Genomic DNA, 230,686 nt, shown 5'->3' on the forward strand with positions numbered 1-230,686 from the left:
AGTATCAGCAGGAGGGCAAAGAGGTGTTCTGGAAGGAGCCGGGCACCGAATTTACCCTGACCTTCGCCTTCGAGTTTTAAAAGGCAGCCCCGCCGGCCAGGGCCGGCGGGGCCAGTGCAATGGTCAGCGCTTATGCGTGAGCGCTGACCATTGCACTGTCGGAACCCCCCGACAGATTTCAGAGTCCAACACTCTGGGCAACCGTTTACGCTCCCGCAAGGGCTTCAGGCATTCTGTTTTCAGGGTGCAGGCGGTGAGATACGGGCACACTGGCTTTCCTTGTTGGTCTGTGTGTCCCTCACCGTGAAGGGTTCAACCTTGCGGGGGCGAGCCTACACCTCCAGTTCGCCCCACTCCCCTGCGTCAATCCGCGCCAGCAGTGGCGACGGCGCATAGCCGTTGCCAAGGTGACGCTGGCGCACGCTGGCGTGCACCCGGTGCTCCGGTGCCAAGGTGCGCTGATGCTCACCCAACAAACGATAAAACCCGTCGTACTCTTCATGGCGCGGCGCAAGCGGGTCTTCATCCAGTTGGGCAAACAGGTGACTCTCCACCTCCAGTCCGGCCAACTGGGCCTCCCGCGCCATCCAGCCCAGCGGAATGTCTGACAAACGACCACTGCCCGGTTCGCGGTGGTAACCCCCTCCGATGTCGCTGTGCACACCGGCAAACCACACCTGCTTGAGGTCCACGGTCGGACTGGCCTGCCACAGTGCCGGTACAAAATCCTGGCGCCGCTCGTCCAGCGCCAACGCATGACGGGCGATCTCAACATTGGGGCCCAGTTCGGTGTCGTGAAACAGGTGCTTCTCGTTCAGCCAACCCAACATCCGCAGCGGCACACCAAGGGCGCCGACGGTGTCGAAGGCACCAATAAATCGCACCCGAACCTCTTCGTTCACCGCGTAGTGAGCGCGGAACATCATCGATTGCGGGTCTTGAGGATGGATATTGCGGTCTTTATACAGTTCGAACGCGTCAGGGATACGGTTGGCGTGGATCCGCTGCAGCACCCCACAGTTGTAGAGCATTCCTGCCAGGCTGCGGACGGTGTAAGCGCCCCGGCTGAAGCCAAACAGGTAGAGGTGATCGCCGGGCTCGTAGTTCTGTACGATAAAGCGGTAGCAATCCTGCACGTTCTTATCGAGCCCCCGGCCAAATGCACCGCCGGTAATCGGCTGACAGTCTGCCCCGACCCCCCAGTCATAAAACACCACCTGAGCGCGCCCATGATCGTCAAAGGGCGCGATGGCCCGCGCCAGTTTCAATACGTTGGTGGCGGTGTCTTGCTGAGAGTCCGGCTCCGGCCCGTTCCAGGTGCCATCGGCACAGATCACGATGTTCTTCATTGCCCGTCCCTAGTTACTGCTTGCTCGCGGCAGACCCACTATAAAGCACTGGCCTGTCATGAAAAGGCCCACTCCTGCCACTCGCGCATTGTATGAGCGAACCGGTGATAAACAGTGACCGCATCAGTCCCTTTCATGAATTGAAGTTGAAGAATTTTCAATAGCATGACTATAGTGGTGACGAATTAACCGCGAAAGGAGTGAAGCATGGCACGCAAGATGCGTAATAAACGATTTCGTCAGATGATGAAGGATCTGGACAAGCAAACCGGCCAACCGGCGCCGAAGAAGCTGGCAGCCTGAACCCGCCATCATCCGCTAAGGGGCCCTCCGGGGCCCCTTTTGTTTGCCCGCTCACCAGCCCACTACACTTGTCTCATCCCGGACAACCGAGAACAGAACGATGCGTTGGCGTGGTCAGCGGCAAAGCCGCAATGTTGAGGACCGTCGCGGGCAACGGCGCCCCCTGGGGTTGCCCATTCCGCGTGGCAAGGGTGGCCTGATTGGCTTGGCGGTGATACTGGGCGGACTCTATTTTGGCGTCGACCCTGCCCTGCTGCTGATGCTGGTGGGGGGCGGAGGCGGCGGCACCCCAACCACAGCGGTCTCGCCCCAGGATGATGAACTGGCGCAGATGACTTCCGTGGTGCTGGCCGACACCGAAACCTTCTGGCACCAGAAGTTCGCCGAGGCCGGCAAGACCTATCAGGAGCCGACCCTGGTGCTGTACCGTGGCAGTACCTCGACCCACTGCGGCCGGGGTCAGGCTGCCATGGGGCCCTTCTACTGCCCGGCGGACCAGCAGATCTACATCGACCTTAGTTTCTACGACGACATGCGCACCCAACTGGGCGCCCCGGGTGACTTTGCCCAGGCCTATGTGGTGGCCCATGAGGTGGGTCACCACATTCAAACTCTGTTGGGCACCAGTGCCGAGGTCAGACAACGCCAGCAGGCCGTCGGCCAGGCCGAAGCCAATGCCCTGTCCGTGCGGCTGGAGCTTCAGGCCGATTGTTACGCCGGGGCCTGGGGCCACTACCTGATGCAACAGAACCGGCTGGAGCCGGGGGATATTGAAGAGGCGCTGGGTGCGGCCCAGGCCATTGGCGACGACCGCCTGCAGCGGCGCAGCCAGGGCACTGTAGTGCCGGACAGCTTTACCCACGGCACCTCGGCACAGCGGCTGAAGTGGTTCCAGCGCGGCATGGAGAACGGCAACCCCGCCGACTGCGATACCTTCTCTGTGGCCCAGCCCTGAGCCTGAGCCCCGCCGTCGCAACACAAAAAAGCCCGACCGTTTCCGGTCGGGCTTGATCACTGTGTGAGAGTCGACTTAGTTGCGCTCAGGCCACTCTTTGTCAACGCGCTGCTCGAGGAAGGCTTCCTTCTGAGCGTCCAGCTTGGCTTTGTCCCAGCCCACCAGCGCCTGAGCGGCTTCTTTGGTGGAGATGTCCGGGATGGCAACCGGCTGGGCGACGCCGTACTTGGTCAGTACCTTCTTCAGCTCAGCCTGGGCTTGCAGACCGATCTCCTGAGCAGAGGCCAGCAGACGGAGGGCTTCTTGCGGGTTGTGAGCGTGAACGCCGTGGGAAGCGATGGCGAAGTCCCAGCGCCACTGAGCGTGACGGATGTGGGTCAGGGCCTGCTTCATCTCAGCTTCGGTCGCACCGGCTTCCCAGGCGGCGCCCGCTTCGAAGTGGGCACGAACGATGATGGCTTCGGCTTTCAGCTTCTCAGCATTGATCGCTTCTTTGTTCGCTTTCAGGGTGGCTTTCAGGTCCGCCTGGCTGTCGTGGCAGGAGGAACAGGCAACATCGAAGTTATCCAGCGCATTACCAACGTTGTGCTTGGAGAACTTGCGGCCCTGATCGTTAGTGACTTTCGGCATGTGACAGGTGATACAGGTCACATCCATCTCAGCGTGAACGCTGGTGGCCCAGGTCTCAAACTCCGGGTGCTGAGCTTTCAGCATCGGGGCTTTGGAGATCTTGTGGGTCCAGTCGGCAAAGCCGATGCTGTCAAAGTACTTCTCAGCACCTTCAGCAGTGAAACCGTTCTCCCACGGGAAGCGCACGTTGTTGTGGTCGTTCTTGTCGAAGTAGTACTCAACGTGACACTGGCCACAGGTTTGCGCCGCTTTCATGTCGCGGGACTGCTCGGAGAAGGTCAGGTCCACTTTCTCCATGGCGCGCTCAGCGTACGGGCGGGACAGGGTCAGCTTCGGAGTGCCGCTTTCGTGACAGTCAGCACAACCGATGGCGTTGCCCATTTCGTGGCCCCACTTACCGAATTTGTGGTCGTTGAAGTTGCCTTCACCCACTTCCTGGTACATACGGGCAACGTCAGGAGACTTACAGGACCAGCACGCCGCCGGCATCGGGCCGTCGGTGTCGTTCATCGGGGCACCGGTACGCAGAGTCTGAATCACGTCGGTCACGGCGTAGTAGTGGCCGCGAGCCTTGTTGTAATCTTTGGAGAAACCGTAACCGGCCCACAGCACCACGAGGTTCGGATCGTCGGCCAGCAGGTCAACAATCTGATCGGTTTCTGCGGAACTTGCCCAGGAGTCGTATTGGTTGGGGAATTTCGCCTTCCAGGCTTCGTTATCGGATTCGACCGGTTTGGCCATGGCACCGCCACAGAGGCCGGCAATGGCAACGGACAGCAGCAGTTTATTAATCTTTTTCATCATCATCCCTCATCATCGCTTTAAGTTTGCGACTGCAGGCTCAGATTAGGGAGATTGACTCAAGGTGGGCATACCCCGATGGGGGTAGTTGAAAGGTTATCGGGATGTGATCACACCTCTCGACGAAAAAAATGAAAAGTTCTTTCATTTTCTGCGCTTTGAGATGGGATCCTGCACTGGTAGACTGGCCGGCGAGAAAAAGGTTCCCCATGTCTGACTGGTTTTTGTATCTGGTTCGCACCCGCAGCGGCCACCTCTATACCGGCATCACCACCGATGTCGAACGCCGCTTTGCCGAACACCAGGCCGGTGCCCCCAAGGGTGCCCGCGCGCTGCGCGGCAAAGGCCCACTGACCCTGGTCTACCAAAGCCCTGCGGGCAGTCGCAGCGACGCGTTGAAGGCGGAATACCGCATCAAGCAGCTAAGCAAATCCGCCAAGGAGGCGCTGGTCAACAGTCAGGTGCCGCTTAATCCCGATCCCGAAGGTACACCACGCCATCCCTGAAGGATGTGCCCCAGGGCACAGACTCAGGCAGGCGATAGCCTTCGTGAAACCCCCGCCCACGCAATACCCGGATGCTGCGCTGGTTATCCGGCAGGCAGAGCGCCACCAGTCGCTCCAGCTTCCACTCAGTAAACGCCCGCTGGCATAGCCAGTCCAGGCCTTGACTCGCCAGCCCCTGCCCCTCCCCCTGTTTCAGCAACATAAACCCCACTTCTGCGGTGGCCTGCTCCATCGGCAAACGGCGGGCACCCACAATGCCCAGCGCCTGTTGTTCGGTGTGCAACACCCAACATCCCCAATGGTCAGCCTGCGGGTGCCAGGGTTTGAGCCGCTCCTGCATCAGGCGCTCAATCTGTGGATGAGTCATGGCGGGGCCAATCGAAGCCATGCGTTCAGGGTCGCCGTAGAGGCGGCGCACCAGACTGTGGTCCTGGCTGGAGATGGGTCGGGGCGTCATCATGGCTCGAGAAACGGGAGTTTGCCGGTCAAGGGCGACCGGGCGGTCGCCGCGATTGAATGGGGGTCAGGAGGTGCGCTTCATCAACAGCAGGATCTTGGTGGCGGCGCTCAACACAAAGCCGATGCCGATCAAGCTGGCGATCAGCACCATGCCGCTGACCTGCTGCGCCACTTCGGTGAACATCAGCAAGCCGCCTGCGGTCGCCATCATCAGGATGCCAAGCCAAAACAACGCCGTAACCATAAGGCCTCCTAGTAGAGTCTGGCCTCGCCCGGTGGCCGGGTTTTCAGCACCTTGAGAAACCACATGTACTGGCCACGATGGCGGTCGATCAACCGCTCCATCTGTTCATTAAGGATGCGCGCTTCTGTGGGTTTGTCGACCCGCTCCAGCTCAAGCGGCGCATCGATGGTGACCTGGACGTGCATATTTTCCAGCCCCACCGTCAGCGGTAACACCACCGCGTCAGCGCAGTGGGCGATCCGGCTGATCACCGGCAGGGTCGCTTTTTCGGTCGAAAAGAAGGGGGCGAACTCGCTCTTGTCGAGGCCGTGGTCCTGGTCCGGCAGGTAGAAAAAGCTGTAGCCCTGCTTCAACTCACGGATCACGGAGGGCAAACCGGCATTGCGGTGAAACAGTTTGCCACCGAAACGGGCGCGCTGACGGCAGGAGAGCCAGTTGAACACCGGGTTGCGGTGGTGCTTCACCATGCCCAGCATCGGCAATCCGGCCATGGAGAGCCCAACGCCGGCGTATTCAATACCGAACATGTGCGGCACCAGAAACACAATGGGGCGACCCTGTGCCTGGGCGGCGCGGACATGCTCCATGCCGGTGAAGTGGATCTTGTCTTCAAGGAACGCCTTATCCCGTACCGCCAGAGTGCCCATGCCCATGCCCACCATCAGGAAGGTGTAACACAGCTCATTGATCAGGGCATCGCGCTCGGCCCTGTCCATATTCGGATAACAGGCATTGATGTTGGCGGTAGCGATGCGAACGGGTTTGCGTAATACCGGGCGGAAGATGGGCACCAGGCAGACGGCAACCCAATGGCGGACCCGAAGGGGGATGTAGGCCAGCACACTGAGTGCGGCGATCACCAGCCAGGCCCCCCAAAAGCGGGGGTGGAGCATGGAGAGAGAAAAGTCTACGTGGTAGCAGCGACGAGCATCCGTGGTCATAGGTAGCGCTGTCCTTAGGGTATTGTCGTTATGGTTGTACCTAAAGCTTGCGACTCACCTTAACCCAAACTGAACCGTCTGGGTAGACGCAAACCGCCCGCCAAATTGGCGGGCGGTGAAGGAATGCACGATGTTCAGCGGGTTTCAGCGCTGCTGCAGCTCGTAAGCCCGGTAGGGATCGGGCTCACCTTCCGGCCGACTTTTGAGCAGTTTGAGGTTCCACATGTACTGTTCCGGGCGGGAGGTCAGCAACACCTCAATCTCTTCATTCATCCGGCGGGCATCGTACTCCCGGTCACCGGAGGGCAGATCCCACAACGGTGGACGGATATGGCCTTCGTAGTAGCCGGTGGCCGGGTCATACGTCGCCAGCATCGGCACCACCACGGCGCCAGTGGATTCGGTCATCCGCCCCAGTCCCGGCAGCGTGGCTTTATGGGTGGCGAAAAACGGCACGTACTCGCTTTTGGCCATACCGTGGTCCTGGTCCGGCAGGTAATAGGCACTGTGACCGTCGCGGATGGCGTTCAGGAACTGCTTGATGCCGTCTTTGCGGGCAAACAGTTTGCCACCGTAACGCGCCCGCAGACGGCACATCAGCCAGTCCACCAGCGGGTTCTTATCGGGGTTCATCATGGTGGTCATCGGGTAGCCGCGTTTGGCCAGCAGCAACCCGGGAAACTCGATGGCCCAGGTGTGCGGCACCATCAGGATCACCGGCTTGCCGGCTTCCAGCAGCGGCAACAGGTGTTCTTCACCCACCAGCCGTACCCGGCGCTCCAGAAATTCGGGGCTGCGCAGCAGCAAACAGGAGTACGACAACAGCACCTGGGCGGCCCGCTGATACATCTCCACAATCACCCGGTGGCGCTGGTCATTGTCCCAGTCCGGGAAGCAGAGCTGCAGGTTCACCTGAGCATTGCGGTAACCGCGTTTGGTCAACCGCGGGCCCAGCTTGCCGATGCTGGCCGCAATCCGGTCACGCAGACGATAGGGCACAAAGGCAAAGACGCCAGCCACCAATACGGCCAGCCAGACGCCCCAATAACGAGGGGCCAGGAAACGCCACTGGAATTGGGGTCGGTGCTGAGTCTCAGAATTACTGCCTTGAGTCACAATAGTTTCAACTCCCGATAACGATGGCGCCAAAATTCGCGACTAAATATCACTAAAATCAAAGCAAAACGGCGCCGAAGAGGCGCCGTAGTCTAGCGGGTCGAACACGAAGTTCAAGCGCTGTGGGTCACCACCGTGGGGCGCAACAAATTATCGTGGATGGGGCAACGATGGCACACCCGACCAAAAAATGCCGCCTTCTCCTCGTCAGACAGGTCAGCGTCGATGCGCGCGGTGGCGTCGATGCTCTTAAAGCCAACCGGATCTTCGCTGGGTTTCCCCGCCAGACCGGCCGGGTTGAGCACGCCGGTCACGTCGATTTCGATACCGCGCAGGGTAATGCCTTCATCGCGGGCCGCCATCTTGGCAATGGCAGACAAACAGCCGGCCAGTGAGAACAAGAAGGTTTCCAGCGGGTTCGCGCCCTCATCGGTGGCGCTGGGTTGATCAATCACCATTTTGTGGCCACGCACGTCGGCGGTCACTTTCCAGCCATGGGTCATGGAACTGGTGATGCGGTACTGCTTGTCTGCCATGATGAACTCCTTACATTAGGGATGCCTTATATTCTTCCCCTGTCGACGGGTAAAGGCAATAGGGCTGGCCGTCATTTTGACATCTTTGTGGCCCTGCGCCATGCTGCATCGCCGCCATTTTGACGAGAATCTACTATGAATCAGCCTCGTGTCGGGATTGGCATTATCGTCCGCCGTGCCGACGGTAAGATCCTGATAGGTAAACGTACTGGCGCTCACGCGCCCTACTGGTCCATTCCCGGTGGCCACCTTGAGCTGGGGGAATCCTTTGAAGCCGCTGCCATCCGGGAGATTGAGGAGGAGACCGGACTGCGCATCGCTGACCCGCAAGTGATCGCCGTCACCAATAACCTGCGTACCTTCCGTGAAGAGGGCAAACACTACGTGTCCGTTTGCCTGTTGGCGCACCATCAAGGTGAAGAACCGGTCAATCGTGAGCCAGACAAGTGCGAAGGCTGGGTTTGGGTGGACCCAAATGACCTGCCCCACCCGCACTTTGATGCCAGCGAACAATCGGTCGCCTGCTATCTGGCCAACCAGATCTACCTCGGCGCAAGCTGAACAGAAAATAACGGAACGAGAAAAGGAATTATCCCAGGCGCTCGCGGCGTGCTAACCTGCCCGCGATTTGACCACCATCGCCACGGAGGAAAGCCCATTGAGCCAGGCTCTGCTGCATCACAAAATCTACCGCCACCCGGAGCCTCGTGACTGGGTGGTGCTGGTGCATGGTGCCGGTGGCAGTTCCAACATCTGGTTCCGCCAGCTCAAGGCCTATCGGGCGCAATTCAATGTGCTGTTGCTGGACCTGCGTGGCCACGGCGCCAGTAAGGAGATCGTCAAACACCTGATCGAGGGCAAGTACTGCTTCCGTTCAGTCACCCGGGACGTGCTGCAGCTGCTGGATCACTTACGCATCCGCCACGCCCATTTCGTCGGGATCTCTCTGGGCACCATCGTGATCCGCACTCTGGCGGAGCTGGAACCGCATCGGGTTAAAACCATGGTGCTGGGCGGGGCCGTGACCCGCCTGAACCGGTTCTCCCAGGTGCTGGTGAAAGTGGGTAACGCGCTGAAAAACGTGGTGCCCTATATGTGGCTGTACCGCCTGTTTGCCTGGATCATCATGCCCAAGAAGGCCCAGGCGCCCTCCCGCCACCTGTTTATCCGCGAGGCGCATCGCCTGTGCCAGAAGGAGTTTAAGCGTTGGTTCCGGCTCGCCGCCGAGGTCAACCCGCTGATGCGCTACTTCAAGGAGAAAGAGCTGAGCATCCCTACCCTCTACATCATGGGGGACAATGACCACATGTTCCTCAAGCCGGTTAAGGAGATGGCCCACGCCCACCGCCATTCCAACCTGGCAGTCATTGAGGATTGCGGCCATGTCTGCAATGTGGAGAAGGCGGAAGACTTTAACTCTCTCTCTCTGGCGTTCCTCACCGAGCACAGCGAGTTCAGTGCATTGGCAACGCGACGGAGCGCTTAATCCTCTGAGTCCTTGGTGACGGTGGTCACCTCCGGCATTGCCATCAGTCGCGCCAGTGGAATCGGCTGGCCACTGCGTTCACACACCCCATACTCACCCCGCGTCATCCGGGCCCGTGCTCGTGCGATCTGTCCCAGACGCGTCTGCAACTGCTGTATCTGACGCTCCGCCAACCCCTGACGTCGGCGATAGTCCGCACGCTCCGCGGCGTCGGCAAAACAGGGGGGACGGCTCTTGAGGCTGGCTACCAACTCATCCATCTGCCGTTGACTGTCCGCTTCGCGCTGTAGCAGACGCGCTTTCAATTCGGCTAACTGCGCCTCAGTCAGCACTGCCACTGGGCGCGTGCCTTCACCGCCCTTCAATAGCTTGCTCCATCGATATGCCGTACCGGCACTGTGGCCAACCACTCTGGTTCCGCCAATCGCATATTGATGGCCGTTACCGCCCTGTCGCAGCGTTCGTTGGTGCGATAGTGCGTGACACAACCGCACTCCGGACAGCGGTGAAACTCGACCATATGGTCTCCCCACTGATAAAACGCTGTGGCCCTTCGCTCAACGCGGATCTGTACGGTTTCCGGATCGTAGTAGGCCCAGCAGGCCGCATAGCGCCGACAGATGGAGCAGTTGCAGATCGCCACCTGCTCCGGTTCCGGTGCCTGCAGGCTGACATTGCCGCAATGGCAGCTCAGCTTCATGGCACCTCCAGGCTGACCGGACCGGACAGGGGCAGGTCAAAATAGCGATCCGGATAGGGCTCATCATCGAGGGTAAAGTGCCACCACTCTTTGTCGTAGTTGCTGAACCCTTCACTCTCCATCAACAACAGCAGCAATAACCGGTTGTGCCGGGCGGCCTCGTCCAGATGCGGGTGACGGGTGTGGGACACCGCGTCGAAACAGTCATAACCGCTGCCCATCGGCAGCGAGGGATAGCGGCCCCCCTCTTGCGGTGCCCGCCGGCAATCCCCGCCGGTGGTCGACATGGGCTGCTGGCGCGCTGTGGCCGACACCAGAGTAAGGTCGACAGTGCTGCCACGGCTGTGGCCGGAACGGGCAGCAATATAGCCCTGCGCAAACAGTTCGGACTTGGGCACCTGCGGATAGTACTGATCCTTCATCCGGGTGTCGGCCAGATCACCGGCCCAATCAACAAAGTCGTCCACCGACCGTTGCGGCCGGTAACAGTCATACACTTTCAGCCCCAGGCCAAACGCCTCCGCACGCTGCTGAACCCGCGCCAGTGCCTGCGCTGCCGGGGGCGTGAGCAGGCATTGTCCCTGTTCATACCCGACTACGGTGCGGCCCAGGAAGTTGTCGCTGCCCCGGTAACGCATCTCCTGCACCACCTTGGGCGCCACGTCCGCCAGCGGCACCAGAGTGGGCTCGGCGTGGGCCGACGTGGCAAGCCACACTATCCCCAGCGAGCCCCATCTCCTCATCGTGCCAGCTCCAGCCGCCGGGCGTACCAGCGGTCACAGGCGTTATGTCCGCTCTCGCCCCAGGGGGCGCTCAGCGGTTCGAACCCCCGGCTCAGGTAGAGCCCTTGCGCCTGACTCATCGGGCCAAAGGTTTCCAGGTAGCAGTGGCGATAGCCTGCGGCTGACGCAGAGCTGATCAGCGCATCCAACAGAGCCCGACCTATCCCTTTGCCGCGGGCCTCGGGCAGCAGGTACATCTTTTGCAGTTCGCACACCCGGTCATGTTCACAAGGAAATGGGGCAAAGCCGGCTCCACCCACCAGCTCACCCTGCCAAAGGGCAACCAGATAGTGGTGGTTAGGATGGGAATAGACCTGGCTCAGCCGGTCCAGTTCGGGGTCGGCCCAGGCAAAACCGGGCCGGTTGGCACCGTATTCGGTCAGCACCTGGCGGATAATGGCGGCCAGCCCGGCGTCATCAGACGGGGTTAAAGAGCGCAGTTGCAGGGACACAGCAGACTCGTTGTCAGGTCAATGGTTTGGCTAACCTAACACGGGTCTGCTGCCCCTGTCAGTGGAGGGTACCGTGCTCCGATCAGCGGCGCAGTCGCAACGCCAGTGACAGGCCCAGCAAGCCCAGACCCAGGGTGGCCAGCAGGTACCAGGGCGACGCCGTATCCGGCAGCATCACCACTTCGGCCACGACGACCTCTTCGACGATCTCCACCGGCTCCTCACTGACGGCCTGCACGATCTCGAAGCGGTCATGGGGGATATAGAGCGTCAACTCATAACCTCGGGGCAGACGGTCGAGATCGATCTGGTCATTCAGCTTCACGTCACGGCCAAAGCGGATGTCCATACGCTCTTTGGTGCCATCATTTTCATGCACATCCAACGTCACTTCGCCATTGGCATGGGCAGCCACAAAGTCGGCCTTCACCTCAACACGCTCCTCCCCATCACGCATCACCACCGCCTGGCAGGCTTTGGCTGCCCCCGGGTAGGCCGCCAACACATCGGCATGCCACTGTACCTCACTGCAATCGGTGGCCTGGGCCAGGGCGCTGAACATCGCCAGCACCACGGCGGGCACACTCAATAGCCAGTTTCGCTTGCTCATCATCACTACTCCTATCAAGGCTGCGGTGCCGCAGAGCGGACCGCTTTAACGATGTAGCGCTGTGGTGCGCTACCAAGAAAATAGAAGGGATAACAGGTGATCAGGGTCAGCTCTGACGGGGCAGAAGGCGCCAGTACCCAAACCTCATTGGGTTCGACGATCACGCTGTGGTTAACCAGAAATTGCCGCCGCTCACCCTGCGCATCGGTGACCCACAAGGCGTCCCCGGGGGCCAACTCCCCCAACCGGCGGAAAAAGCCATCACGATGGCCAGCCAGCGCCAGGTTGCCTGCGCCATCCAAGCCGGCACCGTTGTTAACCCGGCCAACCCCCTTATTGAGCTGCCACTCTTCGGTGCCGTTAAACACCGGCACCGTCAGCGCGATGGCCGGGATCTCCAGCAGCGCGACGGGCGCACCGGTATGGTCAGAGGCCGCCTGATAACTGGCCCGGCGACTGTCCGACCAAAGGCTGGCTTCCGGGCGCACTGGGGCGGCTTCTTGATCCAGCGACGCCAGGGGCTGAGGCAGATAGAGGGGCTCGGGTTCAGGCGGCAGTGGTAACGCGGGTTGCGCCGCCGGGACATCGCTGGACAGCGGCAACGGCGAAACAGAGGCGGGTTCCCGCGGGGAAGTGGAGGGCAACACGGGCTCAGGAGCGGACTGCGGGGCGGATTGCAGCGGCAAACTGGCGGCATTCAGGCGGACCGGTTCAAACTGCGCCATCGCCTGCTGATAGCCCCAATGGGCATGCCAGCGGCTTAACGCAAAGGCCGTCAGCAATAACAGCCCCAGCCATAAGCTGAATTTCTCAAGCCAGTAACACATCTGAACTCCGATCCTGATTACCGCGGGGAAGACCACCGAAGTGAGACAAATTTCAGTAGTTCAAGGTGTAGTACAGGTTCGGGCGTTGCACCAAAGTGCGACGGCCAACACATTCCCTGCTGCTGCGTCGAAGTTCATCGCCACCAAAGCGCACTTTCTCGCGATTTATCGCTGTAACCCACGAATTTATCAACGTAAAATCTGGCCAACTTAGTCTGATTCGCGAGCCCTTGGTGCGCCCTATTTTCGTGCTACTCCTGCTGGTTTTGTCCGGTTGTGCCCAGTCGCCTGCTCCGGTAACGGGTTCGGTCAGCCACACTCAGAACAACAGTCCGGTACAACAGTTACTCAAGCAGCAATACTCGGTCTGGGCCGGTACCCCTTATCGGTTGGGTGGTGCCAGCAAGCGCGGGGTGGATTGCTCAGCGCTGGTGCAGCTGACCTATCGCGAACACTTTGATGTCGCCCTGCCCCGCACCACCGAAGCCCTGGCCGAAGTGGGCCGCTCCATCAAGCGCAGCGCCATCGGCCCGGGCGACCTGGTGTTCTTCAAAACCGGCTTCTCCACCCGTCACGTCGGGATGATGCTGGATGACGTTCGCTTCCTCCATGCCTCCACCAGCCGGGGCGTGATCGTCTCGCGCCTGGATAACCCCTACTGGGCCAAGCACTACTGGCACGCCCGGCGGGTGATGTCAGCGCATCCCTAACTTCAGGTTTTCGCGCGCTCGGATAAACAGAGTCAGGTCAATCCCAAACCACCACAAAAAAGCCGGCCCTGAGGCCGGCTTGGTGATGACAAAGTGTGCTTACAAACTAGAGCGCCACTTCTGGTTATCGCCGTCATGACGGCCATACAGGATAACCGCGGCACCCGCGCCCTCTCCGGAGGCATCCAGCACCTGACCCGAGGCCAGACGAGCACTGAAGATCTTACCCTCCTTGTCGAACGCCTGTTCCGGCGCATTGGCGTCACAGGCGGCCAGTGCCAGCTGTTGGCCCTCGACGGCATTACCGTTGGGGATGCTCAGGCACAGGTTGCCGGCCAAATCACTGCGCAGCGTGCCTGCGATGGGGTCGAAGTACCACTTCTGACCCGGACGGTTCTGGCACGCCTGCACCGTAATGGGCGAGCCCGCCGCACCGGACTCGGGTGCGGAGATGCACAGGCCGGCGCGCTTGTCCCGCAGGCTGACCCAGCGATGGATGGTCATCTCCGGACGCAACAGCCACTGCTGATTGGCTTTGCCGTGCAGACTCCATTGTCCGATCTCGGAATCGTTGCCGGTGCCATAGGCGTCAGCAACGATATTCGGGTTGTGAGCACTGCGGATAAACCGACCATCGTAGTCCCAGCGCAGATTGTCGCTGTCGACACACTCCCATACCACCACTTCGCCGCCGTCATAGGCTTGGCCACGATTGTCGAGGCAGAGCGCACGATTGGCCTTGTTCTGGAACTGACGGGCGGTTTCATCGTAGAACCAGCGTTGATCCCAGGCGTTCTTCTCACAGTCATAGAGGATGACATCGGTGCCATTGACCATCTCAGAGCCGTTGCCGGGGATGTCCATGCAGCGGCCGGACTCACGATTCACGATGCGCACAAAGGTGGGCAGCGGATTCACGTACTGCGGGTCATCATGGGCTTCAGCCCGCTCCCACATCTGCAGGTAGGCTTCGGCGGAGTTCATCACCGCTTCGTACACCGCCCCACCCTGTTGCTGGCGCACATCTTCGATGTGGTCCGCCAGCATGCCGTAGTGGGCCATGCCGTCCTGGTTGAAATCGAAGGTGCGGTTGCCGGACTGCTGACGGTCAAAGGTAATGCCGAATTCACTGGTAAAGGGATAGAGCAGCGGGTCGACATCCGAATCGCTCCGTGGGCCTGCCTGGCCGCCCAGCCCGCTCATGTCGGTGCCCAGCCCCACGCCCGCCAGATAGGGGGTGTTGGTGATGACATCAAGGTAGCGCTGGATGGCGCCTCCCACTGAGTTGGCGTTGCTGTTATACGGTGCAGCAAAGCCACCGGCTTCCAGCAAACGTACGGTGTTGGGGTGCAGGCCGTTGGTGCCACCGTTCATCCAGCTGTGGGAGGTGATCACCCCGCTGTAGCCCCGCGCCTCAACAATGTCCATCACCTCGGTAGCGGTATGGGCAGACATGTGGTCAAGCTCGATCAGCATGCCCATGTCGATCATGCGGTTAACCAGATACACCCCTTTTTCGCTCAGGCCATGCTTGTTGCAGTGCTGAATCGACTCGTCGTACTGGGGGTTCAGCCCCACGCCGTCGAGAATGTCTTTCAGCACCGGCACTTCGCCGATCAGCGGGAAGCCCGAGGTAAAGCTGTTGCCACGAGTCTCCGCATCACACTCTTCGGTTTCAAAGAAATGGCCGGTACTCAGCACCTGGCCGAGATTGATAAAGCCATCTTCAACCCGTGAGCCCGCCAGCTGGTTGTCGAACTTGTGGGTTGGGTACAGCACCCGCACGCCCGCGTCATAGACCGCCTGCAGCTGGGCCTCAATCTGGCGGCGGTTACAGTCGTCCTTCTCGCCGCAGTTGAACACCTCTGAAGCCTCGATGCCCATCAGCACCGCCAGTTTGCCATCGGCGATCACCGCACGCGCTTCCTCGGGCGAATGCACAATACGGAAGAACCCCTGGCCGGGCCCGCCGGACTGCACGTCGATGTACTCCTCAATCTCGTGCATCCGCTGGATCTGCAACTGGATGCTCTCCATGGTGTTGCAGCTATTCGGGTTAACCCAACTGGCCGGATTGATGGTGGCTTGTGCCGTACACAGCACCTCGTTTTCCACCAGGTGGGTCACCATCAGGCGCAGACCGCCAGCCCAGGCGCGCTCCATCCACTTGTAGTAGTAGCCGCTGTGGGTCAGCTGCACATGGTTGGGCCAGAACGGGAAATCCGGCCAACCCCGCGTGTCGTAGCGGAAGTTGGCATCGCCGTAGGCGTAGAGGTTGCCCACAAGGTCCAGCGAGCCATCAGGACCGTGGATCGGCTCACTGTCCGGCAGCGCATGACTGACACCCCAGCGGTGGAACGGCTTGCCGTGCATCAGCTTGCCGCCCATAAACTCGTACGACGTGATGTGGGTGTGGGGGTCCGCCAGCCCGCGAACCGGCGCCGACACATCGCCCTTCAGGGCATCCAGGTCGCCCTCGGCATTGACCATGATCTCGGGGAAAGGCTCACAGTCGTCCTGCGCCACCAGTGTAAAGCTGGCTTCGGAATTGTTGTCATTGGGGTTCAGCAGGTCAAAGAAGTAGAGGCCACCGCCGCTGTAGTTATGGCGCAACTGACGGTCGAGGCCGATGCCGTGGAATCGGTACTGCACCCCTTCCCCAACTTCAGCACTGATGCGCCATTCCGCATACTCACCCGGGTAGCGACCGGCGCTCACTTCGGCGGGCAGATGGCTGGCGAGAAAGCGGCCGCCCCGGTCGGTGAGCATAAAGTGCTGGGCCCGACTGGGCTTGAAATAGAAGTGGCTGGCGTCGGCCAGGTCGACCGCGTCGAAGCGATAGCTCAGGCCATCATCCACCGTCCCTCCCTGATGAAACTGGCGCATATAGTGGCCATTGGTGGGTGACTGGATGGCGTAACAGCCCTGAGCCAACTGATTTACTGCGGATTCAGCAGAATCCGCTAACGCGGCCGAAGGAGAGAGCAAAGGGAAAGCGACGAGTGCGACAACGCCGAGATGGCGACGATGTCCGGCAGCAAAACTGCCTATGGCGGAAAGGTCCATGTTGAGGGGTCCGTGAAGTGGGTTGACGTATAGGTGTACGCAACTGCTGACTTCTGCGACGTTCAGATATAGGCCAGCCAAACGCTTAATTCAAGCAAGCGTTTAGATACAGGTTCGTCATCAAAATATGGAGTAAACACTTAAAACAGCGGGTTTTAACAGGAGGGCCGGGGGATCCTCTCAATTGCCACAAAGTGAATCGGCCAGGTTTCCCGCATTGCTGGCTGAGTGAGCCGGGGCAAACAGCAAAACCGCCCTGGCTTACACCTGTCCGCCCAAAATCTTATTTGGACACCCACTTTTACAGGAGCCGCTTCGACACTCCTATTTTTCAAAAAATCCCTAGCTGGGTACGGTTTTTTAACCACAAGCTCAGCCAAAACGCCGTCCTCCGAAGCCGATCTGTCCCCTGATGCACCTAACGTCTCATATCTCCCGCTCAACGGACACGGCTCCACCTACACCAGGGTGCATTGCGATAAAGGCTGGAGTGAAACGATATCTCTATGCGGCAAACAAACGCCTGGCGTTACCTGAGCCACGTATTCGAGCCGCCTCATGATGACTTTGGCAACGGCGCAAACTGGTTAAGGTGCCAACACGACAGCCGAACTGGTACTCAAAGCCCTGAGTCAGGGTGAGCCAGTTGGTAATAGAAATGCCCAGGCGGGTGGTTAAATCAGGTGTGATATCGGTGATGTGCCCAGGTTTGTCCAGTCGTTGAGCGCGTCCGGTAAACTCCACCACCTCCAGATAGTCATTCAGATGACAGGGCAGCGTTTCTTCGTCGGCATCGTCTTCGCCTGTACGAAACCGCTTTAGTGGTTGCGGCTGCAGGCCGTTAAGCGCCGCTTTGATGCGCAGTTGAATACTGGTGTGGTCTGAGGTTTCTGGTGTGCGGGCGATATTGGCTCGAATGGGGTTGAGGTCGACATACGCCATACAGGACAACAGCGCTTGTTCATCCAATAGGGCTTGATATTTAAATCGACCCTCCCAGAAACGGCCTGTGCAACCATCTTCTCGATTCGCCATCCGGGCGATGGGTTCGTTCAGTGCCCGCATAAACCAACTGATGTCCATCAGGCGTTGCCGATAGGTCTCTGCCAACAACTCAACCCTAAGACGCTCTGCCTTTGGCATAAGGTCGTACTCTTCAGGCTGACAATATCGTTGAGTGAGAAGCGTACCGTTATAGAGCGTGTGCCAGCGTTCTAATACGGTGTGAGTATCCCAATCATCCGCTTGCTGACTCTCCACGCATAACACCACGTGGGTGTGGTTGCTCATCACCGCAAAGGCGCACACGCTGATGGCAAAGATATCCGTCAGCCTGAGCAGTCGCTTCTCTACCCATCCCCGGCGGTGTTCATAGCTTTTCCCGGTGTAAGGGTCCTGGCCACACAAAAAGCTTCGGCGCACACAGCGACTGACACAGTGGTAATAGCATGTGTCCTGCAAACTGACTTGGTTTCGACGGGGTTGGGGCATGGGACACTCCAGGGTCAGCGGTGGTCACTAACCAACAACCTACCCGCCTCCTAACCTGAAATGGCGTAACTTCGAGTTAAATCAGATTAAAAGTGGGTGTCTCATTAGTTCTCTGCCAACCTTACAGCACCGAGGGTCTGCGGTTTTCAACGATTGCCGGGAAGGTTGATGGGGCGATATGTGTGGGGGATGTGTGGATGGCTGTGTCTGCTGCTGGCGACCCTCGGCGCCCAGGCAGCTGCCGGACAAGCTGAAGACAACGAGGCCATCTATCGTCCCGCCATCACCAACAGCAGCTGGGAGCAAAAAACCGTCTCTCCGGTGGTGTATCGCGCCCCCTACTCCGTCGCCCTGTTTAACGCCCCCCATGGTGAAGACCGCGAACGGCTCAACTCTCAATCCAAACTGGTAGGGGCATTTATTGTCACCACCGCAGGCGTTCTGGCGCTGCTGCCCAGCGACTTTACCCAGTGGGAGGATTCCGATGAGCCGCTGCATAAACGGTGGTGGGATAACGTCCGGGCCGGGCCAACCTGGGACCGGGACGAGTGGTATCTCAACTGGCTTGGTCACCCCTATCTCGGCGGCATGTTCTATCAGGTGGCCCGCAAGTCGGGATATCGACAATGGGACGCCTTTATCTACTCCGCGCTGATGTCGACCTTTGGTTGGGAATACGGGGTGGAAGCCTTTGCCGAGGTGCCCTCCATTCAGGACTTGGTGATGACACCCCTGCTGGGCTGGGTCTATGGTGAATGGGCCTTTCAGAAAGAGCGGGAGATCATCCAGCGCGGCAGTACTGTGTGGGGTTCACGCTTTCTGGGCAATACCGCCCTGCTGTTTCTGGACCCCATTGATGCACTCGGTGCGTCGGTGAACAACCTGTTCGGGCGGGAGGTGTTTATTGCCGGAACCGGTTATTGGGGTTATCAGGAAGCGCCCCGGGCAACCGGCGAAAGCGACAAGCAGGTCTACCTGCAACTGAACTACCGGTTGGGGTCAGGAAAACCGGTCACCGGCGGGCGGTACGTCCCCTCAAGCGCCTACACCACCCACAGTAAAGACCCGGTGGACTCCAGCATCATCAGTGTCTCCCTGGGCACCACTTACCTGAATCTGGACAGCCGCTGGCAGGTGGCCAACGGTTGGGCCCCCACCTACACCTTCGGCATCCATTTCTACCCCTCTCTCTCCGCCCGTTTAAGCTATTCCCGCGCCAAATTGAACTCGACCCGTGGCGGCAGCCAGGTCATCTATGAAAACTACAGTGCCGACATGCAGTACTACTTCCGTGCTCAGCAGCAACTCCGGCCCTTTGTCACCCTGGGGTTCGGTGAAACTCTGCTGGAGGAGGAGCAGGATACCAGTGCATTCCAGTGGAATGGCGGGTTGGGCCTGCACCTCAAGCTCAACCGCCATTGGGCCTTTCAGATGGACTGGCGCCACTTCTACGGCACCCGAAACCATCATCAGGATGACCTCATTACCGGCCAAGTCATCTACCGTTTCGGGCGAGGCGAAAACGGGCAACTTTAAGCCATCCAATCGGTTCAACTCAGCTCACTGTGGGGAAGTTCTGGCCACAAACCCGACATCAGATTGGTCGTTTTTCTCGCCGAATCTCAGTCATGGCTCACATTTATCGTGATCAAATGCACGTTCCCCTCAAAGTTTCTTGAACTTCCTGTTCGCGACCCTAAACTCCCGCGCAATTTGTCTGGAGCTTAACGACGGGAGAAAACATGTCGGCAGATACTGAGTACGGATTGGAACCGGTACCACAACACGCACGTAAGGGATTTGTGCCATTAACCCTGGTGATGCTGGGACTGACCTTCTTTTCCGCCAGTATGTGGACAGGCGGCACACTCGGCACCGGACTCAGCTTTAACGATTTCTTCCTCGCCGTTCTTATCGGCAATCTGCTCCTTGGTTTCTACACCGCCTTCCTCGGTTACGTCGGTGCCTCCACCGGCCTCTCTACTCACCTTCTCGCGCGTTACTCCTTTGGCACCAAAGGCTCATGGCTGCCCTCCGCTCTGCTTGGCGGCACTCAGGTTGGCTGGTTTGGTGTCGGTGTGGCGATGTTTGCCCTGCCGGTGGAGAAGTTTACCGGCATCGATGCCCAGATCCTGATTCTGGTGGCCGGGGTGGCGATGACCGTCACCGTGTTCTTCGGCATCTCCGCCCTGATGGCGCTGTCGGCCATCGCCGTACCCGCTATTGCCCTGCTGGGCGGTTACTCGGTCTACCTGGCCACCGAATCCGCTGGCGGCGTCAGCGCTCTGGCCCAACTGACCCCGGAGCAACCCATCTCCTTTAACCTGGCTCTGGCCATGGTGGTGGGTTCCTTTATCAGCGCCGGCACCCTGACCGCCGACTTTGTCCGTTTCGGCAAAAGCCCGCGCGCTGCGGTGGCCATCACCCTGATCGCCTTCTTTATCGGTAACTCGCTGATGTTCATCTTCGGCGCTGCCGGCGCCGCGGTGACCGGCCAGTCCGACATCTCCGAAGTGATGGTGCTGCAGGGCCTGCTGATCCCGGCCATCATCGTGCTGGGTCTGAACATCTGGACCACCAACGACAACGCGCTATACGCCTCCGGGCTGGGCTTTGCCAACATCACTGGCGGCAATGCCAAGATCCTCTCCATTATTAATGGCCTTATCGGTACCCTTTTCGCGATGTGGTTGTACAATAACTTCGTCGGTTGGCTGACGTTCCTGTCCGCCGCCATTCCGCCCATCGGCGGCATCCTGATCGCCGATTATCTGCTTAACCGCGCACGCTACCATGACTTTGCCAACGCCCAGTTCCAGACCGTACGCTGGAGCGCACTGGTGGCGGTGGCCATTGGCGTGGCTGCCGGCCATTTCCTGCCCGGCATCGTTCCGGTTAACGCCGTATTGGGCGCCGCCCTCTCTTACCTGGTGCTGAGCCGTCTGGAACCCAAAGCGGTTGCCCCGCTCAGCCAAACCGAAGGAGCCTGAGCCGATGCTCATCAATAATGTTCAGCTCGAAGGCCGCAATGGCCTGTGGCAGATCCAATCCGAAAATGGCGTCATCAAGGCGCTGGTGCCTATGGCCGACGCCCAGTCCGGCGACGCCATTGATGGCGAAGGTGGCCTGGCCGTGGCGCCGTTTATCGAGCCCCATATCCACCTCGATACCACCCAAACCGCAGGGCAACCCAACTGGAACCGTTCCGGCACCCTGTTCGAAGGGATTGAGCGCTGGGCTGAGCGCAAAGCGATGCTTACCCCGGAAGACGTGAAAGCCCGCGCACGCCAGACCCTCAAGTGGCAGATCGCCAACGGTGTACAGTTTGTCCGCACCCACGTTGACGTCTCTGACCCGGAGTTGGTTGCCCTCAAGGCGATGGTGGAACTGCGCGAAGAGATGAAGCCCTGGGTGACACTGCAGATCGTGGCGTTTCCGCAGGAGGGGATCCTCTCCTACCCCAACGGCAAGGCGCTGATGCGTCAGGCCATGGAGTTGGGTGCCGACGTAATTGGCGCCATCCCCCACTTCGAATTCACCCGTGAATATGGGGTGGAATCACTGCACTACATGTTTGATCTGGCCGACGAGTTTGACTGCCTGGTGGACGTGCACTGCGATGAGATTGACGATGAGCAGTCCCGCTTTGTCGAAACCCTCGCCACCCTCGCGCTGGAACGGGGCGTAGGCCATCGCGTGACCGCCAGCCACACCACCGCCATGCACAGCTACAACGGCGCCTACACCTCGCGACTGTTCCGTCTGCTGAAGATGTCCGGCATCAACTTTGTTGCCAACCCGCTGGTCAACATCCACCTGCAGGGCCGTTTCGACACCTATCCGAAGCGCCGCGGCATCACCCGGGTGAAGGAGATGCTGGAAAGCGAGATCAACGTCTGCTTTGGCCACGACGACGTGTTCGACCCCTGGTACCCGCTGGGCACCGCCAACATGCTGCAGGTGCTGCACATGGGCATGCACGTATGCCAACTGATGGGTTACGACCAGCTGGACGACAGCCTCAAGCTGATTGGCCGACACAGCGCCCGCACCCTTCAGGTGGAAGACCAGTACGGCATCGAGGTGGGCAAACCCACCAGCCTGCTGATCCTGCCCGCTGAGAGCCAGTTCGATGCCCTGCGCCGACAGGTGCCGGTGCGCTACTCCATCCGTCACGGTCGGGTACTGGCCGAGACCCAACCGGCCCGGACTCAGCTCCATCTGGAGCAGGTGGAAGCTGTCGATTTCCGACGCTGATACGCCTTTCTACAGAAAAAAAGCGAGCCACCCGGCTCGCTTTTTTTGTCCCCCGCCCCTCAGCGCGCCAGCGCTGAACGCCGCAGTGGCGTGACCAACGCCTGTTCAATCATCGGTTGCAGCAATGCCGCGCCGTCGGTAGAGAGGTGGTCGTCATCAAAGTAGTAGGAGCGCTCGGTACTGCCCACCAGGCACTTACCCTGCTGGCATAAACGTTGGCTGGGGTCGATGATCACCACATCGGTGTGGCCCTCGCTGGCGTTGCGGATGATCTCATTGGTAAATGCCTGCAGCTGCTCACTCTTGCTGTGATCCACTGACGCCTGCGCCAGCTTGTCCGCGTCCACGTCCTCCCCCTCCAACGCCTGATAATAGAGCCGGGGCGGGATGTCATTCTGCAGCGGCGCCTGCAGCATCAACACCACCCGGATCCCCGCCTCGCGAAATGCGGACAGGGTTTTATCAATGCCGTAGCGGAACACCTCGATGGAGCGCTGCTGTGAGCCGGTTTCCTGGGCACTCATCTTCAGGAACTGCACATCCTTGCCCAGGTAGTCACCGTCGGTGTAGAGCGTCCAGCGGGCGGCAAGGAACACCGTATCCACCTTCTGCTCAATGGCGTAAGCCAGGGTTCGATCATTCAGCGCCTTGCAGTTTTTCTTGTGCTGATCCGAGCGCTCGGTGTGCACCGTGAGAATGGGGGGACAACCGCTGTAACCGGCGTATTCCAGCACCACGTTATGGCGTCGTGCCATGCTCTCCAGCGCCGGAAGAATTGAGAACATATGTGAATCACCCAGCGCCAGCACCCGCTCTCCCCGGCCTGAGCCCAGCGAGCACACCGCCTGCTCCTCGTCTGACTTCACCGCCCGGTCAAAGCAATCGTAAGGTTTTACCTGCATCGAACTGGCCACCGACTCCGGCAGGTAGGCGCCTGCGTCTTTGGGCATATTCACCATCCAGACCAACGCCACAATCAGCACAGCGCCGTAGGTGGTGGCCCACACCCGTCCCATGCGGGAACACTCGATATAGCGGTAGGACAACCAGCCCAGCAGCACACTGGCAAGATAAAACAGCGGCAGCGCCTGGTAGACCCCGGGCTCCAGCTTGGCCATCTGGTACAGCATCACCACCACCACCCAATGCCACAGGTAGATCGAGTAAGACCAGGTGCCAATCCACTGGAACAGGCGGTTATTGGTGGCGATGCTGTCCTGACGGTTCGCCACCAGAATCAGCGCGGTGCCCAGCACCGGCCCCAGCGCCAGGGCACCGGGCCACGGCGTACTGGCTGACACCCAGAAGCAGGTCAGGATGATCAGGGTCAGCCCCATCCACTCCAGCGTTTTCTGCCAGCGGGGTGAGATGGTCAGTGGATAGAGGTAAACCACCCCGCCGGCCAGCATCTCCCAGGCTCGGGTCGGCAACAGGAAGTAGGTCGGGTCAGGCCAGCGTTTGGCGGCATAGACGTTGAACAGAAAGCCCGCCACGGTCGCCAGCAACACCAGGCACTTCAGGCTCAGCAGCCCCATCAGTCTGGCCAGCCCCAGTAACACCAGCGGGTAGATCAGGTAAAACTGCCACTCCACAGAGAGCGACCAGGTGTGCAACAGCCACTTATCGTGGGCACCCAGATCGAAGTAGCCGGACTCTCGCCAGTACACGATGTTGGAGACAAACAGCAGACTGGCCGCGATGTGGTCCAGCAGAGTCCGGTAGTCAAAGGGAGGCAGGTAGAGGTAGCCGAACAGGGCAAGAAAGGCGCACACCAACACCAACGCGGGGACAATGCGACGGGCGCGAGCCCGATAGAATGCCCACAGGGAGAAGTTACCCTGCTCGAGTCCGCGAAAGATGATCCCGGTCATCAAGAAGCCGGAGATCACAAAAAAGACATCGACCCCGGCAAAGCCGCCGGGCATCCAGGCTGGGTCAAAATGGAAGATCACCACCACTAGCACGGCGACGGCTCTCAACCCATTGATGTCAGCCCGGATCGGATGTGTGTGACGCATCTACCCTCCATACACGGCAACAAGCCATGACAACTGAGCGGCGACCACAAGTTCCGGTGGTTATGGGTGTGTTCGGCATGGGTAGGACGAGCCAAAGCGGGCGACATTTTCGCGTCGATTCACTTTGTTACCCTGCCTTTATGGAATAGCTGAGGCTGGCCCTTACCGCCAGCCCAATTCGCACAGGACCGACAAGAAAATGGGGCCAAAAGCGGCCGGAAACGGCCACGGAAAGGGGGTGGTGACGGGGTAGACGGCCCGTCGGCGAAAAACCGATGGACCGGGGAGAAATTCAGACCACGTGATCCGGCTCGCAGGTGCCGCACACCATCAGCTCACGCAAATTCGCGGGCTCAGGGATGGCCGATTTGTCGATGCCCAGCATCGGCGCAAGCAACCGGGCAAACAGGCGCCAGTGCTCCAGCAGCGCCTTGTCCTGCTCCGGGCCATAGGTCTGGCTCAGCAAGGGGCGCAGGGTCGCGGGGGCGTCCGAGAACAGGCAGCAGAACCACTTCAGCTCCTCCATGCTGGAGTCGGTCAGGTAACCGGCCGCCTGAGCGCGTTCCAGCTCCATGGCAAAGGCTTTTTCGGTTTTGCCGGTCAGGTCATAGAGGTAGTCAAACAGCTCCTCTTTTGACCCCATGGCACTGGCCGCCAGCCGGGAGGGGCGAGGGTCCACCAGCAGACTGGCCATCAGCCGGATCATCATCTCAAACAGCCGCTCATTGGGCGGCAGATTGGGGTCCGCCTCCTCCACCAGGGTTTCCATCAGGCCCTGGATGTAGAGATGAATCTCATCGCAGATGCGATGCCAAATCTGCTCCTTGCTGCCGAAATGGTGACGGATCAGGCCGTGGGACACCCCAGCCACTTCGCTGATTTCACGCACCGACACCTTATCGAATCCCTTCTGGCTAAACAGATCGGCAGCCGCGCACAGAATCGACTTTTTGGTCTGCTCCGCCGCTTCGGCGCTTTGGCGGCCGCTTCGTTTATCTACCATATCGGGTCTCTTTCTTCGTTGTATCAATGAACTGCATTATGCCTGCCGCACCCTGAACTTGGCCAGTGACGGCGTTCTCAGCCTTTATTATCCACATGTAAAGTAAATTTGCTATCCACAGGGAGAGTAAATATACTTTCCGACCGTATAGTAAAGTACAGTTCGTTAACTCGTCGTTTTCAATGCAGGAACGCTCTCCATGATGGACCGACCCACGCCCCACCCGACCGTGATGCTGGCCACGCTGCTGGCCGGGGCTCTCACCCTCTCAGGCTGCACCGAAGTGCAGTCATTTCCCGCCGAAGAGAGTGAAAAACCGGTGAAGATCCTCGAAGTGCCGCAAGCGCAAGGCACCCTATCCCATCGTTTCTCCGCCCAGATTGAAGCCAGCAACCGGGCACAGTTGGCGTTTCGGGTGGGCGGCCAGATTGACCAGATCGACGTGCGCATGGGCGAGACCGTTAAACAGGGACAGGTACTGGCCACGCTCGACCCCACCGACTACCTGATCGCGGTAGAAGCGCGTCAGGCCGAATTTGAATTGGCCAATGTGCGCCTGCAACGGACCGAGCGACTGTTTGCCGAGCAACTCACCAGTGAAGACCAGCGCGACCGCGCCCAAACCGAACTGACCGTGGCCCAGGCGCGGCTGGAACAAGCCAAAACCGACCTGGCCTACACCCACCTTGTCGCGCCGTTTGATGGTGCCGTCTCCCTGACCCACAAGCGCGCCTTCGAGGTTGTCGGTGCCAATGAGCCGGTGATCAACCTGCAGGGTGACCGGGTGCTCGATATCGCTTTCAACCTGCCCAGCCAGTACGCCCGTTTACTCAGTCAGGCCGATCAGGCGCAGTTCAGCGCCCGCTTTGCCGACCGTCCGGGCCTGCAACTGAGCGCGCGATTCAAAGAGAGCGACGCCCAGCCGGATCGCGACACCAACAGCTTCCGCGTCATCCTCTCGGTGGACCGCCCCGAAGCGGAAAACCTGCTCCCGGGCATGGCCGCAGAGGTGACCATCAGCCTGCCTCAGGACGGCGACAACGCCTGGTTCCTGCCTGCCGAAGCCATTGTGGCCCGGGACGGTCAACGGGTGACGGTATGGCAGGTCGATGAGGGTGATCGCCTGATCCCGCTGGACCTGATCCTCGACAACCGCGGTGCGGTGTTGTCCGGTGTCGAACCGGGCACACGACTGGTGGCCGCCGGCGCCGATGAACTGGAGGCGGGCCAGCGGGTTCGTCACTGGGTTCGGGAGGGAGGGCTGTGATGATGTTTGAACGTCACCTGATTCGACTCTGGCCCGTACTGTTCCTGTTGACCCTGTGGCTGATGGTTGGTTGCACCCCGCAGCAACCCCGTCAGGACGCCCCCGCGTTGGCGGTTGCCACCCTGACCGTCAGCACCCCGGAGCAGGCACCGCAACGCAGCTTTAATGGCCGGGTGGTCGCCGCCGACCTCACCCGACTGGCATTCCGCATCGATGGCAAGCTGGCGCAACTGACCATTCGGCCCGGCCAGTCGGTTCAGCAGGGCCAGGTGCTGGCCACGCTGGTGGATCGCACTCAACAGCAGGCACTGACCGACGCCCGCGCCCAGTTCAACCTGATTGAGCGGCAGCTCCGCCGAGCGGAGAAGTTGCTGATTCAGGGCTCCGTCTCCGACGCTGAGATGGACGAACTGCGTGCCAACTGGCGCCTGGCCCGAGCCAACCTCAAGGCGGCGCAAGCCCAACTGCGTTACACCACCCTGACCTCGCCCTTTGATGGCGTGATCGCCGAGCTTTACAAAGAACGGTTTGAAACCCTCAGCCCCGGCGAGCCGATCGCCACCCTGTATCGCGCCGACCGCATGGACGTGCAGATCCCGGTGCCGGACAGCCTGCTGACCCAGATCGACCCGGAAGCCCCCAGCATCGGTTACGCCCCCGAAGCGCGCATCGACGGTTTCGCAGAACCGGTGGCGATGCGCTACCTCGAACACACTCTGGAGCTGGACCCGCAAAGCCGTGCCTTCCAGCTGTGGTTGAGCATGCCCGCCCCCAGCCAGAAATGGCGTCCGGGCCTGCCCGCCACCATCACCGTGGACATGGCCAGGGCGGGGCTCAGCCTGCCCCAGGGCTACCGCGTGCCGCTGAGTGCCCTGCAGGCGGCAGAGCAGCCCGGTACGTTCCGGGTTTGGAAAGTGGTGGACAACCGTGCCCAACCCCATGCCGTGAGTGTCAGCGCCGTCACCCAATCCGGCGCACTGGTGGACAGCGGCCTGAATCAGGGCGACGTGCTGATCCTGTCGGGCTTGTCCCGCCTGATGGCCGATATGGCCGTTAACCCCAAGCCCATGACTGAGTGAGAGCCAGAGCGATGAACATTGCGCAATACGCGATTAAACACCGGGTGATCAGCTGGATGTTCCTGATCATTCTCGCCATCGGCGGCGTGCTGGCGTTCCAGGATCTCGGTCGTCTTGAAGACCCCGCCTTTACCATCAAGGATGCCATGGTGATCACCCAATACCCGGGTGCCACCGCCATGGAGGTGGAGGAGGAGCTGACCTACCCGCTGGAAAAGGCGATCCGCCAACTGCCCTACGTCGACAAGATCAACTCCACCTCAACGCCGGGCATGTCACAGATCATGGTCAGCATGAAGATGGACTACGGCGCCGATGAGCTGCCGCAGATCTGGGACGAGCTGCGCCGCAAAGTCGCCGACGAGCAACCCATGCTGCCGCCGGGCGCCTATCCCCCCAAGGTGATGGACGACTTTGGCGACGTGTTTGGCATCCTGCTGATGGTGACCGGCGACAACTACAGCTACAGCGAACTCAAAGAGTACGTGGACTACATGCGCCGCGAGCTGGAGCTGGTGGACGGCGTCGGCAAAGTGGCGCTGGCGGGCGACCAGCAGGAACAGATCCACATCGAGATCTCGCTGAAGAAACTGGCCGCGCTGAACCTGGACGTCAACACTGTAGTGGGCCTGCTGAACCAACAGAACGCGGTACTGGACGCCGGTAAGATCACCATCGACGGTGAGTCCCTCTACCTGCGCCCCGGCGGCTTTGACTCCAGCGTTGACCCCATCATTCACGGCCGCGATACCGGCCAGTTGGTGCGCCTGACCGACGTGGCCACCATCCACCGCGGCTTTCAGGAGATCCCCACCAACCTGGTGCAGTACAACGGCGACAGCGCCATCAGCCTCGGCATCAGCTTTGCCACCGGAGTGAACGTGGTGGAAGTGGGCCAGCGCATCGACGCAGTACTGGCAGAACTGGAATCCGCCAAACCCGCGGGGATCCACCTGCACACCCTCTACGACCAGCCCAAAGAGGTCGACCAATCGGTCAACGGCTTTATCATCAGCCTGGCTGAAGCGGTGGGCATCGTCATCGTGGTGCTGCTGTTTGCCATGGGGCTGCGCAGCGGCCTGATCATCGGCCTGGTGCTGCTGCTGACCGTGCTCGGCACCTTTATGATGATGCAGTGGACCAACGTGGAGCTGCACCGCATCTCCCTCGGGGCACTGATCATCGCGCTGGGGATGCTGGTGGACAACGCCATCGTGGTGGTGGAAGGCATTCTGGTGGGCCGCCAGCGCGGCCTGTCCAAGCTGGAATCGGCCACCGCCATCGTCAGGCAGACCGCCTGGCCACTGCTCGGTGCCACGGTGATCGCCATCACCGCCTTTGCCCCCATTGGCCTCTCTCCGGATGCCACCGGGGAGTTTATGGGCTCACTGTTCTGGGTGCTGTGTTACTCGCTGTTCCTGAGCTGGATCACCGCCCTGACCCTCACCCCCTTCCTGGCCGATCTGCTGATGCCGGCAACGGACAGCAAGAGCGATAACACCGATGCGGCGGATCCCTATCAGGGCTTTATCTTTACGCTGTTCCGGGGTTCCCTGCGCTTCGCGCTGCGCTACAAAGCCCTGACTCTGGGCGCCATGCTGCTGTTGCTGGTGGGCGCCGGGGCGGGCTTCGGCTTGGTGAAAAACGCCTTCTTCCCGCCCTCCAATACGCCGATTTTCTACCTCGACCTGTGGATGCCGGAGGGCACCGACATCCGCACCACCCATCAAACCGTGCAGGCGGTGGAAGCCACCATCCTTGATAAACCCGGAGTGGACTTCGTCACCTCCACCACCGGCCAGGGGATGCAACGCTTTACCCTCACCTACCAGCCGGAGAAACAGTACGCCGCTTTCGCCCAGTTGCAGGTGCGCACCGACACTCGTGAACGGATGCAGGGGCTGATGCGGGAACTGGATACCGAGTTGTCGCAACGGTTCCCGCAGGCGCAGTTCCAGCAGCGCCTGATGGAGATCGGCCCGTCACCGGCCTCGAAGATTGAAGCCCGCCTGAGCGGCCCGGATCCGGATACCCTGCGCACCCTGGCCAGCCAGGTGGAGACGGTGTTCCGGGCCGATGCTGGCGCCCGCAATGTGCGCCACAACTGGCGCGAACGTACCAAGGTGCTGGTGCCGGTGATCAACGAGTCCCAGGCCCGACGACTCGGCATCAGCAACGAAGAGCTGGCCGGTACCCTGCAGATGGCCTTTGGCGGCACCCAGGTGGGGCTGTACCGCGACGGCACCCGGATGCTGCCCATCGTGGTGCGCCTGCCGGAAGCGGAGCGGGTCGATTTCGGCAGCTTCGACAACATCACCATCTGGAGCCCGACCCTGCAGACCTACGTACCGGTCCAGCAGGTGGTCAGCCGGGTTGATCTGGTGTGGCAGGATTCGGTGATTCAGCGTAAGGATCGCAAACGCACCCTGACGGTAATGGCGGACCACGACATTCTCGGCGACGAAACCGCCGCCAGCCTGTTCAACCGATTGCGCCCGCAGGTAGAGGCGATCAGCCTGCCGCCGGGTTACAGCCTTGAGTGGGGCGGCGAGTTTGAAGCCCAGAACGACGCCCAGAGCATGCTGTTCAGCTCACTGCCGATGGGCTACCTGTTTATGTTCATCATCACGGTGTTCCTGTTCGATTCCCTGCGCAAGCCGGTGGTGATCTGGCTGACGGTGCCGCTGTCGGTCATTGGCGTGACCGTGGGGCTACTGGTGACCAACCAGCCCTTCACCTTTACCGCCTTGCTGGGCTTGCTGTCGCTGAGCGGGATGGTACTGAAGAACGGCATTGTGTTGCTGGACCAGCTCAATCTGGAGCTGGCTTCAGGCAAGCGCCCCTATGACGCGGTAATGGACGCCGCCATCAGCCGGGTCCGGCCGGTGAGCATGGCCGCGCTGACCACCATCCTGGGGATGATCCCACTGGTGTTCGACGCCTTCTTTGCCTCCATGGCGGTGACCATCATGTTTGGCCTTGGCTTTGCAACGGTTCTGACCCTGGTGGTGGTGCCGGTGTTGTACGCCACCTTCTACCGCATCGCCCCACCCGCAAAGGAAGCGCAGCCAGAACCGACCCCGCTTCAGCCGGTGGCCGCCTAAACCGAAAAAAGCCCCCACATTGGGGGCTTTTTTATGGCGCACATTACGGCGTTACTGGCCCAGAGTGTTTTTGTAGATCACCCCATCTTTCATGATCAATCGGATGGTTTCCGGGCTGTCCGGCCGGGGCTCCGCCCCAAACCACTGGTCGCCGGTGCCCACCACGGAAAAATCTTCCAGCGGATTGCCATCCAGAATCAGAATGTCCGCGTAAGCGCCCTCCTCAATCACTCCCAGCTTGCCTTCGGTGTAGGGGTTCATAAAGTCGCCGGACAGCGCGGCGATCTCACCGCCCACCGAGGTCATGGCCACCAGTGACGCATGGGGCCCGAAGAAGTGGTTATTCAGGTGTTTCTCGTACGCGATCTGGATATTGCAGGCGGCCACCGTGCCAACGCAGTCGGTATGAAAACCGCGCTTGGCGGGACAGCGCTTCATGTTGTCGATGTAGTCCGCAAACGCGGCACTGGCGGATTTGGCCTTGGCCAGGCTGGCTGGCACATCGCGTACCGCCGGAATGTCCAGCAGGCCCGGATCAAAGGCGGTCAGGTTGGTGGTGATGTAGGCCCCCTTCTCCTCCATCAGCTCGGAGATTTCGCAGTCGAACATAAAGCCATGCTCAATGCTTTTTACCCCCGCTTCCAGCGCACTCATGATCGCCTCCTTACGATAGGAGTGCGCCATCACGTAGCTGCCGTACTCGTTGGCCACCTGCACCGCGGCTTTGATCTCCTCTGGCGAACCGGCCAGCAGTTGCCAGGGGTCAAACGCGGAGACCACACCACCGGACTGCATGTACTTCAGTTGGGTGGCCCCCATCCGGAAGTTGTTGCGGGCAAACTTGTGCATCGCCGCCACACTGTCCACTTCCTGGGCCATATTGAGGCGACTGAAGTTGGAATCTTCACCGGGGGGCGAGGTGTAATTGGCGAAATCCGCGTGGCCGCCCCGGGTGGAGAGAAACGCGGCCGAGGGATAGAAACGGGGGCCGTTGATCTGGCCCGAATCGATGGCGCGGCGCAACCCGGCGTTGGCCCCACCGGCGTCACGCACCGTGGTAAAGCCCTGCATCAGGTACATTTGGGCCATCTGGGTACCGTGAATGGCGAGGTCTTCCCAGGTACTGTTCGCCTCCATCGACGGCAGCGTCGGGCCCGGCAACATCAGGTGGGCATGATTTTCGATAAAGCCGGGCAGCAGAGTGCCGCCACCGCCATCAATGACGGTGGCACCGGCCGCGGACAGCGAACCGGTGGAAACGGTTTTGATCAGGTTGCCTTCAACCAGAACCTGGGCGTTGCGCACCAGCTTGTCATTGACGCCGTCAAACACGTTGACGTTGGTAAACAGCACCTGTTGAGGTGCAGTGGTTTCCGCCTGCGCTGCGCCGTCTGATGCCAACCCGATGGCCAGCCCGACGGCCAGCGCCATTGACCCAATTGGTTTCATCCCGTCCTCCCATCCCATTGCTATTTCGGTATTAATGCAACGGAGTATAGGCAAAGAGGGAATTGGTGGCGGTTTGGCCGTCAGCCCAGTACCAGTTCGGCTATGGCGCGCTGAATGCCCACCACATCGGTGCCCTTTTTCAGTTCCCGGGTCAGCGGTTCGGACTGGCCGGAGATCCACACTTTGAGCTCGGCATCCAGGTCAAAGCGGCCGCTGGTTTCCACCAGAAAGTGGGTGATCGACTTAAACGGGATGGAGTGGTACTCCACCTTTTTGCCCGTCACCCCCTGCTTGTCGATCAGCAGCAGCCGTTTATTGGTAAACACGAACATGTCCCGCACCACACGATAAGCCAGCTGCACCTGCTCCTGGCTCGCCAGAATGGGCGCCAGCTCATCCTGCAACTCTGCGGCGTTCACTTCGGTGGCGTTTCCCATCAATCCATCGAGCAATCCCATCGTCTCTCCTTAATACAAAAAAGCCCGGAGCAAGGCTCCGGGCTGGGGGTATCAGGCTCGTTTGGCCTGACGCAGTTCATCCCGCTCGCGCTCCGACAGGAACGCGGCCTTAAGGCCATTCTCCTGCAGGGTTCGGCAGTCCTGTGCGGACAAACCGGCGGCCGGCGCGGCCACCTCATACTCATGGCCCAGATCGACCCCTTCGACACCCGGGTCGTCGGTGTTCAGCGTGACGGTGATGCCATGCTTCAGGAAGGTGGTGATCGGATGATCCGCCAGGTTTGCCACCGTGGTGGTCTGCACATTGGAGGTCAGGCAGGATTCCAGTGCAATGCCGTGTTCCACCAGGTAATCCATCAGAGCCGGGTCCTGAACCGCTTTCACACCATGGCCAATCCGCTCAGCGCCCAACTCACGCACCGCATGCCAGATGCTCTCCGGGCCCGCCGCTTCACCGGCGTGGATGGTCAGTCGGAAACCGGCATCACGGGCGATGCGGAAGTGGTCTTCAAACTGCGGCCCAGGTTGGCCCAGTTCATCACCGGCCAGGTCCATGGCGGTGAGCTTATCCCGAAATGCCAGGCAGGCCTGCAGCTCGGCATGGCAGGCGTCGGCGCCGAAGGTCCGGCTCAGGATACCAATCAGCTTGGCTTTCACCCCAAAGTCCCGGCAACCCGCCTGAACGCCATCCACCACCGCTTCCACGACACCCTCGGGTTCGAGACCGTGGGTCATGGCCATGTAGGCGGGGGAGAAACGCAGTTCGGCATAATCGATGCCATTGAGTTTCAGGTCTTCGGCGTTTTCATAGGCCACGCGGCGCACCGCGTCGTAATCCTTAAGAACGGCGACACCCCAGTCGAGCTTGGCCAGAAAGGTGACCAGGTCCGGGGCGTTATCGGTGATCTGCACATGGGGGATCAATGCCTCAAAACGGTCGGCTGGCAGCACCAGGTTGTGCTGCTGTCCCAGTTCCCAGATCGTTCTGGGTCGGATATTGCCGTCGAGGTGGCGATGCAGATCCACCAAAGGCAACGAAGTATCAATCATCTGGAGTTTCCTGTTGGTTTTTATGTTGCTCTACGGTGCGGGTGATCTGTCGTCGCCCTGATGTGTCACTATAGAGTGCGCTCAGGATAACCGAAAGGTGATCAAATTGGCAGAATTGCCCCGCCATTCGTGCTGGCTAAGCCCTTGCTGTGACTGCGTTATTGGCCCGATATCGTCGTCCTGACATCAGAGTTTCACTCAATCAGAGCCCCGCCTCGCCTGCCGTTATTCATCCCCTTGACTATATTCATTGACGGTCCTCCCGTTCATCGGACTGTTTTTGTTGAACTTCAGTCGATTCAATTAAACGTTTATCCGGGGCATCCAGGTTTGGCATCAAAAATTCACTCTCTGGCACCACAGCACCCTCCTGGCCGCATCAGTCAGGCTGGTGTGCCGTTGTGCGTTGATCTGGATGGCACCCTGTTGAAGACCGACCTGCTGCTGGAGCAGCTGGTGGTCCTGCTGCGAACCCGGCCCATGGCGCTGTTCGGCCTGTTCTGGCTGGCGTTCACCCAGGGTTTGGCCGCGTTTAAGCGGTCGCTGGCCGATCAGGTCAATCTCAATGTCACCACCCTGCCCTACCACAAGCCTCTGCTGCATTATCTGGAGCAGCAGGCCCGCAAAAGGCCACTGTGGCTCTGTACCGGTACCGACCAGCATCTGGCGGAGGCGGTGGCCCGGCACCTGCGGCTGTTTGATGGGGTGATCGGCTCCGACGGCACCACCAATATGACCGGTCACAACAAAGCAAAACACCTGCTGGAACGGTTTGGCTCTGCGGGCTTTGATTACATCGGCAACGAGAAGAAAGACCTGGCGATCTGGCAACACAGTCGCCGCGCCCTGGTGGTGACCCGCTCCCGCCAGTTTGCCCGGTGGGTGCGAAACCACGCCAACCTGCGGGGGGTCTTCTGGACCAAGCCTCTGGCCGCCAAGCACTACATCAAGGCGGTGCGGGCCCACCAGTGGAGCAAAAATGTCCTGATCCTGGTGCCGCTGCTGCTGGGCCACGGCAGTTTGCAGCCGCAAACCATTGGCCTGGCACTGGCCACGCTGGTGGCGTTCTGCGCCCTGGCCTCCGCCACCTATATCTTTAATGACCTGATGGATCTGGAATCCGACCGTCAGCACCATGAAAAGCGCAATCGACCCTACGCCTCCGGACAGATCTCGCTGGCAACGGCGCTGGCGCTGATCCCGGCGCTGCTGATGGGCTGCCTGCTCATCGCCAGCCAACTGCCCACTGCCGTGGGCCTGACCATGCTGCTCTACGGTGTCGTCACCCTCTCCTACACCCTCTGGTTGAAACACCAGATGTTGATCGACGTGTTTGTGCTGGCCGGGCTGTATACCCTCAGGATCGTTATCGGCATGATGATTGTGGGCGGCCCACCGTCGTTCTGGCTGATGGCCTTTTCGCTGTTCTTCTTCCTCAGTCTGGCGATGGCCAAGCGGGTCACCGAAATCACCAATAAGTTGCGCCTGCAACCGAAGGTGGTGCGGGTGCGGGGCTATCAGCCTCAGGACAACCCCCTGCTCACCATGTACGGCAGCGGCTGCGGCATCGTCTCCACCCTGATCATCACCCTCTACATCAACAGCGAAAAGGTGCGCACCCTTTACGCCCTGCCGGAGCTGCTGTGGCTGCTCTGCCCGGTGCTGCTGTTCTGGCTGGCCCGGATCTGGATGCTGACCTACCGGGGCGAACTGCATGAAGACCCGGTGTTGTTTGCCATCCGGGACCGCACCAGCCAGGTGCTGATCGGGCTCAGTGCCCTGATTGTTCTGCTGGCCGCCAATGGGGAGGTGTGGTTTGGCTGAAACCTGTGATTACTTGCCTTGGGGCCATCTGCCTACGCCACCCCAGCGGGTTCACCGCCTTGATAGCCCGGAACAACTGAACACCCTCAGCGGCAGCCTGCTGCCGTTTGGGCTGGGACGCAGCTATGGCGACAGTTGCGTCAACAGCGAAGGGCTGCTGGTGGACACCCGCAGCTGGGACCACTATCTCAGTTTCCAGGACGGGCGATTGCGCTGTGAAGCGGGGGTCACCCTGGCGCAGGTGGTACAGACCTTTGTGCCCAAAGGCTGGTTTCTGCCGGTCACTCCGGGCACCCAGTCGGTCACCATTGGCGGCGCCATCGCCAACGATGTCCACGGCAAAAATCATCACAGCGCCGGCACCTTTGGCTGCCATGTCCGGGAGATCGGTCTTTGGCGCAGTGACCGGGGCGAAGTGGTGTGCTCCGCCGAACAGGAGCCAGAGCTGTTTGCTGCCACTATTGGCGGACTGGGGCTGACAGGACTGATTCTGTGGGCCGAGATCCAGCTTAAGCCCATCCCGGGCAATCAGGTGACGGTACAGACCCAGCCCTTCCAGGATCTGGATGAATTTATCGCCTTGTCCGCCCGGCACCAGAACACCGAATACACCGTCGCCTGGCTCGATTGCTTCTCCGCCAAGGCCGGTCGATGTCGCGGGCTGTTTTACGCTGGCGAGCACAGCGCAGCCAGCAAGCCACTGCGCCAGGGGTGGCGGCCCAGAATGCCCTTTAATCTGCCCGGCGGGGTGATGAACCGCGCCACCATCTCGGCCTTTAACGAGCTCTACTACCGGCAAGGCTTGCGCCAACCCAACAAGCAGCAATCGCTGATCCCCTTCTTCTACCCGCTCGACGGTATCGACCAGTGGCACCGGCTTTATGGCCGTAAGGGATTCTTCCAGTACCAGTGTGTCATGCCACTGGAAGCCAAGGCGGGCATGCAATCGATTCTGGAGCGGATCCAATCCGCGGGCACAGGCTCCTTCCTCGGCGTGCTGAAGGTGTTTGCCGACAAGCCCTCTCCGGGCCTGCTGTCGTTCCCCCAGCCCGGCATCTGTCTGGCACTGGACCTGCCCAACCGGGGCGAGAGCACACTGAGCCTGATGCGGGAGCTGGACGCCATCCTGCGGGACCACAGTGGTCGACTCTACCCCGCCAAGGATGCCCGAATGGACCCCAACGACTTCCAGCGCACCTACCCGGCGCTGGAGCCCTTCCGTCACCAATGCGATCCCCGTTTCAGCTCCGATTTCTGGCGCCGGGTCGATAATGGAGCCCGCTCATGATCGTGTTGTTACTCGCCGCCACCTCCGCCATCGCCAAACCTCTTGCCCGGCACCACGCCGAACAGGGTGATGAGCTGATTCTGGTGGGGCGTAATCAAGCGAAACTGGAACGCCTTGCGGCCGATCTGACCGTCCGCGGCGCGGCACAGGTGCAAACCGAAGTGGCTGATCTGGCGGATCCGGAAGCGATCGCCATGCTGATGGCCCGCTGTTGCCCGGAAAACCGCGTACCGGACCTGACCTACTGCTTTCAGGGGGTATTGCCGGATCAGGCCCAATGCCAGAGCAGTCCAGAGGCCGCTCTGGACAGCATCCGCGTTAACGCGCTGGGTTTGATTGCACTGCTGACGCCGCTGGCCAACCGGCTGGAACAGGCCGGGCGCGGCACCCTGGTGGTGATCAGCTCCGTCGCAGGGGATCGCGGCCGCCAGAGCAACTACGTCTACGGCAGCGCCAAGGCCCTGCTCAACACCTTTCTTGAGGGGCTGCGCCATCGCCTCGCCCCAAAAGGCGTCACGGTGATCACCGTGAAACCCGGCTTTGTCGATACGCCGATGACCGCCGAATTCAATAAGGGCCCGTTGTGGGCGCAACCGGACACCGTCGCCCAGGGCATTCTCAGTGCGGTGCGCCGCCGCCGAAGCGAGGTTTACGTGCCGGGATACTGGTGGGCCATCATGGCGCTGATCAAAGCCATTCCCCAACCCCTGTTTAACCGGCTGAAACTGTGAGGCGACCATGGCGCACTACATCCCTGCCATACTGTTTACGGTATTCACCAATTTTCTCTCTCAGATCATGCTGAAAAAGGGCATGACGGTGATCGGTCCGGTGGAGCTCAATCCCACCGGGCTAAAACAGATGGGCGCATCCGTTCTGCTCAACGGCTATGTCATGGGTGGTTTGCTGGTAATGGTGATCAGCATGGCCTCCCACCTCTACGTGCTGTCGAAAGTGGAAATCAGCTACGCCTATCCCTTCCTTGGCCTGTCCTTTGTGCTGACAACGGCCTACGGCTATTGGGTGCTGTCTGAGGGGGTCAACGCCTGGCGGGTGCTGGGTGTGCTGTTTATCTGTACCGGCGTAGCCATCGTGGCAAAAAACTGACAGGAGACTGGCATGAGACACATCATTCTTGGCGGCGATGGTTTTCTCGGCACCGAGTTGTGCAAAAAACTGATCGCCCGGCAGGAAACCGTGGTAATCGCCGACATTAAACGCAGCGAAGACTCGCCCATCTACCAGAGCCCGCTGGTCAGCTATGTTCCGGTGGATGTGTGCCAGGCGGACAGCCTGAAGGCGCTTGAGGTCACCCCAGAGGACCATGTTTACCACTTTGCCGCGCGCCTGCTGGTGCCCATTCTGCCCCGGGCTCAGCGCCAATCCTATTTCTGGACGGTGCTCTACCAGGGCACCGAAAACGTGCTGAACTACCTGAAGCAGCGCGGCGCGAAACGGTTGATCTACTTCACCACCGATATGGTGTACGGCCATACCCGTGAGCACCCCCGCACCGAGTCCCATCCCCGGGTCCCGCTGGGACCCTACGGCGAGGCCAAATACCAGAGTGAACTGCTGTGCGAACGCTACCGCCAGGAGGGCTTTGATATCACCATATTCCGGCCGCGACTGATCATCGGCCCGGGCCGGCTGGGGATTCTGGAAAAGCTGTTTAAGCTGATCGACATGAACCTGCCGGTGCCCACCATCGGCAGTGGCAATAACCACTACCAGTTCATCTCGGTATCCGATTGTGCCGAAGCCTGCCTTGCCGCCATCGATGCGGGCTATCCCAACCGGGCCTTTAACCTCGGTTCCGCCAATCCGCCCCCCGTCAACGTTCTGCTCAGGCAACTGATTGTGCACGCTCAAAGCCGTTCGATTCTGATGCCGACCCCGGCCTTCTTGGTCAAAGCGGTACTGGCCGGGCTGGACCGCATCAACTCACCGTTGATGGACCCGGAGCAGTACCTGATTGCCGACGAAACCTGCGTACTGGATATCCAGGCCGGTAAAAAGGAGCTGGGGTGGGAACCTCAGGACAATGACCAGACCATGCTGATTGCCGCGTACGACAGTTACCGTAGCCAACAGCAGGATGACCCTGACCTGGAGCGCGCCTGATCGATGCTGATTCAGAACCCACCACAACGAATCGATTGGCTGCATGTTGCCAGCGTACCCGCTCTGTTGATGCTGTTTTCGCTGGTGGGGTTGGTGATGCTGATGAACACCCAGCCCTTTTCGTTTGGCGATGCCGAGCGCTACCTGGCCATGGCGCAATCCCCCTGGGTGTTTACCGACGCGCCCTGGGGCTACCGCATCGGGGTGCCCTACCTGGCGGCGTGGTTAAGCCCGCTATTTAACGACATTCACAGTGCGTTTTTTGCGCTTCAACTGCTGTTCTATGCGACGTTCCTGACCACCCTGTATCTGTGGCTGCGTTGGGGACTGAAGCTCAATATCCTGGCCTGCGCCTGCGCCTGCCTGCTGTTTATCTTCTCCTATCCCGGCGTCTACAACCTGCATAACAGTGTCCACGTCGGACTGGCTGAGCACCTGGGCATTCTGCTGGGGTGCATCGCCATCTACCACCGCTCGTTCCGAAGCCTGCTGCTGTTGCTGGTGGTCACCGCGTTTGTGAAAGAGAACATCGGCTTGTTGCTGATCCCCACCTGGGCCTGGGTGACCTACCGCAGCGAAGGTTGGCGGCCGGCGCTGTTAACCACCCTGCCCCTGCTGGCCGTCTTTTTCTCGCTCTACCTGCTGCTGCGTTCCGGCGTGCTGTTCCAGGGCGGCATCGATCTTTCCACCTACACCGGTTTCTACAATGCGGCCTGGCTGGCCTACGTCTACCAGTATTGGGGCGGGGCATTGGGCGCCATCAAGCTGGTGGTGGCCACCTTCGGTCCGCTCTGGCTGACCTACGCATTGGCGATGTGGCAGAACCCGGGCCAGCAACGGCTGCGTTGGATGGGCATATTGCCTTTGCTGGCCTGTGGCCAGATCCTATTGGCCACCGACGTTTGGCGGATGGTGGGGCTGGGCGCCCCGATGGTGATTGCGCTGTCGGCCGTGGTGATGGACCGGTTGCCGCGCCACAGTTGCGTGGTGCTGGTGTGCCTGAACACCCTCTATTTCCTGGCCTTCAACAATACCCTGAAAACCCTGATGGCCGCCCTGTTTGCGCTGGCGTTTGTGGCGCTGTGGTTCTACCGCCAGCGCCTGAACTTCTCCCTTGACCAGCCGCAGCTGGACCCTCAGCTCGATAAGTTCTCCTGAGGGTCGGCCATCAGTTGCAGCTCCGCGAGTTGACGGTACAGCGGACTGCTCTGCAACAGGCTGCGGTGGTCTCCGATTGCCCGTATCTCGCCCTGTTCCAGCACCACCAATCGGTCGGCGTTCACCACCGTGGCCAAACGGTGGGCAATCACCAGCGTTGTGCGACCCGCCATCAGCTGCTCCAGTCCCGCCTGCACCGCCGCTTCGTTCGCCGCATCCAGCGCGGAAGTGGCCTCATCCAGCAGCAGGATGGGACGGTCCGCCAGCAGCGCCCGGGCAATGGCAATGCGCTGTTTCTGGCCACCGGACAATCGCACTCCCCGCTCACCCAGGTGGGTGTGATACCCCTGTGGCAGCGTCGCCACAAACTCGTGGGCACGGGCGGCGCGACAGGCCTGCTCCACCTCCGCCTCACTGGCGTCAGGGCGGCCGTAACGCACGTTCTCCAACACCGAATCGGCAAAGATCACCGGCTCCTGAGAGACCATCGCAAACTGGCGCCGCCACTGTACCGGGTCGCACTCGTGGCTGCTGACACCATCGAGCAACACCTGCCCCTGGTCAGGCCGGTAAAACAGTTTCAGCAACTGGAACAGCGTGGTTTTGCCGGCGCCACTGGGGCCCACCAGCGCCACCCGTTCACCAGGCTTGATGGAGAGGGATAGCGCCTTCAGCACCGGCTGGTCCGGCGCCATCGGGTAGGCGAACGACACGTCGTCAAACTGCAGAGCGCCCCGCAGAGGCATGGGGAGTGGCTTCGGAGCCTGGGGCGCGACAATGGCTGGTGTAACGGTCATCAGTTCCCGCAGCCGCTCTGTCGCTCCGGCGGCCCGCATGATTTCACCTATCACTTCACTTAACGTCGCGACGGCGCCCGCCACCAGCACCGCGTAGAACATAAAGGCGGTCAGTTGGCCGGCACTGAGTCCGCCCGCCATCACCTCCAACGCCCCCATCCAGCTGACCAGGGTAATGGCGGTCACAGACAGCAGCATCACCGCGGCGATCAGCCCAGAACGATAGCGGATACGGCGCACCGCGGTCGCCATCACCGACTCCACATCGGCCCGGAACGCCCGATTATCCAGCGGTTCATGGCCATAGGCCTGCACCGTCTGGATCTCATGCAGGGTTTCATCCACCCGGGCACCCAGGTCCGCCACCCGGTCCTGACTGTCCTTGCTCAATCGCCGCACCCGCCTTCCGAAAAACAGGATGGGGCCCAGCACCACCGGGACAGCCACGGCCACCGCTAGAGTGAGTTGCCAGCTGGTGATTGCCATCATGACTCCACCGCCGACCAACGTCAGCGCAGAACGCAGTGCCATCGACAGACTCATCCCCACCACGGTTTGCAACACGGTGGTGTCGGCGGTAAAGCGGGAGATCACCTCACCGGTGCGCTGCTCAGCAAAGAACGAGGGGGGCAGTTGCAGCAGATGGTCGAACACCGCTTTACGCAGATCAGCGCTGACCCGCTCGCCCAGCCAGGTCATCAGGTAAAAGCGCACAAACACCGCGACCGCCCCCACCAGGTTGATCAACAGCACCAGTAACATCAGCCGGTTCAGTGCTGCCGGATCACCGGACAGGAACCCCTCATCCACCAGCAGGCGAACCCCCTGCCCCAGCACCAGCCAGGAGGCGGAACCCACCGCCAGCGCCAGCAACGCCAACAGCACCCGGGGACGGTGCGGACGGAGGTATTCCCATAACCAGGGCAGAATGGCGGTGCGGGTTTGCATAGGAAGCCTTACAGCGTTGGATTCAAATCAATAACATACTAACGCAACGCCGACGGCGGCGATCAAAAAAGGGCGCCATTGGCGCCCTTTTTCTGGTGGGGGAGATCAACTCAGAAAGGTCAGGTAACCCTGCAGGATGATCAGGTTAACGATGTCGATAAAGAACGCCCCCACAATCGGCACCACCATAAAGGCCTGTGGTGACGGGCCATAGCGGTTGACCACCGACCCCATGTTCATCACCGCCGTAGGGGTTGCCCCCAGGCCAAAACCGCAGTGACCACTGGCGATAGTCGCGGCGTCGTAGTTGCCCCCCATCGCCCGGAAAGTGACAAGATAGGTAAACACTCCGATGGCAATGGACTGTATGGTCAGAATAATCAGGAACGGGATAGCCAGGTCGAAAATATTCCACAACTTCAGGCTCATCAGCGCCATCGCCAGGAACAAAGAGAGCGACACCGTTCCCAGAATATCCAGGGTTTCCGTTTCAATCTTTCTGACTTTGGTGACTTCCAGAATATTGGTGATAACCACACCAATAAACAACGCGTAGACGAAGTCCGGAATCATCAGCCAGCTAATACCGAAGCCTTTTACCCAACCTTCAAGGTACTTAGCGCCGTTAACGCAAATCAGCAGAATAAACAGAACCTCAATCACCTTTTTAGCCGTGACCTTGTCCTCTTCATACTCGTTATAGGTCACCACTTCCGGATGCTGGCGACGATGGAGGTTCACATTGCCGTACTCCGACTTGAGTTGGTGCTTCTCAATCAGGCGCTGTGCCACCGGCGTGCCGATGATGCCACCGGCAATCAGGCCAAAGGTGGCCGATGCCATGGCGATCTCCAGCGTATTGCTGAGGCCAAACATCTGCTCCAACGTCTGGGACCAGGCCGCACCAGTACCGTGACCACCAGACAGGGTAATGGAGCCGGCAATCAGCCCCATCAGAGGATCAAGCCCCATCAGGCTGGCCAGGGATACGCCGATGGCATTCTGCATCACAATGCACAGTGACGCGATGCCCAGAAAGATAAACACCTTGGCACCGCCTTTAACCAACTGGGTGTAGTTGGCAGCCAGGCCCACCGTGGCGAAGAACATCAACATAAAGGTGTTCTGCAGCGGCAGATCAAACACCAGGTCCACGTCCTGAAAGTGCAATATCGTGATACCACACGCGACAACCAGTCCCCCAACAATGGGCTCCGGAATATTAAAACGTTTCAGAATGGGAAGTCGGGCATTAATAATATGTCCGAGAAACAGGACGCTGATGGCGATCATAAATGATTCCAGCGCACCGATAGAGATGACCGTTTCCATAATACCTCAAACCACTTTATTTATTATTGTCCACCGTCCTTAGTGATTTTTAGATAGGGCTTCCCTTCGGGTCGACATCCGCCGTCCGCTCGATTAAGTCAGAAAGGCGCTTGTTATCGACGCTATATAATCAACGCCGGAACCGGATTTTGCGCAAGAAAAATCTGATGTCAAAAGGGCTCACTCAAAGCAAAATTTAGAGCCAGTTCAAAAAACGGATAAAAATCCCATCATCCTTCGTACATTAACCGTCCAATCATGAAAACTCTGTTCGTATCAAAGTCGCCTTTGGTGGCCGGATTAAGCGCCTTGTTGAGCCCCCATCCGTTATCTTAATGGTGGAAAATATCCCCGTTGGTAACGCTCGATGTACCTCAGTAAGCAAGCTGACTTTGACGGCCCTCTAAAGGTTCAAACCCACAGGCGTGACACGCAGTTTTGAGCGAGTTAAGCGGAATCGCGCGTTTTACATAACCGAACCGAATGAGCTCAGAACAATTGGTTGCTTTTTGTTCTGGTCAATTTGTGACAGGCAATAATGGATAAACTTTGTCTCTTATAAGCCTGTTTCCTTGCCTCTGCTCACCCTTTTTTACACGCCGCCTCGGCCTACCCCAGTTAACTCAATACCTCAAGTTTACTTTTTGTTCACATTATTTGCTTTGCGTGATCACTGTCACGTCAAATTCGGAAGCAGCTGCTAATTTTCAATTACCTAATTTAGCCAAGGGAACTTTAGAAGGAACTACACAAACCGCTCAAAAAGAAGCAACACAGAGCCCACTGAGAATGCAGGGGCCAGAATCTCAAAACACCAATAACGGCCGGTTACAGGCAGGTTTTGGGCGGGGGTCTACTCCCTGCCTCGGACCCGCTCATGCTCAAAATCGCCTTTAACCGTCCGGGCACAACCCTGCATCCAAATTCAGCGGTCTCAACCTGAATCAACGGAGAATGATGATGACTGCACGACGATTGACCGGATGCCTGGGGTTATTCCTCATCGCATTCGCTTCCCAAGCTGCCAAACCCATCGATAACGACGGCGATGGCTACCGGGCCGAACAAGACTGCGATGACAATAATGCAGCGGTCTGGCAACTGAACAGCTGCGGAGAATGTGCCGTAGAACCGATTGCCGGATGCGGCGTCGATAACCCCCACGCCAGCCTCGGCTGGACCGACTACCCCAGCGCATGCCAAAACTGCCATGACGGCGGTGAAGGGGGATTCCAGTATCAGCAGATGTTTGGCTCCACCCACTATCAGTGGACCGGCGAAACCCCCGATATGGTGAATCAGGGTGGCACCCTTCAGGGCAAACTGACCAATGCGGTGAACAGCTACTGCATCAACATCGAAGGCGACTGGCCGGTGTGTGGCTCCTGTCATGCCGGGCGCGGCATCAAACCCGGTGAAGGCGACACCGTGGCCAATGTCGATTGCCTTGTCTGCCACAACGCCGATTACGCGCTGAACCGGACCCGCTTGCCGGACGGCAGCATGGGCCCCACAGCGGGCACCGATGCCGCCACACTGGACAGCTACGTTCAGAACATCGCGCCCCCCACCCGCACCAACTGTCTGAAGTGCCACGCCTTTGCCGGCGGGGGTGATGGTGTGAAGCGTGGTGACCTCTCCTCGGCGCTGATGGCCAATGGCGACCCCCACTTTGATGTCCACATGAACGTCAGCGGCGCCAACCTGCAGTGTCAGGATTGCCACCAGTTCATTGACCATCGGGTGATCGGCAAAGGCTCTGACCTGCGGCCGACGGACGACATCGTCCGTGGTGCGGAGATCACCTGCGCCAGCGCCACTTGCCACCAGGGCATGGATTCCGGTACCGGCCACGCCTCTTCCGGACGCCGTGGAGAGCCGGACCGCCACGTCGGACGGGTGGCCTGTCAGTCCTGCCACATCCCAACCTACGCCAAGGATCTGGGTGACCCGGCCCACGTGCCCACCGAAATCCACCGTGATTGGCAGCATCACCACGACGGCACACCCGCCGACGGCGTGTCCGGCCCAGGCCACCCGCACACCGACAAAGCGGCGAACCTGACCCCCTGGCTGCGCTTCTGGAACCGTAAGAGCGACAACTATCTGCTGGGCGATCAGGCGGTGCTGGACCCGGAAACCGGGCGCTACCCCACGTCTCGGCCGATGGGCGGCATCAACGACGGCATGTTGATTCCCTTTAAGTACAAGACCGCACTGCAACCCATGACCGTGGCGGACCAGAGGATGATCGCACTGAACACCTTTGAGTACCTCAAAGGGTCTGGGGACGCCGTAGCATCCACTGAGTCCGGTCTGGTGAATATGGGCTATCCGGCCAACGAGCCTTATGAATGGATCGAGACCGACACCTTCCAGATGATCAACCACGGGGTGAACCCTGCCACCGATGCGGCGGACTGCAGCCAGTGCCACGAAAGCAATCTGGACCTGGCCAATGACTCGATGCTGGACAGCATGGGCTACCGCCTCAAGGGGCCCAAGCTGGAGGTCTGCGCTCAATGCCATGATGGCGGTAAAAACATCCCGCGCACCTGGGACAAGATGCATAACCATGTCAGCAAAGGCACCACCGGCATCGGTTGCGCATTCTGCCATGATGTCGCGCGCCCCGAGCGTGGATTGTGCAGCCCCTGTGACAGCAGCTGCTCCGCCGAGTACGTGGACAACGTGCCCTACCCGCACCAGTGCGATTAACGCGTTAACTCCCAACTGCGGGCCTCCCCACGGTCCGCCCATCCTAAGGGCGCCACTGGCGCCCTTATAATTTCGGCCTTTGCGGCCACCTGACCCCTAATGAACTCAATTCAATTGAAGTCAACTAATCAACGGATTAAATATTACATTCCGGTTCCAAATCAGATAGTTATGAGCAAATGACGTCAAGTTAAAACCTGCATCTGAATTACATGGTGCCCATGGGTTGTTCCTTTATATCAAGCCGATAGAATGCCCCACTTCGCTATATCCCCATCATCTTCATTCCCAACTGGAGAGGGATTTCTGCACCCCAAATTTGGAGGCATCCATGCGCACAAATCGGCGTTTCCTGCTGGCAGCCTGGCTGGTGTTACTGATCACCGGCTGCGGTGGCGGTAGCGGTGACGAGGGCAGCTCAACCGCTGAACCCCCTATCACCACCCCGCCGGAGGAAACGGTCCTCCTCCCTCATCCCGGACTGACGGCGCCCAGCGTAACGGCTCAATACCAACCGGAACGAACCGTACGCGCGGATATCGAGGGGCAAAAAGGCACCCTGAGCTTTGAATTGGCCCCCGGCAGCGCCGACGACGTGGTCGAGGTTGACCCCCACAGTGGCCAACTTCGCGTGCTGAATCAGGGAGACGCCACCATCCTCGTCCGTGATAGCGGTTCGCCATACTACAAAGCGGCTGAAGCCGAATGGCAGGTCACCATCACACCGGGAGCCAGGGGGCAACTGCTCACCAACGATCTGACCCTCTCCTTTGGTGACAACCCAGCATCCCTTCGGGTATCTGGCGCCATAGGTCAACTCCACTATCAACCGATGGAACCGCAACCCGTCATCGCCATCGACGAGTCCGGGCGAGTTACGGCTCTGGCGGTTGGCACCAGCCTGGTCCATATCGAAGATGATGGTGGTCGCAATTATCAAAGCTCCGGCGCTGCGGCGTTTGTGCGAGTGGTTCCGGCCCAGGGAGAGGCCGCACAGTTTCAGGATCTCGACGATAAGCCCTATGTGCCCGGAGGCACGCTGCTCCCTTCGCACACTGGCGCTTTGGCGAAGCAGGTGCACTATGTGCTGGATGACACCGACTCCGAGGCCGTGATCCGCCTCGATCAGGAAAGCGGTGAAATGAGCATTCTGGGCGCGGGAGACGCCTGTGTTCGTGTTGAACAGAATAACGGGCCGGGATACGAAACGCTGGCTGACCAACGCTTCTGCGTGACCATCCTTCCGGCGGAAAACACCGGGCTAGTGATCTCTGAAGCGCCGCTGGCATTTGAGTTTGACGGCATCGTCGACCTGCCGGTAAGCGGCGTACAAGGTACGTTGACCCTCACCCTGGCCGACGATGCGCCTCAGGATGTGCTCGCTGTTACCAATGACCAGCGTCTGGCCCTGCTGGCGCCGGGCGAGGTTCGCCTTAACGTGAAGGATGACGGTGGACGCAACTACCTGCCAAACCAGCGCACGGTAACCGTCACAGTGCTGCCACTGCCCCACCCCGGCCTGTCTGCCATCAATATCTCCCGTCCCTTTGACGCGGACGCTCGCTGGATACCTGCCATTCAGGGTGCCCAGGGTGAACTGAGCTACCGATTGGTGAAGGAACAGGACGCGACACGAGTTCGACTGGACCCCGTTTCAGGCACCCTGACACCGCTGATGCCCGGTCAGTCCACGATTCAGGTCTGTGACGATGGTGGACGCTACTACGCCCCGACCAACACCCAGTTCACGCTCACCGTCGAAAAGCTGGATAACGCGGCCCTGGCAGCAAAGCCACTGGTGACCCAGTATCAGCCGAATCAGCAACTGATACCCGAGTTTGAGGGTGTCGAGGGCAGCCTGACTCTTTCCCTGCTGGATGGGCAGGACGTGGTGGCCATTAATTCGGACAACAGTCTGACGACCCTCAAATCGGGCTATGCCGTTCTCCGTGTGCTGGACAGCGGTAACGACTGGTATCAGCCTGCAGAAACCCAGTTGACCGTCACCGTTTACCCGGCCGACAGCCCCATGGAAGCCCATGGCCTCACACTGAGCTATGCCCCGGACGCCCAGGGCACCCTGTCGGTCATCGGCGCGGTCGGCACACCGAGCTTCGCCATCAGCCACGGCTCCGATCAGGATGTGGTCGCCGTTGACCCCCACACCGGCATCGTCACCGTACTGAACGCCGGTACCACCAATGTCACGGTCACCGATCCGGGTGATGCCAAAACCGGGTCCTACCGCCAGATGGTGACTGTGACCGTCAACAAAGGCGCTACCAACCCTAACCTCAAACTCGCCAGCGAGCGGATCCAGGGGGTTTATGGGCAATTGCCCCTCGAAGCGCCGCGACTCTCGGGCGTGGAACCGGACGCCTGGGTCAGCTACTGGATTGAGGACGCCGCACAGCGCCAAATCGCCCAGATCGATTCACGCACCGGCGTTGTAACCCCCCAGCAGGCCGGCATTGTCGAGGTCACGGTCACCGAGCACAGTCGAAACTACGAAGACAGTCAGGTGCAGTACCAAGCGGTGATCGAACTGGGGCAGCATGACGGGTTGAGAATCGATGACACCACGCCAACGCATCTCGCCTTCTATCCGGATATGCGAATAGCGGCCCCGGTTACCGACAATCAGTACGGTAAGTTGCACTTCTCCGCTACGCCATCGGAAGATTATGAGCTGGCCGACGATGGCAGCCTGGTGGTCCACCGCCAGCCACTGTTGAGAGCCATCAGCGTCATTGTTGAAGACGATGGGGGCAACAAGGTGGAGCCGAGCCGGGCTCAACACACCTTCTACCTCAACCACATCGACCGAGACACCGGGGAGCCGGACACCGTCACCTTTGAGGGCAGCCCCCTGCTGTTTAGTGCAGAGATCGAGATCATGAAGGACGACCACAGCCGCCTTTCACTGGCAAGTGGTAATGACTTCGGCACAGAGGTGCTGTTACCGGATGGCAGTGGTTACACCCGTATTCGAGCCTCAACGACCTTAGAGTCCAGCGGGCAACGTGTCCCGGTCACGCTGCGTTTGAGCACCCGCGGGGATTGTCAGTCACCGGGGCAGTGGTTGCCACTGTCGACGCCCATGTCCGCCGGATGCAGCGGGAGCCAGCAGGTACGAATCATTATGGTGCCTGGAGATGACTACAATGCTGCGCTGCCCTCAGGGCATTATCTTTCCGATGAGCCGCTGATGCTGACTCAACGGGCCAAGCCCTGGGCCAGCGGAGGGGTTACCGAGATGGGTGAGGAAATTGCCCGCCAGTGGTGGCTGATTGATATCGACATGTATCGGCAATAACCCACGAAAAGCCCGGCCTGCGCCGGGCTTTTTTGTGAACGGAGTGCAGACGATAAGTCCACCGAGTTCATTGCTGACGCAGTCATTGAGCCAGGGAAAACTCCCCCTCAATCAGCGTCTGGTCGAGCGAGACAAACGCCAGCAACAGTTCCGCCAGGGCGGCATAGAATCCCGGTTGGCGCTGGCATTGCGTCACCCAGCGTCTCATCGGCGGCAGCATCTCGGCCAGCAACGCAGATTGCGCGCTTTGCGCCTCTGGACTGTCGACGCCCTTAAGCACCAGGTTGCCCATTAAATCGAGCATAATTGCAAAGTGGTCCGCCGGTTCATTGCCGTCAAAGCTGACGGCCAGTTGCCACTGTTGCAACCACTGCACCATCTGCTGGTGCGGGTGCTGGAACATCATGCCACCAGGCTCAACATAAACCGAGGCATAGGGTGGTGCCGAGCCCAGATGGTCCCCCAGAAATGCCGTGGCGTAATCGGCAGCGAGTTCCAGCTGCGGAGTTGCCAGCACCTGCACCCCAGCCAATGCCCTGCGGAGTTTTTGGCACCCGGGAGCCAGTGAGGGCTCCTCGGCCAGGGCATCCAGCAACACTCTTCCCGATTCGGAGCAGAGGGTATTGAGCTGGTCTGAGTCCAGTTCCCGACAGAGCATCGACGCAAACCACCAATACAGCGTGGCCCGTCGCTCTGCCAGCGCCACCTCTTCCCTGATCTCCTGTTCATCCATCCCACGCTCTCCTTAACTGGGCATCACTTCATCCGGCCCGCCAAAGGCGGTCACTTCCGGTGGTTTGCCGGTGAATTTCTCGATACTCACCAGGCACGTATTGGCCGACGTGGCCTGAGCCAGCTTGGAGGTGCCAATGTCCATCGACAGGGTATTGGGGTCGCCGTAGGTGTCCAGCGAACCAACCTCCGCCCCTTCGGGCCCATACCATGCCCCCTCCTGGATCCGAACCACTCCGGGGGGAAAGTTATCGCTGATCACCGCACCCGCCAGCAGTTGCCCGCGGTCGTTGAAGACCCGCACCAGGTCCCCATCCTTAATGCCAAATCGCCTGGCGTCCTCTGCACTCAGGTAAACCGGCTCTCGCCCTTGTACCGCGTACTTGTCCCGCATCGGTGCAGACTCACACATCTGCGAATGCAGGCGCATATCCGGGTGGCAAGATTGCAGCCACAGGGGGTATTTTTCACTGCCCGGGCCGCCGTGAGAGCGCTCGGCTTTCTCCATCCATATCGGGTGCCCTTTGCAGTTATCGTACTGGTAGCTGGCGATCTTACGGCTGAAGATCTCGATAAACCCTGAGGGCGTGCCCAGTGGGTTGATCTCCGGGTCTTCCCGGAAATCAGCATGGCGGACAAAGGGGTTGGCTCCTTCAAACGCGACGTAACCCTCCTCCCAGAACTGGGCAAACGGCGGCATGGGGAATTTCTCCCCGTTCGCTTTCCGGCACTCCTCATAGAGGCTTTCCACCCACGCCATCTCCCCCATGCCCCGGGTGTACTGCTTGTGACGACCGAAGCGGCGGCACAAATCCGCCATGATGTGGAAATCGCTGCGGCTCTGAAACAGGGGGTCCACCAGCTTCTTCATCGCCAGCACCCCACGGACGCTGTAGGAGCCGTAAACGTCGATGTCGTTCCGCTCAAACTGGGTACAGGCAGGCAGAACGATGTCGGAAAACCGACAGGTGGCACTCCAGGTGTAATCAATAGACACCACGGTTTCCAACGTGTGGAATGCCCGTTTCATCCGGTTTCTATCTTGCTGGTGATGCCAGGGGTTACACCCGGAGAACACCATCATCTTGATGTCGGGGAGCGTCACCGTTGAACCGTTGAAAGGCACCTTTTTCCCAGGCTCAAGCAACGCATCCACCCAGCGAGCCACCGGAATGGTTGAGCTGTAGCCCTTAAAATCCTTGTTCTTATGGATGCGCTCATCGTCGCTGTCCGGGTTCAGGGGGAAGGCCCCCGGAGCGGAGGCTCCCGAACCAGGCGCGCCGATGGAACTGTAATGGTGGCCGTAGCTGATGCCTCCGCCCGGCAGGCCAATCTGCCCCAACATCGCGGCCAGTACCGCCCCCATCCAGTAGGGCTGCTCACCATGTTGCTGACGCTGTACCCCCCAACCAAACATAAACTGGGTTCGCCCCTCAGCCATCCTGCGCGCCAGCCCCTTTATCTGCTCTGCATCAATGCCGCAAATTGGCGCCGCCCACTCGGGACTCTTCTCCGTCTTATCTTCTCCCTCCCCCATCAGGTAGGGCAGGAACTCATTGAACCCCAGCGTGTAGGTTTCAATAAAGGTGGGGTCGTAGCGCTGCTCACGATAGAGGGTATGGGCAATGGCCAGCATCAGGGCCACGTCGGTCTGTGGGTTGACGTACTGATGCTCGCAGTTCAGCAGGTTCTGAGTCTTGGTTTTAACCGGATCGATGGAGATGACCTTAATGCTGCCATCAGCCACCTTGTCACGAAGCTGGAGCAGGTAACCCTGCCCTTCGTGGGTTTCGCAGTTCCAGCCCACTTGCAGGTTCTTGGCGGGGTCATTGGCCCAAAGCACAATCAAGTCGCTGTTTTCGAAGATCAACGGCCAGGAGGTGCCCTGCGCGTACACTTCGGTGGAGCCCAGGACGTAGGGTAAGATCACCTGCCCGGCACCGGTCGAGTAATCCCCGACCTTGCGCACATAGTAGCCGTGAAGGCCTACCGCCCGCTGCATGTGGTTGTTGCAACTGTGCATCTGGCCCGTCTGCCGCCAGCCGTTCTGTCCGGCATGCAGTGCCCAGGGACCGTACTGAGTCTGGATCCGCTCAAGTTCCTGGTAAAACAGATCGAGGGCCCGGTCCCAGGTCACACGGATAAAACGATTGTCACCGCGGGTTGCGGGGTTCGCTTTATCCCGGTTCTTTAACCACTCGTAGCGAACCATCGGGTAGCGGATGCGAGAAGAGCTGTAGATCAGCCCCTTAATCCCCTCCAGCATTTGAGTCGGGTTCTGGTCGAGGTCATAGGGCTTAACCTCCATCACCATGCCACCAGCTATCCTGGCCCTGAAGGCGCCCCAGTGAGAACCGGAAACTTTCCAGATCTCATCGGCAGCGTCCGCACTGGCAGGCACCAACAGAGAGGGGCCAATCATCGCGACTGCGCCACCGCAAAGCACCCCTTTCAGAAAACCGCGTCGTGAAATCGCCATCGCTGTCCCCTAATGATGAGGGTCTGAGTAGTTGGACGAGTGCATTTGCAGGTATTTGAGTACCAACTCCTGAGTATCGCCATCCAGGTTCACGAAATTCAGCATGCCCGCAAACATGCCGGGCCAGGTATTGGCATCAAAGTGATTCTCGGCAGGTTGGGCATGGCAGGTGCTGCAGTTTTTCACGTAGATCTGCTGCGCCTCTTGCCAAAGCACCTGGGGGTTGTCGACCAGGTCGTCGCTCTTCATCCAAAGCTTAAAGCTGACCTGTTGCCAGGGCAGTCCAGTGAGCGGATCCTCTTTCGTCTCGCTCTGCTGGATAAGCGCCTTATCGGTCGCGGCCTCTTTACTCAGAGTGGCTTCCCGGATGTTCTGACCAAAGGCTTCAGTGATCACCCGCCCAAACCCTTTGGCTTTGCGCCATCCGGCAATCTCCACCTCGAGCACATCGCCCTTCTTCGCCACCACGGTGACCGGACTGGCGGCGTTAAGCACCCCGGCTTTTTGGGTCAACCCCTCATCCTGGAACAGGGGAAGTTGCCGGATGCTGTAATAACTCTGCCCCTCCTTGAAGTGGCTAACCGCCTGCTGCTGCAGGGCCGCTAACGCACCGGATGCCGCGGCCATATCCTTTGGAAGATGATGGGCAATGCCTTTGTGACAATCGATGCAGCTCTGATCTCGTTCAGCGGCGCGCTGCATCTGAGTGCGGGCGGCTTCTGACATCTCATCCCACTTCATGCTGTCGTAGTTGTGGCAGTTTTTGCACTCCAGTGACCCGTTTGCCGACAGGCGATTCCACTCGTGCGTCGCCAACTCCAGACGCTTGGCTTCGAACTTTTCAGGGGTATTGATGGTGCCAAACAGATGACCCCAAACCTCTTTGCTGGCCTGCATCTTGCGAGCAATTTTGTCGGTCCAGTTGTGGGGAACATGGCAATCGGAGCAAGTGGCGCGGACGCCCGATGAGTTGGACCAGTGCACCGTCTGCTGCAACTCAACATAAACGGTGTCTTCCATTTCGTGACAACTGATGCAAAAAGCTTCGGTATTAGCCACTTCGAGCGCGGTATTAAATCCGCCCCAGAACACCACGCCAGCAATAAACCCACCCAGGGTTAACGTACCGAGGCTGATGTGTTTGGCGGGGCGACTCATGGTCGCCCACAATGCTTTTATCCGGCCTAGCATAGGCTCGCCCTCCTATCTGAGCGCCCCTAAATCCCGTGCCCCGGAGGGCCAAAAATCATCTGCAAAATCCAGATGATAAAACCGTAGGCCCCGACAAACGTGGCGGCCAGAACTGGGAAAAGGAACACCGCAATGATCAGGAAGGCCCGCCATTCCGAACCTTTATCGCCAGCGTTGGTCGTTTCGCGGCTCATACGCGTCCTCCCCCTTTGGCTGCCTGCTTAGCAAGCGTAGCAACGATTTAATGGCATGCGATGTCCTGTTGAAGTGGCTGCCACAGTCAAAACCTGGGGTAATCAGGGGGGAGAAACGCAAAAAGCCCGGCCTAAGCCGGGCTTTCTATTCAGGACTGTCGGTTCAGGCGCTTTGGATGCGCGCTTCCACCAGCGGCTTGCCAGCGCTGCTGGCCAGGCGCAGGGCCTCGCCATCGCGTTCTACCGTGCCATTACCGGGCATCAGCACCGGGCGCTTGAAGTCAAAGCTGGCACTGCGCAGGGGCTCAGAAACCGCAGACAGCATCTTGGCCACCATGTACATGCCGTGGGCAATGGGGGCATCAAAGCCAAAGGGTTTGGCGGTAATGCGGTGCAGGTGGATGGGGTTGTAGTCCCCGGAGATGCGGGCGTAGCCGCGGGCCACCTGTGGCGCCAGGGCCAGGTTTTCAATCACTTGCCATTCGTGCTCAACCCGCGGGGCACGCCCCCCAGCGCGGCGGCGACGGCGGCCACCTTCAGCGGGTACCCGCAGCAGGCAGCGGCTGATGTAGCTGGCGCAGCACTGGCCATCACGCCAGAACTCACCCACCAGCTCGAACTCGAGTCCCTTCTCGGTGCGCTCCTGCTCACCCACTTTGACCACCACGTCATAGGCACCATCGGCTTCAACATGGGTGTGAAGCTCAAAGCTGACACCGAGGTGGATCATGCCCAGGGGCTGAACCGGTACCGCTTTGTCGGTCAGCAGCATCAGTTGGATCGGCTGGGTGGCGACAAACAGATAGGAGAGCGGCAGCGCGTCCGCGGCGAAGCCACAGAAGGCGTTGTATGCCGCCAGTTTGTCGGCATCAAACCGGAACCCGTCGACCTTCAACTCCATGGCGGGCAGTTCGCCCTGCTCGCAGCGCTTGATGAAACCTTTCCACACCAGGCTCAGATTGGAGGGGATATCGTTTTGGTTCAGGGTTTGATTCATGGGTTAGCCGTTCCTTTCGGTACAATAAAGCCCGCAAAGGATACCCGCAGGGCCCCGTAAACGAGGCCCGACCAGCTTCCTTATGCCGGCTCGAACGCCAGGGCTTCCCGCTCCTGGGCCAGTTTCTCTAAGTGATGTTGCGCCATTTCATCCAACCATTCCAGTACCGCTTTAATGGCCGGCACCTCCTGACGGTCAGGATGGCACACCGCCAGGTAGCTCTGCTCCGCTTCGACGAAAGCATCAATCGGCACCACCAGCGCCCCGGAGCGCACCGACGGCGCCACCATGCGCCAACGGCCGAGGGCAACGCCCTGACCGGACATGGCGGCCCGGTAAGCGAGGTCAGCCCGGTTAAAGACAAAGCCCCGGGTCACGGCCAGGGGGTCAATACCGGCACGCTCGGCCCAGTACTGCCATTCAGTGTAGAATCCGGTGCCCTGCCAGGCGGTCTCATCGTGCAACAACAGACACTCGGCCAGACCATCCGGGTTCTGCCAAAGGTTATGCTCGTCGGCGTAATCCTTGCTGCACACCGGCACCAGCATTTCACCAAACAGCACGTGCTGGTGCAGACCAGAGCGGTCCGGACGGTCGTAGTACACCGCCACATCCACCGGCTCATGCTGGAAATCGGTGGAGCGGGACTGGGCGCGAACCTGTAGCGTCATCTTGGGATAACGGCGGTGCAGATCACCCAACCGCTCAGACAACCAGCAACGGGCAAAACTGTGCGGCACCGCCATGCTCAGGGTGGAGGTAAACTCCTGTTGGCGAATGTCACGGATGGCGGATTCCAGTCCACCCAGGGACTGGTCCAGCACCGCCATCAATCCCTGGCCCTGCTCGGTCAGTTGCAGGCGGCGGTTAAAGCGCAAAAACAGCTTAAAACCGAGCTGTTCCTCAAGCTTTTTAATGCGATGGCTCACCGCGCTTTGGGTCAGGTGCAGTTCTTCCGCCGCCTTGGTAAAGCTCATATGGCGGGCGGCACTGGCGAAACAGTGCATGGAAGAGAGGATGGCGCTGCTCAGCATAGGGGCCTCGGATTAACGACGTTCATATGAAGGTCATTTTATTTCGCTGTTGACCCGGTGCAAGGAAACCTATACTGCGAAGCATCAGAACGGGACGGGACTCACATTTGCCTGGTGAGTCGAGTTAGCACCTTTTCCCCAACCGTTCCAGCGCATTCACATGTCTCCGAATAGTCGCTGTTCAAACGAAAAAAATTGGAAAGCCCGGCACGCTGTGTCGGGCTTTCATTCTTTTTCCCCCAGCACACACCACTGCGACCCCAGCCACACTCCGTACTCCTGCTGATTCTGCACCACCTGTTCTGCCAGGCGGTAATACAATGGCCGCGCCAGCTTTCCCCAGGTACCGTGCCAGAGCGACACATAAGGCACGCCATCGCGAAGTTGCCACGGGTGTTCAGCCGTCACCGGACAGCGCAGTCCGGCACTGCCCACTAGCCACCACTGTTCCCCTTCCTGCACCAGATCGGTCAGCACAAAGGCGACGTCCTCCACCTGTATCCGCCACTTCTCAACCGGCGTCACCAGATAGTGGTGGCCATCCGCTTCCGCCCGCAGCACAGACGCAAACAGTTGCACCAGCGCGGGCCGGGGAAACGGGGTGCCCTGGCAGTGCCACACCCCGTCGCCATCGATGCGGATGTCGATATCACCACACAGCGGCGGATCCCACTGGTCCAGCTGCGGGTTCTCCCCCACCTGGCGCACCAGTCGCTCAAGCATCCAGCAGCTCCAGCAATACCTGCAGCGGGTGGCGCAGCGTTTTCAGGCCAAACCGCTTCACCTGACTGCGGCAGGAGTAGCCACTGGAGAGCGGTTCACCGCCCTCGCGGGCCAGTTCCGGTGCCCAGCTGGCGTCAAACAGCTCCCGACTGCGGGACAGGTTGGCCACTTCATGGCCATAGGTGCCAGCCATGCCACAGCAGCCAAGGCTGACGGTTTTCAGCTCACCACCGAAGTGGCCTATCACCTGTTGCCACTCGGTGGCCCCGGTCGGACGCACACTGTTCTCGGTACAGTGTCCCATCAGACGGTAGGCGCGGCCGGTGGTTTGGCGCGCCGGCCAGCGGGCTATATGACGGGCCAGGAAAGATTGCAGTACCTCCACCTCGAACGCCCCCCGCTCCTCTTTGAGTACCGTGACGTACTCATCGGAATAGGTGAGCACCAGGGCCGGGTCAAGCCCCACCATTGGCACCTCAAACCGGGCCAGCCGGTTCAGTGCCGTCGCGGTTTTGTGGGCGGTACGGCGGAATCGGTCCAGGAACCCCTTAATGTGTTGGGGCTTACCATTGGGCAGATAGGGCACCAACAGCGGGGTAAAACCCAGCTTGCTGAGCAGTGTCAGCCCCGCTTCCACCAGCGCCGCATCGTAATGGCTGGTGAAGGGGTCCTGCACCAACAGCACCATCTGCTGGCGCTGCTCGGTGCTGGCCCGGGCCAGTCGTCGCTCCAGCTCTGCCAGGGTGGTCGGCTGGCTGTCAGCCACCCGCTCAGTCAGGGTCGGCACCGACAAGGCCGGCGGATCCACATACCCCACCACGGACTTCAGAGCCCACTGGCTGAAACGGTTCTGGCTGAGGGCGTTGACCAGTTTGGGGAAACGCGCCTGCAGCGGCAGGGTATCTTCAAGATTGGCCACAAAATGGTCTTTGAGCGGGCGCAGATAGCGACCGTAGTAGTGGTGCAGAAACTCCGCCCGCAGGGTGGGAATGTCCACCTTCACCGGGCAGGCACCGCTGCACGCTTTGCAGGCCAGACAGCTGAGCATCCCGGCGTGCACCTCGTGGGAGAAGTCGACCTCATTGGAAAACTGGTTGCGGACGCGCTGCCACAACGGCGCCGGCCGTGGCGGGTACTGGGCCAGGTCGACCCCTTCCCGGGCCAGCAGCCGCAGCCAGGCGCGGTACAGTTCTGCCCTGCCCTTAGGACTTTCGACCCGGTCACCGCTGGCCTTGTAGGAGGGGCACATCGGTGAATCCACCTGATAGTTAAAGCAGAGGCCGTTGCCATTACAGCGGATGGCGCGCTCGTACTCCTCCCGGCTTTGCGGACTGATGCGGCGGTTAAAGGCGCCGCGACTGGGTGACTCTACTGGGTAGAGCTGGTCGTCGCTGTGCAGCGGGGTGCAGATCTTGCCCGGGTTGAGGCGGTTGTCCGGATCGAACCACCCCTTGATGCGGCGCAGGTCGTCAAACAGTTCGCCAAACACCGCGGGGCCATACTCGGAGCGTACCCCCCGGCCATGTTCGCCCCACATCAGGCCGCCATACTGACGGGTCAGTTCCGCCACCTGATCGGACAGCTTTTTGAGCTGGCGCTCGTCCGCCGGGTCGCAGAGGTCCAGTGCCGGACGCACATGCAGTACCCCCGCATCCACATGGCCAAACATGCCGTATTGCAGCCCTTCCCCATCCAACAGGGCACGGAACTCGGCGATAAAGTCCGCCAGCTTCTCCGGCGGCACGGCGGTGTCTTCCACAAAGGCCAGGGGTTTGCGGGCGCCTTTGGCGTTGGCCAACAGACCCACCGCTTTTTTGCGCATGGCGTAGACCCGACCCAAACTGGCCGCATCCCGGCACACTTTGTAGCCCAGCACAGCACCATTGTCGCCGCTGTCCAGATGGGCCAGCAGCGCGATCAACTTGCCCTCGACCTCGTCAGCGTCGCCGGCAAACTCCACCATATTGATGCCATCAAAACGCTCAGCCTGAGCCGGGTCCTGCGGGGCCACCAGATCCGACACCGTGTGCCAGCTGACGTCTTCCCGGGCCAGATTCAGTACGGTGGCATCGATGGTCTCCACCACGGTGGCTTCGGCAGCCACCAACTGCGGGGCATGACGCAGGGCAGAGTCAAAGCTGTCGTACTGAATATTGACCAGCACCCGGGTGTCCGGGATGGGGGTCAGGTCAAGAGTGGCTTCGACAATAAAGGCCAGCGTGCCCTCGCTGCCGCACAGCAGTCGGGTCAAATCGAGGATGTCGGTATCGGGGTCGTAGGCGTGCTTGAGGTCGTAGCCGGTCAGGAAGCGGTTGAGCTTGGGGAAGCGCGCTTCAATCAGCCCCTGCTTCTCTTGGCACAATGCCAACACCGACTCCGCCAGCTCACGGGCACGGCCGGTCAACGCCGCACGGGCTTTGGCGTCCCAGGGGGCGGTCACCAGCTCGCTGCCGTCATCCAGAATGGCGCGCACTGACAGGACATGATCCGAGGTTTTGCCGTACACCAGCGAACCGGCGCCGGAGGCGTCGGTGTTGATCATTCCGCCCAGGGTGGCACGGTTTGAGGTGGAGAGATCCGGCGAGAAGAACAGGCCGTGGGCGCGCAGTTCGTCGTTCAGCGCGTCCTTAATCACGCCGCACTGCACCACCGCCTGGCGGGCTTCCGCATCCACCGCACAGACCCGTCGCATATGGCGACTGGTGTCGACAATGATGCCGCGGTTCAGGCTTTGGCCGTTGGTGCCGGTGCCGCCACCCCGGGCGGAGAAGGTGAGGTCCCGGAACTCGGGGTTCTGAGCCAGGCGCAGAGCCAGCTGGATGTCGTCGGCATCGCGGGGAAACAACAGCCCCTGCGGCAGCATCTGATAGACGCTGTTGTCGGTGGCCAGACTCAGCCGGTGGCCATAGCGGGTTTCCACTTCACCTTGAAAACCGGCGCCTTTCAGGGCGCCGAGATAGTCCCGGTACTGCGGGTCCAGTACCGCCTGGGGATCCAGAGCAGGGATCATGCATTCTTCCTTGCGCGTGAGCGTATCGGGCCATTGTGCCTGATGCCCCCGCCAAAGAAAAAAGCGCCGCTCAATGAGCGGCGCTTTTGTCGTCAAGGTTTTATGACGTTATCGAGCGGCCTTATTTGGCCAGCTTTTTACCCAGGAACAACCAGGTGTCTACCACGGTATCCGGGTTGAGGGATACGGAGTCGATGCCCTCTTCCGCCAGCCACTGAGCGAAGTCCTCGTGGTCGGACGGGCCCTGGCCACAGATGCCCACGTACTTGCCACGAGCCTTACAGGCTTTAATGGCCATGGACAGCAGAGCTTTCACCGCAGCGTCACGCTCGTCGAACAGGTGGCTGATGATGCCGGAGTCACGGTCCAGACCCAGGGTCAGCTGAGTCATGTCGTTGGAACCGATGGAGAAGCCATCGAAGTGATCCAGAAACTGGTCGGCCAGCAGGGCGTTGGACGGTAGTTCGCACATCATCTGCACCTGCAGACCGTCAACACCACGCTGCAGGCCGTTTTTGCCCAGCTCGGCAATCACGGCTTCCGCTTCGCCCACGGTGCGAACGAACGGGATCATGATCTCCACGTTGGTCAGACCCATCTCGCCACGAACGCGCTTGATCGCTTCACACTCCAGCGCGAAGCAGTCACGGAAGCTGTCGTCGATGTAACGGGACGCGCCGCGGAAGCCCAGCATCGGGTTTTCCTCTTCCGGCTCGTAACGATCACCGCCGACCAGGTTGGCGTATTCGTTGGACTTAAAGTCGGACATACGCACGATGATGCGCTTCGGATACACGGATGCGGCGATGGTGGCCACACCTTCCGCCAGGCGGGAGATGTAGAACTCACGCGGGTCATCGTAACCGGCCATCATCTCAGCGATCTCAGCCTTGGTGCCGGCATCCTGGTCTTCCAGGTTCAGCAGCGCCTTCGGGTGTACGCCGATCATGCGGTTGATGATGAACTCCAGACGGGCCAGGCCGATGCCTTCGTTCGGCAGACGACCGAAATCGAAAGCGCGGTCCGGGTTACCGACGTTCATCATGATCTTCATCGGCAGTTCCGGCAGCGAATCAACGCGGGACTCGCTGACGGAGAACTCCAGCTCACCGTCGTAGATGAAGCCGGTGTCGCCTTCGGAGCAGGACACGGTCACTTTGGCGCCGTTGGTGATGGAGGAGGTGGCGTTGCCACAGCCTACAACGGCCGGAATGCCCAGTTCACGGGCGATGATCGCCGCGTGACAGGTACGGCCACCACGGTTGGTCACAATCGCGGAAGCGCGCTTCATGATCGGTTCCCAATCCGGGTCGGTCATGTCGGTCACCAGTACGTCACCCGGCTGGATCTTGTCCATCTCTTCGATGGAATCCAGCACCTTGGCGGTACCTGCACCAATCTTGTGGCCAATGGCGCGACCTTCGCACAGCACGCTGGAACGGCTGGCCAGGTTGAAGCGCTCAATCACTTGGGCGTCTTCGTTGGAGCGTACGGTTTCCGGACGGGCCTGTACGATATACAGCTTGCCATCCAGACCATCTTTGGCCCACTCGATGTCCATCGGACGACCGTAGTGTTTCTCGATGATCACCGCTTGTTTGGCCAGCTCCTGCACCTCGGCGTCGGTGATGGAGAACTGGTTACGCAGTTCAGCCGGCACGTCACCAATCTGCACCTGCTTACCGTGGCTCTGATCGGCAGAGTAGGTCATCTGCACCAGCTTGGAGCCCAGGTTACGGCGCACGATGGAGTTGCAACCCTTCGCCAGAGTCGGCTTGTGCACGTAGAACTCATCCGGGTTGACGGCGCCCTGCACCACCATTTCGCCCAGACCGTAGGCGGAGGTGATGAAGACCACGTCTTCGAAACCGGACTCGGTGTCGATGGAGAACATCACACCGGAGGAAGACTTATCGGAACGCACCATACGCTGGACACCGGCGGACAGCGCAACGCCACGGTGGTCGTAGCCCTGGTGTACGCGGTAGGAGATGGCGCGGTCATTGAAGAGGGAGGCGAATACGTGGTGGACAGCCAGTTTAACGGCATCGATGCCACGTACGTTGAGGAAGGTTTCTTGCTGCCCGGCAAAAGAGGCGTCGGGCATATCTTCGGCCGTCGCAGAAGAGCGGACCGCGAAGGAGACTTCGTCGCCACCGTCCTTGGACAGTTCGGCGTAGGCTTCTTCAATGGCGGTGTTCAGTTCCGCCTGGAACGGGGTGTCGATAATCCATTGACGGATGTTCTTGCCGGCCTGAGCCAGCGCGTTAACATCGTCAACATCCAGGGTGTCCAACAGAGCGTAGATCTTTTCGTTCAGTCCACTTTGCTCGAGGAACTCGTTGAATGCCTCAGCGGTGGTGGCGAAACCACCGGGTACCTGTACACCAGCGTTGGCCAGGTTACTGATCATTTCACCCAGGGAAGCGTTCTTGCCGCCAACCCGGTTGACATCGTGCATGCCAAGTTCCTGGTACCAGAGTACGTATTGGGTCACAGTTCTATCCTCACAACCTCGGTTTAAGTAGGGCCCCTTCCTGTCGGGGCGCCGGCATTTTACACTGTCGACGCTCGGAGCGTAAATCGCTAATTTTATTTGTAATTTTATTACGACATGAGGTCAGAATGGGACGTAAGGTGTTCTATATCTCTGATGGCACGGCCATCACAGCAGAAGTGTTTGGTCACGCAGTGCTCTCACAATTCCCCATTGAATTTGAACAAACTACCATCCCCTTTGTTGAAACTTTGACCAAAGCGGAAGAGGTTAAGCAAAAACTGAATGACTGTTTTATTACTACAGGTGAGCGGCCGTTGGTGTTCCACTCCATCGTCAATCCGGAGATCCGCGCCATCATCTACAGCTCCGAAGCCCTCGATTACGACTTTCTGAACACCTTTGTTGCCCCCCTCGAGCAACAGCTTGGCGTGAAGGCGGAACCGCGCATCCACCGTACCCACTCCATCGACAATGCCGCCTATAACGATCGTATCGACGCCATCCACTATGCGATGGACAACGACGACGGCATCAGCCTGAAGAACCTCGACCGGGCCGACGTGATCCTGGTGGGCGTAAGCCGTTGCGGCAAAACCCCTTCCAGCCTCTACCTGTCGATGCAGTTCGGCATCAAAGCCGCGAACTACCCCTTTATTGCGGAAGATATGGATAACCTGAAGCTGCCGAGCGAGCTGAAAGCCCATAAGAAGAAGATCTTTGGCCTCACCATCGACCCCATGCGTCTGCATGAGATCCGCAATCAGCGTCTGGAAGGCAGCACCTACGCGTCACTGCGCCAGTGCCGTATGGAAGTTAAAGAGGTGGAGATGATGTTCAAGAAGGAGCGCATCCCCTTCCTCAACACCACCTATCACTCGGTGGAAGAGATCGCCACCAAGATCCTGTCGGAAACCGGACTCGAACGGAAAATGTTCTGAACCACCACAGGTGGTGGCCTCAACAGCCACCACCATCGGTTCAACCGCAAAAAAGTGGCTTAACTGCACAAAGTTAAAGCGATTTACTGCCCTGATCCCACTCTTGTCACACTCACCGACAGGGGAAATTCGGTATACTCAACCAAATTTGCCGCACGATGTGCCGCGCAAGCGCGGCGTGAATGCCCCACCGGCTGACTGTTTTCATGACCATTAAGACTGACGAATTACGCACTACCCTGCTCTCCCGGGTGATCTCCCCCGCCGAACTGGCGGCCGAGTTCCCGCTGAGCGACGACGCTGCCGCGGCCCTGGTGCAGGCCCGCCGAGAGGTGGAAGCGGTATTGAGTGGCGAAGATCCCCGCCTGCTCGTGATCATCGGCCCCTGTTCCATCCATGACACCAAAGCCGCCGTGGACTACGCCGAGCATCTGGCCAAACTGCACCAGGAGCTGAAAGAGGACCTGCTGATCGTGATGCGGGTGTACTTTGAGAAGCCGCGCACCACCGTAGGCTGGAAAGGCCTGATCTCCGACCCGGATCTGGATGGCAGCTTCAGCGCCAATAAAGGCCTGCGCCTGGCCCGCCAGTTGCTGGTGAACATCACCGAACTGAAACTGCCCATCGCCACCGAGTTCCTCGATATGGTGAATGGCCAGTACATCGCTGATCTGATCACCTGGGGCGCCATTGGGGCCCGCACCACCGAATCGCAGATCCACCGCGAGATGGCGTCCGCGCTCTCCTGCCCGGTGGGTTTTAAAAACGGCACCGACGGTAACATCAAGATCGCCGTGGATGCGGTGCGCGCCGCTCGCGAGCCCCACATCTTCTATTCGCCGGACAAAGATGGCCAGATGAGCGTTTACCGGACGCACGGTAACCCGTTCGGTCACATCATCCTGCGCGGTGGTAAAGCCCCCAATTATGAGGCTGAGCACATCATCGCAGCCCACGATGAACTGAAAGCCGTTGGCGTGATCCCGAACCTGGTGGTGGATTTTTCTCACGGCAACAGCCAGAAGCAGCACCGTCGCCAACTCGACGTGGCCCGCGACATCATGGCGCAAATGGTGCAGCCCCATGGCCGTGCCATCGCTGGCATCATGGCCGAGAGTTTCCTGGTGGAAGGCAGCCAGAAAGTGGAGCAAGGTAAACCACTTACCTACGGCCAGAGCATCACCGACGCCTGCCTGGACTGGTCGGAATCCGAGACCCTGCTGCGTGAACTGGCGGCCGCCAGCCGCGCCCGCCGCCAGCTGTCCGGCGAATAATTCACCCCCGCGTGATCCGACTCTCACCCCGGCATTTTGCCGGGGTGACTTTTATCACATCGTTATTTTTCATAGAGTAACCTTCTATAACAATGACAATGCGATAACCAAGACGAGCTCACGCCATGGACCAAGACGAGTTGCACATTCTGATCGCCGACGATCATCCGCTGTTCCGCAGTGCCCTGAAACAGGCGCTTGCCGGCCGACTGGAAGCGGTATGGGAGGAAGCGGACAGTGCCGACAGCCTGGAAGCCAAGCTAAAGTTGCGCCAGCCGGATTTGGTGTTGCTGGATCTGGAGATGCCGGGCAGCCACGGATACTCCACCCTGATTCATCTGCGCAGTCACTTCCCTGCCGTGCCCGTGGTGGTGATCTCAGCCCATGAAGACCCAACCACGGTCGCCAAAGCCCTCTCCTATGATTGCCAGGGTTTTATTCCCAAATCCTCCGATCCGGACCAACTGGCCGAAGCGCTGCAGATTGTGCTGGATGGCGATACCTATCTGCCCAGTAATATGGCCGAACTGGCGGAGCCCAGCTTTGAAGCGAATGACATCGGCGCCAAGCTGGCCGAGCTGACCCCGCAGCAGTACCGGGTATTGCAGATGTTTGCCGAAGGGATGCTCAACAAGCAGATCGCCTATGATCTCGGCGTTTCTGAAGCCACCATCAAGGCCCACGCCACCGCCATCTTCCGCAAGCTGGGCGTGCGCAATCGCACCCAGGCGGTGATTGCACTGCAGGGGCTGGAGATGGAAAAGAAAGTGCTTTAACGCGCCGACATCACCAACAGATGCCACAGCCACTTCAGTAACTGAGGTGGCGTCTCACCCCAGTGTCGCCAGGCGCTGGGGTTTTTATTGGCGTGCCGCAACGCCAGGCCAATGTGGGCGGCATCCACCCAGGCGCCCTGCCCCTCACGTTGGCCAAGGTCACTGACCCACTCCGCCAGCTCCGGCATCAGTGGACCGCGGCGGTTGTCCGGTACCTTGTCAGCCTTAAGCCGATAGCCGCCATGCCAGCACAGATTAATGCGATAACGTCGAGCCAGCGCCTCCAACGTATTGCCCACGTCGGTACCGATAAAGCTGGGATCGGCGACCAAATCCGTGACATCCCGCTCCAGGCTCACACCACCGTGAACCTGGGCTTCGATGTAGTGGTCAAGGCAACCCTGTGGCGGGGCATCCAGCCAGCGTCTGTCCCGTGGCTGAGCCAACGCCTGAACCAGTTGCGGCACCGTACGGTTCTGCCCCAATACGCGGTCCCGCTCAAAGCACTCCGTCAGCAGCGCGGCCAAAACGGCGTCGGGCTCGGCGGTTGTCCCACGATGGTCGGTCAGCCGATGGGAGTCGCCGAAGCAGAAGCTGGCACGACTGCTGACCGCGGGGGCCAACAGGAAATAGCAGGAACCAAACCGGGGGCTGGGGCCATCGCTGTGGGGCAGCAGATGCCACGCGCCATACACCGGTCGCTGCACGGCTTCCTCCTGGTAGGCGCCGGCAAACAGTCGGTTCTCCCACTGGGCGCGAGCGCCGTCGAGCGTAGGCGCCAATAAGCCATTGGAACAGCCGCTGACAAACTGACTGTGGTATTGGCCCTGTTCAAACAACCCCTGAGCCACCGTGGCAAACCCATTGGCCGCCCGGTCGGGATGGAAATGGAGCGCAATGGGGGCATGGCGCAACAGCTGCTGGCGTGCTTCGGCCCACTGCCCGGCACTGACGTTGCTCATGGCGATGACCTGCGCCACCGACTCCAACGCCCCCGCCTTGTGTTGACGGGCCAGTTGGTTCACGTGGGCTAACGCGTTCTTGGCAGGGCGTTTGAGGGTCACCGGTGGCATAAAAACTCTTTGGCAGAGGTCGGGCTCTTCGTTCTAACACTGTTGTTCAAAAAGCGAAAGCGACAGCTTACCCGCACAAGGTTAACGAGATTTTGATTCATTGCTGCTTTGCTGTAGCCTGATGCCGCCCGATAACAATAACGACGCACCCACAATGAACAGCAACAACACAGAAGCAACCAACGATTTACGGGAAGTGAAGCAGTTTGGCCTATGGGCCTCCATCGCCAGTTTGAGCTACGTGTTCTGGCTGGTTGGTGGCATGGAACTGATTGAGCGCCTGGCCTACTACGGCGTAAAAAGCTCCGCCGCCCTCTACGCTAAGGCCCCCGCCTCCGCCGGCGGCCTCGGCATCAGCATGGGCGACTTCGGTATCATCCTGATGATCTGGGCCATCCTGCAGACCTTTGTTCCGGTTTTTACCGGCGGCATCTCGGACCGGGTCGGCTACAAAGAAACCATTTTCGCCTCCACCGTGCTGAAGATCGCCGGCTATCTGGTGATGGCACTCTACCCCACCTTCAGTGGCTTCCTGCTTGGGGCGGTCCTGTTGGCGACCGGTACCGGCATCTTTAAACCGGGGATTCAGGGCACACTGGTGCTGGCCACCCGGCGCGAGAACAGCTCCATGGCCTGGGGCATCTTCTATCAGACCGTCAACATTGGCGGCTTCCTTGGCCCGCTGATGGCGGTGCACCTGCGCCAGCTCTCCTGGGACAACGTGTTTTACGCCTGTGCCGCCATCATCTCCCTGAACTTTCTGCTGCTGCTGGCCTACAAAGAGCCGGGCAAAGCCGAGCGACTGGAACGTCAGGCCAAGATCAAACGCGGTGAAGTCAAGCAGGACGCCCTGTGGAAAGACGCCTGGCACGAGCTGAAAAAGCCCATCGTGCTCGGCTATATGCTGGTGTTTGCGGGTTTCTGGTTCCTGTTTAATGCGCTGTTTGACGTTCTTCCGGTGCACATCGCCGAATGGGTCGACACCCGGGTGATTGTGCAGGACCTGTTTGGCCCCAATGGCACCCAAAACGGCTTCGCGCAGTTCTGGCTGGGCCTCGACAACAGCGGCACCAAAGTGATGCCGGAGGGGATGCTGAACCTCAATGCCGGCATGATCATGACCAGCTGCTTCCTGATCGCCGCCCTGACCGCCAAGTTCCGCATCATGACCGCCATGCTGGCTGGCGCCATTGCCAGCATCGTGGCCTTCCTGATCATCGGCAGCTCCAACTTTGCCTGGGCCATGGTGTTCGCCATCGCCCTGTTCAGCCTGGGTGAGATGATGATCAGCCCGAAGAAAAACGAGTTTATGGGCAACATCGCCCCGGCGGGCAAGAAAGCGATGTACCTGGGCTTCGTCATGCTGCCCCAGGGCATTGGCTGGGGCCTGGAGGGCTATTGGGGGCCGAAGCTGTACGAACTGTACGCCTCCAAAGAGACCTTCTCTCGCCTGATGCTGGAGCGTGAAGGGATGAGCGCCGCCGAAGTGGCCAACATTCCGCAGGGGGAGGCCTTTACCAGCCTCGTTGCCTTCACTGGCCAGGACCCCTATGTGCTCACCGAGTACCTCTACCAAACCCACAATATCGGCTTTGCCTGGTACCTGATCGCCGCCATCGGCTCGTTGTCCGCGCTGGGCATCCTGCTGTATGGCCGCTGGTACCAGCGCCTGCAACAGCAACAAGCCTGACCCCATCCGGCCCCGCCCTGACGCGGGGCCTTATTTAATCTCCCCTCTTTAGCGTCACTTAATCTGACGCTCAGTAGCATGCCCTTTGTGTGGCGGCTCCCTACACTGCCCTGGACATCGCGGCCAGCCGCGCCACCAACGGAGCCATCATGAAGACCAAATGGGTATGCTGGGGTTTCCTGACTTTGGCAATCGTTACCGAAGTCGCTGGTACCAGCATGATGAGCGTGTTCAGCGAGGACAACTGGCTGAAGTACCTCATGTTGTACGCCTTTATCGGCACCTCTTATTACTTTCTGGCCAAAGCGGCCAAGCGCATCCCCATCGGCATCGCCTATGCCCTTTGGGAAGGATTGGGCATCAGCCTGATCGCCCTGGTGGGCATCTTCTGGCTCGGCCAGATCCCCTCCCTGCTCACCGCCATCGGCCTGATGCTGGCGATTGTGGGCATCGTGATGGTCACCCTGGGTGAAGAGCAAAGCGAGGCGTCTGCATCATGCTAAATGCCTATCTGGGCTACGTCGTCATGGCTGCCGCACTGGATATCGGCGCCAACCTCTGTGCCGCCAAGTCCAAAGGCTTTGCTCATCGCGGCTGGGCCGTTGCCACCATCGTATTGATTCTGAGCGCGTTTACCGCCCTGGCCCAAGCCGTTAAAGGGATGGACCTGGCTGTCGCCTACGCCACCTGGGGGGCCCTGGGTATCATCGGCACCGCCCTGCTGGGGCAAGCCCTGCTGGGCCATCGCCTTAAGCCGATTGGCTGGGCCGGCATCGCGGTGATGATCGTCGCCGTGGTTTTGATCAAACTGGGCTAACCCCGTCGTGACACCAAAATCAGGTTCAATTACTCTTACGCTGAGTGCGCCCGCACTCGGCGTATTCGGCCCGGAGCAACCATGAACACCAAACAGCTGCGTCATATGGTACTGGCCATCCGGCTTGGCTCACTGGCACGCGTGGCGGCCCAGCAAGGGCAAAGCCGCAGTGCCATAAGCCAATCCATCTCGGCGCTGGAGGACCAGTTCGGCGTCACTCTGTTTGAGCGCTCCGGCAACGCCATTGTCCCCACTGAGGTGGCACTCGCCCTGCTGGATGACTGCGAGCGCCTGCTGGCGACCGAGCAACGCATCGAAGCACGTTGTCAGCAATATCTCGCCACCGACGAAAGCCAGATCCGCATCGCCCGGGATGATGCCCTGCCGGAACAGTGGTGGCGGGACGCCGTGGTGGCGCTAAAGCAGGAGTTTCCATTGATCAGCTTCGTGCTGGTGCTGGCCACCCCGCAGGAGTTGCCGCAACAGGTCGCCTCCGGCGCGGTTGATCTGGGCTTTGGGCTGGGCCTGCCCGCCCACGCCGAACTGTTGCAGCGAAATATGGGCCGGATGCGGGTACAGCGGGTTGCCAGTGGCCAGCACCCCCTCAGTCAGCAAATTCGGCTGGATGAGGATGACCTGCAAAACAGCACCCAGATCACCCTGGCCACCGCCCTGCAGCACGAGGTCCACACCGCTCACCGGCTCAGCAACGACTACATCGGCCTCTCCAGCTTTGAGCAGATCCGCGATATGGTGGAGCAACAGGTGGGCTGGGCCTGGCTGCCTGCGCCACTGCTGACCCAGCGCCTGCGCAGCGGCGCGTTCAGAGTGCTGCCGGTGGCGCCCAACGCCCTGTGGCAGGAGTATCAGGTGTGTTACCGCCAATCCTTTACGCTGGGGCTGGTCAGTGAACGGTTATGCCAGCGGCTTTCCGACTGGCTGCTCAGTTTCGACTGAGCAACTACCCTTGGCCAGAGCCCATTAAACGGACTGCGCCATGCCCTCACCCCTTGAGTCCCTCCGGCAAACCCTGCCACAGATCGGCCGATTGGTCTGGATCGGCCTGCGCCCGGCGCGAGGTGCGCCGATGCGGGCGGTCACCGACGCCTTTGTCACCCTCGAAGGCGGGTTAGAAGGAGACCGCTTTGCCGGTCGGCCCGGCTCCCGTCGCCAGATCACCCTGATCCAGGCCGAACACCTGGGCGTGGTTTCAGCGCTGTTGGGGAAACCCATCGAACCAGAGCTGCTGCGCCGCAATCTGGTGGTTGAGGGGATCAACCTGCTTGCGCTGAAAGATCAGTGTTTCCGCATCGGCGATGTGGTGTTGGAAGGCACCGGTCCCTGCGCGCCCTGCAGCAAGATGGAGGTTGCGTTGGGGCCGGGCGGCTTCAACGCCCTGCGGGGCCATGGCGGTCTTTGCGCCCGGGTGCGAAGCGCTGGGGCCATCCATCTTGGCGATGCCGTATCCCTGCAAACAAACACCCGGTAACACTCTGTTCTTTATTTACCCAATTCAACACGTTAGTTTATCCGCTCAGTCTTTATTGACAGGGAATGAGTCATGTTCAAAACGGCCGCAAAATGGATTGCACTGGCACTGCTGACGGTGCTGGTAATAGGAGGTGGGCTGGCCGCCCACGAGTGGTACGCCAAAAAGCCACTGTTCTTCCGCGTCTTTGTTGACCGCGAAATGGTTAAGATGGCATTCGACAGCCCGGAGACCTTGACCTCCCTGGGCTTCCTCGAATCACTCGGCGTCAAAGGGCACAACGCCCGGCTGGATGATGACAGCCCGGCCAAGGCCGATGAGATGCTGGAGCGGGTCAGCGACATACGGGCCACCATCATGGAGTACGACGACGCCAGCCTGAACGAGTCAGACCGGCTGTCCAAAGAGATCGCGCTGTATCTGCTCGATTTCGCCGAAGAGTCCAAGCCCTACCGCTACCATAACTACCCGGTAAACCAGCTGTTTGGTATCCAGAACGGCTACCCCAGCTTTATGGAAGCCCAGCATCAGGTGCAGAGTGTTGAGGATGCCGAAAACTACCTCGCCCGTCTGAATGCCGTCGCGCTGAAGTTTGAGCAGAACCTGGAAGGCATCAAGCTGCGTACCGACCGGGGCATCATACCGCCCCGTTTCGTCATTGAGCGGGTACTGACAGAGATGAACGACTTTGTCGCCACGCCAGCTCAGGACAACATCCTCTACACCTCCCTGCAAACCAAGCTGGATGAAACCGCCGAGGTGACAGCGCAACAACGTACCGAGTTGCTGGCCGAAGCCGAGCGTCGCATCCGTGACAGTGTTTATCCCGCCTATCAGATGCTGATCGACTATTTCGCCGGATTGCGTGACGTGGCTGGCGACGATGACGGCTTCTGGCACCTGCCGCAGGGCGAGGAAGCCTATGCACTGGCGCTGAAACTGTTCACCACCACCGACTACAGTGCTGACCAGATCCACCAGTTGGGGTTGCAGGAAGTTGCCCGCATTCAGGCGGAGATCCTTGAGATTCTGACCACCCAGGGTTACCAAACCGACGCCGGCTTCACCCCGGCCATCGAAGCCCTGGCGGCGGACCCGCGTTTCTACTACGAAGACAACGACGCAGGCCGCGCCGAGATCCTGAAGGACTATCAGGCCATCCTCGATGAGATCGCCGCGGGTCTCGACGACGCCTTCAATATCCGCCCGCAAGCCGGTATGGAAGTGGTGCGTATTCCGGAATTTAAAGAGAAAACCGCCCCCGGAGCCTACTACCAGCAGCCGGCCATTGATGGCAGTCGCCCCGGCCGCTTCTTTGCCAACCTGTACGACATTAAGGCCACGCCCAGCTACAGCATGCGCACCCTGGCCTACCATGAGGGGATCCCCGGTCACCACTTCCAGATCGCCCTGGGGATGGAACAGGAGGGCCTGCCCTTCTTCCGCCGCATGTCGCCCTTCACCGCCTACGTCGAAGGCTGGGCCCTGTACAGTGAACAGTTGGCCTGGGAACTGGGCTTTCAGGACAACCCCTTCGATAACGTTGGCCGCCTCCAGGCCGAACTGTTCCGCGCGGTGCGGCTGGTGGTGGACACCGGCATCCACCACCAGCGCTGGACCCGCCAGGAGGCCATCGACTATATGCGCGCCAATACCGGCATGGCACTGTCTGACGTCACCGCCGAGATTGAGCGCTACATCGTGATGCCGGGCCAGGCCACCGCCTACAAGGTGGGTATGATGAAGATCCTCGAACTGCGCAGCAAAGCACAGCAACAACTGGGCGAGCAGTTCGACCTGCGCGACTTCCATGATGTGGTGCTGCAGAACGGGGCGGTGCCCCTGAGCATTCTCGAGCGTCTGGTGGACGATTACATCGAGCAAAAGCAGGCAAGCTGAACCAGAACGGGGCCGATTGGCCCCGTTTTTTTATTACCCTGAAGGGATGGGCAACCCCTTGCCAGCGCAACGGATTGCCGTATCTTTGAGGTAACTCCCCAAGGTGAACGCCACATGACCCGACCCCGTAGCCAAACCCTGCAACAGCTTGAGTTGATCACCACCCTGGTGCAAACCGGCAGCCTGACCCACACCGCACAGGCGCTTGGGGTTTCCGTCCCCGCAGTCAGTCAGGCGCTGGATAAGCTGCGGGAGCAATTGGGCGACCCGCTGATGATCCGCGATGGCCGCAGCATGACCCCCACCGCCACCGCGGCCCGCATTGCCGATGACGCGGCCCCCCATCTTGAGGCTCTGGCCGACCTGCATCGCACCCTTATGGCCAGATCCCAGTCCGACACTCTCGATATCGCCGTCTCCCCCGCCTATGAAGCGTTGGTGCTGGAAGCGCTGATCGAGTGCAACCGACGCCCGGAAAACCTGACCCTGCACTGCGCCGAACTGGGCACCAACGATTTCGTCCGCGACACCGGTCGCGTCACTGACCTTATCGCCAAGCGCCAGCTCGATATGGCACTGGTGTTCTACCCGGTAGAAGACCCACGCTTTCACTGCATCAAAGTGCTGGAGGACCACATCCAGGTGATCCATCGCACTGGCCATCCGCGCATCGACACCATGACGGAGGCGGATTACTACGCCGAAGAGCACGTGGTATGGAAACTCGCGGTGTTCCGCCAGGCCTGGCAGGAGCTGGTTGGCGTTGAAGTGGATGACCGCCGCATCGCTGCCGTTATCCGTGACAGCCTCGCCATGGGCGCCATCGTCTCCAAAAGCGACCTTATCGCCTCGGCCCCAGACAGCCTGTGCCGGCGCATGGCCCGCAGCCTCCCCGTGGACATGAAGCCCTTCCCGTTTCCCCACAAGCCGATCTGCACCTACCTGCTCTACCACAAAGCCTACTCCCGCCCCGAACTGGCCGAATGGGTAAAGGATGGCGTGATGGGATTGGGGCGAAGTGATCAGGAATAGAGACAGCAGAGCGCAACAAGCCGACCGCACCGCGGTGGCTTTTTTGTTTAGAGATAAACAACAAAAAAGCCCAATCCGTTGGGATTGAGCTTTGATGTTGTCCGCATCGCGACTGTGGAAATGGTACCCGAGGCCGGACTTGAACCGGCAAGGCCATGCGGCCGACGGATTTTAAATCCGTTGTGTCTACCAATTCCACCACTCGGGCGGAGTATTGAAAAGTGGAGGCGCGTCCCGGAGTCGAACCGAGGTCCACGGATTTGCAATCCGCTGCATAGCCACTCTGCCAACGCGCCATAACTTGTGTCAAACCGGCCTGAGCCAATTTGTAAAACTTGGAGCGGCACACGAGGTTCGAACTCGTGACCTCAACCTTGGCAAGGTTGCGCTCTACCAGCTGAGCTAGTGCCGCTTAATCAAGGTGCTTCGTTTGCGTTGCTTCCGAAGCCTGGGGGTTAACCCCTTGTCCGTAAAGCCGTTTGCCCCCGAACACGCTGCGCATTTTACGGGATGGCTGAACTAAGTCAACCGCCAAATCGCCTCCCACTGCGCGTTTGCCGCCTTTTCGAGCACCTTGCTCGGGGAGACGGCAAACCCCGTATGATTCCCGCTCAACCGCAGAAAATTAACCGTGTCGGGTCAGGTCTCCCCACGCGGCACGGATGTAGGACAACATAGACCAGATGGTCAAAAAGGTCGCTACCCCCAACAGCCCGAAGGAGATGTTGGTCAGAATCGGGTTGGTGAAGTGGATGATCAAGCCGGTGATGGCGATCATCTGCGCCGCGGTTTTGAACTTGCCCAGCCAGGAAACGGCGACAATGCCCCGCTTGCCCATCTCAGCCATCCATTCACGCAGTGCGGAGATCACGATTTCACGGCCAATCATCACGATGGCAGCCATGGTGATCAGCATGTTGTCGTAGTCCGCCACCAATACCACCAGCGCTGTGGCCACCATCAGCTTGTCGACCACCGGGTCGAGGAAGGCGCCAAAGGGGGTGGATTGATTCAGACGACGGGCCAGATAGCCATCCAGGGCATCGGTCAGCGAGGCCAGCACGAACAATCCGGCCGCCACCATGTATGACCACTTCCAGGGAACGTAGTACAGAGTAATGAAGACGGGGATCATCACCAGTCGGATCAGGGTGAGGATGTTTGGGATATTAAGCTTCATGTCGTTCCCAGCAGGTGTGCAGGGGGGCAATCATGCCGTATTTGGGCTTACGTTCGCAATGCGTCATAGATCTTTTGTGCCAGCTGCGGGCTGATACCAGGCACTTTTGCTAGTTCCGCCACACTGGCCCGCTTAAGCTCTTGCATTCCACCAAGAAATTTCAGCAATTGCTGACGTCGCTTGGCACCAATTCCGGGGATCGATTCCAGCACCGATTGGCCCCTGGCCTTGCCCCGCGCCGCCCGGTGGCCGCTAATGGCAAACCGGTGGGCTTCGTCGCGGATATGCTGGATAAGGTGGAGCGCCGGGGCGTCCGCCGGCAGGTGAATCACCTCCCGGGTAAAACCGAGGATCAGGGTTTCCAGGCCCGGCTTGCGGCTCTCCCCCTTGGCCACCCCCACCATCAATGGCTGCGGCAGTCCGGATTCCGCCAACGCGGCTTCCATCACGGCCTCTGCCATGCTCAGTTGCCCCTTACCGCCATCGATAAACAGAATATCGGGCAGGTTATCGGCCTCCGCCACTTTCTCGTAGCGACGCTTCAGGGCCTGCCCCATGGCCGCATAATCATCGCCGGGGGTGATGCCGCTGATGTTGTAGCGCCGGTACTCCGGTTTGGCCGGGCCTTCGGCATTAAACACCACGCAGGAAGCCACGGTTTTCTCACCCATGGTGTGGCTGATGTCGAAGCACTCCATGCGTCGGATAGGCTGCTCCAGCTCCAGCGCTTCCGCCAGTTGCCGGAACCGCTCCGCCACCGTGCTTTTATGGGCCAGGCGAGAGCTGAGCGCACTGCGGGCGTTGGTTTCCGCCAGTCGCTGAAACTGGGCCCGTTCGCCGCGTACCCGGGTCTTGATGCTGACTTTGCCCTGCCCTCTTTCGCTGAGCATCGCTTCCAGCGCCGGCAGTTCATCGCAGGCCACATTGAGGACGATCTCTTTGGGGATATGACGCTCTTCACCACCGCCAAGGTAGAACTGCAGCAGGAAGCTGCTGATCAGCTCATCCATGTCGGTGTCGCGGGGCACCTTGGGGAAGTAACTGCGACTGCCCAGGATCTTGCCCTGGCGCACAAACAGCAGATGACAGCAGGCCATGCCGCCTTCCAGATGGATGCCGATGATGTCCAGCTCCGCCTGGTGCCCCTGTACGCCCTGTTGCTCCTGCACGGTACGCAGAGCCTGGATCTGGTCCCGGTACTGAGCGGCCTTCTCGAACGCCAGGGCCATGCTGGCCTGCTCCATCTGCTCCGCCAGCTGGCCAATCACAGTTTGGCTCTGCCCCTGCAAGAACAGCCGGGCCAGTTTGACCTGCTGGGCGTAATCCTCATCGCTGATCATCCCGGTACAGGGGCCACTGCAGCGTTTAAGCTGGTACTGCAGGCAGGGGCGGCTTCGGTTCTTGTAGAAGCCGTCCTCACACTGACGAATGGGGAACAGCTTCTGCATCAGATGCAGGCTTTCCCGTACCGCCCCGCCATTGGGGTAAGGCCCAAAGTAGTGCCCTTTGGCCCGCTTGGCGCCACGATGGAACGCCAACCGTGGATGTTGGTGATCGGACAGGAAAATGTAGGGATAGGATTTGTCGTCCCGCAGCAGCACGTTGTACCGGGGCATGTACTGCTTGATGTAGTCATGTTCCAGGATCAGCGCTTCGGTTTCGGTGTGGGTCACCGTCACTTCAATGTGGCCAATCTGGGCGACCAGGGCGCGGGTTTTGGTGCTGGGCAGGTTGCTGCGGAAGTAGGAGCTCAGACGTTTTTTCAGGTCTTTGGCTTTGCCTACGTAGAGCACGGTGCCGCCCGGTGTGTCGTACATACGGTACACACCGGGCTCACTGGTGACCGAGCGCAGAAACGCCCGGGCGTCAAAGGAGTCAGTGGGCATGGTATTGGGGTTCAGATCTTCTCTGAGTCCACCATACCATAACGGATCGCCAGTCGGGTCAGTTCCACATCGCCACTGATTTTCAGCTTTTCAAACAGTCGGTAGCGGTAGCTGTTGACGGTTTTCGGGCTCAGGTTCAGCTGCTCGGAGATCTCCGACACCTTCTGACCGGAGGTGACCATCATGGTGATCTGAAGCTCACGCTCGGACAGATCATCAAACGGATTCTTCTCCGGGTTAAAGGGTTTGAGCGCCATCTGCTGGGCAATCTCCGGCGCGATATAGCGCTGACCTGAGGCCACCACACGAATCGCCTGCACCATATCGGCGGGCGGTGCGTTTTTGGTCAGGAACCCGGCTGCACCGGCGGCCATCACCTTGGAGGGGATGGGTTCTTCGGTGTAGACGGTCAAAATGATGATGCGGGCGTCCGGGTTGTAACGCAGGATTTTGCGGGTGGCTTCGAGACCACCAATACCCGGCATACTCATGTCCATGAGGATCACATCGCAATCGTGCTTCCGGCACCAGGCGACGGCTTGCTCGCCGTCTTCAACCTCGCCGACCACCTTGATCCCGCGCTCGTCCTCCAGGATCCGGCTGATCCCGGTTCGCACCAGGGCATGGTCGTCGACCAATAACACGTTGATCACAGTGAAGCCTCTCTATCACTTGCGGTTGGCTGTGTCGGATGGAGCTTCGATGATACTCGCAATTGGTAATGGGTCAATAGCGTCTTCAGTATCAGCGAATACTTATTTGTCATGCACTTAGCATCAGCTTAGCAGCAAAGGTGTCAGTTTTGTTACAGCCACTCAGGTGCCGCGTATCCCTGCCGTTGTGAGCAACAACGACTCACTCAATCCACTGTGATGGGTCTGCGGATTCCAGGCATTGGAGACCGCGCCACACCCAGCCAATATTAACCGAATTGGGGCGCTAGTGCCCTACTCCCCATTGCGGTGTTTTGTCCTGTTTGTGAGCGACTCCCCTACTGACTCCAACCTCAACGATAAAAAACACCGCCACTGGGGCGGTGTTTTAGTGAGGTGTCCGGCTCAGAGCGATTCAAACTCGTCCACATCGATGGCCTTTCGGCACAAGGTGTGTGCGGTCAGCACTTGTTCGGCCTGCTCCTCAGTCAGCACCTTGGCTTCGACAGCGGCCGCCAACATTGCCTCACTGACCGGGCCGCGGCTCAGCAAACCAGAACGCTGGGCCTTCTTCAGGGCTTTGTGCAGCGGGGCCACCTGACGCTGGGCCAGGAACGCCTGCTCCAGCTCAGTGATGCCATCACTCAGTTGCTCGTCCACCGGGCACAGGTGAGTCAGGCGGTTACGCAGGCAACCCGGCTCCATGATGGCCTGGGCCACTTCGCGCTTGCGCTGGTCATCCGGGCCATTGAAATGGTTACCCAGCGGGAACAGCAGCGCGCGGCACAACCAGCCCACTGCACGGTTGGGGAAGTTACGGATCACCCCATCCAGTGCCTTGGCCGCTTCCTGAGTGGCCTGCTCCAGAGCGTAATGGACAAACGGCAGGTCAGCCTGCTGACGGCCATCCATCTCGTAGTTGCGCAGTACCGCAGAAGCCAGATACAGCTGACTCAGCACATCACCCAGGCGGGCGGAGATCATCTCACGGCGCTTCAGGCTGCCACCCAGTACCATCATGCTGATGTCGGTCATGATGGCCAGGTTGGCGCTCAGACGGTTCAGATGCTGGTAGTGGCGGCCGGTGGGGCCCGCAACCGGTTTGGCGGCAAAGCGTGAGCCGGTAATGGCGTGGCCAAAGGAGACCACGGCATTACGGACGGCATAAACGATGTGGGAGATAAGCAGGCTGTCAAAGCGCTTCAGGCCCGCATCGGTATCCGGGTTGGCCACCGCTTCCATCTCGGCCAGCACATAAGGATGGCACCGGGTCGCACCCTGACCGAAGATCATCAGGTTACGGGTCAGGATGTTGGCGCCCTCAACGGTGATGGATACCGGCGAGGCAATGTAGTTGTTGCCCAGGTAGTTGTTCGGACCCAACTGGATGCCTTTACCGGCATGCACATCCATCGCGTCGTTGATGACGCTGCGGCCCAGTTCGGTCATGTGGTATTTGGCAATCGCGGTAATTACCGACGGTTTCTGGTTGGTGTCCACCGCGGTGACGGTCAGCTTGCGGGCAGACTCGAGGGTGTAGGTGTTGGCCGCGATGCGGGCCAGCGCCTCCTGGATGCCTTCGAACTCACCAATCTGCACACCAAACTGCTGGCGAACACCACAGTAAGCACTGGTGGTTCGGGTTGCCAGGTGCGCGGTGGCAGTTGCCAGCGCCGGCAGGGAGATGCCCCGACCCGCAGACAGACACTCCACCAGCATGCGCCAGCCACGGCCAGCATAGTCCGGGCCACCGATGATCCAGTCAATCGGGATAAACACATCGTTGCCGCGGGTGGTGCCGTTCATAAACGCCATCCCCAGCGGGTTGTGGCGGTTACCCAGTTGAACCCCTTCGTGATCAGCCGGGATCAGGGCACAGGTGATGCCAATGTCCTCTTTGTCCCCCAGCAGGCCATCCGGGTCACGCAGCTTAAAGGCCAGGCCCAGCACGGTGGCCACCGGGGCCAGGGTAATGTAGCGCTTGTCCCAGGTCAGGCGGATGCCCAGTACCTCTTCGCCATTGTGCTCGCCTTTGCAAACGGTGCCGGTGTCCGGAATCGCGCCCGCGTCAGAGCCCGCGGTCGGGGCCGTCAGAGCGAAACACGGCACTTCGGCACCGCTGGCCAGGCCGGGCAGCCACTGCTGCTTCTGTTCATCGGTACCGTAGTGGGCCAGCAGCTCACCCGGCCCCAGGGAGTTGGGCACCATAATGGTCACGGCCGCGCTCATGGAGCGGGACGCCACGCGGGACACAATGGTGGATGCGGCGTGGGCAGAGAACGCCAGACCGCCGTACTCTTTCGGGATAATAAAGGAGAAGAACTTCTCCGTCTTGATGTACTCCCAGACCGCTTCGGGCAGATCCTGGTCACCCTGCACAATCTGGTAGTCATCCAGCATGGTCAGCAGCGTGGCCACCTGGTTATCAAGGAACGCCTGTTCCTCTTCGGTCAGGGTGTTGGCCGGGTAGCTGTGCAGCTGGTTCCAGTCCGGGGCACCGCGAAACAGCTCGCCATCCCACCAGACGTTGCCCGCTTCCATCGCTTCACGCTCGGTTTGGGACAGGGGCGGCAGTACCCGTTTAAAGAAAGCGAAGGCCGGACGGGAGATCAATTGACGTCGGATATCGGTGACGCCAAAGACCACCAAAATGGCAATCAGGATTAAGAACAGCAACGTCATGATACTTCCTCTATCAGACTGTGTTGGAGATTCGGCGCCGGTGCAGCTACACCCGCAGCCATGTAGGGAATGATTCGACGAATCACCGATTCAATGTCGTTTTCTTGTTGGAAATCGGCGCGGGCAATGTCCGACAGCGCATCGAAGGAGCTCATGGTGAACACCACGGTGCCCAGGGTGAAGTGCAGTCGCCAGAACACCTCCACCTGGGGCAGGTGCGGCGCGGCTTTGTGCACCAGTGCCGTCACCCGGTTCAGCACATCGCCATAGTGGGTAGTGACAAACCAACGCAGGTGGCCCTGGCTTTCGATATAGCCCCGGCCCAGCAGCTGCAAAAAGATGGCGGTGCCGTGGCTGCGCAGGTCATCCAGGTCCAGCATCGGCTGAACCATCGCCTCAAACACGTCCTGCAGGGTCAGGTCCGGTTTTTTGTCCAGTTCAATAAAGGCCGCATCCACCGCCGGCATAAACCGGTCAAGGTAACGGGCCAGCACCGCTTGGATCAGCTCCTTCTTGGAGCCGAAGTGGTAGTTGACCGAAGCCAGGTTCACCTCTGCCTTGCCGGTAATCAGGCGCAGCGAAGTTTCCGAAAATCCGCGTTCAGCGAACAGGCGTTCAGCCGCATCGAGAATGCGATGCTTGGTTGTTTGTCGATTCGCCATAGCCCCACCCAAGGTTTCAAACACCCGTTTAAAGTAAACAGGACACAACCGTTTGTCAAAATTCTTATCACATGACGATTAGGCAGTTTTTCAAGGAGATAGACGACACCAAAATGACATTCAGACCAAAGTCGCCCTACCAACCATCCACTTATGAGCTATACCCATAGTGCGGCCAGAAAACGCCGCCCACTTTCACTCCCTGGACCTGGCGAGCCCAATCTGTCACTGCCCGCCGGGTCTTTTTTTGCCTTTTTTTCCTACCCGCACGACAACCATGCGCTGAGTCAGGTGCGCCTCATCGGTCACAACAGCCTGATAACAAACGCAATCTCAGAAGCCGGGCATTGCCATCTTGCCTTACCGTTTATCTGCGGCAAAACAAAGGGGGGCGATACGCCCCCCATAATGACATTCGCGTTACCGATTATTTCGGCAGGCCGGGGATAAATTCACGGCCATGGGGGATCTCAATGCTGGACCCCACAAACGCCTCACCCACCGGTTCTGCCCGGCCACCATGGCACTGTGCAAGAAACGCCTCCGCCACGGCATAGAACGCGATGTTGTTCTCCGGTCGGGCAAAACCGTGGCCCTCATCCGGGAACAGCACGTAGCTGACCGGAATGCCTTTGCGCTTCATCGCCTGCACAATCTGGTCCGATTCCGCCTGCTTTACCCTTGGGTCATTGGCCCCCTGAGCGATCAACAAAGGCCGCTGGATATCATCCACATAGGTCAGCGGCGAGCGCTCCTTGAGCAGGGCCCGTCCCGCCTCGGTATCCGGGTCGCCAATGGCACGGGCAAACACCTGCCGGAAGCTGGCCCAATAAGGCGGAATGGAATCGAGCAGGGTTTGCAGGTTGGAGGGGCCGACAATATCAACACCACAGGTAAAGGCGTCCGGCGTCATGGTCAGGCCCGCCAGCGTGGCGTACCCCCCGTAACTGCCGCCCATAATGGCCACGGTGTCCTCGTTGGTGATGCCCTGTGCCACCGCCCAGGCTTTGGCGTCGAGCAGGTCATCCTGCATCGCCCTGCCCCACTGTTTATTGCCCGCGTTGACAAAGGCTTTGCCAAACCCGGTGGAGGAACGGAAGTTCACCTGCAATACCGAATACCCCCGGTTGGCCAGCCACTGCACCAGCGATGAGTAGCCAAAGCCATCACGCGCCCAGGGGCCACCGTGCACCAGCAGGACCATCGGCGAAGGGCTGTCGGCCACACCGTCACCATTCGGGTCCGCGCTTTGCGGCAGGGTCAGGTAGGACACCAGCTCCAGCCCGTCCCGGCTGGGGATGGTAACGCCGTGCATCTTAACCAGTGGCAGCCCCTCCAGCGCCGGGTTGGTGACAAACAGTTCGGACAGCACTCCGGTGTTGCGGTCATACACCTTATAGATGGGGGAGCGGTCGCTCTGGTCGGTGTACACCGTCCAGTAATTGCCATCCTCAGAGATGGCCAGCACCGACGCGCCTCCGGCCAGTTGCCGGTTCAGTTGGGTAATGTCCTTCTGGTAGTCCGGGTCGATGGCAAACCAGACAGGGTGATGGCGCTCTTCCGCATAGGCAAACGGCTTGTGGGTGCGGGGGTCAAACAGCACACCGGACACATCCACACCGGTGGCGCTGGCCAGTATCTGGGTTCGGCCGCCATCCAGCTGATAGTGCACCAACGCGGCGGTATCACGATTGCGACTGTCCAGCATATAGATGCCGGTGTTGGCCTGGTCGAAGCCCAGTATGGCGGTGGTCAGCATATCCTCTGCGGGGATGGTAAAGCGCGGCTGCCACTGGCCGTTCTGCCACGCAAACACCGTCTGGCCATCGGCCTCTGCCGGCCCCAGTGCTAACCGCACCGCCAGATCATTGTCCACCAGGATGCTGGCCATACCAGGGTTTTGCGCCAGCAGGGTGCGCTCACCGGTTGCCAGGTCCACCCGATAGAGATCGTGCCAGCTGGGGTCGCGGTCGTTCATGCCTACCACCACGACACCGGGCTGGCTTTGACTCTGCGCCACCATCTGGGCCTGAATGCCAGGATAGGGGGTCAGGTTGGTGACATCGCCGGTTGCCAGTTCAACCCCATAGAGGTGCCAGTTTTCATCGCCATCACGATCCTGGATATAGAGGATGTGCTGACTGTCCAACGACCAGAAGTGGGCGGGAATGCCGCGCCCCCGATCATTGGTGATGACATTGGCGCGATTGATGTCCCCTTTCGGGGCCAGCCACAGATTCATCACCCCCTCATCCGGGGCTCGGAAACTCATCCATTGGCCATCCGGGCTGATGCGGCCCTGGAAGCGGTCCGGATTCCCAAACAGCACGGACCGTTCTATCAAAGGCGGTTGCTGCGGGGTGACTTCGGCGGTGGCCTCTGACGGCGAGCTGCCACTGCAGGCGGCCAGCGCAGTGGCCAGCCCAAGAGCAAAAAGGGCGCGTTTCAGCATGTTCAGTTCCATAGTCCGGTGATGGGCATTGCCTGCAGCCCGGGAATCGAACCCCGCCATCGACCACCTGACTGGGGTGCCAACTCAACATAGCAGATGAAAAATCATACAGTTAACAATTTACGGCCGAACTCTGCCTGAGCGTAAGTCCGCAAATTTCCCACAGCTCAGACACCTGGCCCCGGCTGATGGTTTTTTGTCCACCTGACACTGTATCTGGCCACACAGTCGGGTATAATCGCGCCCTATTTTTATCCGCTACCCCTTTTCTTCGGAGATCTTCGGACGCCTATGACCGTCAACACTTTCGATCCCAATGCCCAAAGCCCCGTGGCCGAGCAGCCCAGCACCACTCACGCCACTAAGGTGGCGCCGGAGATGGGCAATGGCGCCAAGGGCAGCGGCACCCGCATCGGTTTCATCAGTCTCGGCTGTCCCAAGAACCTGGTGGATTCTGAGCGCATCCTGACCCAGCTGCGCATCGAAGGTTACGACATCGTCAACACCTACGAGGGGGCTGACCTGGTGATCGTAAACACCTGTGGTTTTATCGATTCCGCTGTGCAGGAATCGCTGGACACCATCGGTGAGGCGCTGAAAGAGAATGGCAAGGTTCTGGTCACCGGCTGCCTGGGTGCCAAAGAGGATGAGATCAAGCAGATCCACCCGAAGGTGCTGGGCATCACCGGTCCGCACGCTTACGAGATGGTGCTGGAACAGGTCCACGCGCACCTGCCCAAGCCGGAGCACGATCCGATGACCAGCCTGATCCCGGACCACGGCGTCAAGCTGACCCCGCGTCACTACGCTTATCTGAAGATCTCCGAAGGCTGTAACCACAAGTGCACCTTCTGCATCATCCCGTCCATGCGCGGAACCCTGGACAGCCGTCCGATGGGCGAGATCCTGGATGAAGCCAAGCGTCTGCAGGCCGCCGGGGTGAAAGAGCTGCTGGTGATCAGTCAGGACACTGGCGCTTACGGCGTGGACGTTAAGCACAAAACCGCGTTCTGGAACGGCATGCCGGTGAAAACCTCCATGCTGGCCCTGTGCGAGAAGCTGGCCGAGTTTGGCATCTGGGTGCGACTGCATTACGTCTATCCCTACCCCAACATTGCCGACGTGCTGCCGCTGATGGCCGAAGGCAAAGTGCTGCCCTACCTGGACATCCCGTTCCAGCACGCCAGCCCGCGCATCCTCAAGCTGATGAAGCGCCCCGGTAATGCTGAGCGCACCCTGGAGCAGATCAAAGCGTGGCGCGAAGTGTGTCCCGACCTGGTGATCCGCTCTACCTTTATTGTCGGTTTCCCCGGTGAAACCGAAGCCGACTTCCAGCTGCTGCTGGACTGGCTGGAAGAGGCCCGTCTGGACCGCGTTGGCTGCTTTAAGTACAGCCCGGTGGAAGGCGCTACCGCCAACGAACTGCCCGATGCGGTAGACGAAGCGGTGAAAGAGGAGCGTTACCAGCGCTTTATGGCCGTACAGGCCCGCATCAGCCGCGAAAAGCTGGCTGACCGGGTGGGTCAGGAGATGCTGGTGATCGTGGACGAGATTGGTGAAGACGGCGCCATTGGCCGCAGCTACGCCGACGCGCCGGAGATCGATGGCCGCGTGATCATCGGCGGTGAATATGACCTCAACCCCGGCGACATGGTTTGGGTCAGCATCGAGTTTGCTGACGACCACGACCTGTTTGGCACTCTGGTTGAGGACGACGACGAATAATTTGTCGTTTTCTGCTGAAAAAAGGACCGTTTTTACGGTCCTTTTTTTTATTCCTGCGCCGAAGAGTGTTCGATGTGATCACACTTTGAGGCTCCAATGTCAGCGAAAAACGCCGCCTTTGTGGCCTTTTTGTTTGCATTTGCGGCATTTGACGGTTACAAACCCCGAATTGGGGTTGTTTCTTATGCAAAGGGTTCTCTATTATCCCAAGCCACAACAACAAGGGCACAGCCCAACAAGACAATTATAAGAACAGGAAGGAAACTATGAGTTCGAACTCGGTTGAGCGCCCAGGCTCAGCACCCAGCGTGGAACAGTCCGGTGCCTTTCGGCGTTTCCTCGACGTCGTAGAGCGTCTGGGTAACCTGCTCCCCCACCCCATCACCCTGTTTGCGCTGTTCTGCGTTGGCATCATCCTCATCAGTGGCATTGCAGGCTACTTTGACCTCTCCGTTGCCGACCCGCGTCCGGAAGGTGCGCCGGGCCGTGCCGCCGATGGCCTGATCACCGTGGTCAGTCTGATGAGTGCCGAGGGGCTGCAGCGCATCGTTTCCAATCTGGTGACCAACTTTACCGGCTTTGCCCCGCTGGGCACCGTACTGGTGGCCTTGCTGGGTGTTGGCATCGCTGAGCGTGCCGGACTGATCTCCGCCGCACTGCGTGGCCTGGTAATGGGCGCCAAGCCCCGCCTGGTGACCTTTATCGTGGTGTTTGCCGGCATCATCTCCAACACCGCTTCCGAGCTGGGTTATGTGGTTCTGATCCCGCTGGCAGCGATGATGTTCCACTCCCTGGGCCGTCATCCGCTGGCCGGTTTGGCCGCAGCCTTTGCCGGTGTGTCCGGTGGCTACAGCGCTAACCTGCTGCTCGGCACCGTTGACCCGCTGCTGTCCGGCATCACCGAAACCGCCGCTCAGATCATCGACCCCAACTACACCGTGGGTCCGGAAGCCAACTGGTTCTTTATGATCCTCTCCACCTTTGTGGTGGCCGGTCTGGCGATGTTTGTGACTGAGAAGATCGTCGAACCCAAGCTGGGCAAATACGACATTCGTGAAGCCGCCGAAGACGTCACTCACGACAAGATGGAAGGGCTGAGCGCCAAGGAGAAGAAGGGCCTGAAAGCGGCCGGTGTGACCCTGCTGGTGCTCTCCGTCCTGCTCTCTTTGACCATCGTTCCGGAATGGGGCGCGCTGCGTCACCCGGAAACCGGCCTGGTAGCGGGCTCACCGTTCCTGAAAGGGATTGTGGCCTTCATCTTTGTGTTCTTCGCCATCCCCGGCATGGTTTATGGTCGCATCGTCGGCACCATTAAGAGCGATCGCGATGCCATCGATGCCATGGCGCACTCCATGAGCACCATGGGCATGTACATCGTGCTGGTGTTCTTCGCTTCCCAGTTTGTGGCGTTCTTCAAGTGGACCAACCTGGGCGCCATCACCGCCGTCGCCGGTGCGGACATGCTCAACAGCATCGGCCTCAGCGGCCCGCTGCTGTTTGTCTGCTTTATCGCAGTGTGCGCCTTTATCAACCTGATGGTGGGCTCTGCCTCGGCCCAGTGGGCGGTCACCGCGCCCATCTTCGTGCCGATGCTGATGCTGGTGGGTTACGCTCCGGAAACCATCCAGGCCGCTTACCGTATCGGTGATTCCGTCACCAACATCATCACTCCGATGATGAGCTACTTCGGCCTGATCCTGGCGGTAGCGTCCCGATACAAGAAGGACCTAGGCATTGGTACCCTGGTGGCCACCATGCTGCCCTACTCCATCGTGCTGTTTATCGGCTGGAGCATCACCTTCGTCGTCTACGTGTTTGTGCTTGGCTTGCCGGTGGGTCCGGGCTCGCCGACCTATTACACGCCGTAACGGCCAGACACAAAAAACGCGCTCAGATGAGCGCGTTTTTTTATGGGGCGAGGTCACCGTTTCTGGTGACGCTCCCGGTTTTCCGCTTTCTCCCGGGGGCTTTTGCGCAACAGCACGTAAACCGCACCGGTGCCGCCATGCTGCTTTAGTGCCGAGTGGTAAGCCAGCACTTCCGGGCAGTTGGGCAGCCAAGCCGCGACGTAGCTTTTCAGCACCCCACGAAAGGGCTTGGAATTGAGCCCCTTACCATGCAGCACCAGCGCACTGCGGATGTCGTTCTCCAGACAGTCTCGGATAAACTGCAGCAGCGCCTGACGCGCCTCGGCAACCGTATGGCCATGCAGATCAAGGCGGGCATCCAGCGAATACTTGCCCAGTCGCAGATTTTTGTAGACGCCATGCTGCATGCCACCGCGGGTCCAGCCGATGATGTCATCGGGGTCCACCGGTTCGACGGCTTCCAGAGTCAGCCCATCTTTCTGATTGACCACTTCGGCTTCAGCAGCCGCACGGCGTGCCAATTGGGCTTCGGTGGGGTTGGCCGGGCCACTGCCCTGGACCCGGGCATCATCACTTTTCAGCGGTACCACGTCGGACATGGCTTGGGCAAAGAGGTCGGTGTCGTCACGTTCCATCGGGCTCTCGCGCATTACAATCACACATGCTCGTCATTATATCGCGGCCCCACGCTAAGCCACCACGTTCCTCACACTTTGTAATCCTTTCACCCTTTACAAATCGGGCTGAGAACGCACAATTGTGTCGTGTTTGTTAAGTACTGAGCGCAAATTGAAGTCACTGATCCCTTTTTTGGCCCTGTTCAGCAGCCTGGTCCTGATGCCGGCTCAAGCCAGCAACGACGCGCTGAACCGGGAGATTAACCAGCTGTACGACACCTTTGTCGAGTCCTACTATGCACTCGACCCAAAGCCGTTGGAGTCGCTCTACACCACCGATGCCTGCCTGATGGGGGTGTCCGCTGAGAGCGAGTTTATCCGCGGCCGGGAAGCGATCACCAAAGCCATCAACAAGTGGTTCGACAAAGTGCGTAAGCGCGATGCCACCATCAAGATCGATTTCCGGGTGATCTCGCGCCAGCAGCAGGGCCCGGTGGTGACCGATGCCGGTTATTACCTGATCCGCTACACCCCGAACCAGGCCAGCGAACAGCCCCGCAGCGAGTTTGCCGGTAAGTTCGTGATGAGCTTCAAGCAGGCAGAAGACGGCAACTGGTACATCTTTATGGATTCCGCCAACCGGTCCAAACCGGAGCTGTTCTACGCCGCCACGGCCGAGCCTGGACTGTACTTTTCCAGTCCCACAGAGATAATGGCAGCCGACGACGTATCCAAAGAGTAACTGTCTGTAATGACCGCCTGCCCCTGTGGCAGCCAGCGCCTCTACGCTGAATGCTGCCAACCCCTGCACCAGGGCGATGCCCTGGCTGCCACCCCGGAACAGTTAATGCGCTCCCGCTACAGTGCCTATGTTCTGGCGGTAACCGATTACCTGATCGCCACCCACCACCCGGATTTTCGGGGCGACCTCAGCGCCGATGACCTGGCGGAATCCTGCCAGCAGACCCAGTGGCAACGGCTGGAGATCGTCAACGCGCCGCCCCATCAGGGCGACAAAGGCGAAGTGGAGTTCAAGGCGTGGTTTCGCGACGGAACGGCGCTGCGGGCACTCCATGAGCGCTCCCGTTTTGTTTGCCAGCAGGGCCATTGGCTTTACTGCGACGGGGACTTTAACCCCGTCCCCAGTGCCGGACGCAATGCCGCCTGCCCCTGTGGCAGCGGTAAGAAGTTTAAGCGCTGCTGCGGCGCTTAAGCGGTTTCGTTGATGCGTAGGTAGCGCTGTTCAAACAGGTGCGGGTCGACCGGACGGCCATACAGGAAGCCCTGCACCATATCGCAACCCCACTGCTTGAGCAGCCGACGCTGAGACTCAGTTTCCACCCCCTCCGCCGTCACCACCAGATCCAGCGCCTGCCCCATGGCAATAATGGCGGGCACGATCTCCCGGTTCTCTCTGGAGGTTTCCAGGTCCATCACAAAGGAGCGGTCGATCTTCAGTTTCTGAACCGGCAACCGCTGCAGATAGCGCATCGAACTGTAACCGGTGCCGAAATCATCGATCGCCAGCACAATGCCCAGTTCACCCAACTGGTTACACAGCCGCGACACCACCTGGATCTCCTCCAGCAGGCTGGTTTCCGTGATCTCCAGTACCAGGGTGCCCGGCGTCAGGCGATAACGATTCAGCTGGTGCCAGCAGATCTCATAGAGGTCACCGCCCAGCAGTTGCTTGGCGGAGACATTGACGTGCATCTCCAGACCGGGCCAGCGGCGCTGCCACAGGTGTAACTGGTACAACGCGGTTTCGAGAACCCAGCGCCCTATCGGCTCAATCGCCCCGGTATCTTCGGCAACCTCAATAAAGCGTGCCGGCCCCAGCCGGCCCCGGCGCGGATGACGCCAACGCAACAGCGCTTCAGCCCCCCGCACCTCCCCCGTTTCCATCGCGACCAAGGGCTGGTAGTGCAGCTCAAACTCTTTGCGGGCCAACGCCTGGCGCAGGTCCTGCTGGATCTGCACCTGCTCACAAAAGCTCTCCTTTAACGCCTGATCAAACAGTTGCAGGCGTCCCAGCTGCTTGGCCCGGGCCATGGTCAGGTCCAGCGCCGCCATCGCATCCACCTGCTCATCCAGCAGATCACGACACACTCCGGCCACACTCAGTTGCACGGAATAGGAGCGGCCTCCCACCGGCACCGGCAGGATCAACCGCTCCCGGAAACTGTGGGCAATGTCGTGCAGGGACTGAGCGGGGACCTGATCAAACCGCACCACAAATTCATCGGCACCGATGCGAGCCACCAGGCTGGCGCCCATGCGCTCACCGCAGTGACGCAGTCGACGCGCCACCTCCTTCAGCAGGCGGTCCCCCACTTCATGGCCATGGAGGTCGTTCAACGCCTTGAAGCCATCGAGATCAAACAGCAGCAGCGCCACCGGGGCGGATTCATTCAGCCGTTGCAGGAAGTAGGCGCGGTTATAGAGCCCGGTCAGGGCACAGTGCCACGCCATCCGTTCCAGTTCCGCCTTATGGGCTTTCTCGGCGGTGGCGTCATTGGAATGCAACACCAGGTAAGCCTGACCATTTTCGGTCACAAAGCGGTTCGCGCGAAAATCGATCCAGCGGACCCGCCCCTGCGGGTCCACCACCTGCCCCTCGCCCCGGCAATAGCCGGTCTCCAGCACCGTCTGCAGGGCCAGTTTGGCGGACTCCGGGTTTTGCTGAAACATCATCAGCTGCTGAATCGGTTTGCCCACATAGTCCTCAGCCACGCCGCCGGCCACGCGCAGGTAAGCCTGATTGACGTAGCAGATCTCCAGGGTATCGGCGTTCATGATCGCCAGCCGCTGGCTGGATTGCTCCATCGCATGGCGAAACAGGTCAAGCTGACCCGCCTGCCGGCTTTGCCGTTGAGTGGCGAGCGCCAGCGCCAACTGGTCTGCCAGCTGGCCAACCCAGTGTGCGTCCTCCTCGCCCCAGTGCCGTGGGCGCAACGACTCAACGCAGATCACCCCCTCGAGGTGGCCATTGATGCGGATACCGGCATCCAGCATGGCGTGAATACCATTAGGCACCAGGTAATCCGGGCCAAAGGCCTTGGTCGCCGGGTGCAGCCGCGCCACATCCGCTTTCAAAAAGCGATGCTGGTAAAGGTGGTCGAAATACTCGGGGAAAGCGCAGGTGGCCAGGGCGGCGTCCACCACAGTGCGGCCGGAGAGCTGGTGCCGGCATATCGGCATCAGGTGGGTTTGCTCTCGGTTAAAGAGCCAGATGGAGGCGGTCTCCACCCCCAGTTGTTGACAGGCGATCCGAGCCGCGACCTGGGCGGTCTGCTCAAAATCCCCCGCCTGCTTTTCGGGCAACTGAATCAGTCGTTCAATTGCGTCCGCGCGTCCCTGCTTCATCGCAATACTGGATGTTGTTGTCTTGTAAGAAATAAGTAAGGGACACAGTATCCTGCGTCCCTTATCAGTTCAACCTAATTCCGCGATGACGCAGATCAGTTCAACTGCATCTCAAAAATCAGGCGTTCAGCGGCGCAGGAGAACACCAGGCGCGCTTGCAGGGTGCCGGTTTCCTGTTGCCATTGAGCATCGGTCTGCACATCGGCGAAGCGGGCTTTGGCGGCCGCTTCCAGTTTCTCAAACTCGGCCCGGGCATCCGCTTCGCTGGCTGCGGTGATCGGCAGGCTCAGTACGGTATCCTCTTCGGAGATCACTGCGCCAACATCCATATAGGCACCACAACATTCGGTGATGAGATCTTGAGTCTTGGACTCCATGGAAACCTCTACATTAATGGGAGAACCGCCCAAGTATAGGCAGTGAGGCGGGTTCAGCCTGTCGAACCGATCACAGTCTCGGGGATTTTATTGAGGCAGGGCGGCGAAAGCGGTGAGAAAAAGATCAGGCCACGGCACGCAGTGCCGCGCTTTGAAGACGCTGTTCAGCGATCAGGTCGGCCAACGCCATCTGCGCCGGGAACACCCGCAGCTTTTGCGCCAGAGAGTCGGGCTGGCGGGAGACGGGTTCAGCATTGGCCAGCGCTTCGCTCATACCGTGGCAGTGTTCACCGCGGATGTCGAGTGGCTCCGGGGTGATGCATTGCTGCAGTCGTGACTGAACCAGGCCGCCCTGGTGGAACGCCTGAGCGCACGCTTCGCTGCGGTGGATGTCGGGAAACCGGCTGATGGTCGGCTGAGGCTCGGGCAGCTCAAAGCGCTGACGCAATGGCAGCGGTTCGCCCTGCTCGGTTTTCTCCAGCTGAAAGCTGCCGTGATAACGGACGTCCTGCACCATCATCGACAGCAACAGGCCGAACTCACCCCGGTGGCCCTGATGGACCGCCTGGTTGAGCGCACTGCCAAGTTGCCACTCGTTGATTAAAATGCCTTCAGGCCGCATACAAAACATCCAAAAATCATCGCTACAGATTGTTTATCGCCCCAACAGTTCAAAACTTTAGGGAAGATTTGCGTTTAGGGCTTTACAGGCAAAATCCTGCTGTTACTATACGCCCCGCACTTGTGGAGGGGTTCCCGAGTGGCCAAAGGGATCAGACTGTAAATCTGACGGCTCCGCCTTCGTAGGTTCGAATCCTACCCCCTCCACCATCTTGCCGCTTGCGGTTTCAGCCCTTGAAAAACGCAAGCAAAACAAAACGTGTTACCCCGTGGAGGGGTTCCCGAGTGGCCAAAGGGATCAGACTGTAAATCTGACGGCTCCGCCTTCGTAGGTTCGAATCCTACCCCCTCCACCATCTATTCCGCTTGTGGCTTCAGCCCTTGAAGCACGCAGGCAAGACAATTTGTGTTACCCCGTGGAGGGGTTCCCGAGTGGCCAAAGGGATCAGACTGTAAATCTGACGGCTCCGCCTTCGTAGGTTCGAATCCTACCCCCTCCACCATATTCAACGCCTGTGGCATCAGCCCTTGATGAACGCAAGCGAGACAAAACGTGTTACCCCGTGGAGGGGTTCCCGAGTGGCCAAAGGGATCAGACTGTAAATCTGACGGCTCCGCCTTCGTAGGTTCGAATCCTACCCCCTCCACCATCTTCTACAATTTGCGTTACCCCCGGAGGGGTTCCCGAGTGGCCAAAGGGATCAGACTGTAAATCTGACGGCTCCGCCTTCGTAGGTTCGAATCCTACCCCCTCCACCAACACCGAAAACGCCGCCCTCTGGGCGGCGTTTTTGTTTTCCTGCGCTGAACAATCGGTTACCGCCATCTCTCAACACGACAGGTAGCGCCGATCCTGCCGAACCGACGCCTCAAACCTGTTACGGCTCCCGACGCAGCGGCTTCAACAGGTAGCTCAAACCGTTGTGCTTGATCTCCAGCGCCAGCGCCAGCTTTGGCCCCAGTGGCGGTGCCGGCCACCCTTTTCCCTGCATCCACACCAGATAGGCGATGGGCAGATCCATCAGGCGGCGCCCGGCATATTTGCCGTAGGGCATTGTGTCATTAGCAAGCTGGCTTAACAGCTGTGGGTCCATTGCGATACCATGCGGCGAACGTAAACGAGCATTATACGGGATTTCTATGCCGCGCAATTGGGTTAACTGGGCCATCGCCCAGATCGAAGCGGATTTTCAGCGCAGCGCTGACACGCACCTGATCAAACTGGACCTGCCGCACCTGGTGGACATCGACATCTATCTGAAAGATGAGAGTACCCACCCCACCGGCAGTCTGAAGCATCGTCTGGCGCGCTCGCTGTTCCTGTATAGCCTGTGTAATGGCTGGATCCGTGAAGGGGCGCCGATCATCGAGTCCTCCTCTGGTTCTACCGCCATCTCCGAGGCCTACTTTGCCCGCCTGTTGGGCCTGCCCTTTATCGCCGTGATCCCCAAGTCCACCGCACAGAAAAAGATCGACCAGATCGAGTTCTATGGCGGTCGCTGTCACCTGGTGGAACCGGCGGACATCTACACCGAATCCGCCCGCCTGGCCGAAGAGCTGAATGGCCACTACATGGACCAGTTCACCTACGCCGAGCGTGCTACCGACTGGCGCGGCAACAACAACATCGCCGATTCCATCTTCCGCCAGATGAAGCATGAACGCTTCCCCGTGCCCAGCCACATCGTAATGAGCCCGGGCACCGGCGGTACCTCCGCCACCATTGGCCGCTACCTGCGCTACCAGAAAGTGGACACCCGCCTGTGTGTGGTAGACCCGGATAACTCGGTGTTCTATGACTACTTCCACAGCCTCGACAAGAGCCTGACCAGCAACGCCTGCTCCCGCATTGAAGGGATTGGCCGTCCGCGGGTCGAGCCCTCCTTTATTCCCGGTGTGGTGGATGAGATGCGCCAGATCCCGGACGCTGCCTCCATTGCCACCGTACTGTGGCTGGAACAGTTGATTGGCCGCAAAACCGGCGCCAGCACCGGCACCAACCTTTATGGCGTGCTGCAACTGGCCGACGAGATGCGCCGCAAGGGCGAGCGCGGTTCCATCGTGACCCTACTGTGCGACTCCGGTGAACGCTACCTCGACAGCTACTACAACCCACAATGGGTGGCCGAAAAGATTGGCGACGTGGCCCCCTACCTGGCCCAACTGGAACGCTTCTCCGCCACTGGCGAATTGGAGGCTTTATGAGCGACAAACGCATTGCCGTCGTGGTATTCAGCGGCGGCCAGGACTCCACCACCTGCCTGGTGCAGGCCCTGACCCACTACGACGAAGTGCACGCCATCACCTTCGATTACGGCCAGCGCCATGCGCAGGAGATCGAAGTAGCCAAAACCCTGGCCACGGAGCTGGGGGTTAAGGCCCACAAAGTGATGGACGTCAGCCTGCTGGGTGAACTGGCCATCAGCGCTCTGACCCGCGATAACATCGCCGTGGCCAACGAACTGATGGACAACGGCCTGCCCAACACCTTTGTGCCCGGCCGCAATATCCTGTTCCTGACCCTGGCCGGGATCTACGCCTATCAGGTGGGCGCACAGACCGTGATCACCGGGGTGTGTGAAACCGATTTTTCCGGCTACCCGGATTGCCGCAATGAGTTTGTTCAGGCACTGGAGAAGGCACTGGTACTGGGAATGGACCGCCCGCTGACCCTGGCCACGCCACTGATGTGGCTGGACAAGGCCCAAACCTGGGCCCTGGCGGACCACTACGGTACGTTGGAGCTGGTACGGGACCGCACCCTGACCTGCTATAACGGCGTGCTCGGTGCCGGCTGCGGCACCTGTCCGGCCTGCCAGTTGCGCGCCCGCGGACTGGAACAGTACCTGGCCAACCGTGACACCATTCTGGACGACGTCCGTGGCCAGTGTGGCCTCGACTAAGGCGTTCGGCCTGCCCAAGCCCGGCCAGTTGGCCGGGCCTTTGCTTTTGTCACTCCTGGCACTGTTGTGCTGGGCGCTGCCCAGCCTCTACGACACGCTGGTGTGGTCCCGCAACGGGTTAGAACAGGGTCAGTGGTGGCGCCTGTGGACCGGGCACCTGCTGCACTCCAACACCGCGCACCTCTTAATGAACCTCGGTGGCCTCTGGCTGATCTTCGCCCTGCATCAGCCCCACTACCGCTGGCGCAGCATTGCCAGCGTCAGCCTGTGCATCATGGCGATGGTCAGCCTGGGGATCTGGTGGTGGGTGCCGGAAACCGCCCGCTATGTCGGCCTGAGCGCGCTCCTGCATGGTTTGTTTGCCTGGGGCGCGATGATGGACATCCAGCGCGGCTGGCGCAGCGGTTATCTGCTGTTGATTGGGGTGTTTGCCAAGGTCGGCTGGGAGAACTACTTCGGCGCCAGTGCCGAGGTGGCCGCACTGATCGACGCCCAGGTGGCGGTGGAATCCCACGCCCTGGGCGCCCTCAGCGGGGTGTTGTGCGCGTTGGCCTGCCGGGCTTACCAGCGAGTGCGATAGCTGCCGCTGCCCTCGCCGCTGCGGAAGCTCTCTGCCATCAACTTCATCGCCTGCTCATGGTCGCCATTCAGCGCGGCCTGATACTGTTGGTCCAACAGCACCTGCTGGTGGATCTCACCCGCCGCAGTGGGAAAATCCTGAATCAGAACGTTGATGTCCACTTCAGCAGCCGGCTCGCCGGTCGGCGGTGGGGTATTGGCGCTGCGATAATAGGCCAGACCCGGCCCCAACACTTCGCTGCTGCGGTGCACTTCCGTGCGTAACTCACCCCGGACTCCGGGCTCAAGTTGGGCTACTTGTGGCATCGGCATCTGCTGATATGCCACGACCAGTGCCGCCCCCAGGGCGGCCAGTGCAATCAGATTTCGACCCTTAACCATACTCCCCTCCCCCCCAATTCACTCACGTCGGGGCTTTAGGTAAGTATGGTTCACTCAGGGCATCATGAGACCACGAGTTGCTCGCGCAGGGCGGTAATCTCGTCCCGCAGCGCCGCCGCTTTTTCAAACTCCAGATTGCGGGCGTGCTCGTACATGGTTTTTTCCAGCTCAGCGATGGACTTAGCCAGCTTGGCCGGATCCACCGGCTGGTAGGTCGGTTTGGTTTCCGCCACCTTGCGCTCACCGGGACGGCGCTTCCCACCCACATCCATCACGTCGGTGATCTTCTTCACCAGCCCCTTCGGTACGATGCCATGCTCAGCGTTATACGCCTCCTGCTTGGCACGACGGCGCTGGGTTTCACCGATGGCACGCTCCATCGAGCCGGTGATGCGATCAGCGTAGAGAATCGCTTTACCGTTAACGTTACGGGCGGCACGGCCCATGGTCTGGATCAGGGAGCGGTCGGAGCGCAGGAAGCCCTCTTTGTCGGCATCGAGAATCGCCACCAGAGACACCTCCGGCATATCGAGCCCCTCCCGCAACAGGTTGATCCCCACCAGCACGTCGAACTCGCCCAAGCGCAAATCACGGATGATCTCCATCCGCTCGACGGTGTCGACATCGGAGTGGAGGTAACGCACCCGGACGTCGTGGTCCTCCAGGTACTCGGTCAGGTCTTCCGCCATCCGTTTGGTCAGAGTGGTCACCAGTACCCGCTCATTCTTATCGGCACGAATGCGGATCTCAGACAGCAGGTCATCCACCTGGGTGGCCACCGGGCGCACCTCAATTTCCGGATCGAGCAAACCGGTGGGACGCACCACCTGCTCCACCACATCGCCGGCGGACTTATCCAGCTCATACTTGGCCGGAGTCGCTGAGACAAACACGGTCTGCGGCGCAATCGCCTCAAACTCTTCAAACTTCAGGGGCCGGTTGTCCATGGCCGACGGCAGCCGGAAACCGTACTCCACCAGCGTCTCTTTACGGCTGCGGTCGCCTTTGTACATGGCGCCCAGCTGCGGCACGGTAACGTGGGATTCATCGATGATCAGCAGGCCATCGTCCGGCAGGTAATCCAGCAGGGTCGGCGGCGGCTCGCCCGGTGCGCGGCCGGACAGGTAGCGGGAGTAGTTCTCAATCCCGGAGCAGTAACCCAGCTCCAGCATCATCTCCACATCAAACTGAGTCCGCTCCTTGATGCGCTGCGCCTCAATCAGCTTGTTGTTGTCCAGCAGCTGTTGATGCCGGACTTTCAGCTCCGCCTTGATCTTATCAATGGCGCCGATAATGGTTTCCCGCGGCGTCACGTAGTGGGTTTTGGGGTACACGGTGTAACGCGCCACTTCGCGGCTCTGCGCCCCGGTCAGCGGGTCAAACAGGGTGATGCGTTCGATCTCTTCATCAAACAGTTCAATCCGCACCGCCTCCTTCTCCGAGTCCGCCGGGAAGATGTCGATCACCTCGCCCCGCACCCGGAAGGTGCCGCGCTCAAACGCCATGTCGTTGCGACTGTACTGCAACTCCGCCAGTCGCTTGAGAATATCGCGCTGGTTCATGATGTCGCCCTGGCGCAGATGCAGCAGCATCGCCATATACGCCTTGGGGTCGCCCAGACCATAGATGGCGGACACCGACGCCACCAACACCACATCGCGCCGCTCCATCAGTGCCTTGGTTGCGGACAGACGCATCTGCTCGATATGGGCGTTGATGGACGCGTCCTTCTCGATAAAGGTGTCGGTGGAGGGGACGTAGGCTTCCGGCTGGTAGTAGTCGTAGTAGGAGACGAAGTACTCCACCGAGTTCTCGGGGAAAAACTCCTTCATCTCGCCATAGAGCTGCGCCGCCAGGGTTTTGTTGTGGGCCAGGATGATGGTGGGTCGATTCAGTTCCGCCACCACATTGGCCATGGTGAAGGTTTTACCGGAACCGGTTACCCCCAGCAGGGTCTGGTGGGCCAGACCGGCGTCCAGTCCGTCCAGCAGCTTGGCGATGGCGCCGGGTTGATCGCCGGCAGGTTGAAACTGGGAATGCAGCTTAAAGGGTCGACTCACGGACAGCCTCGGCAGAATTATCGCGGTTACAGCACAGGTGATACCAAACCCAGCGCCACGCGATCAGGCCAGTGATGACATTCGCCACCGCCGCGCCCACGAAAACGCCGGTCAATCCCGCGAGTTTACCACCGATGTACGCCAACGGCAGGTACATCACAAACAACCGCACCACCGACAAGCCGAGCGCCGACATCGGACGATGCAACGCATTAAAGCTGGAGTTGGACAGGATGATCACGCCCTGCGCCCCATAAGAGAGCGGCATAATGCTGACCAGCAGCGCAATGGTGGCGGCCACCTGCGCATCCTGCCCGAACGCCTGGCCGATCCAGTTGGCACTGACCAGCAGCACCAGATAGACCACGCCCTGGAACAGCAGGACAAACTTAATCACCTTGCTGTAGAGCAGTCGCACCCGGTCCATATGACCGGCAGCAGCATTTTGGCTAATCAAAGGCGGCAGGCTCATCGACAGGGTCAGCACCACCAGCGTGGTCAGGGACTCCAGTCGGGTACCCACCCCGAAGGCCGCCACAGCTGCTTCACCGTACCCGGCCATCAGCGCAGTCATCAGCCCCATGGCCAGCGGCGTGAGCATATTGGAACCGGCGGCCGGTAACGCGATGGCCAGAATCTCACGGTAGCCCTGCAGCCGTTCCGGCCACTCCCGGAACCAGCCCACCGCCCGCATCCGAAACACCAGCATGTAGACAATCACCGCGCTGGACACCAGGTTGGCACAGACGGTTGCCAGCGCCGCCCCTTTCAGCCCCAGCGCCGGCACCGGCCCCCAGCCAAAGATAAACAACGGGTCCAGCGCCGCATTCACAAAGGCGCTGCCTGCCATCACCAGGCTGGGCAGGCGGGTATTGCCATTGGCGCGCATCACCGCGTTGCCAATCATCGGGAAGGTGATAAACATCACCCCAAGCAACCAGACGCTCATAAACTCGTTGATCAGCGTCAGCGAGTCGCCCTCTGCCCCAAGCGCCCGAAACAGCCAATCGTGGCCCAGCCATACCGGCAACGCCAGAAACAGCATCAGAGCAGCAGACAGCGCCAACGCCGAGCCGCCCAGCGCCCGCGCCCTCTCCTGCTTGCCCTTTCCCTGCGCCGTGGCCACCGCGGCACTGGTGCCGATACCAAGACCAATCACCACACTGAACAGGGTAAAGGTCACGGGGAAGGTGAAAGAGAAGGCCGCCAACTCCTTGGTGCCCAGCAAGCTGACGAAGTACGCGTCGACAAAGTTGAAAGTCATCAACAGCACCATGGCCATCAGCAAGGGCCAGGTCATACGACGCAGATGGGCAATAACATCGCCCTCAGTCAACTGATGGACTTGGATTCGGGACACGGATTCTCCGGCAGCAGGAATGTAAACGCGGGTGATTGGATAACAACCAAAACTAATACACAACCCTGGCTTCACAAAAAGTCGTAAAATTACAGAGTGGGGAACGGGCTACAGCCCTTGCAAAGAAAATGCGCTAAGTGTCTGTTTATTAAGCAAGGACAGATTATGCACAATCTCTGCTCACATCGCTGAAAACCTTGATTTGACGGGGCCTGACACCTTCATTCACGACTTCATTAACACAGTTATCCACAAAATCAGTGGATAACACCGATAAAGCCAGAGCCGATCTGGCTTGGCAAAAGTCAACCCCTTTTTCTCATCCGACCTGAGACAACAAGAAAACGAACGTCATTCGTAAGCCACTGACTGTCCCGAGTTTATTGCAGCGCGCCAAACCCCGAGCCGGTGACAAAATCGCTGCAAATCGCTGAGGAATTAGGCCCATTGTGCATAGGGTAGCCAAACGCACCTGGCTGGCGGCAATTTTTAGGAACGGCTGTTGACTCCCTATGGTGGGGTCATTAATATGCGCTCCGTCTTCGAGACGATGATGTTCCCCCTTAGTTCAGTCGGTAGAACGGCGGACTGTTAATCCGTATGTCGCTGGTTCAAGTCCAGCAGGGGGAGCCACTTTCCTGAGGCGTCAGACAAAACACGCAGACAATCTGTTCCCCCTTAGTTCAGTCGGTAGAACGGCGGACTGTTAATCCGTATGTCGCTGGTTCAAGTCCAGCAGGGGGAGCCACGTTTCCTGAGGCGTCAGACAAAACACGCAGACAACCTGTTCCCCCTTAGTTCAGTCGGTAGAACGGCGGACTGTTAATCCGTATGTCGCTGGTTCAAGTCCAGCAGGGGGAGCCACCTTCGAAAAGCCTCGCATCAGCGGGGCTTTTTCGTCTCTGTCGGTAGAACGGCGGACTGGCTCTGTCAGAATCAGCGTATGTCGCTGCCGCAACGTAGCGTGGGCCTTGGCCCACGGGTACTCGAAAGTCCATCGACACCAACGACCCCTGCCCTTTGAAACATCCCCGCACGAGAAACTTTCGATGCAACAGTCTCGCTCTGTCAGAATCAGCGTATGTCGCTGCCCCAACGTAGCGTGGGCCTTGGCCCACGGATACTCGACATGCCATCGACGCCATCTCACCGGGGTGGGAAGTGCCACCTGTCCGCTGACCTAAGCCCCCTCCCCTGCGCCACGGCATCGCGCTTTCGCTCCGGCCGTCACCCTCCACGCGCCTTACGGCGGCGCTGCGCCAAATCCACTCCCCGTCGTTTTGTTCACCGCAGAGCCGCTGACATTGACGGAAACCCCGATGCCCACAGCGTTATCGTGTCATTGCAGAAACCGCGGTTATCCCACATCAGGTGCCTCTACTGACTCTACCCCCTTGCGAGTGTAACGGTGACGATCTAGGATCGGCCCTTGGCGCAGGGATCGCAGCGAAACGCTCAGGTGGTATACACTCAAAAGCGCCAGATAATCCGCCGGTTAGCGGATGAACACTTACGCTGTATCTGGGTAGGGCAATAAACGATAAGGAGATCGTTGTCTTATGTTGGGGACTCGCACCACCATCATCAGCCTGGCAAGCTTGTATCTGGCCGCCGCGGCCACATTCGCCCTGCTAAGCAGTCAACAGATCCACTCGGCCATCAGCGCCGACCATGCCACCATGAGCGATACGCTCAACCGGGCGGTCGCCAACGGCGAACCGAGCAACCAACTGTTCGATACGCTGAAACAACAGGTGCCACTGCGGTACGGGTTTGTGCGAAACCGGGCGGACGCCACTCAGGCGGTGTATGGCCAGTATCAGGAGCCCACGCACCCATTGGCCCCGCTGTTGACGCTCTACCCCAATGAACTGGTCGCAGAAACCCGCTATCAGGACTGGGACTACCGGGTACAACTGGATGGCAATCATTACCTGAAAGCCGCCGAGCCCGCCTTGTTCCAACCCCTGATCATTATCAGTGTGGTCTTTGTCATCACCCTGATGCTGGTGATTTGGCGCTCCGTAGCAACCGGCCGCAAATTGCGCACTCTGCGCAGTGCCATCGAACGCTTGCCCACCTTTGAATTTCCCAGCCAACTGGACCGCATTTCCGGCCGCCTTGGCCCTTTAGTCCGGGCCCTGAAAACCAGTGCGACCGAATTGAAGCAGCAGGTGGCCAAAGCCCAGCGCAGCCACGACTTACAGCACCCCGTGCTGGACCCGGTCACCGGGCTGAAAACCCGCGCGCTGTTTAACGAAGAGATGGAACGCCCCAGCGGCGTCGATGCCCTGGCCGGCCATCTGATTCTGCTGCGGGCAGGCGCCCTAGCCGAGCTAAACGAGCGACTGGGCCACAGCGGTGGTGATCGCTACCTGGCCGAGGTCGCGGTACTGCTCAAGCAATCCACCCTTCAATACCACAGCAGCGAGGTCTACCGCTATGGCGCAACCGACTTCCTGATGAAGCTGCCACGGCTCGATTCCGATGGCTGCAAAAACCTGATGAAGACCCTGACGCTGCAACTGGCTGACCTGGCCAAGCACCAGGAGGTGGACAATGCCGGTGCGGTCGGCGCCATCGCCTATCAACAGGGTGACCGTATCAGTCGCCTGCTGACCAACCTCGATACCGCCGTCAGCATGGCGGAATCCCAGGGCGCCCACGAGCACTACCTGATGGAGAGTTCACTGGCGGATCTGGGACTGGACTCCGAGCGCTGGCAGGGGGTGATTGAGGACGTGATTGAGCACGGCCGCCTGCACTTTATCCATCAGAAGATCCGCCCTACCCGGGAAGAGGATCGCCTCTACACCGAGATGCTGGTGCGTTTCCAGAATACCGATGACCACCCGCTTCCCACCGAACCCACCTTCGGCATGGCCGCCCGTTATGGTCTGGCGGTGGAACTGGATAAGTTGGTGATCACCCGCCTGCTGCGCGAGCTGGACTACGAGCAGAACAGCAAAGAAACCTACGGCATCAACCTGGCCAATCACTCTTTCAGTGATCCCAGCTTTATGTCCTGGCTGGAGCATCGCCTGCAGGATCAGCCCCAACTGGCCAACCGTCTGGTGTTTGAGATCAGCGAACGCAGCATTCAACACAACGCCACCCAGGCCACCCACTGCATCGAACGCCTGCACCGACTGGGCGCGCGTATCTGCATCGATCACTTCGGCACCGCCCTGACCTCATTCCGCTTCTTCCAGATGCTGAAGCCGGACTACATCAAGCTGGAACCGGAGTTAACCCGGGACATTGAGAAGAACGCCAACAATCGTTTCTTTATCAAGATGCTGCTGGATATCGCCGTCCGCCTTGAGGTAAAGGTCATTGCCACCCACGTTGAACGGTCCGACGAAAAGGTGGCGCTGGAGGAGTTGCGGGTGCATGGCTTGCAGGGCCACCACATCGCCCTGCCCAAACCGCTGCATCATATCCGCGCGTAAACCGGCCCCCGGCAACACGCCGGGGCGCCCATTCTCTGAGCAATAGCGCAGTAACCCTGCTTGCTGTCAGTTGTTTCGATGGCCGTATTTACCGATAATGTCGGACTACTTTTCAACGCGACCGCATTGTCATGACCGAATACCTGTTGTTGCTGGTTGGCACCGTACTGGTCAACAACTTCGTGCTGGTGAAGTTTCTCGGCCTGTGTCCTTTTATGGGGGTCTCCAGCAAATTGGAGTCCGCCATTGGCATGTCGATGGCTACCGCCTTCGTTCTGACCCTGGCCTCCACCTGCAGCTACCTGGTTCACCAGTACCTGCTGGTACCGCTGGAGTTGACCTATCTCCGAACCCTCAGCTTTATTCTGGTGATCGCTGTAGTGGTGCAGTTCACCGAGATGGTGGTGCGCAAAACCAGCGCCTCACTGCATCGGGTACTGGGCATCTACCTCCCCCTGATCACCACCAACTGTGCGGTACTGGGCGTGGCGCTGCTTAACATCAATGAGCAGCACGACTTTATCAGCTCCGTGCTTTATGGCTTTGGCGCCGCTGCCGGCTTTGCCCTGGTGCTGATTTTGTTCTCCGCCATGCGGGAACGCCTCGCCGCCGCCGATGTGCCCGTGCCATTCAAAGGGGCATCCATCGCCATGATCACCGCAGGTCTGATGTCGCTGGCCTTTATGGGCTTTACCGGACTGGTTAAGTAATCGATGAGCAGTATTGTTTTTGCCATTTTGGCCCTGGCGGGCCTGGCGCTGATATTCGGCGTTTTGCTGGGTTATGCCGCCATCCGCTTCAAGGTCGAAGGCGACCCTATGGTCGAACAGATCGAACAGGCATTGCCGCAAACCCAGTGTGGCCAGTGTGGCTTCCCCGGTTGCCGCCCCTACGCTGAGGCCATCGCCAAAGGCGAAGCCCCCATCAACCGGTGTCCGCCCGGTGGCGAAGCGACGGTACAGAAGCTGGCCGATATGCTCGGCGTAGAGCCTGAGCCGCTGGATGCCGACGCCGACAGCCGCCCCAAGGTGGCCTATATCCGCGAAGCCGAGTGCATCGGCTGTACCAAGTGCATCCAGGCCTGCCCGGTTGATGCCATCATCGGCACCGGCAAACAGATGCATACGGTACTGGCTGACCAGTGCACCGGATGTGACCTGTGTGTGGAACCGTGCCCGGTGGACTGCATCGAGATGCGTCCCATCGCCACCACCACACAGAACTGGAAATGGGATCTCGAAAGCATCCCGGTCCGTATGGTGCAGTAAGGAGCGGTCAGTGCAGACTTTGCTAGAACAGATCGATCAAGGCCAACAATGGACCTTTCCCGGCGGCATCCACCCGCCGGAGCGCAAATCCCTTTCCAATGGCAGCGCCATCGCCGAACTGCCGTTGCCGGAGCGTTTTTGGGTGCCGCTGCGCCAGCACATTGGCCAGCCGGGCAGTCTGCTGGTGGCCACTGGCGACACCGTCCTCAAAGGCCAGGCGTTGACCCGCGCCCAGCTGCCGATGGCGGTGCCGGTTCACGCCCCCACCTCCGGCACCGTCGGCCGCATTGAGCCCCGCGTCATTGCACACCCCTCCGGACTGCCGGAGATGTGCATCGAGATCATCGCCGATGGTGAGGACCACTGGCGTCCGCGGGAAACCCGGGTCAACGTGGAAGGGCTTGAGCGAGACGCCATCCTCGGCCGCATCCGCGATGCCGGCATTGCCGGCCTCGGTGGTGCCACCTTCCCGGCGGCCATCAAACTGAGCACCGATAAGCCGGTGCAATTTCTGATCATCAACGGCGCCGAGTGTGAGCCCTACATCACCTCCGACGACCGCCTGATGCAGGACGAGGCGGAAGCGATCCTCAGCGGCATCGACATTCTCGACCACCTGATCCAGCCGGAACGCATCCTGATCGCCATCGAGGACAACAAACCCGAGGCCATCACTGCCATCCGCAACGCGCTGATGGCCAGCCATCGCGATCCCCAGCGCTATCTGCTGCGGGTGATCCCGACCAAGTACCCCTCCGGCAGCGAAAAACAGCTGGTGCAGATCGTGACCGGCCTGGAGATCCCCAAAGGCCAGCTGCCCGCTGACAAAGGCATCCTGATGCACAACGTCGGCACCTGCTACGCCATTAAGCGTGCCGTGCTGGACGATGAGCCGCTGATCCAGCGGGTCGTCACCGTCACCGGTGAACAAGCGGGCAAACCGGGTAACTACTGGGTTCGCCTCGGTACCGACGTGCAGTGGCTGCTGGAACAAACCCAAAGCAACCCCCTGCCCGGCCAGCCGCTGATTATGGGCGGCCCGATGATGGGCTTTGCCCTGCCCCGCACCGATGTGGCCGTGGTGAAAGCGACCAACTGCCTGCTGCTGCCCAGCCTGCAGGAGCTGCCCCCCTCGCCCCCCGCCCGCAACTGCATCCGCTGTGGTGAGTGTGCCCAGGTGTGCCCACAGAGCCTGCTGCCTCAGCAGCTGTACTGGCACAGCCAGGCAGCGGAGTACGACAAGGCTGCCCAGCTGAACCTGTCTGACTGCATCGAGTGTGGCGCCTGCGCCTTTGTCTGCCCGTCCGACATCCCGCTGGTGCACCACTACCGCATTGCCAAGGCAGAACTGCGCGATGCCGCGCAGAAAGCGACCAAGGCGGAAGAAGCCAAACTGCGCTTCGACGCCCGCCAGGCGCGTCTGGAGAAAGAGAAAGCGGAACGCGAGTCTCGCCATAAGAGCGCGGCCAAAGCCGCTCCGGCCGCCCCGAGTGCCGGTGTAGAAGCCGCCCTCGCCCGCATTAAGGCCAAACAGGCTGGCGCGCAAGAGAGCACCGACATGGCTGAGCTGCGCCGCCAGCGCAAAGAGCAAGCCCGCGCGGCCAAAGCCGCCCGGGAGCAAGCCCCTGCCGCCGGTGATGACCGCCAGGCCGCTGTAGCGGCTGCCGTCGCCCGTGCCAAAGCCAAGCAGGCCGCCGAAGCAACAGGCAGCGAGGCTGCTGAGCCGGCCCCGGCTGCCGCCGACGATAAGCGCAAAGCCGCCGTCGCCGCCGCGATTGCCAGGGCCAAAGCCAAGCAGGCCGGTGAGGCAGGCAGTGATGCCGCAGAATCTGCCCCGGCCGCCGCCGACGATAAGCGTAAAGCCGCCGTCGCCGCCGCCATCGCTAAGGCCAAAGCCAAGCAGGCCGGTGAAGCAGGCAGTGATGCCGCAGAACCTGCCCCGGCCACCGCTGACGATAAGCGCAAAGCCGCCGTGGCCGCCGCCATCGCCAAGGCCAAAGCCAAACAGGCCGCCGAAGCCAAAGGCAGTGATGCCGCAGAACCTGCCCCGGCCACCGCTGACGATAAGCGCAAAGCCGCCGTGGCCGCCGCCATCGCCAAGGCCAAAGCCAAACAGGCCGCCGAAGCCAAAGGCAGCGAAACGTCTGAGCCGGCCCCAGCTGCCGCTGACGATAAGCGCAAAGCCGCCGTAGCGGCCGCCATCGCCAAGGCCAAAGCCAAACAGGCCGCCGAAGCCAAAGGCAGCGAAACGTCTGAGCCGGCCCCAGCTGCCGCTGACGATAAGCGCAAAGCCGCCGTAGCGGCCGCCATCGCCAAGGCCAAAGCCAAACAGGCCGCCGAAGCGAACGGCAGCGAGGCTGCTGAGCCGGCCCCGGCTGCCGCTGACGATAAGCGCAAAGCCGCCGTGGCTGCCGCCATCGCCAAGGCCAAAGCCAAACAAGCCGCCGAAGCCAAAGGCAGCGATACTGCAGAGCCGGCCCCGGCTGCCGCTGACGATAAGCGCAAAGCCGCCGTGGCTGCCGCCATCGCCCAGGCCAAAGCCAAACAGGCCGCCGCAGCGAACGGCAGCGAGGCTGCTGAGCCGGCCCCGGCGCCAAAGTCCGCCGAACAGAACAGCGAAAGCGACCCGCGTAAAGCGGCCATCGCCCGGGCCATTGCCAAGGCAAAGGCCAAGCAACAACAGAATCCGGATCAGTAAGAGAGGACACTGATGGCGTTTAAAATGGCCTCTTCCCCCCATATTCAGGGGCGTATGCCAACCCATCGCGTAATGCAGTGGGTGGCGTTGTGCACCCTGCCGGGCATCGTGGCCCAATGGTGGTTTTTCGGCTGGGGCAACCTGGTCCAGATCGCTCTGGCGGTCACCACCGCTCTGGTCGCGGAGGCAGTATGCGTAAAAGCCCGCGGGCGCAACGTTCGTGTTGCTCTGTCGGACTGTACCGCTCTGGTCACGGGCCTGCTGCTGGGCATCTGCCTGCCGCCGCTGGCCCCCTGGTACGTCAGTGTACTGGGCGCGGTGTTTGCCATCGTGCTGGTCAAACAGCTGTACGGCGGCATCGGCCAAAACCTGTTCAACCCGGCGATGGGCGCTTACGTGGCGCTGCTGATCTCCTTCCCGCTGCAGATGACCCAATGGCTGCCGCCACAATCCCTGGCGGCCACCACCCTCGGCCCCATCGACACCCTGGTGATGGTGCTGAACGGCGAAGTGGCTGGCCATACCGTCGCCAGCCTGCGGCTGGGCATCGACGGCGCCACCATGGCGACCCCACTGGACACCCTGAAAACCGACCTGACCCTCGGCCTGACTGCCGGTGAGAGCCTGACCAAGCCAGTGTTCAGCAGCTTAGCCGGTGTGGGCTGGGAGTGGGTGAACCTGGCGTTCCTGCTGGGCGGTCTGGTGATGCTCAAGCTCAAGGTGATCCGTTGGCATATCCCGGTGGCGATGATTGCCACCCTGGGTCTGTGCGCGCTGATTGGCCAGATCCTGCACCCGGATGGCACCGGCGGCGTCACCCTGCACCTGCTCAGTGGAGCCACCCTGTTTGGCGCGTTCTTTATCGCCACCGACCCGGTTACCGCTGCCACCAGCAACCGTGGCCGTCTGGTGTTCGGCGCGCTGATTGGCCTGCTGGTTTACCTCATTCGCACCTTCGGCGGCTATCCCGATGCCGTCGCCTTCGCCGTCATGCTGGCCAACATGAGCGTGCCTTTGATCGACTACTACACCCGACCGCGCACCTACGGTCACGGAGGCTCACGATGATCCCGTCGATGAAGAAAAACGGCCTGCTGCTGGCCCTGTTCGGGATCGCCTGTGCCGGTGTGGTCGCCCTGACCTACGAAGGCACCAAAGACCAGATTGCCGAGCAGCAGAAGCGGCAGCTGCTCAACACCCTGCATCAGATCATCCCGGCAGACCGTTACGACAACGAGCTGCACAACGAATGCCTGCTGCTGACCAGCCCTCAATATCTGGGCAGCAAGGAGCCGCAACCGGCGTTTCTGGCCACCAAGAACGGTGAGCCAACCGCCATTGCCATCGAGACCACCGCACCGGACGGGTACAGTGGCGACATCGATCTGATTGTCGGCATCGACTGGAGCGGTGAAGTGCTGGGAGTGCGTACCCTCAGCCATCAGGAAACCCCGGGACTGGGAGACCTGATCGAGCTGCGTCGCTCCGACTGGGTGCTCTCCTTTAACGGACGTCGTATGGACGATGAGAAAGACCCCCGCTGGGCAGTAAAACGCGACGGCGGTGACTTCGACCAGTTCACCGGTGCCACCATCACCCCGCGGGCCTACGTGGGCGCGGTGAAGAACGCGCTCAACTACTTCAACCGCAACCGGGAGGCGCTGTTGCAGGCGCCCCGCTGTGGAGGCGACTCATGAGTCAGTTTCGCGAAATCGCCTGGCAAGGGCTGTGGAAAAACAACCCCGGCATCGTACAGCTGCTGGGTCTGTGCCCGCTGTTGGCGGTCACCAACACCCTGACCAACGCCATGGGACTGGGCCTCGCCACTCTGGTGGTGCTGGTCAGCTCCAATGTGTTGGTGTCCCTGTTGCGCAAAGGGATCCCCAACGAGATCCGCATTCCGGTGTACGTGATGATCATCGCGGCCCTGGTGACCTGCGTACAGCTGCTGGTGAACGCCTACGCCTACGGCCTCTACCTGTCATTGGGGATCTTCCTGCCGCTGATCGTCACCAACTGCGTGATCATCGGCCGTGCCGAAGCCTTCGCCTCCAAGAATCCGGTGGGCGCTGCGGCGCTGGATGGCCTGATGATGGGGACCGGCTTTATGCTGGTGCTGATGATTCTGGGCGGCACCCGCGAGCTGATTGGCCAGGGCACGCTGTTTGATGGTGCGGACCAGTTGCTGGGCGACTGGGCCTCGGTACTGCGCATTCAGGTGATGCATCTGGACAGCCCCTTCCTGCTGGCGCTGCTGCCACCGGGCGCCTTCATCGCCATGGGCTTGCTGATCGCCCTGAAAAACGTGCTCAATGAGAAACTGGAAGCGCGGATAAAACCCGCCGATAAGGCCGTAGAAAAAGTAGAACGGGTGCGCGTCACCCAGTAACCGAACACCGTTGAGGGAACATGAATAAGGACAAACGCCGCCTGATCCTGGAGCGACTGCGCGCCAACAACCCCAAGCCGGAAACCGAGCTGGAGTTCAGCAACCCTTACGAGTTGCTGGTGGCGGTAGCGTTGTCCGCCCAGGCCACCGACGTCTCCGTCAATAAGGCGACCCGCAAGCTGTTCCCGGTGGCCAACACCCCGCAAGCGATGCTGGACCTCGGTGCCGAAGGCGTGAAGTCCTACATCAAGACCATCGGCCTGTATAACACCAAAGCGGAGAACGTGATTAAAGCGGCCCGCATTCTGGTGGAACAGCACGGCGGCGAGGTGCCTGAAGACCGCGCCGCGCTGGAGAAGCTGCCCGGTGTGGGCCGCAAAACCGCCAATGTGGTGCTGAACACCGCGTTTGGCTGGCCCACCATTGCGGTGGATACCCACATCTTCCGGGTGTCCAACCGCACCAAGTTTGCCCCGGGCAAAAACGTCGATGAGGTCGAGCAGAAGCTGCTGAAGGTGGTGCCTGCGGAGTTTAAGGTGGACGTGCATCACTGGTTGATCCTGCATGGCCGCTACACCTGCCTGGCCCGCAAACCCCGCTGCGGTTCCTGCCTGATCGAAGACCTGTGCGAATTCAAAGACAAGGTCTATCCCGACGAATAACCATGGTTGCTGGCAAGGAGGCCCACCATGCAACAAACCACCCTCACCCTGACGCTGCTCAGTGAGCGCTATACCCTGCACCAACTGCCGCCGGACACGCCGATTGCGCCACATTGGCTGAGCGGCGGCCAGCTTTTGAGCCTGACCGTCACCGACGACGAACTGTCGCTGCTGCTGCCGGAATCCGTCGTCATCGACAGCCCTCGTCAGGAGGGCCCATGGCGGGCCTTTAAGGTGGTGGGGCCGCTGGACTTCGCTCTGGTCGGCATTATGGCCCGGTTAAGCACCACACTGGCCAACGCCGGCATCTCGCTGTTTGCCCTCTCCACCTTCGACACCGACTACCTGCTGGTCAAAGCCGACCGCTGTGGTGACGCCGCCAGCGCCCTGCGCCAGTCAGGCCATCAGGTCGATCTGGCCTGAACCGACGCCCCTGTCATTTGGCTCCGCTTGATCGGATAAGGGCGGTTTAGGACCTGTCTGCGTCCGGTTTCTCTGTGATGCCGGGTGAAACTCAAGCGGTTTACTCCCGACACGTTAAGCCGAAACCCAAAAAATACCGGGCCCGAAGCCGGTACCCGGCGATTTATTCACCCGATCTGGGCCGATAAGACGGTCAAAAGGGGCACCTCGCCGTGCCCCAGGACACCATCCGCAATGAATCGTTATTCGGTTTTTGTCGCGTTTTCCGCTTCCCCGACCTGCAACAGCAAGCCCCGATAACTGCAGTGTCCATTCGCGCCGCGGCCGAATTGCGTCTCGTCGCCCACCGTCAGCACCGCACCAAAGCGTCGGGACGCCACTGTCGCGTACCCCAATGCCTGCTGCTGACTGCTTCGGCATAGTTCATCAACCAGTTGACGGAAGTCGCCGCTCTCCAGCGCCAACGTCCGCACCAGCGGATCCTGCTGCTCATCGTGGTGTTCACTGATCGGGGTCTTCAGCGCCACCGTCAGTCGGTTGTCCTGCCAGCGGGCCTGATCACCGGGCTGCAGATAGTGGCTGAATCCGCTGCGGTTCTCCCACACCCAGACTCCGGCCGCACCGACCACCTCCCAGTCCGGGCCGGTCACCACCAGTGCGGTGTTTTCATCAACACCGACAGCCAGCGGCGTTTCGGTGTGTCTGGCCAGTTTGGCCAGTCGCAGCTGCCGACCTCGCTCCGAAAAGTGGGTATCGGTTAAGCCAGCGGAGAACAACCCCAACCCGCCCCGAACGTCATAGGTCAGGCTGTCCCCATACAAACCATCACACCGGGCAGAGCCGTCACAATCCCGCTCCGGCGGGGCTTTGGCGAAGGGGCCATCGGTCAATGCCCGCGCATTACTGCCGTTGGAGATCATCACCCCGCTGCCCTGAACGGCGGTGCCCGCGCTGGTGCCGCCCACCACCAACTCCCCCTTGGCAAAACGGCGTTTGATCAGCGCCAGCTCCGCGCTGTCCTGACCATCGGGCAAGCGCAGGGCCTGCCAGCTGAGCCATTGGTCGCCGCCATTGATAAACAGCGCATCGGCCTGCTCCAGCAAGGTAAGGCCACGCTCTGGCTGCAAACACAGCTGCTGCTGTTGCGCCGCCAGACGGGGGTACACCCGAGCCCGATCGGCGTTGCCCTGCACCTCCTGTCGATAGCGTTCCAGTTGCGAACACTGATGGTTGTGGCGGGCCAACTGCACGCTGGCGTCCAGCGGCAGCCAGGTCACCTGAGCGCCGGAACTGGCAAAGAGCTCAAGGTAAAAATCGTGGGCTTCAAATGGGTCCCGTGCGCTGCTGGTCATCACCACAATGGTGGGCGACCCCTCACCGCCCCGGTGAGCGCCGGCACGCGCCGCCAGCTCAGTGAAACGCGCCACCAATTCCGGTGTGTGGGAATCACGGTTGGCCTCCAGCCAGACTCGCTCTTTAAGGCGCTGACCATCCCGCCCCACCTGGGGCGCTTCAAGTCGGTCGATCAACAGAAACCACTGGCGGTCGGACAAGGATTGATACCAATCTTCCCCTTCCGGGCGTTCCCGAAGAGCGTCGGTGAAATCCGCTTTCGATACCGGGTCTGAGCCCAGCGCTTGCGCCAACGCCTTTAACTGCGCCTCAGCCTGCCGCGCCTGCTGCGCACCGGGCCAGACCTCAGGCGCACTGGCGCGGGTGATGGCATCGGCGCTCAACATCACTTTCAGCGTGGTTTTCGCCTGCCTCAGTGCCAGCGGATCCAAGCCGCTGCGCTCGCATGCCCTGACGTTCTGACTGGCACAACTCTGCATGCCGCCCCCCACCAAAAACAGCGTTTCACTGGCCTCAGAAAACGGGGTGTAAGCGAGGGACAATGCCGACGCCAACAGCGCAAGCGGTTTTGCATACCTATTCATTTTTGTTATCCAGCACAATCAGGGATGATGGGTTCTATTACTAGGCGGTAACACGCCCTTGACACTTCGGTCAATATTGCAGTAATTGTTTAAATCATCCGGGTCCTCAGTTGACTCAGGGTACCCATCCCAATGGAAGGAAGACAGGACGTCATGCTCAAAAACGCCGCGTCACTGTCAAACTACTTCTTCGAGAGTTTCTACCTCAGCGAGTGGTTTGACGAATAACACCAGACTGGCACGTCGATAACACCGAATCCGAACGATTCGGTGCGTTGGCTTGTCCGTTTGGGGTGTCAAACGCCACCTCCAAACCAGCCTCATTCTGACCAGACCCGATCCCTGTGAGCGGTGGGTTCTGACGAATTCCGTACACGGAACACCAAGGAAGACATAATGAAAAATCCGTTGCTGATGCTGGCGGCTGCTGGCTTTGTACTCTCGCCTGTGGCCCAGGTTTTTGCTGCCGAAGCATCCCAAGTTGAAGAGGTGGAGCGCATTCAGGTGACCGGTTCCCGCATCAAGGGCATCGACATGGAGGGAGCCCAACCCCTGGTCACCATTGACGCGGACGACATCAAGAGCTCATCGGCCAACTCGGTGTCCGAATTGCTGCGTGAAGTGAGCCAGACCCGTGGCGGCACCGGCACGTTCTCCACCTCCGCCTCCGGTGCCCTGTCCGGCAGCTCACCGGCAGGCCAGGCAGCGGGTTCACTGCGCGGGCTGGGGGCCTCATCCACCCTCACCCTGATCAACGGGCGCCGGGTCTCGGTCAGCTCCTTCGCGTTTGGCTCCGAGAACTTCGTCGACATCAACGCGATTCCGCTGGCGGCCATTGAGCGCATCGAAATCCTGCCAACCGGCGCGTCAGCGCTGTACGGCGCCGACGCCGTTGCCGGGGTGATCAACTACATCCTGAAAACCGACTATCAGGGGTTGGAGCTGAACCTCAGCTACGGGGACTCGGAAGCGAGCTCCGATGACAGTAAGAAGAATTTCAACCTGGTGTGGGGCAAGAGCTTTGAAAACAGCAACCTGACCCTGTTCGCCGACTACTACGACCGCAACGCCACCTACCTGCGTGACCGGGAACAAACCGCCGAGAGCTTCTTCCCCAGCAAACAGCATGCGTGGGCCAGCTACAACACTCTGTTCTTCGATCTGGCCAAGGACAAAGTCGACCCCAACTGCCCCGACGACATCCGCTTCGATGATCGGGATGACGCCCACCCTGCGGAACGTTTCTATGAGTACTGCGCTTACAACAGCAATCAGTACCGCCCCTATGAACCGGCCTTTGAGCAGTGGGGCGCCGGCGCCACGTTCAACATGGATTTCGACAACGGTACCCAGTGGTTTAATGAGTTGATGTTCTCCCAGACCCAGGGACAGGGAGAGTCCACCTCGGCGCCGTTGAACGGCATTGAGGTGCCTTTCTTCGACCCCCGGGACCCGGACAGCCTGCACCCTTCGCTGACCAACCCGGACGGCACACTCAATCCGATTGGGCAAGCCTTTGTGGACTTCTATGAGGCGGAATTCGGAGAGATCATCGACGACAGTTTCCAGATCTATGGCCGCCTGCCGGACACCCGACTGGTGGAGAATGAAACCCGCTCCTGGCGCTTTGTCACCGGCTTGCGTGGCGACTGGGGTGAGTGGGCCTGGGAAACCGCGCTGTCCGCATCACGCAGCGAATCTGAACAGCTGGGCAGCGCAGGCATTGCCAGCCGCAGCAAGCTGGAAGCGGCACTCAATGGCGCCCTTTGCAGCGATGGCAGCATCTGCGAACCGGGGGAAGGCTTCCTGATCAGCCCCTACGACGCCTGGGCCGCCCGTGGCGATGGCGTCAATGACCCTGCCGCCTGGGATTTGATCTACGAACCGGTGCCGCGCAATGGCAAATCCAGCCTCTACAGCGCGGATTTCAGCCTGACCGGTGATCTGTTTGAATGGCGCGGCGGCACCATCTCCGCCGCGTTTGGCGGCGAAGTGCGCCGAGAGGAGCTCGAAGACATCCCGTCAGAGCTCGCCGAGGGCACCTTTGAAAATGGCTTCCAGCCGGAAGTCATTCGCTTTGGTTCGACCCGGGTGGAAGCGGACCGCACCACCTGGGCGCTGTTCGGTGAACTGCAGGTGCCTCTGGCAGAGGGGCTGGATATGCAACTGGCCGGTCGTTACGACCACTACAGTGACTTTGACGGTGTCTTCAACCCTCAGGTGGGCTTGCGCTACCAGCCGTTCGACAGCTTGATCCTGCGGGGATCCTGGGCCTCCTCATTCCGGGCGCCGTCCCTCGCCCAGGTGGGTGCCGATGTGAAGCTTTCGAGCGCCGTGGTTGAGTGCAAGCCGGAGCTGGCCATGGGTTACGCCGACTGCGATGGCGCCAGTGATTTCTCCATCGACACCATCGAGTTTGGCAACGACAGCCTGGAAGCTGAAGAGGCGGATTCGTATAACCTTGGCCTGGCCTACAGCCCCACTGATGACATCACCCTGACCCTGGACTACTGGAACATTGAGCACGAACAGCTGGTCAGCGTGGACCCGGAGTTCACCCTGCTACAGGCGCTCAGCAACCCGGAGTTGCTGCACTGCGACTCGGTACCGGCCAGCAACCCGCAAGGGGTGCCGGTGCGCTGTGATGAAAACGGGGTTCCCCTGTCACCTCTGGTGGTGGATGGCGATGTGCACCTGCAGTTGCAAAATCTGGGGACGCAGAAAACCGACGGCATCGACCTGACCTACCGCCACTACTTCAGCGGGCTCGGCATCGACTGGACCTTGCTGGCCGACGTCACCCACGTGCTCTCCTTTAAACGCCAGAAGAGCGCCAGCGTCGGTGAGGAGGAGCTGGCCGGCACCTACCAGTACCCCGAAACGCTTGCTACCACCACGCTTCGGTTCGATCGGGACCAGTGGTTTGGCTCCGTCACCGCACTCTATACCAGCGGGTACGAGGACAATGATCTGGACGCGCTGAGCGACTTCGATCTGGCGCGCCTTGGCATCACCGCTGACCGCGAAGTGCCCTCCTGGACCAAGGTCAACCTGCAACTGGGCTACGACGTTGGCGACCACCAAACCCTGCGCCTCACCGTCGAAAACCTGTTCGACCGGGAAGCCCCCGTCGTCTACGGCAGCAGCCAGAACATCGACGTCTACAACCACGACATCCTCGGTCGCTACTACCGCGCCAGCTACACCTATCGCTTCTGAGTCCGGTCGGCCCCGCTTTGGCGGGGCCACCTGACTCCGTCATTTTTAGGAAATCATGATGGCCAATAACCCGCGTCCGGTGATGCCGGATGCCACCGTACTGTTGTGCCTGGTGGCTGTACTGGCCTGGGGCCTCACCTTTTGGGTGCCCGCTGGCACCTTTGATGTGGTGGAGGTGGCAGGACAACGCCAACTGATGGCAGACAGTTACCAGGCGGTACCCGCCCAGCCTGCGGCCCTGTTCAACCAGGAGGGTGGCATGGGACTGCTGAACCTGTTGTTTGAAGGCTTGGTGGCGGGCACCAAATGGGGCAGCACCATTGGTATCGCCGCGTTTTTGCTGGTGGTTGGAGGCGCCTTTGGCGTGGTGCTCGGCACCGGCAGCCTGGACCGCGGCATCGCCGCCCTGATGGCCCGCCAATCTGCCCACCAGGACCTGCTGCTGCCACTGCTGTTCTTTCTGTTTTCACTGGGGGGCGCCGTATTCGGCATGGGCGAAGAAGCGATCGCATTTTGCCTGATTCTGGTGCCGGCATTGGTGCGGATGGGCTACGACAGCCTCAGCGCCGTGGCCTGCTGCTACCTCGCCACTCAACTGGGGTTTGCCACCAGTTGGATGAACCCCTTCAGTGTCGCCATCGCGCAGGGGATCGCCGGGCTGCCGCTGCTTAGCGGGGCGTCTTACCGTCTGGCGCTTTGGGCCGGCTTCACTCTGTTGGGCATGGTGTTTGTCTGGCACTACGGCCGGGGGATTCGCCTTCAGCCGGAGCGCTCCCTGAGCTACGCCAGCGACGGTCACTGGCGCCGGCACAGCGACCACACTGACGACTCGGCCCCCCGGCTGGCCGGGCTGGACAAGGCGGTCCTGTTGCTGTTGTGCGCGGGCGTCATTTGGATTGGTTGGGGCGTCATGACCCAGGGCTACTACCTGCCCCAAATCGCGGCGCAGTTCTTTACCCTGGCGCTGGTGATAGGCCTTCTGGGCCGGACGTTCGGCCAGTTTTCAAACCTGAACCAGCTCTCCCAACACTTCAGCGACGGCGCCGCGGCCCTGGTGCCGGCGGTGATCGTCGTCGCGCTGGCCAAAGGCGTGGTGCTGCTGTTAGGCGGCGATGACCCGAGCCAACCCTCGGTGCTCAACACCCTGCTTCACCACTCGGCCCGGACGCTGGATGGCATGGGGCAAACCGCCTCCGCCGCCAGCATGTTCTGGTTTCAGTCGGGACTGAACCTTGTCGTCTCCTCAGGTTCAGGCCAGGCAGCACTGACCATGCCGCTGATGGCGCCCCTGGCCGACCTGTTGGGACTCTCCCGTCAGGTGGCGGTGCTGGCGTTTCAGCTGGGCGACGGCCTGACCAATGTGCTGGTGCCCACCTCCGCCTCGCTGGTGGGCTGTCTGGCGGTGGCCCGCACCAGCTGGGGGAACTGGCTTCGCTTTATCGGGCCTTTTATGGCCGCAGTGATGGCACTGGCCACCCTCGCAGTCATCGTGGCCACCTGGATGGGATATCAATGATGATTACGGTAATCCGACACGCCGATGTCTATAGCCCCGAGCCTCTGGGGCGCCGGGACATCGCCCTGGCCGGGGGGCAGATCCTGGCGATGGCGCCTCGCCTTGAGCTGACCACCTCAATGCCGGTGGTGGAGGTCGATGGCAGCGACGCGATGGCCTGCCCGGGCTTTATCGATCCACTGGTGCACATCACCGGTGGCGGCGGTGAAGGGGGATTCCACACCCGCACCCCCGCGATGTCACTGACCGAAGCCACTCTGGCCGGAGTCAGCACCGTGGTTGGCGCACTGGGCACCGACGCCACCAGCCGCACCCTGCCGGATCTGCTGGCCAAGTGTTACGCCCTGCGCCATCTTGGTCTGGGCTGCTTTATCTACACCGGCGGCTACCAGGTTCCGGTCAAAACCCTGTTAACCGACATCACCGACGACATCCTGTTGCTGGACCCCTGCATCGGTGTGGGTGAGGTGGCGATTGCCGACCACCGCAGCAGCCACCCCTCCCCCCATGAACTGATTCGGCTCGCCAGCCAGGCCCGCAATGGCGGCATGCTGTCCGGAAAGTCCGGCGTGGTCCTGCTCCATCTGGGGGACGATCCCAACGGACTGCGGTGGCTGCACCAGCACGTCAGTGACAGCCAGTTACCCCTGCACCAGTTCTACCCCACTCATGTCAACCGCACGACCGGAGTGTTCGAGGCCGCCCAGTGGTATGCCCGACAAGGGGGCTGGGTCGACATCACCACCAGCACGACGCCGGAGCTGTTGCAACAGGGCGAGGTCGGTGCTGCCGAAGCGTTGGCCCGCCTGCTCCAGGCCGGGGCTGACCCGCAACGCATCACTTTCAGCTCTGACGGCAACGCCAGCCTGCCCAGCTTTGATGAACAAGGCCGGTGTAATGGCCTGCAGGTGGGTAGGGTCAGCAGCCTGCATCACAGCGTGGTCGAGGCGATTCAACAATATGGCTTGCCCACCGAGCGGGTGCTGGCGTGTGTGACCCGCAATCCGGCACAGGTGCTGGGCCTGACCGACAGGGGGCGTCTGGCGCCGGGACAGCGGGCTGACCTGCTGCTGTTGGACCAGACCTCGTTGGCCGTCCGCGACTTGTGGTGTGGCGGACGAGCCATGGTGCGGGACAGCGACGCTCTGGTGCACGAACCGTTCTGAACCGGCGTCGCTGGGCTGGCCTGCCGGTTACCCTCCTCCGGGGTGGGCAGCCGGGTTTTGCGACGTCATTGTGACGCCATACCATTACCAATCATTATCATCAAAATCATGTTTGATAATTTCTAATGATTCATGGTGCTCCCTATACTGCCTCACATCGACAACGGGTCACTGGCCATCCCTCAGACGCTGGTTACCCATTACGAATCCACAACCCAAGTGAAGCGGGAGCAAGATTATGAAGATGAGTCACGTAGGTATCATGGTTGGCGATATGGACCAGGCCATCGAGTTTTACACGCAGGCACTGGGCCTCAAAGTGGTGATGGGCAAGAGTGAAGTGCTGGAAGAGCGCAAAACCGCCATCGGTCGCATGTGCATCGCCGTGTTCGGTGAAGGCTTTGAGGGCTTTAACATCGCCCACCTGCTGACCAGCGATGGCATCGGTGTCGAGCTGTTCGAAATGAAGAACCGCCAGGAGCGTCATGAGGTCGACTTCTCCCGTATCGGCATCTTCCACTTCAGCCTGGAAACCGACGATTTCGAGGGTGTGATCGAAAAGACCCTGCAATACGGCGGCAAACAGCGCATGGACGTGATGCGTTACCACCCGGAAGACGACAGCAAACCGGCCAAGATGGTCTATCTGGAAGACCCCTTTGGCAACCTGTTCGAGCTGTACTCCCACTCGTATGCCGAAACCTACGCGTCCGAATACGAGTAAGCCCCAAAAGAAAAGCCAGCGGTCTGCCGCTGGCTTTTTTGTTCGACGTGTGGACGTTTGGGAGTATGCATGTCAGCTTTGACGCCGCATCAAGCCAGGTCAACCTGCACGACCAACCGCATTCCGTAATACCCTTCTATCGACACCTTTGCCTCAATGGCCTCGCCACTATTGCTCAGGCGCCCTTTCAAATGCGCCGATGTCCGCAATGGCACTTCCATCGCCATCGCCATCTTGTGGCCGCAGCGTCCCTTCAATGTCGTACTCTAGGCCACTTGCCAGAGCTGTATCTATCAGCACAGAATCCGAATTGGGAACGCCGTTTTTCTCAACCAAAGGGTCTGTGCTTTGATTGTTATAAAGCTCTACGTATCCATCCAGGCCAACAAAGTCTTCACGACTGTTCAACCAAACGTTGTTTTCAAGTACAAACCTGGAACCTGACATCGGATACACTTCTTCAGGCTCGTCATTATTGTATACACCATGCCAACCATAAGCCCAAACATTATTTGTTAACGACACATCAAACAGGTTGTCCAAGCTGGGATACAAAGAAAGACTAAGCCATTTATAAAAACCCAGCACGGTATTGTGAGAAGCATTTAAACTTGCCTTTACGCCAATCGAAACCGCACTACAAGGGGTGTACTCCTCTGGCTGATCCATGATAGGACCCTTAAGTAGGTTATTCTGTAGAATCACAGAAGGGCCCTGTTCTTGATCACGCCCATCAATTTCCACAGCTGAACAAACATGATAAACACTGTTCCATCGACTCGTTATATTGTGACTCATAAAACGATTGGCCGTTATTTCCGCATTGGCACTTACGTAAATGTTCCCGCTATACAATAGCAATTCCTTGCCATCAAAGGTGTTGCTGTGTACTTTCCCACCTTCCCCAACAATATCCAGTCGCAGATTGACGATATTGAATCCGCTGATAGAACCGCCCTTACCAAGATAAACCCGCCCATCAGAACGACGCATTCCGACTAAGTCTACACTTTGCTCTGCCTGCAAGTGCACCAGTTTCTGACTTAGGTCCAGTGACCCAATATATACCCCTGGGCTGACTCGAATAACATCGCCAGCACTGGCCGCTTCTACCTGGCTTTGGATATATTCAGAGCTTTTCCCAACCCAAACTGGATACTCGATACTTGCTAGTTCATGGTCTCCCAAACTACGATGTTTCATTATCATCTGAGCCGGGCTTTTGCCTTCATCGATAGCCTTTACCGTCAGACGGTATATTCCAACATGATAGTCATCCTCAACCTGAGTAGTCTCATCGCAATCAACCCAATCGCCTGAAATCGAACACTCAAACTTGAGAAGTTCAAGATTACTCGGAAGCTTAGGCTGCATATATACGCTACCCAGAGATCCACTTTCAAAATCCTGACTGATCGAAACTGAAAATGTGGCCTGATCGCCTTTATATAGAATTAGGGATTCTAAGCTTCCTTCTCTAACACGTGCTGAGAATATCGGGTTGTATGCTAAACGAACCAGTTCAACTGTGTCCGAATTATTATCGAGATTAACGTCGGTTCCATGCCAATCCAAAGTGACGGTTAGCCCACCTTCGAGTTGACCGAGTTCTTGGTCATTGGTAAAAACTCGGACATAAGAATCTATTGAGTCCGAAGTCATATTCATTGTGCAGTCTAATTGCTGTTCGGATACGAGCTGGCAATTTGATGGAAAATATCGTGAATCAAAATAGAATCCCGACGTGACCGCATAAGTGGTATTAATGTCGAGTAATTCACCGTTCGGTTGGTGATTTTCAAATTTAACATCAACATCTATCGATTTGCCATAGTTTACTGGCTGGCTCGACAGCGAAACTGAGATGTCAGATTTTAAAATTTCAATGTTAGGATCAAGAGGATCACCGAGATAAAGAAACTCATCCAGGTTACTGATTCCATCTCCATCAAGATCAGATAACGCGTCACTATCGTCATATGGGTTCAGTCCATAATGCAACTCCCAGCCGTCGGTCAGGCCGTCACCGTCACTATCAACCAGTTTAGTTAACATCGAAGGAGTGCTACCTTCTAACCGAAACTGGTATTGATACTCCCCATTAATATCAATATAGTAGCGGCTATCCGTCGTATAAATGTGTTCAAACTTTACCGGATAAGTATCAACGCCCCAATAGGCAGCTTGGTTATCTGCCCCCTGTATTTTCAATAAACCAACATCGCCAGCATCATATAATGGGACCATTGATTTAAGTGTAAACATTTCCGTAGTGGAAAACTTGAAACGCCCATGTTGACTATCAACAAGGTCGCCATAGACGACAATTCCATTCCCGCTGCCACAAAGTAATCTGCTATCACCAGTTCGTTTAAACACAAAGTTATCGAACCAGACCTGATTCTGACCAGTGAATAACATATTAAAGGTTGTTTGAGTCACTGGACAGCTATCGTCTAATGACATACTCCGCGCTGTACCACGTAAAATATAGCTCTCGCCATTAATGTTGGCTTCCACGTCTTGATAAATGGTCGTCGCATCAGAAGCCCGTCCATACTCATCAAAGCTATGCGCACGGAAAGTTGCGGAACCACTAATCGTAATCGCCCCGTCCTGACACTGTTTAAACAACAAGTTTTTCTCGTTACCATTACTTCCACTGGTGATGGAAACATTACCACCGTCAATACAGAGAGCATCGGTTCCGCTTCCATGTTCGCTGTATCCAGGTCCGAGTTCGGGAGCCACCCAGAACAGCGAATTTAATGCTGTGCCAACGCTTTCCGGGGTGATCGACGCCCGGACGTCTGAGCCACTGAAATCCCCTTCTACCGAGAAATACTGGTTAAGTGGGTCACTATCAGATTCGCCATTGCCTCCACCGCAAGCAGCAAGAAACACTACGAGTGAAACGATCAAATACTTCATTATTTCATCCTTGAAACACACAACTTTTGATTCACCCAGAGAATACATTTTTGCAACGACCAAAATCAAAACATTTGGGGTTAGAGCAATATTGGTATCCATCTCACTCAGTGATATATGCTCAGCTTTCCTGCTCGGAAACATGAGCTGTACTGTGAACCCGTCAAATATTGGTTTTCCATGTCGCCCGGGGCGCACAAAAAACAATCAGCTCAGATCTATCAACCGGTAGCCACCATCCCAAACAACAAAGGGGGCCAATGGCCCCCTGTGACGGTCTTAGTGGTCGCTCAGTAACGCGAGCGACGCGGCGGGCGCGGTTCCCGGGGTTTGGCTTCGTTGACACGAATGTTGCGGCCGCTCAACGGCTGCTCATTCAACGCTTGGATGGCCTTGAGGCCCTCATCTGAATTGGGCATTTCGACAAAGCCGAACCCTTTGGAACGACCGGTCTCCCGGTCCATGATGACGTTGGCGCTCAGCACTTCACCGTGGGCAGCAAAGGCCGCCTGCAGGTCTTCTGAGGTGACGGAATAGGACAAATTACCGATGTAGATGTTCACGATTGCTTCTCTGACACTGAGGACTTGTCGTGCTCTCGCTGCGGTTCGGCCAAGTCCCACCGGCCCGCAACGGCCGGCGACGCGCCGGCGCATACCCCGTCACAGCAATGAGTGATTCGACCGCGCCCAGCGGACCGTCGTCACAGCCACCCAAACACTCTGGCGTTTTAATAGGCAATGTAAAGTTAAGCGCAGCTGCATGACAGGTCAAAGAAATCTCTGCAATCTTTTTGTTTATCAAACGTTTTAACTTGCCCCAAACCGGGGGCTGACCTTGCCTTTTGCCGCGCCATAAGCGATAACTTTCCCCCACCCTCTAACCGCTGGTTGCCACCATGATCTCTGACTCCCTCTCCGGTTTAACCCCCTTTCTGCTCTATTTCGGCACAGGCCTGGCAGCGATGGTGCTGTTTAAGGTGCTGTATGCCCTGTTGACCCCGTTCGACGAGTGGCAGCTGGTGAAGCAGGACTTCAATACCGCCGCCGCCATCAGCATCGGTGGTGCCCTAATGGGTTTCACCCTGGCGCTGGCGTCCGCCGCCAAACACTCCGTCGCCTACAGCGACTTCCTGATCTGGGCGGCCATCGCCATGGCGGCGCAGTTGTTGGCCTTTGTTGTGGTGCGCTTCGTATTGATGCCCAACATCGTCAGTAAAATCGAGAACAACCAGGTGGCCGGTGCCGTCGTGCTGGCCAGTGTGAACATCAGTGTGGGCCTGCTGAATGCGGCCTGCATGAGCTACTAATGAGGCCGTCGATGAAACGCAGTCAGAATGTCCGGCTCACCCGCTTCCGCAAAACCCTGCCCACCGCCACCACGGTCGCGGTTTCCATCTCGCTGGTGCTGTCCGGATGCAGCCCGGCGCCCCGCGAAGAAGCCCAGATCTACCGAAATGCCGACGAGTGCATGCAGGTCTACCCGGATCAGGGCGAACTGTGCCAGCAGGTGTTTGGCTCCGCCCAGATGGACCACCTCGCCAGCGCGCCGCGCTTTACCGACCAGCAGCAATGCGAAATGGAGTTTGGCCCCGGCAACTGCGAAAGCGCACCGGAAGGCAGCCAGGGTAACGCCAGCGGCGGCAGCTGGTTTATGCCGATGATGATGGGCTACATGATGGGTAACCTGATGGGCGGACGCAGCGTGCGCCAGGCTCCGGTGTACAGCTCCAGCTCCCGCACCTCACCGCTGCGCGACAAGCTGGTGACCGCCAACGGCGATGTGGTGGGCAACCGGGGCGACCGCACCGTTCGTCCGGCCCCCAGCGCGTTCCAGAAGCCCAGCACCCCGACCCGGGTGACTCAGGCCGGGGGCTTTGGCCGCATGGCTAAGCAGAAAGCGCAAACCAACCGCGCCACCGGCAGTCGCTCCTCCAGCCGCAGTTTCGGAGGCTAAATGCAGCGTTTAACCGTATCGCCCCGCCCCCATTGGCAGGAGCAGGCCCGTGAGTATGGGTTCCACTTCCATACCATGCACGGCGAGCCCTACTGGGATGAAACCCGCTACTACGCGTTCACGCTGGAGCAGATTGAGCGGGATCTGGAGGCCCCCACCGAGGAGCTGAACCAGATGTGCCTGGAGGTGGTGGATCAGGTGGTCAACAACGAAAACCTGCTGCGCCGCTTTGCCATTCCGGAAGCCCATTGGGATCTGGTGCGCAGCTCCTGGCGCATGCGCGAGCCACACCTCTACGCCCGGATGGACCTGGCCTACGACGGCAACGGCCCGGCCAAGTTGCTGGAAAACAATGCCGACACCCCCACCAGCCTGTACGAGAGCGCCTTCTTCCAATGGCTCTGGCTGGAGGACCGCATTAAGGACGGCACCCTGCAACCGGGCACCGACCAGTTTAACGGGGTGCAGGAAGCGCTGATCGCCCGCTTTGCCGAGCTGAAACAGCAGTGGCCGCCGGTGCCGTTGCACTTCGCCAGTTGTGAAGAGAGCGACGAAGACCGCGGCACCGTGCAGTACCTGGCGGACTGCGCCGAGGAAGCGGGCTTCAGCACCCTCTATACCGCCATCGAGCAGATCGGTCTCTCCAAACATAAGCAGTTTGTCGATGCGGACGGTGAGGTGATCCGGGCCTGCTTTAAGCTCTATCCGTGGGAATTTATGCTGCGCGAAGAGTTTGGCGAGTACCTGCAAAAAGCCAATGTGCGCTGGCTGGAGCCGGCCTGGAAATCGATTCTCTCCAATAAGGCGATTCTGCCGGTGCTGTGGCATAACCATCCGAACCACCCCAACCTGCTGCCGGCCTACTTCCCGGACCACCTGGATAAGTGCAACGAAAGCCAGTTGGTGAAGAAGCCGATCTACTCCCGCGAGGGGGCCAATATCGAGATCCTCGATAACGGCAAGGTGGTGGAGAGCTCCGAAGGCGCCTATGGCGAAGAGGGTGTGATCTATCAGGCCTACCATGCCCTGCCCAAGTTCGGCGAGGACCACGCGCTTATCGGCTCCTGGCTGGTGGGCGACCAGGCCTGCGGCATCTCCGTACGGGAAGACCACAGTCGCATCACTCAGGACCTGTCCCGCTTTATCCCCCACATCATCCTGCCCTGAGCCTCCCAACCCTGCCCCGTTCCGTCCGCCAGAGGGCGTAACGGGGCAGGAGTTTGCTGGCTATGTTGTTTGATCGCTTCTTGTTGTTTGCTTTGGGTCAGAATGACGCCAAACGCCCCACACCAGCCGTTCAGAGGCTTGGCGGTAACGCCAAATTAAGTAGTGAGTAACGCTACCACCCAACTAAACCATTGTGCCGTAAACACTTAAGCCGATTCAAACTAAAAATGCCAAGCGTTACGAATCTGCTTAAATTTATTGTTATGCGATTGTGTTATCAGGATAGTCAGGGGTTAGCCTTTCAATTTCCCATGCTGGATAATCAAAGTCATCAGCGATAGACATAATTAGCCTTATACTTTCAAGTGCTGAGGTAGCTAGTTCGTTTTCAACAACATGCAGCGAAAAAGGAGGCTGAGTATATGAACCCAATATATCTGTGAACATAGTATCTGATACAACACCAGCATGTTCAGGACTTAATACCAACGAACGATAAGCAGATTTTGCTAAATAAAAATTAACCATATGAGCCCACCCCTTAGGCATTTGATAGCCCATTATTGGATTGTTATTATGCTCAAATGGATTCCAACTATCACTCATTGGGGTAGCTACGAAGCATAAATGAGGCGTCAAGGGGTAAATAAGATAGCTACCCGGAAGCTCAATAAAGCCAGTTTGTAAAACGGGATTGTCAGTCCGTACAAGGTAGTCTTCGGCATGAGTTTCCAACAACAGCCAATTTCTATTCGCCACGTAATTTAAATCAAGGCATTCTTGACAGCCGACTCGATCACACATTGGCTGAGACTCAACCCCAGTCAATTCAACCGCTTTCTTTTCATATTCCATGTAACTAGGCGTTCTTACCAACTGAGACAGTATGAATTGCGCCCACAAAAATCTGTCATCTTTACTTAGTTCATTGTAAGTAATGAGCTTTTCATAGAGCGGCGCAACTTTAGTTTCTAGCTCTTTATCCAAGGCATGTTCAACTGCCCAAGTATACAAACCTCGCTTTCGACCCCATTGTTTTTTTCCTTTTGTTCCTTTTTTAACGGACGTAGAGTACTCACACCAAAAGTAAGACATGAAGTTAGAGTCGTCAGCCCAATACTTGTTGCTAAATTTGGGAACATAATGGGATAGAGGTTTTTTCTTTGCCACTAGCTAGTTTCTCCAATAAATCGCATAACGCCACTATAAAAGGCGCGAACGAAGTGAGCGTCCAGCCCGCGTTTTTTGCGGGCGTTTTTTGATGGCCTTGTTATGCATTTACTAACGAAATTAGATCGCCAAAACCCCAGATTAAAGTACCTAGGATTACAGTGATATGTGCAAAATACTGTAGATTTTTCTCTCTGTCTGTAAGGAGTGTGGCCTTGCCAACATCTCCGAGAGAAACTGGACCGCCCGGCTTATATGAGGTTTCTTGCTGACCTTTGGTAGATATTTTGTACTCAAGAACTACACCACAAAGGGTAAGAACTGCTCCAGACCTACCAAAAAGAGATATTTGATCTGTGATGCTTGCCAAGTCGGTGTAGATAGAAGCTAAAGAAACCAGCCATGCTATAACGACGATTGCTGCTGCGGGTATCATTTTTTCTCCTTTATTGCATAACGCCCGCTTAAGGGGCAGACAACGCCACTACCAACTTCCCGCGTAACGCCGTAAACACGATAACCAACGCATAGTAAAAATGCCACGCGTTGGCTGTCCCTCTTAAAGCGATTGTTAGGCTTTTTCAAGCTTGAATGCCTGCTCTATTAGTGGCAAGCACAATGAATGAAACCACTCTTCAGCAATTTTAATTTGCTCGATCTCATTTCCACTTACCATCATTTCACGGCAATCTTTAGGGTGTGTAAGTCGGTTCCGAATGGCAACGCTTTTTCTAAACTCATTAAAACCGTTATGTGAAAATGCTGATGCAACAAACTCTTCCATCCCTACGCACTTACCTAACGTCTCGAAGGTAAACTTAAAACCAGGTAAGAATGACAGAAATTCTTCTTTTTGCTTCAACCTTCCTTTTGAATCTAGCTTATAAGTTGACTCACTTAAAAAGCTTAATGTGGGATAGTCCAGAGTAAACATCTCACCCTCAACACCAGCAATCAGATACTGTCGGATACGGAATGTCACTCCCTCTACCATTGAGAACACCGTTTTAGCATATGTTCGATCCCAAAAACCTGTGTGTGTATCAGAAAGGTTCTTTGCACATTGTTGAGTATCTGATTTTAGACCCAAATAAAGAGCACAAAGCTCTGAACGCTCTACGTTCATTTACTACCTCAAAAGTTTAAAAAAGCCTAACAGTGTGCTTATTGCGCCTACAAGCACCTTGGGAGGCGCAATAACTCCGGCGAAAGTTCGCCAAACTTATCAAGCGATCCTCGTTGAATCAATATCTTAGGTGTCGTTTGAGACTGTCCTATGGGTGAAACAGAGAATCTATCCGGTGAAGGTGCGCCTGTCCTAACGAACGACCGCTACTGGCGCCAAACCAGCCCCACGTCAAGTCCAACAAAGATAAGCCCCGGCCGGATCAGCTTCAGAGAGGTTTGGTTATTTTCCCGCACCTTGAAGGGCAGTTCATCCTACCCACTCGCCCCCACCATCACCAGCCAGCTTCTGCCCACTCTGCCCCTTTCTCCTAATAACAGCCCCGCCCCTCAGTGAACCCCACTCACCAATCGCATCACATTATTGAGCTGTTGTATTGGTGCATCCGTCCGATTTCAATTTGACGGGTTAACCTGACGACCACAGTGAATACCCATCGATGGCTCTCGCGGCACCCACACCATAAGGACAGATGTTGAATACTCACACGCTACGCACACACCGGCTGTTTTACGGTGGCGGCCTTAACCAAGTGCAGGTTCATGACGAGTCCCAAACACCCACTGCATTGTTAAGCCAGTTCGAACTGGCCGGTAGCGAACACGATGTGGTGTTGCTGTCCTGGCTCAGTGACGACCGCATCGTCGCGCTGGATGAGCGAGGCAACCTCTACCTCTGGCCATTCCGGCCCGGCATAAAGGTAGCGATAGAGCCGGTGCTGGCGTTGAATTTGATGCCCTTTAAAGATGCCAGCCTGCAAGGGTCGAACCTGTGGCTGATGGCCCGCGAACAGGGGGAGCGATTAAGCCAACGTCGCCTGTTCCGGATCGATCTGGTTGCTCTTCAGGTCACCCAGTATCCGCCCTGTGAGTTCGATTTTGTTGGTGGCAGCATGGTCGCGCTGGAGAACGGCGACTTTGCCTTCTACCAGCGCAGCGGCAAACCCGGCTATCCGTTCCGCACCCATGGCCTGGTTCGTTACGCCCCCCGGAGTGGTCAGGTCAGCCTGTTGCCGCTGACCGGCAAACCCGCACCGGAGACGATATCGGTGCGCGAGAGGTTCTTTTTTCAGCATCGTCATGGCCTGGCCCTGACCGCTGACACCGAGTCGCTTACCGCCATCCAAGGCACTGATGGCGAGACGGCGTACCAATTCGAGCTGCAGCTGATCGACTTTCACCGCCAGCAGATGCGCTGGTCACGACCGGTACGCGCCCTGTTGCCGAACCAGATCGCGGATGAGTATGACTGCGATGAGCTGGTGGAAGCGCTGGACGCCATCGCCGGGGGCGACCAGCGTGCTTGCCACAACGATGAGCTGCAGCGTTTTGTTGAGTGCCTGACCAGCGCGACACTGAGCGACGATGGCGAACGGATCTGGCTGGGCTGGCAGGACGGCTGCGTACAATGCCTGTCGTTGCAGGGTGAACTCCTGTCACCGCTGTACCAGCTTCAACAGGAAACCGCCAAAGACGAGCGGGCATCGTTGAGCCCTTGGCATGATCAGCTGACCCTCCTTGATGTCAAAACCGATGGGCAAGCGCCCGCCAGCAGCATCCTGACCCTGTCCATGGGTGACCCCGAGTGGGCAACCCTCTGGCAGGTTGCACTTCCCTCTGTTGCGCCTGGCTCCCTGTGTCAGGGGGCAGAGCCCCAACCAGCACTCTGCCAGCGTATCGGCTTCGATCTGCAGCTGCCTGAGCCTCTGTTGGGAACGCCTGTGCCCAGCGGCCAACTGGATATCCCCTGCCGGGACTCAGAGGATCAAGGTGAGCGTCTGGCGTCCCTCACGCAGCTCAATGCCCTGATGCCAGCGTTGGCCACCTATTTTGAGCGCCATACTCAGGCCGGGCACCTCTTCTTCGCCTTTGTCGCCACGCAACCGGGTGGCGATAAAGTGCACAGTGAAAAGCAGTTTTTCCCGGCGGTGGCCGCTGGCAATGATCAGGACCGTGAGCAGCTGGCACAGTTGATTGAGCACTTTAACCATTGGCCCTGCGCGTCCCGGCTGATGGGCCAGGCTGGTGCACCGGTCCTGGCCGACGCGGTGCTGTCGCTGATCGACCGGGCAGACTATCTGCCCCTATTGGCCCGCTATTTCAACGCCATTGGCCAGCAGGAGTCGGTTCAACGTTATCACCTCAACCGGACTCTGCCGGCGCTGCGCGAAATCCACGCAGGCACTTCTGAACTGGCGGCCTTTAACCAGCAGGTGCCACCGCCCTGGAACAACCTCAATCACACTGTCGTCAGCACCTGTGACTATGACGATGACTGACGGGCCTGAGTGCCTTGCCCACACCCGGGCCTCAAGGGGCTGACAAACGATTGTGGGTCACTGTAATTCCGCGCAGTGACCCACAACCGTCTTCACACCTTAGTGGCCGGGATCAGCGCGGATTGCCCGCCGCCTGCAGGCTTTGCAGATAATCCAGCCACTGGGGCCACAGGGTGTCGCGATGACGCTCAGTAAAGCCGCTGAAGTGCCCTACTCCGCCCCACGCCTTGAGGGTGTCCGCCGACACCAGCCGCAGTTCCGATTGGCCTGAACCATAGCGACTGGCCAAATCCTCAACCGCTGCGGGCGGCGCATAGTGGTCATCGGCAAAGCCATAGTGGCGAACCGGCCGGTCAAACTGGCGGTAAGCGTCCAAAGGCAAGCCATGGGAAGCGCAGAACAGGTAGTCGCGCCGACGCCCCCAGCGGGCCCACTGGCGCACAATGCCGCTGGGCAGATCACGACGTCCCAACCCCAGCCGTCGGGCCGGGAAACGCTCCCCCAGACTCAGTGCCGGTGCCAACAGGTGCCAGAACGCCCACATCGGCAGCGCCCGCTTGCCGTAGTGTCGCCAGTAAGGCACTGAGCTGGCCACCGTCAGGGCGCCGTCCACCCGCTCATGGCCCGGTACCAGCGCCAGCGCCTGGCCGCCAAAGCTGTGGCCAATCCAGTACACCGGGGCATCACCGGCGGTCTCGGTCAGCGCCGCCAGCGCTACCGCCAGATCCTGTTCCGCCCAGTGCACCAGACTGACGTCCGCAGGCGACGGAACGGTCAGTTCCGACGCGCCAACGCCACGGTAATCCAGGGTTAAAACCCGATAACCATGCTGGCAGAGGTAGCGCGCCAGAGGATGATAGAAGGTTTGGGTTACCGCCAACGCCGGCGCAATCAGGATGTGGCCGCGTGGCGCGGCTTCGGGAACAAACAGGCTGGCCTGGATCCGCTGTCCATCGGGACAGGCCAATGCGAGAGAGTGAAGTGACACCTTGGGGCTCCTTGCCGTGGTCGACACCCCATCATTGGCGCTGTGGCGCAAGTTGGCAAGGGGCTAGTGGAACGCCTGCCAGATCGGCGCCCATCCCACCAGGCCCAGCAGAATCACCAACAGCGCGGTGAGCTTCATGCGGTAACCCAACGGCAGCATCTCCTGACGCTGCACCACCCCGGCGCTGTAGAGCACCGCGTTGCCCGGTGTGGAGGACGGCAGGATATAAGCGGTAGAGCCGCCCATGGCGAGAATGATGGCCACCTCCGCCATCTCCAGCTCCAGCGGCACCACCAGATACAGCACCATCGGTCCCCAGATCGCCACGGTGCCGGAGTTGGTCACAAACTCGGTAAAGGCCATGATGGTCACCAGCATGCCCAACACCAGCAGCGGCGCCGGGATCACTTCGCTGATCGGCTGCAATCCGGCGCCGAGGCCACAAGCCACGCCCAGATGCTTCAGCACCTCACTCAGCACCAGCGCACTGACGAAGATCCCCACCGCCGGCCATTGCACGCCCCCCAGCAACGCCGTCACCCGCTCGCCGCTGAGCCAGGCCAGCGGCAGGATGGCCAACATCGGGATGGCAATGGCCAGCTGCCGCGCCAACTCACCCTCCTGGCGATAGCACCACAGCCAACCCATCAGCACGCCGGAGAACACCAGCAGTATCCAGCGCTGGGACGGTGCCAGCGACACATCCTCGGGCTGGCGGGTTACCCGTTCGCCAAACTCCGGGGCAAACACCCGACGCGCCACCAGCGCCCCCAGCAGCCACAACGACAGGGTCAGCGGCAGCATCAGCTTAATCCAGTCCACCATATTGATTTCGGTCAGCCCCGCCACAATCAGGCTGGTGGTGCTGCCAATGATGGAGGAGATCCCCCCCATGGTGGCACTCAGCACAATCAGCACACCGATGTACTTCTGCAGTGGCGTGGCTTTTGTACCGTATTGATAGGGGGCCAAAGAGAGCGCCAGAGGGAAGAACAGCGCCACACTGGCCACGTTGGTGACCAGCATTGAGGTAAAGAACGCCAGGGTGGCAAACCCCGCCAGAGCCAGGCGCGGACGCCCACCGCTCCAGCGCAGCACTTTGACCTTCATCCAGTCGCCGAGGCCGCAGCGGTGAAACAGGTACGCAAAGACAAAGCCGAACACAAAGATGCTGATCACCGGGTTGACGGTTTTGGCCACCACCAACGAGGGGGACACCACCCCGAGCAGCAACGCCACTGCGGGGATCATCACCCCGGCATACAGCGGCCCAATCACCCCCGTTGCCCAGCACAGGATCGCCAGCGCCAGCAGCCCAAGACCTTGGGCCATCGGCGGCATCAGGGCCAGCACCAGCGTGGCACCGGCCGCAACAGAAAGACTCAGTAAGTGACGCTGACTCATGAACGCCCAATCCAACAAAACTCAGTCGCCAGCGTAACAAAGCCGCCGTAACCGGAACGGGGTGCGGCTCCCGCCTTGGGATGACGGCCGCCGTTCAGTGAATGAAACGTGATCCAGCGCCAGCAACCGCAGCAGGGATAGGTTGCTGGCACGGGAAAGGGTCAGAACAGATACTTCAGGTGCGCCGTCAGCAGGGTGTCGTCGAACTCAGTGCGACCGGCCGCATCGGTAAACTCGCCATCGTAGTAGGAGGCGATGGCGCCCACCGTCACCTGTTTGGACAGGGCATAGTCGTAACCCAGCGAGTAGGCGTAGGCTTCACTGTCGGTGACGGTGTCCAGATCCGCCCCGGCATTGCTGGTGATCTTGCCCAGACCGGCGTTATCCATGCTCCACTGCGCCTTCACCTTGTGGGCGCCGTGTTTCCAGGCGGCGCTCAGCAACCAGGAATCGCCATCCAGGTTGGTGTACTGCAGTGACTCGGAATCCTGATACAGGGCGCCAAACTGCCAGCTGCCCAACTTGTAACCCGCCGCCACCCGCACCGCTTTGAGGCCATTGAGACCGTCGGCGTAAGCCAGCGCCAGATAGTGCGGGGTCTTTTTCAGTTTGCCGTCACCGTACACCAGGCTGACGGCATAGTTGTTGGCGTCGTCCAGCTCCGCCTTGCCACCGAAATCGTCTTCCGGGGTGTAGGTTGCGCCCAGCTGGAAACCCGCCAGTACCGGGGTGCGATAGGTGACGGTGTCACCCAGTCGATCGTTACCGGCAATCAAGCGGTTCATGTCGGACGAGGTGATATTAAATTGGTCAATCCCGCCTTCGATTTTCTTAAATACGGTGTCATTTCGTCCGAAGGTAATTTCACCGAATGAACCATCAAGCCCAATATAGGTATTACGAGACTTAAAGACATTCGACGCGCTGTTGTCGAAACTCTCAATACCTGCTTCGGCCTTATAGATAAGGTTAAGGGTTGATGAAATTTCGTGCGTTCCTTTCATGCCAATGTAGGAGGCGTAGTTCTCCAGACTGGCACCATCCACCTTTTCATTGCCGGCCAATCCGCTATCGGAGAAGGTGCCCCCAACCCAGAAACGGCCATAGAAATCAGGGCTTTCAGCCAGTGCTGGAGCGGAAACGCTGGCGGTCAACAACACCAGAGCCATCTTTTTCATAGTCACTTCCTCTTATGATTTGGAGGGCAGTCTATGATGCGAAGATGTTTCACTTTTTGAGGAAGCTCACAGGCAATTTCATTCCCCTTCAGAAAAACTTAACGTCACTTAACGTAATTGAAATTAGCCGGAAACTAACTTTGAAGCGGATCAAAATTTTCATTTGCCAGCGATTGTTATCATTTTCCCCGTTAAATAACTCGACCTAAAAAGGGTGTGATGATGAAACTCAAATTAAGTGCACTGTCCGTTGCAGCGGTAATGCTTTCCCTGTCTGGCGCCGCTTATGCGCAAGGCGGTTCTCTGGCGGATTTCCATAAATCCATGGGCGGCTGTGACACCTGCCATACCAAGCCGCTGAAAGTCAGCGACAGCGAAACCCATGAAAACGCCCAGTGCCAAAACTGTCACGGCGGTTACGAAGACCTGGCCAACGACAAGCTGGAGTTTGATCCGCACACCTCCCACCTTGGCGACATCAACTGCACCTCCTGCCACCGCGCTCACGATGCGCCGAAGATGTACTGCAACGAGTGCCACAGCTTCGACAACGTAGAGATGCCCTTCGCCGACACCAAAGCCAAGCCGGCCTGGGACGCCGAGTGGGATCAGGAAGCGATCGCCAAAGCCATTAAGGCGGGCCCGAAAGAGACCACCCAGGTGGTGATCGTCGGTGCCGGCTCTGCCGGTTACAACGCCGCCATCGCCGCCAAGCGCGCTGGTGCCGACGTGATCCTGCTGGAGAAAGCCCCGTTCACCGGCGGCAACTCCATGCTGGCCGCCGGTGGCTTCAACGCCGTGGGTACCCCGCAACAGGCCAAGAAAGGGATCGACGACAGCATTGACTCCTTTGTGGAAGACGCCATGAAGGGCGGCCGCTACCAGAACGACAAAGCGCTGGTGCAGATCATGGCGGAAGAGTCTGCCGACGGCGTTAAGTGGCTGGAGTCCCTGGGCGCCAACATGGATGACCTGAAGCGCTCCGGTGGCGCCAAGGTGGAACGTACCCACCGTCCGACCGGCGGCTACAGCGTGGGTCCGCACATTATCGACACCCTGCGCGCCGCCGCTGAGCGCGAAGGCATCGATGTGCGCCTCAACTCCCGCGTGGAGAAGCTGGTGCTGAATGACGATCAGGCCATCGTGGGTGTGGTGGTACACGGTAAGCACTCCGGCCACAAGATGATCGGCGCTGACGCCGTGGTGCTGGCCACCGGAGGTTACGGCATGAACAAAGAGATGGTGGCTTACTACCGCCCCACCTTTAAGGACATGACCAGCTCCAACAACGTCACTGCCACCGGTGACGGCATCCGCCTGGCCAAAGAGATTGGCGCGTCCATGACCGACATCGACTGGGTTCAGGCCCACCCGACCATCGGCAAAGACAGCCGCATCCTGATCTCCGAAACCGTACGGGGCGTGGGCGCCATCATGGTAAACGTCCACGGTGAACGCTTTATCAACGAGCTGACCACCCGTGACCGTGCCTCCGACGCCATCCTTAAGCAGGACGAGCAGTACGCCTGGCTGGTGTTTGACGAGCAGCTGATCGAGAAGAAGCAGATGGTGCGCGGCTACGAGCACCTGGGCATGCTGAGCAAAGCCAACACCATTGAGGACCTGGCCAAGATCACCGGCATGGAATCCCTGGCCAAAACCGCTGAGGACTACAACCGCTACCAGGCGGCCGGTAAAGATGAGGCCTTTGGCCGCAGCGATATGCCGCTGAACCTGAGCCAGCCTCCCTACTACGCGGTGAAAGTGGCGCCGGGCATCCACCACACCATGGGTGGCGTTGCGGTGGACACCAACTCCAACGTGCTGAACCTGCAAAGCTGGCCGATCCAGGGCCTGTACGCCGCCGGTGAGGTGACTGGCGGGGGGCACGGCTACAACCGTCTGGGCGGTAACGCCATCGCCGACACCGTGGTCTTCGGTCGTCGCGCCGGTGAGCACGCGGCCGAGTACGCCACCAAGAAGTAATCCGGGATCCTCTCCCTCATCACACAACAGCGGGGCCCTCGGGCTCCGCTGTTGTGTTTCTGTGACACGGTGCCGTCCAACGGCCCGAGCTTCCCAGTACACTCGGGTGGCTTAAACAGGAACCGGATATGCGCATTACCCTGAAACAACTGGCGGTGTTCAAAGCGATCTGCGACAACCGCCAACTCTCCAAGGCGGCCCGCCAGCTGCACCTTTCGGTGCCCGCAGTCAGCATGAATCTGAAAGAGCTGGAGAGTTCACTCGAAGCCAAGCTGCTGGAGCGCACACCCCACGGACTGGTGCTGACCGACGCCGGTAACCTGGCGTTGCAACAGGCCAATACCATCCTCAAACAAACCCAGCACCTGGAACAGATGTTCAAAGAGCAGGCCAAGGGGTTGGGCGGCAGCCTGAGCATCGGTGCCAACAAAACCTCCGGCAACTACGTACTGTCCCGCAAATTGCCGCGCTTTAAGGCGCTGTATCCCTCCGTCAGCACCCGCCTCAAGATCGACTCCAGCGCACTGGTGGAGGAGATGGTGCATCGCAATGAGCTGGATATGGCCTTTATTGGCCAGAAACCAAAGGACAAGAACATCCACTATCAGCGCTGGCGTAACGACCGCCTCTGTGTGGTGGCGGCCCCGGGCCATAAACTGGCACACCGGCCCGCGACGCCCGCTGACCTGACCGCCGCCACCTGGATCCTCGATGAGGAGGATTCCGCCACCCGCATCGAATCCCTTAACCTGCTGAAAGAGCTGGGGGTGACGGTGCAGGATGAGATCATCATGAACACCATGGGCGCCATCAAGCGCGCCGTCGGTACCGGACTGGGCCTGTCGATTCTGCCGATGCTGGCGGTCGACGCCGAACTGGAGCGCGGTGATCTGAAAGAGGTGCAGACCGGCGCCACCATCCCCGACCGGGACATCTACGTCATCTACAAAGAGACCCAGCGGACCCCGCTGATGGAACGCTTCCTCGACTGCTGCGGCCTGCCGGTCAGCGAATAGTGCACGCCTACCGCCGGTGAACCGGCAAAAAAGAGGCCGCTCCAGGATGAGCGGCCAAAGCAGGGTTCAACAAGGAATAGAGCGAAGCCAGAGACCGGGCGAGTTGGCTGTACGAGGATAGAGGCTCAGCCCCGGCACCGGCTTCATTGACCGTTACGGCGGTGGACCGCACGGCGATCACTTTTAACGAAAATCCCGTGACCGCACCGACAGGTGGCGGATCCGCTCCGACCAATCTTCCAGTCGTCCGGCAATCACGTGGATCACCTCCCCTTCCCGCTCCAGGATGCCATTCACCTTCAGCAACCGGGCGGTCAGATAGGGCTGGCGCTGAGCCCGGGCGGTGTCGGCCCAGACCACCACATTGGCGTTGCCGGTCTCATCCTCCAGGGTAATAAAGGTGACACCGGAGGCGGTGCCCGGCCGCTGCCGTCCCACCACCAGCCCCGCCAGCTGCACCAGCTGGCCGTGCTGACAGCTCAGCAGCTGTGCCGCGGTCAGGCAGCGCGCCAGCTGGCCCTGTTCACGCAGCAGGCTCAATGGATGACGCCCCAGGCTCAATCCGGTTTGCTGGTAATCCGCCACAATCCCCTCCGCCTCATCCGGTCCGGACAAGGTCACGTCGGTGGTGGGCTCCAACTCGGCAAACAGCGGCAACTGCTGAGCCTCTCCGGCCAACAGCCAGCGCGCCTGATGGCGGTGTCCCGCCAGCTCCGCCAGGGCATCGGCGCTGGCCAGCGCCTCCAGCGCCCCCCGGTCCAGCCGGGCCAGGCTGACCAGCTGGTGCACCGAGCTGAAGCCCCCCTCCGGCCGCACCGCCAGCAGGGTTTCCACCGCCTGTCGGCTTAACCCCTTTACCAGCCTCAGGCCCAGCCGCAGGGCCATCTGACCCTGCACCGCTTCCACCTGATGATCCCACTGACTGTGGTTGACCGACAGGGGCAGCACCTGACCGTTGTGACGCTGCAGGTCCTGAACCAGCTGAGACGGGGTGTAAAACCCCATCGGCTGGCTGTTAAGCAGGGCGCAGGTAAACGCCACCGGGTAGTGGTATTTCAGCCAGGCCGACGCGTAGGCCAGCAGAGCGAAACTGGCGGAGTGGGATTCGGGAAAACCGTACTCACCAAAGCCGCGGATCTGGCGGAAGATCTGATCGGCAAACTCGGCGCTGTAGCCGCGTTCCGCCATCCCCTGCTTCAGCTTGCGCTCAAACTTTTCCAGCTCACCATGGCGCTTCCAGCTGGCCATGGCCCGGCGCAACTTATCCGCTTCGCCGCCGGAGAAGCCCGCCGCCACCATCGCCAGTTTGATCACCTGCTCCTGAAAAATCGGCACCCCCAGGGTCCGCTCCAGCACCTCCCTCACCGCCTCGCTGGGGTAGCTGACCGGTTCCAGCCCATGCCGGCGCTTCAGATAGGGGTGCACCATATCCCCCTGGATCGGCCCCGGCCGGACAATGGCGATCTGCACCACCAGGTCGTAATAGCTGCGTGGCCGCAGCCTCGGCAGCATGTTGCTCTGGGCCCGCGACTCAATCTGGAACACCCCGACGCTGTCGGCCCGGCACAGCATGTCATACACCGCCGGGTCATCCGCCACCACGTCCGCCAGCGCCATCGGCTGGCCTCGCCACTGCCCCACCGACTGCAGGCAACGACGGATGGCGCTGAGCATCCCCAGCGCCAGAATGTCCACCTTCAACAGCCCCAGAGCTTCCAGATCATCCTTGTCCCACTGGATCACGGTGCGCTCGGCCATCGCCGCATTCTCCACCGGCACCAGCTCCGACAGCGGGCCTGCTGAGATCACGAATCCCCCCACGTGCTGGGACAGGTGGCGGGGAAACCCCAGTAACTGCTCCACCAGGCGGATCAGCAGCAAGGCACGCGGACCGGTCAGCCCCAGTGCCGCCAGCTGGGCCTGCCAGGGTTGGCTCGGGTCACGGCGGTCGACGCCGCGCAGGCCACGCTCAATCAGCCCCTCATCAATGCCCAGCACCTTACCCAGATCCCGCATGGCACTTTTAAAGCGGTAACTGATCACCGTGGCGGCCAACGCCGCCCGGCCCCGCCCGTACTTGCGGTAGATGTACTGGATCACCTCCTCCCGACGCTGATGCTCAAAATCCACGTCGATGTCCGGCGGTTCATCCCGCTCCCGCGACAAAAACCGCTCAAACAGCAGGTTGACCTTGGTGGGGTCCACTTCGGTGATCCCCAGGCAGTAACACACCACCGAGTTGGCCGCCGAGCCGCGGCCCTGGTGCAGAATCGCTTCACGCTTGGCGAACTGCACGATGTCGTAGATGGTGAGGAAGAAGTAGTGGTAGCCGAGCTCGTCGATCAGGGCAAACTCCTGCTCCAGCTGTCGGCTGACCGACTCCGGCACGGCCTCGCCATAGCGGCGCCGGGCGCCTTTCAGGGTTTCCTGGCGCAGATGGTCGCTGGCACTCATCCCTTCCGGCACCAGCTCCGCCGGGTACTCATAGCGCAGTTCATCCAGGCTGAACTGGCAACGGCTGGCCAGGCTGACGGTGCTGGCCAGCCACTCGGCGCGGTGCCGCTGCACCAGCCTCGTCCGGGGTTTCAGGTACGCCTCTGCGTTACCGGCCAGACGACCACCGGCCTGCTCCAGCGAGCAGCCCAGGCGGATACAGGTCAGCGCGTCCAGCAACGGCTGCCGGGCTTTTTCATGCATCCGCACCGGGTCTGCCGCCACCATCGGCACCTCCAACTGCCGGGCCAGAGCCTCCTGAGCCGTCAGCCACTCCCCTTCGCCGCCGCGCAGCATCCGCTCCGCCACCAGAAAGATGCGTTCCGCAAAGCGCCGGGCCAGCCAACGTCCCCGCTCCAGCGCCTCAGTCGGCGCTGCCGGTGCCCACAGCAACAGGCAGTTGGGCAGCGTCAGGTCATCCCACTCCAGCCGGTACTGGCCCTTGTCACAGCGGCGTCGGGCCAGGGTGATCAGCGCCGACAACTCGCCGTAGCCCACCCGGTTCATCGCCAGCAGGATCAGGCGGTCCTGATCCAGCACAAATTCGCTGCCGACAATCAGCTTCAGGCCCGCACTCTTGGCGGCCATATGGGCCTTGACCACCCCGGCCAGAGAGCACTCATCGGTCAGCGCCAGCGCGTCATAGCCCAGCTCAGCGGCTTGCTGCACCAGTTCATCCGGGTGGGACGCCCCCTGTAAAAAGCTGTAGTTGCTGGCACTGCGCAGCTGGGCAAAGCCGGTTTCAGAAGCCGCCATGAACAAACCATCCCTGACCATCGCGAAACAGCCACAACCGCCGCCCCGCCGGATCCAGGCCAATAAAGTAGTCCCGCGCCACCGGCTGGGCGTCCCACCAACCGGTTTCAATCCGCTCCGGCCCGGACAGCAGAGTGACCGTGTCACGAGCGATCGGGGCCGGTTCCGGCAACAGCCACAGCGGCCGCTCTGCCACCACGGCCTCGCCAGCGCCCGCGCCCGGGGCACAACGGCGCTGGGCCAGTTCGGGCCGCACCTCCGCCACGCTCTGCAAACTGTAAATCCGCTCCGCCCCCAACCGCGCCTGCAGCCGCGCCAACAGGTCCTGGGCGGCCCGGTCCGGCCCCTGCCCCGGCAGCAGCGCCGCCGACTCCGGCTCCAGCGGCAACAGCACCGGCGCCGCCAGCGTCAGGGCGATCACCGGCTCATACAGCACCAGTCGCTCCAGTTGCAGCTGACACAGGGTCATCCACACTTCGGCCCGGAACTCCGGTCCCGCCGCCCGCAAAGTCAGCTCAGTGGCGGGCCGGTCCCGGTGTTGCAGACCAATCTGCACCTCACTGGCCGCCAACTGGCGTCGGCGCAGCAGCTCGGCCAGCTCCAGAAACAGGCGATTGAGGGGAAAACGCAGCACCGCCAGAGTCTCGATCTCCTCCATCAGCTCAAGTCGACGCTGGTAATGTTCCGGCGGCTGAAAATGGGGACGGGGATCCGGTCGCTGGCCCAGCAGGCGTTCGAGATAAAGCAGCAGTTCCGCGCCGAAACGCTGGCCCAGCTCGGCCCGGGGCAGCGCCAACAGCGCTTTGCCATCATGCACCCCCATACCGGCCAGCCGGACTTCAGCGTCGGCAGGCAGATCCCAGGCGCTCAGTGGCAACGAAGCGAGCGCCTCCATCACCGGTCGGGCTTCGGTTTCCGGCTGTCGGGCCCGGGCCAGCAAAGCCGCGGCCATGGGGGTATGGGACAGCGCCCAGTGAGCCGGTTGCCCCAGTGACGCCAGCCCCTGCTGCAACGCCGACAACCACGAGGCCAGTCCACCAAACAGGCGCAGCATGGAGCTGACCTCCAGCACCAGGGTCTGGGGCGGAAACAGCATCACCTGCCCGCTGAGGCCATACGCCCACTGCGCCATCGCCTCCAGCAGCGGCGCCTCATCCGGCAGCGGGTGGCACAGCAAGCCGTCACACAGCGCCGTCGCGGTGGCCAGCCGCTGGCCGGGCACCACACCGAGCGCCAGTGCGGCATCATTGCACTGCTGAATCGTCAGCGGGTGGCCGCTGATCAGGGCCAGCGGCCGTTCGCTTTGGGGCAGTCCGCGGGCCAGGTGATGCAGGGCCAGATCGGGAAAATGGATCCCCAGCAACATCACCACGGCCCCTGCAGCAATACCGGAGCGTGGCAAGGTTCGGACTCTGGGGTCACGCCCTGCCCGCAGAGCGGCAGGAAAAACGCCGGTTTGGGCCAGCCGCCCCGCTCTTTCAGCAACGACACCGAGAGGCCGCCGGGCTGGCGACTCCAGCTCAGCCGCAGCGGCACCGGGTGGGGTTGCTCGGCCAGCACCAGGGGCAGATGCAGCATCAACAGGCAACGGCCCCGCTCTGCCGCCAGTTGCAGGCGTCGCACCTGGGCCACGCTGAGGTTGTCCAGCCAGGCCAGTACCAGCGCACAGCGGCCGCTGCCCAGGGCCTGTTCCAGCGTCCACAACTGCTCCTGTGAGTCCCGTGCATCCACGCAGACAAGGCGGCTGAGATCGACCCCGATCTGCTGCCAGCCCGGCGCATACAGCGGCACCGGTGGCGCCACACAGAGCAGCCAGCGGTCGGCATCGGAGTCCGCCAGCAGCGGCACCAGCAGCGGTGATAACGCCGGGTCATCCGCCAGCAGTTCCACCACGCCATAACGTGGCCAGCCCCCTAAGGCCAGCTGTTGGTCAAGGGATGAGAATCCGGTTGGCAGGCTTTCGCCCCCAGCTTGCTGCTGGCTCGCCAGCCAGATGTCATTTCGGTTGAGTAGATGGGAAACCGGCGCTTCCATAGGAACACACGAACACTGTACATTTATACAGTTATCTTAGTGTTCCTGCCCACGATCGCAAGCGAAACCCTGTCTCAACCGGGGAACAAACACGCAGAATGTGAACCGACTGCTATGCTGACAACTCGGGATTTCGCGGTCCTGAAGAGGCCAGATACCCCCCAATCGAAGCAATCTCATCGCCAGTCGTCAGGAGCCATGGGAAAATTGGTATGCCAATAAGCAGTTACGCCTCGTTCCGGCAATGTCTGGAGCAGGACAGGCTCCACTCCAAACGCTCCGCAGGTGCGGCGAAGTACTTTTTCGATGCCATTTGGCAATTCACCGTACTGCTGCGCCTGTGCGAATGGATGCACAACCGCAAACACCGCGTGGGCTACCTGCTGTGCTGCCCGTTGTTCCGCTGGCGCTCCCGCACTCTGGGTTTCACCATCCCCATCAATACCTGTGGTCCCGGCTTATACGTGCCCCACTACGGCACCATCGTTATCAATACCCGGGCCCGCATCGGACGTAACTGCACCATCCACACCGATGTGTGCATCGGGCGACACCCGGACAGTAAAGAGCGGGTGCCAACCTTGGGTGACAACATCTACATCGGCCCCGGTGCCAAGATCTACGACGCCATCACCGTGGCCAATGGCGCCACTATTGGGGCCAACGCGGTGGTGAACCGGTCATTCAATGAGGAAAATTGCGTGTTGGCCGGGGTGCCCGCCAAAATGCTGACAAAAAAAGCCGGCGCTTCTCAGCCCCGGCCCCTTCATCTCGCGTCGTTCTCTAAATCACCGGACCCCTAAGCCCCGAGCGCCTGGGCATGGAAGCGCAGGTGGTCATCAATAAAGGTGGCAATAAAGTAGTAGCTGTGGTCATACCCCGGGTGCATACGCAGGGTCAGTGGGTGATCCACCGCGTCACAGGCCGCGCGGAACGCTTCGGGCATCAGTTGCGATTCGAGGAAGGGATCCTTGCTGCCCTGGTCAATCAGGATGGGGAGGCGCTCCTCTGCGCTGGCCACCAGCAGCGTGGCATCGTACTGCTGCCAGTCGGCGGGGTCCGGCCCCAGGTAAGCGCTGAACGCTTTGCGTCCCCAGGGGGCTTCTGTGGGGTGGCAGATCGGCGAAAACGCGGACACTGACGCGTATACTCCAGGGTTACGCAGGGCCGCCACCAACGCACCATGCCCCCCCATCGAGTGACCGCAGATGCTCTTATCCGCCCGCACCGGCAGGTTCATCTCCACCAGCGTTGGCAGCTCATCGGTGACGTATTCGTACATCCGGTAATGATCGGCCCAGGGCGGCTCGGTGGCATCCACATAGAATCCCGCCCCGGAGCCCAAGTCGTCCTCATCATGCTCACCGGGCAACGCCAGTCCCCGGGGGCTGGTGTCGGGACAGACAATGGCCAACCCCAGTTGGGCGGCCAGCCGGAAGGCCCCCGCCTTCTGACAGAAGTTCTCGTCGGTGCAGGTCAGGCCCGACAACCAATACAACACCGGCACCCGGGCCGCCATCACCTGAGGCGGCAGGAATACCGCAAACACCATGTCGGTAGCGGTGGCCTCACTGTGGTGGCGATAACGGCGCAACCAGCCGTCGAACACTTCGGTTTGCGATAACAGTTCCATGGGGGTTCCTCGTGCTGGCGTCCGTCGACGCAGTATAGGCGGGGATGCGGTCAGGCGTCAGGGCGCGAGCCGCCGCCGGGCCTCGCCTTCGACCAGGATGCACTCATCCATATAGCCCAACCGCACATCCAGTCGGGTCTCTACGGTCATATTGACCAGAAACTCGGTGCCAGCCCGTGACACCATGGCCCGCTCCAGCGCCACTTGAGTGGACGGCGGCTCGCCCGCAGGCAACAGATAGATCCAGTATCGCTGGCAACTCGTGCCCGACGCAGCGCCTAAACTTTCACTGTCCACTCGCTGCAGGGGGCCCGAATAACTGTGTGCGGCAAAGCTGGCTGGCCCGCCGCTCTGGCAACCTGCCAACAGCCCTGTGACCAGCAATAGTCCGATTCTCTTTTTCATGGAACTGACCGATAATGAGGAACAATTTCCCCAGATTACCAAGCCTTAACAGCATCGCAAATGATCGGGAGCCGCCATGTCTGCCAATACCAACCTTGAACGGATCTGGAACACCCTGGAGCGGGTGCCGGCGGGCAAGGTGGTGAGCTACGGCCAACTGGCCGATCTGGCGGGCCTGCCCGGTCGGGCGCGACTGGCGGCAAGGGCACTGCGACTGGCGCCGCCACAGCGGCAACTGCCCTGGCACCGGGTGATCGGTGCCAGCGGCAAGATCAGCATCGCCAAAGACAGCCCCGGCTACCGGGAGCAGATGGCGCGGCTGCGCAGTGAAGGGGTGGAAGTGAACAATGGCCGGATTGCGCTGTCACTGTATCAGTGGCAACCGGATCTGGCCGAGTTGCTGTGGCAACTGGACTACTGATAGGAACCGCCATTGATGAAGCCGCTGCTGCTGGCCCTGCTACTGACCCTGCCCATGCTGGGCCAGGCCGATCCCTTTACCCCCTTCCGCGCTGACTATGAGGTGTTTCATGGCAGCAGTTCCCTGGGGGGCGGCTACTACCACCTGGAGCAGCTGAGCGACAACCGCTACCGCATGGGCTACCAGAGTGACGTCTCCTTCCTGCTGCTGTCGGATGTGCGCACCGAAACCTCGGTGTTTGAACGGCAGGATAACGATGTGCTGAAACCCCTCAACTACCGCATGGACCGCAAGGGCAGCGGCCCGGACTTCGGTGCCAGCATCCAGTTTGAGGGCAGTGAGATCGTGGCGAAATACAAAAAGCGCCAGAAAACTTTCCCGATGCGTTCACCGGTGTTCGACAACCTGCTGTACCAGCAGCAGCTGCGCCTCGACGTGGCGGCGGGCAAAACCGATATGCACTACCCGCTGATCCAGAAAACCAGCGAGCGCAACCATTACTATCGGGTGATCGGCGAAGAGGAGGTCACCATCCCCGATGGTACCGCCACCGCCATCCGGGTGGAGCGCATCCGTGAAGCCGGTGATCCCAAGCGCACCGTTATCTGGTTCCTGCCCCAGATGAACTACGTCGTGGCGCGCCTGGCCCACTTTGAAGATGGCGACCTGAAAGCCGACATGCGGCTGCAGAAGGTGGAGTTCTACTGATTCTCCCCGGCCCGGGGCCTCAGCCCTGGGCCACCACTTTCCCCTCCCGGAACAGACACCAGCTTCCCGCTTCCATCTTGTGCCAGGCTTCGTTGCTGGTCAGCGGCCGGGTAGCGATCACCGTCACCACATCCTTCGGCGTGGTCTCCTGCTGAAAATCGATCACCATTTCGGTATCAATCAGCCGCGCTTCGCCAAACGGCGCCTGCCGGGTGATCCAGTGCAGATTGTTGCCGCACAGCGCCAGCAGATAGACCCCGTCTGAGATCAGCATATTGAACACCCCCAGCTGCTGCAGCTTCCGGCCCTCCCGGGCCAGAAAGCGAAACGCCTGCTTACGGTCTTTCGGCGGCTTGGGGTAGCGCGCCGCCAGCTTATCCATCAGGGTGCAGAACGCCAGTTCACTGTCGGTATTGCCCACCGGCAGAAAGCGCTCCGGCTGCAGCACCGTTTTGTAATCGCTGAGTTGGCCATTGTGGGCAAAGCACCAATTACGCCCCCACAGTTCACGGCCAAAGGGGTGGGTGTTCTCCAGGCAGACGCGCCCGCGGTTGGCCTGGCGAATATGGCTGACCACAGTTTTCGATTTGATTGGGTAGGACTTGAGCAGGCTGGCCACCTCGGAGTGACAGCTTGGATCGCTGTCTTTAAAGGTGCGATTGCCGGGGCCATCGTAAAACGTAATGCCCCAGCCATCCCGGTGTGGGCCGGTCTTGCCGCCGCGCTCCACCAGGCCGGTAAAACTGAACACGATATCGGTTGGCACATTGGCGCTCATCGCCAGAAGTTCACACATGAAAGTTCACGTCCTTTAAGTCCCTGTCATGCGGCGCAAAGCCGCCTGTGGCTAGGATAGCTGGAAAGGGTGATCTGTCCCAGTCCCCTTGCGTATCAAGCTCCCTAGCAAAAAATCAAACGATTGTTTACTTTTTCCGTGACACTGGTCGGATCTGTGTCATACACTGTGATCACTCGCACAGTGCCTGGCGCACCGAGACACAAGGAGAATGACTGTGACTACCCTACTTTGGAGCCTCGCTGCCATCGTGATTTTGGGAGCGGCCCTATACCAACGGGCCTCCCTGCTCGTGTTTACCGCCCTCGCTGCCGTCCTGCTCGGGATCGGCCACTTCCTCGGCCTGGTTGGCCCCATCACCTGGACGCTGTTTGCCATCGTCTTTGTGCCGCTCAACCTCGCCCCGGTGCGTCGCGCACTGCTGACTGCTCCGATCCTCAAGGTGTTCAAAGGCATCATGCCGGAGATGTCGCAAACCGAAAAAGACGCTATCGAAGCCGGTACCGTTTGGTGGGATGCGGACCTGTTCTCCGGTAAGCCCAACTGGAACACCCTGCACAACTACCCCACCCCGACCCTGAGCCCTGAGGAGCAAGCCTTCCTCGACGGCCCGGTGGAAGAGGTGATGAAGATGGTCAATGAGTTCGACATCACCCACTACGATGCCGACCTGCCGCAAGAGGTGTGGCAGTACCTGAAGGACAACAAGTTCTTCGCCATGATCATCAAGAAGCAGTACGGCGGTCTGGAGTTTACTCCGTACGCCCAGTCCCGCGTGTTGCAAAAGCTGGCCGGTCACTCCACCGTACTGGCTTCCACCGTCGGTGTGCCCAACTCTCTGGGCCCGGGTGAACTGCTGCAGCACTACGGTACTGAAGCCCAGAAAGACCACTACCTGCCGCGCCTGGCAGTGGGTAAAGAGGTGCCCTGTTTCGCCCTGACCAGCCCGGAAGCCGGTTCTGACGCCGGTGCCATCCCGGACTTCGGTATCGTCTGCAAAGGCGAGTGGGAAGGCAAAGAGGTGCTGGGCATGCGCCTGACCTGGAACAAGCGCTACATCACCCTGGCCCCGGTGGCCACCGTGCTGGGTCTGGCCTTCAAACTGCGTGACCCCGATGGCCTGCTGGGCGATCAGGAAGAGATCGGCATCACCTGTGCCCTGATCCCCACCGACATGGATGGTGTGGAGATCGGTCGCCGCCACTTCCCGCTGAACAACATGTTCCAGAACGGCCCGACCCGCGGTAAAGACGTGTTCGTTCCGCTCGACTTCATCATCGGTGGTCCGAAGATGGCTGGCCAGGGCTGGCGCATGCTGGTGGAGTGTCTCTCCGTTGGCCGTGGCATCACCCTGCCCTCCAACTCCGCCGGTGGCATCAAAACCGTGGCTGCGGCCACCGGTGCCTACGCCCGCGTCCGTCGTCAGTTCAAACTGCCCATCGGTAAGATGGAAGGTATTGAGGAACCGATGGCCCGCATTGGCGGTAACGCCTACCTGATGGACGGCGTCACCGCGCTGACCACCACCGGTCTGAACCTGGGTGAGAAGCCCTCGGTGATCTCCGCCATCGTGAAGATGCACCTGACTGACCGCATGCAGAAGTGCCTGATCGACGCCATGGACATCCACGGTGGTAAAGGGGTGTGCCTGGGTCCGGACAACTACCTGGGCCGTGGCTACCAGGGTGCCCCCATCGCCATCACCGTAGAGGGTGCCAACATCCTGACCCGCACCATGATCATCTACGGCCAGGGTGCCATCCGCTGCCACCCCTTCGTGCTCAAAGAGATGACCGCGGCCTTCGACAAGGATAAGCGCAAAGCCCTGAACGACTTTGACGCTGCGGTATGGGGCCACGTTGGCTTTGTCTTCAGCAACCTGGTGCGCAGCATCTGGTACGGCCTGACCGGTGCCCGTTTCTCCTCCAGCCCGTTCAGCGACCAGACCAAGCGCTACTACCAGCAGATGAACCGCTTCAGTGCCAACCTGGCCCTGCTGTCCGACCTGTCCATGGGCATGCTCGGTGGCAGCCTGAAGCGTAAAGAGCGCATCTCCGCCCGACTGGGTGACCTGCTGAGCCAGCTCTACCTCTCCTCGGCCGCCCTGAAGCGTTACCACGACGAAGGCCGTCAGGTGGACGATCTGCCGCTGCTGCAGTGGGGCGTGGAAGACAGCCTGCATAAGCTGCAAACCAGCCTGGATGAGCTGCTCGATAACTTCCCGGCCTTCGGTGGTCTGCTGAAGTTCCTGCTGTTCCCCTTCGGCAAGCCGATGAAGCGTCCGTCTGACGTGCTGGACCACAAAGTGGCCCGTATCCTTCAGACCCCGTCTGCCACCCGCAGCCGCCTGATTGACGGCCAGTGGCTGGAGCCGCACGACAGCAACGCCGTGGGCAAACTGGAGCAGACTCTGGCACGCATTCTGGCGGTAGAGCCGCTGTACGACAAAGTGTGCAAAGCCGCTGGTAAGAAGCTGCCCTTTATGTTCCTGGACCGCATCGCCGAACAGGGTCTGGAGTTGGGCGTGCTGAGCGAAGAGGAAGCGGAGCAGATGCGCGTGGCCGAACAGGGCCGTCTCAACGCCATCAACGTCAACGACTTCGACCCGGAAGAGCTCAAGGCACAACGTCCCGCCGCCAAGCCGAGCGCGGACCAGGCCGCCTAAGCCTTAACCGCAATCGAAAAGCCGGTCTCCGACCGGCTTTTTTTTGACCTGCCTCACAGTTGCCACGGCTGACGTTCGAGAATGGCGTCACAGCCTCGCCACATTTGGGGAACAGGATCCCGTTCCCGTGCACAGTAAAATACAGGGGCGCGAAATTGTGTCACCTTGTGCCATGCGCCTGGATATTGCCACGGGAGTCTCTACGGATGAACAAGCACGAAACGCTGATGCGACAAGCGTTTGGACCCAAAGCCGCCAACTTCACCCTGGCCGAGCAGATCGTTTCTGTCAGCCAGATTGCCCACAAAGTGGTGCAACTTTCCGACCATCTGGGCCCCTGCGCCCGCCCCGGTGATGAGCCGGAACTGTTACAGCTATGGCAACAAGGTCGTTACCTGATTCGCCTGCTGCGACAAAGCCGTCAGATTCAGATGGCCTGCACCGCGGTACCGGAGTTGCGTATCGCCATTGAACGCTTTGAGCAGGTTGAGCTGACCGTGCCCGCCGAATATCTGGCCCAGTTCCACGCGCCCCCCTACCTGACCGAAGCTCAGGCCAGATTGGCTGCGCTGACCGAATAGACACAAAAAAGCCCCGGCATCTGCCCGGGGCTTTTTCTGTTTGCGACACCGCAGGGGTTAGCGAACCACCTGCTGGTCCGCCTCTTCCAGCGTGACTTCGCCCTTGTTCAGGCGGCGCAGCAGATTGACGTTGGCCGCTACCGCCCGATGACGATTGAGGTAGATCGCATGGAGTATCGCCAAAGTCGGCCCAGAGGCCAGCCGGTCGCCCCGAATCAACTTGCGGATCGCGTCCGGCGTCAGGCCCGTTAGCTCGGCCAGTTGTCGATTGTCATAACCAAAGTGATCTTTGATCACCTGTATGATCAGCGTTGCGTCGTTCTTCATGCCAATCCTAAAATCTCAGCTTCAGTCTCGAATACTATCGAGCACGAAAGGCAAATTAAAGACAGGGTCGCGTTGCAACAGCGCCCCGCTCTCTTACTGAGCCCACCCTACAGGGATTGGACGTAGGACTTGATGGCCCCCAATCGGACCACGGCCGCCCCGACCATATCGAGAAAACCCAGTGCCGGGTGAGGCTTATTGGCGCTGATCCAGGCGGAGCCGGTCGTCCCCAGAGGCATCACAACGCCCTCCGGCACGTCAAACTCCAGAATCACGGTGCGACCCACCGGCGCAGCGCCTCTTTGGATGAATCCCCCGACACTCTGGTCAAAGGGAAACGGACTGCCCTGCGACTCGCCGGTTGCCATCGTGATGCTGTGCACTCTGGCGCGGAAGATCTGGCCAGGATAGGCATCGACGTAAAACTCCGCGAACTGGCCCGGCTCAATGTACTGGTAGGACTGATCAGCAATCCGCATCTCAACGAACTTCCGGCTGGTGTCGTAGACGTGAAGCGCCCCCACCCGGGACCCTTCTCCCACAAGGACATGGGTCACCAGGCCATCGTGCGTTGCGGTAATCACATTGCGGGACAGCGTCGCCGCTTCACGCTCCATCTGGGCAACCCGCTCGGCCAGGTGCAACTCAGCCAACTCCACCGCTTCCTGCGCCGAACGCAGGTCATCCAGTGACGCGAACTTGCCCAGGTCATGCTTATCCTGCAGGCGTCGTTCAGCCTGAGCCAGCTTGACCCGCTCCTGCTCCACCCGCGCTTCCGCCCGGGCCAGACGGGCCACCTGCTCATCATCCCGCAGTCGGTAAAGCTTTTGACCGGCTTTGACGCGCTCGTTGTGGTCCACATAGATCTCAACAATCTCCTGGCCGATGGGCGGAGACATCACCGTATGGGGGGCGCGAACCTGGGTTGAGTGGGTCAGGTCCGCCGGGGAATAGAGCCGGTGGGCGAAGAACAGCGCCGCAAACAGCAACGTGCCGCCCAGGGTCGCAATAAAGTAGTTTCTGGGGCGCTTCGCAACCAGGCCAAAACGGAACAGCAACCAGCAGATCAGCACGTAGGGAATCAATAACTCTTTCATGCTTTTTCTCCCATAAACCAGGCGCGAAGCGCTTCCCAATCCACCACCATCAGCAGCGCTGCCAATACCCAAAGCGGCTTGAACCACAACCCAAAGATACAGAGCCAGAACACAAAGCGACCCTGTGACCGCTCCTTAGCGAGCTTTTTGGGGAGGCTGTGCAGCTTCCAGAACTGGGCCGCAAGGAACACAAACAATGCCAACGTGACCAGCAGCAGCACCCACATAAACCAGGGGCTGTCCAACAACGGCATGATGGCGGGAACCTGATTCCACTCCATCTCTGTCGTATGTATCTTCATAACTCTCCTCTTTGGGTTTGCGCGCCGTCTGGTGCACCGTCTCGGGCGGTTCCCTGCCCCCTCTCAATCGATGTGGTGAATTGTTACCCACGATGATGTATCGAATCAAACGGCAAATGTAACCATCTGCGATACACTGTATCGACTTAGAATATTTATCTGGAAAAAAGCGAGACGGGGTATGGTTGGCTGAAAGCCCGTGTGGGTTGACACCCCTGTCCGGTGCCAACACCAAAGAGAAGCAGGGCGGGCACCGGCCGGCGCCCGCCCTGCAGTACGATGGAGCGCGACGGGTTAAGGCTGTTTCCGCGCCAGCACAAACAGGAAGTTGGGCTCGGTGGTCAGTCGCAGGTAGGTATCAGGGCTGCGCATCCGCAGCCGTTCGGTGGGCGTCCCCTCCTCCAGCGCCAGAATCGCAAACCCGTTGTCGGTGATGGCCGCAATCTGTTCGCTCAGAGAACGTCGATAAAAGGTGACCTCTACCGGCACGCCAACCGTTTCCCACTGCTCCGTGATCGCCTCCCGGACGTAATAGTTGCCCGACGCCGACAGGGCCGCGTCCGCCACCGGACTGTGGGTCGAAACCAGCAAACGTCCACCGGGTTTCAGCACCCGGGCACATTCGGCGAAAAAGGGAGACTGATCCGCCAGGTAGTGGACCATCAGCGAGCTCAGCACCAGATCGTATTGGCCCTCAGACTCACCGGGCAGGCCCTGCGCCAGATCCTGCTGATAGCAGCAAACCCGCGGGTCCCCGGCAAAACGCTGACGCACCAGCTCCACCATCGGCCCGGAGCCATCCACCGCCGTTACCTGAGCACCGCGTGCCCGCAACGCATCAACGTACTCGCCCGAGCCGCACCCCAGGTCCAGCACCCGATGCCCGGCCAGTTCCGGCATCGCTCTGTCCAGCATCGCCAGCGTGGTGGGACGCTCAAACTCGGCGTTGTAATCGTTGTCCTTCACCGCCTCGGCATAGGCCTTGGCGTATCGGGTGTACATCTCGTTCATCATTGCTGCCTGTGCTGTTTCGTTCACGCCCCGGACAACCGGGGAGATTGGGCCAAATCATGGCCGCCCCGGCGCAAAAAGCAAAAGCCCGGCTTTGCGGGCCGGGCTCTCTGTTATGGGGTCTGTGGTGTCGCCATATACGTGGCGGTGCCCTCAATACTCCACCCGCACCACCACCCGACGGTTCAGGTCCCGCCCGCGGGTTGTGCGGTTGTTGGCAATGTGGCGCTGTTCACCGTGCGCGGTGGCGATGATCCGCTCCTCGGAGATGCCGGACTGCACCAAGTAGCTGCGCAAGGTGTTGGCCTGCTGTTCGGTGATGGCCTGGTTGGTGGCCTTGGAGCGGTGATTGTCGGTGTAGGTGTCGGTCAGCACCAGCTCTACCGCCGGGTCGAGCTGAAGGTACTGGATGATCTGGTCCACCCGGCGCTTTGACTCGCGGGTCAGCTCGCCATCCTTCTGCTGGTAGTGCAGCACAGAGAAAGCGATGTCCTCATAGCCAAACGGCAACAGGCTATCCAGGCAGTTGACGAAATCCCGGTAGGTGGGGGCGAAGTTGGCGGAGGAGAGGCCCACGGCCACCTGATCCGGGCTGTACCAGTCCTGATAGAAGAAGGTGGGTTGCATCCCCTGCTCCAGCTCCGTCAGCATCAGCCAGGCTTCCTGCTTGGGCAATTCACCGTTGAAGTGGCGGTAGTAGGTCAGCGCACCGATATCACGGGGGGGCACGCCGGGACGCCAGGCCGGGGCGATGGAGCGCACCCAGGCTTCGGTGGTGACGTCAGGCTTACGGCGCATCTCCAGAGTGAAGTGCAGATTGAGCTGTTTGCTGGCCCGGCTGACAAACACCGCCTTACCATAGCGGGGGATCTCGTGGCTGAGCACGCACTGCAGCGGCGAGGATTGCTCCATCTGCCACAGTGAGCCTTCAATCGGCGCCACGTAGTTGCGGATACCCGCTTGTGCGGCTGTACTCATCAGCAGCACCAGTAAGCCCGTCCAGCGTATCATTGCCAACCCCCAATCTTCGTCATGCTCCCTGTATCGGCGCTCAACGGGCAAGCTTTAGCTCATAGAACAGGCAGTCGCGCTCTCCCTGGCATTTCAATCACCAGATCGGTTTGCGATAATGTGCGGCCCTGCGAACAACCTGACGATGCTATGACCAACCAAAACGACGCCAACCTGCTCAGCAACCGCTTCCGAGGCTACTACCCGGTGGTGATTGACGTTGAAACCGCCGGTTTCAACGCGCAGACCGACGCCCTCCTCGAGATCGCGGCGGTCACGCTGAAGATGGATGAGCAGGGTTGGTTGCAGCCGGACCAGACCATCCACTTCCACGTTGCCCCCTTTGAAGGCGCCAACCTGGAACCGGCAGCGCTGGAGTTTAATGGCATCACCGACCCCTTCAGCGCCCTGCGTGGTGCGGTGTCTGAGCGCGAAGCCTTAAGCGAAATCTTCAAACTGGTTCGCAAGGGCCAGAAAGCCGCGGGCTGTAACCGCTCCATCATCGTGGCCCACAACGCCACCTTCGATCAGAGCTTCGTCAACGCCGCGTCCGAGCGTACCAAGATGAAGCGGGTGCCCTTCCACCCGTTCGGCACCTTTGATACCGCTGCCCTGTCCGGCCTGGCACTGGGCCAGACCGTACTGGCCAAAGCCTGTCGTGCCGCCGGCATTCCGTTCGACAACAAAGAAGCGCACTCCGCCCTGTACGACACCCAGCGTACCGCCGAGCTGTTCTGCTACATCGTCAACCGCTGGAAAGCTCTGGGCGGCTGGCCCATGGTGCCCGGCGAAGAGGCCGGCAAACTGACCAACTCCTGATACGCAGAAAAAGGCGGCCCGATGGCCGCCTTTTTTATGGCTGAATTCCGGGCACAAAAAAGGCGACCTTGCGGTCGCCTTTTTGGCTCACTGTGGCTTACAGGCCTTCAGCGTGCTCGGACAGGAAGCGGGCTACGCCGTCCGGAGAAGCGTCCATACCCTGCTTACCTTTTTCCCACTGAGCCGGGCACACTTCGCCGTGCTCTTCGTGGAACTGCAGAGCGTCAACCATACGCAGCATCTCGTCGATGTTACGGCCCAGCGGCAGGTCGTTCACGATCTGGTGGCGAACCAGGCCTTCCTTGTCAATCAGGAAGGAGGCACGGAAGGCCACACCGGCTTCCGGGTGCTCTACATCGTAGGCCTGGCAGATTTCGTGCTTAACGTCAGCCACCAGCGGGTAGCGAACCTGGCCGATACCGCCGTTCTCTACAGAGGTGTTACGCCATGCGTTGTGGGAGAACTGGGAGTCGATGGATACGCCGATAACTTCAACGCCACGCTTCTGGAACTCTTCGATGCGGTGGTCAAAAGCGATCAGCTCAGACGGGCATACGAAGGTGAAGTCCAGCGGGTAGAAGAAAACCACTGCAGGCTTGCCCTTGATAGCAGAGTGCAGGTTGAAGGAATCAACGATTTCGCCGTTGCCCAGCACAGCTGCAGCAGTAAAATCCGGGGCTTGACGACCTACGAGTACGCTCATTTTCCATCTCCAAAGGTATTGGTTTAGTTTCCGTCGGTTAGCGATGCCGCTCACCGTTGGAATGCATAATACGTTCGGCCCTTCCTCGAAACAACACCTACCCTGTTCTACTTTTTCGATTGGGCTGAGAGAAAAACCGAATGTCGATTTTGTGTTACCCGGCTAACACTTTTGCCTGCCGGAGGAAAAAAACGCAGTCCAATCTGCCATCCATATAGACAGCGCTATGGTGATCCCTTACAAATGGGAGCCTTGCGACGCCCATTCCGATAAGAAAAACGATTGAGACACCCCTTTCTATGAATGCAGTCATTATTGCCGTAGCACTGATGCTGGCCCTGAGCCTTGCCCGCGTTAATGTCGTGATCGCCCTGATCACCAGTGCACTCGTCGCTGGTTTGACCGCCGGCATGGACATCAGCAGCACCATCAAAGCCTTTAATGAAGGGCTTGGCGGTGGTGCCGAAGTGGCCTTGGCTTACGCCCTTCTCGGCGCCTTTGCCGTGGCCCTGGCCCACACCGGCATCACCGATCTCCTGTCCCGCTCCATCATCCGTCGACTCGGCGGTAAGCCGGATCCCAGCACCGTCCGCAAAGTGCGCATCCTGATGCTGATGGCGATCCTGGCGATGGCGGTGATGTCCCAGAACCTGGTGCCGGTGCACATCGCCTTTGTGCCGATTCTGATCCCGCCGCTGCTGCACGTTATGAGCAGCCTGCGCATGGACCGTCGCCTGGTGGCCTGTGTCATCACCTTTGGTCTGGTGACCACCTATATGGCCCTGCCGGTGGGCTTTGGCCTGATCTTCCAGGAAGGGTTGCTGCTGCAGAACCTGCTGAGTAATGGCCTGCAGGCTCAGGTAGACAGCGGCGCCGTCGGCCCGCTGGTGGTGGGCGATGTGGCGTCCGCCATGGTGATCCCGGCCATCGGCATGCTGATCGGTCTGGCCATCGCGGTATTCATTACCTACCGCAAACCGCGGGATTACAGTGAAAGCCAGATCCTGGCCACTGAGCCCGAACACACCGAACTGAACCCCCGCCGCATCCAGGTGGCGTTGCTGGCCATCGTTGCCGCACTGGGCGTTCAGCTGTGGACCGGCTCCATGATCTTCGGTGCCCTGATCGGTTTTGTGATTCTGAGCGTGGCGGGGATCGACAAAGAGGAGATCACCGCTCAGGATGCCTTTACCCGTGGCGTCCACATGATGGCCAACATCGGCTTTATCATGATCGCCGCCAAAGGCTTTGCCGAAGTGGTAAAAGCCACTGGTGAGGTGCCGATGCTGGTGGAGTCGGTACGAGACATCATTGGTGACAACAAAGCGTTGGCCGCCTTTATGATGCTGTTTGTCGGCCTGGTGATCACCATGGGAATCGGTTCCTCCTTCTCCACCATCCCGATCATCGCCACCATCTATGTCCCACTGGGCCTGAGCTTTGGCTTTTCGGTACCGGCGATCATCGCGCTGGTGGGCACCGCTGCCGCGCTGGGGGATGCCGGCTCTCCGGCCTCTGACTCCACGTTGGGCCCGACCTCCGGTCTGAACGCCGACGGTCAGCACGACCACATCCGCGATACGGTGATCCCCACTTTTGTCCACTTCAACCTGCCGCTGCTGGCCGCAGGCTGGCTGGCGGCCATGGTGCTGTAAACCGGCCCTAAGTGAACACAACGCCCCGCAGTGCGGGGCGTTTTTGTTTCCGCCCCTGACATCCGTCAGAGCGCCGGTTACACTAAGCCGCGCCCGCAACGAGAGACCCCATGGCTTACACCCTCCGCCCCTACCAACAAGAAGCCGTTCAGGCCGTCATTCAGCATTTCCGCCAAAAGCGCAGCCCTGCCGTGGTGGTGCTGCCCACCGGGGCCGGCAAGAGCCTGGTGATTGCCGAGTTGGCCCGCATCGCCAAAGGGCGTGTGCTGGTGCTGACCCATGTGCAGGAGCTGGTGGCACAGAACCGGGAGAAGTTTGCTGCCTACGGGCTGGAAAGTTCGGTCTACTCGGCGGGGCTGGGACAAAAGGACATCAGTGCCAAGGTGGTGTTTGCCTCGGTGCAATCCCTGGCCCGGGCCCAGTCAAAGCTGACGGAACCCTACTCCATCGTCATCATTGATGAGTGCCACCGCATCAGCCAGGAGTCGGAGTCCCAGTATCAGAGCCTGCTGAGCACCCTGCGCCAGGCAAACCCGGCCTTGTGCGTGCTGGGCCTGACCGCCACACCCTACCGCCTTGATGGAGGCTGGATCTATCAGCGCCACTACCAGGGCGCCCTGCGCAGCACCGACGCCAAGCCATTTGATGAGTGCATCTACGAGTTGCCCATCAGCCACCTGATTAAGTCAGGCTACCTGACCCCGCCGACCATGATGGACGGCGCGGTGGCCAGCTGGCTACTGTGCGATGAAGGTGACGAGCCTAAACTCAACCCGGAGCTGCGGGGCCGGGCCACGGCACTGATCTGCGAACAGCTGGTTGAGCAGGCGAAGCAGCGCGAGGGGGTGATCATCTTCGCCGCCAGCGTCCGCCATGGTCGTGAGGTGCTGGCCCTGCTGCCGCCGGAGCAATCGGCTCTGCTGACCGCTGACACCCCCAAGGCGGAACGACAACAGCTGATTGACGCGTTCAAGGCGCGGCAGCTGAAGTTTCTGGTGAACGTGGCGGTGTTAACCACCGGCTTCGATGCCCCTCATGTCGACCTGATCGCCCTGTTGCGCCGCACCGATTCCGTGGCGCTGTTCCAGCAGATGGTGGGCCGTGGCCTGCGCCTGTCGCCGGGCAAGACCGACTGTCTGGTGCTGGACTACGCCGGCAACGGCTATTCCCTTTACTCTCCCGAGGTGGGCGAGCCTCGTCCCCACCCGGACACCAGTCCGGTCAGCGTGCCCTGCCCCAAGTGCGGCCACGACAACGCGTTCTGGGGCAAAACCGATGACAACGGGCTGGTGCTGGAGCACTTCGGTCGTCGTTGCCAGGGCTACCAGAATGACGAGCACGGCAAAGCGGTGCAGTGTGACTACCGTTTTCGCTATAAGGAGTGCCCGGACTGCCTGACGGAAAACGACATTGCCGCGCGGGACTGCCATGGCTGTGGCAAAGCCCTCGCCGACCCGGACAAACGCCTTGCCGAAGTGCTGCGGCTGAAAGACTACAAGGTGCTGCGTTGTGCGGGAGTGAGCCTGGCGGCGGTCAGCGGTAAACAGGGCGCACGTCAGATTGAGGTGACCTGGCACGACGAGGACGGCGACACCCTGAGCCGTCGCTTCGGCTATGACAGTCCGGGCCAGCGTGGTCTGTTTTACCACCAGTTTGTCCGCAACCATCTGAAAAGCCCTGGCCAGCCCTTGCGCCTGCCGGACGTCGACGCCGTGGTCAGCCAGGCGGCGCGTTTCCGCCACCCGGATTTCGTGATCGCGCGGTTCGAAAATAAGCGCTACTGGAAGGTGATTGAAACCCTGTTCGATTACCAGGGGCGCTACCGCAAAGCCGACAGCGCCTACGGTTAATCCGGTTTAATCCCGATAGCGTTAATCGATTCTGCCGTTTTGGCTCCAGCAGGTGAAAGCGGCATAGTATCGCCAACACACAATTTCGCGCCCCGGCCTGCCCCGGGCCACGCCCAATTCACTGAACTGTGATATAACGGCTCAGCGATACCAAATGGAGAACATTATGTTTGTGGTTATTTTTGGCCGTCCGGGCTGTCCTTACTGCGTCCGCGCCAAGCAGATCGCCGAGTCCCTGCAAGAAACTCGCGAAGACTTCAAATTCCGCTACGTTGATATGCATGCCGAAGGCGTGAGCAAAGAAGATCTGGAAAAGACCGTGGGTAAGCCGGTCCACACCGTGCCGCAGATCTTCATCGATCAAAACCACATCGGTGGCTGCGACGATTTCGAAGCCTACGCCAAGGAAAATCTGGGTCTGTACGCCTAAGGTTCAGGTTATTCCGGAAAAAGCGGCCAACCGGCCGCTTTTTTTGTTGTAAAATGAGCGCGTTATTAACGCAACAGGAGAGGTGAATGTTGGAATTGTTGTTAACCCAATTCGTATTACTTTGGGCCGTGATTGATCCTGTGGGGTCCATCCCGGTGTTCCTGTCCCAAACCCGGGGCATGACTGCCGCACAACAGCGCCGCATCGCCTTTAAAGCCATATTTATCTCCGCCCTGACCCTGCTGTTCTTCCTGGTAGCCGGTCAGATACTGCTGGAAGCGATGGAAGTGCCCCTGCCCGCCTTCCAGGTAGCCGGTGGCCTGGTGCTGTTGCTGTTTGCCCTGACCATGATCTTCGGCGAGAGTAAGCCCGCCAGTGAGATCGATCTGCACGATGAAAATCTGTGGGACAAAGCGGTGTACCCGCTGGCCATCCCTTCCATCGCCTCCCCCGGCGCGATGCTGGCCATCGTGATGCTGACCGACAACACCCGCTTTGACTTTAGCCAGCAAGCGGTCACCGCTGGCATTATGCTGTCGGTACTGGCCATCACTCTGGTCCTGCTGATGCTGGCCAATCCTATCCAGCGGGTTATCGGCGCTGCAGGTGCCGCCATCGTCAGCCGGGTGATGGGTCTTATCCTCGCCTCAGTGGCGATGAACGAGCTGCTCAGCGGCTTGCACAGCTATTTCACCCAACTGGCCGGGTAAACGGTCAGGCACAGAAAAGGCCGGCATATGCCGGCCTTTTTTTATGGGCTGACGCGATTACAGCGCGTACTTGAAGGAGAGCATAAAGCGGTTCAGCTCACCATCGTCACCGTCGGCCTGTTCGTTCAACGCGTACAGGTACTCCACACCAATGGTGACCGGCTTCACCGGTGAGTACAGCAGGTTGATGTTGCCGCTGTAGGAGGTCTCGTTGGCGTTGCTGTTGGCCAGCACATCCGGATTGTCTGCCTCAAAGGCGGACGCAGTGATGTTGCTGCGCCAGCGATCGCTCCACCAGTGCTGGTACGAGACAAAACCGGATACCGAGGAGATGGTCTCAGTGCCCGCATCGGTCAACGCCGCACCATTGGCATAGTTCAGGGCGAGATAACGACCCGCACCGTCACCGTAGTTCAGCATGAACTTCAGCATGTCCCGGTTGAACACCGGCACCACACCGGCAAAGGAGACGCCATAACCGGTCTCACTTTCGTCAAACCCGTTCTCATCGATCTCGAGCTGACGAACCAGACCCGCGATTGAGAAGCTCGCGTCGCCGCCCTTGAAGTTATAGCGGGCAACAAAGTCCGGAATGTAGCTGGAATCGGACTCGACTCGTCCCCCTTCCGCATTGGTGAAGGTTGCCTTGGGGTTTTCCAGAGCCACCTGGAAGCCACCGGCGGTGTAACGGATCAGACCCTGACGCACGAAGGGGGTGCCTTCGGCTGCGCCCACAAAGTCCAGCGCCTCCGGCAGCGCGCCGGGGTTCTGGAAGGTGGACCAGGTTTGACCCGCCGTCCAGTTGTCGAAGGTCACTGTCGCGTGACGCAGACGCGGCGAGTAACTGTTGGACACACGCTGGTTACCGTCTGAGTGGGTAAAGAAATCCAGTTCCAGAAAGAACTTCAGCGTATGGCCATCCAGATCACTGTTGGAGGTGAAGTTGAAACGGGTCTCACGAGCCTGGAAGTCGGTTACCGTGCTGGCGCGAGAGTCGTCTCCATAGATGGTGCCGGGTACGTAGAACTGACGCGACAGGTTGCTGTCGCTCGGCGCACCGTTGCTGTAGTCGCTGACCATGACATCGGCTTTTACATAACCACCAAATTTGAATTCGGTGTCAGCCTGGGCCAGAGGAGAAGCCGCCAGTAGCGCGATTGCCACCGGGGCCAGTGCAGTTTTGGGCAGTTTAAACGTGTTCACCTAGATCTCTCCCTGTCATCATTATGATCCAAAGGTACTATCTAGCAGCCGCACCCTACCCTGTATTGGCAAAAAGTCGAAAACAGAACAGGAACTTCCGTGCTACCTGTAGACAACATAGTACAGAGATTGAACTTTATTCCATGAATATGAAGGATCTTTTACTGAAATCGCGCGCCAGAGCTAAGTCACTTAAAAAAGACAAAAAGCCTGGAGAAAAATTTTTGCGTTAAAAAAAACGCCAACAGATTGTGCGATTTTCGCAAGATTGGGATGCAGGGGGAGTGAACAAGACGAAAACGGGAAGAAAGAATGGTGGGTCGTGAAGGACTCGAACCTTCGACCAATTGGTTAAAAGCCAACTGCTCTACCAACTGAGCTAACGACCCACTGAGGGGTGCCTTCGCAGGGGGCGAAGAGTGGTGGGTCGTGAAGGACTCGAACCTTCGACCAATTGGTTAAAAGCCAACTGCTCTACCAACTGAGCTAACGACCCACTGAGGGGGTACTTCGCAAGGGGCGAAGAATGGTGGGTCGTGAAGGACTCGAACCTTCGACCAATTGGTTAAAAGCCAACTGCTCTACCAACTGAGCTAACGACCCACTGAGGGGGTACTTCGCAAGGGGCGAAGAAGTGGTGGGTCGTGAAGGACTCGAACCTTCGACCAATTGGTTAAAAGCCAACTGCTCTACCAACTGAGCTAACGACCCACTGGGGTTTCCTCGCAAAGGGCGAAGAAGTGGTGGGTCGTGAAGGATTCGAACCTTCGACCAATTGGTTAAAAGCCAACTGCTCTACCAACTGAGCTAACGACCCACTGAGGTTTCCTCGCAAAGCGCGAAGAGTGGTGGGTCGTGAAGGACTCGAACCTTCGACCAATTGGTTAAAAGCCAACTGCTCTACCAACTGAGCTAACGACCCACTAAAGGTTTTCCCCGCAGAAGCGAAGAAGTGGTGGGTCGTGAAGGACTCGAACCTTCGACCAATTGGTTAAAAGCCAACTGCTCTACCAACTGAGCTAACGACCCACTAAAGGTTTCTTCGCAAGAGGCGAAGAAGTGGTGGGTCGTGAAGGACTCGAACCTTCGACCAATTGGTTAAAAGCCAACTGCTCTACCAACTGAGCTAACGACCCACTTAGGGATTCTTCGCGAAAGGCGAAGAGTGGTGGGTCGTGAAGGACTCGAACCTTCGACCAATTGGTTAAAAGCCAACTGCTCTACCAACTGAGCTAACGACCCACTGGGGTTTGCCTACAGTGTCGGGTTCAGCACCCTCCCCTGTCGACGGGCGGCTATAATACCAAGTTCGTTTGGCCATGCAACCGGATTTTCTGATTTTCGTGCCACTTGCCCACAAAAGCGCCGAAGCGGTTAAAAAATCCAATTTTCCCAGTGCCGACAGGCCCTTGGACCCGCTTAATTGAGGTGTTTTTGCGCCATGTTAGCCGCACTGCTGCCGCTGTATTCGCTGATCACCTGCTTAAAGAAGCGTTGTGCCGTTGCCTTATCCCCCTGACGATCCGCAATCAATCCCTGCTTCAGCAGAGAATCTGAGCGTTTAGAGGATTTCGGATACTTGTCAGCCACCGTGGCGAACATGGTGCCGGCTTCCGCCAGTTGACCCTGATTGTAGAGCAGCTGGCCCAGCCAATAATACGCATTGGGAGTATAGCTGGAGTCGGGGTACTGCTCGATAAAGCGACGAAACGCCGGAATGGCGTCGTCAAAGCGACGTTCCTTGGTGGCCAGGTTCAGGGCCTGGGTGTAGGCGTCGGCTTCAGACAGGGAGGAAACAGCGGGTGTGGAAGAGGGAGCGGTGGCAGCGGGCGCGGCGGCCTGAGGGGCGCTCTGCAGTTTGGCCAGGTCCTGGTACAGCTGACGCTGGCGTTCCAGCATCTGCTGGATCTGGTAGGCCTGGTTTTCACTCTGGCCACGCAGTTCACCGATTTCGCGCTGCATCTGGTCCAGTGTCTGCTGCAGTTGCAGCTGGGACTGGTTACGGGCCTGCATCTGGCGCTCCAGACGGTCCACCCGGCTGTTGATATCGCCCGAACGGGCACTACTTGGGGCAGCCTCTACAACGGGAGCGGGCGCAGCCAATGGCTGCGCCCCCCAGCATAGAAGTGCCGTAACAATGACGACTCGCTTCATAGCTTTCCTACCGGATTAGTACACCAGTACCGCGCGACGGTTCTTGGCGTGGGCCGCGTCAGTGGCGGAGGAGTCCAGCGGCTTCTCTTCACCGTAGGATACGATGGTGATTTGAGAAGACAGTACGCCCAGACCCTGCAGGTAACGCTCTACCGCTTTCGCACGACGCTCGCCCAGGGCGATGTTGTACTCAGGGGTACCGCGCTCATCAGCGTGACCTTCGATCAGTACTTTGGTGCTCGGGTTTTCTACCAGGAAGGCCGCGTGGGCTTCCAGCAGTTCAGCGTACTGGCCGGATACATCGCTACGGTCGAAGTCGAAGTAGATGATGTGTTCCTGACGCAGCTGCTCGTACTTCTGACGCTGGATCTCTTCCGGAGTCTGTACCTGCTCGATAGCACCGGTTTGAACGCCGGATTCTACCTGCTGCTGGTTAGAGCTGGAGGAGGACTGAGCGTCGGTGTCGCTGGTAGAGCTACAGGCAGTCAGAGCCAGGGCGGGAACCGCAATCAGCAAACCCTTAAGAACTTGGTTCAATTTCATCGGACGAATCCTATTTCTTTTACTTAGTGACGATACTTCTTACAGGAACGGTGACCAGGCCGGGGCTTTTACATTGCCCACCTGCACTGGCAGTCGCGCCTTAAAACGGCCATCCATGGAGACCGCAGCCAAAACCTGTCGACCATTATGGGTGGTGCCATAGATGATCATGCTGCCATTGGGGGCTACGCTCGGCGACTCATCGAGGTAGGTCTCGGTGAGCACGTCCATGTAACCGGTGCTCAACTCCATACGCGCGATGTTGAACTTCCCATTGGTGCGATTAACCATCACCAGATAGCGACCATCTGGCGTCATCGAGCCTCCGAGGTTCCATTCACCTTGGAATGTAAGCCTCTGAATTCGACCGGAATCCAAATATACTCGATATATCTGGGGGCGACCACCCCGCTCTGACGTGAATACCAGAGACTTGCCATCGGGGGCCCAGGTCGGCTCGGTGTCGATGGCGTAGTGGTTGGTGATCCGTTTCAGCGCACGGGTGGCCAGGTCCAGAGTGTAGATTTCGGAACTGCCGTCTTTTGACAACGTCATCGCCAGTTGCTTGCCATCCGGGGACCAGGAGGGCGAACCGTTGATGCCGGCAAAGCTGGTCACCCGTTCACGCTGCTGGGTGTAGAGATCCTGAACGTAGATCTCAGAGCGGCGATTCTCAAAGGAGACGTAAGCCAGCTTGCGGCCATCCGGCGACCAGGACGGCGACATCAGCGGCTCACGGGAGCGCAGCAGTACCGTCTCGTTGTAACCGTCATAGTCGGCTACGCGGAGCTGGAACTTAAAGGGAGCAGCAGATTCGTCGACGGTGACGTAGGCGATCTTGGTCAAGAACGCGCCTTTCACGCCGGTCAGGGCTTCATACACCAGATCAGAGATGCGGTGACCGTATTGGCGGAACTGCGCCTTGCTGATCACGGTCTCGCGGCCTTCGATAATGTGGTCATTGGTCTTGACCAGGCCGTTACCGTCAAAGCCCTGGGTATCCCCACCCGTGGCCTGAGCGCGGATCAGATCCACCAACTCAAACACCACCTTAAACTGGTCGGCGCCCTGCTGGCTTACCTTACCCACCACCACCGCTTCGGCACCGGTATTGACCCAGGCTTCCAGGTCCATCTGCGCCTCGTTGCTGATGGCGGTCTGCGGCAACTGGGTCACCGGCAGCGGGTTAAAGCTGCCAGAGCGGGCCAGGTCAGAGGTCACCACATCGCTGATCTGCTCGGGCATCGGGCCCGGGCCTTCCCAGACAAAGGGCACTACGGCCACCGGACGGGCGGCATTGACGCCCTCGGTGATCACAATCTCCAGGGTGGCGCGCGCCGGCATCGACACCAGCAGCACCATGGCCAAGGCGGCCTGAACAAAACGTGGGATCCAGGAGTTCATCATGTCCTTACAGTTCCGGTTCTACGGTTAAGTCAATCTGTTTGAGCTGGTTGTACACATCCGGCTCTTTCGATACGGGCAACTGGCCAGCGGCCTGAATCGCGGCTTGGGTGGCACGGCATACGCCGGGGTCACCGGAGAGCACCCGCGAGTCAAACACAAAGCCGTCCGGGGCCAGGTTGATGCGAACCCGACACTGCTTGCCACGCATACTGGTATCGGTACGCAGGTTGCGTTGAATCACCTGACGAATCAATACCGAGTAGCGTTCCACCTCAGTCAGCACTTGCTGCTGACGGGCCTGGGCCAGTTCCGCCTGCTCCGCCGCCATCTGGGCAGCCAGCTCGGCCTCACGGGCTTTCCGGGCCGCTTCCTCGGCTTCCTTACGCTTGCGCTCTTCCTCTTTGCGCTTGCGCTCGGCTTCCGCTTTGCGGGCCGCTTCCTCTTCCGCCTTGCGCTTGCGCTCGGCTTCCTGACGGGCGGCTTCCTCCTTGGCGCGCTGTTCAGCGGCCTGGCGGGCGCGTTTTTCCTCTTCCTGTTGCTTGATCTTGGCCTGCTTGGCGGCCTCTTCAGCCCGCTTCACTTCAGCCTGGCGCTGCTGACGCTCCTGCTCCAGCTTACGCAGGCGATCCTGCTCAGCCTGGCGTTTGCGTTCCGCTTCCTTGGCCTGGCGCTCCAGATCAGCCTGGCGTTGGCGCTCCGCTTCGCGGGCCGCGGCCTGCTCTGCCTGGATGCGCTTCACGTGTTGCTCGACCTGGGCTTTATCAACGGTCACCGCCTGAACCACCGGCGCACTGGCCTGAGGCTGCGGTTTGGGCTTGCTGGAGAAGTCTACGCTGACTGCCAACAAGCCCAACAGACCGGCGTGCAACAGCACCGACACCGCAAGCGGGATGCCGATGGGCGATTGGCCGGGTTGGGTCTGCTTACTCATTGGATTCTGTCATCAAACCAACGGAGGGTACGCCGGCGCTTTGCAGGCTTACCATCAATTGAACAATCTGGTCATAGGAGACGTTGCGGTCACCATTCACCACCACCGGCCGATCCGGGTTGATCTGCAACTCCGCGGCCACCAGCGCGGCCAGCTCATCGAGCATCAGCGGCTTGCGCTCATCCACGGAGCCATTGTCGAGGAAGTACTCCCCTTCCGAATTGACCGACGCCACCAGCGGCGGCTTGGAATCAGCGGAGAGGGGCTCGGCACTGGCCTGGGGCAGATCCACCTTAACGCCCTGGGTCACCAGCGGCGCGGTTGCCATAAAGATGATCAACAGCACCAGCATCACGTCGATATAGGGAACGACGTTAATCTCCGCCACCTTACGGCGTCGTTTACGCTGGTATCCGGCCATCATGCGCGGGGCTCTCCCTGCTGGCTGTAGGCCTGACGATGCAGGATCGCGGAGAACTCATCCATAAAGTTGGCGTAGCTGTTCTCCAGCTTTTCAACCCGGGTGGAGAATCGGTTGAAGAAGATCACCGCCGGAATCGCGGCAAACAGACCCATCGCGGTCGCGATCAGCGCTTCGGCGATACCGGGTGCCACCATGTTCAGGGTGGCGTGCTGCACACTGCCCAGGGCGATAAAGGAGTTCATGATGCCCCATACGGTGCCAAACAGGCCGATGTAGGGGCTGGTGGAACCGATGGTGGCCAGCATCGGCAGATGCTGTTCCAGCTTGTCCACTTCGCGGGAGAGGGAAACGCGCATGGCGCGGTAGCTGCCGTCCATCACCGCTTCAGCGCTGCGGGAGGACTTGGAGAGACGGGCGTACTCTTTAAAGCCGTTGGTGAACATCAGCTCCAGGCCGCTGTTCTGGTCGCCACGGGCGGAGAGTTCCTGGTACAGGCGGTTAAGGTCGACGCCGGACCAGAAGCGGTCTTCAAAACGCTGGGCGCGACGCTGCGCCTCTTTAAGGGCTTTCTGGCGCTGGAAGATGACGGTCCAGGCGGCGACTGACATCAGCAGCAGGAAAATCATCACCAGCTTGACCAGCAAGCTCGCTTCCAAAAAGAGGCCAATAAACGAGATCTCAGCCGGCACGTGCAAGCTCCTGTTTGATCGATTGAGGAATTTTCTTTGGTGTAAAAGTATCGGCGCTCAAGCTGCCGATCTTGACCTGGGCCTGGCAATACACCTCGCCCACCTCATCCATGAGCTGCTGTTCAAACACCAGGCTGACCGCCCCGAGTTTGACCAGCCGGGTCACGACGTCGAGTTGCTGATTGAACCGGGCCGGGCGGACAAAGTCGATGGTCATCTGACGCACCGCAAACACCAGGTCTTCCGCCATCAGTCGGTCCTGCTCGAAACCGAGGCTGCGTAGCCATTCAGTCCGTGCATGTTCGAAGAAGTTCAAATAATTGGCGTGGTAGACCACGCCGCCGGCGTCGGTGTCCGAATAGTACACCCGCACCGGCCAATGAAAGGCTTCGCTCGCCACTGCTTCCATCGCGTCGTTAAAAAATGGGTTCGGCTACTATACCCGAGCGCTTTCTGTGATGGGAGTGGCGAACCGCCGCTTGCGCAGTAAATAACGGATAAAAAACGGTAACAAACGCCCCATTCTGAAGAAACCATGAAAAACGGCGGCCTTTTGGCCGCCGTTTTGCTGGGGTAAGTGGTTACAGACTGTCGGGAATGGTCAGACCGAAGCTGTGCCACAGGAACGCGTAAATATCGCGCTGTTCCGCGATGCGCATGGCGGTCGGCTTACCCGCACCGTGGCCGGCATTGTGCTCAATACGGGCAAAAATCGGCGCAGCGCCGGTTTGCGCCGCCTGCATCGCTGCAGTGAACTTATAGCTGTGCGCCGGCACCACGCGATCATCGTGGTCTGCGGTCATCACCATGGTGGCCGGGTAGGCACGCTCGGTCACGTTGTGCAGCGGTGAGTAAGCCATCAGGTACTCAAAATCCTCAGCGTTGTCGGCGCTGCCGTACTCCGGGATCCAGGCCCAACCGATGGTGAATTTGTGGTAGCGCAGCATATCCAGCACGCCCACCGCCGGCAGCACCGCGGCAAACAGGTCGGGACGCTGGGTCAGCGCGGCGCCCATCAGCAGGCCACCGTTGGAACGGCCATAGGCCCCTAAGCGCTCACTGCGGGTGTAGCCCTCGTCAATCAGGTACTCGGCCGCCGCGTAGTAGTCATCAAACACGTTCTGCTTGTTGCCACGCATGCCGCCCTGGTGCCAGTGCAGGCCATACTCACCGCCGCCACGCAGGTTAGGCACCGCGTAGACGCCGCCCATGTCCAGCCAGGCGATGGTGGCCGGGGAGAAGCGCGGGGTGACAGAGACATTGAAGCCGCCGTAAGCGTACAGCAGGGTCGGGTTGTCGCCGTCCTTCTCCAGCCCCTTCTTGTAGGTGATCAGCATCGGCACGCGGGTGCCGTCTTTGCTGGTGTAGAACACCTGCTCAGAAACGTACTGCTCCGGATCAAACGCCACCTCGGGCAGACGGTGCGCATGCACCGCATCGCCGTCGAAGTCGTAGCGGTACACCCCGGCCGGGTGGATGGTGGAGTTAAAGGAGAAGTACAGGCTGGTGTCGCTGCGACGGCCGGTCAGGCCCACGACGCGGCCCGCACCGGGCAGGTCGAGGTGGTGCTGAGCTTTACCATCCAGGCCATACACCATCACATCGGCCAGCACGTCTTTGAGGCGTACCACGACGAAGTGGTCATTCACCAGCTTGACGCTGTCGATGGGGGAAGCGGTTTCCGCCACCAGGGTTTGCCAGTTGGCGCTGGCCGGCTTGTTGATGTCCATGGCAACAATGCGGCCATTGGGGGCATCCAGATCGGTTTTGAAGTAGTAGCGGTCACCGTCGTTACCGAGGAAACCCACTTCCGCCACCAGCTCATCCACCAGCGGTTTCACATCACCGGTTTTCAGATCTTTCAGGAACACGCGGTTGCGGCGGTCAGTGCCCTGCCAGACGCTGATCACCAGATGCTGGCCGTCGTCGGTCAGGGTCGGGGAGAAGCCCCACTCGGGCTGGTCCGGACGCTCATACACCAGGGTGTCGGCACTCTGGGCTTCACCCCTCTTGTGGAAGAACAGCTTCTGGGCGCGGTTGACCTCCTCCAGCTTGCCCTCCCCTTCCGGGGCATCGTAACGGGCGTACCAGACGCCGCTGCTGTCTTCGTTCCACTGCGGGGTGGAGAACTTGATCCACTCCAGCGGCTCACCCAGCACCTTGCCATCGGCGATGCGGATAAAGTGCCACTGCTGCCAGTCGGAACCAGACTGGGAAACGCCGTAACCCAGAGTGTTGCCATCGGGGCTGACAGAGATGCCGCTCAGGGCAACGGTGCCATCTTCGGACAGAGTATTGGGGTCAAGTAGCACACGGGCGTCTGCGCCCGGCTTGTCCTTAACGTACATCACGGACTGGCTCTGCAGGCCGTCGTTACGGAAGAAGAACTCCCGCTCCCCTTTAAAGAACGGGGCCCCCACCTTCTCGTAGTTCCACAGTTCACTGATGCGGTTCTCAATCACATCGCGGTTGGGGATCGCCGCCAGAATGCCATCACCGTAGGCGCGCTGGGCTTCAACCCAGGCCTGGGTCTGGGCCTGCTGCGGGTCTTCCAGGTAGCGGTATGGGTCCGCCACCGCCTGGCCGTGCAGTTGCTCCACGACCGGGCCACGAGGGCTGTCCGGCGCCCCGGCAGGCGCATCGGGCTGGGCGCTCTGACACCCCGCCAACAGCGCCGCAACCGCCAGGGTGCTCCACTTAGTCTTACTTAACATGCTGTTACGACTCCCTGTGTTGTTGTTATGTATCGCGTAATGTAAACGGCGTCACTCTAACCATCCCCCATAGGCGGGATCAACTCACCGATGCAAGAGACACAGCGCACAAACTAGATTTTTTTGGCCAACCCGGGCACAGCGCAGCGCCAAAAAAAGCGCCCAACCGACGAAAAAGCCGTCGACACCCACCGTCGATACGGGATTTAAAGCGAGCTACCGGTAGTTTTTCCGAATTGTTCCCATCCCGTTTACATCACCACACTAAATTAGTTTTTCTAATTCGAATTTGGAATTTTTCTAGTTTGATGGCAACGGGGGTGCTCCATAGAATAGGCCCTGTTTTCGGAACATATCGGCATACGCCGCCCAAATCCGACGTTCCCGAAGCCTAAGCACCTTCGAGAATGTTCCCTGGTTCTTTTGCTTAACTTCCTTCTTAGATTGTTGATTGCATTCAATCTTACCCGCTGAATTTCGGCGGGTTTTTTTTTGCCTGTTCACCAGCCCCACCAGAGGCAAAAAAACGCACGGCAAGCCGTGCGTTTCTGTGCGGTAGTCGATGGGTTCGCAGCGCTTAGCGGAAAAAGAACACGTATCCCAGCAAGGCGAATGACACCAGGGCGGCGAACACCACCGGATAGAGCAGATAGCCGTCGCTGGAACGACGCGCCCGGATAAAGCACAACTTCATCAGCAGCACGTTGTACGCCACCACCAGCAGCGCAATCGCGCTGCTGTAGAGAAAGCTGAGCGAATCCACCACCAGCATCACCCCGGCCAACAACAGCCAGTCGCCGACGATCAGGTATAGAAAATATTTCTGCAGTTTATCCGGACCATGCCGCTGAAATTGGCTCATCGTCCATCCCTCTTACTCTTCAGCCGGCTGATGGCGGAATACAGTGCCAACAGCTGGTCTTGCTCCATCGCTTGCCAACGCAACCCATAAAAATGCAACGCCCCCTGCACCGGGCTTTTCCGCACCACCTTGCAGGGCATGGACAGTTCACCCACCTCCAGCTGCAACACGCTGTCCATCGCCAGCGGTGCCGCGCTGATCAGGCCGCATCCACCGACACTGACGTCTTTCAGCGAACCGATGCCCAGCACCTTATCGCGCAGCCAGTGTGGCTTAACCAACCGAGCCGGGATGCCGTCACAGGCCAGCACCAGTGGCTGCTCCGGATCCCGACGCAGGGACAAACGAGCGTGTTCGCGCCGATTGTCCTGTTCTACTTCGATGTCGTGACTCACTGGCTGACCTCGGCGTAGCGCCCCCGTGGCCGATTCGCCTCAGCACCCTGCTGAGCAACCGGTACCGGTTTGCCATCGGGGACCCCAAACAGCCCTCTCAGCTCGTCTTCCGCCTTGTGGGTCAACACCATCAGTTCTATCCGACGGTTGGCGCTGGATCGCGGGTCGCTGGGTTCCACCGGCACCTGATCAGCCATGCCCACCACATTGAAGAACTGGTTACGGCCTACCCCACCAAACTCCAGGGCACGACGCGCTTCCAGTGCTCGCTCACTGGACAGCTCCCAGTTGCTGCTGTCGTTGGAGCGGAAGTGGGTGGAGTCGGTATGGCCGGACACCATCAGGGGGTTTTGCACCTGTTTCAGCAGCGGCGCCAGCGAGAACAGCAGGTCCTCAAAATAGGGCGTCATCCGGCTGCTGCCACGGGCGAACATAAACTGCTGCAGGTTATCCCGAATCAGGATCTTAAGTCCCTGGGGCACCACCTGAATGGCGACGTTATCGGCGATCTCAGACTGGGCGATGATCTTGCCCGCTTCCCGCGCCAGCACCTCCAGTTGAGCCTGGGTTTCCACCGGCCCGGGCAGCAGGCTGGTCAGGGTATCGCCCTGCCCGGCCGAAGCACCGCGCTCCCCTTTAGGGATCTGATTCACCATGGCGGGTCCGGCCCGCTGCACACCGGTGCCGGTGGCGGGCATGACGGCCTCGGTCATCGACAGCGTGCCATCCAGCTCCAGAATGTGCGGACGATTGGAATCCCAGCTGCCACCGCTGCTGGATTCCAGCAGGGTTTCGCCGGTCAGAGCCTGAACAATGGAGGCGCGCTCCTGTTTATCCGCCACCTGGACCAGCCAGAGCACCAGGAACAACGCCATCATCGCCAGGGTAAAGTCGGCAAAGGCCACCTTCCAGGCGCCCCCTGCCTTAGCCCGCTTGCCGCCCAGAGAGCGGCTGCGAACCACCACCACCTCATGGCCTGCCATCAGCGCTGCTCCTCAACCAGGTAGCGTTCCAGCTGCAGGAAGCTGGGGCGGTTCTCCTCCTGAATCAGGCGGCGACCGGCGTCCAGCGCCAGCAGCGGCTGCTTGCCCGCCTGCTGCGCCACCAGAATCGCCTTAACGCAATGCAACTGGGCGATGCGGCGGTCGATAAGGTGCGCCATCGCCGAGGCCGCCGGTTCGAACAGGCAGTAGCAGGCGAACACCCCCATAAAGGTGCCCACCAGTGCCGCCGCGACGTGCACGCCGATCATGGTCAGCGGGCCATCAATGGCGCCCATGGTGATGATGATGCCCATCACCGCCGCCAAAATGCCGAAGCCGGGCAAGGCTTCGCCGGTGCGATGCATGGCGTGGGAGGGACGCATCCGGTCCTCCTGCAGGCGGTGGATCTCCTCCTCCATCAGGTGCTGGAACTCGTGGGCGGTCAGTTTGCCCATCGATTGCAGACGCAGGTTGTCGACCAGAAAACTGAGCAGCATGGGCTGGCGCAGCACCGCCGGGTAGGTCAGGAAGATGGAGCTCTCAAACGGCTTTTCAATGTGCTCGTCCAGCACCTTGAGGCCGTTCATGCGGATCTGGTTCATCAGCGTGTTCATCAGGCCGAACAGCTGGGGGTACAGCTCCGGGTCCTCTTTTTCGCTGGTGACGATGCCGCGCAGTTGGGCCAGGGTGTCACGCAGTACCGGCATCGGGTTGGAGATGATGTAGGAGCCGATCGCCGCCCCCATGACGATCACCACCTCCGCCGGTTGCCACAACGCCGCCAGTTGGCCCTTGGCCAGCAGGAAGCCACCAAATACCGAGGCGATAACGGTCAATAGGCCAAAAAACTTCAACATGGGTATTTCCTTACTGATCCTGTTCCCAATCCTGATAGATCGCTTTGAGCTGTTTCACGGCATGCTTATGCAGCTGGCAGATCCGCGATTCGGTCAAGCCCAGGGTCAGGGCGATCTCTTTGAGGTTCAGTTCGTGTTGGTAGTAGAGCGACAGCACCAGCTGTTCCCGTTGGTTGAGCTTGCCCAGAGCACTGGCGAGGGTGCGATGGCGCTGGAACCGTTCGGTCTCATTGCCCTCCTGCTCCAGGCTGGCGCCGGCACCGAGCAGCTCATCAAGGCTCTGCAGTGACTCGGCCTGAGAGGCGTAGAGCCGCTCCCGGTATTGCTCCAGGCTCAGGGACAGCGCATCGGCCACCTCCTGATCGTGGGGCGGGCGCCCCAACTCCCGGGTTAACCGGCGCACCGTGTCATTAAGCTCATGGGATTGCTGGCGCAATTGGCGCGGTCGCCAATCCTGACGCCGCAGCTCATCGAGAATGGCGCCACGAATGCGCAGACTGGCAAAGGCGATAAAACCATTGTCCGGTTCACCGGGATAACGACGCAGGGCATCCAGCAGGGCCATCAAGCCGATCTGCTCCATGTCCTCCGGCCCCATCATCGGGCCACAGTGGCTGCGCAGCTGGCCCATGGCCCGCTTGACCAGGGGCAGGTACTGGCGCAGGTAGTGGTTTTCGTCGTGTGCCCGACCGGTGGCAGTGGCCACCGGCTCCTGATAGGCGTGTTCGGTCTGCAGCATGGGCCGTCCTTATTGCACCACGAGTCGGGTAAACAGCACTTCGTCGATCTGATTGGGGTAGCCGTTGCGTTGCAGGGTGTCGGCCAGCAACACCTTGACCTCGTTCTGCAGGCCATTGAGGTCCTGCAGCTGGCTCAGCTCTTCGTAGTGTTTCTTGGAAAACAGATGCATCAGCCCGTTGCGCACCAGCGGCTCCGCTTGGGTCAGCACGTCGCTGAACTCTGCGGATTCACTCTTAATGGCCAGCTCAAGCTGGACATAGTGCTGGTACTGCTCACCGGGAATACTGATGACGAAGCGGTCCAGCTTGTGGAAGTGCGCCGCTGGGGTCATGGCGGTGCGCTGATCGTCCTGCTGCCACCATTGGGCGGTTTGAGTGCCAGCCCAGTAGCTGCCGCCCGCAACAGCAGCCAGTATCACCAGGCTGCGGGTCAATTGTTTGCGATTGCTCCCTTGGGAATGCATGTCCTTCTCCTGCCCTAGGCCAGGGCATCAATCTGATGGTGGTTACGGTCGTCCGCCGGGCCAGAAGCCACGCTGGCGGGGTGAATCGAGCTGGCCAGATGCAGGGGGCTGCTGGCGCTGGAATCGCGCTGCTGACGGCCCTCCCCTTCCTGACCCACATCGACGTCCACCTGGCCGCCGTGGCTTTGGCCCAGCTCGTCACGCAACCGCTCGGCGCCGCTTTGCAGCGCTTCACGAACGGTTGGGTTGGCCGCATTGAGTTGCACGATAAGGCGCTCGCCCTCTAGCCGGACATTGAGTTCAATGCGGCCCAGGTCCGGTGGGTCGAGGCGCAGCTCGGCACTCTTGATCTGTTGTTCAAACTGGAACCGCAGCTGGTCACGCAGGGGCGTCAGCATCTCGCGGGCCCAGTGCTGAGGTTCCGCCGGCAGGGTCACCGGCCCCCATTGGGGCAACGCACGGGCGGCGCTGCTGCTTTGTGTCTGCGCACTGGCCTGTGCCACGGCATTCAGCGTTGCCTGGGCTTCGCTGTGTCGACCGTCACTGGCCTGCGCCGCCAGACCGGGCGCTTCGGCGGCCGTCAACTGACGCATCGCTGCCAGCAGCTCGGTGTTGCCCAGTCGCAGTTGGCTTGAGGAGGTCGCCAGGCTGTCAATGGGCAGTGCTGAAGGGCTTTGACCCTTAGCCTGATGGGTCAGGCTGGCCACGGCGTCGGTAACGCTGGCGCCCAACTGAGCGGCCGGGCTGGCCCCACCACTCACCCGGCTGTCAGCCCGGCCCGGTTCCACCGCTAACGGCACCATCGGGGTCACCGTGGCCGGTTGGCCAACGCCGCCCGGCGCCTGACTGAAGCTCGCCGGGGTGCTGAGCAACGAGGGCGACTGTGGGCCGTTCGGGTCGACCGGAGTCCGTGCCGACACGGCCGCAGCGTCTTGGGTCACCCCTTGGGCCAGCTGGGCCGTACCGCGCTGAAGTGGCAGGCCGCTCTGGTGGGCAACCGGGGCCTGAGACGCCGGGCCCGCCAACGGCATCAGCAAGCCGAAGCCATCGGCGCTGGCGTCGCGCTGGCCTTCACCCGGTTGGGCCATCAGGCTGTCGGACGCATTCGCGCTGGGGGTTGAGGGGAAGATCCGCACCTTACTCTCCACTTAACTTGGTCAGTTCGTAGGCACTGAGGCCTTCCTTGTCCTGGCGCAGCTTGTTCATCCGCCCGGCCAGTTCATCCCGGGCTGAAACCACCTTATGCAGGGCCAGACGATGGGCTTCCGCCAGTTGCCGGCGGGCGTGTTGTTCCGCCGGGTCCTGGGCCCTTCCGGCCTGCTCCAGACGCTGCCGCATCGCCATATCGACTTTGCGCAGCTGGTCCCAGTCCTGTTGCTCCGCGGCGCGGGTCAACAAGCTGGCCAACTTCTGCCACTGCTGACAGCGGCCTCTGACATCCAGGTCAGTTGAGGTTTTGCCAGCCGTCACGGACATCGCTGATCACCTTTACTACAGGAACCAGCAGGCTGGCATCGTTCTTCAGGCTGGCCTGAAACAGTTGCTGACTGCAGTAGTCGTAGAGACGGTGCAGGTTCTGCGCAATCTCACCGCCCTGCTCCAGATCCAGCGCGCTGTCGAGGCCGTGGACGATGTCCAGGCACTTGCCAATGCTGGCGCCCTTAGCCGCCACGCGCTTGGCATGAAGATGGCCTTCGGCACGGGCCAACTCTTCCAGCAGGCCCTCCAGCAGCATCCGCACCAACTCATGTTGGTTGGCGGCGGCAGCACGGGCGTTCACGTTGGTGTGCTTATAGGCGTCAAAGGGGCTTTGGTCGCTTAACATGGCGTTCTCAAACGGTTGGTGTGTTAGTAGAAGAGGCTGCTGGACTGCTGCATCTGCAGAGTCAGCTGCTCAACCCGGACGAACTGCGCTAGGTAGCGGTTGTAGACCTGCTCCATGCGCATATCGTGTTGTTCCATGCGGTCATCGACGCGCTGGATATTCTGTTCCATCGAGTCCTGACGGTTTTTCAGGTAACCGTCAGTGGCGGTATGGGTCGCGATGGCAGAATCCAGGCGGTCAAACAGGCCACCCTCGGCGGAGAACAGGTTTTGTACCTTGTCCCCCTGGGTGCTAAGCGCTTCCTCGAATTCGGTGGTGTTCAGCTCAAGCTTGCCGTCGCGGGTCACCTCGATGCCGATGTCGGAGAGGCGCAGGCCATCCGGAGAGGCTTCATACAGCTCACTGCGCAGTCGTTGGCTCAGGCTTCGCAACGCGCTGTCGCCAGCGAGCACACCAACATCCGCGCCGCTGTCATCATCATCCTCACCGCCGACAGACTTGCCGAAGGTGTACTTGCCGATCTCATCAATCAGGGCGTTGTATTCGTCGATGAAGGTCTGCACCGACTCGGTGATCGCTTCGTTATCCTGACCCACGCTGACCCGCAGCGGACCACCGATAAAGTTGCCGCTGGCGTCGGTCTGGTGGACCTGTTTCAGCTCGATGGTGAGGCCGGAAATGGCGTTATCCAGGGTGTTGGAGGCGGAGCGGATCTCGATGGGATTGGTTTCGCCCATCAGCACGATGGCGTCCTGAGCCTTGGCCATCTCATTCAGTGAGGCGGTAATGTCAGCGCCGTTGTGGGCAACGGAGATGGCATTGCCCTCACCGGTTTCGGCCCCGGTCAACACCAGGTGAACTTTATCGCCGCTCTGGACCAGAGAGGCCTGTACGCCGGGGTTCAGGTCGGAGTTATTGATGGCGTCACGCACCTCATTGAGGTCCGCGTAGTCCGCCATGTTGAGGGTCATGGTTTCGCCGCCGACACTCAGGGAGATCTCACCCGCTGGCAGGGGGCCGTCGATGGAATCGAACTCCCAGGACAACTGATGAGCGCTGGCCAGCTGCTTAACGTAGAACGCATAGTCACCGCTGGCGGCATCGCTGCCTGCGGTGATGTTGGCCATCTCCTCGTCAGACACGGTGACGCCCTTTTTGCTGAACGCGTCATCCGTGATGGCGGACATGCTGTCGCTAAAGCTATTGAGCTTGGTCTCAATCGCCTTATACGCCGCCAACTGCGCCTCGTACTGAGCTTTCTGGACGGCAAACAGTTGGTCCTTGGGGGTGCGCTCAGCCAACATCAGCTGGTAAGCCATATCGGCGGGGTTAATCCCGGAACTGATCATACTCTCTCCTTAGTCAGCACCCTTAAGCAATCTTGATGCCAACCAAATTGTTTTTGTTTTTTCAATTACTTAAAAACGTATTTCGGCAATTGACGACAAGGGGACTTCCGGTTGTCCCGAGGGGAAGGAAAACTCGCTTCCGCCCGCCAGAATCGCTTATCCATGGCTGTTTAAGGCGGCGCAAAAGGGGCAGGACTTGAATCCGATGAGATGGTGCACCGGCTGAGTTGACGCGCCTTAGCGAACCGGCGCAGCGAGACCGCCAACAGCTCGGATTCGCCGATACAGGGCATGGGAAAGCGGTCTACGACCAACCGTCAGGTAAGGTGCATTAACGGCGCCATAAGCGCTGCTTTAGCCACAAAAAAGGGGCCCCGATGGGGGCCCCGAATTCTGGCTATGGAGAGGGAGGCTGTCTTACAGCAGACCCATTACCAGGCCGCCCATCTGGTTGGACTGGGCCAGGATGTTGGTACCGGCCTGAACCAGCAGCTGGTTCTTGGTCATGTTGGCGGTTTCTACCGCGAAGTCGGTATCCATGATACGGCCTTTGGCCGCTTCGGTGTTTTCCACAACGCTGGACAGGTTGTTGATGGTGTGTTCAACACGGTTGATGTTGGCACCCAGGGTGGAGCGGTGGGCGTTTACTGCGTCGATGGCAGCAACAACACCGTCAATGGCCGCATCGGTATCGCCACCGTCGCCAATGTCCAGACCAGCCAGAGCAGTGGTGATGTCAGTGGTGTCAGCGGTGACGGTCAGCTTGTCGTTGGCGTTGGTAGAACCGCCAATCTGGAAGGTTACGCCACCGGTGAACGCGGTAAATACGTTGTTACCGTTGAACTCAGTGGTGCCCATGATACGGGTAACTTCAGCGGTCAGCTCCTGGAATTCGGCGTCCAGAGCGTCTTTGTCAGCGGCGCTGTTGGTGCCGTTAGCAGACTGAGTGGCCAGATCTTTCATGCGCAGGGCGATGTTGGTGATTTCGTCCAGACCACCTTCAGCGATCTGCATCATACCGATGGCGTCCTGGCCGTTACGCATTGCAACGGACATACCACGGGAGTTCGCTTCCATGCGGTTCGCAATCTGCAGGCCAGCAGCATCATCCTTAGCGGAGTTGATGCGGAAACCGGTAGACAGACGCTCCATCGCGGTGCCCATTGCAGAGTTGGATTTACCCAGGTTGTTTTGGGCTACCAGAGAGTTGTAGTTAGTTTGAATAGACAGCATGGGGATTCCTCCAGTGAAGTGCTGTTTAACTGTTGCACTTAGTCAAAACGTCCTCCCTTACGATTTCCTTAAACGGCCCCCTTAAAAAATTTTGACCAACAACATTATCTGATTGTTTTTGTTGGTATATTTTTAATTTTCACTCAAGGGGCAGTGCTGAATTTTAAGGTGGATGAAGGCCAGCGTGACAGGGACAGGAGAGAAAAGCGGTGTTCGATGTCGGCAGCGGGCGGTGAGCAACCTGTGGCAATGGAGATTAAATCAGACAATCACAATCGACGCTGTCGGGCCATAACTGGCCGTTTGGGGCGACCACCCACATCGCGTCACTGAACGGTTTGGTCTCGTCGTTGTACCATACGGGCACATCGAGACGACGGGAGAATGCGGCCATCCGCTGCTGCCATTGTGGCCATTCGCACTCATCGGTGCCGTCAATGGCCAGCCTGAACGCCCAGGGTGATGCCGCGGACATCGGCTGCCAGCAGGCCCAGATTGGGCTGCAGATAAGCGTGTCGATATGGTCTTCAATCTGGTGGTCAGCGATCACGGAATCCGGCGCCACGCCAAAGCAGGCGGTCAAGGCGTGAGCCAGCGTGCGCTGGTCGACACCCTGCCCCACCAGACAGTCGATGCCGGTGAGCATGATCGTGGTTTGCTGGCTGCCACCGCTCTCTGTTAATTGGCCCATGCGGTGCTCCAGTAGTCTGTTCGATGATCAAAACTAAAGTGCCCTCCCCATCGGCGGTACGGCGGCCGAGCGAATCGGTCACTGTCTCCGGGCCGCAGCCATAAAAAAACGCAGCCGGAGGCTGCGTTTTTCGTTCTGACCTGCGTTTCAGGCGCGTAACAGGTCGGTCACCTGGGAGCGGGACAGATTGGCCTGGGCAAGCAATGCCCCCACCTGGGAGGAAAACGGCGAGCGGGCAAGCTCGCGGTTCAGTTCCGCCATCACAGAGTCAACATCGCCGGTGCCGGTATGGCGCCGGATCTTATCAAGCCGCGCCGAGACCGCTGCCTGCAGGCTGTCCAGCTCACTAATCTGGCTCTCCACCTTGTTCAGCGTTTTACGGATCTTGGCCTGAGCCTGCTTGAGTTGATCGAGGCTTTCAAAACGCCACTCGCGCGGGTCCGCCCAGGGGTAGACCTCCTGGGTCTTGATATTAACCCCATCGCCAGCTGGCAGGCGCTGTCCCTGGCCGGCCATGCGCAGACCGCCCTCCAGCTGCACCTGTTGCGCTTTATCCAGCACCAACACCGGACGACCGTCACTGCCCCGCTGAACCTGGATACCGAGCTCAGACAGGCCACTTTTCAGTGCGCCCATCACCCGGTCAGACTCCACGCCGCCTGGCAGCATAAACTCGGTGCGCTTATCGCCGAACTGCACACTGACCCGCTCATCCCGGGGCTTGGCGGCGGCCAGATCCGCGCCTTTGATGGCGTACTGACGGGGCGCGGCGCCCTTTTTACCACGGATCAGGTTGAGCTGCTGATCAATCAGCGGCGCTCCCCGGTATTCCGCATTGAGGTTCAACAGGCGGTCACGCTGCTGTGACATCCCCTGGCTGTCGCCACCGCCCTGGCGCAGCGCCTGCTCCACCTGGCGCTCCAGCAGGGTCAGTTGGCTTTTGGCCTGACGCAGCACCTGAGCGCCGGTCTGAGCCGCCGCCACCTGATGCTGGCCCTGGCCCACCGACGCCCAGCGGCGATAGCTCTCCATCCGCCATTGCGGCAAGGCGACACCGGACTTGGTTTTGTCCTTACCCGCCAGGCCCGCGCCAGCCTCACTGATCGGGGCAGACTGAGCCTGACGACGTTGTTGAACCGACAGTGTGTCTGATACGGCGCTGACCATCGTGTGTCTCCTTACAGATGGTTAAACAGGCTGAGTTGGTTGATCTTGACGTAGCTCTGCTGGGTCGCCTGCAGGGCCATCAGGTAGGTGGCCAGCGACAGGCTCGCTTCGCCGTAATCCAGGTTCTCAATCTCACCAATCAGCTCCTGATTGAACATGCCAATGTCCTGGTGAGCGGTTTCCAGCAGGTCCATGCCCTGTTGACGGCCACCCAGCTCAGTCATGGTCTGGCCGATGCTGGCCATGGTGTTGTCGATGGTCCGCATCGCCTTGTCCATGGCGGCATCAAAGGCCGGGTCGCCGGGCACCAGAGTCGGGTCTTCCAGCACGTCGATCCACTCACTCAGACCATTGAAGATGTCCTCTCCGCCGGCAAAGAAGATGGCACCTGCGGTGTCATTACCGGGGATCCAGTTGCCCTCACCCACCGGCACATCACGCTGGGACAGGTCCCCCTGGTAAACCCAGTTACCGCTGGCATCCTGTGCCACCGGCGGGGTGTCCACCTCGTTGCCGGAGTAGATGTACTTGCCCTTCTCATCCTTGGCGTTGACGTGCTCAACCAAAGAGTCCTGCAGCACCCGCAGTTCGGCCGCGATCCCTTTGCGGTCCTCATGGGTCAACGCGCCGTTACCGCCCTGCAGGGACAGGTCCCGCACCCGGTACAGCACATTGTTCATGTTATCCAGGGTCGACTCTGAGCGGCTCAGGCTCATGCGCAGGCTGGAGATGTTGGTCATGTACTGGTTCAGCGAGGCCTGCTCGCGCTGCAGGCTCAATGACTGCACCGCGCCCAGCGGGTCGTCCGACGGCACATTGAGTTTCTTACCGGAACTCATCTGCTGCAGCACCTTGCCGTAGTTGGCCTGGTTCATCTGCATGCTGTTGAGGTTCAGCCGGTGCATCTGTTGCATGGATACGCGCATGGTGCGGGCCCCTTAGAACATGGTCATCATGGTTTGGAACAACTGATCAGCGGTGCTGATCACCTTGGCGTTGGCCTGATAGGCCTGCTGGTACACGATGATGTTGATCCCCTCTTCGTCGAGGTTAACGGCGCTGACACCGTCACGCTCATTGAGGGCGCGCAGCAGCTCGCCATCGGCGGAGTCCGACTCCAGCTGGGCCTGACGGCTCTGGATACCCAGCTCCCCCAGGTACATGGCGTACGCTTCATTGAGGGTGGCGTCGCTGCCCAGCGAGGTGAAGGTCAGCTTGGTGTCGGCAAAGGCCAGCAGATCCTTCAGGTTGCTGTTATCACCGGGGGTGCCGTCCTGACCAAAAGCCAGCATCTCGGCGGTAAAGCCGTCGGTCACCTTCAGGGTGCCCGCCGGGTTATCCGGGTCGTAGGTGAACAGGTCCAGCGCCGGCGGGTTGCCGTTAAGGTCGGTGCCGTTGGCGAGGATGCTGTTAAAGCCGTCCGCCAGTTGCATCGCCAGTTCGTCGATAAAGTCGCGACTTTGCTGCCAGCTGCCATCACGGTAGTCAAACAGCGCGCCCATCTTGCCGCCCACGTTCTCCTGTATCTCGTAGGTGGTGTTGCCGATGGTCAGGCTGAGCGAGGACATCTGCGGATTGGCCGGGTCCGGGAAGGTTTCAAAGCTGGCCGCAGAGGTGCCCAGCACCAGCGGCTGGCCCTTGGGCAGGGTGATGTTGATGGTGCCGTCGGCGTTTTCGGTGGTACGGATGTCCACCATCTCAGACAGCTCCGCCACCGCCTGGTCACGGGCATCCAGCAGCTGAGGCGGCACATCGCCGTTGCTCATGTTGCGCTGGATCTCTTTGTTGATGCGGGCGATGTTCTCCAGCCGGGTGTTCACCTCGGTCACCGAGCCCTTGATCTGCTCCTCCACCTGCTTGAGCTGACTTTCCAGGCTCTGGTTGATGGTGGAGAAACGGCTGGCCAGGGACTTGGCTTCGTTCATCACGCTCTGGCGGGTGGCGATGTCGTTGGGGCTCTCCACCGAGGAGTTCAGCGCCGCAAACAGGCTGTCCAGCCCCATGGAGATGCTGGCGCCCTTGGAGCCAAACACCTCTTCGGTTTTGCCCAGATAGGACGCCTTGGTGGTGGAGAACCCGGCCTGGGTACTGGCGCGCCAGATCTGGGCAGTCAGGTACTCGTCCGCCACCCGGCGAACGCCATCCACCTGAACACCGGAACCGGCGCCCATAAAACCACCGGGACGGGCGCTGACCAGCAACTGCTGACGGCTGTAGCCGGGGGTGGTGGCGTTGGCGATATTGTTGGATGTCGTGGCCAGGTGCATCTGGGCAGCGTGCAGCCCCGACAGGCCATTTCCAAGCATGTTCATTACGACTCCTTATCGGCCCGGGGGATCACCAGGGCCGGTTGCATGGCGCGGATGGGCACCACTTGGGGTGGCATCTCTTGCCCGTTATGGGCGACCGCAGCGGCCTCCGGCTTTAGCCCGCCGTCGTTGTTGGGAGAGAGCTGGCGCACCATCACCTCCGCCAACCCCATTCCCTGGTTGCGGCTCATGTTCTGGGCCAACTCGGCGTCGTAGAAATCGTGGAACACGCCGCGCTTCTCGCTGAGCGGGCCTTCGTCGTCTTTCAGCGCATCGGTGGCAGAACGCATCTGCTTCAGCACGGTTTGCAGAAACTGGGTTTCAAACTGGCGCGCCACTTCGCGCACCGCTCCGGCTTCACCGTGCTGCTGCTTCAGAGTGTTGGCGTTGAGGCCGCCAAGGGCACTGCCATTGGGATCAATTCGGTTCATCAGATCACCACCAGTTCGGCGTCGAGGGCGCCGGCTTCATCCAGTGCCTGCAGAATCGCCATCAGGTCGGTCGGCGCCGCCCCAAGGCTGTTTACCGCCCGCACAATCTCATCCAGGCTGGTGCCTTCCGGCCAGACAAACATGTTGGCGCTGCCCTGGCTGATGTCGATCTGACTGTCCTGAATCACCGTGGTGTCGCCGCCACCAAAGGCGTTGGGCTGGCTGACCTGCTGACGCTCGGTGATGGTCACCGTCAGGTTGCCGTGGCTGACTGCGGCGCGCTGTACCCGCACCTCCTGGCCAATCACCACGGTGCCGGTACGGCTGTTGAACACGACGCGGGGGCGTTGGCGACCCACTTCCACCTCAAGCTCCTCCAGCATCGACATAAAAGTGACACGCTGGCGCGGGTCCATCGGTGCCTGCACCAGCACCTTGGCGTGGTCCTGGGCGCGGGCCACGTCGGGGCCAAACAGGTCATTGACGCTGCGCTCGATGTTGCGGGCGGTCTTAAAGCTGGGCTGGCGCAGGTTCAGGACGATGTCCGGCAGTTCGGTGAAGGTGGAGGGGATGTCCGCCTCCAGAATACCGCCGCTGGGGATCAGCCCCACGGTGGGGGTGTTGATGGTAACGGAGCTGCCATTGCGGCCCTCAGCGGTGATACCACCCACCACCAGGTTGCCCTGGGCCACCGCGTACACCTCGCCATCCACACCGTGCAGCGGCGTCATCAACAGGGTGCCGCCGCGCAGGCTTTTGGCGTCACCGATGGAGGAGACGGTGACGTTGACGGTCTGACCTGGGCTCGCCAGGGGCGGCACGGTGGCGTGCACCGCTACCGCCGCCACGTTTTTCAGCTTCGGGTCGATGCGGTCATCCAGCTGCACGCCGAACTGCTTGAGCATATTGACCACAGACTGGCTGGTGAAGCGCACCTGGGATTTGTCGCCGGTGCCATCGAGGCCCACCACCAGGCCGTAACCGACCAGCTGGTTTTCACGCACACCCTGCACATCAACAATGTCCATCAGCGGGCGCGCCTGAACGGGTGCCAGCAGCAGGACAGTCAGCAGGAGTCCAAATAGAGATCGCATAGCCTCGCCTCAGAATGGGAAGATCGGGTCGTTAAAGAAGCGCATGCCCCAACCCGGCGCATTGACGTCCGCCAGGGTGCCGCGTCCGCCGTAGCTGATGCGGGCATCGGCGATGCGCTGAGAGGAGATGCGGTTGGCCTGGTCGACGTCTTCGGGACGCACCAGGCCCACCAGGCGAATGTACTCATCGCCCTGGTTCAGGCGCAGCCACTTCTCACCGCGGATCACCAGTACGCCGTTGGGCAGTACGCCGGAGACGGTGACGGTGATGGCGCCGGTCAGCTGGTTCTGCTGGGAGGAGGAACCGTTACCGGAAAAATCCCTTCCGCCCCCCAGTTGGGCCTGGCCGGATCCGGTGCTGCTGCCAAAGCCGTAGGAGCCGGAGCCCTGCAGGCTGGAGTCCTTGGAGGTGCTGGTGTCCGCCTTCTTACTGGCCTGGGTTTTCTCCTCCAGGTCCACGGTCAGGATGTCGCCAACCCGGTAGGCACGACGGTCCTGATACAGGGCCAGGTTGTAGCCCTTGCGGTAGAGGCTGCCGTGGGCCGGGGTGGGCAGAGAAAACTCCAGCGCCGGCGGCGCGTATTCCGGCGCGTCCGGCTGTACCGGCTCCGGGATGTAAGTGGTGCTGCATCCGTTCAGCACCATCAGGCTCAGCAGGGCGATGGCCTTGGCCACCCAGCCAGCACGTTGTCGGCTCCAGCCGTTCATGGCGTCCTCCTTACAGCACCTGGTTCAGGTACTTGAGCATGTCGTCGGTGGAGGAAACCACCTTGGCGTTCATCTCGTAGGCGCGCTGGGTCGAGATCATCTCCACCATCTCTTCCACCACGTTAACGTTGGCGCCCTCCAGGGTGCCCTGCTTGAGCTGGCCAATGGCGGCATCACCCGGGATCCCCTCAATCGCCACACCGGAGGCGGCGGTTTCGCGGTAGAGGTTGTTGCCAAAGGCTTCCAGGCCCGCCGGGTTGGTGAAGTTGGCCAGGGTGATCTGACCCAACTCCTGCGGCACCGCGTCACCGGCGATCTGCGCGGTCACAATGCCATCGCTGCCGACGGTCACGGTCAGTGCGTCTTCCGGGATCTCCACCGCCGGAACCAGCGGCATCCCTTCAGAGGTCACCACCAGGCCGTCCGCATTGCGGTAGAACTGGCCGTCACGGGTGTAGGCGAAGTCGCCGTTGGGCTGTTCCACCTGGAAGAAGCCCTGGCCCATGATGGCCAGGTCCAGCGGCTGGTTGGTGGTGATGATGTCGCCGGTGGTAAACACCTTCTGGGTGCCGGTAATGCGCACACCGGTACCCAGCTGCAGGCCGGAGGGCAGCTCGTTCTGCTGGTCGGCCATGGCGCCGGGCTGGCGCTGCGTCTGGTAGAACAGGTCGTTAAAGGAGACCCGGTCGCGCTTAAAGCCGGTGGTGTTCACGTTCGCCAGGTTGTTGGCGATGGTGGTCATTTTGGTGTCTTGGGCGGTCAGGCCGGTTTTGCTGACCCACAGTGCGGATTGCATGGTTAATTCTCTCTGTTATGCGTCACGGAGCAGGCGGTTGCCGGACTGGGCCAGGGTTTCCGCGCTCTTCATCAACTTGACCTGAAGCTCGAACTGGCGGGACAACGACATCGACGCCAGCAGCTCCTCCACGGCGGTGACGTTGCTGCCTTCGAGGAAGCCACTGGCCAGCTGAACCGCTTCATCCTGCGGGGCGATCTCGCCATCGCGCAGGCGCATCAGGCCGTCGGTGCCTTTCTCCAGGGCGTTGCCTTCCGGGTTAACCAGTTTGAGCTGGCCCACCTCTTCAATCAGGCCCCCTTCCGCCGGCAGCAGGCTGATGGTGCCGTCTTCGCCGATGTTGAGCTCACGGTACTCCGGCAGCTGGATCGGCCCATCGAGGCCGAGTACAGCGCGGCCATCGATGGTCACGAAGCCATCGGCGTCCAGCACCATGGCACCGGCGCGGGTGTAGGCCTCACCGTCGGCGGTCTGCACCGTCAGCCAGCCGTCGCCCTGAATGGCGACATCCAGGGTGCGGCCGGTGGCGTTGAGCTCACCGGCACTGAGGTTGGCGCCGGATTGCTGGGTTTGAGCCATCACCCGGGTATTGAGGCCACTGCCGCCCAAGGCGTGGGCCTGCACCCGCTCCAGATCGGCGCGGAAGCCGTTGGTGTTCAGGTTGGCCAGGTTGTTGGCGCGGATCGCTTGCGCCTCCATCACCCGGTTGGCGCCACTGGCGGCGGTGTAAAGTAGCTTATCCATAGCTCAGCCCTTAGATGGCGGAGAACAGCGCCTGGGTCAGCTTGTCCTGGGTGCTGATCACTTTGGCGTTGGACTGGTAGTTGCGCTGGGCGGTCATCAGGTTGACCAGCTCACCGGTCAGGTCGACGTTGGAGCCCTCGATGGCACCGGCGGTCAGGCTGCCCATGGTGCCGGTACCCGCGGCGCCGGTGACCGGCTGGCCAGAGGCAAAGGTGGCGGTCCAGGCGGTATTGCCCACCTGCTGCAGACCGTTGGGGTTGGCGAAGTTCGCGAGAATCACCTGGCCCTGAAGCTGGTCCTGACCGTTGGTGTAAACGCCATACAGCATGCCGTTGTCGTCGATGCGGATGCCGCTCAGTTCACCGGAGGAGTAGCCGTCCTGGCGCATGCTGGCCACCGCGAAGTCGGAGCCAAACTGGGTCGCGCCGTTAAAGGAGAGCGAGATGTCCAGGGCGGAAGAGCCGTCCAGAATCGGGTTGCCGTCGGCGTCCACCAGGTTGTCCGGGATGTTCAGGGTCAGGTCCTGACCGCCAACCAGCGCACCGTTGGAATCAAAGGTGATGGAGGTGTCAGAGGCGTACGCGGTCACATCGGTGCCGTCCAGCTCGTAGCGCACTTCCCACTGGTTCGGACCGGTCTTCATGTAGTACTGGGTCAGGTTGTGCTCATTGCCCAGAGAGTCGTAGATCTTGGTGGAGTTGAGCGCGTGGTAGGTGGAGGCATCGGCCGGGTCGAAGTTGGCCGGGTCCACCGCGTCGTTACGGGAGTCAAGGTTCAGTACCAGGCCCATGCTGGTGGTGGCGTTGGCCGGCAGGGAGCCGGTCTGTACCTGCAGGTCGGTGACCGCACCGGTCAGCAGCTGGCCATTGGGGCCCACCTGGTAGCCCTGCAGTTTGCCGCCGTGGGAGTCCACCACATAACCGTCTTTGTCCTGGGCAAACATGCCGGAGCGGGTGTAGGTGGTGGTGCCCTGGTTGTTGGTCATAAAGAAACCGGAGCCGGAGATGGCCATGTCCAGTTCACGACCGGTGTAGAGCACATCACCGCCGGTGTTGAAGTTCTGGGAAACGTTGGCCACCGCAACACCGCCACCCTGACCGCCAGCGTACACGGAGGCAAACTCAGTGCGGGAGCCGCGGAAGCCCGGGGTGGAGACGTTAGCGATGTTGTTGGAGATGGTGTTCAGGTCCTGGCTGGTGCTGCGCAGGCCGGACAGAGCAATATTGAAAGACATGAGGGATTCCTTTTTGCTGGCCGTCAGGCCATTTCACGAATGTCAAAAATGGATACCGCGCCCAGGCCGTGGCCCAGCTCCAGCATCATGTAGCCAGTGGCGGAGTTGATGTGCACTTTGTTGACGGTGGCGGCAACCATGGTGAGGGCTTCGCCGTTCTCACCACCGGCCACGGTCTTGGCATTGAGGCTGTACTCACCCGGGGGCAGGCCCAGGGCTTCCGGGTCCAGCTCGAACTCCACCTCTCCTTTGGACTGGCTGCCCTTCTCAATGGTGGCGACCACGTCGCCGTTCTCATCGGTCACTTCCAGGGTCAGCGACTCCACGCCGTTCTCCAGGAAGATCTTGCCGTTGACGGTGTCGGTGCCCAGCTCAACGCTGTCTGCGTCCACCAGCACTTCGCGGCCGATCAGGTTGGTGGTGCCCAGCACCTGCAGGTTTTCCATCAGAATCGCCTGGTTCTGCTGACCCAGTCGCAGATGCTCCAGACTCTCCACCTGAGAGAACTGGGCCAGCTGAGTCACGTATTCGGTGCCGTCCAGCGGGTTGAGCGGATCCTGGTTCTGGATCTGCGCCACCATCAGCGTCAGGAACTCGTTTTTCAGCGCGGTGGAGCTGTTGGGGTTGTTGGTGACCTGCGGATCCGCGCTGGTCTGGGTGCCCTGGGCACCGTCAATGGCGTAGCTGTTCACGGGTTACATTCCCCCCAGTTTGAGCAGGCCCTGCTGCATGGAGCGGGCACGGGACATGATGTCGACGCTGGTTTCAAATGCCCGGGTGGCGGCCATCATGTCGGCCATCTCCTGGACGGTGTTGACGTTGGAGTAGGTAACGTAACCCTGCTCATTGGCCATCGGGTGGTCCGGCTCATAGCGGCTTTCCAGCGGCGCATCGGACTGCACCACCCCGGCGATCTGGACGTTGGCGGACACACCGCCCCCATTGCCCTGCTCATACAGGGTCTGAAACACCGGCTTAATGGCGCGGTAAGCGCTGGCTTCGTCCGGTGCCGCCGCCTCAGCGTTAGCCAGGTTACTGGCCACGGTGTTGAGGCGGATGCTCTGGACGTTCATCGCTGAGCCGGCGATCTGGTAGATGTCGACAAAAGACATGATTAACGGCCCTCAATGGCCTTTTGCAGGCCCTGAATTTTCATGTTCAGAAAGGTGAGGCTGGTCTGGAAATCCATGGCGTTCTGGGAAAACCGGGCCTGCTCCTGTCCGAGTTCAACGGTGTTACCGTCTGCCGAGGTCTGGTACGGCACCCGGTAGGCGTGGTCGTAGTTACGATCCGTCGCCTGGCCCCGCTCCAGCTGGGTCATCAGCCTGGAAAAGTCCAGGTCGCGGGCCAGGTATCCGGGGGTTTCGGCGTTGGCCAGGTTGCCTGACAGCACCTTGGCGCGCTCCACCCGGAAATCCAGGGTCTGACCGTGAACCCCAAGGGCGGCATCGAGATTGATTGCCATGATGACTCCTTCTTCACTTGTCTCGGCTAAACGGCAGTGCCACCATAGTGGTTGGCGCCATCCACACAACAAGAACCGTGCCAAGGTTTAAATTCTTTTAGGGTCAATGACTTACAGAAATCCTTCCGCAAAAACAGGAATCCGCCTTTCCGCTTGGTTCCCCCTGTTCTGGCTCCTGTTTCCGCCTTTCCTCCAGGCCGATGACAACGCTTCCGCCAGCGCCGAACGCCAGGTTCGGCTTGCCATGGAAGCCAAGCTCAACCGCGAACTCAGTGACTGGAGCCAGCGCCACGGCCTGGCACTGCATCAACGACAGGTTCGGGTGGATGGCACCGCCGGACTGGCCAGTCAGCCCCCCTGCCCCACTCCACTGCGGGTTGACCCGCCCGCCGATCAGGCGTTGCCGCTGGGGCGCATTCAACGTCAGGTCAGCTGTCCGGCAGAGGGATGGCGCTACTACATTCGTGCCCGGGTCAGTGCCGTGGCGGAACTGCCGGTGGCACGCCATCGCCTTGGCCGGGGCCACACCATCCAGGCCAGTGATCTGACCCTGGCCAAGCGTGAGTTGGGGGTGACCAGTCAGGATTGGGTGTTTGCCCGTGATGCGCTGGTGGGCCAGAGTGTGCGCCGGGCGATCCGGGCGGATAAGCCGATCCGCCACAGCCAGGTCACCGCCCCCAACTGGGTCAGCCTCGGTCAGGAGGTGCTGATCGAAGCGGCCGGCGGTGGCTTCAGTGCGGTGATGAAAGGGGTGGCCCTGGATGCCGGTTCCGAGGGGCAGCCGGTACGGGTGCGCAACCTCAGCTCGGGCCAGGTGATCACCGCCTACCCGGTGGCACCAGGAAAAGTGCAAACCCGGTTTTAAGTTTTGACGCCGAGGGGTCGCTTTTTTGACAGTGACAAGAAATTTTCCCCCTGAGCAGTGAGCCAAGATGATGGAAATCAACAAATTATCTTCGAACTACCCCGCCAGCCTGGCGACGCAGAAAAAGCCGGTTCACACCCCGGATGCTGCCCCGTCCGCCCGTCCTCAGCATAAAGAGGCGATCAGCGACGACTGGCAACTGCTGGAACAAGCGGAACAGGAACTGGCGGGTCTGAATGACGTCGACATGGACAAGGTCAACGCCCTGCGCAACGCGCTGAGCAACGGTCAGTTCGAGCTGAACATGAACGACCTGGCTAAATCCATGCTGGAGCAACACGGCTAAATGACCAGCAAACGGGAACGTCTGCAGCTTCTGGTGCGGGAGATCCGCCTCGATATCGAGGATTACCAGCAGCTGCGGGCTTTGCTGCGTTACCAGCGCAGCCTGCTTGAACGTCGCGACCAACAGGCCCTGAGCCAGCACAATGAGCGGGTGGAAACCCTGTGCGCCAAGCTTCGCCAGCGGGCGGAGCGACGCACCGAGATCCTGACTCAGCTTGGGGTGCGCGCCGATGCCACCGGTATGCAGCGCCTGTTTCATGCGTTGGGTCCGCAGAGCCGTCACACCGTGACCAGCCTGTGGAACCACCTGCAGCAGCTGGTGCGCGACTGCCAGGCAGAGAACGAGGTGAACGGTAAGCTGTTAGCGGGCCAGAAAAGCCTGCTCGACCGGGTGCTGGGGGGCGCCCAGGACCAATCCGAGCCAAAGGATTACAGCACCCTGAACGCCAACGCCTGAGCGCGTCCGCTAGCACTGAAAAGCCCGCCGATTGGCGGGCTTTTTCGTGTCGGTGGCAGGGCCTCAGGGCAGCGGGATCTGCTCCTCTTCATCCCCGGGCACCAGCGGGAAGCGTCCGGCCTGCCAGTCCGCTTTGGCCTGAGCAATGCGGTCCTTACTGCTGGAGACAAAGTTCCACTCCATGTAACGGGGCGGCATCGCTTCCCCGCCAATCAGCGCCACCAGGCTGTCGGTCTCGGCCGTCACCGTGACCCCCGCCTCCGGGGCCAATACCGCCATGGCGTGCTCAGACAGCCTGGTCTCGCCCACTTTGACGCCGCCACTGACCAGATACAACGCCCGCTGCTGAGCCACGGGCAATGTCAGCGACTGGCCAGCGCTCAGACGTGCCTCCAGATAGAGGGTCTCGGCAAAGGTTTTCACCGGTGAGCGCTGCCCATAGGCTTCTCCCATGATCACCCGCACCGGCACCTTGCCGACCTGAGTCTGAGGGATCGATTTTCCGGGGTAATGGTAGAAGGCGGGTTGGGTCTCTTCGTCCGCTTCCGGCAGCGCCAGCCACAACTGAAGGCCATGCAGTCCATGGGGTTGGGCGGTCACCTCCGGACGCTCACGCTCTGAGTGGACGATGCCCCGCCCGGCAACCATCAGGTTCACGTCGCCCGGCTGAATGGGCTGGAGGCTGCCCAGCGAGTCGCGATGCAGGATCTCACCTTCAAACAGGTAGGTCACCGTGGCCAGATTGATGTGGGGGTGAGGACGCACATTGATGCCCGTTCCGGCGGCAAAGCTGGCGGGGCCCATATGGTCGAAGAACACCCAGGGGCCGACGCTTCTCAGTTCGCGGGTGGGCAGGGTACGTCGTACGCTGAATCCCCCCAGATCCTTATCCTTGGGGGTCACCACCCGTTCGATGGCGCCACAGCCCGGCTGGTGTTCACAGGGCAGTTCGGTAGAGGGGGTATTCAGGCTCATAAGCGTTGCAACTCCGGTTGTTGCGGGACGCTGACGCCCCGATTCACGCATTCCTTACCGCTCCAGACTAGCGCAAGCTGAGGGCAACAGGAACCGCCACCACCTCCACAGGCCAGAACGCCATGCCGGGCAACAGACACAAAAAAGCCGGCCCAGCGGCCGGCGACAGAGGGCGGTTGAATCAGCGTTTGCGCACCGCCAACTCGTCCATCTGCTTCTGCTCAAGGCGCATCGCCTGAGTCTGTTTGCGGCGGCGTTTCTCCCCCTCCAGCCACACCAGCCCCTGGCGGCGGCCCAGTTGGCGCCGCCACTGGCCATCCAGGCTGCTCAAATCGGCCCGGGCCACCTCCTGCTGACGCTGGCACTGTTCCACCAACGGCGTCAGCTGCGACACCATCTGATTGCGGTTGGCCATCAGCAGCACGTTGGCTTCGCGGGCACCGTGGTAGTCGCCGATCAGAGCAGAGAGCTGGGCTTCGTGCTGCTCCAGGCGGGTCAGGCGCTGCTGACGCTCGGTACGTTGGGTGCCGAGCGCCACCAGGCGTTTCTCCTGCTGCTCCCGCAGCAGTGTGATGGCATCAGCCATGGTTGAATTGCTCCATCAGTTGGCGCAGCGCTTCGCGACTGGCCTGGTAGTCCTGAGATTCGTTCATGCCCTGGCGCAGAAACTGGGCGATGGCCGGCTGGGCCTGCACCGCCAGATCCAGCTCAGCATCCTGCCCCGGCTGGTAACCGCCCAGCGGCAGCAGTTCACGCACCTCCTGATAGCGGGCATTGAGGTGGCGCAGACGCTGCATGGCAGCCAGGTCCTCGGGTTCCACCAACTGGGCCGCCAATCGGGAGGCCGAAGCGTTGACGTCGATGGCGGGGAAATGCCCCTGCTCCGCCAAGGCGCGGGAGAGCACAATGTGGCCGTCGAGAATGGCCCGGGCTGCATCGGCCACCGGGTCGTTCTGGTCATCCCCCTCCACCAGCACGGTGTAGAGCGCCGTCAGGCTGCCCTGCCCGCCTTCGCCGTTACCGGCCTGCTCCACCAGCGACGGCAGCTGGGTAAACGCCGAGGGCGGATAGCCCCGGGTGGCGGGCGGCTCGCCCAGGCTGAGCGCCACTTCACGCTGGGCCTGGGCGTAACGGGTCAGAGAGTCCACCAGCAGCAGGACATCGTGGCCCTCGTCGCGGAAGCCGGCGGCGATGCGGTGACACAGGCGCATGGCGCGCAGCCGCATCAGCGCCGTGGCGTCGGCAGGTGCCACCACCACCACCGCGCGCTGGCGCCCTTCCGGCCCCAGCGAGTGTTCAATAAATTCGCGCACCTCGCGGCCCCGCTCGCCCACCAGCCCCACCACTACGATGTCGGCCTGGGTAAAGCGGGTCATCATCCCCAGCAGCACCGATTTGCCCACACCGGAACCGGCAAACAGCCCGAGACGCTGGCCCTTGCCCACCGTGAGCAGGCTGTTGATGGCGCGAACGCCCACGTCCAGCGGCGCATCGATGGGACGGCGCAGCAGGGGGTTGGGGGTGTGGATGCGGCCGGAAAGTGAGCGCACCTTGTGCAGCGGCCCCAGACCATCAATGGGCTCTCCGCAGCCATCCAGCACCCGGCCCAGCAGACCGGAGCCGATCACCGCAGGGGCAGTACCGGAGAGGGGCTGTACCCGGGCACCGGGCACCAGGCCGTCGGTGGGCGTCACCGGCATCAGGCAGAGGGTGTCGCGGTGGAACCCCACCACTTCCGCTTCCACCATGGTGCCGTCGCGACGCTCCACCAGACAGCGTTCGCCGGTGCCGAGGTCACAACCGACCGCTTCCAGCAGCAGGCCGGTCACCCGCACCAGCCGCCCGTAGATGCGGGCGACCGGGACATGGGGCCAATCAATGATCGCCGTGTTCTGGCGCACCAGCCGCCTCCGCCTGCTCAGCCAGGTCCATCGCTTCAAGACGGGCCTGCACCTGGTTCATGCAGGTTTCGAGGCGCGCTTCGGCGGACCCGTCCGCATCGAGGTTTTCCGACACCACGCGACAGCCGCCGGGGCTGATGCCCGGGTCCGCCACCAGGGTCCAGTCCTGGATCCGTTCCGGCGCCAGCTCTTTAAGGCGCTCAACCGCAGCGGGTTCGAGGTGGATCTTAACCCCCTCCTGGCCATCCGGCAGCGCCCGCAGGGTTTCCTCCACCAGGCTCAGCACCTGTTGGGGTTGCAGGGTCAGTTCGCAGCGGATCACCTGCTGCGCGACCCGCTGTACCAGCTCCAGAATCAGGTCCCGCTGCTGCCGAACCTGGGTCTGATAGCCCTCTTCCAGTACCCCTTTTAGGGCCTTAACCGGCACCAGTGCCTGCTCCAGCTCGTCACGAGCCTGGGCACTGGCCTGGGTCAGGCCCTCCTGACGGCCACTAGCAAAGCCCTGCTGACGACCGGCTTCGAGGCCCTGCGCCAGCCCTTCGTCGTAGCCTTTCTGCTGGCCCTGTTGCTGGCCTTCGGTAAAGCCCTGGTCAAAGCCCTCCTGATAACCCTGCCAGCTGTCGCCCTGACCGGCGGTGGCTTCACCCTCCACCGGCAGCGGGGTAAAGCGATAGGGACGGGCGCGGGCGCCATCCAGACGGTAACGGTTGTGCACGCTCATCACTCCACCACTTGCTCTTCGTACAGTTGCAGCTCAATTTCGCCTTCGCTCATCATGCGGCGAGCAATCGCCATCACCTCAGCACGGGCTCCATCGGCGCGGGACAGCGGCACCGGGCCGAGGGTATCCACCTGCAGCTCCAGCGCCTGCGACATGCGCTTGGGCAGTGCCGACATCAGGCGGCGTTTGAAGTCGCTGTCGATGCCCTTCAAGGCCAGTGCCAGCACCTCCTGCGGTACCTCCTGAAGCAGGTGTTGCAGGGTTTCGTCGCTCTGGCGGGCGAGGATGATGAAGTCAAACATGTTGGCTTCGACTTCCACCGCGAGGCCCTGGTCGTGCAGCTTGATCATCTCCATCAGCTGGCTGCGGTCACCACTGAAGCGGTTGAGAATGCCGGCCACCTGACGCACCCCGGTGACCCGGGTGTGGCTGCGCTCGTTGGCGACAATCAGGCAGCGGTCCACCAGCTCTTTCAGCTCTTCGATCACCTGACGGTCCAGTTCACCCAGTTGGGCGATGCGCACCAGCAGTTCATCGTGGCTGGCCACCGGCAGGCGTTGCAGTACCTGAGAGGCGGATTCCGGCGGCAGCAGGCCCAGCAGCACCGCTTGCAACTGCGGGTGCTCCGGGGCGATCTGGCGGGCCAGCAGCGCCGGTTCCACCCACTCCAGGCGCTGCACCAGGGTTTTCACCTCGTCACCGTAGATGGAGTCAAGCAGCCCCTTGGCCAGCTTGTCGCCCAGCGCCAGGTCCAGGGTGCGCTGCAGGTAACCGCGGCTGGCACGGGCGATGCCGGCCTGGGCGCGGTAGTCGCTGAAGAAACGTTGCAGCACGCTTTGGGCGTCTTCCTGACGCACGTTGGAGAGACGAGCCATCATCTGGCTGACCTGCTGCACCTGGTGGCTGGAGAGGTTGGCCAGCACCTTGGCGGCCCCCTGCTCGCCCATGCTGACCAGCAGCATGGCGGCTTGTTCAACACCGCCCAATTGGGTGGCCAGTTCGGAATTAGTCGCGCTCATTGTTGCTCATCCATTGCGTGATCACTTCAGCCACCCGGGCCGGTTCTTCATTGGCCAGCAGGCTCAGGTGCTCCAGCTGTACCGACAGGGCGGAGCCCGGCGGCGGCAGTTCCGGCGTAACCGGTTCAACCACCGGCTCATGCTTGGGCAGCAGCGCAGCCTGGGCGGCTTCGGCCTGGGCTTTCTCCTGCTCGACGGTACGGGTCAGGTGTTTCACCAGCGGACGCAGCACGAACAGGATCAGGCCCAAGCCCAGCAGTGCCCCAATCAGGTAGCGCAGGTAGAGCTGGTACTCCTGGGTTTGCCACCACGGCAGCGGCTCCATCTCCGGCACCGGCTGGGCCGCAAACGGGAAGGCGTGCAGGCTGAGGCTGTCGCCCCGGGCCGCTTCAAAGCCGATGGCGTCCTGCACCAGCTGACCGAGTTGGTCGAGTTGCGCCTGGCTCCACTGCCCCGCTTCGCTGTTCAGCAGTACCGACACCGACAGACGCTCAAGCTGGGCCTGCTGGAACTTGGTGTGACGCACGGCACGGCTGGTTTCAAAGTAGCGCTCACTCTCGCTGGAGAGGTTCTGGGCCGGGGCGGCTTCCTCTTCGTCGGCGTTGGTGGCCGGCGGCTGGTTGGAGAGTGCACCGGGGATGCCGATGGCCAGGTTGCCGCCACGGGTGTCGGAACGGCTGGCTTCACGAGTCACCACGGTGTTTTCCGGGTCGACCTGCTCACGGGTCTCTTCGATCTGGTCAAAGTTGACCCGGGCCGCCACCTGAACCCGGTAGTTGCCGTAACCCAGAATCGGCTGCAGCATGTCGCTGGCACGCTGGTTCAGGGCCTGCTCCATCTGCTGGTTGTAGGTCAGCTGGCGCTCACCGGAACGGGCCAGCTCCTGGGCCAGCTCGAGATCAGCACTGAGCAGGCGACCGTTCTGGTCAACCACGGAGACGGCGTCCACCGGCATGGCCGTTACCGCGCCCACCACCAGGTTGACGATCGCCTCAACCTGATCGCGGCTGAGGGTGGCACCGGAGTAAAGCTCCAGCATCACGGCGGCGGAGGGCTTTTCCGGTTGCTGACGGATAAACAGGGTGCGCTTAGGGATGGCCAGGTGGACCCGGGCACTGCGCACCGCTTTCATCGCCATGATGGTGCGGGACAGTTCGCCCTCCAGACCGAGGCGATAACGGGCCTCTTCCAGAAACTGGCTACTGCCGAGGGCGCCGGCTTTGTCCAGCAACTCCATCCCCGCCGGCATCTTGGCACGAATGCCTCGGGCGGCCAGGGTCATGCGGGCGCGGCCAAGCTGATCTTCCAGCACCAGGATCTGGCCGCTGTCGGCCTGCATCCGGTAGGGGATCTTCTCCGCTTCCAGCACCTCGATGATCTCGGCACTGTCGAACCCTTCCTGGCTGCCATACAGCGGCCGGTAGCCACGGCTGGCGGTCCAGAGCACCAGCACAATCACGGTGGCCACGACGGTGGCCATCACGGCAATCACCAGGACCTGACGGTCACTGCGACTGGCCCCCTGCCAGCGCGCCCAAAGGCCGCGCAGCCGGGCCATAAAGCCACCCTCGTTGGGCGGCGTCATCGTATCAGCGGTTGCTGTGGTCATCCTTTGGTTTCCTTACAGCGGCATCTTCATGACGTCATCAAATGCCGTCACCAATTTGTTTCTCACCTGCATCAGCGCACTGAAGGACAGGCTGGCTTTCTGGGAGGCCACCATGGCCCCGACCAGATCGTCACTGCGGCCCAGATCAACCGCGGTGCGCATGGCATCGGCACGGTTCTGGTCGCCGCTGATCTCATTCACCTTGTGGTTCATCAGTTCGGAGAAGGAGGGAACGGCGGTGACCCCCGGCTGGCGATCCATCGGGTTGGGGCCGATGGCGATCTCTCCGGCAGCCCGTTCGCGGTTGATCTGCAGGCTTTCCTGCATGCGGGCCTGGGTCAGGGCGATGGATTGGGGCATGTCAGACTCCAACTGAACGTTCAGGCGGCATCAGAGGGTTGCAGAAGACGGTCGATGTCCATCCCCTGCTCCCGCATCTGAGCCAGTTTGTAGCGCAACGCCCGGGTGGTCATACCCAGAGCCTCGGCACTGCGGCTGCGGTGGCCGTCGAAACGGCGCAGCACATCCACGATGTATTGGAACTCGGCCTGGCGCTTGGACGCCTTAAGGCCGGATTCGGCTTCGACAGGGGCTGGCATCGCCTGCACCGACGCGGGCAGGCCCAGTTCGGCCACCTGCAAGGCGCTGCCTCGGCGCATCACCAGCGCCCGCTGGACGGTGTTTTCCAGCTCACGCACGTTGCCGGGCCAGTCATGGCCCATCAGCACCTGGCGGGCGGCGTCACTGAAATGGCAGCGGCTGCCCTCGCCATACTGGGTCAGGAAGTGCTCCGCCAGCGGCAGAATGTCTTCCCGGCGTTCGCGCAGCGGCACGGTTTTCAGCGGCAGAACGTCGAGGCGATAGAACAGGTCTTCGCGGAAGCGGCCCTCCGCCACGGCCTGGCGCAGGTCCTGGTTGGTGGCGGCAATGATGCGGATATCCAGGGCGATGCCATGGTGGGCCCCCAGGCGCTCCACTTCGCGCTCCTGCAATACCCGCAGCAGCTTGGCCTGCAGCAACAGCGGCAACTCGCCGATCTCATCCAGCAGCAGGGTGCCACCGCTGGCGGCTTCAAACTTGCCGGGCTTATCGGCGTGGGCACCGGTAAAGGCGCCTTTGACGTGGCCAAACAGCAGCGATTCCAGCATCGCTTCCGGAATGGCCGCGCAGTTAACCGCCAGGAAGGGGCCATCGGCGCGGGGCGAGTAACGGTGGATAAAGCGGGCGAGCTGCTCTTTGCCGGTGCCACTTTCGCCTGTCAGCAGGACGCTGGCGTCGGTTTGGGCAGCCCGGTGCGCCAGCATCAGCAGCTGCCGGGAACGGGGGGAACAAGCCACCATATCGGCCTGATCCTGTTCCAGCTGCATCAGTCGCGCCAACTGGCTGACCAGGTGGTCAGCATCCAGCGGCAACAGCAGATAGTCCTGAGCGCCATGACGCATCGCTTCGCTGGCCAGCGCGGTTTGTTCCGGGGCCACCAGCGCGATCTGATATTTGCTGTCACTGGCGGCCAGCGCGTCTGCCACCTGGTCCGGACGGCACTCACTGAGATCCACCAGCCCGACCCAGACCGGGTCGTTGTCCTGAGCGATCTGGTAACCCTGCAGCTCCAGCTGGGCGCGGATGATGCCGGGCACGGACAGCGTTCCTAAGCCCAGGCGGGGGGCCTCAATGCGTGCCACCGGCCACCTCCTGTACTTGGCCATCCCGCACCAGGCGGATGGTAACGCGGCGGTTGTGCTGGCGGCCCTGCGCGTTGTTGTTGCTCAGCAGCGGGTATCGCTCGCCGTGGCCGCGCACCTGGATGCGGTCGCGGCTGATGCCACGCTCGTGCAGCAGCGCCCCAACCTCATCGGCGCGGTCACGGGACAGCGCCAGATTGGCCAGATGGTCGCCGACGTTATCGGTATGGCCATCCACCAGCACTTCGGTGATGCGCGGGTCGGCCGCGACGTAGGCGGCGATGTCGCTCAGTTGGTTAAGCTGGGCGGTATTGGGCAGCAGCTGCCCGCTCCGGTAGCTCAGGGTGACATGACGGACGGCAGAGAACGGCTGAGGCACCAGCGCGGTGCGGCATTGGCGGAACTGATTGAGGGCAGAACGTACGGCGACCGGTTCCGCATTCAGGCGGTAACCGGATTCGTCACTGATCTGCACCTCCAGCTGCCAGCCCAGGCCCTGCTCCAGTGCTTCCAGATAGGGGGTGGCATCCCCTTCCATCGCGGCCTGGCGGCCGGTCCATTGCCACAGGCGCATGGCGGAAGGGGCCGCAGCGCGGTGCTGCCATTGCGGCGCCACCACCTGGCTTTCACTGCGCAGTGGCGTGTTCACCAGCCAATCCGCCTGCAGCGACAGTCCCAGCGGTTGCCCCGGACGGTCGGCCAGCACCAGGGTGCCAAATCCGGCCACCTGCTGGCGCAGCTCGCAGTGGAAACGGTCACCCTCAAAGCGCCACTGGGCACCGTCCATGGGAGTACGAAATTCACTGTATTGCGTTGCGGCCTGGCAGGTAAATCCGCCAAGTAAAATAACCAGGGTCCCTGCTGCTTTTTTAATCATGGCACTCACTGTCCGATTACCGTCATATTTAACAGCGTCAATTAATCAAACGCGTTTAAATTTTCAGGGCACAAACTTAAATTCAAACCGGGGTGAAATGCAATATTGATATTCGGATTTTTTTACTGCTATGGTATCGCCCAAAGCCAGACACATCAGGGCTTTGCGACAAGGCAGACGTCAATTTAATGGCATCACAAACGGATTTTTGACAGCGTCACAAAAATGAGCGAACCAAAGATTAGATTTGCAATTTTATTAAGCGACAGAGAATTGTCAGCGTCAAAATATATGAGCGAGTCGGGTTTTTGTCGCAGCGTCAATTATTCATATATTGCAGAACTAACGTCGACCTTTTCGTTTTTATTTCGAGTTCGTCACAACTTTTAGGGAACCGACTCAATGAAAACTACTGCCAAAGCCACGGTGCTGCGGGCAGCCGATCAACACGCTTATCGCCCGGTTGCCCTGGTTCAGGAACGCCTGGCTCGCAGCCGTCTGCTGTTTGAGCTGGAGAAGCGTCACCGCCAGGTTCTGGATGCCGTAGGCCAGGCCCTGACGCCCGGTACCGGACGGGGTCAAAGCCCGCTGGCCGCCATCAGTGCGGTGCACGATAACGCGCCGCTGGGCCGCGAACTGGCGTGGTTTCAACTTAGCCATGAGCGCCAACCCCTGACCTGGTGGGGCATTGATCGTTGCAGTCTCGACCAACTGGCCAGCAGCTATTACGGCGGCGGCCAACGCCCGCTGAGCTGCCCCCTGACCCCGCCCAGCCAATCCGAACTGCGCCTGGTCAAGCGCCTGATGGTGGCGGCACTGGACGCGCTGGCGCAGGAGCGCTGGGATATCGACGCCCTGGATCTGGAAGTGCTGGAGCCGGGCCAGACCCTGCCTGCGCCCCTGCGCTGGCAGTTTGACTGGGCGCGGGAATCCGCTCTGCCCAAGATGCAGTGGATGCTCAGCGATGCCGCCCTGGCGAGCCTGACCCGCACCCCGATGCAGGCACCGGTCGCTCCGGATCTGGCCCAGCGCCTGAAGCGACGCCTGCACCAGTTGCCCATCCGCCTGTCTTGCCAGCTTGGCGGCCAATCCATGCCGACCGAGGCGCTGGCCGGTTTGCAGCCGGGTGAAATCCTGCCGTTGACGCTGGTCCGTCGCAGCCCCGTGGCCGTTGGTGGCCGCCCGATTTTCCACGCCACTGTCCACGCCCATGAGGGGCAACTGGTGGCCAAACTCACTCACGAACTACATCAACACGAGGATTAATCGATGTCCGAAGATACTTTGCTGCTGGACGACGATCTGCTGCTGGACGACGACCTCTTTGCCGATGAACCGGCCGCCAAACCGGCTGCCGCGCCCCGCCCGGCCCGGGACATGAACTTCTTCAGCCACCTGCCGGTGCAGGTGTCTCTGGAGCTGGCCAGCGCCGAGCTGAGCCTGGGTGAGCTGATGGCCCTGGGTGAAGGTGACATCGTGGCGCTGGACCGCATGGTCGGTGAGCCTCTGGATCTGCGCGTCAACGGCACCCTGCTGGGCCGCGGTGAAGTGGTGGAAGTGAATGGCCGCTACGGCGTGCGCCTGCTGGAAGTGGAAGCGAGCAAGCTTTCCGGTCAGGGCGCCTGACACGATGCGGGTATGGTTAGTCTTTTTGCTGCTGCTCAGTCCCTCGGCGCTGGCCGAGGGCGGGTTAACCCTGTTTACCATGACCGACGGGGCCAGCAGCCAGGAATTCGGCGTCAAGATGGAGATTCTGGCGCTGATGACGGCGCTGAGTTTCCTGCCGGCCATGCTGCTGATGATGACCAGCTTTACCCGCATCATCGTGGTACTGGCGGTACTGCGACAGGCTCTTGGCCTGCAGCAGAGTCCGCCCAACAAGCTGTTGATCGGCATCGCGCTGGTGCTGACGCTGTTTATCATGCGCCCGGTGTGGACCGAGATCCACGAACAGGCGTTTCTGCCCTACGACAACGGTGAGTTGACGCTGAAGCAAGCGGTGGCCGTTGCCGAAGTGCCGCTGCGCACCTTTATGCTGGGCCAGACCCGGGAAACCGATCTGGAGCAGATGCTGAAGATCGCCGGAGAGTCCACTCAGCTGAGCGCTGAGGAGGTGCCCTTCTCGGTGCTGATGCCCGCCTTTGTGCTGAGCGAGCTTAAAACCGCCTTCCAGATTGGCTTCCTGCTGTTTATCCCCTTCTTGGTGATCGACCTGGTGGTGGCCTCGGTGCTGATGTCGATGGGTATGATGATGCTGTCACCACTGATCATCTCGCTGCCCTTCAAACTGATGGTGTTTGTGTTGGTGGATGGCTGGTCGATGACGGTCGGCACCCTCGCCGCCAGCTTTGGATTGGGCTAGGAGCCGCCATGGACGCACAACAACTGACCGCCATCTTTGCCGATGGCATCTATCTGGTGGTCGCCATGGTGGGGGTGTTGATCATGCCTGGCATGGTGGTGGGCCTGGTCATCGCCGTATTGCAGGCCGCCACCCAGGTAAACGAGCAAACCCTGTCGTTCCTGCCCCGTTTGCTGATCACCCTGTTGATGGTGCTGTTTGCCGGTAACTGGCTGCTGCAGCAACTGGCGGACCTGTTTAACCGCCTGTTCCTCGACATTCCGATGTTGATCGGCTGACCATGTTTGCCTTCTCTACCGAAGAGATTCTGCTGATGATTGGCCGCATCTGGTGGCCTTTCTTTCGCATCGCGGGCGCCTTCGCCCTGATGCCCTTCTTCTCCAACGGCCATGTCCCGGTGCGGGTAAAAGTGCTGTTGGCGTTTTTCCTCGCCACCCTGGTGGGGCCGGTGCTGCCGACCCCACCACCGGTGGACCCGCTCTCTGCCCACGCCCTGCTGATCGCCTTCGAACAGTTGGCGGTTGGCGCCATGATGGGACTGATCCTGTCGATGCTGCTGCATATCCTGTCCATGCTCGGACAGATGCTGTCGATGCAGATGGGCCTGGCGATGTCGGTGATGAATGACCCGGCCAACGGCGTCAACCACGCCCTGCTGGGTCAGTGGATGGTGATGTACGGCACCCTGCTGTTTCTGGCGCTGGATGGCCACCTGGTTGCCCTTGGCATTGTGGTGGAGAGCTTTACCCTCTGGCCCATCGGCAGCGGCGTGCAGGAGCTGCCGCTGATGATGCTGATCATGAAGTTTGGCTGGACCTTCGCCATGGCGTTGATGCTGGCCATCCCGGCGGTGATGGCGATGCTGATGGTGAACATCACCTTCGGCGTGCTCAACAAATCCGCCCCCACCCTGAACGTCTACTCCCTCGGTTTCCCATTGGCGATGATGCTGGGCCTGGTGAGCATTCTGATCTCCTTCAGTGGCCTGCCCGGCCGCTATACCGACCTCTGCCTGGACGCCCTCACCGCCATGCACCAGTTTGTGGGGGGGACGCCATGAGCCAGTCTGCCGCCGATAAAACGGAGAAGGCCACACCCCAACAGATTAAAAAGGCCCGGGAGAAGGGGCAGGTTCCCCGCTCCAAGGACCTGGCCACCGCCGCTTTGTTTATCGGCTGTGCGCTGATGCTGCTGGCCAGTGCCGACTGGTTCGCCCGGGGCACTGCCGACCTGTTGCGCTACAACATGTCCCTCACCCGCGAAGACCTGATGGCCCCGGACGTGATGGTGCGCCACGTCGGCGCCTCGCTGGTGGCGATGATCAACCTGCTGAGCCCGTTGTTTCTCCTGATCGCCGTGCTGGCACTGGTCGCGGGCGCCCTGCCCGGTGGCCCTCTGTTGAGCCTGAAAAACGCCGAGTTCAAAGGCAGCCGCATCGACCCCATCGCTGGCATCAAGCGGATGTTCTCGATGAAGTCGCTGGTGGAGCTGATCAAATCGATTCTTAAGGTATCGCTGATCCTCGGCACCCTCTACTTCCTGTTGCGGGGTCGACTGGAGGGCTTGCTGGGGCTCTACCGCATGCCGCTGGATCAGGCGGTCGCCGAAGGCGTCAGCTTTCTGGCCTTCGGCATCCTGACACTGGGTGTGGTGCTGCTGTTTATCGCCCTGATCGACGTGCCCTGGCAGATCTACGACCACCAGAAAGAGCTGAAGATGACCCGTCAGCAGGTTAAGGACGAGCACAAGCAGATGGAGGGTAAGCCGGAGGTGAAGGCGCGCATCCGCCAGATCCAGCAAAAAATGGCCCGCTCCCGCGCGGAAACCGCCATCCCCAAAGCTGACGTGCTGCTGACCAACCCCCAGCACTATGCCATCGCCCTGAAATACGAGCCTGATCGCGCCGACGCACCGTTCGTTCTGGCCAAAGGTACCGATGAACTGGCACTGCACATGCGCCAGCTGGCCCGCCGCCATGGCGTCGAGATTATCGAAGCACCGCCGCTGGCCCGGGCGGTGTACCACTCCACCCAGGTGGACCAGATGGTGCCCCAGGCCTTGTATGTGGCCATCGCCCAAGTGCTGTCCTACGTGCTTCAGCTCAAAGCGTTTCGACGGGGTCAGCAGCAGCGGCCGGAGCCGCTGCCCAGTTTCCACATTCCTAAGCATTTGCGTCATTAAATCGAGGACTCGATGATGAAGTTTGGCCTTCCGGCATCCCTTGGCATTAAACAGAGCTTTATCGGCATTCCGATACTGCTTCTGGCCGTTCTGGCGATGGTGATCCTGCCCCTGCCGCCCTGGCTGCTGGACATGCTGTTCACCTTTAATATCGTGCTGGCGATTCTGGTTCTGCTGGTGGCGGTGGCCGCCACCCGACCGCTGGATTTCTCGGTGTTCCCCACGGTGTTGCTGCTGGCGACCCTGATGCGTCTCACCCTGAACGTCGCCTCAACCCGGGTGGTGCTGATTGAGGGTCACCAGGGCGGCGATTCGGCCGGTAAGGTGATCCAGGCCTTCGGTGAGGTGGTGATCGGCGGGAACTATGTGGTCGGTATGGTGGTGTTCCTGATCCTGATGATCATCAACTTTGTGGTGATCACCAAAGGGGGGGAACGTATCTCGGAGGTGAGTGCCCGCTTTACCCTGGACTCCCTGCCCGGTAAGCAGATGGCCATCGACGCCGACCTCAACGCCGGTGCCCTGTCCCAGGAGCAGGCCAAGGATCGTCGCGCCGAAGTGGCGCGGGAAGCCGACTTCTACGGCAGCATGGACGGTGCGTCCAAGTTTGTCCGTGGTGACGCCATCGCCGGTATCCTGATCCTGTTTATCAACATCATCGGTGGTGTCGCCATCGGTGTGTTCCAGCACGACATGAGTGCCGGTGACGCGTTCCGCACCTTCGCCCTGCTGACCATTGGTGACGGTTTGGTGGCGCAGATCCCTTCGCTGCTGCTCGCCGTGGCCGCGGCCATCATCGTCACCCGGGTGTCCGATGCCGAGGAGATGCCGGAGCAGGTGTCGCGCCAGCTGCTGGCCAATCCCGCCGTACTGGGCACCACCGCCGGGGTGATGGCGATCATCGCTGTGGTACCGGGTATGCCCACCATGGCGTTTGGCGCCTTTGCCCTGGTACTGGCCTTTGTGGCCTGGAAACAGCATCAGTTCACCCCACCGGCCCCACTGGAGCAGGTGGAGGAGAAGATTGAGGCCGCCCGGGCCGAAACCAAATCCCCCACCTGGGAGGCCCTGCCCTACACCGACACCTTTGAGGTGAGCCTGGGCTACCGTCTGGTGCACCTGGTGGACAAGAACAAGGGCGCGGAGCTGCTGACCCGCCTGACCGGCATCCGCCGCACCCTGTCCGAGCAGGCCGGTTTCCTGCTGCCGGAGGTGCGGGTGCGCGACAACCTCTCGCTCGCGCCCACCAGCTACCAAATCGCTTTTATGGGGATCCCGGTGGCCTCCGGTGACCTGGAGCCGGAGCGCCTGCTGGCGATCCAGTCCGGTCAGGTGTACGGCACCATCGACGGCACCCTGACCAAAGACCCGGCCTACCAGATGGATGCCGTGTGGATTGACCCGGACAACAAAGCCAAGGCACTCAACCTGGCCTACTCCGTGGTGGACACCGCCACCATCATCGCCACCCACGTCAGCAAGCTGATGCGGGAACGACTGGCGGATCTGATCCAACACGACGACATCACCGCGCTGACCGACCGGCTGACCGCCCAGGCACCGCGTCTGGCGGAGTCCCTCAACAGCGCGCTGACCCCCATCCAGCAATTGAAGGTGTACCGTGCGCTATTGCGTGAGCAGGTGTCGCTCAAGGACATCCGCACCATCGCCACCACCCTGCTGGAGTGTTCCGAGAACACCAAGGACCCCATCCTGCTGGCCGCCGACGTGCGCTGTGCCCTGAAGGAGACCATCCTGCACCAGATTGCCGGCAGCCGCGGCAAGCTGGAGGTGGCCACTCTGGCGCCGGAGCTGGAACAGACCCTGATGAACGCGCTGGCTCAGGCCCAGAAAGGCGGCCAGGTGCCACTCGACAGCTTCGCCATCGAACCGGCGCTGCTGGCCCAGCTGCAAAGCAAAATGCCCGCCCTGACCGGCATGATGCAGGAGCAGGGTCACCCCGCCATCTTGCTGGTGCCACCGCAACTGCGCCCGGTGCTGGCGCGCTACGCCCGGGCCTTTGCCCGTGGTCTCAATGTGCTCTCTTACAACGAGATGCCCGAAGACCGCGAACTGGCGATTGGCGCCACCCTGGGATAATGCTTTCCTGGCATGTTGGCGGCCTCCGGGCCGCCTTTTTTTTGGTTTATCGCATATTTTCGTGGGAACCTTGGCTCCGAGCCCGTTACGACCTACCCAGCCATTGCCGGGATGCCCCGGCGGGCACCAGAAGGGCGTTGCCCCTCTGGACTCCCCTATGCCTCCGACGCGGCGAAAGCCCCTCGCTCCCACTCCTTCCCATTCAGCACTGGCCAGACTCGCATCCCTGCTCGGCTGGCACTCGGGCCATCCCTGGCCCTCGGCTTCACTCCCAGTCGCTCCCGCTCGGCGCCGCGAGTCGGCCTCTGGTGGACGGCTACGCCGTGATAGTCGGGTGCTTCCTCCGATTCAGAGGAAACACCAGCTCTTCGAGACAAGTAGAGGTCATCGGGATTTTATCGCTTGGTGATATCGCTTTTGTTTTATTTCCCCGCTAATCCGCGACGAACCTTTTCTTTGCCCTCGTGACGCGTGGGCTGTTCACTGGGGGATTTTTGTATACAATCTTCAAAAACCGAACAGCAAGGAACCCCAATGACTCTGCCAATCGGCGTCGGTGGCGCCACCATGGAGGACGAGCTGGCTCGTCTGCGAGCCCTCAGCTTCCCCCACTCCCCCATCAGCAGCGAAGAGTACCAGGCCCGCCGCGAGCGCCTGATCACGCAGATGCAGGCCCATAACGTGGGCGCGGTGTACCTCAATGCCGGCACCAACCTGTACTACTTTACCGGCCTGAAATGGTACGCCAGCGAGCGCCTGGTGGGTGCCCTGCTGACCGTCAGCGGCGAGCTGATCTACCTGGCTCCCCACTTCGAAGCCGGCTCCATCGCTGACTTCTGGCTGGAGCCCGGCCCGCTGGCGCTGTGGCATGAGCATGAGAGCCCCTACGCCCTGGTGGGCGCGGAACTGGCCCGGCTGGGTCTGGCCGAGACCACCCTGGCGGTGGACGGCAGCGCCGCGTTCTTCCTGGCGGATGGCCTGCGTCAGGCCAACCCGAATCTGTCGCTGATCAACGCCGACCCGCTGCTGACCGCCTGCCGCGCCTGCAAATCGCCGGCTGAGATCGCCCTGATGCAGACCGCCAAGGCGAAGACCCTTGAGGTGCACAAATCCGCGGCCCGGATCCTGCGTGAAGGGATCAGCACCAGCGAAGTGACCGCCTTTATCAATGAAGCCCACAAAGCGGTTGGTGCAGCGGGTTCCAGCTTCTGTATCGTTCTGTTTGGTGTGGCCACCAGCTTCCCTCACGGCGTCAAAGAAGCGCAGATCCTGAAACCCAATGACTGGGTGCTGATCGACACCGGCTGTCTGCTGGAGGGCTACAACTCCGACATCACCCGCAGCTACTGCTTCGGTGAAGCCAGTGACGCCCAGCGTCATGCCTGGCAGGCGGAGAAAGCCGCCCAGATCGCCGCCTTTGAGGCCGCGCAGCTGGGACAGCCCTGTGAGGCGCCCGATTACGCCGCCCGCGCGGAGCTGGCGCGTTTTGGCTTTGGTCCCGACTACCAGTTACCGGGCTTACCCCACCGCACCGGCCACGGTTGTGGCCTGGATATCCATGAAGGCCCCTACCTGGTGCGCGGCGACGAAACCCCGCTGGCCACCGGCATGGTGTTCTCCAACGAGCCGATGCTGGTGGTGCCAGACCAGTTTGGTGTGCGCCTCGAAGACCACTTCTATATGGGCGACACCGGCCCGGTCTGGTTTACCCAGCCCAGCCACAGCCTGGATGACCCCTTCGGGCTGCAAGCCTGAGCCATAAAAAAAGCCCACTCCTGTGGGCTTTTTTGTTGGTGCCGGGTTTTCGTCATGTGGGCTTATCACCAACGGCAACACGCTGACTCGGCCAGCCACCCTATTCCGGTTGTGCTCCGTGGGCCACAGGCCCACGCTACGGCTGCCTGCGCTCTAAAACGACAAAACCCGCAACACTGTGCGGGTTTTGCTGAAGATGGCGGTCAGGGAGAGAGGAGCTTCACCCCTTCGGGGCCGCCGCAAGCGGCGTCACTTCGGCGTAAGCGCCCATCTCTTATAAAGAGCGCGAACTCTGCCGAGCCTTCTCATTCTCCCTGACATCGTGCCTACGCTCTAAAACGACAAAACCCGCAACACTGTGCGGGTTTTGTTGAAGATGGCGGTCAGGGAGAGAGGAGTTTCACCCCTTTGGGGCCGCCGCAAGCGGCGTCACTTCGGCGTAAGCGCCCATCTCTTATAAAGAGCGCGAACTCTGCCGAGCCTTCTCATTCTCCCTGACATCGTGCCTGCGTTCTAAAACGACAAAACCCGCAACATTGTGCGGGTTTTGTTGAAGATGGCGGTCAGGGAGAGAGGAGTTTCACCCCTTCGGGGCCGCCGCAAGCGGCGTCACTTCGGCGCTGCGCGCCTACGTTGCGAACTCTGCCGAGCCTTCTCATTCTCCCTGACATCGTGCCTGCGTTCTAAAACGACAAAACCCGCAACATTGTGCGGGTTTTGTTGAAGATGGCGGTCAGGGAGAGATTCGAACTCTCGATACGTTGCCGTATACACACTTTCCAGGCGTGCTCCTTCAGCCACTCGGACACCTGACCTTTAAATTGTTTGCTTTGACGAGTTTTCCTCTCGACCACATTCTCTTACGAGGTGTGGCTGAATCGCACGGCTGAGCGTGGCGATTTTGTCGGCCCTGCCTCCGAGCAGCCACTCGGACACCTGACCTTGTTTTGTTGTCTTGGGGGCTCTCCCCTCTCGACGAGGCGTACTTTACGGATCCCCCCCGCTACCGTCAAGGGTCGTTTTTGGCAAAATGATTCGTTTGCGCAGTTCTGCGCCACAATGAACAGGATTACAACGCTTTGCGGTCACTATTGCCCCGCCCGACGGCCATCGGCCAGACGGGCGCGGTAGTGCGAAAGATCCGACTCGCGAAAGCAGCAGACAGTCAGCTGCATCCGAGCCGTCCACGCCTGCATCACATCCAGTGCTATCCGGGCAGCGCGGTCCGCCGGGTAACCGTAGATGCCCGTGCTGATGCAGGGGAAGGCGATGCTGTTGGCCCCAATCTCCTCGGCCAACACCAGACTGTTTTGGTAGCAGTGGGCCAGCTGGCGGGCCTCATTTTGGTCGCCCCCTGCCAGATGGGCCCCACCGTATGGATCACCCAACGGGCGGGTAAGGCAAATCCCGGGCTGTGTTTGGCCTGACCGGTGGCGCAGCCCCCCAAAGTACGGCAAAACGCTTTCAGCTCCGGTCCGGCGGCGCGATGAATGGCGCCATCCACACCACCACCGCCCAGCAACGTTGGGTTGGCGGCATTGACGATGGCATCGACATTCAGCTCGGTAATATCGCCCAGATGCAGTTGTATGGTCATGATTCGCTCCTTATCAGCAAGGATAGCGTCAGCAGGACTCAGGAGCACAGAGGCCGTTTCCGGGGGGGAATTGAGGGCGATTAGTTCACCCGACGGCGCTGTGGCATTGTCGTCGTGGCGTGGCCATAGTGCCCACGGCATTCGGCAGTGAGGGTCATACCGCTGGACGTTGCCAGGCTTAGGTAATAAAGGCGCCGGATAGTGGCAGGGCGAGACAGGTGCACCGATTTGGCGTCGCTCCGTGGGCCACAGGCCCACGCTACGGCTGCCTGCGTTCTAAAACGACAAAACCCGCAACACTGTGCGGGTTTTGTTGAAGATGGCGGTCAGGGAGAGATTCGAACTCTCGATACGTTGCCGTATACACACTTTCCAGGCGTGCTCCTTCAGCCACTCGGACACCTGACCTTTAAATTGTTGCAGCGGAATCGCTTGACGCTGTGCCCCGCTACGGGTTGCGCATATTAGGGAAGTGGCCCCGATACGTCAACGGCTTTTTTATCGAATCGGCGCGTCTGCGCTATTTTTCATCAAAAGATGTTGTATCCAGTCATCCAGCGCGTTTTTTTGGGTCATTTGAGCCGCTTTTAACTCTGCCCGGTACTGGCGAGCCTGGCGGGCGGCTTTGCCCTTCCCCGCCTGCAAGGGCTTCAGCAGGATTCGCTGACTGCACAGGTCGTTGAAATCCCCCAGCAAAGTCTGCCCCTCTTTTAACAACGCCAGCTGGCTGGGCTCACCGCACAAGGTCTCCAGATAGCGCCAACGCTTAATCAGGATGCGCAGACGATGCCACTGTGGCGTACTGGAGCGATTAAGCAAGCGCTGGCACTGGTGTTCAATTCGGCTCTTGAGGTGTTGGCGCACCCGCTCGGTTTCGGGGGCCAATACCCGGCCATCGCAGGGCCAGCTCAGTTTCAGTAACCACAGGGCGAGCTCTCGGTCCCGCTGCTGTTGCTCAGCCTCCGCGTGAAAAATCCGATAGGTGCGCTGACGCAAACGCCCGACCTCATCCTTGAGCGCCCCCGGATCCAGACTGGGCCAAAAGACATCGAGATCCCGGGCCAGGTTGGCGGCGCGGGCCTGCTCCCCCAGCAGTTGCGCCAACAGTGCCGCCGGTGTGTCTGCCAGCGCGTCCCGGTACAGGGTTAACAGGCTGCGCGCCTTGCGCAGGTGCACCCGGTACTGATGCAGGGCTTCAGGACTGCCATCCACATCCACACCCGTCAGATGCTGCAACGCGGTATCGTATTGAGTTGCTGCCCTTTCCCGTATCCCTGTCGCCACCGTTTCCATTGCCACCTCATACAAAAAAACGCCGAGCAAGTCGGCGTTTTCAGTATAGAGGTCGGGGTTAGGCGTTGCCTTTGACCTTCAGTCGCAGTTCGGCAGCGAAGTCGAGCATCCGGTTCAGCGGAATCATCGCTTTCTCCGCCAGTGCCGGGTCCACAAACACTTCGTGTTCGGTCTTGTCCTCGGCGGTCAGCGCACGCTCAATGGCGTCCAGGCCGTTCATCGCCATCCACGGACAGTGGGCACAGCTGCGGCAGGTGGCGCCGTTGCCGCCGGTGGGCGCTTCAATGAAGGTTTTCTCCGGTGACAGCTGCTGCATCTTGTAAAAGATGCCTTTGTCGGTAGCGACGATAAAGGTGTCGTTGGGCAGCTCCTGGCTCGCCTTAATCAGCTGCGAGGTGGAGCCCACAGCATCGGCGATCTCCACCACCGACTGCGGTGACTCAGGGTGCACCAGTACGGCGGCGTTGGGGTTCTGACGCTTGAGGTCAAACAGGGCGTTGGCCTTAAACTCGTCATGCACCACGCAGGCGCCCTGCCACATCAGCATTTCGGCACCGGTTTGCTTGGCGATATAGCTGCCCAGGTGGCGGTCAGGACCCCACAGGATCTTGTGCCCTTCGCTGTCGAGGTGCTCAACAATCTCCAATGCGATGCTGGAGGTAACCACCCAGTCAGCCCGGGCTTTCACCGCCGCAGAGGTGTTGGCGTACACCACCACGGTGTGGTCCGGGTGGGCATCACAGAAGGCGGTAAATTCGTCGGCCGGGCAGCCGAGGTCGAGGGAGCAGGTGGCCGCCAGCGTCGGCATCAGTACGCGCTTGTTGGGGGTCAGGGTTTTGGCGGTTTCGCCCATAAAGCGCACGCCCGCCACCACCAGGGTAGAGGCCGGGTGCTCCGCCCCGAACCGGGCCATCTCCAGAGAATCCGCCACACAGCCACCGGTCTCCTCGGCCAGGGCCTGGATCTCGGGATCGGTGTAGTAGTGGGCCACCAGGACCGCATCCTTCTCTTTCAACAGGCGCTTGATGCGCTCTCGGTATGCCTGCTTGGCTTCATCGCTCAGCGGGGTCGGCTTGGGCGGGAACGGGTAGTGCAGGTCATCGACAACAGGGGCTTCAATCATTCCGGTTCTTTGGCTTCAACAACGTTGGTCCGGCCATTATACGAAAACGGCCGGCCAAGGTTAACCGCAGAGTGACGGCGCTCAAGGGCGCCGTTCAGAATGGGATCAATGTCCGACCAGCGAATGGGACTGTGAGAAGCCACCGGATTGAAAACGGGCCTTAATCACCGCTTCCCGCACCGCATCACTGTCCGCCACCCGGGTTCGAAGCTGCAGTTGCTGTACCGCACGCAGGTTGTCCTGGGCGGTGGCAAAGTAGATGGGTGACGCATCAATGGCCTTGATAAACAGGCGCTCCGCTTCCTTCAGTTGCCCCTCGAGCATGACGAAATAACCGATGTCGTTGTAGGCATCGGCTTCCGGCATCACCCGGCGGAACGCCTGAAAAGCCCGCTCGCTCTGCCCCTGGCGGACATAGACCAGCCCCAGGTTGGTCCAGGCCCGGAGAAACTCCGGTTGCCGCTGTGTCGCCCGGCGCAGATAGGTTTCCGCCCGAATCAGGTCACCCGCCAGGTAGTAGGAGTAGCCAAGGTTATTCAGGGCTTTGGCGTTGCTGGGCTGCAGCGTCAGCACCAGTCGATAGAGGGCCTGGGCGCCATCGAAGTCGGCATCCAGGTCGCGCAGAATGCCGAGCGCCTGGTAAGCCTTGAGCGGCGAACGCTCATCAAGGGCATGCCAGGGTTGGGTACCGGACTCGCCCAGCTGCACCTGAATGCTGGTGTCTTCGGCATACAAGCGCTTCTGGTCCAGCCGAATCGCTTTGTCGAGGTAGGTACGGGCCTGGCCGTTATCACCACGGGCCATATGCAGAAGCGCCAGAGAGGTCATGGCAGGCAGGTGGTCAGGCTGAACCTTGAGGACATCCTGAAAAGCGGTGATGGCGTGGTCATTTTTCCCCAGTTGCGCCTGAATCTGACCAATCTGATAGAGGTACTCGAGGTTATCGGGCTGCGCGTCCAGCAGCTCCAGATAGGCTTTCAGTGCGGTGTTGTACTGCCCCATCCGTTGGGCGCTGACGGCCTGCTTTTGCAGCTGTTCGACGTTGGGGCCAGTGGCCACCGGAGGGGCCGACTGGCAGCCCGCCAGCGCCAGTACCAACACGGCACCGCTCAGCCAGCGTCCGGTGGTGGCATTTACTAATCGGTTTTTCATAAGCCATCCCTGTTCAGATTTTGTCCCACACTTCCATGACTTTGATGACCGCCGGGCCCACCGCGACGATAAAGAACGAGGGCCAGATGCAGGTCAACATCGGGAAGATGATCTTAACCCCGAGTTTGGCGGCCATCTCTTCCGCCGCCTGCATACGCTTGTCGCGGTACTCATCGGCATAAACCCGCAGAGTTTCGGCGATCCCAGTCCCCAGCCTCAGACTCTGGGTAATGGCACCATTAAGGCCGCGGATGTCGTCCAGACCGGTGCGTTCGGAGAACTCGTGCAGTGCGGTGGAGAGCTCAATCCCCGCCCGGTTCTTCTGGCACACCAGCAGCAGCTCTTCGGCCAGCTCTTTGTGGCTGACGCGCAACTCGACACTGACCCTCTGCAGGGCCGCCAGCAGCCCCTGGCCGGACTCGCAGCACACCACCAGCAGGTCGAGCGCATCCGGAAATCCGTTACGGATTTTGCGCATCCGGCTGGCGGCGAACCGGTCCAGAATAAAACTGGGCGTGAGTATCGCCAGCCCCATCAGCATCACGATGATGTAGATCTGCATAAAGGTGGAAAGGCCCACCATCATGGGGATGGCGATGATGCTGACCATCGCCATCAGCAACAGGAACAGCAGTCTCAACCCGTTGTAGATCGCCAGCGCGCTGTTGGAGTGGAAACCGGCGTGGATCAGGCGCTTGCGGCTGCCGGAGTTGTCCACGCTCAGATGCTTGACCAAGCCTTCCCGCACCCGGTTTTCATGCTCAAGGGCGTCGTCGAAATTGGCTCCGGAGCCGGAGGCCACCGCGCCGGTTTTCAGCTCCTTAAGGCGCATCCGGGTGGGAGAGTACAGGCCGGAAAAAAGGAAACTCAACGCCAGCGCCAGCATCACCCCGGCCGCCGCTGCAATGGCGTAAAACAGGTAGGTGGAGAGTTGGCGGTCGTTCAGAACCTCATTAATGACACCGAGAATATAATCCATGCTTACACCTCGATTCTTATCAGGCGGGAGATCCAGTAGATGCCGATCAGCATGCCGATGCCCGCAATGGTCAGGAGGGTGTTACCAATCTCCGTATCGGTCAGCTCTCTGGCGTAGGTTGGGCTGGAAAGATAGAGGTAGCCAAACAGTGCCAGCGGCACGCAAACCAGTACCCACGCTGACATCCGGCCCTGGGCGGAAAAGGTTTTGACCTGGCGCTGGAAACGGAAACGCTTGCGGATGATGCGGGTCAGGTTTTCCAGATTCTCCGCCAGGTTGCCGCCGGTCTCCTTCTGCACCTGAACCGCGGTGGAAAAGGCCATGGCCGATACCGACGGCACCCGCTCAATAAAGTGCAGCAAGGCGCGCCGGGTGTCTTTGCCGTAGTTGATCTCGGCAAACATCACCTTGAATTCGTAGGCGATCGGCCCATCCATCTCTTCGTAGGTCAGCTTGATCGCATCGGGAAAGGCGTAACCGGCCTGGATACCCCGGCGCAGGATGTCCAGCGCTTCGGGAAACTGCTCCTCAATCTTCTCCATCCGTTTATTGAAGTCCCGGTTGAGCTTGAGGTTAAACAGCGCCAGCACGATGATGGCGGCGGTCAGGGCAAGAAACCACTCACTGCGCCATAACCACACCGCCACGGCGACCACCAGTGCAGAAAACAAGGCGATCAACAGGAACTGGTAACCCAACAGTCGGGAACCAGACTGCTGCAGCTTAAAAGTGAGGTCGCTGACAAACTGGCTCTGCTCCATGGCTTTGCCCAGCGGCGAGGCCTTTTTAAGGCGATTCTCCAGGGCGATCGAGACGGCGGCTTTTTCGTCTCCCCACTCCTGAGCAAGCCGGTTGAGTCGCTCCTTAACCACCTTGGTGTCACCACGCTTAGGGCGGTACACCGGGATAAACAGCGCCTGGGACAACAGAATCACCGCCAGGAAGACGCAGCCAAGGAAAATCAGTTCGATGCTCATGATGGCCCCCTTCAGATGATCTCGAAGCTCTCATTGGAGCCAAACAGCCCGTGGGACAGGTTGATCCCTTTGCTGACCAGTTCATCGTAAAAGCGCGGAATGACACCGGTCGCCTGGAACTCACCGAGAATGTTGCCCTCTTTATCCCGGCCGCGACGCCGGAACACGAACAGGTCGGAGAGGGTAATCACCTCCCCCTCCATGCCGGTGATTTCGGAGATGCTCACCACCCGACGCTTACCATCCTCCTGCCGCTCCAGCTGCACCACAACGTGGATGGCCGAGGCGATCTGGGTGCGGATGTTCTTCACCGGCATATCGAAACCGGCCATGCACACCATATTTTCAAGACGACTCAGGGCATCGCGGCAGGTGTTGGCGTGCAATGTGGTCAGTGACCCCTCATGGCCGGTGTTCATGGCGGTCAGCATATCCAGCGCCTCGGCACCACGAACCTCACCAATCACGATCCGGTCCGGGCGCATCCGCAGGCTGTTTTTAACCAGTTCACGCTGATTCACCTCACCCCGCCCTTCGAGGTTGGCGGGCCGGGATTCCAGCCTCACTACATGGGGCTGCTGCAGCTGCAGTTCCGCTGAGTCTTCGATGGTGATGATGCGCTCATCAGAGGGGATGTAGCCGGACAGCACGTTGAGCATGGTGGTCTTGCCGCTGCCGGTACCGCCGGAGATCAGCACATTCAGCTTGCCCTCAACGATCGCCTTGAGCACCTGATACATCTCACGGGTGATGGCGTTGTAGTCGATCAGCTGCTCGGCGGTGAGCTTGTCCACGGTGAAACGGCGGATGGACATACTGGGACCATCCAGCGCCAACGGCGGAATGATGGCGTTGACCCGTGATCCGTCCTGAAGGCGCGCGTCCACCATCGGGCTGGACTCATCCACCCGTCGCCCCACACTGGAGACGATCTTATCGATGATGTTCATCAGGTGGCGGTCATCGTGGAAGCGCATCGGCACCGGTTCAAGCTTACCGAAACGTTCGACAAAGATGCTGCTGGCGCTGTTGATCAGGATGTCGGAGATGGTGCTGTCCGCCAGCAGAGGCTCCAGGGGCCCCAGCCCCAACACCTCATCGTTGATCTGTTTAATGATCTTATCCCGCGACACCAGGCTCAGCGGCCTTGGGTTGTCGCTGAGGATCTGGTTACACAGCCGGGTGATCTGCTGACGGGCCTCCGGCTCGGGGATCACCTCCAGCTTGGAAACATCCAGCATGCTGAGCAGGCGCTCGTACAGGTCCTGCTTAACCTCCTCTTCCTGAGGCGAAAGCAGCTGTTGGTGCAGCGACATATCCGGATTCGATTCGTGTCCCATAACATTGACCTCGTTCTATTAGCGCCAGAGCTTGGTCCAGAAACCTGACGGCTGGCTTTCTTGTTCCATCGGGATCAGCTGTTGGCAGATCTCCGCCACATCACGGGTAACCTGCTCCTTCGCGGCAAAGCGCGAGAGCCGACGTCCCTCATCCAGGCAGGTATTGACCCGCTGAAAATCGTTTCGCACGGTAAAGACGATGCCGACGCCGGAGGTGCTTTTGGCGTCCGCCAACGACACCATGCGGTTTTTCGGGGAGTAACGGTTGTAGACCAGCTGAATGCGCGAGCGCGCCACACCCAGGTCATTGATGAGGTGATTCACCGTCGCCGTGGCACTGCGCAGTGAGGCCAGGCTGTCCTGCATCACCAGCAGGATGGTGGTGGCTTCCATCAGAATGGGGTTGGCCCAATTCTCCGGCCCCCGCGACAGGTCCACCACCACCGCCTGGTAACAGCTGCGCAATTTGAACATCAACTGGGGCAGTTGCAGGTAGTTCACCGCCGTGCGGTCCTGCTGGCTGAACGGGGCGGCCGAGAGCAGGTGGAGGTTCTCCAACTGACTCATCATCCCGATCAGGGCCGACTCATCCAGCTCCTCGGCCTGGGCCAGAGCGTGGTGGAAAAAGTACTCCGGCTCCTGGTTAAGCAGGTGCGACTGGCCCGCCTGCACATGGTCCCCATCCACCAGCGCCACCTTGAGATCTTCCTGCCGACAGGCGAACTGGTCGGCAATGGCAGCAGCGAGGAAGCTGGCGCCGCAGCCCCCTTTGCTGTTGAGCACCACAAAGGTGGGCGCCAGCGCCGTAGCCTTGGCGACCGCATCCGCCACATCGAACAGCGCCTTAAACAACTCCTCTTTGGCGCCATACAACGGCAGATAGTCCCGGGCTCCGGCTTTCATCGCCTCGCGCATCAACTCCGGCGAGAAGTGCTCGCCCACCACCAGCATGTACTCACACTTGCCGGCGTAGCTCTCCAGCATCTGCAGTGCCAGCTCATGGTCTTTTGGCAGTTGCAGCACCAGCAGCCGATGAGCCTGGAAGTAGCTGGCATCGACCTGACTGGTGCTGACGTGGGTCAGTTTGACGTTGGGGACCGACACCAGCATATCCGCCAGCAGACGCCCCTCCTCCTGCACCGTACTGATCATCAGGGTCGGCAACAGCACGGGCAGGGTCTTCATCCGCGTAAGGCGTTCCAGGTGCTCCACGTTATCCATCTCCTGAAGGTGGTTCGCGCCGGTTTTATAAGAGGTATTCGATGCGTTCATGTTCAGCCTCCAGTGGAACTGCAATAGGTCACACCGTCTATGGTTTCTGCCGTATTGGAATCCGCGTATCGGGTCTGCCCCAGGCTTTCCGAGGGCATCAATGTCCGAAAAGCGGGAGAGTTCAGTTGAATAAACAAACCAGGAATGATCAGCTCATGCTGATAGTTCGCGACGGTGGCGCGTACCTGGGTGGTGTCGGGAATGCTTGCCGCCAGCGCACCGGTATTGGTGAGGTAATCAACAACGAGGTTGTCGGCGCTGAGGTTGGCCACCATCTGCCGCCCGTCAAACAGCGCCAGGGCCTTCATGGCGTCGGTGGGTTCCATGGTGCCCGGTGACGGGGCACACACCGCCGCCAGACGTGCGGCCCGGCGAGAGACCTCGGTCAGCGCGTTGTAGCTGTACATCAGGCGGGCTATCTCAAGGCAGGCAAACAGCATCACGAACACCACCGTCGCGACGATGGCAAACTCAACCACATAAGCGCCTTGTTGATGTCGTTTCATAGCGGCCTCATCGTCACCGTGGCGGTGATGTCCCAACTCAGGTCCACCGCGTCACCAAAGAAACCGGGGATGCTCTCACCAAACATCGGTGTCCAGTCGTAGGTGATGGACAGCGTGGCAACATCCACCAGCGCCGGGTCTGTCGGATCGCCCTCAATCAGGTTGATGGTGACCGCATCGGCGGTTAAGCCCCGCAGCAGCGGGGTGCCGCCACTGAGCTGACCGGTCACCGCCATATTGCGCACCTGGCTCTCGATGGTCTCGGAGATCCCCAGGGCACCCGTAGAGTTGGGCGAGGTGAAGCTGATCATATGGCGCGCCGCGTTACGGGCCAGGCTGTTGAGCTGGTTGTACTGGTAAAGCAGGCGCCCAAACTCACCGACGGCGTAGAACATCAGGAACAAAATCGGCAGGGCGATGGTGGCCTCTATCGCGGCAACCCCCCGCTGGCGAGAGCGCCGGGGCCGTTGTATCAGCGTATGTCTCATCATCACGAATCCTCGCTGGAAGGCGCGTGGTACAACACGATGCGGAAGGGCCCGGCGGTGTTATTCGGGGTTTCCGAAACCCCACCGGCATCATTGGTGCAATCGCCAAGAAACTCGCCGAGAACAAACGCGTCATTGCCCTTCTGCACCACCTCCTGCATCAGGTAGAAGCAGGCAAAACCGACAAAGGGCAGACTGTTCTGGCCGTTGTTGTTGCCAGTGCCGCAGTCGGCCACCACGATGGAGAATTCACGCCGCTTCTCCATCCCCATGGCGCTGCTGTTTGAATTGCGGTCAAAGCTGTCGGAACCATCAGCAGCAGCGGGACAGGAGTGGCCTTCAACGCTGTTGTACCAGCCGTTGTGGTAGTACTGGGGGTAGTTGGTATCCATATAGGCGTGATAGTCGGCGGTGCCATCAGGAATCGTAATCGGGCTGCCATTTTTGTCGGTGATGTTGCCATCACTGTCGACGTCCAGCGGCTCACCCACGCAGGTGTCCCAATCCTGCGGGTGATCGTCGGAGTTCACCGGGCCCTGCCAGCGCCCCATCCGGGTATTGAGCCCCTGGGCCACCGGGCCCACCGTGTTACCCGGCTCGGTTTCCACCTGCTCGGTGGCATTAGGGCCGTCGTAACCAAAACAGAACTGGTCACCGGCGGACTCCCCGGCCATGGCCCGCCGGATGTCCGCCGCCCCGGTGTTGTCACCCAGCCGGATCAGCTGGAAGTTACCGGGACCGATGGGGGTGTTCTGCTGCGACGAGATCTTCATCGCCATCATCTTGTTGAGCGGATAGCCGAAGTTGTCCTCACCCAAATCTTCAGCGCATACCATCATTGGCAGCAGGTCGGTGCTGCACTGGGGTGTTGAGGTACTGGGGCCAGCTACCGCCACCGCACTGACCCGTTTATCCACCCCCATCACCTGGGCAAAGAAGTTGTTCAGCGGCACATCGCTGACGGTCACCCGCACGTATTGCGCCCCCGGCGTTAACACCGGGACAAAGGGATCCGGCCGCTCCGAGAACTCCACGGTGATCTGGGGACTGACCTCATCCGATGCAAAGTTCAGCACCGACAGGCTGACCCGGTCATTCAGCTCCGCAAAATCCTGGGCGCCCAGGGCGCTGGTAAAGGTCACCAGCCCCTCCTGCCGGGCCCGAAGATAGTCGTACTCCTTTTGAATCGCGACGGCGCCGGACAGTGCCGCCGCATCCACCGCATTCTGCAGGCGCGCCTTGTTCAACAGCAGGTGGCCACCATCCAGTGCCAGAGCCCCCATCGCCAGGATGGCAAACATGGCAATGGTGATCATGATGATGACCGCCCCGCGCTGTCGGCGTCGCCCCTTCCCTATGGTTTTGGTGGTTAACATGATGGCTGATCTCCACTCAATTGCTGTCTTGGCTCAGTTATTGCCGCCGCCCCGACCCACGCCAAAGCGGCTCAGGTTGCCGCGAGCGGATTTGGGCTCGTAAGCGGATTTGCGATAGTTGTCCATAACGGTGTCGCCATACTGGCCATCCAGATCATTGATCCGTCCCTCGTCACGACGGGCCGCATCGGGATCCAGAATCTCCATCTGTTTGACGCTGGCGGTGGTGCCGCCCAGCGCAAACTGTTCCATTACGTTGTTGCTTTGGCACCCCGTCAGCAGGATGAGGGCCAGTCCGCCAGCAAGTTGAATTTTCATAACCTCGTCCTCTACAGGGAGTGACCGTACTTGTTCTGTGTGCCACCACCGTCGGTCGGCGGCAGCGCGGTCTGCGTCTCGGCAGACGCACTGTTCGGGTTGGTGTTCGGCTGAACATCCTCGTCACGCTTAGAGAGCCGCCCCATCAGGTAGAAACCCAGATCGGTCGGGTCAACAAAGCCATCGGTGGGCAGCACCAGCTTCTCCCGGTCCACCGGACGAACCAGGCGAGGCGTCACCAGGATCACCAGTTCGGTTTCCCCATTTCTGTATTCCTGGCTGGAGAACAGTTGACCCAATACCGGGATCTCACCCAGTCCGGGCAACTCGTCCATGCTCTCCCGCACGGTGCTGCTGAGCAGCCCGGCGATGGCGATGGTCTGGCCATCCCCCAGCTCAATGGTGGAGTTGGCACTGCGCTTGGTGATGGAGGGGGTGACCAGCGCGGTGGTGGACCCCTCAGGAATCACCCCAACCGCGTTGGCGTTGCTGAGCTCACTCACCAGCACATTGAGGTTGAGATTGATGCGGCCGGAGTCCAGCACGGTGGGCACGAACTTCACGCCGACACCAAACTCCTTGTACTCAATGGTGGTGCCATCCCGGTCTGGTACCGGAATGGGGAACTCCCCGCCGGAGAGGAACTCGGCCATCTGGCCACTCATGGTGGTCAGGTTGGGTTCCGCCAGCACCCGGGCCAGCCCCTGCTGCTTCGCCATGTCGATGGCAAAATCAAACAGCACATCGCCGCTGACGTAGCTGCCGAAGATCCCTTTGTTGCTGATCAGGCCATCGCCGCCCAGCAAACCGCCGATAAAGTCGGAGCCTTCAAACACCAGGGCAAAATCGGAATCGAGTGTCCGGGCCAGCTCGCGCTGCACCTCGGTCACCGTCACCTCCAGCATCACCTGGTGGCCGCCGCCCACACTCATCAGGTTCAGCACCGTGCTGGTGTTGTCGGAGTTGTTGGCGGCAACGGCGTAGCCGTGGGCCAGGTCCAGGGCCATGTTCATGCGGTCCAGGTTGGAGACCTGGCCCCCAATCACCAACTGGCCCTGAGAGCTGTGCACCTCAATCGGCTCATCGGGTAGGAAGCGATGCAGCTTCTCCTTCAGGCCATTGAGGTCATGGGTGATCTCGATATCGACGATGTCCACCAGGCGGTCCTGGTCATCCCACACCATGATGTTGGTGCTGCCCAGTTGCCGGCCGAGGATGTAAAGCTCCTTGGGGTTGATCAGCAGAATGTCGGCAATCGCCGGGTTACCCACCGAGACCCGCTCGGCGGCGTTGGCCAACGACATGGTTTTCGATTTGTGGATCGGCACCGGAAAGCTGTAGGGCACCATGCCGGTTTTGCCCCCCGCCATCAGGCTGGCCGGGAAACTGAACAGGGCGATGAGCAGCAGCCCCAACAGGCCAGAACGCGAACCTGCCGACGCCTTTTCCGTAAGTTGTGATAGCCAGTGTTTCATCGTTATCCATCCTTCTTCGCCATGGTGGTGGGTGCCGGAACGGTGGACAACTCCCGCCCCACGGTAATGGTCTGTTGCTGAGTTCCCTTAATCACTTCGAAACGTCGGCGCTGAGTGACCGGCGCGGGCGCTACCGGCTCGCTGACCGGTGCTGCCACCGGCTCCGGCGCCACCTGTGCGGTTTGCGCCGCCTCATCGCTGGCCACCGCCACCTCAACATCATCGTTTGGGTTACGCAGCGCCAACTGGATGTTGCCGCGGCTGCGGGCGCTCATCAGTTCTTCAGCCTGCTCCAGCGTGACCTCCAGCGTCACCGCACGCACCAGCACCGGCTGATTGCTGTCCTGATTGGCCCGTTGGTCCACCGCCAGCACTTTGAGATTGCTGAGCACCACCTCGGTCTGAGCGGTCTCATCCGCACTGCGCCGCTTGGCCAGGGTCACCAGAACATCGACCCGGTTGCCGGGCAGCAGAAAACCCGCCACCCCAACCACGTCATTCACCCGGATGGTGACGGCGCGCATATTGGGGGCGATCAGGCTCGCCAGCACGCTGCCTTCGCCCTTGGGCACCAGCTTCTGACGACTGAGAAAGTCCCCCTCAACCAGGGGAAACTTGGCCACCATCCCCACCACCTGTTCGGGCTTGGACAGCACCTCGTCCGGCACCAACCCCGGCGGTACTGACTTCAGCACCAGGTGCTTCTCCTGAATGATGGTGCCGGAGGGCACACTGATGGCCATGGTCATCACCGGCTGGCGATTGTCATCGATATCGGACGGTTGCCCCTGCTTAAGCCAGTTCTGAGCCAGCAACACGGCCCCAATACCAAAGCCGATGGAGATAAGGACAAAAAACAATGAGCGCATAACTCAACTCCTCCCATAAAGCCGGTACTGCTGGCGATCTGGTGTAGTAACCGGGTGAAGCATCACCCTTTGACGAAATAGAGATCCCAGGCGTGTTTCAACAGATCACGCGTGATAACCGGCGGCAATCCACCAAACCGCACCTGATCGGAGACAATGGAGAGCAGGTCGCGGGGGTGGCAGGGCAGCAACGGCTTCTGCGCTTCCGGATAGAGCCGATCCAGCGCCCAATCCATCAGCCCCGGCTCCGCCTCAAGGCCGAAGCTGTCGCAGTTTTGCTGCCAAATCTTCAGATAGGTTTGCTTGTCCAGCTGGCCAAAATGCACCTTGTAGCCGAGGCGACGCAGGAAGGCCTCATCCACCAGTTCGGCGGGCGCCAGATTGGTGGAGAACAGCAACAGCTGCTCAAACGGCACTTCAAAGTGCTCACCACTGGGCAGCGAAAGGAAATCCCGGCCCTCTTCCAGCGGCAGAATCCAGCGGTTAAAAATCGCTTTCGGTGAGATGGTCTGACGGCCGAGATCATCAATCAGCAGAATGCCGTTGTTGGCGGTCAGCCCAATCGGGGCACGGAAGGTGCGGCTGTTGCTGTCAAAACTGATGTCCAGCATCGACAGGGTTAACTCGCCCCCAATCATCAACAGGGGCCGTTGGCACCGATGCCAGCGGCCATCGACGCGCTCCGCCACCAGTTCAAGCTCATCACCGTGGTCCTCCTCCATCTTGTGATGGAAGTGCGGGTCGTAAACCTGAACGATGTGGTGCCCCACAGCGATGGCATGGGGGATCAGCACCTCGTCCTGGAACAACCGGTTGAGCTGCCGACAAAGAAAGGATTTCCCGGTCCCCGCCAGGCCGTAGATTAGCAGGGGACGGGTGGAGTTGAGCGCCGGGCCCAGTTGCTCCAGCAAACCGGTGGGCACCACCACCTCTTTCATCGCCTCAACAAAGTCTTCGCGGGTGATCTGGTGGTGGCGGCTGGATTGCTGGCGACACACGTCGCGATACTGGTTTAATGGCACCGGCGCCGGGCCAAGATAGCCGCTGGTGGCAAACAGGTTCTGAGCCTGACGACGCCCCTCGCCACTGAGGGAGAAACGCTGCTGACCGGAGCGGCTGGTCTGGCGGTTCTCCACCAGTCCGGTTTCCTTACCTTCACTCAGTAAGGCTTGCACGATGCTGCCGCGCAGCGCCAACCGTTGGCTCAGTTGCAACAGGGTCAACGCGTCACCGTCGTAGAGGTGCTTCACCATCAGGTTAAGCAACAGCCCCGGCTCCAGCCCGGTGTCCTCCAAGCCGATAGGGTTATTGGCCACCGTGGCCGGTGAGGTATCCACCCGATCAGCCTGGTGCTCCTCTTGCGGCGCCACACTGGGTTGGCTATTCGACGAATTCAGAAACATCCCTCTTCCCCCCTAAAGGCCGGGTAACGACAACCATTGTGTCAGCACCCAACCCATCGCCAGTGCCGGTGCGTAAGGCACCCGAGTAGCCGCCGCCTCACCCTGCTCCGGGGCAAAGTACTGGCGGGTCATGAAACACTGGTAGTAACGCTTGGCGGTGGCGGTCAGCCCGTCCCACCCCACCTGATTGACGGCCAACAGGGGGGCAACCAGGGCACCGCACACGATGCCCAGGGCCAATACCCACAGTGACAATACCGGTCCCATCAGCGCTCCCATCCCCATCATCAGCTTGACGTCACCGGCGCCGATAAAGCCCTTGGCGTAGAGCGGCACCATCAGTAATGCCACGGCCGCACCGGCCAGAGCGATGCCTGCACCGGCCAATCCGGAGTGGTAGAGATGGAAAGACAAACCGGAAAACAAGGCCAGTAAGGCCAGGACATTAGGGATCCGCTGAGTGCGCAGATCACAGACTAAGGCGAGGGCAAAACCGACCACGATCAAGCCGGTCTGCACGCTGTCGTAAGGAGTAATGCTGCTCATAGGTCACCGTGCGTCATGACTGCCTGTCAAACAATTCGGTGTTCACGTAACGCACGGACCGCAAACACAAAAGTGGCTCACTGACTGACTGTCATCAATCAGCCAGCGAGCAGAACCGGTTTAACCGGCGCCACCGTCAGCAGGGGCGTCAGCGCAGTTGGTCCCATTTACCGCATCATCCAGGCATTCGATTTGCGCGGTGGCGCTGTCACCCAAAGCGATGAATGCGCCCACCATGCCACCAACCACCAGACCACCGGCAATGGCGTACTCCACGGCAGTCAGACCAGACTCATCATTCCAAAAATTCAGTAATGCTTGCTTAATCATGCTCAACCTCCAAAGTTGACCAGCTATCGAAAAACTCCCCGGAACATCCGGTTGATACGGGGGCAGACCGCCCAAACACACCCACCTCACTTAAACCGTAGTCCAGAGTGGGAAAAGTTGCCCTGCAGAAAATCGGTTGACTCAGATCTTTGTTGCCGGGCAGGTCGGTAGGTATAGACCCTTTGGATCTAATCTGCGTACTTTCTCGATTTATCGACTTTGCTATCCTGCTGTTCTTGATGGGTTTCATGGCATACGCTCAACACCGTCAAAAATGAATGACGCTCACGCTCGCATTAAATTCGCAAGAAGCAGGACTTTTCGAAAAGTTTTTGCTAGGGCGAAGGGAGACACAGGAAAGGCTGGGCAGATACAAAACCCTGTGGCATCGGGGCCTATCGGCTGATACCAATAAAAACCAAGTATAAGAGTAGGTTTTAAAGATTTCCCAAAGCTCCGGATGACTATTTCGTCGCAAACCGGGCAATAAAGCGGAAAAACGGAATGAGATAACTCCGGTTTTGGAGGCTTTACCAGCATACCGGCAGGCAAACACCGCTTTACTCAATAAAACCGGTCCGGCTTAACCGGCCACCCAGCCATAAACATCGTCAACCAGATGCAGACGGTTATCCGGCCCCACCCAGGCCGGCATATACACCAGGTAAACCGCGACCCGTGACCCGACCCGCGCCGTGACCGAATCATGCTGCTGCAGCGCCTGTGCCACCTGACGCTGACGCCCACTGGATTCATTGGCCAGCAGATAGTCCAGTACCCGCTGGTACTCCGCCACCCTGACGCAACCATGGCTGAGCGCCCGTTGCGATTGACGGAACAGCCTGGGGTTATTGGTGTCATGCAGGTAGATGGCCCGGCTTTGCGCCAGGTTGAAACGCACTTTACCCAGGGGATTGTTGCGTCCGGGCTTCTGCCGCAGCTGATAGCGGCCAAGCACGTTGTTCACGTTCTCCGGCGTAACCTGAGTCCAGGGCAATCGGCTCTGTCCCTTTCCGACCCACTCAAAACCTTGCCTATGGAGTGTGGTGGGGTCCTGCCGATAGCCGGGCAACAGCTCGTTGCGCACAATGCTCATCGGTGGCGTCCAGGAGGGATTGAGGGTGACGCTGCTGAAGTAACTGTTCATCTTTGGGGTGGGATTTGCCGGGCTGCCCACAATCACCGGCACCGCCAGCTCCACCGCCTCATCGTTCAGCACCAGCAATTCATAACGGGGTATGTTGACCAGCATGGCATAGCCCTCTATGCGGTCCGGCAACTGGTACCACTGGCGTAACGAATACTGAATCGCCGCTATACGATCCTGTCCGACCGAGCCCAGATGGCGCCGGGTCGCGCTGTCCAATCGGCCAGTGGCGCTGAGCCCGTTGCTGTCCTGATACTGTTTAAGCAGTGCGGTAAAAGGGGGATCCCACACCGGCCTGTCCTGCAGCGTGGGGGGCAGTGCCTCCCCCAGTCGTATCGCCAGCGCCCGTCGCAGCTGGGCGAGGTCCGGGTGGCTCTGGCCCAGCCCCAGCGATTGCAGGGGGGCAAGGCCGGGGATCGGAACCCGCTCTATCTGGCGCTCCCGCACCAGGGCGCTGCGTAACCGGGCAAAGCCCCTGTACTCGGGGGTCAGGTTGGCGATCAGCCGGTCCAGCTGGCCCTGCTGTTCTGCCGCCATCAACTGCGCCTGGGGGGATGGCTCTCCCCCGCCGCGCAGCTGCTGGCGCAACTCAAGCAGGCGCAGCGTGGCGGTGGTGATCGCCTGATCATGAGCGTCGACCGAGGCATAGGGGCCTGGCTGTAGCAGGCCCAGATCGGAAAGCAGTTGCTGATAATCGGAGAGTTGAAACGCCAGCTCAGGCGTGAACCAGCGCAGGGAGGTTGGGGCTTGTGGGCCGTCAGCAGCCAACAGGGGGCCGCACCACAGCACCACTGCCAGCAACAAAATCCGTGTCATCGCCACTCCTCCCTGTAACGTGACGAAAGTATAGTTAACTCAGCGGACTATCAGCTGACTCGGTTCAATATTTTCAGCCCGGTCAGCTGGCGCAGCCAGGGCATCAGGGTGAGAGTTACCCCTGACAGCAGCACCCACAGGCCATTTCCCGTCGGTTCCGCCAATAGCATCGCCACACCCACCACATTCAACATGGTAGCCAGAATCATCAGTAGCATGGGTTCATCCCCGTTGGCTCAGACACTTCACAACCTAAACGCTGTTCACTAAATGCACAAGTGACGGAAATCGAAACGGCTTTTACCCGCCAGATGGATCAATCGGCCGGATCAAAAAAGGCCGGCAATCTGCCGGCCTTTTTGGGTTTGACTGTCGTTATCAGCGCATCGCCATCAGCATCGCTTCAGGCTGCTCCAGGTACTGCTTCCACAGGTTGCAGAAGCGGGCGATGGTGCCACCGTCGATCACCCGGTGATCACCGGACCAGCTGACCTGCATGATGGTGCGCGCTTCCACCTCACCATTGGCGTTAAACCGTGGCAGGGTTTGCAGCTTACCCAGCGCCACAATGGCCACTTCCGGCTTATTGATGATGGGGGTCGCTACGGTACCGCCCAGCGCACCAATGTTGGAGATGGAGATGCTGCCGCCCTTGATGTCGGCCGGATCCACTCGCCCGTCACGGGCTGACTGGGTCAGTCGGGTCACCTCATTGGCGACATCAACGATGCTCTTATGCTGCACCTGCTTAACGTTGGGCACAATCAGCCCCAGCTTGCCATCCACGGCCATGCCGATGTTGTGGTCGGCAACGTAGGTCAGTTCACTGCAGTCGTCGTTAACCCGGCTGTTCAGCACCGGGAACTCGCTCATCGCCAGCGACAACGCTTTGATAAAGAACGGCATCAGGGTGAGCTTCACGCCGGCATCGGCGTACTGCTGCTTCATCCGGGCACGCAGCGCCACCAGCTCAGTCAGATCCAGCTCTTCACAGTAGGTAAAGTGCGGGATGGTTTGGACCGACGCGGTCATCTGGCGGGCCATGGCGGCCTTAATGCCGCGGATGGGTTCAACCCGATCTTCACCACTGGCCAGCAGCGGCACCGCCTGAGGGGTCGCCTGAGGGGCCGGGGCAGACGTAGGCTCGGCCGCAGGTTGCGCTGCCGGGGTGCCGTTCAGGTAGGCCTGCACGTCCTCTTTAAAGACCCGGCCGTTCTTGCCGGTGCCCGCCACCTGCGCCAGATCGACGTCATGCTCACGGGCCAGTCGGCGCACCGCCGGGCTGGCCAACGCTTTGCCACTGCGCACCGGCGCATCCGGCGTGGCGGGACGGGTGTTGGCCGCAGCGTCAGCCGGCGCACTGGCCGGCGTTGAGGCCACCGCATCCGTACTGGCGGGCACTTCCAGGGCAAACAGGGGTTCATGCACCTTGGCCACCTGCCCCTTGCGGTAATAGAGGGTCTTGATGATGCCCGCTTCCTTGGCCGGGATCTGCACCAGGGCCTTATCGGTCATCACGTCGCAGATCGGTTGGTCTTCCTCGACCGGGTCACCCTCGGCTACCAGCCAATCCACCACTTCGCACTCGACGATGCCTTCCCCGATGTCCGGCAGGATAAAGTCACGCACTTCAGTGGGCGCACTGGCCACCGGCGCAGCGGCCGGTTGGTCAGCCGGGGTGGCCTCGCCTTCCAGTTGCACCTGGAACAGCGGCTCGTGCACCTTGGCAATCTCACCCTTCTGGTAGTACAGCTTGGTCACCACACCATCGTAGGGAGCGGGGATCTGAACCAGCGCCTTGTCGGTCATCACGTCCGCCACCGGCTGATCCTCTTTGATCACCTCCCCCTCGCTGACCAGCCAGTCAACCAGTTCACACTCGACCACGCCTTCGCCGATATCAGGGAGGATAAAGTCCTTGATCATGTCCACTCCTTAGAAATTCACCGAGGCTTTGATCGCCTCGAAGATCTTGTGCTCGTTGGCCATATGTTCCTTCTCCAGCATCAGCGGATAGGGGGTATCCAGGCCACAAACCCGGGCAATCGGCGACTCAAGATAGAGGAAGCAGCGCTCCTGAATGGCGGCCGCAATCTCCCCGGCAAAGCCGCCGGTCAGCGGTGCTTCGTGGGAGATCAGCAGGCGTCCGGTTTTCTCAACCGAGGCCGCTACGGTGTCCACATCCCAGGGCAGCAGAGTGCGCAGATCGATGATTTCGCAGCTGATGCCCATCGCTTCGGCGCGCTTGGCGGCGTTCTCGATCAGCTCCATCTGGGCGCCCCACCCCAACAGGGTGATGTCGGTGCCCGGCTTCACCACTTCCGCTTCGGACAGCGGCAGCTGGTAATCCTCCTCCGGCACTTCACCGACGGACGCACGGTAGAGACGCTTGGGCTCGAAAAACACCACCGGGTTGTCGTCACGGATAGAGGCCAGCAACAGGCCCTTAGCCTGATGGGGGTTACGGGGCACCACCACCTTCAAACCCGGTGTTTGGGTGAAGTAGGCTTCCGGTGACTGGGAGTGATAGTGACCCCCGGCAATGCCACCGCCATAGGGGGTACGGATGGTGAGGCCGCCGACATTGAATTCGTTGCCGCTGCGGTAGCGGAACTTGGCGGACTCATTCACGATCTGGTCGAACGCCGGGAAGATGTAATCGGCGAACTGGATCTCCGCCACCGGACGGTGGCCCTGGGCCGCCAGACCGTTGGCAAAGCCAATAATGCCCTGCTCAGTCAGCGGGGTGTTGAAACACCGTGCCTTGCCGAATTTGTCCTGCAGTTTGGCGGTGGCGCGGAACACGCCACCAAAGTGACCGACATCTTCACCAAAGCAGAGCACCCGCTCATCGGCGGCCATGGCGATATCGAGGGCGTTATTGATCGCCTGCAACAGGTTCATTTGCGCCATTACTTGGCCTCCTTGCCGGCGGTGGCCGGGTACTGCTCGGGGTACAGCTTGATCTGCTCGCGCACACTGTCGAGCTGCTCAGCCAGATGACGGGGGATCTGGTCATACACATCGCTGACCAAAGTGTCGAGTCCCGGTGCCGGGATCTTCTCCGCCACTTTCACCGCCGCCAGTACCTCCTCGCGGTAGGTCTGGTACAGCGCCTCATCTTCCGCTTCGCTCCACCAACCTTTGTTGATCAGCCACAGCTTGTAGCGCAGTACCGGATCGTGCTCACGCCACTTGGCTTCCTCTTCGCGGGAGCGGTAGCCGGTGGGGTCATCGGAGCTGGAGTGCGCGCCGAGACGGTAGGTCATCGCTTCGATCAGTACCGGGCACTGTTCCGACAGGGCGATGGCACGGGCCTGTTGGGTGGCGGCCAGCACCGCCAGCATGTCATTGCCGTCAACGCGAATGGTCTTGATGCCGTAACCCACGCCACGGGGCGCGATGCCGTCACCGGCGAACTGCTCATTGGCGGGGGTGGAGATGGCATAACCGTTATTGCGGCAGAAGAAGATCACCGGGGCCTGATGCACCGCGGCCATATTCAGGCCAGCGTGGAAGTCCCCTTCCGAGGCGGCACCTTCACCGAAGTAGCAGATAGTGACCGCCGGGTCGCCCGCCAGCTTCTGGCCGTAGGCGTAGCCCGCCGCCTGCGGGATTTGGGTACCCAGCGGTGAGGAGATGGTCATGTAGTTGAGTGCCTGGCTGCCATAGTGAATCGGCATCTGGCGGCCTTTGCCCAGGTCCTTCGCGTTGGAGAACATCTGGTTCATAAACTGCTCAGTGGTGAAACCGCGGTAGCGCAGGGCAGCCTGCTCGCGGTACTGAGCCATGATCATGTCCTGCGCTTCCAGTGCGGCGGCGGAGCCAGTTACGGCGGCCTCTTCGCCGGTGCAGGTCATGTAGAAGCTGATTCGGCCCTGACGCTGGGCGGCCAGCATCCGCTCATCAAGAACGCGGATAAAGGCGCAGGTGTCGTAGATCCTGAGCGCCAATGCCTTGTCGATCATCGGCATTACGGCTTGCTCATAGGCGGTGCCGTCAGCCTGCAGGATCTTCAGAGTGGGAATGGCCAATGCCTGGCCCTCGGTAAAGGTGGCCTGGTGGCTCACCGCATCCAAGGTCGAACTGTCCGTCATCGTTACTGTCCCAATGGTTGCTTGTGGTTTCCCGGCGCAATTTGGCCAGGCACTTCTTATCGTTATAGTTTGTCCGGGCTCACGTTACCTTTACGTAAACTGCTTAACAACCTCCCTTGACAGCCCCAACCCGGTACGACAGGCAGCGGGCTGTACAAGGGAATTTACATCGAGCTACTCGAACGGCTGGTCCGACCCGACCGGCACCACCGTCAGCAACGCCCGCTGACCGTTCGCCACCCGGGCATTGGGAAACACGATCGCCTCCTCCTCCGCCACCACGTAGTGCGCCTTTCCGCCATCGGTGGCCAGCAGATGGCCCCGGGGAAACGGAGTGAAATTGGCCTCATCGTCGGCAAAGGTGAAGGCAAAATCGTCGCTGTGCTTGTTGATCACCTGAGCCACATCAAACACGGTGATGCGGCTGCGGTCGACCTGCTCCAGCCCCAGCGGCTGCGCCGCCAGCAAACGGGCCAGCTGCTGCTTCATCGCCGCCAGGCGGGCCGGGTCATTCTCGCCAAAGGGGTGCACCTTACCCAACTCCACGGTAAAGGCATCGGCGCCAAACTCGTTGGAGGAAAAGTAGCTGAAGGTGGTGGTGGCACTGTGGGAAAGCAGGATGGTCTCCACCCCGCCACTGGCCAGAAAGTCGATCTGCTGCCAGCGCCAGGGACGACCATGGCGGAACGGGTAGATGGCAAACTTCTCCCGCCGGGAGTCACGGATGGCGGTATGCAGGTCGTAGTGGTAGCGCGCCCTGCCCTCACCTCCGGCCTCAAAAAAGTCGCGAACATACCGCTCCAACAACGCAGCACGGTGGTGTTCCGCGGTGTCGCCCTGCTGGTGGGCCCCACTGAATAAGCGGTTGAGGTTCACCTCAAGCTCACGCTTACCCGCCACCATGGCGGGTGGGTTACCCAACAGCACCAGCAGGCGACTGCGCAGGGGCAGGCTGCCGTCCAGCAACGCGCCCACCAGCTCATTCAGCATCTCGATGGGGCCGGTTTCGTTACCGTGTACCCCTGCTGACAACACCACATCCTGTTCGGTGGGCCGGGACGGTTCGATGATCATCACGCCGACGTCCGGCAACTGTACTTTGGTGCCGTCAGCCAGGGTGAAGGTTTCGGTTTGGGGAAGGTGGTGGGGGTGGGCCAGGGTGTGGACCAACAGATCCTTATTGTCTTGAAGCACTATCTCTCTCCTTGGAGACTTCCTTTGCGGCCCATTGTAACAGCGTGCTTACGGCAAACCAGCACGACAGCAACCGGGGCTTGGCAAGCGCGTCAACTTGGGTTAGGCTTCTGGATGTTTAGCCATCCAAACGTCCACAGTTAAGAGTCGACAGTCAGGGAGAGAAGCCATGAGTCAGTACCGCATTGCCACCCTCGGGGCAGGTTGTTTTTGGGGCGTCGAGCATTTCCTGCGCCAGATCCCCGGTGTGAAAGCGGTGGTATGTGGCTATATGGGCGGCCATGTGGAGCACCCCACCTACCCGGAAGTAAAAAGCGGGCAAACCGGCCATGCCGAGGTGGTGCAGGTGGAGTTTGATCCCAACGAGGTGGATTTCGAGACCTTGCTGACCTTCTTCTGGCAACACCACAACCCCACCACCCTCAACCAGCAGGGCGAAGACATCGGCAGCCAGTACCGCTCGGTGATCTTCTTTCACGACGAAACGCAGCGCCTGGCCGCTGAAGTGTCCAAAGCCACGCAACAGCGAGATGGTTACTGGAAAGCGAAGCGCATCGTCACCGAGATCTGCCCCGCCAGCACCTTCTGGCGTGCCGAGGAGTATCACCAGAACTACCTGGCCCGTAACGAAC

210 protein-coding genes, 22 tRNA genes and 1 pseudogene (2 of these 233 only partly in view) are annotated in these 230,686 nt (G+C 60.2%); 87 read left to right on the forward strand and 146 right to left on the reverse strand.

Going from position 1 to position 230,686, the window contains the following annotated elements; all coding sequences use genetic code 11:
* Positions 1-80, forward strand: the 3' portion of a protein-coding gene (locus tag FBAL_RS10905; RefSeq protein ID WP_013345658.1) for a TonB-dependent receptor domain-containing protein. It extends 2,572 nt beyond the left edge of the window; 80 of the gene's 2,652 nt are visible here — the last part of the coding sequence; the start codon falls outside the window, past its left edge; its stop codon occupies positions 78-80.
* Between the two features lie 252 nt (positions 81-332).
* On the opposite strand, the gene FBAL_RS10910 is transcribed toward FBAL_RS10905, so the two are convergent.
* Positions 333-1,349: a DUF2235 domain-containing protein gene (locus tag FBAL_RS10910; RefSeq protein ID WP_013345659.1), complete on the reverse strand. Its 1,017-nt coding sequence runs from the start codon at positions 1,347-1,349 to the stop codon at positions 333-335.
* Positions 1,350-1,752: 403 nt separating this feature from the next.
* On the opposite strand from FBAL_RS10910, the gene ypfJ reads away from it, so the two are divergent.
* Positions 1,753-2,607 carry a KPN_02809 family neutral zinc metallopeptidase gene (ypfJ, locus tag FBAL_RS10915; RefSeq protein ID WP_013345661.1) on the forward strand — a complete coding sequence of 285 codons (855 nt, stop codon included), beginning with the start codon at positions 1,753-1,755 and terminating at the stop codon, positions 2,605-2,607.
* A gap of 75 nt (positions 2,608-2,682) precedes the next feature.
* On the opposite strand, the gene nrfA is transcribed toward ypfJ, so the two are convergent.
* Positions 2,683-4,041: an ammonia-forming cytochrome c nitrite reductase gene (nrfA, locus tag FBAL_RS10920; RefSeq protein ID WP_041251271.1), complete on the reverse strand. Its 1,359-nt coding sequence runs from the start codon at positions 4,039-4,041 to the stop codon at positions 2,683-2,685.
* A 206-nt stretch (positions 4,042-4,247) separates the two neighbouring features.
* On the opposite strand from nrfA, the gene FBAL_RS10925 reads away from it, so the two are divergent.
* Complete coding sequence (locus FBAL_RS10925) at positions 4,248-4,544, forward strand: GIY-YIG nuclease family protein (protein ID WP_013345663.1); 297 nt, start codon at positions 4,248-4,250, stop codon at positions 4,542-4,544.
* On the opposite strand, the gene FBAL_RS19610 is transcribed toward FBAL_RS10925, so the two are convergent.
* From FBAL_RS19610 to FBAL_RS10950, 5 genes are all read right to left on the reverse strand, one after another.
* Entirely contained in the window at positions 4,507-5,004 is a 498-nt protein-coding gene (locus tag FBAL_RS19610) for a GNAT family N-acetyltransferase (protein ID WP_083771209.1), read from the reverse strand. The two genes, FBAL_RS10925 and FBAL_RS19610, sit on opposite strands and share 38 nt — an antisense overlap.
* Positions 5,005-5,067: 63 nt before the next feature.
* Positions 5,068-5,247, reverse strand: coding sequence for a hypothetical protein (locus tag FBAL_RS10935; RefSeq protein WP_013345665.1), 180 nt, complete (start codon positions 5,245-5,247; stop codon positions 5,068-5,070).
* Positions 5,248-5,255: 8 nt separating this feature from the next.
* Complete coding sequence (locus FBAL_RS10940) at positions 5,256-6,188, reverse strand: LpxL/LpxP family acyltransferase (RefSeq protein ID WP_013345666.1); 933 nt, start codon at positions 6,186-6,188, stop codon at positions 5,256-5,258.
* A gap of 144 nt (positions 6,189-6,332) precedes the next feature.
* A complete protein-coding gene (gene lpxM / locus FBAL_RS10945) occupies positions 6,333-7,304 on the reverse strand; it encodes a lauroyl-Kdo(2)-lipid IV(A) myristoyltransferase (RefSeq protein WP_013345667.1) in 972 nt (323 codons plus the stop codon).
* Between the two features lie 113 nt (positions 7,305-7,417).
* Positions 7,418-7,840, reverse strand: coding sequence for an OsmC family protein (locus tag FBAL_RS10950; RefSeq protein ID WP_013345668.1), 423 nt, complete (start codon positions 7,838-7,840; stop codon positions 7,418-7,420).
* Positions 7,841-7,975: 135 nt separating this feature from the next.
* Here FBAL_RS10950 and FBAL_RS10955 point away from each other — a divergent pair, with 135 nt between their 5' ends.
* Positions 7,976-8,401, forward strand: coding sequence for a nucleotide triphosphate diphosphatase NUDT15 (locus FBAL_RS10955; protein WP_013345669.1), 426 nt, complete (start codon positions 7,976-7,978; stop codon positions 8,399-8,401).
* A gap of 97 nt (positions 8,402-8,498) precedes the next feature.
* Entirely contained in the window at positions 8,499-9,326 is an 828-nt protein-coding gene (locus FBAL_RS10960; protein ID WP_013345670.1) for an alpha/beta fold hydrolase, read from the forward strand.
* Here FBAL_RS10960 and FBAL_RS10965 read toward each other — a convergent pair.
* The 6 genes from FBAL_RS10965 to FBAL_RS19615 form a co-directional block, all read right to left on the reverse strand.
* Positions 9,323-9,664 carry a TraR/DksA family transcriptional regulator gene (locus FBAL_RS10965; RefSeq protein WP_148226745.1) on the reverse strand — a complete coding sequence of 114 codons (342 nt, stop codon included), beginning with the start codon at positions 9,662-9,664 and terminating at the stop codon, positions 9,323-9,325. The two genes, FBAL_RS10960 and FBAL_RS10965, sit on opposite strands and share 4 nt — an antisense overlap.
* Positions 9,665-9,687: 23 nt before the next feature.
* On the reverse strand, positions 9,688-10,026 hold the full coding sequence (locus tag FBAL_RS10970) for a GFA family protein (protein ID WP_013345672.1): 339 nt from the start codon (positions 10,024-10,026) through the stop codon (positions 9,688-9,690).
* Positions 10,023-10,769 carry a M15 family metallopeptidase gene (locus tag FBAL_RS10975; RefSeq protein ID WP_013345673.1) on the reverse strand — a complete coding sequence of 249 codons (747 nt, stop codon included), beginning with the start codon at positions 10,767-10,769 and terminating at the stop codon, positions 10,023-10,025. Before FBAL_RS10975 ends, FBAL_RS10970 begins: the two co-directional genes overlap by 4 nt.
* On the reverse strand, positions 10,766-11,260 hold the full coding sequence (locus tag FBAL_RS10980) for a GNAT family N-acetyltransferase (protein ID WP_013345674.1): 495 nt from the start codon (positions 11,258-11,260) through the stop codon (positions 10,766-10,768). Before FBAL_RS10980 ends, FBAL_RS10975 begins: the two co-directional genes overlap by 4 nt.
* 82 nt (positions 11,261-11,342) lie before the next feature.
* Positions 11,343-11,873 (reverse strand): hypothetical protein, encoded by a 531-nt coding sequence (locus tag FBAL_RS10985; protein WP_013345675.1) that lies wholly within the window; start codon positions 11,871-11,873, stop codon positions 11,343-11,345.
* Between the two features lie 11 nt (positions 11,874-11,884).
* On the reverse strand, positions 11,885-12,697 hold the full coding sequence (locus FBAL_RS19615) for a class D sortase (protein ID WP_013345676.1): 813 nt from the start codon (positions 12,695-12,697) through the stop codon (positions 11,885-11,887).
* A gap of 233 nt (positions 12,698-12,930) precedes the next feature.
* Between FBAL_RS19615 and FBAL_RS10995 the strand changes: the two genes are divergently transcribed.
* Positions 12,931-13,407 carry an NlpC/P60 family protein gene (locus FBAL_RS10995; protein WP_013345677.1) on the forward strand — a complete coding sequence of 159 codons (477 nt, stop codon included), beginning with the start codon at positions 12,931-12,933 and terminating at the stop codon, positions 13,405-13,407.
* Between the two features lie 99 nt (positions 13,408-13,506).
* Here the strand turns inward: FBAL_RS10995 and FBAL_RS11000 are convergent, their stop codons facing one another.
* Together FBAL_RS11000 and FBAL_RS11005 are read right to left on the reverse strand one after the other, a co-directional pair.
* Entirely contained in the window at positions 13,507-16,473 is a 2,967-nt protein-coding gene (locus FBAL_RS11000; protein ID WP_013345678.1) for a ricin-type beta-trefoil lectin domain protein, read from the reverse strand.
* Positions 16,474-16,977: 504 nt separating this feature from the next.
* The gene (locus FBAL_RS11005; RefSeq protein WP_013345679.1) at positions 16,978-17,964 is read right to left on the reverse strand and encodes a hypothetical protein; all 987 of its coding nucleotides are present in this window, start codon (positions 17,962-17,964) and stop codon (positions 16,978-16,980) included.
* Positions 17,965-18,153: 189 nt separating this feature from the next.
* On the opposite strand from FBAL_RS11005, the gene FBAL_RS11010 reads away from it, so the two are divergent.
* The 3 genes from FBAL_RS11010 to FBAL_RS11020 all read left to right on the forward strand — a co-directional run bounded on the left by FBAL_RS11010 (position 18,154) and on the right by FBAL_RS11020 (position 22,221).
* Positions 18,154-19,500, forward strand: coding sequence for a DUF3943 domain-containing protein (locus FBAL_RS11010; RefSeq protein ID WP_245544349.1), 1,347 nt, complete (start codon positions 18,154-18,156; stop codon positions 19,498-19,500).
* 206 nt (positions 19,501-19,706) lie between these two features.
* The gene (gene codB / locus FBAL_RS11015) at positions 19,707-20,954 is read left to right on the forward strand and encodes a cytosine permease (protein ID WP_013345681.1); all 1,248 of its coding nucleotides are present in this window, start codon (positions 19,707-19,709) and stop codon (positions 20,952-20,954) included.
* Between the two features lie 4 nt (positions 20,955-20,958).
* The gene (locus tag FBAL_RS11020) at positions 20,959-22,221 is read left to right on the forward strand and encodes a cytosine deaminase (protein ID WP_013345682.1); all 1,263 of its coding nucleotides are present in this window, start codon (positions 20,959-20,961) and stop codon (positions 22,219-22,221) included.
* Between the two features lie 59 nt (positions 22,222-22,280).
* On the opposite strand, the gene FBAL_RS11025 is transcribed toward FBAL_RS11020, so the two are convergent.
* Positions 22,281-24,239 (reverse strand): acyltransferase family protein, encoded by a 1,959-nt coding sequence (locus tag FBAL_RS11025; RefSeq protein ID WP_013345683.1) that lies wholly within the window; start codon positions 24,237-24,239, stop codon positions 22,281-22,283.
* A gap of 292 nt (positions 24,240-24,531) precedes the next feature.
* Entirely contained in the window at positions 24,532-25,242 is a 711-nt protein-coding gene (locus FBAL_RS11030) for a TetR/AcrR family transcriptional regulator (RefSeq protein WP_013345684.1), read from the reverse strand.
* Between the two features lie 199 nt (positions 25,243-25,441).
* Here FBAL_RS11030 and FBAL_RS11035 point away from each other — a divergent pair, with 199 nt between their 5' ends.
* Genes FBAL_RS11035 through FBAL_RS11045 form a run of 3 tightly spaced genes read left to right on the forward strand, consistent with a single transcriptional unit; the run spans position 25,442 to position 30,692 of the window.
* Positions 25,442-26,509, forward strand: a complete 1,068-nt coding sequence (locus FBAL_RS11035; protein ID WP_013345685.1) for an efflux RND transporter periplasmic adaptor subunit — start codon at positions 25,442-25,444, stop codon at positions 26,507-26,509.
* A complete protein-coding gene (locus FBAL_RS11040; protein ID WP_013345686.1) occupies positions 26,509-27,588 on the forward strand; it encodes an efflux RND transporter periplasmic adaptor subunit in 1,080 nt (359 codons plus the stop codon). The genes FBAL_RS11035 and FBAL_RS11040 overlap by 1 nt, the downstream gene beginning before the upstream one ends.
* Positions 27,589-27,599: 11 nt before the next feature.
* Positions 27,600-30,692: an efflux RND transporter permease subunit gene (locus FBAL_RS11045; RefSeq protein WP_013345687.1), complete on the forward strand. Its 3,093-nt coding sequence runs from the start codon at positions 27,600-27,602 to the stop codon at positions 30,690-30,692.
* 51 nt (positions 30,693-30,743) lie between these two features.
* On the opposite strand, the gene FBAL_RS11050 is transcribed toward FBAL_RS11045, so the two are convergent.
* From FBAL_RS11050 to add, 3 genes are all read right to left on the reverse strand, one after another.
* Positions 30,744-32,141, reverse strand: coding sequence for a metal-dependent hydrolase family protein (locus tag FBAL_RS11050; protein WP_013345688.1), 1,398 nt, complete (start codon positions 32,139-32,141; stop codon positions 30,744-30,746).
* An 80-nt stretch (positions 32,142-32,221) separates the two neighbouring features.
* Complete coding sequence (locus tag FBAL_RS11055; RefSeq protein ID WP_013345689.1) at positions 32,222-32,599, reverse strand: PH domain-containing protein; 378 nt, start codon at positions 32,597-32,599, stop codon at positions 32,222-32,224.
* A gap of 51 nt (positions 32,600-32,650) precedes the next feature.
* The gene (gene add, locus FBAL_RS11060; protein ID WP_013345690.1) at positions 32,651-33,649 is read right to left on the reverse strand and encodes an adenosine deaminase; all 999 of its coding nucleotides are present in this window, start codon (positions 33,647-33,649) and stop codon (positions 32,651-32,653) included.
* 330 nt (positions 33,650-33,979) lie between these two features.
* On the opposite strand from add, the gene FBAL_RS11065 reads away from it, so the two are divergent.
* Genes FBAL_RS11065 through FBAL_RS11090 form a run of 6 tightly spaced genes read left to right on the forward strand, consistent with a single transcriptional unit; the run spans position 33,980 to position 40,043 of the window.
* Complete coding sequence (locus FBAL_RS11065; protein ID WP_171814264.1) at positions 33,980-35,473, forward strand: UbiA family prenyltransferase; 1,494 nt, start codon at positions 33,980-33,982, stop codon at positions 35,471-35,473.
* Positions 35,466-36,761 carry an FAD-binding oxidoreductase gene (locus FBAL_RS11070; RefSeq protein ID WP_013345693.1) on the forward strand — a complete coding sequence of 432 codons (1,296 nt, stop codon included), beginning with the start codon at positions 35,466-35,468 and terminating at the stop codon, positions 36,759-36,761. The genes FBAL_RS11065 and FBAL_RS11070 overlap by 8 nt, the downstream gene beginning before the upstream one ends.
* Positions 36,758-37,492: an SDR family oxidoreductase gene (locus tag FBAL_RS11075; RefSeq protein WP_013345694.1), complete on the forward strand. Its 735-nt coding sequence runs from the start codon at positions 36,758-36,760 to the stop codon at positions 37,490-37,492. The genes FBAL_RS11070 and FBAL_RS11075 overlap by 4 nt, the downstream gene beginning before the upstream one ends.
* A 7-nt stretch (positions 37,493-37,499) precedes the next feature.
* Positions 37,500-37,868, forward strand: coding sequence for a DMT family transporter (locus FBAL_RS11080; protein ID WP_013345695.1), 369 nt, complete (start codon positions 37,500-37,502; stop codon positions 37,866-37,868).
* A 12-nt stretch (positions 37,869-37,880) separates the two neighbouring features.
* Entirely contained in the window at positions 37,881-38,885 is a 1,005-nt protein-coding gene (locus FBAL_RS11085; protein WP_013345696.1) for an NAD-dependent epimerase/dehydratase family protein, read from the forward strand.
* Positions 38,886-38,888: 3 nt separating this feature from the next.
* A complete protein-coding gene (locus tag FBAL_RS11090; RefSeq protein WP_013345697.1) occupies positions 38,889-40,043 on the forward strand; it encodes a hypothetical protein in 1,155 nt (384 codons plus the stop codon).
* Here the strand turns inward: FBAL_RS11090 and FBAL_RS11095 are convergent.
* Positions 40,022-41,788: an ABC transporter transmembrane domain-containing protein gene (locus tag FBAL_RS11095; protein WP_013345698.1), complete on the reverse strand. Its 1,767-nt coding sequence runs from the start codon at positions 41,786-41,788 to the stop codon at positions 40,022-40,024. The two genes, FBAL_RS11090 and FBAL_RS11095, sit on opposite strands and share 22 nt — an antisense overlap.
* Before the next feature lie 105 nt (positions 41,789-41,893).
* Positions 41,894-43,120, reverse strand: coding sequence for a sodium/glutamate symporter (gene gltS, locus FBAL_RS11100; protein ID WP_013345699.1), 1,227 nt, complete (start codon positions 43,118-43,120; stop codon positions 41,894-41,896).
* A 954-nt stretch (positions 43,121-44,074) separates the two neighbouring features.
* Here gltS and FBAL_RS11105 point away from each other — a divergent pair.
* Together FBAL_RS11105 and FBAL_RS11110 are read left to right on the forward strand one after the other, a co-directional pair.
* Positions 44,075-45,838, forward strand: a complete 1,764-nt coding sequence (locus FBAL_RS11105) for a hypothetical protein (protein ID WP_245544350.1) — start codon at positions 44,075-44,077, stop codon at positions 45,836-45,838.
* Between the two features lie 331 nt (positions 45,839-46,169).
* The gene (locus FBAL_RS11110; protein WP_013345701.1) at positions 46,170-49,154 is read left to right on the forward strand and encodes a cadherin repeat domain-containing protein; all 2,985 of its coding nucleotides are present in this window, start codon (positions 46,170-46,172) and stop codon (positions 49,152-49,154) included.
* An 82-nt stretch (positions 49,155-49,236) separates the two neighbouring features.
* Here FBAL_RS11110 and torD read toward each other — a convergent pair whose 3' ends face one another.
* From torD to ppsA, 9 genes are all read right to left on the reverse strand, one after another.
* Positions 49,237-49,887, reverse strand: coding sequence for a molecular chaperone TorD (gene torD / locus FBAL_RS11115; RefSeq protein WP_013345702.1), 651 nt, complete (start codon positions 49,885-49,887; stop codon positions 49,237-49,239).
* Between the two features lie 12 nt (positions 49,888-49,899).
* Positions 49,900-52,365 (reverse strand): trimethylamine-N-oxide reductase TorA, encoded by a 2,466-nt coding sequence (gene torA, locus FBAL_RS11120; RefSeq protein WP_013345703.1) that lies wholly within the window; start codon positions 52,363-52,365, stop codon positions 49,900-49,902.
* Between the two features lie 9 nt (positions 52,366-52,374).
* On the reverse strand, positions 52,375-53,556 hold the full coding sequence (gene torC / locus FBAL_RS11125; RefSeq protein WP_013345704.1) for a pentaheme c-type cytochrome TorC: 1,182 nt from the start codon (positions 53,554-53,556) through the stop codon (positions 52,375-52,377).
* Positions 53,557-53,582: 26 nt separating this feature from the next.
* Complete coding sequence (locus FBAL_RS11130; RefSeq protein ID WP_013345705.1) at positions 53,583-53,750, reverse strand: periplasmic nitrate reductase, NapE protein; 168 nt, start codon at positions 53,748-53,750, stop codon at positions 53,583-53,585.
* A 163-nt stretch (positions 53,751-53,913) separates the two neighbouring features.
* On the reverse strand, positions 53,914-54,747 hold the full coding sequence (locus FBAL_RS11135; RefSeq protein ID WP_013345706.1) for a MaoC/PaaZ C-terminal domain-containing protein: 834 nt from the start codon (positions 54,745-54,747) through the stop codon (positions 53,914-53,916).
* An 80-nt stretch (positions 54,748-54,827) separates the two neighbouring features.
* Positions 54,828-55,781 (reverse strand): DNA-binding transcriptional regulator DsdC, encoded by a 954-nt coding sequence (gene dsdC / locus FBAL_RS11140; RefSeq protein ID WP_013345707.1) that lies wholly within the window; start codon positions 55,779-55,781, stop codon positions 54,828-54,830.
* Positions 55,782-56,006: 225 nt separating this feature from the next.
* Complete coding sequence (locus tag FBAL_RS11145) at positions 56,007-56,504, reverse strand: DUF1285 domain-containing protein (RefSeq protein WP_013345708.1); 498 nt, start codon at positions 56,502-56,504, stop codon at positions 56,007-56,009.
* Positions 56,497-59,514 carry a D-2-hydroxyglutarate dehydrogenase YdiJ gene (gene ydiJ / locus FBAL_RS11150; RefSeq protein WP_013345709.1) on the reverse strand — a complete coding sequence of 1,006 codons (3,018 nt, stop codon included), beginning with the start codon at positions 59,512-59,514 and terminating at the stop codon, positions 56,497-56,499. The genes FBAL_RS11145 and ydiJ overlap by 8 nt, the downstream gene beginning before the upstream one ends.
* Before the next feature lie 121 nt (positions 59,515-59,635).
* Entirely contained in the window at positions 59,636-62,011 is a 2,376-nt protein-coding gene (gene ppsA / locus FBAL_RS11155; RefSeq protein WP_013345710.1) for a phosphoenolpyruvate synthase, read from the reverse strand.
* A 128-nt stretch (positions 62,012-62,139) separates the two neighbouring features.
* Between ppsA and ppsR the strand changes: the two genes are divergently transcribed.
* The 3 genes from ppsR (at position 62,140) to FBAL_RS11170 (ending at position 65,002) form a co-directional block, all read left to right on the forward strand.
* On the forward strand, positions 62,140-62,952 hold the full coding sequence (ppsR, locus tag FBAL_RS11160) for a posphoenolpyruvate synthetase regulatory kinase/phosphorylase PpsR (RefSeq protein WP_013345711.1): 813 nt from the start codon (positions 62,140-62,142) through the stop codon (positions 62,950-62,952).
* A gap of 206 nt (positions 62,953-63,158) precedes the next feature.
* Positions 63,159-64,226 carry a 3-deoxy-7-phosphoheptulonate synthase gene (locus FBAL_RS11165; protein WP_013345712.1) on the forward strand — a complete coding sequence of 356 codons (1,068 nt, stop codon included), beginning with the start codon at positions 63,159-63,161 and terminating at the stop codon, positions 64,224-64,226.
* 125 nt (positions 64,227-64,351) lie between these two features.
* Positions 64,352-65,002 carry a response regulator gene (locus tag FBAL_RS11170; RefSeq protein WP_013345713.1) on the forward strand — a complete coding sequence of 217 codons (651 nt, stop codon included), beginning with the start codon at positions 64,352-64,354 and terminating at the stop codon, positions 65,000-65,002.
* On the opposite strand, the gene FBAL_RS11175 is transcribed toward FBAL_RS11170, so the two are convergent.
* The gene (locus FBAL_RS11175; protein ID WP_013345714.1) at positions 64,999-66,075 is read right to left on the reverse strand and encodes a DUF3626 domain-containing protein; all 1,077 of its coding nucleotides are present in this window, start codon (positions 66,073-66,075) and stop codon (positions 64,999-65,001) included. The genes FBAL_RS11170 and FBAL_RS11175 overlap by 4 nt on opposite strands.
* Before the next feature lie 154 nt (positions 66,076-66,229).
* Between FBAL_RS11175 and FBAL_RS11180 the strand changes: the two genes are divergently transcribed.
* The 7 genes from FBAL_RS11180 to FBAL_RS11210 all read left to right on the forward strand — a co-directional run bounded on the left by FBAL_RS11180 (position 66,230) and on the right by FBAL_RS11210 (position 73,002).
* Entirely contained in the window at positions 66,230-67,765 is a 1,536-nt protein-coding gene (locus FBAL_RS11180; protein ID WP_041251276.1) for an MFS transporter, read from the forward strand.
* Positions 67,766-67,914: 149 nt separating this feature from the next.
* Entirely contained in the window at positions 67,915-68,268 is a 354-nt protein-coding gene (locus FBAL_RS11185; protein WP_041251696.1) for a DMT family transporter, read from the forward strand.
* Entirely contained in the window at positions 68,262-68,582 is a 321-nt protein-coding gene (locus FBAL_RS11190) for an SMR family transporter (protein ID WP_013345717.1), read from the forward strand. Before FBAL_RS11185 ends, FBAL_RS11190 begins: the two co-directional genes overlap by 7 nt.
* A gap of 81 nt (positions 68,583-68,663) precedes the next feature.
* Entirely contained in the window at positions 68,664-69,539 is an 876-nt protein-coding gene (locus tag FBAL_RS11195) for a LysR family transcriptional regulator (RefSeq protein ID WP_013345718.1), read from the forward strand.
* Between the two features lie 40 nt (positions 69,540-69,579).
* Entirely contained in the window at positions 69,580-70,071 is a 492-nt protein-coding gene (locus FBAL_RS11200; RefSeq protein ID WP_013345719.1) for an MOSC domain-containing protein, read from the forward strand.
* 72 nt (positions 70,072-70,143) lie between these two features.
* Positions 70,144-71,970 (forward strand): DUF885 domain-containing protein, encoded by a 1,827-nt coding sequence (locus FBAL_RS11205; RefSeq protein WP_013345720.1) that lies wholly within the window; start codon positions 70,144-70,146, stop codon positions 71,968-71,970.
* 114 nt (positions 71,971-72,084) lie between these two features.
* Entirely contained in the window at positions 72,085-73,002 is a 918-nt protein-coding gene (locus FBAL_RS11210) for a LysR family transcriptional regulator (RefSeq protein ID WP_013345721.1), read from the forward strand.
* 121 nt (positions 73,003-73,123) lie between these two features.
* Here FBAL_RS11210 and FBAL_RS11215 read toward each other — a convergent pair.
* The 9 genes from FBAL_RS11215 to FBAL_RS11255 form a co-directional block, all read right to left on the reverse strand.
* Positions 73,124-73,210 (reverse strand) — tRNA-Leu (locus tag FBAL_RS11215).
* A gap of 14 nt (positions 73,211-73,224) precedes the next feature.
* Positions 73,225-73,298 (reverse strand) — tRNA-Cys (locus FBAL_RS11220).
* A 40-nt stretch (positions 73,299-73,338) separates the two neighbouring features.
* A tRNA-Gly gene (locus FBAL_RS11225) sits at positions 73,339-73,414 on the reverse strand.
* Between the two features lie 213 nt (positions 73,415-73,627).
* On the reverse strand, positions 73,628-74,182 hold the full coding sequence (gene pgsA, locus FBAL_RS11230; RefSeq protein ID WP_013345722.1) for a CDP-diacylglycerol--glycerol-3-phosphate 3-phosphatidyltransferase: 555 nt from the start codon (positions 74,180-74,182) through the stop codon (positions 73,628-73,630).
* Between the two features lie 47 nt (positions 74,183-74,229).
* The gene (gene uvrC / locus FBAL_RS11235) at positions 74,230-76,068 is read right to left on the reverse strand and encodes an excinuclease ABC subunit UvrC (protein WP_013345723.1); all 1,839 of its coding nucleotides are present in this window, start codon (positions 76,066-76,068) and stop codon (positions 74,230-74,232) included.
* Positions 76,069-76,079: 11 nt separating this feature from the next.
* Complete coding sequence (gene uvrY / locus FBAL_RS11240) at positions 76,080-76,721, reverse strand: UvrY/SirA/GacA family response regulator transcription factor (protein ID WP_013345724.1); 642 nt, start codon at positions 76,719-76,721, stop codon at positions 76,080-76,082.
* Between the two features lie 405 nt (positions 76,722-77,126).
* Positions 77,127-79,403 (reverse strand): acyl-CoA dehydrogenase, encoded by a 2,277-nt coding sequence (locus FBAL_RS11245; RefSeq protein WP_013345725.1) that lies wholly within the window; start codon positions 79,401-79,403, stop codon positions 77,127-77,129.
* Positions 79,400-80,065, reverse strand: a complete 666-nt coding sequence (psrA, locus tag FBAL_RS11250; RefSeq protein ID WP_013345726.1) for a TetR family transcriptional repressor PsrA — start codon at positions 80,063-80,065, stop codon at positions 79,400-79,402. Before psrA ends, FBAL_RS11245 begins: the two co-directional genes overlap by 4 nt.
* 427 nt (positions 80,066-80,492) lie before the next feature.
* The gene (locus FBAL_RS11255; protein ID WP_041251277.1) at positions 80,493-82,517 is read right to left on the reverse strand and encodes a S9 family peptidase; all 2,025 of its coding nucleotides are present in this window, start codon (positions 82,515-82,517) and stop codon (positions 80,493-80,495) included.
* 291 nt (positions 82,518-82,808) lie between these two features.
* Here FBAL_RS11255 and rimO point away from each other — a divergent pair, with 291 nt between their 5' ends.
* Both rimO and FBAL_RS11265 read left to right on the forward strand, forming a co-directional pair.
* Positions 82,809-84,242 carry a 30S ribosomal protein S12 methylthiotransferase RimO gene (gene rimO, locus FBAL_RS11260; RefSeq protein WP_013345728.1) on the forward strand — a complete coding sequence of 478 codons (1,434 nt, stop codon included), beginning with the start codon at positions 82,809-82,811 and terminating at the stop codon, positions 84,240-84,242.
* Positions 84,243-84,508: 266 nt separating this feature from the next.
* Positions 84,509-86,110, forward strand: a complete 1,602-nt coding sequence (locus FBAL_RS11265; protein WP_013345729.1) for an AbgT family transporter — start codon at positions 84,509-84,511, stop codon at positions 86,108-86,110.
* 53 nt (positions 86,111-86,163) lie between these two features.
* On the opposite strand, the gene smrA is transcribed toward FBAL_RS11265, so the two are convergent.
* Positions 86,164-86,745 (reverse strand): DNA endonuclease SmrA, encoded by a 582-nt coding sequence (gene smrA, locus FBAL_RS11270; RefSeq protein WP_013345730.1) that lies wholly within the window; start codon positions 86,743-86,745, stop codon positions 86,164-86,166.
* 154 nt (positions 86,746-86,899) lie between these two features.
* On the opposite strand from smrA, the gene FBAL_RS11275 reads away from it, so the two are divergent.
* Together FBAL_RS11275 and FBAL_RS11280 are read left to right on the forward strand one after the other, a co-directional pair.
* A complete protein-coding gene (locus FBAL_RS11275; RefSeq protein WP_049779455.1) occupies positions 86,900-87,469 on the forward strand; it encodes a YybH family protein in 570 nt (189 codons plus the stop codon).
* 9 nt (positions 87,470-87,478) lie between these two features.
* A complete protein-coding gene (locus tag FBAL_RS11280; protein ID WP_013345732.1) occupies positions 87,479-87,940 on the forward strand; it encodes a YchJ family protein in 462 nt (153 codons plus the stop codon).
* Here the strand turns inward: FBAL_RS11280 and FBAL_RS11285 are convergent.
* The 3 genes from FBAL_RS11285 to FBAL_RS19620 form a co-directional block, all read right to left on the reverse strand.
* Positions 87,937-90,093 carry a putative bifunctional diguanylate cyclase/phosphodiesterase gene (locus tag FBAL_RS11285; RefSeq protein WP_013345733.1) on the reverse strand — a complete coding sequence of 719 codons (2,157 nt, stop codon included), beginning with the start codon at positions 90,091-90,093 and terminating at the stop codon, positions 87,937-87,939. The genes FBAL_RS11280 and FBAL_RS11285 overlap by 4 nt on opposite strands.
* Positions 90,094-90,188: 95 nt before the next feature.
* The gene (locus tag FBAL_RS11290; protein WP_013345734.1) at positions 90,189-90,470 is read right to left on the reverse strand and encodes a YfcZ/YiiS family protein; all 282 of its coding nucleotides are present in this window, start codon (positions 90,468-90,470) and stop codon (positions 90,189-90,191) included.
* A 124-nt stretch (positions 90,471-90,594) separates the two neighbouring features.
* A complete protein-coding gene (locus FBAL_RS19620) occupies positions 90,595-91,092 on the reverse strand; it encodes a VC2046/SO_2500 family protein (RefSeq protein ID WP_013345735.1) in 498 nt (165 codons plus the stop codon).
* Between the two features lie 124 nt (positions 91,093-91,216).
* On the opposite strand from FBAL_RS19620, the gene FBAL_RS11300 reads away from it, so the two are divergent.
* The 5 genes from FBAL_RS11300 to FBAL_RS11320 all read left to right on the forward strand — a co-directional run bounded on the left by FBAL_RS11300 (position 91,217) and on the right by FBAL_RS11320 (position 91,850).
* Positions 91,217-91,301, forward strand: a tRNA-Tyr gene (locus tag FBAL_RS11300).
* A 61-nt stretch (positions 91,302-91,362) separates the two neighbouring features.
* A tRNA-Tyr gene (locus FBAL_RS11305) sits at positions 91,363-91,447 on the forward strand.
* Between the two features lie 62 nt (positions 91,448-91,509).
* Positions 91,510-91,594, forward strand: a tRNA-Tyr gene (locus FBAL_RS11310).
* A 62-nt stretch (positions 91,595-91,656) separates the two neighbouring features.
* Positions 91,657-91,741: transfer RNA gene (locus FBAL_RS11315), tRNA-Tyr, on the forward strand.
* Positions 91,742-91,765: 24 nt separating this feature from the next.
* Positions 91,766-91,850: transfer RNA gene (locus FBAL_RS11320), tRNA-Tyr, on the forward strand.
* A gap of 119 nt (positions 91,851-91,969) precedes the next feature.
* Here FBAL_RS11320 and FBAL_RS11325 read toward each other — a convergent pair.
* A complete protein-coding gene (locus FBAL_RS11325) occupies positions 91,970-92,185 on the reverse strand; it encodes a DUF3820 family protein (protein WP_013345736.1) in 216 nt (71 codons plus the stop codon).
* 46 nt (positions 92,186-92,231) lie between these two features.
* Here FBAL_RS11325 and FBAL_RS11330 point away from each other — a divergent pair, with 46 nt between their 5' ends.
* The 3 genes from FBAL_RS11330 to rrtA are packed head-to-tail and all read left to right on the forward strand — an operon-like array spanning position 92,232 to position 94,574.
* Positions 92,232-93,296: a PLP-dependent cysteine synthase family protein gene (locus FBAL_RS11330; protein WP_013345737.1), complete on the forward strand. Its 1,065-nt coding sequence runs from the start codon at positions 92,232-92,234 to the stop codon at positions 93,294-93,296.
* Positions 93,293-93,994: a 7-cyano-7-deazaguanine synthase QueC gene (gene queC, locus FBAL_RS11335; protein WP_013345738.1), complete on the forward strand. Its 702-nt coding sequence runs from the start codon at positions 93,293-93,295 to the stop codon at positions 93,992-93,994. Before FBAL_RS11330 ends, queC begins: the two co-directional genes overlap by 4 nt.
* The gene (gene rrtA, locus FBAL_RS11340; RefSeq protein ID WP_013345739.1) at positions 93,972-94,574 is read left to right on the forward strand and encodes a rhombosortase; all 603 of its coding nucleotides are present in this window, start codon (positions 93,972-93,974) and stop codon (positions 94,572-94,574) included. The genes queC and rrtA overlap by 23 nt, the downstream gene beginning before the upstream one ends.
* On the opposite strand, the gene FBAL_RS11345 is transcribed toward rrtA, so the two are convergent.
* From FBAL_RS11345 to FBAL_RS11355, 3 genes are all read right to left on the reverse strand, one after another.
* Positions 94,556-94,954, reverse strand: a complete 399-nt coding sequence (locus tag FBAL_RS11345; RefSeq protein ID WP_013345740.1) for a hypothetical protein — start codon at positions 94,952-94,954, stop codon at positions 94,556-94,558. The two genes, rrtA and FBAL_RS11345, sit on opposite strands and share 19 nt — an antisense overlap.
* 62 nt (positions 94,955-95,016) lie before the next feature.
* On the reverse strand, positions 95,017-97,014 hold the full coding sequence (gene uvrB, locus FBAL_RS11350) for an excinuclease ABC subunit UvrB (RefSeq protein ID WP_013345741.1): 1,998 nt from the start codon (positions 97,012-97,014) through the stop codon (positions 95,017-95,019).
* Positions 96,998-98,374 carry an MATE family efflux transporter gene (locus FBAL_RS11355; RefSeq protein ID WP_013345742.1) on the reverse strand — a complete coding sequence of 459 codons (1,377 nt, stop codon included), beginning with the start codon at positions 98,372-98,374 and terminating at the stop codon, positions 96,998-97,000. Before FBAL_RS11355 ends, uvrB begins: the two co-directional genes overlap by 17 nt.
* A 557-nt stretch (positions 98,375-98,931) precedes the next feature.
* Here FBAL_RS11355 and FBAL_RS11360 point away from each other — a divergent pair.
* The 12 genes from FBAL_RS11360 to FBAL_RS11415 all read left to right on the forward strand — a co-directional run bounded on the left by FBAL_RS11360 (position 98,932) and on the right by FBAL_RS11415 (position 109,266).
* Positions 98,932-99,007: transfer RNA gene (locus FBAL_RS11360), tRNA-Asn, on the forward strand.
* A 39-nt stretch (positions 99,008-99,046) separates the two neighbouring features.
* A tRNA-Asn gene (locus tag FBAL_RS11365) sits at positions 99,047-99,122 on the forward strand.
* Positions 99,123-99,162: 40 nt separating this feature from the next.
* Positions 99,163-99,238: transfer RNA gene (locus tag FBAL_RS11370), tRNA-Asn, on the forward strand.
* Positions 99,239-99,933: 695 nt separating this feature from the next.
* Positions 99,934-101,826, forward strand: coding sequence for an EAL domain-containing protein (locus FBAL_RS11375; RefSeq protein WP_013345743.1), 1,893 nt, complete (start codon positions 99,934-99,936; stop codon positions 101,824-101,826).
* A gap of 131 nt (positions 101,827-101,957) precedes the next feature.
* Positions 101,958-102,536 carry an electron transport complex subunit RsxA gene (gene rsxA / locus FBAL_RS11380; RefSeq protein WP_013345744.1) on the forward strand — a complete coding sequence of 193 codons (579 nt, stop codon included), beginning with the start codon at positions 101,958-101,960 and terminating at the stop codon, positions 102,534-102,536.
* A gap of 3 nt (positions 102,537-102,539) precedes the next feature.
* Positions 102,540-103,094 carry an electron transport complex subunit RsxB gene (rsxB, locus tag FBAL_RS11385; protein WP_013345745.1) on the forward strand — a complete coding sequence of 185 codons (555 nt, stop codon included), beginning with the start codon at positions 102,540-102,542 and terminating at the stop codon, positions 103,092-103,094.
* Positions 103,095-103,104: 10 nt separating this feature from the next.
* Positions 103,105-105,792 (forward strand): electron transport complex subunit RsxC, encoded by a 2,688-nt coding sequence (gene rsxC, locus FBAL_RS11390; RefSeq protein ID WP_013345746.1) that lies wholly within the window; start codon positions 103,105-103,107, stop codon positions 105,790-105,792.
* Between the two features lie 12 nt (positions 105,793-105,804).
* Complete coding sequence (gene rsxD, locus FBAL_RS11395; RefSeq protein WP_013345747.1) at positions 105,805-106,860, forward strand: electron transport complex subunit RsxD; 1,056 nt, start codon at positions 105,805-105,807, stop codon at positions 106,858-106,860.
* Positions 106,857-107,489 carry an electron transport complex subunit RsxG gene (rsxG, locus tag FBAL_RS11400; RefSeq protein ID WP_013345748.1) on the forward strand — a complete coding sequence of 211 codons (633 nt, stop codon included), beginning with the start codon at positions 106,857-106,859 and terminating at the stop codon, positions 107,487-107,489. Before rsxD ends, rsxG begins: the two co-directional genes overlap by 4 nt.
* Positions 107,486-108,181 carry an electron transport complex subunit E gene (locus FBAL_RS11405; protein ID WP_013345749.1) on the forward strand — a complete coding sequence of 232 codons (696 nt, stop codon included), beginning with the start codon at positions 107,486-107,488 and terminating at the stop codon, positions 108,179-108,181. The genes rsxG and FBAL_RS11405 overlap by 4 nt, the downstream gene beginning before the upstream one ends.
* A gap of 20 nt (positions 108,182-108,201) precedes the next feature.
* The gene (nth, locus tag FBAL_RS11410; protein ID WP_013345750.1) at positions 108,202-108,843 is read left to right on the forward strand and encodes an endonuclease III; all 642 of its coding nucleotides are present in this window, start codon (positions 108,202-108,204) and stop codon (positions 108,841-108,843) included.
* 27 nt (positions 108,844-108,870) lie between these two features.
* Complete coding sequence (locus FBAL_RS11415) at positions 108,871-109,266, forward strand: ACT domain-containing protein (RefSeq protein WP_013345751.1); 396 nt, start codon at positions 108,871-108,873, stop codon at positions 109,264-109,266.
* Positions 109,267-109,508: 242 nt separating this feature from the next.
* Here FBAL_RS11415 and FBAL_RS19625 read toward each other — a convergent pair whose 3' ends face one another.
* Positions 109,509-111,203 (reverse strand): cyanophycinase, encoded by a 1,695-nt coding sequence (locus tag FBAL_RS19625; RefSeq protein WP_013345752.1) that lies wholly within the window; start codon positions 111,201-111,203, stop codon positions 109,509-109,511.
* 396 nt (positions 111,204-111,599) lie between these two features.
* Between FBAL_RS19625 and FBAL_RS11425 the strand changes: the two genes are divergently transcribed.
* From FBAL_RS11425 to FBAL_RS11440, 4 genes are all read left to right on the forward strand, one after another.
* The gene (locus FBAL_RS11425) at positions 111,600-114,422 is read left to right on the forward strand and encodes a TonB-dependent receptor (protein WP_013345754.1); all 2,823 of its coding nucleotides are present in this window, start codon (positions 111,600-111,602) and stop codon (positions 114,420-114,422) included.
* Positions 114,423-114,477: 55 nt separating this feature from the next.
* Positions 114,478-115,938: a putative basic amino acid antiporter YfcC gene (yfcC, locus tag FBAL_RS11430; protein ID WP_041251278.1), complete on the forward strand. Its 1,461-nt coding sequence runs from the start codon at positions 114,478-114,480 to the stop codon at positions 115,936-115,938.
* A complete protein-coding gene (gene iadA, locus FBAL_RS11435) occupies positions 115,935-117,104 on the forward strand; it encodes a beta-aspartyl-peptidase (RefSeq protein WP_013345756.1) in 1,170 nt (389 codons plus the stop codon). The genes yfcC and iadA overlap by 4 nt, the downstream gene beginning before the upstream one ends.
* 238 nt (positions 117,105-117,342) lie before the next feature.
* Positions 117,343-117,828 carry a VOC family protein gene (locus tag FBAL_RS11440; RefSeq protein ID WP_013345757.1) on the forward strand — a complete coding sequence of 162 codons (486 nt, stop codon included), beginning with the start codon at positions 117,343-117,345 and terminating at the stop codon, positions 117,826-117,828.
* Between the two features lie 168 nt (positions 117,829-117,996).
* Here the strand turns inward: FBAL_RS11440 and FBAL_RS11445 are convergent, their stop codons facing one another.
* Positions 117,997-120,861: a thrombospondin type 3 repeat-containing protein gene (locus FBAL_RS11445; protein ID WP_148226748.1), complete on the reverse strand. Its 2,865-nt coding sequence runs from the start codon at positions 120,859-120,861 to the stop codon at positions 117,997-117,999.
* A 188-nt stretch (positions 120,862-121,049) separates the two neighbouring features.
* Positions 121,050-121,322 carry an RNA recognition motif domain-containing protein gene (locus FBAL_RS11450; RefSeq protein WP_013345759.1) on the reverse strand — a complete coding sequence of 91 codons (273 nt, stop codon included), beginning with the start codon at positions 121,320-121,322 and terminating at the stop codon, positions 121,050-121,052.
* Positions 121,323-121,657: 335 nt separating this feature from the next.
* Here FBAL_RS11450 and FBAL_RS11455 point away from each other — a divergent pair, with 335 nt between their 5' ends.
* The 3 genes from FBAL_RS11455 to FBAL_RS11465 are packed head-to-tail and all read left to right on the forward strand — an operon-like array spanning position 121,658 to position 123,882.
* Positions 121,658-122,068, forward strand: a complete 411-nt coding sequence (locus FBAL_RS11455; RefSeq protein ID WP_013345760.1) for a DUF350 domain-containing protein — start codon at positions 121,658-121,660, stop codon at positions 122,066-122,068.
* Positions 122,069-122,079: 11 nt separating this feature from the next.
* The gene (locus FBAL_RS11460; RefSeq protein WP_013345761.1) at positions 122,080-122,715 is read left to right on the forward strand and encodes a DUF1190 domain-containing protein; all 636 of its coding nucleotides are present in this window, start codon (positions 122,080-122,082) and stop codon (positions 122,713-122,715) included.
* On the forward strand, positions 122,716-123,882 hold the full coding sequence (locus tag FBAL_RS11465) for a glutathionylspermidine synthase family protein (protein WP_013345762.1): 1,167 nt from the start codon (positions 122,716-122,718) through the stop codon (positions 123,880-123,882).
* Positions 123,883-124,143: 261 nt separating this feature from the next.
* Here FBAL_RS11465 and FBAL_RS19960 read toward each other — a convergent pair whose 3' ends face one another.
* The 3 genes from FBAL_RS19960 to FBAL_RS11470 all read right to left on the reverse strand — a co-directional run bounded on the left by FBAL_RS19960 (position 124,144) and on the right by FBAL_RS11470 (position 126,178).
* Complete coding sequence (locus FBAL_RS19960; RefSeq protein WP_013345763.1) at positions 124,144-125,052, reverse strand: DUF4238 domain-containing protein; 909 nt, start codon at positions 125,050-125,052, stop codon at positions 124,144-124,146.
* Positions 125,053-125,152: 100 nt separating this feature from the next.
* On the reverse strand, positions 125,153-125,488 hold the full coding sequence (locus FBAL_RS20275) for a hypothetical protein (RefSeq protein WP_148226749.1): 336 nt from the start codon (positions 125,486-125,488) through the stop codon (positions 125,153-125,155).
* A gap of 135 nt (positions 125,489-125,623) precedes the next feature.
* Positions 125,624-126,178 carry a hypothetical protein gene (locus FBAL_RS11470; protein ID WP_013345764.1) on the reverse strand — a complete coding sequence of 185 codons (555 nt, stop codon included), beginning with the start codon at positions 126,176-126,178 and terminating at the stop codon, positions 125,624-125,626.
* Between the two features lie 532 nt (positions 126,179-126,710).
* On the opposite strand from FBAL_RS11470, the gene FBAL_RS11475 reads away from it, so the two are divergent.
* On the forward strand, positions 126,711-128,516 hold the full coding sequence (locus FBAL_RS11475; protein ID WP_041251281.1) for a hypothetical protein: 1,806 nt from the start codon (positions 126,711-126,713) through the stop codon (positions 128,514-128,516).
* A 112-nt stretch (positions 128,517-128,628) separates the two neighbouring features.
* Here the strand turns inward: FBAL_RS11475 and FBAL_RS19630 are convergent, their stop codons facing one another.
* The 3 genes from FBAL_RS19630 to FBAL_RS11490 all read right to left on the reverse strand — a co-directional run bounded on the left by FBAL_RS19630 (position 128,629) and on the right by FBAL_RS11490 (position 132,086).
* Positions 128,629-129,531: an alpha/beta hydrolase family protein gene (locus FBAL_RS19630; RefSeq protein WP_483459038.1), complete on the reverse strand. Its 903-nt coding sequence runs from the start codon at positions 129,529-129,531 to the stop codon at positions 128,629-128,631.
* 36 nt (positions 129,532-129,567) lie between these two features.
* Entirely contained in the window at positions 129,568-130,908 is a 1,341-nt protein-coding gene (locus FBAL_RS11485; protein WP_013345767.1) for an SLC13 family permease, read from the reverse strand.
* 161 nt (positions 130,909-131,069) lie between these two features.
* Positions 131,070-132,086: a porin gene (locus FBAL_RS11490; protein WP_013345768.1), complete on the reverse strand. Its 1,017-nt coding sequence runs from the start codon at positions 132,084-132,086 to the stop codon at positions 131,070-131,072.
* 219 nt (positions 132,087-132,305) lie between these two features.
* On the opposite strand from FBAL_RS11490, the gene FBAL_RS11495 reads away from it, so the two are divergent.
* Both FBAL_RS11495 and FBAL_RS11500 read left to right on the forward strand, forming a co-directional pair.
* Entirely contained in the window at positions 132,306-134,072 is a 1,767-nt protein-coding gene (locus FBAL_RS11495) for a flavocytochrome c (protein WP_013345769.1), read from the forward strand.
* A 128-nt stretch (positions 134,073-134,200) separates the two neighbouring features.
* On the forward strand, positions 134,201-135,088 hold the full coding sequence (locus tag FBAL_RS11500; protein ID WP_013345770.1) for a LysR family transcriptional regulator: 888 nt from the start codon (positions 134,201-134,203) through the stop codon (positions 135,086-135,088).
* Between the two features lie 183 nt (positions 135,089-135,271).
* Here the strand turns inward: FBAL_RS11500 and FBAL_RS11505 are convergent, their stop codons facing one another.
* From FBAL_RS11505 to imuA, 3 genes are read right to left on the reverse strand one after another with little or no spacing between them, the layout of a single operon-like run.
* Positions 135,272-138,337 (reverse strand): error-prone DNA polymerase, encoded by a 3,066-nt coding sequence (locus FBAL_RS11505; RefSeq protein ID WP_013345771.1) that lies wholly within the window; start codon positions 138,335-138,337, stop codon positions 135,272-135,274.
* Positions 138,324-139,703 carry a Y-family DNA polymerase gene (locus FBAL_RS20280; RefSeq protein ID WP_013345772.1) on the reverse strand — a complete coding sequence of 460 codons (1,380 nt, stop codon included), beginning with the start codon at positions 139,701-139,703 and terminating at the stop codon, positions 138,324-138,326. Before FBAL_RS20280 ends, FBAL_RS11505 begins: the two co-directional genes overlap by 14 nt.
* On the reverse strand, positions 139,703-140,371 hold the full coding sequence (imuA, locus tag FBAL_RS11515; RefSeq protein ID WP_013345773.1) for a translesion DNA synthesis-associated protein ImuA: 669 nt from the start codon (positions 140,369-140,371) through the stop codon (positions 139,703-139,705). Before imuA ends, FBAL_RS20280 begins: the two co-directional genes overlap by 1 nt.
* Positions 140,372-140,583: 212 nt before the next feature.
* On the opposite strand from imuA, the gene FBAL_RS11520 reads away from it, so the two are divergent.
* On the forward strand, positions 140,584-141,174 hold the full coding sequence (locus FBAL_RS11520; RefSeq protein ID WP_013345774.1) for a serine O-acetyltransferase: 591 nt from the start codon (positions 140,584-140,586) through the stop codon (positions 141,172-141,174).
* Here the strand turns inward: FBAL_RS11520 and fghA are convergent.
* Both fghA and FBAL_RS20450 read right to left on the reverse strand, forming a co-directional pair.
* The gene (gene fghA, locus FBAL_RS11525) at positions 141,171-142,004 is read right to left on the reverse strand and encodes an S-formylglutathione hydrolase (RefSeq protein ID WP_013345775.1); all 834 of its coding nucleotides are present in this window, start codon (positions 142,002-142,004) and stop codon (positions 141,171-141,173) included. The genes FBAL_RS11520 and fghA overlap by 4 nt on opposite strands.
* Positions 142,005-142,061: 57 nt before the next feature.
* On the reverse strand, positions 142,062-142,238 hold the full coding sequence (locus tag FBAL_RS20450; protein WP_171814265.1) for a hypothetical protein: 177 nt from the start codon (positions 142,236-142,238) through the stop codon (positions 142,062-142,064).
* A 247-nt stretch (positions 142,239-142,485) separates the two neighbouring features.
* Between FBAL_RS20450 and FBAL_RS11530 the strand changes: the two genes are divergently transcribed.
* Complete coding sequence (locus FBAL_RS11530) at positions 142,486-142,830, forward strand: MGMT family protein (protein WP_013345777.1); 345 nt, start codon at positions 142,486-142,488, stop codon at positions 142,828-142,830.
* Positions 142,831-142,845: 15 nt separating this feature from the next.
* A complete protein-coding gene (locus FBAL_RS11535) occupies positions 142,846-143,538 on the forward strand; it encodes a DUF3108 domain-containing protein (protein ID WP_013345778.1) in 693 nt (230 codons plus the stop codon).
* Positions 143,539-143,557: 19 nt separating this feature from the next.
* Here FBAL_RS11535 and FBAL_RS11540 read toward each other — a convergent pair whose 3' ends face one another.
* The gene (locus FBAL_RS11540) at positions 143,558-144,334 is read right to left on the reverse strand and encodes a class II glutamine amidotransferase (protein ID WP_013345779.1); all 777 of its coding nucleotides are present in this window, start codon (positions 144,332-144,334) and stop codon (positions 143,558-143,560) included.
* Positions 144,335-144,551: 217 nt separating this feature from the next.
* On the opposite strand from FBAL_RS11540, the gene fadE reads away from it, so the two are divergent.
* Entirely contained in the window at positions 144,552-146,999 is a 2,448-nt protein-coding gene (fadE, locus tag FBAL_RS11545) for an acyl-CoA dehydrogenase FadE (protein WP_013345780.1), read from the forward strand.
* A 206-nt stretch (positions 147,000-147,205) separates the two neighbouring features.
* Entirely contained in the window at positions 147,206-147,580 is a 375-nt protein-coding gene (locus FBAL_RS11550; RefSeq protein WP_013345781.1) for a hypothetical protein, read from the forward strand.
* 57 nt (positions 147,581-147,637) lie between these two features.
* On the opposite strand, the gene FBAL_RS11555 is transcribed toward FBAL_RS11550, so the two are convergent.
* The 5 genes from FBAL_RS11555 to FBAL_RS11575 form a co-directional block, all read right to left on the reverse strand.
* A complete protein-coding gene (locus tag FBAL_RS11555; protein ID WP_013345782.1) occupies positions 147,638-147,907 on the reverse strand; it encodes a helix-turn-helix domain-containing protein in 270 nt (89 codons plus the stop codon).
* 107 nt (positions 147,908-148,014) lie between these two features.
* Complete coding sequence (locus FBAL_RS11560; protein WP_013345783.1) at positions 148,015-149,004, reverse strand: efflux RND transporter periplasmic adaptor subunit; 990 nt, start codon at positions 149,002-149,004, stop codon at positions 148,015-148,017.
* A complete protein-coding gene (locus FBAL_RS11565) occupies positions 149,001-149,306 on the reverse strand; it encodes a hypothetical protein (RefSeq protein WP_013345784.1) in 306 nt (101 codons plus the stop codon). Before FBAL_RS11565 ends, FBAL_RS11560 begins: the two co-directional genes overlap by 4 nt.
* A gap of 294 nt (positions 149,307-149,600) precedes the next feature.
* Entirely contained in the window at positions 149,601-150,308 is a 708-nt protein-coding gene (locus FBAL_RS11570; RefSeq protein ID WP_216086787.1) for a class I SAM-dependent methyltransferase, read from the reverse strand.
* A 162-nt stretch (positions 150,309-150,470) separates the two neighbouring features.
* Positions 150,471-151,328 carry a flagellar protein MotY gene (locus FBAL_RS11575; protein WP_013345786.1) on the reverse strand — a complete coding sequence of 286 codons (858 nt, stop codon included), beginning with the start codon at positions 151,326-151,328 and terminating at the stop codon, positions 150,471-150,473.
* A 150-nt stretch (positions 151,329-151,478) separates the two neighbouring features.
* Here FBAL_RS11575 and rnt point away from each other — a divergent pair, with 150 nt between their 5' ends.
* Positions 151,479-152,147 (forward strand): ribonuclease T, encoded by a 669-nt coding sequence (gene rnt / locus FBAL_RS11580; RefSeq protein WP_013345787.1) that lies wholly within the window; start codon positions 151,479-151,481, stop codon positions 152,145-152,147.
* 97 nt (positions 152,148-152,244) lie between these two features.
* Here the strand turns inward: rnt and FBAL_RS11585 are convergent, their stop codons facing one another.
* A complete protein-coding gene (locus FBAL_RS11585; protein ID WP_013345788.1) occupies positions 152,245-152,850 on the reverse strand; it encodes a peroxiredoxin in 606 nt (201 codons plus the stop codon).
* 299 nt (positions 152,851-153,149) lie between these two features.
* On the opposite strand from FBAL_RS11585, the gene FBAL_RS11590 reads away from it, so the two are divergent.
* From FBAL_RS11590 to FBAL_RS11605, 4 genes are all read left to right on the forward strand, one after another.
* Positions 153,150-154,505, forward strand: a complete 1,356-nt coding sequence (locus FBAL_RS11590; protein ID WP_013345789.1) for a Na+/H+ antiporter family protein — start codon at positions 153,150-153,152, stop codon at positions 154,503-154,505.
* Positions 154,506-154,615: 110 nt separating this feature from the next.
* Positions 154,616-156,355: a DNA repair helicase RadD gene (radD, locus tag FBAL_RS11595; protein WP_013345790.1), complete on the forward strand. Its 1,740-nt coding sequence runs from the start codon at positions 154,616-154,618 to the stop codon at positions 156,353-156,355.
* 166 nt (positions 156,356-156,521) lie between these two features.
* Entirely contained in the window at positions 156,522-156,785 is a 264-nt protein-coding gene (locus FBAL_RS11600) for a GrxA family glutaredoxin (RefSeq protein WP_013345791.1), read from the forward strand.
* Between the two features lie 86 nt (positions 156,786-156,871).
* Positions 156,872-157,495, forward strand: a complete 624-nt coding sequence (locus FBAL_RS11605; protein ID WP_013345792.1) for a MarC family protein — start codon at positions 156,872-156,874, stop codon at positions 157,493-157,495.
* 57 nt (positions 157,496-157,552) lie between these two features.
* On the opposite strand, the gene FBAL_RS11610 is transcribed toward FBAL_RS11605, so the two are convergent.
* The 42 genes from FBAL_RS11610 to flgB form a co-directional block, all read right to left on the reverse strand.
* Complete coding sequence (locus FBAL_RS11610) at positions 157,553-158,698, reverse strand: DcaP family trimeric outer membrane transporter (protein ID WP_013345793.1); 1,146 nt, start codon at positions 158,696-158,698, stop codon at positions 157,553-157,555.
* A 313-nt stretch (positions 158,699-159,011) separates the two neighbouring features.
* Positions 159,012-159,087 (reverse strand) — tRNA-Lys (locus FBAL_RS11615).
* 31 nt (positions 159,088-159,118) lie between these two features.
* A tRNA-Lys gene (locus tag FBAL_RS11620) sits at positions 159,119-159,194 on the reverse strand.
* Positions 159,195-159,225: 31 nt separating this feature from the next.
* Positions 159,226-159,301, reverse strand: a tRNA-Lys gene (locus tag FBAL_RS11625).
* 32 nt (positions 159,302-159,333) lie between these two features.
* Positions 159,334-159,409 (reverse strand) — tRNA-Lys (locus FBAL_RS11630).
* A 30-nt stretch (positions 159,410-159,439) separates the two neighbouring features.
* Positions 159,440-159,515, reverse strand: a tRNA-Lys gene (locus tag FBAL_RS11635).
* A gap of 29 nt (positions 159,516-159,544) precedes the next feature.
* Positions 159,545-159,620: transfer RNA gene (locus FBAL_RS11640), tRNA-Lys, on the reverse strand.
* 31 nt (positions 159,621-159,651) lie between these two features.
* A tRNA-Lys gene (locus tag FBAL_RS11645) sits at positions 159,652-159,727 on the reverse strand.
* 31 nt (positions 159,728-159,758) lie between these two features.
* Positions 159,759-159,834: transfer RNA gene (locus FBAL_RS11650), tRNA-Lys, on the reverse strand.
* A gap of 30 nt (positions 159,835-159,864) precedes the next feature.
* A tRNA-Lys gene (locus FBAL_RS11655) sits at positions 159,865-159,940 on the reverse strand.
* A gap of 177 nt (positions 159,941-160,117) precedes the next feature.
* Positions 160,118-160,852: a tol-pal system protein YbgF gene (gene ybgF, locus FBAL_RS11660; protein WP_013345794.1), complete on the reverse strand. Its 735-nt coding sequence runs from the start codon at positions 160,850-160,852 to the stop codon at positions 160,118-160,120.
* 15 nt (positions 160,853-160,867) lie between these two features.
* Entirely contained in the window at positions 160,868-161,395 is a 528-nt protein-coding gene (pal, locus tag FBAL_RS11665; RefSeq protein ID WP_013345795.1) for a peptidoglycan-associated lipoprotein Pal, read from the reverse strand.
* A gap of 39 nt (positions 161,396-161,434) precedes the next feature.
* Positions 161,435-162,799: a Tol-Pal system beta propeller repeat protein TolB gene (gene tolB, locus FBAL_RS11670; protein ID WP_013345796.1), complete on the reverse strand. Its 1,365-nt coding sequence runs from the start codon at positions 162,797-162,799 to the stop codon at positions 161,435-161,437.
* Positions 162,800-162,806: 7 nt separating this feature from the next.
* A complete protein-coding gene (gene tolA, locus FBAL_RS11675) occupies positions 162,807-163,733 on the reverse strand; it encodes a cell envelope integrity protein TolA (protein ID WP_013345797.1) in 927 nt (308 codons plus the stop codon).
* Complete coding sequence (gene tolR / locus FBAL_RS11680; RefSeq protein WP_013345798.1) at positions 163,726-164,157, reverse strand: protein TolR; 432 nt, start codon at positions 164,155-164,157, stop codon at positions 163,726-163,728. Before tolR ends, tolA begins: the two co-directional genes overlap by 8 nt.
* On the reverse strand, positions 164,154-164,846 hold the full coding sequence (gene tolQ, locus FBAL_RS11685; protein ID WP_013345799.1) for a protein TolQ: 693 nt from the start codon (positions 164,844-164,846) through the stop codon (positions 164,154-164,156). Before tolQ ends, tolR begins: the two co-directional genes overlap by 4 nt.
* Positions 164,836-165,255 (reverse strand): tol-pal system-associated acyl-CoA thioesterase, encoded by a 420-nt coding sequence (gene ybgC, locus FBAL_RS11690; protein ID WP_013345800.1) that lies wholly within the window; start codon positions 165,253-165,255, stop codon positions 164,836-164,838. The genes tolQ and ybgC overlap by 11 nt, the downstream gene beginning before the upstream one ends.
* Positions 165,256-165,427: 172 nt before the next feature.
* A complete protein-coding gene (locus FBAL_RS11695; RefSeq protein ID WP_013345801.1) occupies positions 165,428-167,560 on the reverse strand; it encodes a prolyl oligopeptidase family serine peptidase in 2,133 nt (710 codons plus the stop codon).
* Between the two features lie 577 nt (positions 167,561-168,137).
* The gene (locus FBAL_RS11700) at positions 168,138-168,422 is read right to left on the reverse strand and encodes a hypothetical protein (protein ID WP_013345802.1); all 285 of its coding nucleotides are present in this window, start codon (positions 168,420-168,422) and stop codon (positions 168,138-168,140) included.
* Positions 168,419-168,817: a PilZ domain-containing protein gene (locus FBAL_RS11705; RefSeq protein ID WP_013345803.1), complete on the reverse strand. Its 399-nt coding sequence runs from the start codon at positions 168,815-168,817 to the stop codon at positions 168,419-168,421. Before FBAL_RS11705 ends, FBAL_RS11700 begins: the two co-directional genes overlap by 4 nt.
* Entirely contained in the window at positions 168,814-169,800 is a 987-nt protein-coding gene (locus FBAL_RS11710) for a flagellar motor protein MotB (protein WP_013345804.1), read from the reverse strand. Before FBAL_RS11710 ends, FBAL_RS11705 begins: the two co-directional genes overlap by 4 nt.
* Positions 169,800-170,657, reverse strand: coding sequence for a flagellar motor stator protein MotA (gene motA / locus FBAL_RS11715; RefSeq protein ID WP_013345805.1), 858 nt, complete (start codon positions 170,655-170,657; stop codon positions 169,800-169,802). The genes FBAL_RS11710 and motA overlap by 1 nt, the downstream gene beginning before the upstream one ends.
* A gap of 10 nt (positions 170,658-170,667) precedes the next feature.
* Positions 170,668-171,396, reverse strand: coding sequence for an RNA polymerase sigma factor FliA (locus FBAL_RS11720; RefSeq protein ID WP_013345806.1), 729 nt, complete (start codon positions 171,394-171,396; stop codon positions 170,668-170,670).
* 9 nt (positions 171,397-171,405) lie between these two features.
* Complete coding sequence (locus FBAL_RS11725; RefSeq protein WP_013345807.1) at positions 171,406-171,861, reverse strand: flagellar basal body-associated FliL family protein; 456 nt, start codon at positions 171,859-171,861, stop codon at positions 171,406-171,408.
* A gap of 14 nt (positions 171,862-171,875) precedes the next feature.
* On the reverse strand, positions 171,876-172,997 hold the full coding sequence (locus tag FBAL_RS11730; RefSeq protein ID WP_013345808.1) for a flagellar hook-length control protein FliK: 1,122 nt from the start codon (positions 172,995-172,997) through the stop codon (positions 171,876-171,878).
* A gap of 1 nt (position 172,998) precedes the next feature.
* The gene (locus FBAL_RS11735) at positions 172,999-173,337 is read right to left on the reverse strand and encodes a hypothetical protein (protein WP_013345809.1); all 339 of its coding nucleotides are present in this window, start codon (positions 173,335-173,337) and stop codon (positions 172,999-173,001) included.
* The gene (fliS, locus tag FBAL_RS11740; protein WP_013345810.1) at positions 173,306-173,686 is read right to left on the reverse strand and encodes a flagellar export chaperone FliS; all 381 of its coding nucleotides are present in this window, start codon (positions 173,684-173,686) and stop codon (positions 173,306-173,308) included. The genes FBAL_RS11735 and fliS overlap by 32 nt, the downstream gene beginning before the upstream one ends.
* Positions 173,687-173,709: 23 nt before the next feature.
* Complete coding sequence (gene fliD, locus FBAL_RS11745) at positions 173,710-175,035, reverse strand: flagellar filament capping protein FliD (protein ID WP_013345811.1); 1,326 nt, start codon at positions 175,033-175,035, stop codon at positions 173,710-173,712.
* Between the two features lie 417 nt (positions 175,036-175,452).
* Positions 175,453-176,268 carry a flagellin N-terminal helical domain-containing protein gene (locus FBAL_RS11750; RefSeq protein WP_013345812.1) on the reverse strand — a complete coding sequence of 272 codons (816 nt, stop codon included), beginning with the start codon at positions 176,266-176,268 and terminating at the stop codon, positions 175,453-175,455.
* 256 nt (positions 176,269-176,524) lie between these two features.
* Positions 176,525-176,959, reverse strand: coding sequence for a hypothetical protein (locus tag FBAL_RS11755; RefSeq protein WP_013345813.1), 435 nt, complete (start codon positions 176,957-176,959; stop codon positions 176,525-176,527).
* Between the two features lie 147 nt (positions 176,960-177,106).
* Entirely contained in the window at positions 177,107-178,126 is a 1,020-nt protein-coding gene (locus FBAL_RS11760; protein WP_013345814.1) for a hypothetical protein, read from the reverse strand.
* Between the two features lie 11 nt (positions 178,127-178,137).
* Positions 178,138-179,052: a flagellar hook-associated protein FlgL gene (flgL, locus tag FBAL_RS11765; RefSeq protein ID WP_013345815.1), complete on the reverse strand. Its 915-nt coding sequence runs from the start codon at positions 179,050-179,052 to the stop codon at positions 178,138-178,140.
* Positions 179,053-179,064: 12 nt separating this feature from the next.
* The gene (flgK, locus tag FBAL_RS11770) at positions 179,065-180,438 is read right to left on the reverse strand and encodes a flagellar hook-associated protein FlgK (RefSeq protein ID WP_013345816.1); all 1,374 of its coding nucleotides are present in this window, start codon (positions 180,436-180,438) and stop codon (positions 179,065-179,067) included.
* The gene (locus tag FBAL_RS11775; protein WP_013345817.1) at positions 180,438-180,866 is read right to left on the reverse strand and encodes a rod-binding protein; all 429 of its coding nucleotides are present in this window, start codon (positions 180,864-180,866) and stop codon (positions 180,438-180,440) included. The genes flgK and FBAL_RS11775 overlap by 1 nt, the downstream gene beginning before the upstream one ends.
* Positions 180,866-181,960, reverse strand: coding sequence for a flagellar basal body P-ring protein FlgI (locus tag FBAL_RS11780; protein WP_013345818.1), 1,095 nt, complete (start codon positions 181,958-181,960; stop codon positions 180,866-180,868). Before FBAL_RS11780 ends, FBAL_RS11775 begins: the two co-directional genes overlap by 1 nt.
* Positions 181,961-181,969: 9 nt before the next feature.
* The gene (gene flgH / locus FBAL_RS11785; protein ID WP_371877087.1) at positions 181,970-182,635 is read right to left on the reverse strand and encodes a flagellar basal body L-ring protein FlgH; all 666 of its coding nucleotides are present in this window, start codon (positions 182,633-182,635) and stop codon (positions 181,970-181,972) included.
* 43 nt (positions 182,636-182,678) lie between these two features.
* A complete protein-coding gene (flgG, locus tag FBAL_RS11790) occupies positions 182,679-183,464 on the reverse strand; it encodes a flagellar basal-body rod protein FlgG (protein ID WP_013345820.1) in 786 nt (261 codons plus the stop codon).
* Positions 183,465-183,479: 15 nt separating this feature from the next.
* Entirely contained in the window at positions 183,480-184,208 is a 729-nt protein-coding gene (gene flgF, locus FBAL_RS11795) for a flagellar basal-body rod protein FlgF (RefSeq protein WP_013345821.1), read from the reverse strand.
* A 10-nt stretch (positions 184,209-184,218) separates the two neighbouring features.
* Positions 184,219-185,442 carry a flagellar hook protein FlgE gene (flgE, locus tag FBAL_RS11800; RefSeq protein ID WP_013345822.1) on the reverse strand — a complete coding sequence of 408 codons (1,224 nt, stop codon included), beginning with the start codon at positions 185,440-185,442 and terminating at the stop codon, positions 184,219-184,221.
* A 23-nt stretch (positions 185,443-185,465) separates the two neighbouring features.
* Positions 185,466-186,134, reverse strand: coding sequence for a flagellar hook capping FlgD N-terminal domain-containing protein (locus FBAL_RS11805; protein ID WP_013345823.1), 669 nt, complete (start codon positions 186,132-186,134; stop codon positions 185,466-185,468).
* Between the two features lie 3 nt (positions 186,135-186,137).
* The gene (gene flgC, locus FBAL_RS11810; protein WP_013345824.1) at positions 186,138-186,554 is read right to left on the reverse strand and encodes a flagellar basal body rod protein FlgC; all 417 of its coding nucleotides are present in this window, start codon (positions 186,552-186,554) and stop codon (positions 186,138-186,140) included.
* Between the two features lie 2 nt (positions 186,555-186,556).
* Positions 186,557-186,907, reverse strand: coding sequence for a flagellar basal body rod protein FlgB (flgB, locus tag FBAL_RS11815; protein WP_013345825.1), 351 nt, complete (start codon positions 186,905-186,907; stop codon positions 186,557-186,559).
* A gap of 244 nt (positions 186,908-187,151) precedes the next feature.
* Between flgB and flgA the strand changes: the two genes are divergently transcribed.
* The 3 genes from flgA to FBAL_RS11830 all read left to right on the forward strand — a co-directional run bounded on the left by flgA (position 187,152) and on the right by FBAL_RS11830 (position 188,574).
* Positions 187,152-187,772: a flagellar basal body P-ring formation chaperone FlgA gene (gene flgA, locus FBAL_RS11820; RefSeq protein WP_049779465.1), complete on the forward strand. Its 621-nt coding sequence runs from the start codon at positions 187,152-187,154 to the stop codon at positions 187,770-187,772.
* A 67-nt stretch (positions 187,773-187,839) separates the two neighbouring features.
* Positions 187,840-188,118, forward strand: a complete 279-nt coding sequence (flgM, locus tag FBAL_RS11825; protein ID WP_013345827.1) for a flagellar biosynthesis anti-sigma factor FlgM — start codon at positions 187,840-187,842, stop codon at positions 188,116-188,118.
* Entirely contained in the window at positions 188,119-188,574 is a 456-nt protein-coding gene (locus tag FBAL_RS11830; protein ID WP_013345828.1) for a flagellar protein FlgN, read from the forward strand.
* Between the two features lie 63 nt (positions 188,575-188,637).
* Here FBAL_RS11830 and FBAL_RS11835 read toward each other — a convergent pair whose 3' ends face one another.
* The 9 genes from FBAL_RS11835 to FBAL_RS11875 all read right to left on the reverse strand — a co-directional run bounded on the left by FBAL_RS11835 (position 188,638) and on the right by FBAL_RS11875 (position 197,268).
* A complete protein-coding gene (locus FBAL_RS11835; RefSeq protein WP_041251283.1) occupies positions 188,638-189,549 on the reverse strand; it encodes a pirin family protein in 912 nt (303 codons plus the stop codon).
* A gap of 181 nt (positions 189,550-189,730) precedes the next feature.
* Positions 189,731-190,135: a flagellar FliJ family protein gene (locus tag FBAL_RS11840; RefSeq protein ID WP_013345830.1), complete on the reverse strand. Its 405-nt coding sequence runs from the start codon at positions 190,133-190,135 to the stop codon at positions 189,731-189,733.
* Positions 190,128-191,450, reverse strand: a complete 1,323-nt coding sequence (locus FBAL_RS11845) for a FliI/YscN family ATPase (RefSeq protein WP_013345831.1) — start codon at positions 191,448-191,450, stop codon at positions 190,128-190,130. Before FBAL_RS11845 ends, FBAL_RS11840 begins: the two co-directional genes overlap by 8 nt.
* Complete coding sequence (gene fliH / locus FBAL_RS11850; protein WP_013345832.1) at positions 191,425-192,171, reverse strand: flagellar assembly protein FliH; 747 nt, start codon at positions 192,169-192,171, stop codon at positions 191,425-191,427. The genes FBAL_RS11845 and fliH overlap by 26 nt, the downstream gene beginning before the upstream one ends.
* Positions 192,171-193,190 (reverse strand): FliG C-terminal domain-containing protein, encoded by a 1,020-nt coding sequence (locus FBAL_RS11855; protein WP_013345833.1) that lies wholly within the window; start codon positions 193,188-193,190, stop codon positions 192,171-192,173. Before FBAL_RS11855 ends, fliH begins: the two co-directional genes overlap by 1 nt.
* Positions 193,177-194,799: a flagellar basal-body MS-ring/collar protein FliF gene (gene fliF / locus FBAL_RS11860; protein WP_013345834.1), complete on the reverse strand. Its 1,623-nt coding sequence runs from the start codon at positions 194,797-194,799 to the stop codon at positions 193,177-193,179. Before fliF ends, FBAL_RS11855 begins: the two co-directional genes overlap by 14 nt.
* Positions 194,800-194,811: 12 nt before the next feature.
* On the reverse strand, positions 194,812-195,159 hold the full coding sequence (gene fliE / locus FBAL_RS11865; RefSeq protein ID WP_013345835.1) for a flagellar hook-basal body complex protein FliE: 348 nt from the start codon (positions 195,157-195,159) through the stop codon (positions 194,812-194,814).
* Between the two features lie 20 nt (positions 195,160-195,179).
* Positions 195,180-196,427, reverse strand: coding sequence for a sigma-54 dependent transcriptional regulator (locus FBAL_RS11870; protein ID WP_245544402.1), 1,248 nt, complete (start codon positions 196,425-196,427; stop codon positions 195,180-195,182).
* Between the two features lie 40 nt (positions 196,428-196,467).
* The gene (locus FBAL_RS11875) at positions 196,468-197,268 is read right to left on the reverse strand and encodes a MotY family protein (RefSeq protein WP_049779469.1); all 801 of its coding nucleotides are present in this window, start codon (positions 197,266-197,268) and stop codon (positions 196,468-196,470) included.
* A gap of 492 nt (positions 197,269-197,760) precedes the next feature.
* Between FBAL_RS11875 and FBAL_RS11880 the strand changes: the two genes are divergently transcribed.
* From FBAL_RS11880 to FBAL_RS11915, 8 genes are all read left to right on the forward strand, one after another.
* Positions 197,761-198,624, forward strand: a complete 864-nt coding sequence (locus tag FBAL_RS11880; RefSeq protein WP_013345838.1) for a FliM/FliN family flagellar motor switch protein — start codon at positions 197,761-197,763, stop codon at positions 198,622-198,624.
* Positions 198,625-198,627: 3 nt separating this feature from the next.
* Positions 198,628-198,984: a FliM/FliN family flagellar motor switch protein gene (locus FBAL_RS11885; protein WP_013345839.1), complete on the forward strand. Its 357-nt coding sequence runs from the start codon at positions 198,628-198,630 to the stop codon at positions 198,982-198,984.
* A 4-nt stretch (positions 198,985-198,988) separates the two neighbouring features.
* Positions 198,989-199,720: a flagellar type III secretion system pore protein FliP gene (gene fliP / locus FBAL_RS11890; protein ID WP_013345840.1), complete on the forward strand. Its 732-nt coding sequence runs from the start codon at positions 198,989-198,991 to the stop codon at positions 199,718-199,720.
* 8 nt (positions 199,721-199,728) lie between these two features.
* A complete protein-coding gene (locus FBAL_RS11895; RefSeq protein WP_013345841.1) occupies positions 199,729-199,998 on the forward strand; it encodes a flagellar biosynthetic protein FliQ in 270 nt (89 codons plus the stop codon).
* Between the two features lie 2 nt (positions 199,999-200,000).
* On the forward strand, positions 200,001-200,780 hold the full coding sequence (gene fliR, locus FBAL_RS11900; protein ID WP_013345842.1) for a flagellar biosynthetic protein FliR: 780 nt from the start codon (positions 200,001-200,003) through the stop codon (positions 200,778-200,780).
* Positions 200,777-201,901: a flagellar biosynthesis protein FlhB gene (gene flhB / locus FBAL_RS11905; RefSeq protein ID WP_013345843.1), complete on the forward strand. Its 1,125-nt coding sequence runs from the start codon at positions 200,777-200,779 to the stop codon at positions 201,899-201,901. Before fliR ends, flhB begins: the two co-directional genes overlap by 4 nt.
* A 12-nt stretch (positions 201,902-201,913) precedes the next feature.
* A complete protein-coding gene (flhA, locus tag FBAL_RS11910) occupies positions 201,914-204,001 on the forward strand; it encodes a flagellar biosynthesis protein FlhA (protein ID WP_013345844.1) in 2,088 nt (695 codons plus the stop codon).
* Positions 204,002-204,535: 534 nt separating this feature from the next.
* Positions 204,536-205,756: a M24 family metallopeptidase gene (locus FBAL_RS11915; RefSeq protein WP_013345845.1), complete on the forward strand. Its 1,221-nt coding sequence runs from the start codon at positions 204,536-204,538 to the stop codon at positions 205,754-205,756.
* A gap of 727 nt (positions 205,757-206,483) precedes the next feature.
* Here the strand turns inward: FBAL_RS11915 and FBAL_RS11920 are convergent.
* Together FBAL_RS11920 and FBAL_RS20540 are read right to left on the reverse strand one after the other, a co-directional pair.
* Positions 206,484-206,571, reverse strand: a tRNA-Ser gene (locus FBAL_RS11920).
* Positions 206,572-206,844: 273 nt separating this feature from the next.
* Positions 206,845-207,260 (reverse strand): annotated as a pseudogene (locus tag FBAL_RS20540) (macro domain-containing protein).
* On the opposite strand from FBAL_RS20540, the gene FBAL_RS20545 reads away from it, so the two are divergent.
* Entirely contained in the window at positions 207,243-207,437 is a 195-nt protein-coding gene (locus tag FBAL_RS20545; protein ID WP_216086789.1) for a hypothetical protein, read from the forward strand. The pseudogene FBAL_RS20540 and the gene FBAL_RS20545 overlap by 18 nt on opposite strands.
* Before the next feature lie 236 nt (positions 207,438-207,673).
* Here the strand turns inward: FBAL_RS20545 and FBAL_RS11930 are convergent.
* The 23 genes from FBAL_RS11930 to astE all read right to left on the reverse strand — a co-directional run bounded on the left by FBAL_RS11930 (position 207,674) and on the right by astE (position 230,054).
* Positions 207,674-207,761 (reverse strand) — tRNA-Ser (locus tag FBAL_RS11930).
* A 90-nt stretch (positions 207,762-207,851) separates the two neighbouring features.
* Positions 207,852-208,646, reverse strand: coding sequence for a CHAD domain-containing protein (locus FBAL_RS11935; protein WP_013345846.1), 795 nt, complete (start codon positions 208,644-208,646; stop codon positions 207,852-207,854).
* 58 nt (positions 208,647-208,704) lie between these two features.
* Positions 208,705-209,769, reverse strand: a complete 1,065-nt coding sequence (gene nadA / locus FBAL_RS11940; RefSeq protein ID WP_013345847.1) for a quinolinate synthase NadA — start codon at positions 209,767-209,769, stop codon at positions 208,705-208,707.
* 105 nt (positions 209,770-209,874) lie between these two features.
* A complete protein-coding gene (locus tag FBAL_RS11945; RefSeq protein ID WP_013345848.1) occupies positions 209,875-210,921 on the reverse strand; it encodes a tetratricopeptide repeat protein in 1,047 nt (348 codons plus the stop codon).
* A gap of 13 nt (positions 210,922-210,934) precedes the next feature.
* A complete protein-coding gene (locus FBAL_RS11950; RefSeq protein ID WP_013345849.1) occupies positions 210,935-211,900 on the reverse strand; it encodes a type II secretion system F family protein in 966 nt (321 codons plus the stop codon).
* Positions 211,901-211,902: 2 nt separating this feature from the next.
* The gene (locus FBAL_RS11955) at positions 211,903-212,877 is read right to left on the reverse strand and encodes a type II secretion system F family protein (protein WP_013345850.1); all 975 of its coding nucleotides are present in this window, start codon (positions 212,875-212,877) and stop codon (positions 211,903-211,905) included.
* Positions 212,878-212,888: 11 nt separating this feature from the next.
* Entirely contained in the window at positions 212,889-214,217 is a 1,329-nt protein-coding gene (locus tag FBAL_RS11960; protein WP_013345851.1) for a TadA family conjugal transfer-associated ATPase, read from the reverse strand.
* Positions 214,218-214,235: 18 nt separating this feature from the next.
* The gene (locus tag FBAL_RS11965; protein WP_013345852.1) at positions 214,236-215,489 is read right to left on the reverse strand and encodes a CpaE/TadZ family protein; all 1,254 of its coding nucleotides are present in this window, start codon (positions 215,487-215,489) and stop codon (positions 214,236-214,238) included.
* Between the two features lie 2 nt (positions 215,490-215,491).
* The gene (locus FBAL_RS11970; protein ID WP_013345853.1) at positions 215,492-215,995 is read right to left on the reverse strand and encodes a TadE/TadG family type IV pilus assembly protein; all 504 of its coding nucleotides are present in this window, start codon (positions 215,993-215,995) and stop codon (positions 215,492-215,494) included.
* Complete coding sequence (locus tag FBAL_RS11975; protein WP_013345854.1) at positions 215,992-216,486, reverse strand: TadE/TadG family type IV pilus assembly protein; 495 nt, start codon at positions 216,484-216,486, stop codon at positions 215,992-215,994. Before FBAL_RS11975 ends, FBAL_RS11970 begins: the two co-directional genes overlap by 4 nt.
* Positions 216,486-217,859 carry a pilus assembly protein TadG-related protein gene (locus tag FBAL_RS11980; RefSeq protein WP_013345855.1) on the reverse strand — a complete coding sequence of 458 codons (1,374 nt, stop codon included), beginning with the start codon at positions 217,857-217,859 and terminating at the stop codon, positions 216,486-216,488. The genes FBAL_RS11975 and FBAL_RS11980 overlap by 1 nt, the downstream gene beginning before the upstream one ends.
* Positions 217,860-217,892: 33 nt before the next feature.
* Positions 217,893-218,177 carry a hypothetical protein gene (locus FBAL_RS11985; RefSeq protein ID WP_013345856.1) on the reverse strand — a complete coding sequence of 95 codons (285 nt, stop codon included), beginning with the start codon at positions 218,175-218,177 and terminating at the stop codon, positions 217,893-217,895.
* A gap of 11 nt (positions 218,178-218,188) precedes the next feature.
* A complete protein-coding gene (locus tag FBAL_RS11990) occupies positions 218,189-219,652 on the reverse strand; it encodes a type II and III secretion system protein family protein (protein ID WP_013345857.1) in 1,464 nt (487 codons plus the stop codon).
* Between the two features lie 2 nt (positions 219,653-219,654).
* Positions 219,655-220,521: a Flp pilus assembly protein CpaB gene (gene cpaB / locus FBAL_RS11995; RefSeq protein WP_013345858.1), complete on the reverse strand. Its 867-nt coding sequence runs from the start codon at positions 220,519-220,521 to the stop codon at positions 219,655-219,657.
* 62 nt (positions 220,522-220,583) lie between these two features.
* On the reverse strand, positions 220,584-221,924 hold the full coding sequence (locus tag FBAL_RS12000; RefSeq protein WP_013345859.1) for a P-loop NTPase family protein: 1,341 nt from the start codon (positions 221,922-221,924) through the stop codon (positions 220,584-220,586).
* Between the two features lie 12 nt (positions 221,925-221,936).
* Positions 221,937-222,470: an A24 family peptidase gene (locus FBAL_RS19635; RefSeq protein WP_013345860.1), complete on the reverse strand. Its 534-nt coding sequence runs from the start codon at positions 222,468-222,470 to the stop codon at positions 221,937-221,939.
* A gap of 120 nt (positions 222,471-222,590) precedes the next feature.
* Entirely contained in the window at positions 222,591-222,800 is a 210-nt protein-coding gene (locus tag FBAL_RS12010; RefSeq protein ID WP_013345861.1) for a Flp family type IVb pilin, read from the reverse strand.
* 583 nt (positions 222,801-223,383) lie between these two features.
* The gene (locus FBAL_RS12015) at positions 223,384-224,763 is read right to left on the reverse strand and encodes a L,D-transpeptidase family protein (RefSeq protein WP_013345862.1); all 1,380 of its coding nucleotides are present in this window, start codon (positions 224,761-224,763) and stop codon (positions 223,384-223,386) included.
* A gap of 50 nt (positions 224,764-224,813) precedes the next feature.
* Entirely contained in the window at positions 224,814-224,981 is a 168-nt protein-coding gene (locus FBAL_RS20455) for a hypothetical protein (protein WP_013345863.1), read from the reverse strand.
* 160 nt (positions 224,982-225,141) lie between these two features.
* Positions 225,142-226,689: a dihydrolipoyllysine-residue acetyltransferase gene (locus FBAL_RS12020; protein WP_013345864.1), complete on the reverse strand. Its 1,548-nt coding sequence runs from the start codon at positions 226,687-226,689 to the stop codon at positions 225,142-225,144.
* Positions 226,690-226,698: 9 nt separating this feature from the next.
* Positions 226,699-227,676: an alpha-ketoacid dehydrogenase subunit beta gene (locus FBAL_RS12025; protein ID WP_013345865.1), complete on the reverse strand. Its 978-nt coding sequence runs from the start codon at positions 227,674-227,676 to the stop codon at positions 226,699-226,701.
* Positions 227,676-228,860, reverse strand: coding sequence for a thiamine pyrophosphate-dependent dehydrogenase E1 component subunit alpha (locus FBAL_RS12030; protein ID WP_013345866.1), 1,185 nt, complete (start codon positions 228,858-228,860; stop codon positions 227,676-227,678). Before FBAL_RS12030 ends, FBAL_RS12025 begins: the two co-directional genes overlap by 1 nt.
* A 174-nt stretch (positions 228,861-229,034) precedes the next feature.
* Positions 229,035-230,054: a succinylglutamate desuccinylase gene (gene astE, locus FBAL_RS12035; RefSeq protein WP_013345867.1), complete on the reverse strand. Its 1,020-nt coding sequence runs from the start codon at positions 230,052-230,054 to the stop codon at positions 229,035-229,037.
* Between the two features lie 169 nt (positions 230,055-230,223).
* Here astE and msrA point away from each other — a divergent pair, with 169 nt between their 5' ends.
* Positions 230,224-230,686 carry the 5' portion of a peptide-methionine (S)-S-oxide reductase MsrA gene (msrA, locus tag FBAL_RS12040; RefSeq protein WP_013345868.1) on the forward strand. It continues 29 nt past the right edge of the window, so only the first 463 of its 492 coding nucleotides appear in the window; the start codon lies at positions 230,224-230,226; its stop codon lies beyond the right edge, outside the window.

It is taken from the genome of Ferrimonas balearica DSM 9799 (genome assembly GCF_000148645.1).
GTDB lineage: Bacteria > Pseudomonadota > Gammaproteobacteria > Enterobacterales > Shewanellaceae > Ferrimonas > Ferrimonas balearica.

Coding starts and splice junctions, on each gene's coding strand:
- FBAL_RS11835 (WP_041251283.1), bottom strand. CDS start 189,549: ATGAGCCTGAATACCCCCTCTACCGAACTGCCCTGTGAACACCAGCCG.
- FBAL_RS10910 (WP_013345659.1), bottom strand. CDS start 1,349: ATGAAGAACATCGTGATCTGTGCCGATGGCACCTGGAACGGGCCGGAG.
- FBAL_RS11550 (WP_013345781.1), top strand. CDS start 147,206: ATGAACAAGCACGAAACGCTGATGCGACAAGCGTTTGGACCCAAAGCC.
- FBAL_RS11405 (WP_013345749.1), top strand. CDS start 107,486: ATGAGTCAGTTTCGCGAAATCGCCTGGCAAGGGCTGTGGAAAAACAAC.
- FBAL_RS11290 (WP_013345734.1), bottom strand. CDS start 90,470: ATGGAGTCCAAGACTCAAGATCTCATCACCGAATGTTGTGGTGCCTAT.
- FBAL_RS11080 (WP_013345695.1), top strand. CDS start 37,500: ATGGCGCACTACATCCCTGCCATACTGTTTACGGTATTCACCAATTTT.
- rimO (WP_013345728.1), top strand. CDS start 82,809: ATGACCGTCAACACTTTCGATCCCAATGCCCAAAGCCCCGTGGCCGAG.
- radD (WP_013345790.1), top strand. CDS start 154,616: ATGGCTTACACCCTCCGCCCCTACCAACAAGAAGCCGTTCAGGCCGTC.
- FBAL_RS11530 (WP_013345777.1), top strand. CDS start 142,486: ATGTCTGCCAATACCAACCTTGAACGGATCTGGAACACCCTGGAGCGG.
- FBAL_RS11980 (WP_013345855.1), bottom strand. CDS start 217,859: ATGTTAACCACCAAAACCATAGGGAAGGGGCGACGCCGACAGCGCGGG.
- FBAL_RS20455 (WP_013345863.1), bottom strand. CDS start 224,981: ATGCTACTGATGATTCTGGCTACCATGTTGAATGTGGTGGGTGTGGCG.
- FBAL_RS19635 (WP_013345860.1), bottom strand. CDS start 222,470: ATGAGCAGCATTACTCCTTACGACAGCGTGCAGACCGGCTTGATCGTG.
- FBAL_RS11710 (WP_013345804.1), bottom strand. CDS start 169,800: ATGGCAGGCCATGAGGTGGTGGTGGTTCGCAGCCGCTCTCTGGGCGGC.
- FBAL_RS11950 (WP_013345849.1), bottom strand. CDS start 211,900: ATGGATTATATTCTCGGTGTCATTAATGAGGTTCTGAACGACCGCCAA.
- FBAL_RS11605 (WP_013345792.1), top strand. CDS start 156,872: ATGTTGGAATTGTTGTTAACCCAATTCGTATTACTTTGGGCCGTGATT.
- FBAL_RS11720 (WP_013345806.1), bottom strand. CDS start 171,396: ATGCTGCAGACCGAACACGCCTATCAGGAGCCGGTGGCCACTGCCACC.
- torA (WP_013345703.1), bottom strand. CDS start 52,365: ATGGCGATTTCACGACGCGGTTTTCTGAAAGGGGTGCTTTGCGGTGGC.
- FBAL_RS11695 (WP_013345801.1), bottom strand. CDS start 167,560: ATGTTAAGTAAGACTAAGTGGAGCACCCTGGCGGTTGCGGCGCTGTTG.
- FBAL_RS11075 (WP_013345694.1), top strand. CDS start 36,758: ATGATCGTGTTGTTACTCGCCGCCACCTCCGCCATCGCCAAACCTCTT.
- FBAL_RS11255 (WP_041251277.1), bottom strand. CDS start 82,517: ATGCTGAAACGCGCCCTTTTTGCTCTTGGGCTGGCCACTGCGCTGGCC.
- FBAL_RS11535 (WP_013345778.1), top strand. CDS start 142,846: ATGAAGCCGCTGCTGCTGGCCCTGCTACTGACCCTGCCCATGCTGGGC.
- ybgC (WP_013345800.1), bottom strand. CDS start 165,255: ATGGAAGCAGTGGCGAGCGAAGCCTTTCATTGGCCGGTGCGGGTGTAC.
- FBAL_RS11725 (WP_013345807.1), bottom strand. CDS start 171,861: ATGCATTCCCAAGGGAGCAATCGCAAACAATTGACCCGCAGCCTGGTG.
- FBAL_RS11485 (WP_013345767.1), bottom strand. CDS start 130,908: ATGAGTCAGCGTCACTTACTGAGTCTTTCTGTTGCGGCCGGTGCCACG.
- FBAL_RS11375 (WP_013345743.1), top strand. CDS start 99,934: ATGTTGGGGACTCGCACCACCATCATCAGCCTGGCAAGCTTGTATCTG.
- rnt (WP_013345787.1), top strand. CDS start 151,479: ATGACCAACCAAAACGACGCCAACCTGCTCAGCAACCGCTTCCGAGGC.
- FBAL_RS20280 (WP_013345772.1), bottom strand. CDS start 139,703: ATGTTGCTGGGGATCCATTTTCCCGATCTGGCCCTGCATCACCTGGCC.
- FBAL_RS11165 (WP_013345712.1), top strand. CDS start 63,159: ATGACCATTAAGACTGACGAATTACGCACTACCCTGCTCTCCCGGGTG.
- FBAL_RS11170 (WP_013345713.1), top strand. CDS start 64,352: ATGGACCAAGACGAGTTGCACATTCTGATCGCCGACGATCATCCGCTG.
- FBAL_RS11010 (WP_245544349.1), top strand. CDS start 18,154: ATGTGTGGATGGCTGTGTCTGCTGCTGGCGACCCTCGGCGCCCAGGCA.
- FBAL_RS11560 (WP_013345783.1), bottom strand. CDS start 149,004: ATGAAAGAGTTATTGATTCCCTACGTGCTGATCTGCTGGTTGCTGTTC.
- FBAL_RS11540 (WP_013345779.1), bottom strand. CDS start 144,334: ATGTGTGAACTTCTGGCGATGAGCGCCAATGTGCCAACCGATATCGTG.
- FBAL_RS12025 (WP_013345865.1), bottom strand. CDS start 227,676: ATGGCGCAAATGAACCTGTTGCAGGCGATCAATAACGCCCTCGATATC.
- FBAL_RS19615 (WP_013345676.1), bottom strand. CDS start 12,697: ATGTGTTACTGGCTTGAGAAATTCAGCTTATGGCTGGGGCTGTTATTG.
- FBAL_RS11875 (WP_049779469.1), bottom strand. CDS start 197,268: ATGGACGGTGCCCAGTGGCGCTTTGAGGGTGACCGTTTCCACTGCGAG.
- FBAL_RS11030 (WP_013345684.1), bottom strand. CDS start 25,242: ATGGTAGATAAACGAAGCGGCCGCCAAAGCGCCGAAGCGGCGGAGCAG.
- FBAL_RS11880 (WP_013345838.1), top strand. CDS start 197,761: ATGAAAACTACTGCCAAAGCCACGGTGCTGCGGGCAGCCGATCAACAC.
- rsxB (WP_013345745.1), top strand. CDS start 102,540: ATGAGCAGTATTGTTTTTGCCATTTTGGCCCTGGCGGGCCTGGCGCTG.
- FBAL_RS10985 (WP_013345675.1), bottom strand. CDS start 11,873: ATGATGAGCAAGCGAAACTGGCTATTGAGTGTGCCCGCCGTGGTGCTG.
- FBAL_RS11280 (WP_013345732.1), top strand. CDS start 87,479: ATGACCGCCTGCCCCTGTGGCAGCCAGCGCCTCTACGCTGAATGCTGC.
- imuA (WP_013345773.1), bottom strand. CDS start 140,371: ATGGAAGCGCCGGTTTCCCATCTACTCAACCGAAATGACATCTGGCTG.
- FBAL_RS11495 (WP_013345769.1), top strand. CDS start 132,306: ATGATGAAACTCAAATTAAGTGCACTGTCCGTTGCAGCGGTAATGCTT.
- rsxD (WP_013345747.1), top strand. CDS start 105,805: ATGGCGTTTAAAATGGCCTCTTCCCCCCATATTCAGGGGCGTATGCCA.
- rsxA (WP_013345744.1), top strand. CDS start 101,958: ATGACCGAATACCTGTTGTTGCTGGTTGGCACCGTACTGGTCAACAAC.
- flgG (WP_013345820.1), bottom strand. CDS start 183,464: ATGCAATCCGCACTGTGGGTCAGCAAAACCGGCCTGACCGCCCAAGAC.
- fliR (WP_013345842.1), top strand. CDS start 200,001: ATGTTTGCCTTCTCTACCGAAGAGATTCTGCTGATGATTGGCCGCATC.
- FBAL_RS11555 (WP_013345782.1), bottom strand. CDS start 147,907: ATGAAGAACGACGCAACGCTGATCATACAGGTGATCAAAGATCACTTT.
- torD (WP_013345702.1), bottom strand. CDS start 49,887: ATGGATGAACAGGAGATCAGGGAAGAGGTGGCGCTGGCAGAGCGACGG.
- FBAL_RS20545 (WP_216086789.1), top strand. CDS start 207,243: ATGAATGGCGCCATCCACACCACCACCGCCCAGCAACGTTGGGTTGGC.
- FBAL_RS11045 (WP_013345687.1), top strand. CDS start 27,600: ATGAACATTGCGCAATACGCGATTAAACACCGGGTGATCAGCTGGATG.
- FBAL_RS11130 (WP_013345705.1), bottom strand. CDS start 53,750: ATGAGCCGCGAAACGACCAACGCTGGCGATAAAGGTTCGGAATGGCGG.
- tolB (WP_013345796.1), bottom strand. CDS start 162,799: ATGAACTCCTGGATCCCACGTTTTGTTCAGGCCGCCTTGGCCATGGTG.
- FBAL_RS11105 (WP_245544350.1), top strand. CDS start 44,075: ATGATGATGACTGCACGACGATTGACCGGATGCCTGGGGTTATTCCTC.
- FBAL_RS11470 (WP_013345764.1), bottom strand. CDS start 126,178: ATGAACGTAGAGCGTTCAGAGCTTTGTGCTCTTTATTTGGGTCTAAAA.
- tolR (WP_013345798.1), bottom strand. CDS start 164,157: ATGATGGCCGGATACCAGCGTAAACGACGCCGTAAGGTGGCGGAGATT.
- cpaB (WP_013345858.1), bottom strand. CDS start 220,521: ATGCGCTCATTGTTTTTTGTCCTTATCTCCATCGGCTTTGGTATTGGG.
- FBAL_RS11095 (WP_013345698.1), bottom strand. CDS start 41,788: ATGCAAACCCGCACCGCCATTCTGCCCTGGTTATGGGAATACCTCCGT.
- FBAL_RS11245 (WP_013345725.1), bottom strand. CDS start 79,403: ATGACGTTGCTGTTCTTAATCCTGATTGCCATTTTGGTGGTCTTTGGC.
- FBAL_RS11780 (WP_013345818.1), bottom strand. CDS start 181,960: ATGCGATCTCTATTTGGACTCCTGCTGACTGTCCTGCTGCTGGCACCC.
- FBAL_RS10925 (WP_013345663.1), top strand. CDS start 4,248: ATGTCTGACTGGTTTTTGTATCTGGTTCGCACCCGCAGCGGCCACCTC.
- FBAL_RS11040 (WP_013345686.1), top strand. CDS start 26,509: ATGATGTTTGAACGTCACCTGATTCGACTCTGGCCCGTACTGTTCCTG.
- FBAL_RS12010 (WP_013345861.1), bottom strand. CDS start 222,800: ATGATTAAGCAAGCATTACTGAATTTTTGGAATGATGAGTCTGGTCTG.
- FBAL_RS11330 (WP_013345737.1), top strand. CDS start 92,232: ATGCCGCGCAATTGGGTTAACTGGGCCATCGCCCAGATCGAAGCGGAT.
- flgL (WP_013345815.1), bottom strand. CDS start 179,052: ATGCGCGTATCCATGCAACAGATGCACCGGCTGAACCTCAACAGCATG.
- FBAL_RS11050 (WP_013345688.1), bottom strand. CDS start 32,141: ATGAAACCAATTGGGTCAATGGCGCTGGCCGTCGGGCTGGCCATCGGG.
- FBAL_RS11090 (WP_013345697.1), top strand. CDS start 38,889: ATGCTGATTCAGAACCCACCACAACGAATCGATTGGCTGCATGTTGCC.
- yfcC (WP_041251278.1), top strand. CDS start 114,478: ATGATGGCCAATAACCCGCGTCCGGTGATGCCGGATGCCACCGTACTG.
- fliS (WP_013345810.1), bottom strand. CDS start 173,686: ATGTTAAGCGACCAAAGCCCCTTTGACGCCTATAAGCACACCAACGTG.
- FBAL_RS11110 (WP_013345701.1), top strand. CDS start 46,170: ATGCGCACAAATCGGCGTTTCCTGCTGGCAGCCTGGCTGGTGTTACTG.
- dsdC (WP_013345707.1), bottom strand. CDS start 55,781: ATGCTGAGCAGCGCCATCCTCTCTTCCATGCACTGTTTCGCCAGTGCC.
- FBAL_RS11035 (WP_013345685.1), top strand. CDS start 25,442: ATGATGGACCGACCCACGCCCCACCCGACCGTGATGCTGGCCACGCTG.
- tolA (WP_013345797.1), bottom strand. CDS start 163,733: ATGAGTAAGCAGACCCAACCCGGCCAATCGCCCATCGGCATCCCGCTT.
- FBAL_RS11955 (WP_013345850.1), bottom strand. CDS start 212,877: ATGAGCATCGAACTGATTTTCCTTGGCTGCGTCTTCCTGGCGGTGATT.
- FBAL_RS11200 (WP_013345719.1), top strand. CDS start 69,580: ATGCCCTCACCCCTTGAGTCCCTCCGGCAAACCCTGCCACAGATCGGC.
- ybgF (WP_013345794.1), bottom strand. CDS start 160,852: ATGAAGCGAGTCGTCATTGTTACGGCACTTCTATGCTGGGGGGCGCAG.
- queC (WP_013345738.1), top strand. CDS start 93,293: ATGAGCGACAAACGCATTGCCGTCGTGGTATTCAGCGGCGGCCAGGAC.
- FBAL_RS11775 (WP_013345817.1), bottom strand. CDS start 180,866: ATGAACCGAATTGATCCCAATGGCAGTGCCCTTGGCGGCCTCAACGCC.
- add (WP_013345690.1), bottom strand. CDS start 33,649: ATGATTGATACTTCGTTGCCTTTGGTGGATCTGCATCGCCACCTCGAC.
- FBAL_RS11265 (WP_013345729.1), top strand. CDS start 84,509: ATGAGTTCGAACTCGGTTGAGCGCCCAGGCTCAGCACCCAGCGTGGAA.
- motA (WP_013345805.1), bottom strand. CDS start 170,657: ATGTTGAAGTTTTTTGGCCTATTGACCGTTATCGCCTCGGTATTTGGT.
- FBAL_RS11205 (WP_013345720.1), top strand. CDS start 70,144: ATGTTCAAAACGGCCGCAAAATGGATTGCACTGGCACTGCTGACGGTG.
- FBAL_RS11175 (WP_013345714.1), bottom strand. CDS start 66,075: ATGCCACCGGTGACCCTCAAACGCCCTGCCAAGAACGCGTTAGCCCAC.
- iadA (WP_013345756.1), top strand. CDS start 115,935: ATGATGATTACGGTAATCCGACACGCCGATGTCTATAGCCCCGAGCCT.
- FBAL_RS11855 (WP_013345833.1), bottom strand. CDS start 193,190: ATGAGCGCGACTAATTCCGAACTGGCCACCCAATTGGGCGGTGTTGAA.
- FBAL_RS11505 (WP_013345771.1), bottom strand. CDS start 138,337: ATGGCGGCTTCTGAAACCGGCTTTGCCCAGCTGCGCAGTGCCAGCAAC.
- FBAL_RS11735 (WP_013345809.1), bottom strand. CDS start 173,337: ATGTCCGTGACGGCTGGCAAAACCTCAACTGACCTGGATGTCAGAGGC.
- uvrC (WP_013345723.1), bottom strand. CDS start 76,068: ATGCCCACTGACTCCTTTGACGCCCGGGCGTTTCTGCGCTCGGTCACC.
- FBAL_RS11455 (WP_013345760.1), top strand. CDS start 121,658: ATGATCTCTGACTCCCTCTCCGGTTTAACCCCCTTTCTGCTCTATTTC.
- FBAL_RS11570 (WP_216086787.1), bottom strand. CDS start 150,308: ATGTACACCCGATACGCCAAGGCCTATGCCGAGGCGGTGAAGGACAAC.
- FBAL_RS12000 (WP_013345859.1), bottom strand. CDS start 221,924: ATGTTTCTGAATTCGTCGAATAGCCAACCCAGTGTGGCGCCGCAAGAG.
- FBAL_RS19625 (WP_013345752.1), bottom strand. CDS start 111,203: ATGAATAGGTATGCAAAACCGCTTGCGCTGTTGGCGTCGGCATTGTCC.
- FBAL_RS11885 (WP_013345839.1), top strand. CDS start 198,628: ATGTCCGAAGATACTTTGCTGCTGGACGACGATCTGCTGCTGGACGAC.
- flgF (WP_013345821.1), bottom strand. CDS start 184,208: ATGGATAAGCTACTTTACACCGCCGCCAGTGGCGCCAACCGGGTGATG.
- FBAL_RS11020 (WP_013345682.1), top strand. CDS start 20,959: ATGCTCATCAATAATGTTCAGCTCGAAGGCCGCAATGGCCTGTGGCAG.
- FBAL_RS10940 (WP_013345666.1), bottom strand. CDS start 6,188: ATGACCACGGATGCTCGTCGCTGCTACCACGTAGACTTTTCTCTCTCC.
- FBAL_RS10975 (WP_013345673.1), bottom strand. CDS start 10,769: ATGAGGAGATGGGGCTCGCTGGGGATAGTGTGGCTTGCCACGTCGGCC.
- fliF (WP_013345834.1), bottom strand. CDS start 194,799: ATGACCACAGCAACCGCTGATACGATGACGCCGCCCAACGAGGGTGGC.
- FBAL_RS11345 (WP_013345740.1), bottom strand. CDS start 94,954: ATGGTTAAGGGTCGAAATCTGATTGCACTGGCCGCCCTGGGGGCGGCA.
- FBAL_RS11440 (WP_013345757.1), top strand. CDS start 117,343: ATGAAGATGAGTCACGTAGGTATCATGGTTGGCGATATGGACCAGGCC.
- FBAL_RS11190 (WP_013345717.1), top strand. CDS start 68,262: ATGCTAAATGCCTATCTGGGCTACGTCGTCATGGCTGCCGCACTGGAT.
- psrA (WP_013345726.1), bottom strand. CDS start 80,065: ATGGCGAATCGACAAACAACCAAGCATCGCATTCTCGATGCGGCTGAA.
- FBAL_RS11000 (WP_013345678.1), bottom strand. CDS start 16,473: ATGGACCTTTCCGCCATAGGCAGTTTTGCTGCCGGACATCGTCGCCAT.
- FBAL_RS11600 (WP_013345791.1), top strand. CDS start 156,522: ATGTTTGTGGTTATTTTTGGCCGTCCGGGCTGTCCTTACTGCGTCCGC.
- FBAL_RS10935 (WP_013345665.1), bottom strand. CDS start 5,247: ATGGTTACGGCGTTGTTTTGGCTTGGCATCCTGATGATGGCGACCGCA.
- FBAL_RS11425 (WP_013345754.1), top strand. CDS start 111,600: ATGAAAAATCCGTTGCTGATGCTGGCGGCTGCTGGCTTTGTACTCTCG.
- FBAL_RS11500 (WP_013345770.1), top strand. CDS start 134,201: ATGCGCATTACCCTGAAACAACTGGCGGTGTTCAAAGCGATCTGCGAC.
- FBAL_RS11005 (WP_013345679.1), bottom strand. CDS start 17,964: ATGCCCCAACCCCGTCGAAACCAAGTCAGTTTGCAGGACACATGCTAT.
- FBAL_RS11985 (WP_013345856.1), bottom strand. CDS start 218,177: ATGAAAATTCAACTTGCTGGCGGACTGGCCCTCATCCTGCTGACGGGG.
- FBAL_RS11025 (WP_013345683.1), bottom strand. CDS start 24,239: ATGCGTCACACACATCCGATCCGGGCTGACATCAATGGGTTGAGAGCC.
- flgK (WP_013345816.1), bottom strand. CDS start 180,438: ATGAACATGCTTGGAAATGGCCTGTCGGGGCTGCACGCTGCCCAGATG.
- FBAL_RS12020 (WP_013345864.1), bottom strand. CDS start 226,689: ATGATCAAGGACTTTATCCTCCCTGATATCGGCGAAGGCGTGGTCGAG.
- ppsR (WP_013345711.1), top strand. CDS start 62,140: ATGGGACGTAAGGTGTTCTATATCTCTGATGGCACGGCCATCACAGCA.
- smrA (WP_013345730.1), bottom strand. CDS start 86,745: ATGGAACGTGACGACACCGACCTCTTTGCCCAAGCCATGTCCGACGTG.
- nadA (WP_013345847.1), bottom strand. CDS start 209,769: ATGATTGAAGCCCCTGTTGTCGATGACCTGCACTACCCGTTCCCGCCC.
- FBAL_RS11590 (WP_013345789.1), top strand. CDS start 153,150: ATGAATGCAGTCATTATTGCCGTAGCACTGATGCTGGCCCTGAGCCTT.
- FBAL_RS11055 (WP_013345689.1), bottom strand. CDS start 32,599: ATGGGATTGCTCGATGGATTGATGGGAAACGCCACCGAAGTGAACGCC.
- FBAL_RS12015 (WP_013345862.1), bottom strand. CDS start 224,763: ATGACACGGATTTTGTTGCTGGCAGTGGTGCTGTGGTGCGGCCCCCTG.
- FBAL_RS11195 (WP_013345718.1), top strand. CDS start 68,664: ATGAACACCAAACAGCTGCGTCATATGGTACTGGCCATCCGGCTTGGC.
- FBAL_RS11975 (WP_013345854.1), bottom strand. CDS start 216,486: ATGATGAGACATACGCTGATACAACGGCCCCGGCGCTCTCGCCAGCGG.
- flgB (WP_013345825.1), bottom strand. CDS start 186,907: ATGGCAATCAATCTCGATGCCGCCCTTGGGGTTCACGGTCAGACCCTG.
- fliD (WP_013345811.1), bottom strand. CDS start 175,035: ATGATCAGTTCCGGGATTAACCCCGCCGATATGGCTTACCAGCTGATG.
- FBAL_RS11915 (WP_013345845.1), top strand. CDS start 204,536: ATGACTCTGCCAATCGGCGTCGGTGGCGCCACCATGGAGGACGAGCTG.
- FBAL_RS19620 (WP_013345735.1), bottom strand. CDS start 91,092: ATGCGGCCTGAAGGCATTTTAATCAACGAGTGGCAACTTGGCAGTGCG.
- fghA (WP_013345775.1), bottom strand. CDS start 142,004: ATGGAACTGTTATCGCAAACCGAAGTGTTCGACGGCTGGTTGCGCCGT.
- FBAL_RS11415 (WP_013345751.1), top strand. CDS start 108,871: ATGCAACAAACCACCCTCACCCTGACGCTGCTCAGTGAGCGCTATACC.
- FBAL_RS11895 (WP_013345841.1), top strand. CDS start 199,729: ATGGACGCACAACAACTGACCGCCATCTTTGCCGATGGCATCTATCTG.
- FBAL_RS11325 (WP_013345736.1), bottom strand. CDS start 92,185: ATGGACCCACAGCTGTTAAGCCAGCTTGCTAATGACACAATGCCCTAC.
- flgM (WP_013345827.1), top strand. CDS start 187,840: ATGATGGAAATCAACAAATTATCTTCGAACTACCCCGCCAGCCTGGCG.
- FBAL_RS11445 (WP_148226748.1), bottom strand. CDS start 120,861: ATGGATACCAATATTGCTCTAACCCCAAATGTTTTGATTTTGGTCGTT.
- FBAL_RS11185 (WP_041251696.1), top strand. CDS start 67,915: ATGAAGACCAAATGGGTATGCTGGGGTTTCCTGACTTTGGCAATCGTT.
- FBAL_RS11575 (WP_013345786.1), bottom strand. CDS start 151,328: ATGATACGCTGGACGGGCTTACTGGTGCTGCTGATGAGTACAGCCGCA.
- FBAL_RS19610 (WP_083771209.1), bottom strand. CDS start 5,004: ATGATGACGCCCCGACCCATCTCCAGCCAGGACCACAGTCTGGTGCGC.
- FBAL_RS11460 (WP_013345761.1), top strand. CDS start 122,080: ATGAAACGCAGTCAGAATGTCCGGCTCACCCGCTTCCGCAAAACCCTG.
- FBAL_RS11565 (WP_013345784.1), bottom strand. CDS start 149,306: ATGAAGATACATACGACAGAGATGGAGTGGAATCAGGTTCCCGCCATC.
- FBAL_RS10970 (WP_013345672.1), bottom strand. CDS start 10,026: ATGAAGCTGAGCTGCCATTGCGGCAATGTCAGCCTGCAGGCACCGGAA.
- FBAL_RS11475 (WP_041251281.1), top strand. CDS start 126,711: ATGTTGAATACTCACACGCTACGCACACACCGGCTGTTTTACGGTGGC.
- FBAL_RS11830 (WP_013345828.1), top strand. CDS start 188,119: ATGACCAGCAAACGGGAACGTCTGCAGCTTCTGGTGCGGGAGATCCGC.
- FBAL_RS11145 (WP_013345708.1), bottom strand. CDS start 56,504: ATGCTTGAGCGACTGGTGCGCCAGGTGGGGGAGAACCCGCAGCTGGAC.
- FBAL_RS11490 (WP_013345768.1), bottom strand. CDS start 132,086: ATGAAAAAGATGGCTCTGGTGTTGTTGACCGCCAGCGTTTCCGCTCCA.
- pal (WP_013345795.1), bottom strand. CDS start 161,395: ATGAAATTGAACCAAGTTCTTAAGGGTTTGCTGATTGCGGTTCCCGCC.
- fliP (WP_013345840.1), top strand. CDS start 198,989: ATGCGGGTATGGTTAGTCTTTTTGCTGCTGCTCAGTCCCTCGGCGCTG.
- FBAL_RS11285 (WP_013345733.1), bottom strand. CDS start 90,093: ATGAAGCAGGGACGCGCGGACGCAATTGAACGACTGATTCAGTTGCCC.
- flgA (WP_049779465.1), top strand. CDS start 187,152: ATGGAAGCCAAGCTCAACCGCGAACTCAGTGACTGGAGCCAGCGCCAC.
- FBAL_RS11520 (WP_013345774.1), top strand. CDS start 140,584: ATGCCAATAAGCAGTTACGCCTCGTTCCGGCAATGTCTGGAGCAGGAC.
- FBAL_RS11840 (WP_013345830.1), bottom strand. CDS start 190,135: ATGGCTGATGCCATCACACTGCTGCGGGAGCAGCAGGAGAAACGCCTG.
- FBAL_RS11700 (WP_013345802.1), bottom strand. CDS start 168,422: ATGAGCCAATTTCAGCGGCATGGTCCGGATAAACTGCAGAAATATTTT.
- torC (WP_013345704.1), bottom strand. CDS start 53,556: ATGCTAGGCCGGATAAAAGCATTGTGGGCGACCATGAGTCGCCCCGCC.
- nrfA (WP_041251271.1), bottom strand. CDS start 4,041: ATGATGAAAAAGATTAATAAACTGCTGCTGTCCGTTGCCATTGCCGGC.
- FBAL_RS11990 (WP_013345857.1), bottom strand. CDS start 219,652: ATGAAACACTGGCTATCACAACTTACGGAAAAGGCGTCGGCAGGTTCG.
- flhB (WP_013345843.1), top strand. CDS start 200,777: ATGAGCCAGTCTGCCGCCGATAAAACGGAGAAGGCCACACCCCAACAG.
- FBAL_RS11945 (WP_013345848.1), bottom strand. CDS start 210,921: ATGAAAAACCGATTAGTAAATGCCACCACCGGACGCTGGCTGAGCGGT.
- FBAL_RS10955 (WP_013345669.1), top strand. CDS start 7,976: ATGAATCAGCCTCGTGTCGGGATTGGCATTATCGTCCGCCGTGCCGAC.
- pgsA (WP_013345722.1), bottom strand. CDS start 74,182: ATGAAGCTTAATATCCCAAACATCCTCACCCTGATCCGACTGGTGATG.
- FBAL_RS11750 (WP_013345812.1), bottom strand. CDS start 176,268: ATGCTGTCTATTCAAACTAACTACAACTCTCTGGTAGCCCAAAACAAC.
- FBAL_RS11465 (WP_013345762.1), top strand. CDS start 122,716: ATGCAGCGTTTAACCGTATCGCCCCGCCCCCATTGGCAGGAGCAGGCC.
- nth (WP_013345750.1), top strand. CDS start 108,202: ATGAATAAGGACAAACGCCGCCTGATCCTGGAGCGACTGCGCGCCAAC.
- flgE (WP_013345822.1), bottom strand. CDS start 185,442: ATGTCTTTCAATATTGCTCTGTCCGGCCTGCGCAGCACCAGCCAGGAC.
- fliH (WP_013345832.1), bottom strand. CDS start 192,171: ATGAGCGTGCACAACCGTTACCGTCTGGATGGCGCCCGCGCCCGTCCC.
- FBAL_RS10950 (WP_013345668.1), bottom strand. CDS start 7,840: ATGGCAGACAAGCAGTACCGCATCACCAGTTCCATGACCCATGGCTGG.
- FBAL_RS11135 (WP_013345706.1), bottom strand. CDS start 54,747: ATGAATCAAACCCTGAACCAAAACGATATCCCCTCCAATCTGAGCCTG.
- FBAL_RS11960 (WP_013345851.1), bottom strand. CDS start 214,217: ATGGGACACGAATCGAATCCGGATATGTCGCTGCACCAACAGCTGCTT.
- rsxG (WP_013345748.1), top strand. CDS start 106,857: ATGATCCCGTCGATGAAGAAAAACGGCCTGCTGCTGGCCCTGTTCGGG.
- codB (WP_013345681.1), top strand. CDS start 19,707: ATGTCGGCAGATACTGAGTACGGATTGGAACCGGTACCACAACACGCA.
- ypfJ (WP_013345661.1), top strand. CDS start 1,753: ATGCGTTGGCGTGGTCAGCGGCAAAGCCGCAATGTTGAGGACCGTCGC.
- FBAL_RS12030 (WP_013345866.1), bottom strand. CDS start 228,860: ATGACGGACAGTTCGACCTTGGATGCGGTGAGCCACCAGGCCACCTTT.
- ydiJ (WP_013345709.1), bottom strand. CDS start 59,514: ATGATCCCTGCTCTGGATCCCCAGGCGGTACTGGACCCGCAGTACCGG.
- flgC (WP_013345824.1), bottom strand. CDS start 186,554: ATGTCTTTTGTCGACATCTACCAGATCGCCGGCTCAGCGATGAACGTC.
- FBAL_RS11760 (WP_013345814.1), bottom strand. CDS start 178,126: ATGGTCAGCGCCGTATCAGACACACTGTCGGTTCAACAACGTCGTCAG.
- FBAL_RS11210 (WP_013345721.1), top strand. CDS start 72,085: ATGACCCGACCCCGTAGCCAAACCCTGCAACAGCTTGAGTTGATCACC.
- FBAL_RS11085 (WP_013345696.1), top strand. CDS start 37,881: ATGAGACACATCATTCTTGGCGGCGATGGTTTTCTCGGCACCGAGTTG.
- FBAL_RS11965 (WP_013345852.1), bottom strand. CDS start 215,489: ATGAACGCATCGAATACCTCTTATAAAACCGGCGCGAACCACCTTCAG.
- gltS (WP_013345699.1), bottom strand. CDS start 43,120: ATGGAAACGGTCATCTCTATCGGTGCGCTGGAATCATTTATGATCGCC.
- FBAL_RS11755 (WP_013345813.1), bottom strand. CDS start 176,959: ATGGGCCAATTAACAGAGAGCGGTGGCAGCCAGCAAACCACGATCATG.
- FBAL_RS11180 (WP_041251276.1), top strand. CDS start 66,230: ATGAACAGCAACAACACAGAAGCAACCAACGATTTACGGGAAGTGAAG.
- FBAL_RS20275 (WP_148226749.1), bottom strand. CDS start 125,488: ATGATACCCGCAGCAGCAATCGTCGTTATAGCATGGCTGGTTTCTTTA.
- fliE (WP_013345835.1), bottom strand. CDS start 195,159: ATGCCCCAATCCATCGCCCTGACCCAGGCCCGCATGCAGGAAAGCCTG.
- FBAL_RS11585 (WP_013345788.1), bottom strand. CDS start 152,850: ATGAGCGTACTCGTAGGTCGTCAAGCCCCGGATTTTACTGCTGCAGCT.
- FBAL_RS11970 (WP_013345853.1), bottom strand. CDS start 215,995: ATGAAACGACATCAACAAGGCGCTTATGTGGTTGAGTTTGCCATCGTC.
- FBAL_RS11935 (WP_013345846.1), bottom strand. CDS start 208,646: ATGGAAACGGTGGCGACAGGGATACGGGAAAGGGCAGCAACTCAATAC.
- flhA (WP_013345844.1), top strand. CDS start 201,914: ATGATGAAGTTTGGCCTTCCGGCATCCCTTGGCATTAAACAGAGCTTT.